We start from the raw sequence: 230,686 nt of genomic DNA, 5'->3' as shown, positions 1-230,686 counted from the left end.
AGTAGATGTCGGTGTCCGCGCAGGACGGGTCGCCCTCGTAGTGGAGGGGCCGGGAGGTGTCCCGTCCCCGGATCCAGTGGGCCATGGCGGTCAGGCCCCGGCCGGTGCCGCACTCGTTGCCCAGCGACCACAGGACGATCGAGGGGTGGTTCTTGTCGCGCTCGACCATCCGCTCGGCCCGGTCCAGCAGGGCCGGGGTCCAGCGGTCGTCGTCCACCGGATTGCCGCGCCACCCCAGGTCGACGAAGCCGTGGGTCTCCAGGTCGCACTCGTCGATCACCCAGAGGCCCAGCTCGTCGCAGAGGTCGAGGAAGGCCGGGTGCGGGGGATAGTGGGAGGTCCGTACGGCGTTGATGTTGTGCTGCTTCATCAGCAGCAGGTCCTGGCGCATCGTCGCGAGATCGACCGTTCGGCCGGATTCCGGGTGGAACTCGTGCCGGTTGACGCCCCGGAAGAGGATCCGCCTGCCGTTGACCTTGAGGACTCCGTCCTCGACGACGACCGTGCGGAAGCCGATCCGCAGCGGGATCCGCTCGCCCTCCGTGACCAGCTCGCCCTCGTACAGCCGCGGCAGCTCCGCCGACCACGGTTCGACGGGCAGCGTCATGGTCTCGCCCGTCGCGATGTCGATGCCCAGACCGGGCAGGGTGACGCGCCCGCCCGGCTCGCTGTCCACCCGCAGGGTGCCGGAGCCGTCGCGGTGGTCGTAGGAGGCGTGCACAAAGAAGTCACGCACTGCGCCCTCGGGCCGGTGCAACAGCGTCACGTCCCGGAAGATGCCGGGCAGCCACCACTGGTCCTGGTCCTCCAGATACGAGCCTGCGGACCACTGGTGCACCCGTACCGCCAGCACATTGCCCTCCGGCCGCAGCAGCCCGCCGACGGAGAACTCGTGCGGCAGCCGGCTGCCCTGGAAGACGCCCAGCTCCTGCCCGTTGAGCCAGACCCGGGCGCAGGACTCCACGCCCTCGAAGCGCAGCAGCGCGTCACCACCCGAGGCCGCCGCCGGCCAGTCCTCGGGCAGATCGAAGGCGATCCGGTGGTCGCCGGTCGGGTTCTCCGTCGACATCCGCGGCGGGTCGACCGGGAAGGGGTAAACCACGTTGGTGTACGCGGGTGCTCCGTGCCCGTGCATCACCCAGTGACCGGGGACCGGCAGCTCGTCCCAGCCGTAGTCGTCGAACTCCGGGAGGGCGAAGGACTCGTCCTCCGTCGTCGCGGTCGGGGACAGCCGGAAGCGCCAAGTCCCATTGAGGCTCAGCCGGTGCGCGTCCGAGGTGCTGGTCCATGCGCGGGGCGGCAGAGCCCCGCTGCCCGGTGAGACGTCCTCGTAGTAGGGGATTCCCGCGAAGTCGATCGTGCTCAATCCTGCTCCTCGGTCATCCCTTGATCGCTGTCTGCGCGCTTTCCGAACCGGACCAGCCGGCGCTGGAGGAAGACGAAGACCAGGACAAGGGGCAGTAGCGATACGGCGGCCAGGCGTGCTGTCACGATCAAGTGGTGTCAGGTGTTCGGGTCCACCGTCAGCCGGCGGTGAACACAGGGGCGTCACCCGCCGCCATCGAGATCGGTGCGCTGGCGGAGTACCCGGAGCTCGTGGCCGAGGAGCTGCATCTCGTACAGCTTTCCGCGTGCGTTGTTGAAGGGGCGGTGAAGCACCATCATCAGCGGGCCGTCGAAGGTGTGGAACAGCATGCCGTGACCGCTGTCGTTCCGGACCAGCGGTCGGCGCTGACTCCACGGCCCCTTGATGTCGCCGGACTTCGAGACGGCATAGGTCTGCACATAGCTGCCGCCGACGGTGCCGTCCGGGTTGGCCGAGTTCTTTTCGTACGTCGACCACAGCATGATCAGGGATTTGTCAGGGCTGCGGTACAGCTGCGGGCCGTCGGTGACATAGGGCGGGAGCTGGTGCGGAACGCCGCTGGGGATCTGCTCGGTGAGCCAGAACGCGTCCGATGCCTTGAACAGGTAGGTCGGATCGCCGACGGCCTTCGACAGGTCCGGAGCCAGCCGGATCGCTTCCATGGTTCCGTCAATGGTCTGCAGCCACTCGTGCGCGTACACCATGTGGGGCTTCCCGGACTCGTCGACGTAGAGGGTCCCGTCGAGGGCCATGAGGTTCTCGGGCGTGGTGGGGCGTGACGGGTCGATGACGGTGAAGGGCCCCATCAGCGAGTCGGAGACAGCGATGATCGTGCCGCGCATGTAGTTCCCGATCGGGAACGGCGTGCCCCATTGGTTGGGTGGTGGGACCGGAAGCGGCCTGTTCTGGTTGTGCAGGGTGGTGAACAGGTAGTACTTGCCGTCCCATGCGTGCACTTCCGGCGCCCATCCGCCGTCGGTCGTCCAGAGTCCCTCCTGGTCGGCGGCGAGGAAGACCACGACGGGGCGCATCCAGTCGCGCAGGTTGTGGCTGCGGTAGACCATCGTGCCGGTGCCGTCCACGCCCGATACCGATCGGTCGTTGGACGTGTAGAGGTAGTAGGTCCGGGTCTTGTCGTCGGCGACGATGAACGGGTCGTGCAGGGGCATGTCGGGGAGCCGCATGAGATCGGCGTCAGCCGCGGTCGAGGAGCTATGTCGGGATCCTGGCATGGCAGTTCAGCCTTTCGGTCAGCTGTGGGAGTGGGAGGCGGGCGCTCCCTGATCCGACGACAAATCCATGACGTACGGCATGGCTGGCATGGCCCTTTTGGGCGGACAGGCTGAGGACGTGACGATGCAGTGCGCCGTCTAGCTGGGGGAGGACCGTGGGGGTGCGGTCGAGCCCCGGACGACGAGCTCGACCGGTGGGTCGCTCGCCGGTGGCATTTGGGTGTCGGGCTTTTCGATGGCGTGGACGAGAAGCCTGAGGCCGTCTCTGGCCGCGGCGTCGAACGGCTGGCGCACGGTGGTCAGGGGTGGGGTGACGTGGGCGAAGACGGGGTTGCCGTCGAAGCCGACGACGCTGACGTCGTGGGGCACGCGCCGACCGGCTTCCGTCAGGGCGTGGATCAAGCCGATCGCCATGTCGTCGCCCGAGACGAAGACCGCGGTCACTTCGGGGTCGGCGGCCAGTTCGCGGCCCGCCAGGTAACCGGAGTCGGCCGACCAGTCGCCTTCGACGAGGGGCGGTTGGTGCCTGCCGCGTGCCGCCAGGGCTGCTCGCCATCCCTCGACACGGTCCCTCGCGGCGTACCAGCGCAGCGGCCCGGCGACGTGGTGGACCGTCTGGTGTCCCAGATCCAGCAGGTGGTCCGTGGCGGCCCGCGCCAGCAGATCGGCGCCGACCCCTGCGGTCACCGCCCGAGGGCCGCCGAAGGCCGGTGGCGCGCCGAGGAAGAGGACCGGCACGTCGACGCGGACGGACACCTCGCCTTCCACAATGGGTTCGGAGACGATGATGCCGTCCACGCCCTGCTCCAGGAGGGAGTCCACGGAACGGGCGATGTCGTCCGGTTCGCCGTCCAGCGTGTTGACCACTCGGAGCGCGTAACCGGAGTCCCGGACGGCCTTCTCGATGGCCACCTGCAGTGAGGCGGGTCCGTACCCGGCCGTCCCCAGAGCGACCACACCGATAGAACGTGTTCGTCCGGACGCCAGTGTTCGAGCCGCGTTGTTCAGCCGGTAGCCGAGTTCCTCGGCGGCTTCGATGACACGACGCCGTACGTCGTCGGAGACGTAGGGCTCGTTGTTGAGGACCCTCGACACGGTCTTGCGTGAGACGCCGGCCAGTTGGGCGACATCGGCACTGCGAGGCACAGAAGGGCTTCCGCCCCGTCCTGCCACTCGTGTCATGGTGTCTCCTCTGGCCGAGCGAGGGAATCCTTCGAGGTCCGCTGTATGACCGCGCGGTCATTGTCTACGCAGTCCGAGATCGCGCGTCAAGGGTGTGCGCATGGCTTCCTTCAACCTCGCGCCCTCGCGGAGAAGCAGGGAGTCAGGTGTCGGGCGACGCCCTGGCTGCGGCGCAAAACTGCTTCTGACCAGCGCATCCGCGCCGTCGAAGTGTCACTTGTCGCCGAGAAAAGTCCCGCAGGAGGGGAGTGGTGCTGTGCGTTCTATTGACGCGTTCCCCTCCGGCTGCGTAGATATGACCGCGCGGTCAGTGACCGCGCGGTCATACAGCCGATCTCGCCTGATGCAGGCATACGCCGTCGGGAGACTTCATGGCACGAGTAGTGAGACGGAGCGCGTGTCCTCAACAACGAGCCGCACGTCTCCGACGAGGTCCGCCGACGCGTCATCGAAGCCGCCGAGGAACTGGGTCATCGGCTGAACCACGCGGCGCGGGCGCCGGCCTCCGGGCGGAACCGCTTCATCGGCGTCGTCGCTCGGGGGGCACTGCTCGTGGCCATCGAGAAAACCCTCCGGGACTCCGGTTACGCACTCCGAGTGGTCATACGCTGGACGGCGAACCGGACGATATCGCCCGCGCCGTGGACTCCCTCCTGGAGCAGGGCGTGGACGGCATCATCGTCTCCGTACCCATCGTGGAAGGCGAGGTTCAGGCCAGAGCCGATGTGCCGGTCCTCGGTGGGTGCAGGCGCCTATGGATTGACGCGGGTGGCCACCGACCACCTGCTGTGTGCCTCCGAGGACCTGATCGAGGGGACTGGTTACCCCCCTCCGGATGCGCGGCAGGCCGCGTGTACGTCATTCCTGCCCTGACCACCCTGCGCCGGCCCTTCGGCGCCGCGGCACGGGAAGGAATCAGGCTGCTCGTGCACGCCATCGAGGAGCCGGAGACCTACCTGCCTCCGGCGAGTGAGCCGCCGGTCGAACTCGTCGTCCGTGCTTCGATCGCACCCCCGCCGACCAGGAAGGCACCGGAACGCGGTCGGCGCACAGCCTCCCGCTGAACGGCTCGGCACACGCACCCCGATCGGGGACGAACCGCACACCACCGACTGACCGCACTCGTCGGCCCTAGGGCTTGTGCCGGAAATGGAGCCTGTCGGGCGGCGCCTGGCACGCTCCCCGCTGCCTTCAAGGCGTGGGAGGTGTCCCCACTCGCCGCACCAACACACCTGCGCTCACCGCACCTCAACAACCTTCCACCACCGTGCACTTCCGCTGTACCGCACGTGACACGCGTGCCGGTCACAGCTCGCGCGACGCAGACACGCAGACCCGAACATGGCGACCCCGATGCCCTGGTAGCGACGTCCGCGCCTCACCCCTCCTCACCCCTCTCCCTACCCACCCCTGCGACGCGCCCTAGCAAGGCGCTCCGTTCCACTGCCCCTCGGCGGGAGTTCACCATGCCTCGATCCTTCGTTCCCACGTCCTCCATGAGCCGTCGGCGGTTCCTCGCCGCGACCGGCGCGGTGTCCCTCGGTGCCGCGCTCGCCGCGTGCAGCGGCGACAGCGACTCCGGTTCCTCCTCCGCCGAGCCGGTGAGCCAGGCCGATATCGACAAGGCGATGAAGACGCCCACCGAGCTGACGTTCTGGACCTGGGTCCCGGACATCCAGCAGGAGGTCGCGCTCTTCGAGAAGAAGTACCCCGCGATCAAGGTCAAGGTCGTCAACGCCGGCCAGGGCGTCGCCCACTACACCAAGCTGCGTACGGCGCTGAAGGCCGGAACCGGCGCACCGGACATGGTGCAGATCGAGTTCCACGCGATCCCCACCTTCACGATCACCAACAGTCTGCTGAACCTCGCCCCGTACGGTGCCACGGCACTGAAGGAACAGTTCGTCGACTGGACATGGGGACAGGTCAGCGGCCCCGGCGGCGAGGTCTGGGCGATCCCCCAGGACACCGGACCCATGGGGATGCTCTACCGCAAGGACATCTTCGACAAGCACGGCATCCAAGTGCCCGAGACCTGGGAGGAGTTCGCGACCGCCGCACGCAAGCTCCACAAGGCCGACCCGGACGTCTACCTGACCAACCTCGCGGCGAACGAACCCGCCGCCTGGCACGGCCTGTTGTGGCAGGCCGGCGCCAAGCCGTATGCGACCTCGGGCAAGAGCAATCTCTCCATCAGCGTCGACGACGCCGTCTCCCAGAAACTCGCCGAATACTGGGGCGGGCTCGCGAAGGAAGGCGTCATCAGCACCGACCCGGACTTCGCCGACCCCTGGTACGCCGGATTCAACAAGGGCAAGTACGCCACCTGGCTCACCGCGGCCTGGGGCCCGTCCTTCCTGTCCGGCTCGGCCAAGTCCACCTCGGGCAAATGGCGGGCGGCGCCGCTGCCGCAGTGGGATGCCGCCAAGCCGGTCTCAGGCAACTGGGGCGGTTCCACGACCGCGGTCACCGCGGCCACCAAGAACAAGATCGCGGCAGCGCAGTTCGCCCAGTTCCTCAACAGCGACCCGGCCAGCGCCAAGATGTTCGCCACCCAGCAGTTCTTCTTCCCGGCGACCAAGGCTCTGCTCGCCGACGCGAGTGTCACCGGCAGCGCGCCCGAGTTCTACGGCGGCCAGAAGGTCAACCAGATCTTCGCCGCCATCAGTGAGACGGTCTCGCCCGAGTTCCAGTGGCCGCCGTTCCTCGACCAGGCGGCGACCGACTGGACCGAGACCGTCGGCAAGTCCCTCGCCGACAAGTCCGACACCGTTGCCGCACTCGGCACGTGGCAGTCCCGGCTCACGGCGTACGCCAAGAAGCAGGGCTTCACGGTCGAGGGGACCTGAGATGGCTGCCACGACCGCGGCCGCCACCAGGAAGCCGCACCGAGACGGACCGGCCCCGCGTCGCCGGTCGATCTCGGCAGGTCCCCTGTTCGTAGCCCCCTTCCTGATCCTCTTCCTCCTCCTCTTCCTCGCCCCGCTCGGCTACGCCGCCTACCTCAGCCTCTTCCAGGAACAGCTCATCGGCGGCACGGTCTTCGTCGGCCTGGACAACTACGTCACCGCCCTCAAGGACCCGCAACTCCTGCACGGCGTCGGACGCGTGGCCCTGTTCTTCATGATCCAGGTGCCGCTGATGCTGCTGCTGGCCCTGCTCTTCGCGCTCGCGCTGGACAGCGGCCTGCTGCGCCTTGCCCGCGTGATCCGGCTCGGCATCTTCGTGCCGTACGCGGTCCCGAGCGTGGTCGCCGCGCTCATGTGGGGCTACCTGTACGGCCCCGACTTCGGTCCGTTCGCCCAGCTGAGCCGCAATCTCGACCTGCCGGCCCCGCAGTTCCTCAGCGAGAGCTGGATGCTGGGCAGCCTGGCGAACATCGTGACCTGGGAGTTCGTCGGCTACAACATGATCATTCTGTACGCGGCCCTGCGGACCGTCCCGCACGATCTTTACGAGGCTGCCGCGATGGACGGCGCAGGAGCCTGGCGCATCGCCTGGTCGATCAAGCTCCCCGCGTTGCGGCCCGCTCTTCTGCTCACCCTGCTGTTCTCGGTGATCGGCAGCTTCCAGCTGTTCAACGAACCGAGCCTGCTGATGAAGATCGCCCCCGATGTCATCAGCAGCTCCTACACCGCCAACCTCTACGCCTACTCCCTCGCCTTCACCGGCCAGCAGGTCAACTACGCGGCCACGGTGTCCTTCCTCCTGGGCCTGGTCATCGTCATCGCCTCCTACGCCGTGCTGCTCACCGCGAACCGAAGGAGGGAAAAGTGACGACCACCATGCCGAAGGCCACGACCGCACCGGCCGACGACCCGGCCCCCACCGCACCGAAGCGGCGCCGGTCCGCAGCCTCATCCCCCCGCCGCAGCACCCCGCTGACGATCGCCATGCTGGCGGCCCTGGCGTACTTCCTCCTCCCGCTGTTCTGGCTGCTGGTCGCCTCGACCAAGAACACCCAGGACCTGTTCAACAGCTTCGGCCTGTGGTTCTCCGGCGCCCCGCAGCTGCTGGACAACATCAGTCACACCTTCACCCAGGACGACGGCGTCTTCGTCGACTGGCTGCTCAACACCGCCGTGTACGCCGTCGTCAGCGCGGTCGGCGCGGCGATGATCGCGGCCGCCGCCGGCTACGGCTTCGCGAAGTTCCGCTTCCGCGGCGACCGGGCCGCCTTCAACCTCGTACTCGGCGCCATCATGGTCCCGGCCACCGCGCTGGCGATCCCGACCTATCTGCTGTTCGCCGAGGTCGGCCTGGTCAACACCCCCTGGGCGATCATCCTGCCCTCCCTCGTCAACCCCTTCGGCCTCTACCTCATGCGCGTCTACGCGGCCGACGCGGTCCCGGACAGCCTCCTCGAGGCGGCCCGTATCGACGGGGCGGGGGAGGGGCGGATCTTCTTCCGGATCGCTCTCAGGCTGCTGGCCCCCGGCCTGGTGACCGTCCTGCTCTTCACGCTCGTGGCGACCTGGAACAACTACTTCCTGCCGCTGATCATGCTCAGCGACCCGAACCTGTACCCCATCACGGTCGGCCTCTCCTCCTGGGCCGCTCAGGCGCAGAACGGCGGGGCCGGCGCCAGCAGCGACATGCTCCCGCTCGTCGTGACCGGCTCCATGATCTCCATCGTGCCGCTCGTCATCGCCTTCCTCATGCTCCAGCGCTACTGGCAGAGCGGTCTGGCCACCGGAAGCGTCAAGCAGTAACGCCCCCTGATCGACGACTTCGCCCGAACCATCACCCCTGGTCATCCCTCAAAGGAGAGGCAATGCAGACAAGAAGACTTGGCAAGGCACTGGGAACCTTCGTCGTGGGTGCAGCGATGCTGGGCCTGACCATGAGCAGCGCGCAGGCGTACAACCCGACGGGCGGGATCCTGTACCAGCTCGGCGACGAACCGTGCCTGAAGGGCCGGGGCAACTGCGCGATCTACGTCAAGTCGGCGCAGTTGGAGAGCGGACGTCTCGTCGCGGCGTTCGAGAAGGCCACGGTCGTCCCGGAGACGGGAAGCGCCGACCGGGAGACGATGCCGGTCTACAAGAGCGACGACCACGGAACCTCGTGGCAGCCACTGGCGGACGTCAAGGCTCCGGCGTACCTCTCCAAGGACCCCAAGTACGCGAAGTACAAGAGCAATTGGGCGAGCCCGTTCCTCTACACGCTTCCGCAGGACGTCGGCAAACTGAAGAAGGGCACGCTGCTCCTCGCGACCATCGTGACGGGCGACGACCACTACTACCTCGAGAACAAGGCAGCCGACCCGAACTGGACGCCGTCCAACGACGGAGACCGCAGTGACATGGCGCTCGCCCTGTACTCCAGCACCGACGAAGGCGAGAGCTGGAAAGTCCTCAACGTCATCGCGACGGGCGGCTGGCAGGGCGGCAGCGCGGGCGCGGTCGGCAAGAACGTCGCCAAGGCGAACACGTACAAGCAGGTCGATCCCCTCTGGGAGCCGTACCTGATGGTCCACAAGGGCCAACTCGTCTGCTACTACTCCGACGAGAACGACTACCTCGGCTTCGACCCGGTCACCGGTGTGCCGAAGCTGGATCCGGACAACGACACCGCCCGGGACTCGCACGGCCAGATCCTCGTCCACAAGACCTGGAACGGCCGCAGCGCGCAGTGGAGCGAGCCCGTCGTCGACGTCGCCGGCCTGACCCAGGACATGGGAGGCGGTAAGACGCAGATCGGAGGCGGCCGGCCGGGCATGACGACCGTCGTCCCGACGACGGACGGCAAGTGGCTGCTCCCGTACGAGTACTGGGGTGGCGGTACCAACACCCGGTACGTGATCGCCGACGACCCGCTGCAGTTCTACCGCGGCTCCACGGACGCCCCCGTCACCTCCCTGCCGGTCGACGCTGGTTCGCGCCCTCTCGCGACGGGCGGCAGCCCGGTCGTCATCAACCTCCCGGACGGGCGCCTGGTGTACAACGCCGCAGGCAGTGGCAACGTCTGGGTCAACGAGAGCGGACGCAGCGACGGCGTGTGGAAGGAGTACCAGACGAATGCGCCGGCCTCCTACAGCCGCAATCTGCAGTACGTCGAGGGCACCGGCCGCATCTCGATCCTCAACCATCAGGGCACCTCGACGATCCGGTACTCCGAGGTCGACCAAGGCCGCTCGGACGGCGCCTACTACCGGCTCGTGAACCGCAAGACCGGCCAGGTCATCGGCACCGGCGGCAAGACCAACGACGCCAACATCGGCAACGGGGACGTTCCCGACGTCCGCCTGGAGGACGCCGGTTCGGTGGCGAACAAGGACACGCAGTACTGGCATGTGGTTGCCGCGCCGAAGGGCGGCACGACGCTGCTGAACAAGTCCGGCGGCCGCATGGCAGGCATCTGGACCGGGAACGCGACCGTCGGCCAGAGGATCGGCCAGTGGGTCGACAACAGCCCTACGGGCGTCTGGAACCTCATCAAGACCGCCGACGGGCACTACAAGTTCCAGGCCGCCAAGAACACCAACGTGTACTTGACCGGCGCATCCGCCGGTGCGCCGCTGACCCTGCAGAACGCGGTCGCGGGCGGCTCGCAGGAGTGGCAGCTCGTCCAGCAGGCGCCGACCTCCGCGGACTTGACGAAGGACAGGCGGTCGAAGCGTCTGACCGCGAGCAGCGTCGGGAGGAACGCCACACTGTCGCTGAAGGCCGCGGCCTCGGACCCCGCGGGCACGGCCCTGCACGCGAACAGGACGGGTCACGTCTACGCGTTCGCAGCCAACGGGAAGGCCACCGACCTCGGTCCGGTCTCCTTCGACGAGGACCAGATGGGCAGCGTGACGCTTCCGGCGACGATCGCCGGCGGGAGGAAGATCAAGATCGCCGTGGTCTTCGACGACACACCGCTGTTGTGGGACGCGGTCACCGTGCGGGCTGCCGCCACCGAACGCTGATCGTGCCTTGGGGTGAGCCGGCTCGTCGGCTCACCCCAACCTCAGCGGCGCAGTGATCCGGGGCCGAGAACGCCGAACCACGACGGGCCGACGCGATGGCCCCGTCGTCGGCGCGGACCCAAGGAGTGGGAGCGCATGATCGCGGTCGCCGTGAACGGGCCCCTGCCACGCCTCCATCGGCGAACTGTGGATCATGCCCACTGACCAGCCCTGACCACCCCAACCGCCCCCAGAGGCCGCCGCACGACGCCCGAGTGAAACGGACGGACCCGTCCTCATCCTGGGAGAGAATTGACCCTCCTTTGCTGGGCGCTTGTTGAGGTTCACTGGCTGCGGCACACCCCAGGACCTCTCGAAGGAACGGCTCGGCATGCACTTCAACCCGGTCGCCGCCCCCGCGGCTCGTCAGAGCGCCCGTCTCGTCAGGTTGGCGGCCGCGTCCCTGGCCTCCGCGGCGATGCTCACCTTGTTCTCGGCGGGCGCCGCGCAGGCGCATCACGGGTTCGACGACTTCGACACCGATCGCCTCTACTACATAGCGGGTACCGTCTCGCAGGTCCGCTGGGGCGATCCGCACTCCTACTTCACCGTGACCGTCGACGGAGATCTCCCCGCTGACACCCCCGAGCGCGATCTGCCCGAGGGACTGCGGGACGCCCCCGACAGCGACCCGATCAACGCCGCACCGTCCTTCAGCGGGTCTCAAGACGAGCTGGAGGTCACCATCGCGCCGCCGAGCTTCACGGGGATGTGGGGCCTGGACCGCGAACTCGAAGACGGCGAGCGGATCGAAGCCGTCGGTTACGTCGGCAGGAGTCACACGGACGAGTTCCGTCCGGTCGTGTTCTGGTACGAAGAGGGCAAGCCTGTCAACCAGGTGCTCAACGAGGAACTCCCGGCGCGGCCGCTGCCGGTCCCGTATCCGGAGGGCGACGCGGCGTCCGCCGACGCCGACCAGGATTCCCCGTCGGCCGCAGCAGACTCTGAGGGCACGTCATCGACCGTGGTGTGGGCCACGCTCGGTGGCGTACTGGTCGCCGGCATCGCAGGTGGAGCCTTCTATCTGCGACGACGCTCGTCCCGGGCGTGACGGCACTCGTCATGGACAGTGTCTTCTCCTGGCTGGAGGACAGCTGGTTCGCCGAGGCCGTCCGTGGCACGGCCTACCTCTACCCGGTGCTCGAAAGCGTCCACATCATCGGCATCGCCCTCCTCATCGGCCCGGCCGCAGTATTCGATCTCCGGCTGCTCGGGCTCGGGTGGCGGACACTGCGGGTGACGACCGCGGCCCATCACCTGCTCCGCCTGTCACACCTCGGCTTCGTGATCGCGGCGGTCACCGGCGTGGCCATGTTCGTGCCCGGCGCCGGCCTCATCGCCGACCGCGGCAGCGCTCCGTGGAAGCTCGGCCTCATCCTGCTCGCAGGCCTGAACATCCTGATCTTCCATCGGCGGACCTACCGCAACGTGGCCGACTGGGACATCGAGCAGCCGACGCCTGTCGCAGCCCGGCTCGCCGCGGTCGTTTCCCTCACGTCGTGGTCGGGAGTCACGATCGCTGGCAGGCTCCTGGCCTACACCTGACACCGCCACAGCGGCACGCCGCACCGCGACCGCCCTCAGGTTCGCACGGCTCACGGGGGCGTTCGTCACACGCCAGGCCCATCGCGTCGCCGTAGCTCCCGGCCGGCGCAGGGGTCTGGAGACGGTGCCGCATTTCTGGCATGTCCGGCGCCGCAGATCGGCCCGGCGCCGCGCGTCCCGATCCCGGCACACTCCGCACATCCCCCGTCGTGGACGGGGGTGAACTTGCCTGCGGAGCGGGCCTGTTCCAGAGCGGTCGCGCCGGGGAAGGCGCCGAGGTCGTTCGGAAAAGCCGACGCAGCTGATGCGGCGTGGGTGTCCTGTCCCTGGCGCCGTGGCAGTGCTTTGTCTGCCGCGAGGACGTCCACTCACCACAGCGGACGCCCTCGCGGCGTAACTCGTGAGAAGAAGAGGCGCTGGAGAGCCGTAGTGCTGGGAGACGTCGCTGCGAAGCGCGCCGTGCGCGTTGCGGACGTTCAGTCCGCTGTGCCGCTCAGCAGGGCTTCGAGCTCGGTAGCGGCGTTGGTGCCGCCGTCTTCGAGGAGGACCCTGTTCAGCAGGGCGGGCAGTCGGCGGGCGGGCAGGTCCAGGAAGGGGCCCAGTCGCCGGGCCACTTCTGCCGAGTCGCTGCCCAGTCCGTGCCGGGACAGGACGCCGGCCGTCTGCCCCCAGAGCTGGGCGTCGTCCATCAGGTCCCGCACAGTGGTTATGTCGGACGATGCCGAGGCGGGGCAGGGATCCTCGGTGGTCCAGGTGTGTGTGCCGTGAGCCACGGTCACCGGCGGCTGCCCGGAACCGGGCAGGTGGACGGTGGCCCGTGCCCCCACGGGCACGACCACCTTCAGGTGGAAGCGGCCCTCCTCGCGCCGCCAGCCCACCGATGTCTCGCCGTACGGGGTGAGATGCACGGCCGTGGCGTGGGTGAGCGACCGGTGCGGCAGCGGGCGCACGGTGATTTCCCGGTAGCCGGGTGCCGCGGGGGCCAGTCCGGCCACGGTGCGGTGCATCCAGTCCGCGACGGCTCCGAGCGCGTAGTGGTTGAAGGAGGTCATCTGGCCGGGGTTGACCCTGCCGTCGGGCAGCATGCTGTCCCAGCGTTCCCAGACGGTGGTGGCGCCCATCGTCACGGGATACAGCCAGGAGGGGCAGCCCTTCTCCTGCAGCAGCCGGTGGGCGAGGTCCGGATGGCCGGCGGAGGTGAGCGCGTCCGTCATCAGGGGCGTACCGACGAATCCGGTGGCGATCCTGAAGCCGTTCGTGCGGACGAGGTCGGCGAGCCGGTGTCCGGCGGCCTCGCGCTGCAGCGGGGAGGTCGGCAGGTCCCATTGCAGAGCCATGGCGTAGGCGGTCGGCGAGTCGCCCAGGATCCGGCCCGCCGGTGTGACGAACGCGCGGGCGAATGCCTCCCGGGTCCGCTCGGCGAGCGCGCAGTACCGTGCGGCCTCCTCGGAGCGGCCCAGTGCTTCCGCCGTGCGGGCGACGATGTCCGCGCACCGCACGAGGCACGCGGTGGCGACGACGTCCGCGGGAGTGCGGGCTGCGAACGGGTCGTCGGGCGGTGCGGTGGGGTCGAGCCAGTCGCCGAACTGGAAGCCGCCCGCCCACACGCCGTCCGTGGTGAGCGAGGTGATCTTGTCGACCCAGGCGCGGGCGCTGGTGAACTGCCGCTCCAGGATGCCGCGATCGGCGTACCGCTCGTACAGCACCCAGGGCACAACCGGCGCCGCGTCGCCCCAGGCCGCCGCGGTCGGGGCCGCGTTGTCCAGCACGTCGGGGATCACCCAGGGCACCGCGCCGTCGGGATGCTGGTCGGCGGCGAGGTCGGCGAGCCAGGAGCACAGGAAGCCCGCGGCGTCGAAGAGGAAGGCGGCGGTGGGGGAGAAGACCTGGATGTCGCCGGTCCAGCCGAGCCGCTCGTCGCGCTGCGGGCAGTCTGTCGGTACGTCCAGGAAGTTGCCCCGCGTGCCGCGGACGACGTTCTCGTGGAACTGCTCCAGGTCCGGGTCCGAGCAGGAGAACCAGCCCGTGCGGCGCAGGTCGCTGGCCACGACCACAGCCTGCAGATCCTCCACCTCCAGGTCTGGTACGCCCGTGACCTCGGCGTACCGGAAGCCGTGGAACGTCAGCGAGGGTTCGAGGACGGTCTCCGCACCGTCGGCCAGGAGGTAGGTGTCGGTGGCGTCGGCCGTGCGCAGCGGCCTGGTGCACAGCTCCTCGTCCTCCAGGACCTCCGCGTGCCGGACGGTGACCTCCGTGTCGGCCGCGGTGTCGCGCAGGCGCAGGCGGACCCAGCCCACGACGTTCTGCCCGAAGTCGACGAGCGTACGGCCGGACGGCGACTGCCAGACCTTCAGGGCCGGCAGCACCTCGATGACCCGTACAGGCGGGCCCTCCGGGGCGACGAGCCGCGCCAGGTCCGCCTCCTCATCGGACAGCACGTCCACCGGGCCATCGGCTTCGCCCGGCGTGAATCGCAGGTCGGTGCGCTGACCCTGGTAGAGATCGTCGGCGACGATGCCGGTGCCCCGGGCCCGCCACTCGTCGTCGGTCCCGAAGACCTCCACTGAGCCGTCGGCATAGCGGACCTCCAGCTGGGCGAGCAGGGCCAGCTGGTCGCCGTACAGCGCGCGGTCACCCCACCAGCCGAGGTGGCCGCGGTACCAGCCGTTGCCGAGCACGACCGAGACGGTGTTCTCACCCTCCCTGAGCAGCGCGGTGACGTCGTGGGTCTGGTAGCGCAGCCGGTGGCGGTAGCTGGTCCAGCCCGGCGCGAGGACCTCGTCGCCGACCCGGGTGCCGTTCAGGGACGCGGCGTAGACACCGTGAGCTGTGGCGTACAGACGAGCGGAGACCATGTCCGCCCGCAGCACGACCGTCCGTACGAGTTCCGGAGCAGGCGCGTCCAAGGCGCCATGATGGCGGGGCGTGATGAACCGGGCGGTCCAGTCGCCGGGGCGCAGCAGTCCTGTCTCCACGGTGGCGGGCGCGCTCCAGTCGCTCCATCGCGTTCCGGAGGCCACCCGGATCCGGACGCTCGCCCGGCCGCGTGAGGGCAGGGGCGCGAACGGCCAGGGCACGAGCACCTGTTCGGCCGATTCGACCCGTACCGTCGTGTCGCCGTCCAGCTTCACCTCGTACGCCGTCTGCCGCCAGGCGGGGTCGTCGGTGCGGACCTGCCAGGACAGACGGGGTTCCGGCGTACCGACGCCGAGTGCGTCATCCCGGTGCTCGAACCGGATGGCGACCACCGTGGTGTCGGGTTCCGGACGCTCAAGGCTCATGCCAGCTCTCGTTCCCAGTTGTGTGCATCGTTCTACGTTTGAAACGACTCAACCCTGGGCGCAGATGTCCGGCGCGTCAAGGGGAGCGGCAGGAAATTCCCAAGGGGAGCGACGGGAAATTCCAGCGGGCGGACGCCTGGCCGCCTCGCCGTCGGTCCGGTGTCCGTCCGGCGTGGATCCGCCCGCCTCGTCGCGGGGGCGTGGCGGTTGATCAGGCGCCGGGCGGTGCCGTGCTGCCGCGCGTCAACAGGTGCGGGGTCGACGCCGTAACGACAGCGCGGTCACGCCGCTTCTCGATGCGCTCCAGCAGCAGCCGGGCAGCGGTCTCGCCCATCATGGCGCCCGCCTGGTCGACGCTGGTCAGGCTCACGGGGGCGAGGGCGGCGACAGAGGTGTTGTTGTATCCGGCGAGCGAGAGGTCGCCGGGGATGCGCAGGCCGAGTTCGGCGGCGGCCCGGAAGACTCCGGTCGCGGCGACGTCCGCACCGGCGAAGATCGCGGTGGGCGGGCGGGCGGAGGCGAGCAGTTCCATGGCGCCGCGGTAGCCGCCCTCGTCCGAGTACCCGGAGTGCACCACCCGGGCCAGGTCCGCCAGGCCGTGCCGGGTCATCGCCGCGTGATAGGCGGCCCTGACGTGGTGCTCGGGCCGTTGTTCCCATCCGCTGCCCCGCACCGTCGGATGCGAGATGTGGGCGATGTCCCGGTGTCCCAGGCCGACCAGATGGTCGATGACCAGGTCGACGCCGGCCCCGTCCTGATTGACGACGCAGTCGTACGCCTGCGAGGGGTCGTGGTGGCCGATCACCACCGTCGGCACCGCGGCGGCGATGCGCACCACCTCCGTGCGGGGAACGGCGGGCGCGATCAGGATCAGGCCGTCCATCTGCCGGTCCACCATGGCGTGGATCAGTTTGGTCTGATCCTCCATCTCGGAGGAGATGCTGGACCCGATGAACAGCGCGTACTCGGTGTTCCGCAGCTGCGCGTCCACGCCTTCCAGCAGGTCGGCGTAGAAGGCGTTGCGGATGCTCGCGAGCAGAACGCCGATCGTGTAGGTGCGGCCCCTCATGCCACGGGCGGCGGCGTGCGGGCGGTAGCCCAGCTCGGCCATGGCCGTCTGCACCCGCTCCCGCATCGTGGGGCTCACCCCGTAGGCGTTGCGCAGCACCTTCGACACGGCGGAGGTGGACACGCCCGCGGTGCGCGCGACGTCGGTGATGGTGACCCTTTTCGAGCCGCCTGCCGATTGCATGGGGTCCCCTCCGTGGTCATGCGCCGCTTGCCCTTTTGGTGTTTCCGGAACGTTACCTGCGGATGGCTTGACGGCTCCGGTCCGTTCGCTTCACCCTGTGGGACAGCTCTTCGTAGAACGTTACACGAAAGGTCCTCTGGCAGGCCCGCCGGGTGACTGCGGTACAGCCGGTCGCCCGGGGTGTCAGAAGTGGTCGATCGCGCCAGAGGGTCTGGAGGCCACTGTCCAATCGTGACCCAGTGTCCAAGCGTCACTGTCGCGAGGTGCCAAACCCCTGGATTGAAACGATTCATCACGCTCGAACGAAGGAACTTCCCATGAGGTCAACCACTCGCGCCAAGAGAAGGACGGCCGTTGCGGCTGCCGCCGCTCTGCCGCTCCTGCTCAGCGCGTGCAGCGCCGGCTCTCTCGGCTCGTCCAGCGGGGACGGCAGCGCGACGACGATCAAGCTGCTCGTCGACAACGCGCCCGACAACCTCGAGGCCGCCAAGCGGCTGGCGAAGGACTTCGAGGCCGAGAACCCGACGATCAGGGTCAGCGTGGAGACGCGTCCCGGTGGAGTCGACGGCGACAATCTCATCAAGACGCGGCTGCAGACGGGCAGCATGAGCGACCTCTTCTCGTACAACACCGGTTCCCTGTTCCAGCAGATCGACCCGGGGAAGAACCTCACGCCGATCACTCAGGACCCGTACGTCAAGACGCTCGACAAGTCCTTCCTCCCGCAGGTCACGGTCAACGACCAGACATACGGCGTCCCCTTCGGCTCGGCTCTGGGCGGCGGTGTCCTCTACAACAAGAAGGTCTACGCCAAGCTCGGCCTGAACGTGCCGACGACCTGGGCTCAGTTCATCGACAACAGCAAGAAGATCAAGGCCGCCGGCATCGCCCCGGTTATCCAGACCTACCAGGAAACCTGGACGTCGCAGCTCCTCGTACTGGGCGATTTCCATAACGTGTCCGCCGCGGAACCGGACTTCGCGGAGAAGTACACCGCCAACAAGGTGAAATTCGCGACCGACGCGAACGCGGTCAAGGGCTTCGAGCGTCTGGAGCAGATCCATGACCTGAAGCTCAAGAACTCCGACTTCGCGTCGGCCACGCTCGTCAAGGGCCTGCAGATGCTGGCCACCGGCAAGGGTGCCCAGTACCCGATGCTCTCCACCGTCATCGGCGCGATCAAGACGAGCAACCCGGACCAGCTGAACGACATCGGCTTCTTCGCCCTGCCCGGAGACGACGCCTCGGCCAACGGCCTGACGGCGTGGTTCCCTAACGCCTTCTTCGTCCCGAAGAGCACCACCGGGGACAAGCTCACCGCGGCTCGGAAGTTCCTCGCGTTCGCCGCGAGCCCGGCCGGCTGCACCTCCCAGGCGAAGGCGTCGACGCCGACCGGCCCCTACCTGGTCAAGGGCTGCACCCTGCCGGCGGATGTCCCCACCATCACCAAGGACGTCGCGGCGTACTTCACGAAGGGCGCCCAGAGCCCGGCCCTGGAGTTCCTCTCGCCGGTCAAGGGCCCGAGCCTGGAGCAGATCTCCGTCCAGGTCGGCTCCGGCATCACCAGCGCGAAGACGGGCGCGGCCCAGTACGACAAGGACGTCAAGAAGCAGGCTCAGCAGCTCGGGCTGTCGGGCTGGTAGGGAACGGAACCCAGTGCCTCCCCGGCTCCGGCAGGAGCGCGGGGAGGCACCCGAGAGAGGTCGATCGATGACCACAGTTGCACCGACCAGGCCACCGACGGCCAAACAGCCGACAGCGGCGACCAGGGCCCGCCGGTCAGCCAAGATGCGCAGCGCCTATCCCACCTGGTTCTACCTGCCCGCCGCGGTGATCTACGGGACGCTGTTCCTGATCCCTACCTTCGCGTCGTTCTACTTCAGCCTGACCAGGTGGACCATCTCCAAGTCGACCTTCATCGGGCTGGACAACTACACCGAGTTCTTCCAGGAGACCGCCCTCGTCAAGGGCCTCGTCAACACCTTCCTCTACGCGGTCGTCACCTCGGGCCTCAAAGTGGTCCTCGGCCTCCTCCTGGGAATCCTGCTGACCAGCCAGATCCGCGCCCGCGGCTATCTGCGGTCGGTGGTGTTCTTCCCGGTGCTGGTCAGCACCGTGGGCGTCGGCATCACCTTCACCGCGTTCATGGATCCCTCCACCGGCGCGATCAACAAGGCTCTTTCGGCGGTCGGTATCGACGGTCCGGGATGGCTGACGAACCCGTCGCTGGCACTGTTCTCGGTGGCCTTCGTCGACGTCTGGAAAGGCGTCGGCCTGGCCACCGTCATCTACATCGCAGGCATCGTGTCCATCCCGCAGGACTACTACGAGGCGGCGAAGATCGACGGGGCGGGTCCGTGGCAGCTGTTCCGCAACGTCATCCTGCCCTTGAGCTGGCCGGCGACCTCGACCGTCATCATCCTGTCGCTCATCGGCGGCCTGCGGTCCTTCGACCTCATCTGGGCCATGACGCGCGGCGGTCCGGGCTTCAGCTCCGACGTGGTCGCCTCCGTCATCTACAAGCAGTACCAGGCGGGCTTCTACGGCCTGTCGACCGCCGGAAACGTCATCCTCTTCCTGGTCGTGACGGCGATCATCGTCCCGTTGTCCCGCTTCCTGGCCCGCAAGGAGGTGGAGCGATGAAGAACCCCGCCCGTACCTGGCTCGCCGTCCTGTCGGTCGCCGTCAGCATCGTCGTCTTCGTCGTCCCGTTCGCGCTCATCGTGCTCACGGCCGTGAAGGATCCCCAGCAGGCCGCGCAGCTCGACTTCTCCTGGCCGCGCAACTTCCAACTGGTGGACAACCTCGTCCAGGTGGTGCAGGCCCGGGACTACATCCTCACCATCGCCTTCATCAACAGCGTGATCCTGACCGTCGCGAGTGTGGCGGTGATGGTCGTCCTCGGGGCGATGGTCGCCTTCGTGCTGCAGCGCCGGGTCACCCGGTGGACGGGCCTGATCAATTTCCTGGTCCTGTCCGGGCTGATCATCCCGCCGGCGGTCGTCCCGACGATCTGGGTCCTGCAGAAGGCCGGCCTGTTCGGCACCCTCCCCGGGCTGATCCTGGTGGAGATCGCGTTCGGCCTGTCCTTCTCCATCCTGCTGTTCCGCGCCTTCATCGCCACCATCCCGCGCGAACTCGACGAGGCCGCCATCATCGACGGGGCGTCGCCGCTGCGGCTGTTCTTCCGGGTCATCTTCCCGGTGCTGCGGTCGGTGATCGTGACGGTGATCGTCGTGCAGTCGGTGGCGGTCTTCAACGACTTCACCAACCCGCTGTACTTCCTGCCCGGCGAGCAGAACGCCACCGTTCAGCTGACGCTGTTCAACTTCCAGAGCCAGTACAGCACCAGCTACAACCTGCTTTTCATGGACATCCTGCTCATCACGGTTCCGCCGCTGATCATGTTCCTGTTCTTCAACCGGCAGATCGTGGCGGGCATGACCGCCGGAGCGGTCAAGGGCTAGGCGCTCCGCTGGAATGCCGGTGAGGAACCTGCGGGCCGGTGAGGGCTCGTCGCTCCGCCACTCTCGACTTCGCTCGAGCGGGGCCCCCATCGCGGCGGAGCCGCACATTGTCACAGCCCCGTGCCCCTTACGGGGCGCGGCACCGCACCGGACTTCACCAAAGCCGCTTGGCCGAACAGACAGGGACCCCGGCAGCGGCTCGAGCCATGCCGGGCGGGCCGGAGCCCGGCCCCACACCCGCCCCCGGGGAGACGCGATCCGGCGGAACCGCCGGTCCGGCCCGCATCCGCGCGCTGTGCCGATTTCCCAGACTCCCCGCTCGTTACAGCGCTGCCCGAAACAGCCAACGCCGACGGGGATGATCCCCGCCCCTCCACAGCGACACAAAGGAGTCTCGCATGCACGTCCACAACGACCCGGGGCCACGTCCGGGGTTCGGCGCAAGACGCGGCCGGCCCGCACTCGCAGCGGCCCTGGTCGCTTTCCTGACCGTTCTCGGCCTGGTCACCGCATCTCCCGCCCAGGCGCTCAGCGGTGACCTCCGCATGCACGACCCGAGCGTCATCAAGGTGGGCAGCTGCCACTACGGCTTCTCCACCGGGTTCGAGAACGACTCGCTCAACCCCAGCGGAGCCATCACCATCCGCAAGACGTGCAACGCCACCGCGGCGTCCGGATGGACAAAGGTGGGCAACGTCTGGGAGTCGACCCCGTCCTGGATCACCGACAAGCTCGGCTCGACCCCGCCGAACATCTGGGCCCCGGACATCAAGTACTTCAACGGCAAGTACCACCTGTACTACGCCGGTTCCCTCTGGGGTACCAACTACGCCGTGATGGGCCTTGCCACCGCCACCAACATCGAGGGTCCCTGGACCGACCAGGGCATGGTCACCGACGTCAACTACCCGATCGACGCCAACGTCGACTGGGGACCGGACGGGCGGCTGTACATCTCCTGGGGCTCCTGGACCGGCTCCGGCACCTACATGCACGTCCTGGACCAGTCCACCGGCAAGCTGTCCACCACCGACCACAACCTCTGGCGCATCGCCGTCAACATCGAGAACCCGACGATCATCCTCAACGGCGGTTACTACTACCTCTTCGGCTCCAAGGGCACCTGCTGCAGCGGGACCAACAGCACGTACTACACCGTGGTCGGCCGGTCCACCAGCATCACGGGACCGTACCTCGACCAGAACGGTACGGACATGGCCGCCAACGGCGGCACCACCGTCCTGACTGGCGCCTACCCCAAGGTGGCCGCCGGCGGAGCCGACGCCTTCGACGACGGCGCGTCCAAGTTCCTCGCCTACCACTACTACGACGGCAACAACTCCGGACAGGAGACCCTCGACATCCGAAAGGTGACCTTCGCGAACGGCTGGCCGGTCGTCGCCGGCCCGCTGGGGGCCCCGAACAACCACCTGCTGAACCGGAACAGCGCCAAGTGCGCGGACGTCTGGAGCCTGAGCACGGCGGACGGGGCGGCGGTCAACTCAGGGAACTGCAACGCCGGAGCCAACCAGCAGTGGGAGCCCAAGGCCGTCGGCTCCAACTACAGGCTGGTCAACGTCAACAGCGGCAAATGTCTGCAGATTTCCGGCGCGTCCAAGGCCGACGGAGCGGTGGCAGTCCAGTCGACGTGCACCGGGGGATCGCACCAGCTGTGGAAGAGGACAGCGGTCATCGGCGGCTACGTCACCTTCACCAACGTGCGCAGCGGCAAGTGCCTCCAGGTCGCCGGGGCGTCGACCGCCAACGGCGCGGCAGTGGACCAGTCGACCTGCACCGCCGGCGCGAACCAGCAGTGGATGGCGGTCTGACGCGCGGGACAACCGCCGACCGGCGGGGACTCCGGGCGGGCCGTGCACCTCGGCCTGCCCGGAGTCGACACCTGCGCGATCACCAGCGCCACGTCGCGCGGCGAGCCGACTCCGTCGCCACAGCCGCTGGTTGAAGAGCTCCGAGGTGGAAGCCGTCTACGCCGAAGGAGGAGCGGAGGTCCGGCGCGGCACCAGAGTGGGGGAGAGCTTGACCTGTGTCGGTGCCTTCTGGCGGTCGGCGATCCGCTCGAGGAGGAGGCGGGCGGCGTTCGCGCCGATCTCGGTGCCCGCCTGGTCGACGCTCGTGAGCGAGATCGGGCCGAAGGAGGCGAAGGTCGTGTTGTCGTAGCCGGCCACCGAGATGTCCCCGGGAACGGACAGCCCGGCTTCGGTGAACGCCTCCAGCACGCCCATGGCAACGATGTCCGCACCGGCGAAGACCGCCGTGGGCCTCAGCGGCCGCGCGAGGAGTTCCTTCGCACCCTCGTACCCGCCCTGCTGGGTGTAGCTGGTGGAGACGATGTCGATCTCGTCCGCGAGGCCGAGGGACCGCATGGCCTGCCGATAGCCGTCCGCGCGCTGGGCGTTGGGCATCTCCGCGATGCGCGTCGGGTCGGTTTCGTGGTGCTCGATATGGGCGATCCGGCGGTGCCCGAGGCCGGCGAGGTGACGGACGACGAGGAACGCGCCTGCCACGTCGTCGTCCGTGACGGCGTCGTACACCGGGGAGTGCCCGTGCCGGCCGACGACCACGGTCGGGACGGCGGAGGCGACGCGTTCGAGATGGGCGCGCGGTGAGATGGGCGCGATCAGGATGAGCCCGTCCATCCCGCGGTCGATCATGGCTTCCGTGACGCGTGCCTCCGCCTTCTCGTCATTGCAGCCGCCAGGCCCCAGGAACACCTGGTAGTCGGTGTCCGCGAGCCAACCGGTGATTCCGTCGAGGATCTCGGGGAAGAAGGGATTGCGGATGTCGGGCAGCATCACACCGATGGTGTACGTCTGCCCGCGCAGCCCCCGAGCGGCCGCGAACGGCCGGTAGCCCAGCTCGTCGATCGCCCGGCGCACCTTCGCGCGCATCTCGGGGCTGGCGCCGTAGGCGTTGCGCAGCACCTTGGACACAGCGGTCGTGGACACCTGGGCGTGACGCGCGACGTCGACGATCGTGACGCGGCGCCGCGCTGCTGGCGGCTCCATTCGGGCGCCCTCCGACGTAGTGGGGAACGTTGCCGCAGAGTGTACGGACGAAGGCACAGATCAGTAAGGCGATGCTCATGGTCGAGCTGCCCTTGTCGCCGTAACGGCAGCGCAGTTTGCGCGGCATCTTGACGTCATGCGGGACGCTCTCTAGGGTCTGGCAGCACCCTGTGGGGAACGTTACCCACGAGCCGGGATCGGATCACCCGTACTCGGTACCGGACCACATCCCAAAGACATGACAGCCGGCTGGTCGCCCTACGGCGTCGAGTCGACCGAAGCTCTGATTGCGCCACTCTTTGAAACGTTTCAAGGAAGAAGTCCGCCTGTGACCCTGGCCCCGCACGAGCAACTGACGGACCACGACCGCACTTCTCGCACGACGCCGGTGGCCAAGGCGCACCGTCCCCGCAACAACCCGCCCTGGTGGTTCGCGCTGCCCGCCCTGCTGCTGTTCGCCTTCGTCGTCCTGGTGCCGAGCGTGCGCGGTGTGTACTACGCCTTCACCGACTGGGACGGCCTCGACCCCGACTTCTCCTTCGTCGGGCTGGACAACTTCGCCGACATGTTCGGCGACGCCGACGCCAAGCAGGCCATCTGGCACACCCTGCTGATCGCCGTGTCGATCACGGTCATCCAGAACGCGCTGGGTCTGGCGCTGGCTCTCGGGGTCAACGCGGCCATCAAGTCCCGCAACGTGCTGCGGGTGTTCCTGTTCGCCCCGGCCGTGATCACGCCGATCGTCACCGCCTACCTGTGGCGGAACCTGCTCGGCCCGGACGGGGCGGTCAACAGCCTGCTGGGCGCGGTGGGACTGGGCGGCTGGCGACAGGACTGGCTGGGCAGTCCGAGCCTTGCGCTGTGGTCCGTGGTCGCGGTGATCGTGTGGCAGTTCGCGGGCTACTCCATGGTCATCTTCCTGGCAGGGCTGCAGTCGGTGCCGAAGGAGATCCATGAGGCCGCGGAGATTGACGGAGCCGGTCCCGTACGGCGCTTCTGGTCGGTGACCCGGCCGCTGCTGGCTCCCGCGTTCACCGTCAACCTGATGCTGTCGATCATCGGTGGGCTCAAACTGTTCGACCAGGTCTACGCGCTGACGGGCGGCGGGCCCGGGCACGCCACCGACACCATCTCGACGTTGATCTTCAAAGACGCCTTCACCCTGGGCGAGTTCGGCTACAGCATCGCCCTCGCCGTGGTGCTGACGATCATCGTCGCGGTCGTGTCCAGCGGTCAGTACCTGCTGCTGTCCCGCAACGAGAGGGCCGTGTCATGAACCGCTACCGTCCCCGCACGCTCGCCCTCGAACTGGCGATGATCGCCGCCGCGCTCTTCGTGGGCTTCCCCGTGTACGTCCTCGTCAACCTCGCGGTTCGACCGACGTCGGACACCTCCTCGCCCATCGAACCGACCTCCTCCCCGACCCTGGACAACTTCTCGCAGGCCTGGCAACAGGGCGCGCTCGGCGGCGCGTTGGCCAACAGCGTGCTGGTGACGGTGTGCAGCGTCGTCATCGTGCTGGCCGTCTCCTCGCTCGCCGCCTATCCGCTGGCCCGCGTCACGGCACGCTGGTCACGCGGCACCTACCTGCTGGTCCTCCTGGGCCTGGTCCTGCCCTTCCAACTCGCCTCGCTGCCGCTCTACCAGACCATGCGCGACATGGGGCTGCTCGGCACCCCTTGGGCACTGGTCCTCTTCTACTCCGGTCTACAAGTGCCCTTCACCGTCTTCCTCTACGTCGGTTTCCTGCGCGCCCTGCCCCGCGACTTCGAGGACGCCGCCCTGATCGACGGCTGCACACCCTTGCAGGGCTTTCGGCACGTCGTGCTGCCGATGCTCAAGCCGGTCACCGTGACGGCTCTGGTGCTCAACACCGTCGCGGTCTGGAACGACTTCTTCACCCCGCTGCTGTACCTCAGCGGCAGCGCCCAGCAGACCCTGCCGGTCGCGATCGCCGGCTTCGTCGGCCAGTACGTCACCGACTGGAACCTCATCTTCGCCGCCCTGGTGATCAGCATCCTGCCCGTACTGATCGTCTACTTCCTGCTGCAGCGCAGCATCATCAACGGCTTCGCGGGAGGGCTGCGGGGATGACACACGACACCCGCCCCACACCCACGGCCGTGGCCTCTTCCCCGAGGGAGACATCATGAAGACACGCACACCAGCGGTCCTGCTGGCCGCGGTGACAGCCACCGCGCTCCTCGCCGCATGCAGCGGCGGCACCAAAGCGGGCGACTCGGGCGGCGGTGGTGGTTCCAAGACCCTGACGCTGGCCTCGGTCGACCAGGGCTCTGTCGAGGACGTGGTCAAGGCGTTCGAGAAGGCCAACCCCGGTGTCAAGGTCCGCTACACCACCAGCGGAGCCGACCAGTACCAGCAGCAGATCCGGACCCAGCTCTCCTCCGGCACGGCACCCGACGTGATGTCGGTCTGGCCGGGCAACGGCAACCCCGGCGCCACCCACGTCCTGGCCAAGCCGGGTTACCTGCGCGACCTCTCGGACCAGGACTGGGCCGCCAAGATGCCCGACGCGATCAAGACCGTCGCCCAGTACGAGGGGAAGACCTACAACGCCGTCTTCGGGCAGAACGGGATCGGCGCGGTCTACAACGAGCAGGCCATGGAGAAGGCCGGACTCACCCCGCCGGACACCTGGACGAAGCTGCTGTCCTTCTGCCGGGACGCGAAAGCCAAGGGAACTCCCGCCTTCGCGCTGGGCAACCAGGACAACTGGGTGACCCAACTCGTCCTGTACGCCCTGGTCGCCACGACCGTGTACGGGGACGACCGGGAATTCGACGAGAAGATGCAGGCCGGGCGGGCGACCTTCGCGCAGTCGCCGTGGACCACTGCCCTGGACAAGTACCTGACGATGGAGCGGACGGGGTGCTTCCAGGAGAATCCGCTGGGCACCAACTACGAAGCCAGCCAGCGGCTCGCCGCCACCGGCAAGACGCTCGGCATCGTCCAGGGCAACTGGGTGATCGCGCTGCTGAAGGGGCTGAACCCGCAGGGCACGTACACCTTCAAGGCGCTGCCGGCCACTGACGCCCCGTCCGCGACGCTCATCCCGGCCGCCGCGGGTGCCGGTTACGGAGTGAACGCCAAGGCCAAGAACGAGGATCTCGCCCTGAAGTTCGTGAACTTCGTGATGTCGCCCGAGGGTATGAACCTGTTCGTCAAGAAGCAGGGGGGTCTGCCCTCGCTCCCCGACACGGGGTTCGCGGTCGACCCGTCCCTGACCGAACTCTCCACGTTCATCCAGGACGGTCGCACGGTCCCGTTCATGGACCAGTTGTGGCCCAACGCCAAGGTCCAGCAGACCATGCTCAGCGGGCTCCAGGAGATCTTCAGCGACCAGTCCACGCCCGACAAGCTCCTCGGCGAAATGGACGCCGACTACAAAGCCGGAAGCTGACCTGAAACGTTCACATCAACGGAGGTTCTGGCATGTCCGATATCCCCAGCGTCGAGGTGAGCCGTAGACAGGTGGTGGGCACCATGGCCGTCTCCGCGGTAGGACTGGCCGGGCTGCCCGTGCATGCGGCCCACGCCGACGAGGAGGGTGACAGACACGGAGCGCGGGTCACCGGGCTCGCTGTCGACGGCCGCGAGGACAGCCCTCTCGGTGTCGACGACCCTGCCCCGCGGCTGAGTTGGCGGGTGGTCGGCGCCGGTGCCGGGTGGACGCAGTCCGCGTACCAGATCCACGCGGCGCGCACGGAGAAGGATCTCGACCGGGGCCGGCTGCTGTGGGACAGCGGCAAGGTCCGCTCCTCGGCCCAGACCGATGTGGCCTGGCGAGGCCCCGCGCCGGCCTCGCGCGACCGGGTGGTGTGGCGGGTGCGGGTCTGGAGCGCCGACGGGGACACGACGCCGTGGAGCCGGTCCGTCTCGTGGGAGGCGGGGCTCCTCAAGCGCTCCGACTGGGGCGAGGCCCGCTGGATCGAGTACCCGGGCCGCAGCGTCGACCAGCCGCTTCCCGTGTTCGCCCGCTCCTTCCGAACGGGCGGAAGGGTCGTCAGCGCGAGGCTGTATCTCTCCGGCGTCGGACTGCATGTGGCCCGGCTCAACGACAAGCCCGTCACCGACGAGGTGCTTGCTCCGGGCAACTCCAACTACCAACTCTCCACCGAGTACCGGGTCTACGACGTCACGCGCCTCGTCCGCTCCGGCGACAACACCCTGGGCGTCGAGCTGGGCCACGGGACGGCACTGGTGACCCGTTCCGTCACGTATCCCAGCGCCGGTCGCACCGCCCCGTACAGCTGGTGGCAGAGCCAGTTCAAGGGGAGCGGCACCCTCGTCGCGCCTGTCGCCCAGGGCGCCACCACCATCAACGTGAGCAGCGTGCAGGGCTACCACGTCGGCGGCACCGTCAACATCGACACCGGCGACGGCGGCGAGCGCCTGGAGTCCCGCACCATCACCGCGATCGGCAGCGCCGATATCAGCTTCCACCCCGGCCTCACCTCGGGACACGACAGCGGGGCAGCCGTCACCGCCTCCGGCAACTCCCTCGCGAGCACCGACCCGAGCGCAGGTGCCGCCGTCACGCCACGCCTGATCGCCCGTCTGGAAATCACCAAGGCCGACGGGACGGTCCAGACCGTCGTCAGTGACGGCTCGTGGCGTACGGCCCTCGGTCCGACCACCACGGCCAACTGGTACTCCGGCTCCGACTACGACGCCCGCCGCGAGCAGCCCGCCTGGACCGCCCCCGGGGCGGACCTCGGCGCGGCGGCGCGGCGGCGCGACGGCACGCCCATGGGCTGGACCGACGCCGGAATCGCCCCCCCACCCAACCTGACCACCGAACTGGTCTGGCGCGTGGCCGAGCCGCTCAAGGTCGCCGACAAGCTCCACCCGGTCGGCGTCACACAGCCCCAACCCGGCGTGTGGGTCTTCGACTTCGGGCAGAACTTCGCCGGCTGGCCGCTGCTCAGGCTCGACGGCCCGCTCCCGGCCGGAGCCACCGTCAAGCTGTACCCCGCCGAGTCGCTCAACGCCGACGGCACGGTCAACCAGGCGTCCATCATGGGTGGCGGCTCCGCCCGCGGCACCGACGTCTTCGCCTCCTACACGACATACGGCGATCAGCGTGGCGAGAGCTGGCACCCGCAGTTCCACTACTTCGGCATGCAGTGGCTCCAGGTGACCGGCCTGCCCGAGGGCTACGTACCGACCCGGGACACGGTCACCGGCCTGCAGATCCATGCGGACGTGCCGGAGGCCGGCTCCGTGCGGACCTCCGACGACCGGATCAACCGCATTCACCGGATGTCCCGTTACTCGATCATGAGCAACACCATGTCCACCTTCACGGACTGTCCCGGACGCGAAAAGCTCGCCTACCCCGCCGACTACGTGCAGCCCTTCGGATCCCTCCACCGCACCTTCGGATACGCGGCCTACCTGCGTACCATGCAGCGGCACTTGGCGGAGGGCCAGTCCAGGGCCGGCGACAACATCGGCAACGTGGCGCTCAAGGCCCCGGTCTACGACTGGGGTTACACCGGCAGGTTCGGCGACGAGATCAACTGGGGCAACGGCATCATCCTCGTGCCCTGGCTGCTGTACGAGACGTACGGCGACACCCAGACGATGAGCCGCTACTACCCGCAGATGCAGGCCTTCCTGAACTACATCAGGACCAGGAAGGCAGGCACCGGCGCGGACGCCTACATCGTCAACGCCGCGCTGGCCGACTGGATCGCCAGCGAGAACACCTCGGGCCGCATCACCGGAACCTGGGGCTACCACCAGATCGCCGACCGCATGGCCCGGATGGCAGCGCTGATCGGGCGCGACGCCGACGCCTCCGAGTACCGCAACCTCGCCGCCAACATCAAAGACGCCTTCAACGACGCCTTCTACAACGTGAGCCTCGGCCGCTACACCGCCGATGGCGAACAGGGCATTGCCGGGGCGACCCAGGCCGCGCAGGCGCTCGCGCTGGACGAGGGACTGGTACCGGAGGGCGAGCGGGGGAAGGTCCTCGACGCGCTGGTCGAACTGGTCCGTGCCCACCAGCCTTTCGGGGGCGGACCGCACTTCAGCGGCGGCACCATAGGCCTCGCGCCGATCGTCCGGGCGCTGCACGACGGCGGCCGCGACGACGTCCTGTGGGAGGTCCTCCAGCAGGACACCCGTCCCGGCTACGGCTACCTCATGACGCCCACGACAGCCAATCCCGGTGGCCTGACGACCATTCCCGAGCAGTGGGACATGGGCAACTCCAAGAACCACATGATCCTGCTCCAGATCGAGGAGTGGTTCCACAGCGGCCTGGCGGGCATCCGCCAGCCGCGTGGCAAGGCCGGCTATCGCGAGCTGGTCATCGACCCTCGTCCGGTCGGCGGACTCACCCATGTCGAGGGCAGCTACCGCACTCCGCACGGGCTGGTGTCCGCGGAGTGGACCCGTAAGGACGGCAGGTTCCGGCTGGACGTCGAGATCCCGCCCAACACCACGGCGGAGGTCCGGGTGCCCACCGGCGGACGCCGTGCCCAAGTGGCCTCAGACGGCGCGGAGTTTCGTGGCGTGCGGGGCGACCGTGCCACCTACGCCGTGTCCTCGGGTCGGTACACGTTCACAGCCCGCGAAATCGAGAGGAAGACGGCAAGACGCGGGATAAGCACGGCCGCAACAAGCGCTTCCGCCGACTGATCTCCCGCTTCCCCACCGCCCGGCTCAAGGCCCGGCTGGTGGCGATGGCCGTCGAGCAGGACATCGTGCTCGCCGCGGTCGATCCGGCGACGGACGGCACCGCCCCTACACGACCGGAGTGGTCGTGCGGGGCATCGGACCGCCCAGGCCGGACCGGAGGCCCGGCGGCGTGAGGGAAACCCGCCCCCCGCGTTCCCGGACCACGCACAGACGCGTGCCGCCCGGACGCGGGGCGGAAGCGGGCGACCAGCGTGCTCGACACCGTTCGGAGCACGCGGCTGAGCATGCGTCCTGGCAACAGGACTCGCTCCCGCTCAGTCCATAGGAACGGTTTCAGCGAGCAGCCCCAGCGAGCCGACGTGCAGCGCCGCGCCCAGGGGCAGCCCGCCACCGCCGGGAAGGGCGGCGAGGTGCTCCGGGCGTAGGTCACGGTCGGCGGGCGGCAGCGTTCGCATGGAAGGAGTGGACGGCCGGTCCGAGGGGCGCGCAGCGGATCGCCGAAGTGGTCGTCGCAGACGCAGGCGAGCAGCGCCGTGGGGACTTCGAGGCGGCCAGGTCCGGCGGCGACGTCGGGTCTGTCTGCGGATTCCGGTCTGGCACTCATGCGGGACTCCTTGGAGACGGCGGAGGCGCCCCGCACCCCCTCGCGAGACAGCTTGACGATAGATTCGCAGAAGTTTTCTCGCAAGATGTGTTAACAACGGCGCAGTCTCCTGATAATAATTCGGCCATCGATATCGCGCCCCACACCCCAGGGTCGCGTCCACACCCTCCCCAGCCGAGCTCAGTCAAGGTCCCGACGAGCGGCGCCGCGGCGGGAGCCCCTACGCAGTTTCCAGACCCACCCGCACGAGAGGTCCCTCATGCGATCCACCAGATACGCCCTCATAGCCGGCGCCGCCGCCACCGCTCTCCTCGCCACCGCCTGTTCCGGAGCCGGGGCCGGCGGCAGCGACAGCGGGGGCAAGAGCATCAACGTCCTGATGGTCGGCAACCCGCAGATGGAGGACATCGCGAAGCTGACCAAGAGCACCTTCACCAAGGACACCGGGATCAAGGTCAACTTCACGATCCTTCCCGAGAACGAGCTGCGCGACAAAGTCACCCAGGACATCGCCACCCAGGCCGGCCAGTACGACGTGGCCACCATCGGTGCCTACGAGGTGCCGATCTGGGAGAAGAACGGCTGGCTGCACGACCTGGGCTCGTACGCCGACAAGGACACCAGCTTCGACAAGGCCGACCTGCTCAAGCCGATGGTCCAGTCGCTCACCGGCTCGGACGGCAAGCTCTACGCCCTGCCGTTCTACGGCGAGTCCTCGATGCTCATGTACAACAAGGACGTCATGAAGGCGAAGGGCATCACGGTGCCCGAACGGCCGACCTGGCAGCAGATCGCCGACATCGCGGCCGAGGTCGACGGCGCCGAGCCCGGCATGAAGGGCATCTGCCTGCGCGGTCTGGCCGGCTGGGGGGAGCTGGGTGCGCCGCTGACGTCCATGGTCAACACCTTCGGCGGCACCTGGTTCACCAAGGACTGGAAGGCGCAGGTCAACAGCGGCGGCTTCAAGGAAGCCACAAAGTTCTACGTCGACCTGGTCCGCAAGCACGGAGAGTCGGGCGCCCCGCAGGCCGGGTTCACCGAGTGCCTCAACGCGCTGAGTCAGAAGAAGGTCGCGATGTGGTACGACGCGACCAGCGCGGCCGGTTCACTCGAGGACCCCGCCTCCAGCAAGATCGCCGGGAATGTCGGCTACGCCTACGCGCCGACCGTCGAGACCAAGAGCAGCGGCTGGCTGTGGGCCTGGGCCTGGGCCATGCCCAAGACCACCAAGAACGCCGACGCGGCCTCGCAGTTCATGCTGTGGGCCTCCAGCAAGAAGTACGAGCAGCTGGTCGGCGAGAAGCTCGGCTGGTCGCGTGTCCCGGCCGGCAAGCGGGCCAGCACATACGAGATCCCGCAGTACCAGAAGGCCGCCGGATCGTTCGGTGAGATCACCCTGAAGTCCATCGAGCAGGCCAACCCGGCCAACCCCGGCGTCCAGCCCAGGCCGACCGTGGGCATCCAGTACGTGGCCATCCCCGAGTTCCAGGACCTGGGTACCAAGGTCACCCAGGAGATCTCCGCCGCGATCGCCGGCAAGACCAGCGTGGACAAGGCACTCGACGACGGTCAGAAGCTCGCCGAGGAAGTCGCCAAGAACTACCAGTGACCCATACAAACCGCCCGGCCGGCCCTCCCCCCGGCCGGGCACCGCTTCCCCCTACCCGGCCGTCACTGGCGGAGGAACCATCGATGACCACGCTCACCGCACCCCCCAAGACCGCACCACCCCCCGCCCGAACCCAGAAGTCCTCGGGCATCAGCAAATGGAAGCGTCGCATCCCCCTGCTTCCGGCGCTGATCTTCACCATCGTCGTCACGCAACTGCCGTTCGTGGCCACGCTCGTGATCTCCACCTTCCAGTGGAACATCCTCAAGCCGGGCGAGAGGCACTTTGTCGGCCTGTCCAACTTCGCGTTCGTCTTCACCGACGAACGGCTGCGTACGGCGGTGCTCAACACCGTCGTCCTCACCGCGTCGGTGGTGGTCATCAGCGTGATCCTCGGCCTCGGCCTGGCGATGCTGCTCGACCGCCGGTTCGTCGGCCGTGGGCTGGCGCGCACCCTGCTCATCGCCCCGTTCCTGGTCATGCCGGTCGCCGCGGCGCTGCTGTGGAAGCACGCCATCTACAACCCCGACTACGGCCTGCTCAACGGCACACTCAACGCCGTATACCGACTGTTCGGAGCGGACAACGGCCCCACGGTCGACTGGATCTCCTCCTATCCCATGCCCGCCGTCGTGGTCTCACTGGTCTGGCAGTGGACCCCGTTCATGATGCTGATCCTGCTGGCCGGTCTGCAGGCGCAGCCCGGTGACGTCTTGGAGGCGGCCCGCATGGACGGCGCCTCCGCGCTGGCGACCTTCCGCTTCATCACGTTGCCGCACCTGCGCCAGTACATCGAGCTGGGTGTCCTGCTCGGCACGATCTACGTCGTGCAGACCTTCGACGCGGTCTTCACCATCACCCAGGGCGGGCCCGGCAAGCAGACGACCAACCTGCCCTACGAGATCTACCTGACCATGTTCCGCAAGTACGAGTACGGCGAGGCAGCCGCCGCCGGTGTTGTCGTCGTGCTCGGCGCGATCGTGATCGCGACGTTCGCGCTGCGCACCATCGCGTCGCTGTTCCGCGAGGAGGTGTCCCGATGACTCACGCAGCAGTCGCCGCGCCCGGGGCGAGGTTCAAGAAGTTCCTGCGCCGCAATCACGACCAGGGCGGTGCGCCGCGCCTTTCGCCGCTGTGGACGTTCGTCGCCTGGCTCGCCACGCTGGCGTTCTTCGCGCCGGTGGCGTGGATGGTGCTCACCTCCTTCCACCAGGAGGCCGACGCGGCGACGAACCCGCCGACCCCCTTCGCCGCCGTCACCTTCGACCAGTACAAGCTGCTGTTCAGCCGGGACATCACCCCGTTTCTCCTCAACTCGGCCATGGCCAGCGTCATTTCGACGGTGCTGGTGCTCGCCCTTGCGGTGCCGGCGGCCTACGCGCTGTCCATCAAGCCGGTCGAGAAGTGGACCGACGTGATGTTCTTCTTCCTGTCCACGAAGTTCCTCCCGGCCATCGCGGCCCTCCTGCCGGTGTACCTGATCGTCAAGGACGCCGGGATGCTGGACAACGTGTGGACGCTGATCGTGCTCTACACCGCCATGAACCTGCCGATCGCGGTGTGGATGATGCGTTCGTTCCTCGCCGAGGTCCCCAAGGAGATCCTGGAGGCGGCCGAGGTCGACGGGGCGGGACTGCTCACCGTGCTGTGGCGGGTCGTCGCGCCGGTTGCCATGCCCGGCCTCGCCGCCACCTCGCTGATCTGCTTCATCTTCAGCTGGAACGAGTTCATGTTCGCCGTGAACCTCACCGCGACGCAGGCTTCCACCGCGCCGGTCTTCCTGGTCGGGTTCATCACCAACGAGGGCCTGTTCCTGGCCCGGCTGTGCGCGGCGGCCACCCTCGTCTCGCTCCCGGTCCTGATCGCCGGCTTCGCCGCGCAGGACAAACTGGTCCGCGGCCTGTCCCTGGGAGCGGTGAAGTGACAGCCGTCGTCATCGCCCGGCCCATCGTCCCCGGCCACGAGTTCGCCGTCGGTGCGCGGGTCGCGGTCGGCCCGGGTATCGCCCACCCCGCGCCGCCGCCGAGTTCGTGGCCGCCCCGGTCGCCGACCGCGCGGTCCTGCCCGACGGCGTGCGCGGGCAAGATCCAGATTCAGCCCGGCCCGGCCTCCTCGTGAACGCCCCCCACCGAACGGAACCCGTCACCATGACCGAGCAGATCCGCCGCGTCCTCGTCCGCTCCCTCGATGACATCACCCTCGAGGAGGTGTCCGCCCCCGTCCCCGGGGACGACGAACTCCTCGTACGCACCACGGTCGTCGGGGTCTGCGGCTCCGACACCCATGCGGCGGCCGGCCACCATCCCTTCATCGACCTGCCCTACCGCCCCGGCCACGAGGCGGTCGGCGTCGTCGCCGCGGCAGGGAAGGGCGCCGAGGACTTCGCACCCGGCGACCGCGTGCTCATCGAGCCCAACCTGTACTGCGGACGGTGCCCACAGTGCCGCTCCGGCCGCTACAACATCTGCCAGGAGCTGAAGGTCTTCGGCTGCCAGACGCCCGGCGCCATGACCGACCTGTTCGCCATTGCGGCCGACCGCGTCCACCGCGTCCCCGACGGAATGACCGACATCGAGGCCGCCCTCGTCGAACCCCTGGCCACCCCCGTGCACGCCGTGGCGAAGGCCGGTGACCTCACCGGACGCACGGTCGTCGTGCTCGGCGCCGGGCCCATCGGTCTGCTCGTCCTCGCCGCCGCCCGGCACGCGGGCGCCGCGAAGATCGCCGTCACCGACCTGCTGCCGGGCAAGCGGGACCGCGCCCTGCGTCTCGGAGCCGACGCGGCCCTGCCCGCCGACGCCACCGACCTTGCCGACCAGGCCCGAGAAGCGCTCGGTGGACCGGTCGACGTCGTCTTCGACTGCGTGGCCAGGGAGCAGTCCATGGCCCAGGCCATCGACCTGGTCACCAAGGGCGGCACGATCATCGTCGTCGGCGTCGGAGCCGCGGGCACCACACCGATCCGCCTCGACCTGGTCCAGGACCGGGAGATCCGCGTCGAGGGCACCCTGATGTACACCGGCGACGACTACCGCACCGCGATGTCGCTGATCGCCGCGGGCGCCGTGGACACCGCCGAGATCGTCACCGCCACCTACCCGCTGGAGGAGGCCGCCAAGGCCTTCGCCGCATCCGTCGACCCCGAGCAGGTCAAGGTGCTGGTCACGGTGGACGGACCGTAGCCCGAGGCCCGACCCGCACCGGCCCGTGTGGGAAACTGCCAGACCGGAGCTACCGGGAAGGAGGGGCGCCGTGACCGCCCGTACGCGACTGTCACAGGTGGCCGTCGAGGAGCGGCGCCAAGCCGTGCTGCGGTATGTCGCCGACCATGGCGAGACGCGCATCGACGACCTCGCCCGGCACTTCGACGTCAGTCTGATGACGATGCACCGGGACCTGGACGACCTCACCGGGCGGCATCTGCTGCGCAAGGAGCGCGGGCGGGCCGTCGCGTTCCCCGCCCTCACCATGGAGACGGCCACCCGCTTCCGGGAGAACAGCGCCCTCGCGGCCAAGAACGCGCTGTGCGCGGCAGCCGCCGCCCGGATCAGGCCGGGTAATACGGTGCTCATGGAGGACTCGACCACCCTGTTCCCCCTGGTCCCGGCGCTGGCGGAGGTGGATCAGCTGCATGTCGTCACCAACTCCGTCGGCCTCGCACAGCGCCTCGGGTCCGCCGCCCCCGGGGTGCACGTCACCCTGCTGGGCGGCCACTACCGCGCCGACTTCAGCTCCTGCACCGGCCCCACCGTCACCCGCGCCCTGTCCCGGATCCGGGCCGACCTCGCCCTGATGTCCGCCACGGCCGTCCTGGAAGGACGCCTCTTCCACCCTCTGAACGACTACGTCGAGGTGAAGCTGGCCATGCTCGCCTCCGCCGAACAGGCGCTGCTCCTGGTGGACCACTCGAAGTTCGGCAAGACCGCCACGTACGCATACGGGTCCGTGGCCGACTACCACACCGTCATCACCGACACCGGCACCCCAGACGCGGAACTCGCGGCCATACGCGACCTCGGAGTCCCCGTCGAGACGGTCGAACCCGAAGAGCCCTCACTGTGATCCACACCCTGTTCGAAACGCCCAGCGCCTACCGCCCCAGCGACGTCGAGATGGCCGAGCCCGTACCCGCGGTCCAGGCCGTCCTGTTCGACTTCAGCAACACCATCTTCCAGATGATCGACCTGGAGACGTGGCTGCGCCGGGTCGGCTCCGCCACCGGCCGCCTCGCCTTGCTGGACGAGCCCTGCGCGGTGGCCGGAATCTCCGAGCAGTTGCGCGCCGCCTTCCGGCTGCCCTCCGTCGTCGCCCTCCAGGAAGGCCGGGATCTCTCTTCCGAACTGCACCGCCGCGCCATGTGGGGATGGTGGGGGCAGGTGGACTTCCTGCGCGGCGTGGAGGAGGCGGCCTACCGGGAACTCACCGCTCCGGACGCCTGGGTTCCGTATCCCGACACCGAACCGGTCCTGCGTGCCCTGCACCAGCGCGGACTGCGCATCGCCGTCGTCAGCGACTTCGCCTGGGACCTGCGCACCCACCTCGCCCACCACGGGCTCGACGCCTTGATCGACACCTGCGTGATCTCCTACGAGCAGGGCCGGGAAAAGCCCGACCCGCAGCTGTTCCTCAAAGCCTGCGCCGACCTCGGCGCGGACCCCCGCGCCACCCTCATGGTCGGCGACAACCCGGTCCGCGACGGCGGCGCGGCCGCCTGCGGTCTGCGCACCTACATCCTGCCGGCGGAACACCGCACGGGAGAGCGCGGCCTGATGGATGTGCAGCGGCTCGTGATCTGACCGAGCCGCCTTCATGGCGGCGGCCCGTCGCGGTCAGCCGGCGGGGGAGGAGGCCGGCAGGTTCTGGTCGGCGGCCCAGGAGGCGAGGATGCGGAGCCGTTCGTGGGTGGGGGAGCCGGGCCCCGCGGTCCAGACGGTGAGGTGCTGGTCGGGGTCGGTGTTGGCGGTGAGGGTGTCCCAGTCGAGGACGAGTTCGCCGACGACGGGATGGTTGAGGGTCTTGGTGCCCACGGTGCGGGCGGCGACCTTGTGTTCGCCCCACCACTTGGCGAACTGATGGTCACGCGTGGACAGTTCACCGACGAGCTCGATCAGGCGGGGGTCCTCGGGATATTTCGCGGCCTCCATGCGCAGTTGGGCGACGGCGATGTGCGCGGAGGTCTTCCAGTCGGCGTACAGGGTGCGCATGGCGGGGTCCGTGAAGATGAGCCGCGGGTAGTTGCGGTGTCTTTCCGGGATGCGGGAGAAGTCGGTGACCAGGGCGGCGGCCAGCGCGTTCCAGGCCAGAATGTCTCCGCGCCGGCCCTGCACGATGGCGGGGGTGGCGGTGAGGTCGTCCAGGACCCGCTGAAGCTGCGGCTGGACCTTCTGCCGGCCGCGGCGCCGGGTGCGCGTGGTGGTCTTGCCCGCGAGCTGGAAGAGGTAGCCGCGCTCGTCGTCATCCAGATGGAGTACGCGGGCGAGGACGTCCAGCACGGGCGCTGACGCCTGCATGCGGCCCTGTTCGAGCCGCGTGTAGTAGTCGGTGCTGATGCTGGCGAGCTGGGCGACCTCCTCGCGGCGCAACCCCTCCACCCGGCGGGGCCTGTCGCTCTCGGGCAGTCCGACCGTGCGCGGACTCAGCTCGGAGCGGCGCTTCTTGAGGAATTCTCCCAGCTCATTGAGGGGGACGTTGGCGGTCATGCTCCCCAGCATGACACCGATCCCACCCCTGAAAGGGGGGAGAATTTACTCCCAGGATGTTCCCCTCCCGGGATGAATTGCTCCGCTTTTCGCGCCTGCCCTCGCGTGTGAGGCTCGACGGTGAGCAGCCTTCCGACCTCGGCTGCGGCTCACCTACCCTCGCGCCGAAGGAGCACCCCATGCGCGGAGCAGTCATCTACGCCCCCGGCGACGTGCGCTTCGAGAACCTCGACGACCCGAAGATCGTCCAGCCGACCGACGCGGTGATCCGCACGGTGGCCACCTGTGTGTGCGGCTCGGACCTGTGGCCGTACCGCGGCGCGGAACCCATCGGCGACCCGCACCCGATGGGGCACGAGTACGTCGGCATCGTCGAGGAGGTGGGCAGCGCGGTCGCCAACGTCAGGCCGGGCCAGTTCGTCGTCGGCTCCTTCGCCACCTCGGACAACACCTGCGCCAACTGCCTGGCCGGCTGGCAGTCCAACTGCCTGCACCGCGAGTTCATGAGCACCTGCCAGGCCGATTACGTCCGCATCCCCAACGCCCACGGCACCCTGGTCGCCACCGACGAGCACCCGGGCGCCGAGATGGTGCCGAGCCTGCTCGCCGTGTCCGACGTGATGGGCACCGGCTGGTACGCCGCCCTCGCCGCAGAAGTGAAGCCCGGCTCCACGGCTGTCGTGGTCGGTGACGGCGCGGTCGGCCTGTGCGGTGTCATCGCCGCCAAGGAACTCGGCGCGGAGCGGATCATCGCCATGAGCCGTCATGAATCCCGGCAGGCGCTGGCTCTGGAGTTCGGCGCCACCGACATCGTGACCGAGCGCGGCGAGGACGGCGTCGCCCGCGTCAAGGACCTCACCGGAGGGATCGGGGCGGACGCGGTGCTGGAGTGCGTCGGCACCGCCGAGTCGATGCGGCAGGCGCTGCGCTCGGCCCGGCCCGGCGGCAACGTCGGTTTCGTCGGCGTCCCGCACGAGGTGCAGATCGACGGCCAGGAGCTGTTCTTCTCCCACGTCGGCCTGCGCGGCGGCCCCGCACCCGTCCGCCGCTACCTGCCCGACCTGATCGACCGCGTCCTGACCGGGCTGATCAACCCCGGCAAGGTCTTCGATCTCAGCCTGCCCCTGGACCAGGTCGCCGAGGGCTACCGGGCGATGGACGAGCGCCGCGCCATCAAGGCCCTGCTCAAGCCCTGAGCGCAGACGCGTCCACACCGGGGGCGCTCAGGGACGGTGCGGCCCTCGGACCGGAACCACCGGCACCACCCTCACTCACCCAAGGACTGACCATGACGACCTTCGCCCTTGTCGGCGCGGGCCCCGGCCTCGGGCTCGCCACGGCCCGCCGCTTCGGAGCCGCCGGCCACACCGTTGCCCTCATCGCCCGCAACGCGGAAAAGCTGGACGGCCTGACCGCCGACCTCGCCCGTGACGACATCCAGGCGCGCGGGTTCACCGCCGACGTCCTCGACCTCGAGTCGCTGACCGCGGCCCTGTACGCGGCTGCGGCCGCCCTGGGGCCCATCGAGATCCTCCAGTACAGCCCGGTGCCGCACGCCGACTTCATGAAGCCGGTCCTCGACACGAGCGCCGACGACCTCGACGCCCCGCTCGCCTTCTCCGTCAAGGGTGCCGTCGCCGGCGTGAACGCCGTACTGCCCGGCATGCGGGAACTCGGCCGCGGCACACTGCTGTTCGTCAACGGCTCCAGCGCCCTACGCCCCAATCCGAAGGTCGCCGGCACCTCGATCGCCTTCGCCGCCGAGAGCGCCTACGCCCGCATGCTCCACGACACGCTCGCCCCGGCGAACATCCACGCCGCCCAGCTGATCATCCCCGGAGCCATCCGGCCCGACACCGAGCACAGCAGCCCCGACGCCTTGGCTCAGCGCCTGTACGACATCCACACCAAGCGGGACGGCTTCCGCCACTACTCCGAGCCCCTGCCCGACTAGCTACAGGACGACCCCGTGAACCCCACCCCCCTCCGCGCTCTCGCCCGCGTGGTCCCGGCCGCGGCCCTGCTGCTGGTCATGACCGCCTGCGCCGACGATTCCCCACCCCCCTCCGCCTCCGCCGCCTCCTCATCCGAGCCTGCGTCGCCGCAGGCTTCGACGGCCCCGGCAGCCACCACACCGACCGGCAGGACAACCGCGATGAACATCCGGCTCACCCTCGACGGCCACCACATCGCCGCCACCCTGAACGACAGCCCCACGGCCCGCGACTTCGCCGCCCAGCTCCCCCTGACCCTCTCCCTGCGCGACCTCAACCAGGCTGAGAAGATCGCCGATCTGCCCCGGAAGCTGTCCACCTCCGGCGCCCCGGAAGGCGCCGACCCCCAGGTCGGTGACCTGGCGTACTACGCCCCCTGGAACCAGCTCGCCACCTACTACCGCGACGCCCCGTACGCGACCGGCCTGGTCATCCTCGGGCACATGGCCGACGGCGGCGCCGAGCAGCTCGCCACCGCCGACGAGATCACCATCGAAGCCGCGCCCTGACCCGCCCCACCGCTCGCCCGTGCATGAAGGGGGGAGGAGATCTTCCCCTTTTCGTCCGGTTCGCCGCATGGAACCGTCGAAGCCGTGGCCGCGCCGTCCGCTGTCTGCCGCGACGGCTTCACTCGCCACCATGATCCGCCGATTTCCACGCAAGGAGAGACCACACGTATGCCTTCCGCGTCCGGGACCACCCCCGGCAAGCTCCCCTTCGTCGTCTGGGTGCTCGCCGCCGGCACGTTCCTGATGGGGACCACCGAGTTCGTCGTCGCGGGACTGCTGCCGGAGTTGGCCGTTGACCTCGGAGTCAGCGTCTCCCACGCCGGCCTGCTGATCACCGCCTTCGCGATCGGCATGATCGTCGGCGCACCGACCATGGCCATGGCGACCCTGCGCCTTCCTCAGCGCCGGACGCTGATCCTGGCCCTGTCCGTGTTCTGCCTCGGACATCTGGTCGCCGCCCTCAGCACGTCCTTCACGGTCGTCCTCATCGCCCGCGCCGTCACGGCCCTGGCCACCGGAGCGTTCTGGTCCGTCGGCTTCGTCGTCGCCACCACCGCCGCGGGCCCGCGCAACGCCACCCGCGCGACGGGCGTCATGATCGGCGGCCTGACCCTGGCCAACGTCGTCGGCGTGCCGATCGGCTCCTTCGCCGGCCAGTTCACCGGCTGGCGCGGACCCTTCTGGGCCCTGGCCGCCCTCTCCGGGCTGGCAGCCGTGTTCATCGGCCGCTTCATCCCGGCCCAGGAGCAGCGCGTCGAGGTGTCCATCCGGGCCGAGGTCCGGGCTCTGAGGCAAGGCCGGCTGTGGCTGGCGCTCGGTGCCGCGATGCTGATCATGGGTGGCGTTCTGGCGACGTACACCTATGTCACGCCGCTGCTGACCGACCGCGCGGGCATCCCGGCGGGCGCCGTACCGCTCGTCCTCATCGCGTTCGGCGTCGGCGCCCTGGGCGGCACCACCATCGGAGGCGGCCTGGGCGACCGACGTCCGATGGTCACCACCATCGCGGCCGCCGCGGCCACCGCCCTGGTCCTGCTCCTGCTGATCCCGCTGTCCGCCAACGCGGTGACAGCCACTCTCCTCGTCTTTCTCATGGGCCTGACCGGCTTCACGGTCAACCCGGTCGTCACCGCCCTCGCCATGCGCTTCGCCGGCGACGCCCCCACCCTCACCTCGGCGCTGACCACCTCCGCCTTCAACACCGGCATCGCCGCCGGATCGGCGATCGCCGGTACGGCCCTGGACTCCTCCCTCGGCCTGACCGGCCCGCCCCTGGTAGGCACCGTCATCGCCGCCCTCACCCTGCTCCCGCTGATCGCCCTCGCCGTCCACGGCTCTTCTGACAAGGGCCGGATCGTGGCCCGGAGCGGCGCTCCGACGGACGTGCGACGCGACGAACCCGCGCAGGTGCCGTGACGGGAGCCGACTCCGGCAGCGTCATCCGCGTCAGCCTGACCGGGAGGCCTACGGCGTCATCGGCCTGACCCGCTCCACCGGGAACGCGGTCACCGTGCCGTGGCTCTGCCCGGACGCCGCGAGCCCGCCAGGGCGGCCCCGACACCCCTCGCGCCGCCACACCTCCGTTCTCGAAGGGACAACACGACGTGAATCCCACGTATGACTTCACCGGCCAGGTCGCGCTCGTCACCGGAGCCGGCGCCGGTATGGGCCTGGCGACGGCGCGCGCGTTCGCCGCGTCCGGAGCCGCCGTCGCCCTGACCGACATCGACGAAGCCGCCCTGAAGACAGCCGCGAAGGAACTCACCGACGCCGGCCACCAAGCCCTCGCCCTCACCTGCGACGTCAGCGACGAGGACCAGGTCGCCGCCGCGGTCGACCGCACCGTGGAGACCTTCGGCCGCCTGGACATGGCCTACAACAACGCCGGCATCCAGATCCCGCCCAGCGACGCCGCCGACGAACCCGCCGAACGGTTCGACCGCGTCAACGCCATCAACCTCCGGGGCGTATGGGCGTGCATGAAGCACGAGCTGCGGCACATGCGCGCCCAGGGCAGCGGCGCCATCGTCAACTGCTCCTCCCTCGGCGGCCTGGTCGGCCTGCCCGGCCGCGCCTCGTACCACGCCTCCAAACACGGAGTCATCGGCCTGACCACCAGCGCCGCGCTCGAATACGCCCCACGCGGCATCCGCATCAACGCCGTCTGCCCCGGCACCATCGACACCCCCATGGTCAGCGACATGATCGCCAAGGGGGAGCTCGACCGCGCCGAGGCCGAGGCCAACCAGCCCATCAACCGGCTCGGCACCGCCGAGGAAATCGCCCAGGCGGTGCTGTGGCTGTGCAGCCCCGGGGCGGGCTTCGTCGTCGGTGTCGCCCTCCCCGTCGACGGCGGCTACGTCGCCCGCTAGGGGCAGCCCCCGCGTACGAACGAGAGCTCAGAGAGACACCATGGAATTCATCGAGCAGCAGCCCAGCAGCAAGGCCCCGGCGGACTGGTTCACCGGTGACGTGTGGTGGGACGTCATCGTGGCCGGCCAGGAGCCCTCCCGGATGCGCGCCAACCTGGTCCGCTTCTCACCGGGCGCTCGCACCCACTGGCACTCCCACGCCCTCGGCCAGACCCTGCACATCGTTTCCGGCGTCGCCCTCATCGGCACCCGGGACGGCACCGTCTTCGAAGCCCACCCCGGCGAGACCGTCGCCTGCCCGCCGAACGAGGAGCACTGGCACGGAGCCGCCCCGGACCGGTTCATGGAGCACATCGCCCTGTGGGAGGGCACGGGCGACGGCACCCCCGAGACCGCCTGGGCCGAGCCGGTCACCGACCAGCAGTACAACGGCCCCCGCACCACCCGCAACCAGTAACCCCGGCTCACCAAGGGGGGAGAAAAGTCTCCCTGCCGCCAGCGTTGCCGGTGGTGCAAGACTCCCCATGCGACCAGTCGCCGCTGCAGAAGCGCGCGGTTGCCCGGTTCCCGCGGTGACGACGATCCAGTCTCCCGTCCCCCTGCTGTGTACGGCCGATCCGTCCGCGATACGAAGGCGTACGTATGTCTACCGAACTCCCTGAATCTGCCGCTCCACCCCCCACCGGAGCCGGCGAGTCCTCCCTGGCGCCCTCTCGGCGCACGTTCATCGCCACCAGTGCCGCGGTCGGCGGAGCCGTCGTGGCCGGAGGGGCCTTCATCGCCCTCCCGGAGGAGGCGACCGCCGCGGGGGCGCCGCCCTCCAGCCGCGTCTCTCTGACGGTCAACGGCACCCGTCGGACCGTGACGGTCGACAACCGCACCTCGCTGCTGGACCTGCTCCGCGAGCACCTCGGCCTCACGGGCTCGAAGAAGGGCTGCAACGCCGGGGCCTGTGGGGCGTGCACCGTCCTGGTCGACGACCGGCGCGTCAACTCCTGCCTGACGCTGGCGGCGCGTTTGGAAGGTGCTGAGGTCACCACGATCGAGGGCCTGGCCGACGGCGACGAACTGCACCCGTTGCAGCAGGCGTTCATCGACGAGGACGCCTTCCAGTGCGGCTACTGCACGCCCGGCCAGATCGTCTCCGGCGTCGGCTGCATCAAGGAGGGCCACACCGGATCGGCCGAGGAGATCCGGGAGTTCATGAGCGGCAACATCTGCCGCTGCGGCTGTTACGTGAAAATCGTGCGCGCGGTCGAACAGACCGCGGGCCGGAAGTGAGGATCGGCCGCCATGTATCCCTTCTCCTACACCAAGGTCTCCGACACCCGTGAGGCCGTCAATGCAGGCCGGAACGGCGGACGTTACATAGCCGGCGGCACCACGCTGGTCGACCTGATGCGCGAGACCGTCGAACGCCCCGAGACCCTGGTCGACATCGCCGGTCTGCCGCTGCGCGAAGTCAGGGTCACCGAACGCGGAGGCCTGCGCATCGGCGCGCTGGTGAGCATGGCCGAGACGGCCGCCCACCCCAAGGTGCGCACTCTGTATCCCGTCATCTCCGAGTCGCTGGAGCTGAGCGCGTCGGCCCAGTTGCGGAACATGGCCACCATCGGCGGCAACATCATGCAGCGCACCCGCTGCACGTACTTCCGTGATGTGACCGCCGACTGCAACAAGCGCGAACCCGGCTCGGGATGTGCCGCGCTGGAGGGCTTCAACCGTACGCACGCGATCCTCGGCACCTCCGACGCCTGCGTGGCCACCCACCCCTCCGATGTCGCCGTGGCGTTCGCGGCGCTGGAGGCGCAGGTGCATCTGCTGGGCCCGGACGGGGAGCGCCGCGTCCCCTTCGCCGACTTCCTGCTGCGACCGGGCAGCACCCCGAACCGTGAACAGGCCCTGCGCCGAGGCGAGTTGATCACCGCTGTCGAGATTCCGGCCCTTCCGCGTCCGCTGAAGTCCGGCTATCTGAAGGTGCGCGACCGGCAGTCCTACGAGTTCGCGCTGACCTCCGCGGCCGTCGCACTGCACGTACGCGGCGGAGTGATCCGGGACGCATACGTCGCCGCCGGAGGCGTGGGCACCGTCCCCTGGAAGCTGCCCGCCGTCGAAGAAGCCCTCGTCGGTGAACGCCCCTCGGACCGGCTCTGGGCCGAGGCCGCGAAGAAGGCTTCCGAAGGGGCCAGCCCGCTCCAACACAACCGTTTCAAGGTCGAGTTGCTCCAGCGCACCGTCGAACGCCAGCTGCGTACCGTAGGAGACAGCAAATGAGCCCCCAGCCGCAGGCAGCCGTCGGCGCCCCGCTCTCCCGGGTGGACGGTCGGCTGAAGGTCACCGGCAAGGCGCAATACGCCGCCGAACACGACATCGACGGGGCCGTGCACGCCGTGATCGTCGACGCGAGCATCGGGCTGGGCCGTATCACCTCCATCGATGCCGGTGACGCCGAGAAGCACCCGGGTGTGCTGCGGGTGATCCACCACCGCAACGCCCCGAAGCTGCCGTACCGCGACAACCCCGGGTCCAACAATCCTCCGGGGGGCCGGCGGCTGCGGGTCTTCCAGGACGACAAGGTCCTCTTCCACGGCCAGCCCGTCGCCGTCGTCGTGGCCACCACCCTGGAGGCCGCCCAGCACGGCGCGAGTCTGGTCAACGTCGAGTACGACGCTGAGCAGTCCTCGACGGACCTCGCCGAGGCCGAGCCGGGCGAGCCGACGAACTACGCGCGCGGCGACGCGGAGGCAGGCCTGCGCGACGCTCCCGTACGGCTGGATGCCACCTACGAGCTGGCGCGCAACCATCACAACCCGATGGAGCCGCACGCCACCCTCGCCCGTTGGGACGGCAACAAGCTCACCGTCTGGGACAAGACGCAATGGGTGATGGGCACCCACGACGAACTCGCCGCCGTGTTCGGCCTGCCCGCGGACGCGGTGCGCGTCATCAACCCGTTCGTCGGCGGCGGTTTCGGCAGCGGGCTGCGCTGCTGGCCGCACACCACCGTCGCCGCTCTGGCCGCGCGAGAGACGAAGCGCCCGGTCAAGCTGGTGCTCAGCCGACGGCAGATGTACTTCGGCACCGGCTACCGGCCGGCGTACGCGTACCGGCTGCGTCTCGGCAGTGACCGGCGCGGTCGGCTGACCGCGGCCATTCACGGTATCGACGCCGAGACCTCGTCGTACGAGACGTTCACTGAGGCCATCATGGGCGCGGGGCAGATGACCTACAGCATGCCCAACGTCAGCCAGGCGTACCGGCAGGTGCCGCTGGATGTGAACACCCCGATCTGGATGCGTGGCCCCGGCTTCGCCACGGCGTCGTTCGCGATCGAGTCGGCCATGGACGAGCTCGCGGACAAGCTCGGCATCGACCCGATCGAGCTGCGGCGGCGCAACGAGCCGGAAGAGGACGAGTCGAACAACCTGCCGTTCTCCACCCGCCGGCTGCGCGAGTGCTACACGGTCGGTGCCCGGGAGTTCGGCTGGCACCGGCGTTCGTCCCGGCCGCGTTCGCGGCGCGAGGGCGACTGGCTGATCGGCATGGGCATGGCCACCAGCGTGTACGACCCCGGGCGTTTTCCAGCGGAGGCCCGGGCCCGCCTGGATGCCGACGGCACCGCTGTGGTCGAGACGGCCACCAGTGACATGGGGCCGGGCACCTACACCTCGCAGACCCAGGTGGCCGCGGACGCGCTCGGACTGACCATGCGCACGGTGACCTTCCGGCTCGGCGACTCGCTGTATCCGCAGACCGGCCCGCACGGCGGCTCGGCGACCATGGCCAGCGTCGGCACCGCCGTTCTCGACGCCTGCGACAAGGTGCGGCAGCAGGCGATCGAGCTGGCCGTCGAGGACCGCGATTCGCCGCTGTACGGCGTGGACGCCGGCGATGTGGTGGTGCGCGGCGGCCGGCTGCATGTGAAGGGCAACCCGGCGCGCGGTGAGACGTACGGGCGGCTGCTGGCCCGCAACGACCGCTCCCACCTGGAAGCACGCGGCTCCTACGCCGGGCCGCCGACTCCCGCGCGGCGCTCCTACCACGCCTACGGCGCGGCCTTCGCCGAGATCGCCGTGGATGCGACCCTCGGTCTGGTGCGGGTGCGGCGCATGCTCGGCGTGTACGACGCCGGGCGGATCATCAGCCCCAAGCTGGCGGACAGTCAGGCGATCGGCGGCATCGTGGGCGGTATCGGCGGGGCCCTCCTTGAGCACACGGTCACCGACCACCGCGACGGCCGGATCGTCAACGCCAACCTCGCCGACTACCTCGTCCCCGTCAACGCCGACGTCCCCGAGGTCAGGGCGATCTACCTGGACGGCGAGGACAACGACGGCAACGAGCTCGGCGTCAAGGGGCTCGGCGAGGTCGTCCAGGTGGGTGTGGCGGCCGCGATCGCCAACGCGGTCTTCAACGCCACCGGCCGTCGGGTCCGCGAACTGCCCATCACGGCCGAGGCGTTGCTCTGACCCCAGCGCCCCACAGGCCGGTCCGGCAGTCGGTCCCCCGTCCGGCTGCCGGACCTACCAGGGCCGCCGCCGCCCATACGCTCCCCGTCGGCGCGGCGGCGGCCCGCCCCACCCTCACCGCGAACCACGAGAACAACGGAGAACAACGGCCGTGCTGAACATCGCGGAGACACTGCACCGTTGGTGCCGCGAAGGCCGTCCCTTCGCCCTGGCCACCGTCGTCGACGTCACCGGCAGCGCCCCTCTGCCCACCGGCACATCGGTCGCGGTGGACGCCGACGGCAACGCGGTCGGCAGCATCTCCGGCGGCTGCGTCGAAGGAGCCGTCTACGAACTGTGCCGGCAGGTGCTGCACGATCGTGGCGCACCTCAGCGCGCCTGGTTCGGGTACTCCGACGACGACGCCTTCGCCGTCGGCCTGACCTGCGGCGGCGAACTCGACGTGCTCGTCCGGCACGTCGATCCCGCCACCGACCCCCATTTCGGCGCCGCCCTGGACGACATCGTCCGAGGCAGGCCGACTGCCGTGGCGCAGGTCGTCGACGGCCCCCACGACCTGGTGGGCCGCACGCTGTGCGTCCTTGCCGACGGCACCGCCTCGTACGGAACCCTGGACGGAGGCCCGACGGACCGCGCGGTGACCGCACAGGCGGGCGCCCTCCTCCGGTCGGGACGTACCGCCCGGATCGAGCTCGGCGGAGACGCCGCCACCTGCCCGGACCGGCTCTCCGTCCTCGTCCACGTGGCCGCGTCCCGCCCCCGCATGCTGATCTTCGGCGCCGTCGACTTCGCCGCCGCGCTCAGCCGAGCCGGGGCCTTCCTGGGCTACCACGTCACCGTGTGCGACGCCCGCCCCGTCTTCGCCACCGAGGCACGCTTTCCGCATGCCGACGAGGTCGTGGTCGACTGGCCCCACCGCTACCTGAAGAACACGGCCGTGGACGCCCGTACCGCCGTCTGCGTCCTCACCCACGACGCCAAGTTCGACATTCCCCTGCTGCGCCTCGCCCTCGATCTGCCCGTCGGCTACGTCGGGGCCATGGGATCGCGGCGCACCCACGAACAGCGCCTTCGCCTCCTGCGCGAGGCGGGCATGTCCGACGAACACTTCGCCCGCTTGCACTCCCCGATCGGCCTGGACCTCGGAGCGCACACCCCTGAGGAGACGGCGGTCTCCATCGTGGCGGAGATCATCGCCTCCGCCAACCTCGCGAGCGGCACGCCCCTCTCCCGGGGAACGGGCCCGATCCACCGCCCGGTGCCCGTCCTGCCCGCCCCAGGGCTCGACGAGGCAGCGGTTCGTGTCTGCCCATTGCGCGAAGAAGAGCGAGGGTCCATCATCAGGAATCCTGTTAGTTAAACCTTGCATCGATTGGTGACCCAGCCATGCCATTGAGCCCGAAGATCCAGGCCAGAGGGGTCCAACTGCTGCTCGGTCGCATGATGGCGCGCGTCCACAAGGACCTGCGCTTCGCGGACATCCCGAAGCGCACCGAAGCACTCGTGGTGGAGACCGGCGCCGGCCCGGTGCCCTGCACGGTCTACCGCCCGTCGGCCGACACCACTACTCCTGCTCCCGTGTACGTCAACTTCCACGGCGGCGGTTTCGTGATCGGCCGCCCGGAGCAGGACGACCACATCTGCCGTTACATAGCCGCCACGGCCGGCTGTGTCGTGATCAACGTGGACTACGCCGTCGCCCCGCAGCGACCCTTCCCCGTGCCCGTCACCCAGGCGTACGACGTCACCGCGTGGGTCGCCGAGAACGGCCCCGCCCACGACTGGGACGGCTCGCGCCTCGCCGTGGGCGGACATAGCGCCGGGGCCAACCTGACGGCCGTGGTCTGCCGCATGGCCCGGGACCGCGGCACCTTCTCGCCCCGGCTCCAGATCATCGACTCCGCAGTGCTCGACCAGGTCGCCGACCCGGCCACCAAGCAGTCCCTCATCGCCAAGCCGCTGCTCAGCCCCCAGATCATGCGGATCTTCACGGCCGCCTACGTCCCCGACCCCGCCGACCGTGCCGACCCCCTCGCCTCGCCCGCCCTGGCCGACGACCTCGCCGGGCTCCCTCCCGCCCTGGTCATCACCGCGGAGAACGACCGTCTGCGCGACGAGGGCGACGCCTACGCCAAGGCTCTGGAGGCCGCCGGCGTTCCGGTCACCCACCGTGTCTTCGAGGGAGTCGATCACTACTTCACCCACACCGGTCCGGTACCGGAGGGGAAAGCGGCCATCGACATGATGGCCACCACCTTGCGCACCGCCCTCAGCGCCTGAGGCGGGTCAGCCGAGGCAGGCGTCCGAGGGGCCGCCCACCTGCCGGGCACGTCGGCATCTCCTCAACTGCCCAGCATTTTCAGTGTCTGACGGTGCCAGACGATCGGATTGTGGTCTTCGTCGGTCATCATGGCGAGCACGCGCAGCACGATGAGGTCGTGATCGCCGGCCGGATAGGTGTGCTCGACCGTGCACTCGAGCCAGACGGGCGCGCCGTCCAGGAAGATCGCGCCGGACGCTGTTTCCGTCGTGCCGAGGCCGGCGAAGCGGCCCTCCTTGGTGCGGGAGGCGAGTTGCCGGGCCTTGTCGCTGTGCTCCTCGCCCAGGACGGAGATTCCGATCGTCTGTGCGCGGGCCAGCACCGGCCAGGTCGTCGAGCTGTGCTGTGCGGCGAAGGAGACCATGGGCGGGTCGTGGGAGATCCCGACGGCGAACGACGACACGATCATGACGGTCGGATCGCCGTGGACGCGGGCCGCGAGGGCGGCGACTCCTGAAGGGAACGCGGAGAACGCCCTCTTCATATCGCCGGGGTCCGAGGTGAACCCTGTCGTTGTCGTCATCGCGCGGTCCTCGTCTTCGCGGCGTCGAGCACGATCCGACTCCATCGCCCGGCCCAGCGGGGGAGTGAGTCGTCCGTCGTGTAGGTGGAGTCGAGCTGGTAGAGGCCCTGCGCGGGGCAGGTCGCACCGAGTTCGACCAGTACTGGTTTGAGGGTGAGTTCGGGAGCGAGAGCGTGCGCGGGCCCCGCACCGAGCATGAGGGGCAGCGCCACTTGGCCGGCGAGGCCGGTCGCGGTGGGGAACTGGTCCAGGAAGAGCTTGAGCAGGCCGGTGTAGGTGCCCTTGTAGGTGGGGGATGCGGCGATCACGAGGTCGGCGGACCGGACCTGCTCGACGGCCGCGGTGACGCCCGGGTCCCCCCAGGTGAGCAGGCCGGGCCCGAGCGCGGTGACTTCGATGACCTCGCAGTCCAGTCCGAGGGCCGCGGCGAGACGTTCGGCGGCGTCGCGGGTGCGTGAGCCGGCTTTGGGGTTTCCGACGACGGCGACAGCCTTCATCAGGCGACTCCTGTGGGTAGCTGGGGTTCGACGGCCGACGCCGTGGGAGTGCCGGCCGCCCGATGGTCATGGCGCAGGCGGGCGGATGCGAGGAGGCAGAGCAGTCCTACGGCGGCGAGCGCGCCGAGGGTGGCGGCGTAGCCGAATCCGGCCAGGAGAACGGCACAGGCCGCGCTGCCCAGCACCGCGCCGAGTTGTTTCATGGCGTTGAAGGTTCCCGACGCCGCCCCGACCTCGTCCGGAGCGACTGAGGTCACCGCCGCGATCGACAGGGGTGACCAGACGAACGAGTTGGCCACTCCGTACACCGCGAAGGCAGCGGTCAGGGCGAGGATCGGTGCGTCGGTCGCGACGAGTACCGCCGACGCTCCGATGGACAGGACGAGCGCCGACGAGCCGATGACGGCGACCGCACGCGAGCCGATCCCGTTGTTGAGCCGGGCCGACACCGGAGCGCCGAGCAGGCACAGCACTCCCATGGGTACGAGGGTGAGCGCTGCCGCGCCGGGGGTGAGCCCGCGCTCCTGCTGGAGGTAGAGCATCAGGGGGATCATGGCCGAGCCCGCGCAGAAGGCCGCGGCGGCGCCGCCCCAGGCCGCGGTGACGAACCCGCGGCTGTGCAGCAACGCGATCGGCACGAGCGCCCGCCGCCCGTCGCGACGCTGCAGCCAGACGACGGCCGCGACGACCACCGCGCCGCCGGCGGCGAGCAGCCAGCGCGGTACGCCCCACGCGTCGGCGCTTGCGGCGTCCGTGCCCTGGATGCCGAGGGCGAGCGCGCCGACGCCGGTCGCGTTCGCGCAGATCGCCCACACCGGGATGGCCTCCTTCTGGCGGGGCAGGTCGGGTACGAACGCGGCCACCGCGGCCATCGCCGCAACGCCGATCGGGACGTTGACCCAGAACACCGCGGGCCAGCCGCCGACGGCGACGAGCAGCCCGCCGAGCAGCGGTCCGGCGGCCACCGCGGCTCCGCCGACCGCGCCCCAGGTGCCGAGCGCGACGGCGAGGCGAGGCGGCTGGAACAGCGCCTTGATGAGGGTGAGGCACTGCGGTGTCATCAGCGCGGCCCCGATGCCCTGGGCCACCCGCCATCCGATGAGAGCCGTGATGGTGGGGGCCAGCGCGCACAGGAGTGATCCGAGCGTGAAGGCCGCGAGCCCGACCAGGTGGATGCGGCGGTGGCCGTAGCGGTCGCCCAGCCGTCCCGCGATGATCAGCGGCACCGCGTAGGCGATGAGATAGCTGCTGTTGACCCAGATGGCGAGGGTCTCGGTGGTGTGCAGGCCGGTGATCAGTGCGGGCAGCGCGACCGAGGTGATCGTGCTGTCCAGCAGGAGCATGAAGAACCCCGCGCACAGGCTGCCGAGGGCCAGCCAGTGGCGTCGCTCGCTCGCTCCGGTCATCTCAGACCGCCAGGTTCTCGCGCAGCGTGCCGCCCGGGTAGGCAGGCGCGAGCGCGCCGCGGCGGCGCAGTTCGGGCAGAAGCAGCTCGCTGATCCCGGCGAAGCCCGAGGGCATGGCCAGCGGGCTGGAGAACATGTAGCCGCCGCGCGATCCGGTCGCGGCGAAGTTCTCCTCCAGCGCGTCGGCGACGGTGGCGGGGTCGCCGACGATGCTGTGGTCGAGGCCCGTCGCGCGCTCGCGGCCGTGCGCGAAGAACTCGTCGCGGCTCATGGTGTGGTCCGCGCCGAACTCCGCGATGAGCGAGCCGATGAGACCTGCGGGACTCGCGTTGGCCGCCACGATCGCGTCGCGCACCTCGGCCAGGCGGAAGGACCGCGGCAGTTTCGAGAGGTCGTAGCCGATGTTGTGCGACAGGTAGGTGGCGACGGCCTCCTCGTTCCAGAACTCGTGCACCGAGTCGCGCCGGGCCCGCGCCTCGGCCGTCGTGCGGCCGAGGATGACCTGTGTGGCCCAGAGGATGCCCACGTGCGCAGGGTCCCGCCCTTCGGCGAGGAGTGCCTCGTCGAGCAGTTTGCGGTGACGCTGCTGGCCCCCGAGGCTGCCGCCGAAGCCGAAGACGAGATCGGCGAACCGGGCCGACGCGGCGATGCCGCGGGGCGAGTTGCCCGCCTGCACGATGAGCGGGTGATGCTGTGGACTGGGTACCGACGCCAGCGGACCCTTGACGTTGAAGAAGCGCCCCTCGTGGTCGATCGGATGCACCTTCGCGGGGTCGGCGAACCGGCCCGTGTCCCGGTCGCGCACGATGGCGTCCGGGGCCACCGAGTCCCACAGCGCGCGGCAGACCGCGATGAACTCCTCCATCCGCTCGTAGCGCAGGTCGTGGTCCATCAGTTCGCCGAAGCCGTAGTTCGCCGCGTCCGCGCCGCGCGTCGAGGCGACCACGTTGAAGGCGATGCGCCCGCCGGTCACGTGGTCGAGCGAGTTCAGCAGCCGGGCGACGTAGAAGGGGTGCAGGAACGTCGAGGAGTACGTCAGCCCGAAGCCGACCTTCTCGGTCACCGTGGACATCGCCGCGATGACCGGCGACATGTCGTGCCGCGGCCACTGGATGCCCCACTCCACGGCCGGTTCGATGCTGCCCTGCCAGGTGCTGGGGATGCCGCTGCCGTCGCCGAAGAACAGCATGCCGACGCCGGCCCGCTCGGCGGTCCGCGCCAGTTCCATGTACATGCGTACGTCGGGGAAGTCCTGGCCGACCCAGGAGCCCTGGCGGGCCCACGCGCCCTCGGTATGGGTGAAGGAGAGGTCGTAGCCGATGTGCATGCCGTTCACCGCGCGCTCCTCTTCCACAGCTCGACGACTTCGCCGACGTCGCTGAGCAGGGCCACGTTGAGTCCCAACTGATGCAGGGCCGCGGCGTTGACATCCAGGTCGTAGGCGGCGGTCGCGTCCCGGGGGACGACCACGGGCCAGTCGAGTTGCACGGCGTCCTGGGCGGTCGCGTCGACACAGCACTCGCTCGTCAGGCCCACGATCGTGAGCCAGTCACAGCCCGCCGCGCGCAGCCGTGCGTCGAGATCGGTGCCGAGGAAGCCGCTGTATCCGCGCTTGACCACGCGTGGTTCGCCCTCGGCCGGCCGCATGCGGTACCACTCGGCCCCCGGCGTCCCGAGCACGCACGGCTCGGCCGGGCTCATGGGCGCGTCGTAGTCACCTCCGCGCAGCCAGTTGCTCGCCCGCCATGGCCGGGCGGGATCACTGCCCAACTCGACCCAGACGACCGGCACTTGAGCCCTCCGTGCGGCGTCCACCAGGTCGGCGATACGGGTGATGGCCTGGTCGAGCGCCGACAACTCGGCCTCCTTCAGGCCGTACTCCGCGAGGCGGTCGGGATCGGCGAAGTCCCGTTGTACGTCGACGACGACGAGCGCGGGCCTGCTGCCGGGCCGGGTGAGGTGGGCGAGTTGTCTGTCACGAAGGTCGGACATCAGGCCGGCACCTCGTCCCGGGCGCGCAGCACCGGCAGCACGGTCTCGCCGAACAGCAGCATGTCCTCGTCGTACTCCGGGAAGATCAGCATGAGCCCGTCGAGGTCGGCCTCGCGCACGATGTACTCGATGTGCTCGGTGACCGTCCGCGCCGATCCCGCGACATACGGGGTCTGGAACGCGGCCTCGCCGTCCGCGCCGTCGGCCCACGCGCGGGCCTGGTCCTCGGGGATGCCCCAGGTGTGGCGCATATGGGCGAGCGCCTCGCGGTCGAGGCCCGCGCCCCACTCCTTCACCTTCTTGGCGGCCAGTCCGTCGGTCTCGTCCTGGACGACGGTGAGCATCGAATACGTCTTGCAGACACGGCCGCCCGCCTTCGCCCGGCCATGGACGTCGGCCGACAGCATCCGCATCTCGTCGAGGCTCTCGGCGGCGAGGAAGGCACCGTCGGCGTACTTGGCCTGGAAGCGCCGGGCCTCCTCCGATCGGCCCGCGTTGATCAGGGTCGGGCGGACAGCAGGATGCGGGCGGGACTCGCAGTCGACGAGGTCGAAGTACGGCGTGCGCATGGTGACGGAGTCCTCGGTCCACAGCTGGGTGACCGCCTCGGTCCACAGTTCCGTCATCCGGTAGCGGTCCGCGTGGCTGAGCTGCGGGTCCCACTGCCCGAACTGCTCGAACTCGCCCGCGTAGGAGCCGTTGACGATGTTCATGCCGGCTCGGCCGCCGGAGATGTCCTGGAGGGTGGTGAACATCTTCGCGGCGAGGGCGGGGTTGTGGACGTTGGCGTGCAGGGTCGCCCAGATCTTGACCCGGCTGGTCGCCTCGGCGAGCGCCGCCATCATCGTCATCGACTCGAGCGAGCGGCCCCAGTGGTCGGTGCTGCCGCCGAAGCCGCGCCACTTCGCCATCGACATGACGAAGTCGAGGCCGATGGTCTCCGCGTGCAGGGCGGCTCGCTTGTTCCACTCGTAACTCGCCTCGGGATGCGGGGCGGTCGTGGAGAGCATCCATCCGCCGTTCCCGATGGGGAGGAAGATTCCGTATTCCTTCGCGGGCATGTGCGTGCGCCTTTCCGTGAGATTCCTGCGGGCTACGGGGCGGGCCAGACGAGCTTGTCGGCGGTGTGGACGTTCTTGACGAAGGACGTGTCGAACCACCCCTTGGCCTGGTCGGCGGTGACGCTGTCGGGCACCACCTGGAACTGGTGCAGCATGTCGACGAGCCCGGTGACGTTGTCGAGATCGATACCGCCGAGCGGTTGCCCGGGTGTCGGATTGTCCTTGGCGACCTGCGTCTCGGTCTTCCAGATGGTCGCGTTCAGTTTCTTGTCGTACGTCGGTCCGGCCAGCTCGGCGGCGTATCCCACGCACTCGGTGATGTGCTGCTCGCCGGCGGAGCAGTAGTCGTAGGCGTGCAGTGCGGCGCGCAGGATGTCCTCCACGGCGTGCGGGTGGGCCTTGGCGAAGGCGGGGTTCACGGCCATCGCGCCGAGCGAGCTCGGGACGCCGTAGTCGACGGGCTTCCACACGGTGACGTCGTCGCCGGCTGCCTTGAGCTGGTTGGGCTCGTTGGAGACGAACCCGGTGAGTGCTTCGAGGCCGCCCTGCCTGCGGGGCAGTACGGAGGGGTCGTAGCCCTGCTTGACCAGCTTGAGCGAGTCCCACTCGACTCCGGCCTTGACCATCATCGCCCTGACGGTGGCGGGTACGTAGCCCTTGTGGCCGACGACCTTGCCGTCGAGCTGGGTCAGCTTGGTGATGTCCTTGTTGGTCATCAGGATCTCCACTCCGGCGTCCGAGTACGAGGAGACGCCCGTGATGTCGACGCCGTTGGCGCGGGCCTGGATGACGTCCTGCTCGGAGACCGGGCTCACGGTCGCCTGGCCGCTGGCCAGCAGTTTGGTGTTCTGCGCCGTGTCGCCGGTGCCGGGTTTGAGGGTGACGGCGAGGCAGAGGTCCTTGAAGTAGCCGAGCTTGCTCGCGGCGATGTACTCCAGGATCGACACCGACGACTGGTACTGGTAGCCCGACAGGTAGGTGATCTTGCCGGCGGCCTTGTTCTCGGCGCAGCGGCCGGCGGAGATCGCGGAACCTTCCGAGCCGGCCGAGGCGCTGTCGGCGGAGTCCGAACCGCAGCCCGCGACGCAGGCCGTCAGGACGAGGGCGGCGAGGGTGGATGTGAAGAGACGTTGCTGCATGGGTGACTCCAAACTGGCGAGGGCCGCCGGGGAACGGTGCGGAAGAGGGCGTGGGTCGCCGGGCGCCCGGCCATGGCTGCCACGGGCGCGGTGAGGGGAAGCCGAGTCAGTTGTGCGCGCTGTCGTGCCAGTGCAGGACGCGGCGTTCGACCAGCGTCACGGCGAGGAGCAGCAGCACGCCCATGACCGCGAGGACGAGGATCGAGGCGTATACGACCGGCAGTTGGTTCATGGACGAGGCCACGCTGATCGCGGTGCCGAGGCCGCCGGTCGATCCCGACGCCGACATCTCGGCCACCACGGCGCCGACGATCGACAGCGGGAAGACGATGCGCAGCGCGGCGAACACGTACGGCAGCGCGTGGGGGATGCGCACGTGCCACAGCAGCTCGATACGGCCGGCGTCCATCGTCCGGTACACCTGCAGCACTTGTTGGGGCACGGACCGCAGTCCGGCCGCGGTGTTGATGAGGATCGGGAAGAAGCAGATCAGGCCGGCGATGAGGAGTTTGGGCAGCGGGCCGAAGCCGAAGGCCACGACCAGGGCCGGTGCGATCGCCACCAGCGGGGTGACGTTGAGGACGACGGCGATCGGCATGACGGCCCGGCGCACCAGCGGGAGTTCGCTGGTGAGCACCGCCAGGACGAACGCCGCGACGAACCCGATCGCGAGGCCGGCCGTCGCCTCGCCCAGGGTGATGAGGGCGTTGTCGACGTAGTAGCCGAACTGGGTGGTCAGTGAGCTGCCGATCTTCGGCAGCGGCGGCAGCAGGTATGGCAGCTCGTCGGCGCCCCACTGCCACAGCACGGCGAGGAACGCCAGCATCACGGTCAGGGGCAACCATGCGGAGGGGCGGATCCATGCGATCCGGGACCTCGGGTGCCTGAGGCTGAAGCGCGACGGTTCGACGGGTGTCTTCGTCTCGTTCGCCAGGGTGGTGCTGGTGCGTTCGTCGGTCACGGTCATCGCTCGCACCCCACTCACGCGGCCTCGCCGTGCCAGGCACGGCGCAGCCGGTCGCGGATCAGGTCCTCGTACTCGTGGAAGTGACGTTCCCCGAAGAGGCGATTGCCGCGCGGCCGGGGCAGGTCGACGTCGATGGTCTCCACGATGCGGCCTGGGTGCGGTGCCATGACGACCACGGTGTCCGAGAGCCGTACGGCCTCGGAGACGGAGTGGGTGACGAACAGGACCGTCGTCTTCAACTCGTCCCACAGGTCGAGCAGTTGGTCCTGCAGGCTCTCGCGGGTGAACTCGTCGAGGGCCGAGAAGGGCTCGTCCATGACGAGCATGTCGGGCCGCAGGCCGAAGGCCCGCACGATCGCGGCACGCTGCCGCATACCGCCGGACAGCTGTGCCGGGAGCTTGTGCATGGCCTCGCCGAGACCTGCCTTGAGGAGGAGATCCCGCATGTCCGGGGCGGCTTGCCGCTCTTCGAAGTCGGCGATGCGCTCGCGGCGCCTGGAGGCACCCTTGTTGATCTTCTGCGGCAGCGTGACGTTGCGCAGCACGGACAGCCACGGCAGCAACGCCGGGCTCTGCGGCACGAGGCCGATCATCTTGGCGGCGCACGCCTTGGCCGGGGGGACGCCGTGCACCTGGACCTCGCCGCGGTCGGGCTGTTCGAGGCCGGCCGCGAGGCGCAGCAGTGTCGACTTGCCGCAGCCGCTGGGCCCGATGAGGCTGACGAAGCGGCCGGGCGGCACCGTCAGAGAGACGTCGTCCAGGGCATTCGTCGCGGACGGCCCGAATCCGTAGACCCGGTGCACCGACCGTAGTTCAAGCGCTGGCGTACCAGTCACCTTCACGCTCCCATCCATGTAGCGAGCACGAAGGCCCGGTCCTGGAAGTCGGAGAGCGTGCGTAGCGAGTGCGGGTGACTGCGACGCGGAAATCCGCTTAGGTGTCGTCGACCGTAGGAGCCTTGTGTTACGGCCCTGCGGCGCTGTTTGTTTCGCGCGCTTTACGTTCAGCGCTCGAGTGTGACGACCGTGCTGCCGTCGAAGACGTAGATCTCGATCCCGAGGTCCGCCGCAGCGCGTGCCACCCAGCCGCCGAGCGCCTGCACGATCAGCTCGGTGACCAGAAGCACCGCACGCTCGGCGGTCGGCACGGAGTCGCGCAGCCAGAGCAACTTGAACATGTCCGCCATGACCTTGTTGCGGTAGGCGGGCTTGTAAGCGCCCTGATTGCTGACGAGTTGGACCAGCACCCTGCCCTCGGCGTCGATCCCCTCGACCTCGACACGGCTGCCGTCCGGAAGCATGAGCGGCTTCGGACGAAGCCCGGTGCCGAGCCGGTCGCCGAGGGCGAGCAGCATCCGGCGTTCGATGGAGCCCTCGGCGAACCGGCTCCACTCGGTGGGGGCGTCAAGGACGGTCAGGTGGCGCATGCGGCGGAGTGTAGGAAGCGCCCGTTTCCTGCGTGTTTCGGAGCCCATCCAGTCGGTGGGCCGGCATCGGCTCCTGGGCCCCGCACCACCAACCGGGTATGCGCCGGCCGGTGTTGTGCCGGAGGCCGACGGTCGGTCAGCCGGGCCAGGTGCCGGTCAGGCGGCGGGTGGCGGTGGCGCCGCCGCGGTCGACGACGGCTTTCACACCGGCGAAGATCGCTCCCTGCAGGACGGCTGCCGACACCACCTCGCGCCAGGTGCGGTGCTCGTCGGTGGCATCGGGGGCATCCTCCTCGTGCCCGAGCCGCTTCCAGACCTCCTTGAACATCGCGCCGGCCAGCGCACCGCTGAGGGCGCCCATGGCCATGCCGACCGGCTTGTAAGCGACTTTCGACGCTTTCATCGATGCCTCCGGGCGCGGCGGATGAGCAGCAGCGCGATGAGCGCACCGGCTGCGGTGAGCAGCGGAGTGCGGTTGGCGCGCGCCACCTGCATGCCCTGGCCGGCCTTCTCGCGTACCGGTTCCGGGGCCTTGTCCCGGGCCAGCTCCGCGACGTGTACGGCCTTGTCGTGGACCTGCTCCGTGGCCGCGGCGGCCTTCGCGCGCACCGGCTCGGGGGTCCTGTCCTGAACCACGTGGGCCGCGTGCGTGGCCTTGTCCTTCAGCTGCGTCCTGACCTGTGTGGTCTTCTCGGCGACCTGGTGCCTGACAGCCGCTGTCTTCTCCTGGGCGCGGGCTTTGACGTCGGTCTTCGCCGCGAGCGCCTCGACGGTCTCGCCGAGTTCCTCGCGGGTCGCCTCGACCTGCTCCCGCAGTTGCTCCGGGGAAGGTGCTGTCTCATCGCCCTTGTTCGGCTTGTCCTGGGTCATCGGTGTGCCTTCTCCTTGATCTCGGCCATATCGGCCTTGACGCTCTCCATGGTCTGCTCGGGCCTCGGCGGGGATGCCTGGCTGATCTGTCGCTTCCCGAGCGCCGCCATCAGCGCGGTGACGGCGGCCAGGACGCCGGTGACGATCAGAGCCGCCACCCACACATCCAGGGCGAGCGACAGAACGGCGATCACGGTGGCCACCAGCGCCTGCAGGGTGAGCACGCCCATCAGCCCGGCGCCGCCGAACAGGCCGCCGCCCCTGCCGAACCGCTTGCCCTTCTCGGTCATCTCCGCCTGCGCCAGGCGCATCTCGTCGCGGACCAGCTGAGACAGCTGCCGCGAGGCACGCTGGACCAGGTCACTCACCGGTTCCTGCGCTCCGCTGCCCGGGCGGGGGGAACCATCTGCTGTCATGAGTGCTCACCTTCCTTGGGGCTGTCCTTGGGGTGGGCTGCCCGGGGTGACCGAGCGGCCGGTTCTACTTCCACCGTCTGATCGGCTCTCCGGGTACCCCGGGTCAGCACGCATCACCTCCCGTCAGAGCAGCCGCCGCCACGGCAGATGAGGCACGGCCCGTACCAGGGCGGCCGCGGCCAGCCCGATCACGCCTCCGGCGGCCACGTCGGAGGGGTAGCGGGCACCGCTGTGCACCCGCTCGGCGGACACCACCACCGCCGACAGCCCACAGGCGGCACCGGCGGCCGGCCAGACCGGCGCGACGGCGCCCGCGAAGGCGACGGCCGCGGCGGTGTGCCCCGAGGGGAACGACGAGCTGTCCGGGCGCTCCCGGAGTTCCTCCGGCGGGACCCATTCCCGGGGCGGGCGGCGCCGTCGGTACAACTTCTTGGCGACCGCGTTCGACAGCACCTCGGACATCGTCATGGCAGTCACGCCCGCCGCCGCGGCCGTACTGCCGCGCCACCCGCCGAGCGCGGCCATGGCTCCGGCCGTCGCCCACCACAGCTTGGTGTGCTCGGCGGCCTCCTGCACCGCCGACGCGAGCCGGCGCACCCAGGGTGGCCCCGACCCGATCGTCCGTCTGGCCAGCCGGCGGTCCCCATCGTGAAGATCCGCCATCGTTCCCATGACCAGCCGACTTCCCGGTCAGGGCCAGGTCACACCGGTGTCGTGAGCGATTCGGCCCGGCACCCCTAAGAACCTGGAGCGGTCCTGAACGAGGCCCGCGGCGGTGCGGTCCCCGCCACGTCAGGATCCAAGACGGCGGCGATCCTCCTCGTCCCACTTGCGGGTGTCGCGCGGCTGTACGTACGGCTCTTCGTCGGCCGGCTGACCGCCTGCCACCGCGCGCTGGCGGGCCAGCTCCGCGTCGCACTCCAGGCCCAGCAGGATCGCCAGATTCGTGATCCACAGCCACACCAGGAAGATGATCACGCCCGCGAAGGTGCCGTAGGTCTTGTTGTACGAGGCGAAGTTCGCCACATACAAAGCGAACCCGGCCGAGGCGATCATCCAGATCACCAGTGCCAGGAAGCTGCCCGGCGTGATCCACCGGAACCCGCGCACCCGCGCGTTCGGCGTCGCCCAGTACAAGATCGCGATCATGGTGGTGACCAGGAGCGCCAGTACCGGCCACTTCGCGATCGACCACACCGTCAGCGCCGTGTCGCCGACACCCAGAGTGGAGCCGAGCTGCTGGGCCAGGCTGCCGGTGAACACGACGATCACCGCGCTGACCACGGCCAGGACCATCAGGACCACCGTCACGCCGACGCGGACGGGCAGTACCTTCCACACCGGCCGGCCCTCCGGGACGTCGTAGACCGCGTTGGCGGACCTGATGAACGCGGCGACATAGCCGGAGGCCGACCACACCGCGAGCAGCAGACCCACGATCGCCATGACCGAACCGATCCCGGCACTGCCCTGCATCTGCTGCACCGCACTGCTCAGGACATCCCGCGCCGCGCCCGGGGCCAGGTTCTGGATGTTGTCCAGCACCTGCTGCGACGCCGACTGCCCGACGACCCCGAGCAGTGAGATGAGTGCCAGCAGTGCCGGGAACAGCGCCAGAATGCTGTAGTAGGTCAGTGCCGCGGCCCGGTCGGTCAGCTCGTCCTTCTTGAACTCCTTCAGGGTGCCTTTCAGTACCGCTCCCCAGGAGCGCTTGGGCAGATCCGTCGGTTTGTCCGGCGCCTGCCGCTCCACCTGCTCATCCGGCCCGGCTTCAGGTGCCCGCACGGTCTCGGCCTTCTGGTCGGTCGCGCTGTGCCCGCCGTGCCTTCCATGCCGTTTCAACGTCCGTACCATTCCGACCGAGTATCCGGGCCGAGTGCCGCGTATACATGCACTCACGGCATACACGTCAAGTGTGTGTTGCCGTTGTCAGCCGACGAGGGCCTGGTTGATCTGCCTGGTGGTCTGCTCGGCGACCCGGGGGTCGACGGCGGCGTAGGAGGTGTAGGCGTTCAGGCCAGTGGCCAGGGCCCAGCCGCGGCCCCGCATCCAGGTGGCGTCGTCCACATCGAGCGCGTCGCGGAAGACGGCTCGGCTGTCGGCCGACATCAAGGTGAAAGCGATCATCAGGTCACGGGCCGGGTCACCGGTGCCGAGCTCGCCGAAGTCGATGACGGCGCTGAGGCGGCCGTCGACGGTGAGCAGGTTGCCGGTGTGGAAGTCGCCGTGAAACCACACCGGAGAACGGTCCCACCCGGGGGCGCTCAGTGCCGCGTCCCACAGTTCGGTCATCGCTGTTGCGTCGAACACGCCGTCGACCTGGGCGATGGCGGCCCGCGTCGCACGGTCCCGGTCGGACAACGGCCGGCCGGTGAGCTCTACCAGGGTGCTCTCGGCGTGGATGTCCTCGGGTGCGAATTGCTGCAAGGCAGTCAAGAACTGAGCCAGTTCAACGGCGGCCGTGGAGGAACCGGCCAGTGCCTCGACGGTCGCCACCTCACCGTCCAGCCAGCGGGACACCGCCCACGGCCACGGATAACCGAAGTCGGGCTCGCCCACCCTCACCGGTACCGGGACAGCCAGGGGAAGGTGCGGGGCGAGCCGGGGCAGCCACTGGAATTCCTTCCTGGCCTGCCCGATGGCTCCGGCATGGCGGGGCAGCCGGACGGACAGCTCCTCACCCAGCCGGTAGATCACATGGTCGGAGCCGGCGGGGTCGAGCAGCTTCAGGGGCAGCCCCGCCCACTGCGGGAACTGAGTGTCGATCAGGCGCCTGACCAGTGCATCATCGATCTGGGGGCGGGTGTCCACCGTTCTCACGGTTGCCAAGAGCAGCTCCTGTGGCCGGCCCGCTCCGTACGACGGGCACTCGGACCCATCACAGTGGTTCGCGGCTCCGCCTGTCGACCGAGTTTTGACCCGTTACTGACCGCCCCGATCGAATTCCTTCAACAGGCGCTTGGGAGCGGTCGCCCGCCACGCGGCCCGTACCCGTTCGTCCAGCTCCCCGACATCGATCCGGTCCAGGCGGAGCTGGACGACGTTGTAGCGGGAGTCGTGATCGGTATAGAAGAAGGTCTCCGGTGCGGACGCGACGAGCTCGTCGCGTTCTTCCTTGCCGTCGACCTTCACTCCGGCACAGAGCTCGTCTTCGGTGATCCAGGCGAAGATCTTTCCGCTCACCCGGAACGTCGGCTGGTTCCAGGTGACGCGCTCCTCTGTATCGGGCAGGGCGAGTGCGAGCGTCCGTACGTCTTCGGCTTCGGCCATGGAGGCACCTCGGTCCTTTGCCCGGGGAGTGGGGGAGTGGATTCCCGTGGTCCGCCAGCCCTGCGGCCGCCGGTCACGTCGAAGAACCGCGGCAGCAGCTTCGCCAGGGTGCTCTTGCCCGAGCCCGAGGGGCCCACCAGCGCGGTGACCGTGCCGGGCTCGAGAGCCAGATCCACGTCGTGCAGGACGCACGCCCCGCTGCGCAGGCTGGGTCGCCCCGACGACATCGTGGGCGTCACGACCTTCCTCGCCTCGCGCGGCGCCTCCTATCTCACCGGCCTCGTGCTGCCGGTCGACGGCGGCCTGACCACGACCGGATGACCAGGAGCTTGTGAGGCCATGCAGGGAAGCACGCAAGGCGGCACGCACGAACCGCGGGATGGGATCGCGCCGGAGTCGGCACTGGTGACGGAGGCCTCTCGCCATCGCTGGCGGACTCTCGCGGCCCTGTCGTTCGTACAGTTCATGATCGCGATCGACCTCACCATCGTGAACGTCGCGCTCCCCACGATCCGCAGGGAACTCGGCTTCACTCCCGAGGGCCTCACCTGGGTGGTGAACGCCTACATGCTGGCCGCCGGCGGGCTGATGCTCCTCGGCGGCCGGCTCGGCGACCTACTGGGGCGCCGCCGTATGTTCATGATCGGAACAGCTCTGTTCGGTGTCGCGTCGCTGACCGCCGGCCTGGCGGTCTCGCCCGGGATGCTCATCGCCTCCCGGTTCGCCCAGGGCATGGGGGAGGCCCTCGCCGTCCCGGCCGGCCTCGCGATCGTCGCGCTGATCTTCCCCGACGAGAAGGAACGGGCCCAGGCGCTGGGGATCTGGGGAGCCCTGTCCGGCCTGGGAGCGGTGGTCGGCGTGGTCCTCTCCGGGGTCCTGACCGGTCTGGTCGACTGGCGCTGGGTCTTCTTCATCAACCTCCCTCTCGCCGCGGTGCCGCTCCTCGTGATCCGTCGCCTGGTGCCCGAGAACAGGGCCCCGGGCCGCCGCCGCATCGATTGGACGGGCGCCGGTCTGCTCACCGTCGGCCTCATCGCGCTGGTGAACGGACTGCTCTCCTCCGGCTCGGGCGTACCGCTGTGGCAGTCCGGCGGTTCGATCGCGGTGGGTGCCACGCTCCTGGTGGTGTTCGTCGTGGCCCAGGCCAGAAGTACTCAGCCAACTCGCCCCCCTCGGCTTCTTCGCCGAACGCATCCGAGCCCTGGGCAACGGCCTGACGATCCTGCTGATCGGTGTCTCTGAGGCGGTCTTCTTCCTGGTGGTCCTCTACAACCAGGACGTCCTGGACTTCTCTCCGTTGGAGAGCGGCCTTGCCTGGCTCCCCTTCTGTCTGGCCTTCCTGCCCGGTGTCCTCGTGGCCGGTCAGCTCCTGCCCAGGGTGGGCATGCGGACCCTTCTCGTGGTCAGCATGCTCGTGATGGCCTGCGGCGTGCTGATGTTCAGCATGGTCGAGGAGGACTCCTCGTACGGCTCGCACATCATGCCCGCCATGATCGTCACCGGCCTCGGCTTCGCCGCCTCCCTGCCGGCCGTGCAGAACGCCGCCCTGCACGGCATCTCGGACCATGACGCGGGCCTCGGCTCGGGCGTGACCACCACGGTGCAGCAGGTGGGCGGCGCGCTCGGCCTCGCCACGTTCGCGGCGATCGCGCTCGGCGGGACGCACGGCTCCCACACCGTGGAATCGGCCGGCGCCTCGCCGTCGACGGCGTACGCCTCGCCTTCCGCGTGGCCGCCGTGACCTTGGTGGCGGGCGCGGCCCTCAATCTCTGGCTCATGCCCGGACGCCGCCGGGAGAAGGCAGGCAACTAAGGGCAACCAACGGTTGCGCATCCCGAAGGGAGGGTCTACAGTGATGTGCAACCAAAGGTTGCGAGATGGTGGGAGAGTGCGGTGGAGTACGGCAGCATCGAACGGGAGATCCACATCGAAGCCACGCCCGAGGTGGTCTACGAGGTCGTCAGCAGGCCCGAACATCTGCGGGAGTGGTGGCCGGACGAGGCAGAGCTGGAGCCGGTGCCCGGCGCCACCGGGGTCATCTCGTTCGGCGACAGTTCCACGCCGGAGGCGAAGGCCGTACCGATCACCGTGGTGGAGGCCGACCCACCCCGGCGGTTCTCCTTCCGGTGGGTGTACGACGAGAGTGAGGCCACGGCGCCGGACGACTCGCTCCTGGTGACCTTCGAGCTGGTCCCGTCGGGCGCGGGGACGCTGCTGCGCTTCACCGAGGAGGGGTTCAGGGAGAAGGGCTGGGAGGTCGCCGTCCTCGAGGAGCAGTACCGCGAACACGTCACCGGCTGGGACCACTTCCTGCCCCGCCTCGTCTCGTACGTCGCCCGGCTGGTGTCGACGCCATGAGCGTCACCATCGACGACGAGCTCTGGTCGGCGGTGGGAGACCCGACCCGGCGGCGGATGCTCGACCTGCTGCTGACCGACGGCGGCGGCACCGCGACCACGCTGAGCGAGCAACTGCCGGTCACGCGCCAGGCGGTCGCCAAACACCTCGGCGTACTCGACCGGGTCGGACTGGTGCACGTCACGCCGTCCGGACGTGAGCGCGTCTACCAGGTCGACGAGGCCCAACTCGCCCGCGCGGTCGCGCAGTTGTCGTCGGTCGGCGCCGCCTGGGATGCCCGGCTGCAGCGCATCAAGCGGATCGCCGAAGCAATTCAGCGCGGCCAGAAAGGCTGACCCGCACGAACGAGCGCGCCGCCTTATCCGGGGTGGCGCTGATGAACCGCGCCCGCATGCGGGCGCCTACCCGAAGAACGAGGTATCGAGATGGTGGACATCCTGCACAGGATCGGAGTCGAGTCGTCTCCCGGCGACGTCTACGAGGCCCTGACCACGGTCGACGGTCTGGCGGGCTGGTGGACGGAGGACACGGACGGCGACACCGACATCGGAGGAGTGATCCGGTTCCGCTTCGAGCCCGGCGGGTTCGACATGAAGGTACTGGAGGCCCGGCCCGCCGAGCGCGTGCTCTGGGAGGTCGTCGACGGTCCCGAGGAGTGGATCGGCACGCACATCCGCTTCGAGCTCAAGCAGGAGGACGGCTTCACGATCGTGCTGTTCCGACACGAGGGCTGGAAGGAGCCGGTGGAGTTCATGCACCACTGCAGCACCAAGTGGGCGACCTTCCTGATGAGCCTCAAGAGGCTGGTCGAAACCGGCAAGGGCGAGCCCGCGCCGCACGACGTCAAGATCAGCAACTGGCACTAGACGGATTCCGCGGGCATCCCGGCGGACACCGTCTGCCGTGTCCTTGCCGCTGGACGCGTTGTACTCCGATCGAAGGCCCGTACGGCCGTCATCCGCGTGTCCTCGGCAGGGGCGGCCCAGGGAACTGGCATGGTCCTTGACGCTCTCTGCCGCGAGTGCCTGAGGTCGCCACACTCAGGCCCTCGCGGCAGAGGCCGGCGTGACGCCGGCAGGGGAGGGGAGGCCGGCAAAGGGCGGAGTGGTGGCACGCCTACCGCGGGTGCACGGCGTAAGTCAGGTGCGTCACCCGCGACGACGGCTCCGAACGGACCGGCTCCAGCGCGACCCTGGACGCGTCCACGCCGTCGAACAGGCGGGTGCCGGCGCCGAGAAGCACCGGTGACAGCGTGATCGAGAACTCGTCGACCAGGCCGGCGTTCAGGTGCTCCAGGATCGTCGCGCCGCCGCCGGCGATGCGGACGTCGCGGTCCCCGGCGGCGATGCGGGCCTGGTCGAGGGCGTGCTCGATGCCGTCGTTGACGAAGTGGAACGTGGTGCCGCCGGGCCGCTCCCACGGGTCACGCTTGGTGTGCGTCACGACGAAGACCGGGGTGTGGAACGGCGCCTCCTCCGGCCAGGACAGCTCGCCGAGGTCGAACATGCGCTTGCCCATGACGCTCGCGCCGGTGCGCTCGAACGTCTCCCGCGCGATGTCGTTGTCGCGGCCCTCCTCGCCGCCCTCGCCCAGCTTCAGGTTCTCCCGGAAGAACCGCAGCGGGAAGGCCCACTGCTGCAGCTCCATCCACTGCGCCATCCAGCGCTGAACATCCGGGTCGTCCTGCTTGTCAGGCGCGAAGAGGAAGTCCTCATCGGGCACGGACTCGGGCGCGATGAAGCCGTCCAGCGACATCGACACACTGAAGAACACGTTCCCGGCCATCAGCCCGCCACCCCTTTCTGAAGGATCTCGGTGACGTAGGCCGCCAGGCTGCTCAGGGTCTGCCGGCCGCCCTCGATGGCGTGGTACTTCTCGACCGCCTCGTCGCGCAGTTCCTTGGTGGGGAACACTGTGCGCATCTCGATCCGGGTCGCCTCGCCGTCCGGCGCGAAGGTCAGGACCGATTCGAAGGCGTTCGGGTCGTCGCGGGACTCACCGTGCAGCAGCACGATCCGCTCCGGCGGGACGATCCGCAGCCAGCGGATCCACTCGGAGTAGTCGGTCCCGTCCGGCCCGTGGAGCACGAAGTCCCACTCCCCACCCTCACGGAACTCGAAGGACCGTGTGGTGGTGGTGAAGCCCTCCGGACCCCACCACCGCGACAGGTGCCGGACCTCGGTGAACGCCTCGAACACCAGCTCACGCGGGGCGTCGATGGCCCGGGAGATCACGATCTCCCGGTCGGCCGTAGCCGGCTCCGCCCGTGTTTCTCGCCCTGCCCCTGCCATCGGTCATTCCTCCTGTCGTGTCTGCTTGAGGTCCTGCACGTAGGTGTCCAGCCGGTCGAAACTCTCGTTCCAGAACCGCTCGAATCCGCCGACCCACTCGTGGACCGGCCGCAACCCACGGGCGTCCAAGCCGTAGAGGCGCTGCTTGCCCGCCTCGCGGACCCGCACCAGTCCCACCTCCCGGAGCACCCGCAGGTGCTTGGACGCCCGCGGCTGGCTCATCCCCAGCTCCTGGGCCAGGTCGGTCACCGGCCGCTCACCCGCCCGCAGCAGCGCCAGGATGTCCCGGCGCTGCGGCTCGGCGATCGCGTTGAACGCGTCCGACGTCGTCGCTGCTCGTGCCATGACAGCGATCATATTCCCATATCGGCATGCGTCAAGCCGGGGTCGAGCGGACGATCGACAGGCTCCAGACGCGTCCGGGTGCGAAGCCGACGTTCATCGGCGATGTGCTCGCGGTCGGGCCTTGTGGTCGTCAACTGCCCTCACCTGGACGGTGACCCGGTCGCGGGTGCTCGACGGTCGTACTGATGAAGCCGGGCCGCTGTGCCCGGCCGTAGGAAGATCCGCCGGACACGCCTACCGGTGTGTGAGGCCGTCGATGATCAGGGTGAGGGTGAAGTCGAAGCGGTCGTGGCTTTCGCCGGCGGTGAGTTCGGCAGCGTGGCAGGTGGTGTGGGGGAAGGTCTCGGCGGGCAGGGCGGTGAGCCGGCGCAGCAGTTCGTTCCGGTCGTGGACCCAGATGGCGTCGTCGTGTGCTGCCCGCTGGCGGGCGATGGATGCTTCGAGGCAGTGGGCGGCCACGTACAGCAGAAGGGTGTCGGTGGCCCAGGCGGCGGCCTGCGGGGGGATTCCGCCGGCGAGCAGGATCGCCAGCATGCCTTCACTGACCCGCAGGGTGTCGAGGCTGGTGGGCGCCATGGCGAGCGCGGCGCGGGAGATGCCGGGGTAGGCCAGGTACTGGTCGCGCAGCTGCGTGCAGACGCCGCGGATCTGCTCCCGCCAGGCCGCGGGATCGGGCTCGGGCAGGGCGAGTTGGGCGCACAGCCGGCCGATGAGCAGTTCGTCGAGGTCGGCCTTGTTGACCACGTGGGCGTAGAGCGAGGCGGGACCGGTGTCGAGGGCGCCGGCCAGGCGGCGCATGGTCAGTGCCTCGTAGCCCTCGGTGGCGATGACGGCCAGTGCGGTGTCGATGACCTGTTCCACGGTGATCGGGGCCTTGCGGCGCCGCGGCCTGGGGCCGGCTTCGGCCTCGGGGGTGGGCGGCTGGTGGCGTGCCGCGCGTCGCTCTCTGGGGTTCACCAGGCCACTATAACTTGACACGAACACCGTTCGTTTATAGAACACTGTTCGTGACAGAGGATATGGATCAGGATGTGGACGTGACCGTGTCCGGAGCCGGGCCGGTGGGCCTCGTACTCGCCGCGGAACTGGCGCTCTCAGGGGCGTCGGTGCAGATACTCGAGCGGCGGGCCGAGCCGGACGAGGCCATGAAGGCACAGTCGATCAACCTGCCGACGGCCGAGGCCCTCGACCGCCGCGGCCTGCTGCCGGCCGCCGAGGCGGTGCAGCGCGAACTGCTCGAACGTGTGGGGTCGTTCGCCCGCACGACCTACGATCCACCACCCGGTGGCGGTCGCGCGCCCGAGACACGGTTCACCGGGCACTTCGCGGGGATGGTCCTCGACGCCGACCTCGTCGACTGGTCGGATCCCGACCTAGCCGCGCACACCGTGGCCGAGGGCGCGAGGATGGTGCCGCAGCGCGAGCTGGAGGCGCTGCTCGCCGCGCACGTCGCGCGACTCGGCGTACCGGTGCGTCGCGGGGTGGAGGTCACCGCGCTGGACGACACCGGCGACGGGGTGCTCGTCGGCACGAGTGCCGGTACGGTGCGCACCGGGTGGCTGGTCGGGTGCGACGGCGGGCACAGCACCGTGCGTCGCCTCGTGGGCATCGGCTTTTCCGGCACCGATCCTGAACTCACCGGGTACCAGGCGGTCGTCGACATCGCCGACCCTTCGATGCTCGGACACGGCTGGACGTGGACGCCCCAGGGGGCCTACCGCTACGGGCCCCAGCCAGGCCGGGTGGCCACCGTCGAGTTCGACGGCGCTCCCCAAGCTCGGTTGCGCTCGCGCGGGACCCCCATGGAGCCGGTCACGCTCGAGGAGGTGCAGGGCAGCCTGCGTCGGGTCTCGGGCACCGACGTCACACTGACCGCACTGCGCGCCACCCCGACCCGCTGGACCGACAACGCCCGCCAGGCCGATACCTACCGGTCGGGACGGGTGCTGCTGGCCGGCGACGCCGCACACGTGCACCCGCCGTTCGGCGGTCAGGGGCTCAACCTCGGGGTCGGCGACGCGATGAACCTCGGCTGGAAACTCGGTGCCGTGACCGCCGGTCGGGCACCCGAAGAACTCCTCGACACCTACGACGCCGAGCGCCGTCCGCTCGGCGCCTGGGTGCTGGACTGGACGCGGGCCCAGACCGGGGTGATGCGCCCGGACGCCAAGTCGGCCGCGCTGCGCCAGGTCCTCGCCGATCTGCTGAGCACCCGGGCGGGCACGACGTACGCGGTCAAGAAGATCGCCGGCGTCACGCAATGCATCGACCTGCCCGGCGACCATCCGCTCATCGGCCGGTTCGTCCCCGACCTGTGGCTGAGCGACGGCTCCCGCCTGGCCGACCACAGCCACGGCGGCGGTTTTGTGCTCCTCGACCGCACCGCGGACGGCAGGTTCGCCCGCCTCGCCGCGGCCTGGGCCGGGCGCGTCAGCTGCGTGACCGATGACCACGCGACTCCGACCGCGGTGCTCGTACGCCCGGACGGGGTCGTCGCCTGGGCCTGCGACACCACCGGCATCGCAGCCGCCACCGGCCTCGAAACCGCCCTGCACCGGTGGGCCGGCACGCCGGAAACTGGTGCCGGGCGGCGGTGACCCGGGGATCCGTCCCAGGCAGGAGTTCACCCCACCTCGGGGGGCCACATTGACGAGGAGCGCAGCGACCCCCTGCAGCGCGGGGGGTGGCGACCGGATCCCATGCCCACCGGTGTCGAAACCGCGGGCGACGACAGCACGGCCGGCCCCGACCCCGAGTAGACGCCCGGGTTGTGCTCAAGGGTTGGGCGTGTCACGCAGGCAGCGGGTTGGTGCGGAGGCTGGCCGCTGAGCGGACGAGTGATGCGACCGCCTGGGAACGGGTGCTCGGTGGCCAGGCGATCACCGTGGTGACGTTCGGTGCGTCGACGACGGGAACGGCGACGTGTTCGGGCCACTGCCAGGCTCGGCTTGAGGCGGGGATGACGAGCAGCGTCTTGCCGAGGGCCACGAGCTGAGCGAGCTTCGACTGGGTGCGTACCTCCGGTCCGGGCCCGTCCGGGTAGGACCCGTCGAGCCGGGGCCACCGGGCGATCGGCAGGTCAGGCACGTCGCGGACTTCCGCGAGCGTGAGCTGATCGCGTGACGCGAGCGGATGCCCCGCGGGAAGGATCGCAACCTGGCCTTCGACGCAGAGGTCTTCGGTGTCGAACCCGACGAGGTCGTCGTACGGGCGATGCATGAGTGCCACGTCGGCTTGCCCGTCGCGCAGCAGCCGTGCCTGCTCGCCGACCTCGCACAGGAGGACTTCGACCGGTGTCGCACCGGGTTCGTCCGCGTGTGTGTCGAGGAGCCGTCGCAGCAGTTCGTGGGACGCCCCCGCCTTCGTCGCGAGCACCAGCTGCCGCTTCGGATCCCCTGCGCGCCGCGTCCGACGCGCGGCGGCCGCGACCGTGTCGAGGGCCGCTCTGGCCTCGCGGAGCAGCACGCTGCCGGCATCGGTGAGTGCCACACCACGACGGTCCCGGTCAAGGAGCTGGACGCCGAGCCGCCGCTCCAACTGGCGGATCGCGCGCGAGAGCGGCGGTTGTGCGATTCCGAGCCGACCGGCGGCACGTCCGAAGTGCAATTCCTCGGCGACGGCTACGAAGTACCGGAGCTCGCGGGTCTCGAGATCGTCCACTCAAGCAGCTTATCGACTGATACCTGGGGAGTATCACAGCTGACTGATCCCGTATTGGACGACAAGTGCGCGGCTCGCCGAGCATGGACCGAGTGAACGACACGAAGACCGCGCTGGTAACCGGCGCGAACAAGGGAATCGGTTTCGCCATCGCACAGGGCCTCGGGGCGATCGGCTTCAGAGTCGCGGTGGGGGCTCGCGACGATGCCAGGCGCAAGGAGGCCGTCGAGCATCTGCGTGCCGCGGGCGTCGACGCGTTCGGGGTCGCCCTCGACGTCACCTCACATGACAGCGTCACCGCGGCGGCAGCGGCGATCGAGCAGATGGCAGGGCGGCTCGATGTGCTCGTCAACAACGCCGGCATCGCGGGCCGGACCGACGGTGGCGCGCAGGATCCGACGACGCTCGACCTCGACGTCGTCCGTACCGTCCTCGACACCAACGTGTTCGGGGTCGTTCGGGTGACGAACGCGATGCTCCCGCTGCTCCGCCGCGCGAACTCGCCGCGCATCGTCAACATGTCGAGCAACATGGGCTCGCTGACGCTGCAGACCGGCCCGATCATGGCCGCGTACGCACCGTCGAAGTCGATGCTCAACAGCGTCACGGCCCAGTACGCCCGCCAACTCTCCGACACGAACGTCATCGTGAACGCCTGCTGCCCCGGCTACGTCGCGACCGACTTCACCGGCTTCAACGCGCCGCGGACACCCGAGCAAGGTGCCGCGATCGCCATCCGGCTCGCCACCCTGCCGGATGACGGCCCGCGCGGCGGCTTCTTCGACGACGAGGGCGTCGTCCCCTGGTGATCCAGATGCCTGAGCCACTCGAACTTGACCATGCGAAAGGTGGGCTCGACGTCGAAGCGTCGGAGGAACCACTGCCGGCAGCGGTCGACATCTGCGGAGGTGGACCTGTGCTCGACCCCACCTACACAGCAGCACAGCTCGCGGCCTGCTCCGTGCTGGGCCTGTGGTCAGTTGATCGTGGTGGGGGAGGGGAGCCCAGCTCCCCGGGACGCCGCGACCGTCATCTGCCGCCGTACCGCCGCTGCGAATGGTGTTCCTGCGTTCGGCATACGGCAGCAAGGACCGCCAGGCGCACGTGCGCATCTCTCGGACGACCTCCTCGAACTGGCCGCGCCTACGCCGACTTCACCGCCGCCCTGGGTCTTCTCGGTGCCCCCGAAGCGGCTGCGATCTCCCACCAACGCGCCCACCACGATCACCAACATCCTGCGCTGGTGCATCACCCGAAACCGCCGTATCAGCTCCCGGAATCGGGTTTTCGGGCCAGGAAGCTGGCGACCGTCCTCTTCGCACCGTCGCCGGGTGCCTGTACGAGCCGCGCGGTGACGACGAGCCCGGCCTGCTCGAGCAGTTCGGCAAGCTGGTCTGCGGGCTGGAGATACGACGTGAACGACACCGGATGACCGCCGTATGCCGTCTCCGGCCGCAGCCGCTCACCGTCTCCCGCGTATCCGGCCATGAAGAGCCGGCCCCCGGGCGCGAGGGTGCGGTGGAACTCTGCGAACACGGTCGGCAGCAGCTCCGGCGGCGTGTGATGGGTGGAGTAGTAGGCGAGGATCCCCCCAAGCTCACCGTCCTCGATCTCGAGCGCGGTCATCGACCCCACCAGAAAACGGAGCCCCGGATACGCCTCACGGGCCACTTCGACCATCCTCGGCGACACATCGACACCGAACGCCGATACGCCCAGACCGGCCAGATACGCCGTCACCTTCCCGGGCCCGCACCCCAGATCCGCGACCGGCCCCCGCCCGCCGCCCTGCATCAACTCGGCGAAGACCCCCAGCATCGCCCGCGACAAAGGATCCAACTCACGCGGGTCCGGGACGCGTTCCGTATAGGCGGCGGCGACGGTGTCGTACGACTCCCGGACAGCAGCGAGGTAGGACGGCTCAGTCATGCGGCGAATCTAGGGCACTGCACTGACATCGGCCCGCCGCCCTCTGCCGGCCAGGTGGAACCAACGGCACGCCGTCCTCTTGTACGACGATCGCGAGGGGGGCGGGCGGTGACTCTGCGGGCTCCGAGATGGCGGCGGCCTCCGTGTCATCGCCTGCGGTGCACGCCTTGCGCATATAAAAGTATGGTCATAATATAAAACCGGCGTGCTGACGGAAGGACTCGACTGAACCGCAGTCGCTGTCCAGACACCCCAGGTAGAAGGGCACGGTCATGAACGACGCTCAAGGAGTACGAGGCGACGCGGTCACGTCGTACAAGAACGCACCCACCCACACCCTCACCGCGGGGGGAGTGACCTTCGCCTACCGCGACCTGGGCCCGAAGGCCGGCGTCCCGGTGGTCTTCCTCACTCACCTTGCCGCGGTCCTCGACAACTGGGACCCCCGGGTCGTCGACGGCATCGCCGCCAGACATCGCGTCATCACCTTCGACAACCGGGGTGTCGGAGCCTCCAGCGGTTCGACCCCGAAGACCATCGAGGAGATGGCGAAGGATGCCGTCACCTTCATCCGGGCGCTCGGGCTCGAGCAGGTCGACATGCACGGCTTCTCGATGGGCGGCATGATCGCCCAGGTGATCGCCCAGGACGAACCGCAGCTCGTCCGTAAGCTGATCCTCACGGGCACCGGCCCCGCGGGTGGGGAGGGCATCAAGAACGTGACCCGGCTGTCCCATCTCGACACCGTCCGGGGCCTGTTCACGCTCCAGGACCCGAAGCAGTTCCTCTTCTTCACCCGCACCGCGGGCGGGCGCCGAGCCGGGAAGCAGTTCCTGGCCCGTCTCAAGGAGCGCACCCACGACCGGGACAAGGCGATCTCCCTCACGTCGTACTTCGCCCAGCTCAAGGCGATCCACCGCTGGGGGCTCGCGCAGCCCCAGGACCTCTCCGTGATCCATCAGCCCGTGCTCGTCGCCAACGGCGAGAGTGACAGGATGGTGCCGACGAAGAACTCGTTCGACCTGGCCCGGCGACTGCCGGACGCCGACGTGGCCGTCTACCCTGACGCCGGCCACGGAGGCATTTTCCAGTTCCACGAGCAGTTCGTGGCGGAAGCCCTCGACTTCCTTGAGCGGTAGTGGGTGCCAGGGACGGGCGGTCGTGAGTCGAGGTCGCCCGGCAGAGGTCGACCACCACACTGCTGCGGCTCGGTCGTTCCTCTCGGTGCATGAACGCGTGGGCGTTCTCGATTCCCTGCTCGAGGACCTCGTCGGCGAACTTGTGGTCGGTGAGGGCGCGGGACAGTTGCAGCGTCCCCACCATCATGGTGAAGAGCCCGATGGCCTTGCCGCGAGCGGACTGCGGATCCGTAGGCGCCAGCCGGGCGGCGATCTCTGCCATGATGGCCTTCGCGCCTTCGGTGTACGCCTGCTTGGTGACGTCCGCGCAGCGGCCGATCTCGTCGAGCAGTGCGGCGGACGGGCATCCGGCGCCCGGCTGGTCACGATGCTCGGGCGACAGATAGTCGCGAACGAAGTCCTCGAATCCCTGTCGGCCGGGCCGCAGCGCGTCGTAGCTCTCCGCCTGCGTGCGCAGTTCCTCGGCGACGACGTTTGGCGACGAGGACGTCCTTGGAGGCGAAGTGGGCGTAGAAACGCTCCGTTGGTGAGCCCGGCGTCCGCCATCAGTGTCGAGATGCCCGAGCCGTCTATCCCGTCCTGCTTGAATCGGTGGCCGGCCTTCTCGCTGATCCGTTGCCGCGTCACCTGCTAGCTCATGATCTGACGCATATAATATTACCGATGGCTGAGTATCTGTAAGTAAACTCAAACGCGATTAGAATCGCTCCCATGGATGCGTGGACCGAAGTTCTCCAAGACACCGGCATGGACACCCGACTCGACCGGGACACGTCCAACTGCTCGATCGCGCGGACTCTTGAGATCGTGGGCGAGAAGTGGACGATCCTGATCCTGCGTGAAGTGTGGTACGGCTCGTCCCGGTTCGGTGACTTCGAACGTGTGCTGGGCTGTCCTCGTAACCTTCTGGCGACGCGGCTTCGGATGCTGGTGGGGGAAGGGATCCTGGCGACCGAGACGTACAAGGAGCCCGGTTCGCGGAGTCGGCCGAAGTATGTGATCACCCCGAAAGGCATGGATCTGGTGCCGGCCGTGATGGGGCTGCTGCAGTGGGGCGACCGCTATCGCGCAGACCCGGAGGGGCCGGCGGTAGTGGCGCGACACCGCGAGTGCGGCGCGCACGTCGGTGTCCAGATCGGCTGCGAACAAGGCCACCCGGTGCAAGTGAAGGACATCGAGAGCGTCCCCGGCCCCGCCTTTCGCATGAGACCGTCCGGATGACCTGAGGACTCTTCCGTCAGCTGCCGTGATCCCGCCGCTCTGTCGTGCACGCGTCTGGCGGAGGCGGACCGTGGTGCGGTTTCCGCAGCGGGACATGGCACACCAGCGGCGGTTGCGTGCCGGGGAGCGGTCCAGGAAGCGCAGTGCGCAGCGGTCCGCTCCGTGGCGACGGGGACGTACGTCTGGATGCAGTTCACCGCGTTCAGCAGTCGTTCGATCGGCGGCTGAGCGGCGGCGTCGTGGATGTGCCGTGGCGCGCGGAGACCGCCGGATGCGCTCGCCCACCGTCGGGCAGGGCTCCTACCAGCGGTTCAGAGGGTGTGACCGGCACGGCGAAGAACCGGGCGTAGGGCATCGATGACGCCGTGGTCGTCCACCGTGGAGGGGATGGGCTCGTCGCGGCCGTCGGCGATGCCGCGCATGGTCTTGCGGAGGATCTTTCCCGAGCGGGTCTTGGGGAGGGCGGCCACGACCGTGACGTCCTTGAGGGAGGCGACGGCGCCGATGCGTTCGCGGACGAGCTGGACGAGTTCGGCCTCGACCTGGCTCTGTTCGCGGTCGGTGCCGGCCTTCAGGACGACGAAGCCGCGCGGGATCTGGCCCTTGAGTTCGTCGGCGACGCCGATGACGGCGCATTCAGCGACGTCGGGGTGGGCGGCCAGGGCCTCTTCCATGCTGCCGGTGGACAGCCGGTGTCCGGCGACGTTGATGACGTCGTCGGTGCGGCCCATGACGAAGACATAGCCGTCCTCGTCGATGTGGCCGCTGTCGCCGGTGAGGTAGTAGCCGTCGTAGGCGGAGAGGTAGGAGGCGACGTAGCGGTCGTCGTCGTTCCAGAGGGTGGGCAGTGCGCCGGGCGGCAGGGGCAGCCTGACGACGATCGCGCCGTCGACGCCCCCGGGCGTCGGCTGGCCCGAAGGGTCGAGGACTCGGACGTCCCAGCCCGGCAGCGGGCGGGTGGGGGAGCCGGGCTTGACGGGCGCGGCTTCGATGCCGACGGGGTTGGCGACGATGGGCCAGCCGGTCTCGGTCTGCCACCAGTGGTCGATCACAGGGACGTCCAGGAGAGCGCTCGCCCAGTGGTACGTCTCGGGGTCGAGGCGCTCGCCGGCGAGGAAGAGGTAGCGCAGGTGGGAGAGGTCGTAGCCGGCGGTGAGCGCCCCCTTCGGGTCCTCCTTGCGGATGGCCCGGAAGGCGGTGGGTGCCGTGAACATGGTCTTGACCCGGTACTCGGCGGCGACGCGCCAGAACTGGCCCGCGTCCGGGGTGCCGACCGGCTTGCCCTCGTACAGAACCGTCGTCGCGCCGGCCAGCAGGGGCCCGTAGACGATGTACGAGTGCCCGACGACCCAGCCGACGTCGGAGCCGGTGAACATCGTCTCGCCCGGGCCCACGTCGTACACGGCGCCCATCGACCAGTGCAGGGCGACCGCGTAGCCGCCGCAGTCGCGCACGACACCCTTGGGTTTTCCGGTCGTTCCGGATGTGTAGAGGATGTACAGGGGATCGGTGGCGGCGACGGGAACACAGGCGGCCGGTGGTGCGGCGGCGACCAAATCGGCCCAGTCGAGATCGTCGGGCCCCAACTCGGCCGGTTCCTGCGGGCGTTGCAGGATCACGTTCTTCTCAGGCTTGTGGACCGCGAGTTCGATGGCCCGGTCGAGCAGGGGCTTGTACGCGATGACCCGCTTGCCCTCGATGCCGCAGGAGGCGGAGACGACCACCTTGGGGGCCGCGTCGTCGATGCGGAGGGCGAGTTCGCGCGGGGCGAAGCCACCGAAGACGACCGAGTGGACGGCGCCGATGCGTGCGCAGGCGAGCATGGCGACGGCGGCCTCGGGGACCATCGGCATGTAGATCACCACGCGGTCGCCGTGCCCCACGCCGAGCTGCGCGAGTGCTCCGGCGAAGGCCGCCACCTCTTTCCTCAGCTGCGTGTAGGTGTAGGTGCGCCGGGTGTCGGTCACGGGGGAGTCGTAGACGAGCGCGGGTTGTTCGCCTCGGCCGGCTTCGACGTGTCGGTCGAGCGCGTTGAAGCAGACGTTGAGCCGGCTGTCGGGAAACCAGCGGTAGAAGGGTGCGCCCGAGGAATCCAAGGCGCGTTGCGGAGCGACATCCCAGTCGATGCCCTCTGCCGCCTTCAGCCAGAAGCTCTCCGGGTCCTCGGTACTGGCGCGGAAGACATCCTCGTACGTTTCCATCGCGCACTCCTTTGTGGCATCGAGGGACGGTGGTAGGGCTGTGTACGGAGCAGTGTCGGACACAAGTACCGCATGCCGGCCGGCAGACCAAGCCGTCAGGTGCGGCTGCCGCTCACGCGCCGAGGTGCTGACGGAGCCAGTGCCCCATCTGCTGGATCGTCTGGTCCACCTCCGGTGAAGTCAGAACTCCTTACGGTCGTATCGGTCCGTCACGCCGAAGCCGAACACCGCGGCCGCCGTGAGGTCGGCGGCCATCGGCACCCAGCGGGGTCAGGGTCTGTGGGCGGCGCTGTCTCACTCGTTGTCGGGTGCCATCGAGACCACGACCTTGCCGGCCTTGGTGCGGCCCTGCTCGACGTGTGCCATCGCCTCGAGCGTGCGGTCGAACGGGAAGGTGGTGTCGATGACCGGGCGGAGCTTCCCGCTGTCGTAGAGGACGCCGAGTTTGCGCAGCTGGGAGCCGTTGGCCTGCATGAAGAAGAACTCGTAGCGCACGCCCAGCGCTTTCGCCTGTTTGCGGATCTTGCGGCTGAGTACGTTCATGACCAGGCCCAGGATGGAGGGGGCGCCGAGTTGCTTGGCAAAGGCGGGGTCCGGCGGGCCGACGACACTGACGGCCAGGCCGCCGGGCTTCAGTACGGTCAGGGATTTCTCGAGATTCTCTCCGCCCAGGGAGTCCAGCACCAGGTCGTAGCCGGACAGCACCTTCGCGAAGTCTTCCTTGGTGTAGTCGACGACGATGTCGGCGCCGAGGCTCCTGACCAGCTTCTCGGAATCGGTGCGCGCGGTCGTCGCCACCGTGGCGCCGAGGTGCTTGGCGAGCTGGATGACCGTCGAGCCGAGGCCACCGGCACCGGCGTGGATGAGCACCTTCTGGCCCGGCTTCACGTGGGCACGGTCGACGAGAACCTGCCAGGCGGCCAGGGCCACCAGCGGCACCGCGGCTGCCTCTTGGTGGGTCAGGGAGGCCGGCTTGGGCGCGACATCGTCCATGTCGATCGCGATGTACTCCGCGAAGCCTCCGATCCGCAGGTCGCGTGGCCGGGCGTAGACCTCGTCGCCGACTTCGAAGCCGTGTACGGCGTCGCCGACCCGGGTTACGACGCCGGCGAGGTCGTGGCCGAGCACGAACGGACGCTTGTGCTTGATGAGCTGTTTGAACTCCCCGTCGCGGATCATCTTGTCCAGCGGGTTGATGCTGGCGGCCCTCACTCTGACCAGGACGTCGCGGTCTCCGACGGTCGGCTCAGGTACCTCGGCGGCGCGCACTCCGTCCTTGCCGTACTTCTCGACGACGAATGCCTTCACGTCGGCCGCCTTTCTGCGTGGGTGTTCCGGTGGTCGATGTGATTCTTCGCGCAGGTCGCCCTGCGCGCCCGTTTCCTCGCGTGCGGCCGGGTTGATGTGCTGACCACGACGCTACTTTCTGAGTATAGAAAAGTAAACTCAGAGGTTGGAGTCCAGGGATCCTGGCCACCGAGACCTATAAGGAACCAGGATCGCGGCGCCGGCCGAAGTACGTGATCACGTCCAAGGGCATGGATCTGGTCCGGCCGTACTGGCGCGACACAGTGGATGGGGCGCGCGGGCTCGGCCTGCCGGGACGTGCTCACTCCGTCTGGCCCAGAGTGCGGACGTCGGCATGCTCGAACGCCGTCCCTACGGCGAAAGGCCCCGCCGCTACGAGTACCACCTCACCGACAAGGGCGAAGCCTTCGCCCCGGGGGGAGGGTGCCGTCCATCAGATCCACCCAGCACGCGGTCGCGAGCGCCACAACAGGAGCGCAGTCGCCAGGGGGGATACCGAGGGCCGTCCCGCCTGACGCCATACGGCTGCATCGAGGCGACCGGCCGATCGACCTACGCCTACGCCACCGCGACCGCCGACGAGATCGCCGCCACGTTCAGAGTTCGGTTCGGCGGCGCGCTGAAGTGGATCGTGCGCCGGCTCATGGCCGGAGGCGGGCGCCTGTTCCCAGCCGGGCGGTGACTTCACGGGGAGTGAGGGTGGAGTGCTCCGCGGAGCATTGGACGACGACGCGGACCGGCGCGTCGCAGTCGGCGTGGCGAACGTCCAGCGGGGGACCCTCGGGGCCGAGGGCGTACGCCTCGCCCCACTGGGTCAGTGCCATCAGGACGGGCCACAGGTCCCAGCCCTTGCGGGTCAGGCGGTATTCGTTGCGGGAGCGGCTGCCGGGCTCCTGGTAGGGGACGGTCTTGAGGATGCCGGCCGAGGTCAGCTTGCGGAGGCGGTCGCTGAGGACGGCCTCCGACAGGCCGATGTGACGGTGGAAGTCGTCGAAGCGGCGAACCCCGTTGACGGCGTCCCGCAGGATCAGCAGCGTCCATTTCTCCCCGATCACGTCGAGCGTGCGCTGGACGGGGCAGTTCTCCGTGCTCGCCTCAAGCCATTCCATCCCGCCATCGTAAGGGCCTGCCTTCGCCATTGACAGTCAGGTGAACGAAAGTCTAGCTTCACTGGAAAAAGTCAGCTGACAGTCAGAGGGAAGGGCGCTGGACCGTGGGGCGAACGCGTACGTATCAATGGGACGATCCCGCGATCTCGGCGGAGGCCGCCGGGCGCATGGCCGGCATCGACTTCCTGCGCGAGCTGCAGGCGGGGCGGCTGCCGGCGCCGCCGATCAACTACACCGTCGACTTCGCCCTGGACGAGGTGGAGCCCGGCAGGGCGGTCTTCTCGCTGACACCGGGCGAGGAGCACTACAACCCGATCGGCAGCGTGCACGGCGGCATCTTCGCCACCCTGCTCGACTCGGCGGCGGGCTGCGCAGTCCAGTCCACCCTCCCGCAGGGCATGGCGTACACCTCGCTCGACCTGACGGTGAAGTTCCTGCGGCGGATCACCGTGGACACGGGTACGGTGCGCGCCATCGGCACGGTCGTCAGCAAGGGCCGCCAAACCGCCCTCGCCCAGGCCCAGTTGGTCGACGCGAAGGACCGACTGCTCGCCCACGCCACCAGCAGCTGCATGCTCTTCCCGGTACCCCCACCTCGGGTGTGACTCCGCAGGCAGGCACCTCGGTCCGTTGGGGGCAGCCGGGACAACAGGGGGTGGCTCGTTCCGGGAACTCATCCGGGTTGTCGCTGGTGTAGGCGACGTGGCCGTTGTTGGAGGCGAGCAGGATGCGGCCGCCCTCGTGTCGCAGCCACCAGGTTGTGTGGGCGGCCATGGCCAGTCGCGGTAGCGCATGCGCTCAGGGAACTGCTCGTCGGGGAAGGCGTAGGCGGTGAAGCTCTGGGCGATGGCGGTGGCGTTCTGACGCACGCGAGTAGCCAGCTTGCGACCGAGGATGTCGGGAGGCACCCAGACCACACGGTGTTCGATGTTCACAGGACAGGGCAGCACCGCAATGTGGCCGCGCGTCACGGTCCCGGACCCTCTCGGCCGGTGGTCCGGGTCCCGGGCTACTCTTGCCAGCCCGCTGTCGCGGTGGCACGCATCTGCCACTGCTTCACACCCGGACCGTTCGGCTCCCACCGGTCGCAGAACTGCCGCAGCGTCTCGCATCTGGTCAGCATGGCGGCCCTGCGGACCGGCCAGGGCGGCACCTGCCCGTCGTAGGCCCGGAAGAAGTGGCCGAGTGCATCGCGGTATTCGGGGTGGTGCATCCGTACGACCCACTCACACCAGGCCAGGTCCTCGACCGGATCCCCGAGGTGCGCGAATTCCCAGTCGACCACTGCGGTGATCTCGAAAGTGCCGGGATCCAGCAGTACGTTGTTGGGGCCGAAGTCGCCGTGCACGAGCACCTTGCCCGCCCTGGGCGCGCCCACCCTCAGCGCGCTCGGTGCAGTTGCGTGGATACGGCACAGCAGTTTCCCGCAGCTCGCCAGGACCTCCACAGGGTGCCCGGCGTCCAGGAGTTCCTGGCCGGGCACACCAGCTACGAAGCCGAGCGTGAGGGTGGTCGCGGTCGCTGCGCGCACCGGCGGCACGGGCAACCGGTCCTGAAGCCGGGTCAGCAGCGTGTGTTCGCGACGGAGCCTGAGTTCGACGTCGGGACCCTCATAGGTCTTCTCCACGATGGCACCGTCGCCGACGGTGCGGTTGGTGTAGCCGTGCTTCAGCGGACGCATCCGCCGATCATCCGACACAGGCAGCACCCTGGGCGCCCCCACATCCGGACACGTCTGCCCTCGGCAACGGCCCTCGGCTGCGGTGCGAGAGGGCGCGGGCAGTGGCGTGTGCTCCGATATGCGCGTGGCGTGTGCGGGGTAGCTGACGGTGTGTGATGCAGAACACGGTCCGGATGCGGAGGGGTGTTCGCTGCCTACCTCGGGCGGGTTACGCCTGGCCAGAGGGCTACAGAGGGTGACTAGCGGTGCTTGTTGAAGGTTGCACAGCGCTCCATCCCGGGGACGCTGCGTGCCTTTCTCAAGGGGACGTGAGTGTTCCGCCCCGCACATCGCTTAGGTAGGGGACAGGCCCAACGGCCTGTCGGCGTCCGGTAGTTGGCGCCGGGTCCCTGATGACCTCGATGGAGAGGATCTTTGCTCATGTCCCCTGCCGACAGGAGCCTCGCGTGAGTTACGACGACGCCCGGGAGGGCGCCTCGCCGTCGGAGAACGGCGTGGGGCTGTCGCAGTCCATGTTCGTGCCGCTGGAGCTGCCGCTGGACTTCGAGGCCTTCTACCTCGGCCACCAGGAGCCCTTCCACGCGTACGCGGAGGTCCACTTCGGTACCCGGGCGGCCGCGGAAGAGGTCATACACGAGGTCTTCCTGGAGATCCATGCCGGATGGTCGCAGCTGCTGAGCGCCGGCAACCTCGAGCAGGGCGCGTGGGCGATCGTACGGCGGGCCGTGCACGACCGCCTTGAGCTGGAGGGGCGGGCGCCGGCGTTCGTCATCAACGGCCCCATCGCCCAGGCCCTGGACAAGGCGCTGGCCACCGCCCGGGACAAGCTGCAGAAGATGGAGTCGGCCAGCGGCCTGTACGAGGCGATCGCCGAACTGCCGGACCGTCAGTTCGAAGTGATCGTGCTCCGCTACGTTCTGGGCTACCCCACCGCCAAAGTCGCCTGGTACATCGGCATCGACGAACGCACCGTCGGCCACCACCTGCGCCGCGCCAAGGAGCGCCTGCGTATCAAGCTGGGCCTGCCCGCCCAGCGAAGGAAGCCCAAGCCCACGGGAGAAGGAGCATGACCGCCACCATCGAAACCCTCCTGACCGAGGCCCGGCTCCCGGTCTCCGCACCGCGGACGTTCGACGTCGCCGCCGGCCTGCGCCGGCTGGCCGCCGACGCCTCCCGCCGCACCCCCACCACCGAGGTCACCCGCGCCGCCCAGGCCGGCCAGCGCCTCGGGGTGGTGTGCCGGTGGGTGCTCAACGAGCCCGACGCCCCCTCGCACGTCGCAAAGATCGCCGAAGGGCCGGACCAGGGGCCGCTGTCGGAGGAGGAACTCGACGTCGACGGCGCGCTCGTCTTCGGCTGCCTGCTCTACCTGACCACGCATCCGGAGTCCGCGCAGTTCTGGTGGCAACTCGCCGCCGGTGCCGGCAGCCGCGCCGCCGCCTACTGCCTGCACTTGCACCACCTGTCCCTGGGCGAATCACGGCGGGCCTGGCACTGGCTGCACCAGCTCACCCACTCCATGGCCGACACCACCCCGCCCGACGCCGCTTTCCTGGAGGGCCTGGAGATCTTCGCACGGTACGTACGCGACAACGGCTCCCGCGCCCTCGCCCCCACGCGCCGCCTGGAGGGCGAGGTCGACCGGCTCGCCGCGCGCACACCCGGCTCCGGTGTCATCGTCGCCCGCCCCGACCGCCAACTGGTCGCCCGCCTGGAGGAGTTCACCGCAGGCCGCTGAAGAGGGCTTGAACCGAGGCGGAGGCCGACCTCGTCCACTGGACCGGCCGCGGTCGGCCCCGCCGCGCTGTGCGGCGGAGGACAGTACCGCGAGATCGCGAAAACTGGCTGTCAGGCTGGGAATCCTGTCCCGATCCCAGTCGTGATTTCCCCCGCCTGCAGCCCGGCCGGTCGCCGGGCTGCAAGGAGGCCACCGTCAGCCGCTCATTCACTGGCTTCCGACCGTGAACACGACGATGGGGAGCCCTCACCGGCCACGGTTCCGAAGCCACCGGCCGGGCGGACTCCCCGTCACGACGCCGTCCAGAAAGGGACGTCTCCCATGGACCCTAGCCCTCGTATGCCCCGGACGGGCCCCGAACGGTTGTCTGCCGCACGGAAGTGGATCGCACGCCGCCGGCGGATCGCCCTCTCCCACCTGCTGCGCGGCGCCTGCTACGGCGCCGGCACGGGGCTGATCGGCCTCGCCTTCGTATGGGTGGAACGCCTGCTGTGAGCGACAGATGGCCCACGTCCGGCGTCGCCGCGACAGCCGAAGCCGCCGGACGTGGCTCTGCGGCGGGACCGGACCAAGTGCACCGAGTCGTCCGGAGGGGCGATCGCGTCCCATGAAGTGGTGTAGTCGGGCGTCGTCCCGGAACGCGCGGGTGTCTGCCCGGGGCGTGCATCCGCTGAGCGTGCATGCTCCCTGAGCAAGGGCAGGCCATCGCGCAAGTCTCCCTGGTGAACGGGCAGTTCAACCGGAGGAGCACGCGATGGCCTTGTCTCAGTCTGAGCTGATGCGGCTGCTTGAGTCACTACGTCGGGCCGATGGAGTTGAGGCAATCAGGGTGGTGTGCGAGCGCATCCTGCAGGAGCTGATCGAGGCCGAGGCCACCGAGGTGATCGGTGCCGCGCCGGGCGAGCACTCCGACAAGCGCACGACCTGGCGCAACGGACACCGGGAGAGGCTGCTGACCACGCAGGCCGGCGACCTGGACCTGAAGATCCCGAAGGTGCGGAGCGGGTCATTCTTCCCGTCGCTTCTGGAACGTCGGCGGCGGATCGACCGGGCGCTGTTCGCCGTGGTGATGGAGGCATACGTGCACGGCGTCTCGACCCGCTCGGTCGATGACCTGGTCAAAGCACTCGGCGCGGACAGCGGGATCTCCAAGTCCGAGGTCTCCCGCATCTGCGGTGAGCTGGACGAGGAACTGACCGCGTTCAAGGAACGGCCGCTGGACCACACCGTCTTCCCCTACGTCTTCCTGGACGCCACCTACTGCAAGGCGAGGGTGAACCACCGGATCGTGTCCCAAGCCGTGGTCATCGCCACCGGGATCTCCGCCACCGGGCACCGCGAGATCCTCGGCCTGATGGTCGGCGACAGCGAGTCGAAGCCGTTCTGGACCAAGTTCCTGGGATCCTTACGGGCCCGCGGCCTGGAGAATGTCCAGTTGGTGATCTCCGACAGCCACAGCGGTCTGGTGGCCGCGATCCGCACCGTTTTCCTCGGCGCGGCCTGGCAAAGGTGCCGGGTTCACTTCGTCCGGGACGTGTTTTCGGTGATCGAGAGGGGCTCCGGGGAGATGGTCGCCGCCACCATCCGCACCATCTTCGCGCAGACCACCGGCGAGCAGGTGCGCACCCAACTGGACGTGGTCGCCGACATGCTCGGACGGCAGTTCCCGCAGGTCAAGAAGATGCTGCTGGATGCCGCAACGGACATCACGGCGTTCGCTGACTTCCCGTCGGCGCACTGGAAGAAGATCTGGTCGACCAACCCGCTGGAGCGGCTGAACCGGGAGATCAAACGTCGGGACGACGTCGTCCAGGTCTTTCCCAACCCCGCCGCCCTGGACCGGCTCGCCGCCGCGGTCCTGGCCGAACTCCACGACGAGTGGCAGGTCTTCGACCGCCGCTACCTCTCCGAAGCCTCCATGGCCGACCTCTTCACCACCAAGCCAGCCGAACCCGAACCGCAGATCACCCCACAACCGGAACCGAAACAGCTGCCCTGACTACACCACCCCACGGGACATGACCGGAGGGGCGGCCGCGATGCCGGGCTCGACATCACCAGGGACCCACTGCAGCGCCCCAACTCTTCGTTGTAGCTACGTTGGTGTTCCACCTGCGTCCGCTGGCACGGCCTGCGCACGGATCACCCGGTCACCGATCCGCCGTTCGTGGATGAGTCGCACATCCCGATCGAGAAGGCCCCCAGGCCATTGAGGCGGTCGGCCGCAACGCCGCTGAGGGCATGTGGGGCTGCTGGGCCGTGCGCTCGCCGTGGCCGGTCCGCGTCCAGCCTCAGGCGAGCTTGCAGCCAGGTCTATCCCCGAGCGGGATGATCAACTCTTCCAGGCTGCATGAATCGGTCCTGATCACGACTGCCGTAGAGCTGCCCAGTCCACCAGATCAGCATCCTTCACCCGCTGGTGGGCGAAGCATCGCGACTGCCGGTGAATCGACGCGAACTGACCGGCCGAGCACCCCACTCCGGCCGATTCTCCCCAGTGGCCGGCCCCCGACTACTGACCTGCGTCACCCGGCGACCCGGACTCAGGAGCCGGGCGCAAAGGCTGACGCGGTGTCGCTGGAGGTCGACTTCCGCAACCCGCACCGTGATCTGGTCGCCCTCGCTCACGAGTTGGTCTGGGCTTTCGACGGGTGAGTCGGTCATCTCGGAGATGTGCAGAAGTCCCTCGATGCCAGGGGGCAGTCGCACAAACACGCTGAATGGGACGATCTTCGTGACAGTTCCGTTGACGATCTGACCAGTTTGATCAGCGAACCGTACGAGGGGCGCTGCGCTCCCGGCGGGACGAGTGGATCGCCGCAGGAGTCTTCGAAGCCCTGCATCAGGCCCCGCTGAATGCCTATGACCAGGCCATCGGCCTGGATCTGGAGAATCTCGCCTTAGATGGGTGCATCGTGAAAGACCCCGGAGGCGGGGAGAACACGGGCCCCTCGCCTGTGGACCGCGGGAAGTCGGGGACCAAACGGTCGCTGCTGGTCGAAGGCGGCGGGCTCCCGATCGGATGCGCGCTGGCCGGTGCCAACCGGCACGACTCTCCGCTGTTACGCCCACCCTGGAGCCCCTTGGTCGCTTCGGCTTCCGTCTGCCCGACCGGATCACGGTGCACCTGGACTCGGGCTACGACTCGCGCGTGAGGCGCACGCTGCTTACCGAGCTGGGGTGCGGATGGCGGATCACCCCAAAGGGCGTGTTCCTGCCGATCATCCACACCCGCCGGTGGGTTGTCGAAAGGACGAACTCCCGGCACACACGGGGCTTTAAGTCACTGGCGATCGTCACGGACCGGCGTGCAGTGGTGCAGGCCGCGTGGGTAGCACTCGCCAGCGCGGTCATCGTGATCCGGCGCCTGATCCGCAAGGTATGGACGGCCTACCGATGGGACACGCGGACCGCCCGACGTCCATGACCTATCCGCGCGAACTCTTAGTCCCAATGCCGTTGTTCCAGTCTGTGGGCGTACGCTGCTGCGTAGTGCTTCCCGGGGGTGGTGCGGGTGTCTGCGGATGTCGGCGAGTTATCGGGGTTAGGGCTGCTGACCTAGGTGTATCGGCCCGGGTTGGTGGATCGTGTGGTGGCTGCCTGTGGTCGTGCGGAGCATCGCAGACGTTTGCTGCCGGCCCGGCTGGTGGTGCTTCCAACCCGACACCCGTACTGCGCGGGCCACTGACGGCGCAACTCCGTTCTGCCCTGCCCCTGCCGGTGCACCGGCAGGGGCAGAACAGGCGAATGCGGTCGTGGAACGGGTATCAGAAGGTCAGCTTCCAGCTGTCGATGTAGCCGATGTCGAGTGAGTACACGTCCTGGACGCGGAGCTTCCACGTGCCGTCGTCGGCCGGTTCGGCGGACGCGTCCACGGTGTATGTCGTGTGGATGTCGTTGCCCGAGTCACTGCTGAATTCCTTCAGCCGGTACGCCGTGCCGTCGGGGGCCACCAGGTCGATGACCAGGTCACCCCGGTAGGTGTGGATGATGTCCACCGTGACCTCAAGGTCGCTCGGCGCGTCGCCGTTGCGGCCGGTCACGATGAGCGGGGACTCCACCGGGTCGCCCGCGTCCGGGATGTCGACGTCGCCGGGGTTGACGAAGAAGTCGCCGCCGGACGGAATGACGGTCCAGGAGAACGATTTGGAGCTCTTGTCCGTCTGGCCGTCGACGCCGACCGTCACCGTGGGGGTGAAGTCGCCCTCTGCGGTCGGTGTGCCGGAGACGACCCCGGTGGCGGCGTCGATGGACAGCCCGTCGGGCAGCCCGGTGGCCGAGTAGGTCAGGTCTCCGGACCGGCTGGTGGTGGCGGAGATCCGGAGTGAGGCCGGCTGTCCGACGGCGGCCTCCTGGTCGCGCGGGGGCGTGAGCGCGATGTGGTTGACGAAGCGCGAGCCCACGTTCACGGCCGCCCAGGTGTTGCCCACGGCCTCGTACGCCTCGCTGGACCGGCCGAACAGGTCGGCGGCGGCCAGGAGGGTCGCCTCACGGGCATCCGCGTAGTCCGTGCTGGACGTCATGTACGTGGTCAGCGCCCGATACCAGACGTTGGTGGCGTTGTGCAGCCCGATGCCGGGGACGGGGAGACTGTCGTACGTCGGGCTGTCGTAAGCCACGCCGTTGACGGTCCTGCTGCCACTGCCCTCAGCGAGCAGATAGAAGAAGTGGTTCGCCACGCCGGAGGAGAAATGGACGTCGACGGTGTTGGTGGCGGGCGACCAGTAGTCCTGGGACAGCCCGTCCTTGGACGGCTCGTCCATGTAGCGCAGCGGTGTGCCGTCCCCGTTGATGTCGATCAGCTCGCCGACTTCGTAATCGGGAGTGTCCCCGGGGCTGTTGGCGAAGAACTCCGTCGCCGCCGCCATTATGTCGCTGGTGGCCTCGTTCAGCCCGCCGGACTCGCCCGCGTAGATGAGGCCTGCGGTGGTCTCGGTGACACCGTGGGACATCTCGTGGGCGGCGACGTCAAGGGAGGTCAGCGGGTTCGCGTTGCCCGCCCCGTCACCGTAGGTCATGCAGAAGCAACCCTGGTGGCCCCACAGCGCGTTGACGAAGTTGTCGCCGAAGTGGACTCGGGAGTACGCCTGTCGGCCGTCGTTGGCTATGCCGTTGCGGCCGAACCGGTCGTGGTAGAAGTTCCAGGTCTGCTGGGCTCCGTACGCGGCGTCCACGGCCGCGGTCTGGACGTTGCCCGGCGTTCCGTCGCCCCACGCGTCGTCGGCGTCGGTGAGGAGCGTGCCGGTGCCCACCATGCCGCCCGCCAGGTCGTACGTCTTGTGGTTGCGCTGCGTGTCGGACAGCTCGAATCCGTCGGCACCGCGGGTGGTGGCGACGTCGACCTTGCCGTTGAACTGGCCGTGGCCGGTTCCGGCCTGGACGCCCTCGAACTCGCGCAGGGTCTTGCCGCTCCTGGCGTCGGTGACGACGTGCAACTCGCTGGGCGTGCCGTCCTTCTGGACGCCGGTGACGACGGACTCCCAGGCGAGGGCGGGCGCTGCGTCGGCCGCCCACACGATCAGCCGAGGTGCTCCGTCCGCCTCGGTCTTGCGTGTGCCCTCGGCGTCGGCGGCCTTCAGGGCGGACTTCTCGGCCGCCGACGCCGACACGGCGGCCTTGGTGGTGGGCACGGTGATCGGGGCGTCGGTCGCCTTGGTGACGGTCCGGCCGCCGGGGCGCTGATGGACCACCAAGTCGCCGCCGATGACCGGGAGTCCGGCGAAGGTGCGCTCGTAGCGGGTGTGCACGCTGCCGTCGGCGTCCTTGATGACGTCCTTGGGCACCAACTCCTCCTTGGCGCCCAGGCCCAGGGCTTCGGAGGTGTCGTCACTGGCCTTCGTCGCGGACTTCAGCAGTTTGCCGCGCTGGGCGGGGGTGAGCGGGACGGGCGTCGCGCCCGGCCTCGGTTCGGCGGCGATCTTCGCGGGGCTCGCCGAGCCGGGATCCGGCTGGGCGCTCGCACCGGAGGCGGGAAGCCCCGCGACGAACAGCGCGGCGGTCACGACGAGGGCGCCCGCTGCTGCGCGATGGCGTAAAGAGGGGAGCGTGGTGGTTCTGTGAGGACGTCTGTCGCTCGTCACTCAATCTCCTTTGACCGCGATGTGGTGGTCCTGTGAAAGGTGCCGTGCGGTGTGAAGATGTTGGCATTGAAACGAATTAATTGTCAGCAGTGGATCAGACCATTGTCCGGAAACCGGGCCTTGCGCTTCTCGCACTCCGAGCACACGCGCGTGATCACATGCGCCTTTACACGGCTGGAACAATCGCGGCACACCTGCAACTTCAGCCACTTGGTGTTGGCCGTACCGCCGGGCTCGCCAACGAGGGCCCTGAGACGGCTGTCAGGATGCGCGGATGACCTCATCTCGCAACCTGCCGTGGTTCCCATGGCAAGCGTCTGCGCGCCCGGTTGTGGGATGCGGCTGTGCGCGAGTGCCGGGAAGAGCTGGGCATCTCGACGACTGCCTCGGTGGTCGCCGGGGAACGGCCCTTCTTCTGTGGCGTTCTGGGCGGTGACCGCTGAATGGCCTCCTCGGTCCATTCGATTTCCAAACAGCGGATCTGGCCACGGAGTTCGCTGATGCGGGTGCGTTGGGCGAGGATCTCGGGTGGGCGGCCTTGAGGGGCGTGCTCGGTTTCGGGACCCGCTCGGGCCAGGTCGCCCCACGTTCCTTGTTCTGGTCGGCGAGCAACTGTCCACGGCGTGCGCCTGAATCGGTCAGGGCGGCGGTGACTGCGGCTCTGGCCTCGGTATTGATGTCGTCGCGGCAATCGGACACTTGCGTTGTGTGAGGGGGTGCGGGTGCCCGCTGGCGGCCTAGCCTCGCGCTTTCACGGGGCGAGCTGTCCGCCTGGTGATGCTTCACCGACGCCGACGGCATGCGCCTGACCTGCTTCGCCACCAACACCCCAGGCGAAGCCATCGCCGGGCTCGAAGTGCGCCACCGCCGGCGCGCCCGCTGCGAGGACCGCATCCGAGACGCCCGCTCCACCGGCCTGAGCAATCTTCCCTTCCACGGCCTCGCCCAGAACCAGATCTGGCTGGAGATCGTCCAGCTCGCCCTGGCCCTGCTGGCCTGGATGCCGATGCTCGCCCTGACCGGCAAGACTCGCCACTGGGAACCCAAGAGGCTTCGCCTCCGCCTGTTCTCGGCCGCCGCACAACTCATCACCACCGGCCGCCGCCGCTGCCTCCGCCTCGCGGCGCACTGGCCCTGGACCGACGTGATCATCGCAGCGGCCAACCGGCTCCACGCCCTGCCGAACCCCGGCTGACCAGTACCTTCGAGTCCCTGCGGACAGCATCGCCCCACCGGAGCCGTGGAACCCGGCGCCCACCCGATGCGACAGCCGGGCCACCAGCATTCTCACGACCAACCCGCAACAGCAAAACGGCCCGACGGAAGAACCAACGGACCGCCATGCAAGATCGAGGCTAGTTCTGCGGTGCCAGGGCGCGCAGGACGCAGAACTCGTTTCCCTCGGGGTCTGCCATGACCACCCAGTTTCGGTCTGAGCCCTGGCCCACGTCCGTCTTGGTGGCGCCGAGGCCGAGCAGTCTGGTCACCTCGTCCTCGGTGCTGCCGTCGATCGGGCTGACGTCGAGGTGAAGCCGGTTCTTGACGGTCTTGCCCTCGGGTACCTGGATGAACTGCAGGGTGGGCGGCATCTGGCGGGCCCGGACATCCTCGACGGTCGGCACTCAGGAGCCGATCTCGACCTTGCCCTCGCTCCTGTCGATCACCTTGAAGTCGAGGACCTCGCACCAGAAGGCCGCGAGTCTCTCCGGATCGTGACAATCAACGGCCAACTCGGTGAACCTACTTGTCATGACTCTCCAGATAGGGCGGACGGGACTCAGAGTATTGACGGTGCCACCCGTCCGACGGATCCGAGATCTTCTTGGCCAGAGACATCAGACAGGCTTGACCCGGCATCAGGTCCACGAGAAGCCCCTGGTGGGAATGGGTCTACGAGGAACAGGCTCCGGGTACCGAGAGGTTTCGCGCGTGGACCAGTGTCACCTGCACCGGCGTGCTCCATGTCAGCCGGGCCACTGCTCAGGCCCTCGCGAAGCTGCTGCCCGAACACCGCGAGCGTCTCGGGACCGGTAAGGGCACCGTGCCCTGGGGACGTCAAACCGAGCGTGTTGATCCGCGCCGGTGCGTGGCGGGAGAGCTTGACCGCGGACACGACCAGGATCACGGCCCGAGGCGGGATGAGCACAAGGTCTGAGAAGACGCCGAGTAGCGGTCCGCCGCGCACCGCGCCGACGGTGGAGTCCGCGGCCATGACGACGGTGAAGCGGAGTTGGCGCCCGGTGATTGCTGTGCGGGGCAGGTGTGATGGGCATGCCTCGGAAGCCTCGCGAAGGCGAGGCGGCTGAACCCGCTGGGCGGCGGGACCGGCCAGCGACCGGCGTTGCGGTCGGTTGACCACCACGCCGGTGTTTGTACCTGCACCGGTATTTCTGCCCTGCGGAGGGTGCGTGCGCCTCCCACATGGCGGGATCGCCGCCGTGAGCGGTGCTGCCGGCAGGTCAGCGGTTTTCATGAACGTCGCGAGAGCCCCCGGAGCGCGATCGCTCGCGCCGAGACCGGCGGTCCTCACTGTCAGCACCGCGCGGGGGAGCGCCGGTGGAGCGGGCGGATTCCCGTGGCCGGCCGGTCCGGGCGCAGACGGCCCAGAACCCCTGTCGGCAGGCTGCCCGAGAGTCGGGCCGGGCACGGGGCGCCTTTTAGTAGCTGTCGTAGCTGGGCTTACCGTGTGGCCGGTAGACGCCGACGATGGTGCCGCCCTTCGTCGTCGAAACGCTGACCGGCTCCAGCGCGGTGGGGATAGCTCCGTCGGCGAACAGCCGCTTGCCGGTACCGATGATCACCGGGTGGATGGTCAGCCGGTACTCGTCGACGAGGCCGTGCTGCATGAGGGTCTGGGCGAGGTCGCCGCTGCCGACGACGTTGATGTTGCCGCCGTCGGACGCCTTCAACTTGCGTAGGGCATCGACGGTGTCGCCCTCCAGCAGCGTGGAGTTCTGCCACTCGACGGACGTCAGGGTCCGAGACGCCACGTACTTGTGCATGCTGTTCATCCGATGGGTGAACGGGTTGTCGGGATCGGCGGTCGGCCAGTACGAAGCGAAGATCTCGTACGTCTTGCGGCCGAGCAGCATCGCGTCGGAGTGCTCGTACCAGCCGGCGATGGCCATGCCGACCTCGTCGTCGGACACCGGTTTCTGCCAGCCGCCGTGCTCGAAGCCGCTCTCAGCGTCCTCGTCCGGACCGCCCGGCGCCTGCATGACGCCGTCCAGCGTCAGAAACGTGCACACGATGATCTTGCGCATGGTGCGCTCCCTTCGTTGACGGGTAGACGGCGCCACCGCCGGAAACTCATCGGCGGAACTTCCGCGGCGCGGCACCAGTCCCTAGCTGATGCTCACCCGGAAGATCTTGTCCGAGCCGTCCGCCTCGCCTCCGTTGTTGTCGCTGTTCGTCGTCGAGAGCCAGAGCTGGTCGGCGCCCGGCACCTTGGTGACCGTACGAAGGCGCCCGTACGTGCCCACGTAGTACGCCGTCGCCGTACCGACGTTCTCCGTGTCGCCGGTGATCGGGATCCGCCACAGCCGCTCCCCGCGCAGGGACGCCATGTAAATGACGTTGCGGACGATGGCGATACCGCTCGGAGAGGCCTCGGAGACGTTCCACGTCTTCTTCGGGTTGGTCATGCCGGACACATCACAGGTGCCCTCGCAGGTCGGCCAGCCGTAGTTGGCGCCCGGCTTGATGAGGTTCAGCTCGTCCTTGGAACTGTTGCCGAACTCCGCTTCCCACAGGCGCCCGTTGCGGTCGAAGGCGAGGCCCTGCGGATTGCGGTGGCCGTAGCTGTAGACGTAGTTGTTGAACGGGTTGCCGGGGGCGGCCTTTCCGTCCGTGGTCATGCGCAGGATCTTGCCGTTGAGCGAGTTCTTGTCCTGTGCGAGGTCGGGCGTCTGGGCGTCGCCGGTCGAGATGTACAGATAACCGTCGGGGCCGAAGGCGAGCCGGCCGCCGTTGTGGTAGCGGTTCTTCTTGATGCCCTGGAGGAGGACCGTATAGCCGGTCAGCGAGCCGCCGTTGTATGTCATGCGGACGACCCGGTTGCCCTCGGACGCCGTGTGCATGAAGTACACGTAGCGGTTGGTCTCCCACTTGGGGTCGACCGCCACGCCCAGCAGTCCGCCTTCGCCGTTGGTCGTGACGGCGTTCGGCACGGTACCGACCTGCGTCTTCGTTCCGTCCTTCGTCACCTTCCACACCCGGAAGTCGTCCCGCTCGGTGACCAACGCGGTCTGTCCGTCGGGCATCCAGTACGTGCCCCAGGGGATGGTCCAGCCGCTGGAGACGGTGGCGATCGACGAGGGAACACCGCCGTCCGTCACACACGCCTTCGTCGTGAAGCTGACGGTGTTGCTCTGCTCGGACACATTGCCCGCCGCGTCGCGCGCCACCACGTTCAGCGCGTACGGGCTGTTGCAGGCGAGCCCGGTCAGCGAGGTCGACGTACCCGTGACGGTCTTGTAGACGGTGGTGCCGCTGCGTACGTCATAGCCGACGACCGCTTTGTCGTCCGTCGAGGCGCCCCAGCTCAACTCGGCGCTGCCGGCGGTCACATTGGCGGCCAACAGTGTGCCGGGCCTGCTCGGCGCGGTGGTGTCGGTGCTCTTCGCTGTCGTGCAGTCCACGACCGGGCTGGCGGCCGAGGCGTTGCCGGCCGCGTCCCTGGCGATGACCGTCAGGTTGTAGGTGGTGTTCGGGCTCAGCCCGGTCAGCGCCTTGGAGGTCGCACTGCCCGCGGCCTCGCTGATCTTGTTGCCATGCTCGTAGATGTCGTACGCGGCCACGCCCACGTTGTCGGTCGAGGCACCCCAGGACAGGGTGAGCCCGTCCTCGGTGATCGCCGAGCAACTGGGCTGTCCCGGGCGGCTCGGCACCTGCGTGTCGGTGGAGGAGAGTTCGAAGTCGAGATAGTCGGTGTTGGCCAGGCCGCCCGAGCCGGTCGCGGTGAGCCGGATCTTGTTGCTGCCCGCGACGACCGGGACGGAGACCGTTGTCGTGGTCCAGGCGGACCAGGTGCTGGTGGACGGGAACGAGTAGCCGGACTTGACCACGGTGCCGTCGACCGCGATGTCGGCCGGGCGGTCCGCCGTCGTGCCGTTGGCGTACCGCAGGGCGAGCTTCGCGTTGCCCGCGCCCGCGGCGTTGACGGTGAACTCGACGTAACTGCCCGCCGAGTTCGGGGTGTTCACGAAGCCGGTTCCGGAGTAGCCGGCGAAGTCGTCGTCCACGGTGGAGCCCGAGACGTATGACGCGTTCTCCGCCTCGTAGCGGGTGGGGGCCGCCGCGGCGGCCCCCGGTACGGCCTGGAGGAGTCCGGCACCGAGCAGCACGGCCGTGCTCGCGGCGATCCGACGGAAGATCTTCATGGTTGACCCTCCCTTCAGCCCGTGTACTGGGCGAAGACCTTGAGGTAGTCGTACGGCTGCTGCGAGACGCCGCTGCACGCGTCACCGGCGGAGCCGGAGCCGCAGGCCCGGTCGCGGTTGACGGACCAGTACGTGAGGCGTGCGATGCGGTGCTGCTGGGCGTAGGCGAGCATGGTCTTGAAGTCCGCGACACGGACGAGTTCGCCCGAGACGTCGGTCTTGCCGTTCATGGACGACAGTCCGATGTGTGCGTACGTCACCGAGTCGCTGTAGCCATACGCGGACTTGACTCGCGCCTTGAGGCCCTCCATGGCCTGGGTGGTGATAGTGCCCATGTTGCTGGAGCCGCCCCCGAAGTCGAACGGCATGATGCACCAAATGTCGTTTGCCAGACCGGAATTGGCTCCGCGCCGGATCATGTCCACGCCGGTGGAGTCCGGGCCGCTGGTCGTAGTGCCGAAGGTGATGATGGTCTTCAGACCGGAGTTGTTCGCCTTCACGATCTTCAGCGCGTCGATCACCCGCTGCCGGACCGTCGCGTTGGACCACTCGGTGTTCTCGATGTCGATGTCGATGACCTTGAGGCCGTACGCGTTGATGACCTTCTGGTACGCACCGGCCAGCGCCGATGCGCTGGAGCACTTCTCGCCGAGTTTCGCCCCGCTCCAGCCGCCGACGGAGACGATGACGTCACCGCCGGCCGCCCGGATCGCGTTGATCGTCGACTGGTCTTTGCCGCCGGTCAGCGGGCGCGAGCCGTCCCACTTCGGGTTGCAGGAACCGTCGGAGAGGATGAAGGCGAGCGTGAACCATTTGACGCCGGTCGCGGACATCACCGAGGTCGGGTTCTGTGGGCTGCCCCAGCCGAGGTACTCGTACGGGGCGACGGCCATGCCGGGGGAGGCAAGGGGTCTCGCTGTGGCCGCGTGCGACGCCGGCGGCGTGGCGAACAGCAAGGACAGCAACAGCCCTAGCAGGGCAGCGAGGGCCACGCCGGGACTGTGCGGGCGTGTGGCGGTATGCACGTGGATCGTCCTCCTGGAGTGGGGGGCAAGCACTGGGGTTTCAGCGCTGTTGGGCGTTAGGAAAGCTTCCTGACGATCAGGGGGCACAGGCCTCCCGAAGCCGGAATACCTTGCCGCTCCTGCTGTTCAGCCCTGGGGTGTCACCGGATCAGTCGGGTCTCGCCGGGCCGGAGGGTTGCGCTGTACGAGCTGGTGATCGTGCCCTTGTCGGAGCCCGACCACAGGTCCGTGACGTCGCCGGAACCTGCGAACCCGACCTGCGACCAGTTCACACTGACCGTGGAGTTGCCCGGGGTGCCGGTGTGGAAGAGCGCCACGACGTAGTCGCCGCTGTTCACAGTGCATTTGGCCGCGACACCGTCCTGATCGACGGCGATGAGCCGGTCGTTCATCATCGCCTTGTCGACGGGGAGGGTTGGGTCAGGCCGAGCGCGATGGCGAACGCGAAGAACACGGTCGCCGCCCATCGCCTGCGCTGCTGTATGGGTCGGTTGCTTACACGAGTTGGTAGCCGCGCAGATTGCTGAGCAGGAGGTAGCAGTCCTGCAGAGACCCGGAGGTGTCGCCGAGGGAGCGGTAGATGCCCCACTTCGGGCGGACGCGGTCGGCGAGGAAGGTGTCGACGCCGGTCTTCGATTTGTCGATGACGGTGGTCGAGCCGTTCTTGAGGATCCAGCGGACCGAGCCCGTCGAGCCGTTTCCGACTTTGAGCTGGAAGTCGACGTCGATCCATTTGTTGTGCAGTGGCTCCAGATCCGTGCGGCCGACGAGGATGTCGTCCTCGAACAGCTTCAGCTCGATGGTCTGCACGCCGTTCACCCGGCGGAGCGACTGCACGACGATCGGGGCGCTTCCGGCGCCGGGCTGCTTCATCTGCATGATGTGGGTGAAGGTGGTGGTCGCCTTGAGCGAACTCGGTATGTACATCGAGTACGTGACCCGCCAGGTCTGGCCCTCGGTCCACTTGAGGTAGTTGCTGCCGCTGCCGTTGCGCAGGCCGGTGACCTCGTGGCGCTGGCGGTCCGTGGAGGTGTCCCGGTCGACGGTGTGCATGTTGAAGCGCCAGTTGTTGCCGGTGGCGTAGATGTGCGGGGCGGCGCTTGGGTGCGAGTCGGCTCGGTCGTCCTCGATGGTCTCGAACGCGCCGAGCTTGTCGCTGCTGGCCGAGGGTGCCCACTTCTGCTGCCAGGAGGCGGCGTGTGCGGTGGTGGCGGGCAGGCCGCCGACTGCGGCCCCTGCGCCGGCGCCGAGCGCCGCGCCCAGCAGAGTCCTTCTGGATGTGCTCATGGCTGACTCACCTCGTCCTGAGTGGGTGGGTTCCGGGCTTGTGTATTGAGCTGGTCGTTCGTGATCAGAAGGGCGTCGAGGTCGTGGTAGTCGTTGGTCTCCCGGGGCCGGGCGAGGTAGAGGGTGTAGTCGCTGACGTTGGTGCCGCTGGCGATGCCGGTGAGGTTGGTGCTCCAGGAGTCCTCCGACGGGCTGGGGTGTCGCTGTCGCGCGCAGAGGCTGTCGGCATGCTCGTTACCGGTCGCCGAGTGACCTCCAGGGCGGTCTCGACGACCAGATACCCGGGCGTCTCCCCACGCCATGTCCTCCGATGTCTCCTGAATGATCCGTTCCGTGTACCGGGTGCCGTACGCCACTTCGTTCATGTGTGCGCACTCGCTTTCCCGAGAGATGAGGTGTGGGGTCGGAAGAGAGATCCAGGCAGGAGCGAATGTTCACATGTGTGTACTGGGTTCAGCAATGTGCAATAGGGTTCCGGTGTGGACGGACGCGGTCAATGGTCCGGACCGATAAGGTCGGATCCATTTCTGGCCAATCTTCGGTACGCACGCCTACCCGATCGAGGCGCACTTCGGACCGCTGCGGCCGCGCTGGCGCAACGCCAACGCCCGCCAGCCCGACGTACTCGCCGCCCAGCGCAGGGAACGCGCCCCTATCCGAGGCGAGGATGCATCTGCTGGGGCGGACGCCCCCTCGCCGCCACAGCCTGACGGCCAGTGACTCAGAAGCCCCGGAAAACAGCGTCGTCGTCGACGGCACTGGCGAACTCCTCGAAGTCCATGTTCGCGCCCGAGAGGTTGTTCTCGATGCTCCACAGCTCGCCTGCCACCACGCGGACACCACACCCACGATCACACCGCAGGTCCACCACAAGGAGCGGCAGTTCGGCCGAGGTGACAGTCGTGGAGTCCGCCAGCACAAGAAGGGGATGCCGGTACGCGGGATGGATCAGGTCGATGACCCGGTCAGGCGTCAAGCCCTCGTACTTCCGGTCATCGACGAGCGCGACGTCGGCCAAGAAGCCGTCCTTGCTGGGCGAATACAACACCGCCCGAAGAGCGTCCCAGGCACCCTCAGCCGAGAAGTCAGTGCGCACAACAAGGGCTTCCAAAGTGCACGGGAGCTGCTTCATGCGCGGACAGTACCGCCAAGCCGGTGGACCATGCCGGGCACAGCGCTAGTGTCCTGCGCCAGTAGTTGATCGTTAGTTGGTGTGTGACTTCTACTGCTGGTGCGTCAGTTCCTCGTCGGGGCCCGAAGCTGCAGCCGTTGCTGCTGTCTGATGACGAGCGGGCGGTGTTGGAGCGGTGGACGCGTCGGGCAACATCGGCCCAGGCCCTGGCCCTGCGAGCGCGGATCGTGCTGGCGTGCGCGGGGCCGGAAGTACCGCCGATTGTCGCGGTCGCCCGCGAGTTGCGGGTGGCCGCGGACACGGTCCGCAAGTGGCGGCGGCGCTTCCTCACCCAGCGGCTGGACGGACTGGTCGACGAGCCCCGACCGGGCCGGCCGCCCACCATCAGCGTCGATCAGGTGGAAGCCGTCGTGGTCACCACGCTGGAACAACTGCCCAAGAACGCCACCCACTGGTCGCGGAAATCGATGGCGCAACACAGCGGCCTGTCGAAGTCCACGGTCGGCCGGATCTGGCGGCAGTTCCAGCTCAAGCCGCATCTGGCGGACACCTTCAAGTTGTCGACCGACCCGTTGTTCGTGGAGAAGGTCTACGACGTCGTGGGCCTGTACTTCAACCCGCCCGAGGGGGCGGTGGTGCTCTCGGTGGACGAGAAGTCGCAGATCCAGGCCCTGGACCGGTCCCAGCCGGTGCTGCCGATAATGCCGGGCATGCCCGAGCGGCGCACCCACGACTACGTGCGCAACGGGCTGACCACCCTCTTCGCTGCCTTCGACGTCGCCACCGGTGAAGTCATCACCGCCCTGCACCGTCGGCACCGGGCTGCGGAGTTCAAGAAGTTCCTGATCCGGATCGACAAGGAGGTGCCCGCACAGCTGCAGGTCCACCTGATCGTGGACAACTACGGCACCCACAAGACTCCAGCGATCAAGGCCTGGCTGGCGAGACACCCGCGCTTCGAGCTGCACTTCACCCCGACCGGCTCCTCCTGGATCAACCAGGTCGAGCGGTGGTTCGGCTACCTCGCGCACCAGATGATCCGCCGCGGCGCACACAAGAACATCCAAGCCCTCGAGGCCGACATCCGCGCCTGGGTCAAGGACTGGAACGAAGACCCCAAACCGTTCATCTGGACCAAGACCGCCGAAGAGATCCTCGACTCCCTCGCCCGCCTCTGCCGACGGATCTCTGGCGCAGGACACTAGGCGAGCGTTGGCGGTAGCTGGCGGCCGTGGTGGGGAACTTCTGGTGGGCCAGGAGCGCACCCAGCACGGTGATCCCGCCCCCGACGCCTGAATATGAGCCGGATACGCCGCCAACCGGCCAGTCCGCAGGCGCGCTTACCCACCGCCACTCCGTACACGCCACCCTCGCACATCGGATCTATCTTCGGCTCACTGTGAATGTTGACGGCCTGTGCGGCCAGTCCTACGCTGCACCGGACGATAGATCCGATGAATATGCAACGTCCTTGTGGTTTACCCGCTTGCCCCCCGACACGTATGTCGCCAACGGGAAGGATTGACATGCGCCCTACAAGACGTTCGGTTCTGGCTGCCGGTGGCTTACTCACCGGAGGTGCCGCCTGGGTGATGACCCCCTCGACCTCCTCCGCCGCAGCTGCCTCACCCACGGACGGCTGGAACAAGACCGCCTTCACCTACGGCATGCAGAAGCCGTGGAACCTGGATCTGAGCGACCGTTACAGCAACAGCGGCGGCGTCCACCGGATGTGGGTGTACAGCACCGACGAGCCCATGTCACAGGGCAGTTCCACCGACCCGCGCACCGAGATGCGATGGAGGCAGCAATACACCTCCGGACAGCACATGTGGGACGCCGACGTGTACATCCCGTCCGGCACGAACGGCGCGACCTTCGTGCAGATCCTCCGTGTGATCCACCCTGAGGGCACACCCGCCACGGACTTCATGCTCAACGCCTACAGCGCGAGCGGTGGCACGGTGCGGGCCTATGACCGCACGGTCCTGAAGACCAACGCATACGACACCTGGTTCAACGTCAAGCTCGCGCACAACGCCTCCAGCGGCAGCGTCAAGGTCTACTTCGACGACGAGCCGGTCCTGACGACCGAAGACCGGGGGCCCGCCACCCGCCACTTCAAGAACGGCGTCTACCACCACGGCAGCGGCCGCGCCGAGGCGCGCTTCCGCAACGTCACGTACTGGACGCGGTGAGCCATGCGCAGACGAAGGGTGATCACCGCGCTCGGCGGACTCGGCCTCGCCGGTGCCGGCGCCGGATTCCTGCCGGGTCGGGCGGAGGCCGCCGACGAGGTCTACTTCCAAAACCGTGGCAGCGTCGGGGGCTGGGACCGTGCCTACGCGCAGAAGGACGGCGTGATCGAGACCGTCGACTCACCCACGTACAAAGGCGCGCACGCCCTCGCGGCGACCCAGACGTACATCGGGGAGACCGGCGGCTACCACTCCGAGGTGATCCGACGCGGCGCGCAGAGCGTCGGCGAGGACCGCTACTACGGCCAGGCGATCCGCTTCGCGTCCGACTGGACGTTCCATAACCAGAACGTCACCTTCCAGCAGTGGTCGCCCGAAGACCCCGAAGGACCCTGGCTGTTGATGTTCGTCATCGGATCCACGATCCAGTTCGGCGGCTCCGGCGGCATCAAGGGCACGGCCGGGTCGATCAGCGGCCTGCGGGGCACCTGGATCAGGATCGTCACCCGGCTGAAGCTCGCCGGCGACGGCCAGGGCGCCTTCGAGGTGTGGCTGAACGGCACGAAGACAGTGAGCCGCACCGGCATCACCGTCTTGCCGTCCACCTCGCGGACGATCCGCTGGTCCAACGGGATCTACTGCACCGCCTGGCGCGACGGGACGCCGAGCGGCCCGCGGACGCTGACGATCCTGCATGACAACCACAGGATCGCCTCGTCCTACGCCCTTGCCGAACCGGCCAACTGGGCTTGACGCACATGTCGTTTGAGCTTTACCGCATCATCAGGCGTCTATTTCTCTCGTAGGCGACGGGGGATGTTCATGGTCTTGGCGAGGTTTTCGTGAGGCTGGGGGGTCACGTCCGCGGGAGTGGTGTATTGACGGCCGCTCGGCGATCTCGGTTTTGAGGCTATGCGGTGAGTTCGGTGGGCAGGGCGGTCTCGTCGGTTTGTGACTCGATCGGGTGGAGGCGGGCCTTGGCCAGCAGGTCGAGTCCCATGTAGCGGCGAGCTTCGGTCCATTCGTCGTTCTGCTCGGCCAGGACCGCGCCGACCAGGCGGATCAGGGCGGTGCGGTCGGGGAAGATGCCGACGACGTCGGTGCGACGCCTGATCTCCTTGTTCAGCCGCTCCTGGGGGTTGTTCGACCAGATCTGCCGCCAGCTCTCGCGTGGGAACGCGGTGAACGCGAGAAGGTCGTGCTGGGGGTGTCCAAGTGGGCTGCGGCCTTGGGGAACTTGGCCTCCAGGGCATCCAGGACGTGCCGCAGTTGGGCCTTCACGGCGTCGGTGTCGGGCTGTTCGAAGACGGTCCGCAGCAGCGTGGCCACCCACGGCTGGGCCGACTTCGGAACCTGGCTCAGCAACGCGCGGGCGTAGTGGGTGCGACAGCGCTGCCAGGAAGCGCCGGGCAGGGTGGCCCCGATCGCGTTGACCAGGCCGGCGTGGGTGTCGGAGACGACCAGCTGGACGCCGGACAGGCCGCGGGCGGTCAGGGAGCGCAGGAAGGCGAGCCAGCCTGCGCCGTCCTCGGCGGTGGCGACGTCGATGCCGAGGATCTCGCGATGGCCGTCGGCGTTGACTCCGACCGCGATCAGCGCGTGGACATTGATGATGCGGCCGCCCTCACGGACCTTCTGGGTCAGCGCGTCGACCCAGACGAACGCGTAAGGCCCTTGGTCCAGGGGGCGGTTGCGAAAGGCGGCGACTTGCGAGTCCAGGTGCTTGGCCATCGCGCTGACCTGGGACTTCGAAAGCTGGGTGACGCCGAGGGACTCGGCGAGTTTCTCGACTCTGCGGGTGGAGACGCCGAGCAGGTAGGCGGTGGCGACCACCGAGATGAGGGCCTGTTCGGCCCGGCGGCGGCGTTCGAGGAGCCAGTGCGGGAAGTAACTGCCCTGGCGCAGCTTGGGGATGGCCAGTTCGACGGTGCCGGCCCTGGTGTCCCACTCGCGCGGGCGATAGCCGTTGCGATGGTTGACGCGTTCGTCGCTGACCTGCCCGTATTCGGCGTTGCAGAGGGCGTCGGCCTCCGCGGACATGAGTGCGTCGGCGAATGTCTTGACCATTGCGCGCAGCAGATCGGGACTCGCCGCGCCGAGGTTTTCTTCGGCGAGGGCGTGCAGGGGCACACTGTCAGGTGCGGTCATCGTGCTGATCTCCTTCGAGGCTTCGACACTTCGAAGATCAGCCGGTGGCCGTTCATCTATGCGGGCACCATCCCGATGCCGGAGCAAACCCCCGGATCAGGTCGAACCCGTACACCACTTCCCTGGACGCAACCACCCGCGCTGGCCGATAGTCGCGGCTCCGGAAAGCCGCCGGGGCCAGTGGCAGGGATGGCCGGACAGACCAGATCGCCCCAGCAGGAACCACCCGACGAACCCGCGGGCACCAAGCCCCTCCCCGAGGTGGCGAAACAGGGTTTCAAGAACCAGAAGCAGGCCGACCGCAAGTCCCAGAAGGTCGAGGAGAAGGCGTCGAGGATCACGCGCGGTAGCAGCTGCGACGAGCTGAGGCGTGATCCGGCGAAACGCAAGGGCGGCGCGGTCTGTGTCGAGGAGAAGGAAGCCCCCGCCGCTGCCGCCGCCTCGGCCGCCGCCCTTCCCGTCTGGTGCGACGGCGGCACGGCCCTCATCCAGGTGACCCGCTTCAGCCTCTGCTCCGTCCGGTACTGGGGCGTCATCGTCTACAACACCGACGGCAGCGAGTTCGGCACCGCCGACATCACCACCGCGCAGGAGATCAATACCGCGCCCAGGGCGTCGGACTTCATGGAGGAGTTCTACATGCGGGTCGACCGCATGGACCCCGCCCTGGCCACCGTGACCGTCTCCGCCAACACGGAGTGCAACTACCTCTCCGGCTGCTCCGACGGCGGGCAGGACCCGTGGATCGGCGAGCTGCCGATGCCGGCGCCCGGCACCTGGTGGGAGGGGACCGTGCACCGCAGCTGGACCGGGGCGAACGGCCACGACGAGATCCTGATGCTGTGGACTCTGACCTTTACCAAGCCCCAAAGCGGCAAGAGCTCCACCGTCCAGTGGGGCGGACTCGACTATGAGCTCCGATGCGACGACGAGATCGGCGGCGCCGCGGGCTGTGTGGTCCCCAGTTACACCCCGACGATGGTCGTCGACGGCGCCACTTACCCCGGCGCCCGGAACTACATTGGCCGCGTCCAGGCGTCCATGAGCTCCCACCCCGGCTGGCTTGGTATGGGTGAGGCGCTGCATCGCGAGGCCGACTCGGCCGTACAGGAGGAGAATCGTCGGAAGGTCTGCTACGACGGCACATGGGTCAAGGAGGACCGGTTCGGCGGAAAGGCCTCGCCCGACCCCGACAGCATCGAGTGCGACGAGTTTCCCTTCGCCGCCACCAAGGAGAGCGGCGGCCAGTCGGGCATCTCTTCGGGCGCGGAATGCCAGCAGTGGACCGTCTGGCCGGGGGGTTCGGGATCCGGGTGGCCGACCACGGACTACGCCGTGCAGGCGTGGACCAAGTCCGGCACCGCCCAGTGTGCCCGCGCCAGCATGCCCAGGAGGCAGAACGGTGGCGTGGGCACCGGGCTCAGCAACTTCTACCAAAACCAACGCATCCTCGACAACGAGGACTTCTGGCTCGACTCCGGTGCGGCCGGAGTTTACAACCACCCGGGCCCGGTCAAAGCCCGCGAGGCGAAGAGCTGCTCCCTGAAGTCGCCGGTGTTCTCCGAGGTGACGCCCGGCGCAGCCCCGCAGAGCGCCTTCCTGAACTACGCGAGGACCACGCCGAATGGCTGGACCGGCGGCGACTCCACCTACTCGGTACGGCTACCTGACGGCCGTAACCTCTGGCTCTTCTCAGACACCTTCCTCGGCCCTCTCAACGCCAATGGCACCAGACCCACCAACGCCCCGCTGGTCAACAGCTCCTTCGTCATCCAGAACGGCTCCAACCTGACGACGATCACGGGCGGCACAGCGGCCAATCCGTCCGCCATCATGCCCAACAACGATGCCGGCCACTGGTACTGGCTCGGCGACGGAATGATCGCGGAACGCGGAGGGACCAAGTACCTCCAGGTGATCTTCCAGGAGTACTACCGCTTCGGCGACGGTCTGTGGGACTGGGGCTGGCACCACAGCGTGCTGGCCACCTTCTCCCTCTCCGACCTCAACTCCCCCTTGAGCGTCGTCCCGTTGCCCTCGGCCGGCGGTGTCACCTGGGGATCGGGCATCATGCCATCCAGCGAAAGCGGCGACGGATACACATACATCTACGGCGTGGACGACGCGCCCACGAAGAAATCGATGCGTGTCGCCCGCGTCCTGGGCAACGACCTCAACACCCGCTGGGAGTTCCTCGACCCCGCGAACAACCGATGGGCGCTCGACGAGCGGCGCACCTCCAACACGCTCACCGGCGTGGCCAACGAGTACAGCGTCACCCCCTGGAACGGCCAGTTCATGCTGCTCACCCAGGACAGCAACCTGGCCTTCAACGCCCAGGTGTACGCCTATTCCTCCTGCGATCCGGCAGGCGGCTGGTACAACCAGGCCGAGGTGTACAAGATGCCGGAGACCGGACTGTGGGGCACGTACGGCGACGAGAACGTCTTCGCCTACAACGCGCACATACACCCACAACTGCACTCCGACGGAACCCACTTCACCTTCAGTTACAACGTCAACACATTCGACAACCGGGTCTCCGCGGAAGGTTCGCACTACAAGGACCCCAGCATCTACAAACCCCGCTGGGTATCCTTCGCCGTTCACCCCAATCCCTGCCCACCCAGATGCTGACAGGATGACGCAATGACCGACGGACTCCGCTGGGTGTTCGAGGCGTACCCCTTCGGCTACAGCCTCATCTTTTGCGAGCGCCTCACACCAGAGGAGGTACTCGTACGACTCGGCGCCCGGCGCGAGTCCGTCTACCCGCTGACCCGGGAACAGGCCCAGGAGATCGAGCTGCGCAACGCGGCGGACGAGCCCTACGACCTGGACCACCTGGACGACCTCGATGTAGAGGCCGTGGAGGAGTTGGGCTTCCTCCAGCCCGAGGCGGACGCCGTGGTGCGGGCCGGTTCGATCGAGGGCTGGACGTTCGCGATCGAGGCTTCCACCTCCTACGTCTCCGCGCGCGCGTACCTCCCTGCGCTGTCCCGGGGCACCCGCGTCATCGCCATCAGCCGTGACGTGAACGCCACACAGCGGATGGAGTACGCCGTCGACGGGCGCATCCTGTCCTCCTTCGACCCCGGGATCCCCGCCTACAACGACGGCGCCGAGCCGTCGGCGCTCGCCTGGCCGTCATCCGCATCGGGGGGCATGACCTCACCGCAGGTGCTGGAACAACTGGAATCCGGATTCGGCCTGTGGATACCGAAGGCATCCGAGGGCCAGCCACTGCCCGCGGCAGCCCTGTCGACCATGCGATGAGTCTCCGGCACCGCTGGGCGGGCTGGGGAGAGCCGCCCCGCTGTCCGGTGGTTACGACGATCGACATGGGCTGCCCCTGCTCGACAGCCAAGTGCACTGGTTGCCGCATTCCAGCAGACACCGGGCCGTGGGGCCACCCGGTACGAGAAGGTGGCGGTCCGCTACGAGTCCACGTTCCGCGTCGCCGCCATCAATGAGTGGCTGTGACGTACCGGTCCGAAGACAATGCGAGGATCCGTACTCGTCGGCCGCAGCTGGGATCGACGGTCTCACGGAGCGGGTGCATTCCCAGTTTGGCCATGTTCCGTTCGGAAGCGCCGTTGCCCACCTGAGCAATGCTGACGATCCGGTCCAGCACGCAGTCTTGGAACCCGAACCGGACCGCAGCCGCAGCAGCCTCGGTGGCCAGGCTTTGTCCCCAGTGAGAACGTCCCAACCGCCAGCCGGTCTCGACGGCTGGCAGCACTTCCGGCAGATAGTGGGGAGTCGAAAGGCCGGTGAACCCGGCCGGCTCACCGGTGGAACGGACCTCCTCGGCGAACAGACCGAAGCCCTGGGCCTCCCACGCCCGCTCCATCGCTTCGACCCCGCTGCGGATCTGCTGTTTGTCACGGACGCTGCCGTCACCGACCCATCGCATGACCTCGGGGTCGGCACTGATGGCGGCCAGGGACCCAACATACTTCTCGCGTCAGCGGCGAAGGAGCAGGCGGGGAGTCTCAAGCATGACCATCCGAGCATTCTGGACCAGCCCCGGGCACTCCACCATGCGCACCAGTCGCATTCGATACACGACCTGGGGCCGCCGACCTCACGATCGACTGCCCCTCATGGACGCTCGCCCTCCCCCTTCTTGGGTACATCGTTCAAAACGGGATCAGGTCAGGGCGGAGGGAGTCCATCTGTGGCCGAGTCCAAGCATTACTGATCAGTGTGTTGCGGTCTCTCCCATCTGTGAGTTGACCGCTTCGGGGTTTCCGACTGCAGATGTCCTGGACAGGGGCTGGTTGGAGTCATGCCCTGCGCGTTCGCGGGCGTCGCGTATGGACGGTTTGTTGGCGGCGGCAGCGAGTAGAGCACGGATCTTGCGGGCGAACCCCGTCCCGGGCAGCGGTAGCTCCACTTCAGGCTGGCGTAGGTAGCCGGCCGCGACTGCAAGGGGAACGTAAGCCATGAGTTCAGCGACCACCGCCGGGCGAGGCCGGGCGGTGTGCTTGGCTGTGTGGAGCAGGACCCGCAGGATCGAGGTGGCGGAGGCGCCGGCGTCTTGCGCGAGCCATGAGCAGACGGGCTGCGCAGTCGATGAGTGCGCGCGGACGGGTGCCTCGGGTGGGAGTTGGACGTCGTCGGTCTGGCGGTGCCACCAAGCGGCGGCGGCTCTCTCGCCCAGGGCCAGGTGGTGCAGGTAGAGGCGGTACGCGGAGGCAGGTTGTCCGGCGCCGGCGGCGTACTGCCACCAGTAGCCGAGGACGCGATCATGCTGCTGACCGGCGCGAGGAAGCTGTCCGCAAGTACAGACCCGCGTGGCTGGCCACCCGGCACCGCGACCCGCGACCTCGGCGGTCACCGCGTGCCACGGGCGCCTACATCGTCTGGAGCCCCGAACTCCGCGCGCCCAGGCCATGGTGACCCACGAGCCCGACACGATGACCACGGCCTGCAGCAGCCAGCCCGAAATACCGGCTGCACCCGTGTCATGGACCCCCGCGGTTCCCAGAACCCGGAGCCGGAGGATCTGCTCCGCCACGTCGACGATCAGCCGCGGCCCACGAGCGCGGCACGCCTGTCCCCAGCCAGAGGCGTGCCATCTTCGATCAGGCGGTTGTGTACGCGGCGCAGCAGCCAGCACCTTGAGGTGCCTTGCAGCCGGCCACCACCGCGTTGGTGGTGGTGGCGGCCGGGAGCCGGACATGCCGGGCGGGTGGGGCGGGCCGGGCGGGTGTCTGTGCTGCCGTCAGCGGCGGTTCTTCTTGTGGGTGTCGGGGCGGGTGCGGTCGGTGTCGGGGGTGGCTGCGGCGCCGCGGGGGTTGTCGGGGGCTGGGGTGGGGCGGGTGTCGGTTGGTTTGTGGTGGGCGTGTGGGTGGGTGGGAATGGTGGCGGTGGTGTCGTGGTCGGGTGGGCGCGGGGGGTGGTGCGAGGGTTGGGTGCCGGTTCGTTTCGTTGTGGACTTGCTGCGCGTGGAGAGGTCATGGCGGTTGGTGGTGTGCGTGGGTGTTCCCCGCCCGCCCGGCGGGCGGGGAGCGACCACCAGTCAGCTCAAGGCACCGCTCGGCCTCCTCCCTCAGACTCACAGCGACACGGCACTACGGCAGACCCGCAGCAGCAGCTACCCCCACCGGGACGCCCACCCCGGCACCACCACCGCACCCGGGAGCCACCCCCCAACCAGACACCCAGCACCAAGCCGGCAGAGCGTTTGTTGTGGGGGTGCTGGGGTGGTGGGTGGCGGTGGTTTTCGTGGCCGGTGTCTGCGCCTGTGCTGCCGTGTACTGCTGTGCTCCGCGTCCGCTGGGACGCGTGTGCTGGTGTGGGGGATGGTCTGTGCCCGGTGGGGTGTTGTCCGTCGCCGGGGTCAGGTTCCGGAACCCGGCCGTGCGGGTGCCTGTGGGCAGCCGGCTTCATGAGGGTGCTGGTTCGGCGGTGTTCCGTCGTGCGGTTTGGGTTGTGATGCCGTTATCGGGTGGTGGCCATTTCGGTGTCTTCTGTCTTGTCGGGGGTGTTGGGGGTGTGGGGGGTGTTGGTGGGGGTGGTGTTGTGGGGGCCGCGTAGGAGGATGTAGGCGAGGAGTACGGCCATGATGGCGACGCCTGCCCACATGGACTGCTGCCATCCGTCGACGTAGGACTGCTGTGCGGCGTGGATGAGGTCTGGTGCGTGGGGGCCGGCGCTGGTGGATGCCTCGATGGCGTTGGCGATGCCGTCTTGGGCGGTGTCGGCGGTTTTTTCGGGGATGTTGTCGAGGCGGTCGTCGATGGCGTTGCGGTAGCCGGCTGTGAGGATGGCGCCGAGCAGGGCGACGCCGAGTGCGGTGCCGAATTCGCGGGTGACGTCGTTGAGGGCGGAGGCGACGCCTTGTTTTTCCTGGGGCAGTGAGCGGGTGAGGGCTTCGGTGGAGGGCACCATCGACAGGCCCATGCCGATGCCCATGAGGATGATGCCGGGCAGGATTTTCAGGTAGCCGTCGTCGACGGAGACGAACAGGGCCATGAGGGCGAGGCTGGCGCCGGTGAGTGCGATTCCGGTGGCCATGGTGGAGCGGGGGCCGATGCGTGCGGCCATTTTGGGGGCCACGTTGGCGGATGTCATGATCCCGATGGCCAGGGGCATCAGTGCCGCCGCGGACAGCAGTCCCGACCAGTCGAGCACGGCCTGGAGGTAGGGGAAGAGGACGACTTGGACGCCGCCCTGGACAGCGAAGACGACGACCAGGGTGATCGAGCCGCCGGACAGGCCGCGCTCGCGGAAGAGGCGTACGTCCAGCAGTGCGGCGCCTTGGCGGCGCAGTTCCCAGAACACGAATCCGGCCGCGGCGGTGAGGCCGACGGCGAGGCCGGCCAGGGTCAGAGGCTGGCTCCAGCCGCTCTCGGGTCCTTCCTGCAGGACGAAGATGAGGCCGACGACGGCGACGGTGGAGGTCACTGCGCCGACGGTGTCGAAGGCGTGGGGGGAGCGCTCGTGGGAGTTGGGCACCGATTTCAGGGTCAGGGCCAGGGCCACGGCCACCAGGGCGACGGGCAGGGCGAACAGCCAGCGCCAGTCGGCGACGTCGGTGAGGAAGGCGGAGAGGAACATGCCCAGGACGCCGCCGCCTCCGGCGACGCCGGTCCACACGCCGATCGCCTTGCCGCGCTGCTCCTCGGGGAACGTGGAGGTGATCACGGCCAGGGTGATGGGCATGATCATTGCTGCGCCGATGCCGGCGGCCAGACGCGCGGCGAGCATCAGCTCGGCGGTGGGGGCCAGGGCCCCGGCGATGCTGGCGAGGCCGAAGAGGGCCAGTCCGGCGATCAGCATGGGTTTGCGGCCCAGGCGGTCACCGATCGCGCCGAGCGGCAGCAGCAGCGCGGCCAGGGCCAGGGTGTAGATGTTGATGATCCACAGGACGGTGTCCTGCGAGGCGTCGAACTCGACGGCCATTTGCGTCTGGGCGACGATCAGTCCGGCCACGGACGCGATGACGGCCATCAGCGCTATCGAGACGGCGGTCAGGATCGCGCGCAGCTGACGTGCATCCGGCACGCCCCCGCCGCTCCCGTCAGGGGGTGCCGCCTGTGCAGGGTTCGTACTCATGGATTCCTCTCGAAAAGGGGCGTGCAGGATCGGTGCAGTCGGGTCGGGGTGGCGCCCTGTGGTGCGGCGCGAGCCGTGCCGGCGCCGGCGGTGCCGGCGCAGGGCGGCCGGGGTGCCGGCCTGGGGCGGTCGCGTCGGGGGTGTTTCCCCCGCCCCGGCGCCCCGCCTGTCGGTGGTGGCGGCCCTGCCGGGGCCGAAGCGGCGCCTGATGGTGTCGGGCAGCTCCTTTACCGGCAGGTTCGGGCCGTCCAGGCCCTGGGTGTGGGCCTGTACCGGGGCTGGGCACTCGCGCGGATGCGGGGGGCCGCGACTGCGCGGTCGGTGCGGGGTGCTCATGCGGTGCGGCCGCCCTGGCTGGTCACCGGCTTCGGGTGCCGAAGCCGGTGACGGGGATGCCGACCGCCCCATCCGTCCCACCTGTCAGACCCGTCAGGCCCGTCGGGCCCGTCGGCCCTGTCAGGCCCGTCAGTGCCGGCCGGCGATTTTTGACAGCCATAAGTAAATGGTAGTCAGTCTCGCTTGAGAGTCGGTGGAGATTGGGTGGAACTCGCCATTCCGCGGCCGGTGGGGGCCGGTGTGGCGCTGAAGGGAGCAGCAGGTCGGCGCCGTCCCGGCGCGCTGTTGGGTGAGGCGGAACCGCGGGATCCTCAACGCCCGCCGCGCCCGCCGCGCCCGCTGTGTGCGGAGTCCGGGCGGAGTCCGGATCGGGGCGGGCCGGCGGGTCGTGGGCTGTGGGGAGTTGATGTCCGCGGACCGGGCGTGGCCCGGGCGTCTTTCGCGGGACGGGGAGGGTCCGCTCGGCCGCCGGCGGGGCGGCCGTGGGCGGGGGGTCTTGTGCCGGCGCCGGCGCAAGGGGGGTCAGTTTTTGGTGTTGCCGTTGACGTGGCGCTGGATGAATTCGTGGGCGAGGTCGCCGAACTGTTCACCGAAGGCCAGGGACCTCTCGGTGGTCTCCCGGAAGTGGACGCCGCCGTCCACCCGGCTCCTGGCGCATGCCTTGTTGAATTGGGTGAAGGTGGCGAAGTGGACCGTGACGTTCTTGGCGGGGGTGATGGTCGGCTCGACCCGTGAGGTGCCGGCGGGGAAGTCGATCGTCCAGTCCAGGTCGTCGGAGCCGAAGTAGCGCCGTGCGGTTTGTGCCGCGGCGGCGCACAGCGAGGTGCTGCCCGAGGGGTATTCCGGGTGGTCGCTGGTGGGCAGGTAGCCGGCCCATTCGTGTGCCGGGAGGTCGTTGACGGTGCCCTTGCCCGGGCCGCCCCAGGCGGTCAGTTTGCTGCGGCCGTACACGTGCCTGACCGCGCTGATGGGCCGCACGGCGTCGAAGGCGGCCTTGTGGTGCCAGGCGGCGATCAGTGTGTCGAAGGTCGCCAGGATGTGCTGGAGCGACCACTGGACCCAGCCGTGCACGCCCATCTCGTTGTTCTGGTCGTGCTTGCGGGCCAGGACGAGGGAGTGGTGCCCGATGCCCCAGAGTTTGTTGTCCATGATCTCGGCGAGGGCTTTGCGTTCGTCGGTGAGGGAGGCGGATGCTTCCACGATCTCGTCCACCGCGCGTTTGTAGGCGCGGGCGTTGGTGTGGTCGCTGTAGCGGGGCGCGGCGAGCTTGAACTGGGCGGGGTGGCGGAAGATGTGGGGCTTGGTCAGCGCGATCTGCGGGGTCACGAAGTGCTGGGCGACGAAGATGCCCATGTCGCCTGGGCCGCCGCCGACGCGGCGGCCGTTGTGGGGGCCCAGCTGCGGCTGCCAGCGCGAGGGGTTGACCAGCTTGTAGGGCGAGTTGACGGGCACGTAGCCGGTGTAGTCCGCCCACGGCGCGGGGTGGTATTTGCGGCCGCCCTCGTGGCCGAGGACGTTCATGCCGTCGTTCTTCAGCGCCTCCCAGGTGGCCCTGGCCGCCGTATTGCCGATACCGACCGGGGTGGTGAGGTTCTCCGACGCGTCGTCGGGGTTCAGGCCGAGCCCGGTCATCAGCTCCCGCAGGCCGCCCGTGAACTGCGGCAGCAGGCGCTTCCAGATGCCGAGCTGGACGTAGAGGGTGGCGATGTTCAGGTTGCGGTTGGTGGCGGACTCGCTGGAGGGGCGGCGGGGGATCTGGGAGTAGATGCCGACCGCGGTCTCGTGGTAGGGCGCCAGCGCGTCGAAGGCCGCCAGCATCGCCACGCGGCTCGTCCACAGGAAGACGGTCACGTCCATCGGGCCGATGAGCGCCAGCCTGCCCTCCTGGCCGACCGGCGCTTCGGTGGGCTGGGACCACTTGACGTAGTTGTCCTTGTCGAGGTCGAAGTCGATGGCGGCCGTCTTCTCGCCGGTGGCGGCACCGGCGGTACGGGAGAAGGCCAGCATGGACAGCGCAGCCGCCGAAGCACCGCCGACCAGCAGCGGCCGGCGGCCCAGCGGGGAACGTAAGCCGGGAGTGTGTCCGGACGTCGTCATGATGATGCTCCTTGTCGGTCTCTCAAAAGGGGAAGGAAGAGGCATGGAGGTGGCATGGAGGGCGGTGCCGTGGGCCCTGTGGGCTTTCTGGGGGCCACAGGAGCGGGAGGAAGGTGAGCGCGGCGGCGGGCTGCGCTGCCGGTGCCCGCCGCCAGACACGCAGGCGGTGCCCCGCAGCGTGCGGCCGAAGAGCACCGACGAGCACCGTGTGCGCGTCGGTGAGTGAGGCCGGCGCCTGCCCGGTCTCGTCCACCGGGCGTCTGCCGGGCGCGGACGCGGGTGTGGCCGGTGGGAGCGGGCGGGCGCCGGGGGAACGGGGCGCGGGCCGGTGAGGGTGTATGGGCTGTCCGGCCGTGTCCGCGGGGCGGCGGACCGCCGGCCTGCCAGGATGCCCGGGTCCCTTGGTCCTGCGCCGGCGCGGCGGCCTGCGTGCGGGCCCCTCGCCGGCTGCCGGTGCGAGGCTGGGCAGCGAGGGTTCCGCAAGCACTACGGCCGCAAGCACTACGGCCGGCCGGCCTTTCGGGGGCATGCATGCCGTGCCTTGGCCGGGCCGTGACGGCGGCCGTGCCGGCGGCGCTGCCGGTGCCGGCCGGGCTGGCCGCACTCTCCGGCGCGTCCTTGGGGTCCAGGCCGGGCGCGGCCAACAGGTTCCGCACGCCCGGCACCTGCTGGTGCGCTCTTGCCCTGGTCACCTGGAGGGGGCAGGCGGACAGGCGGTGTTCATGGTCCGGTTGGTGGGCCCGCCGCAGGGGCGGCGGGGGATTGGGGCGGGCACGCCGGCGGCGGCCGGGTGGCAGGGCGCCACCGCGTCGCGCCACGGAACAAGGACGGCGTGGGCCCTGCAGAGGATGACGGTCCTGTCCAGGGGGCCGGCGATCTGCGCCAGGGCCCGTCCCCTGGGTGTCCTGGTCCTCTGCGCCGGGCCGGGTCCCTGCGGTGTGGCTGCCGGCGCCGGGACCGAAGCCGGTCTGGGGCGGCTTGTCGCCCTGTTGGGCGGCGGCCGTTTCGCCGGTCCCCAGGCTCAGCGCCGCGGCGCCGCCGGCGTCCCCGGGCAGAGGCGACCTGTGCGGTGGTGAAAAGGCTGATACGGGAGCGGGTCTTCGTCCGGATGCCGCCATGGTGCGCCTCCTTTCTTTGAGGAGCTGGATTTCCACCACGTGATGAGGAAACGCGTGCTGACCGGATGGCGGGGTCGCTGTGGCCGGTGTCCTGGCAGGGGCGCCCGTGAAGGATGCGGTCGCAGGCTCCTTTTGGCCTCAGCGGGCTTGAGCTTGTCAGGTACGGGCTTGAGGATGTCTTGGATAACGCTCACATTCCGTTGTCCCCGGTCAGGCGTGCCCGCGATGCTCGTTCAGGGGCGAATTGCCGCCTGCACTTTTCGAACTCGCGCCACGGGCCGGCCCGTCGGCCGGCTGACGCCGGAAACGCGCACCGCCGGCGATCCCGCAGCCAATTCAGTGCTTCCGTGCCAGGGTGTGTCACGATTTCCTGGCCGTGCTGTCCTGGAGACGGAAGATGACACCACGTGTGCCGACAATCCACCCTCGCAGGTGGACACCAATCGGTCAGGCCTTAGGGCGCGAAAACGTCGCACCGGCCGGTCGGGCTGTTTCCTCGATGGCCGTATGCATCTCTTTTCTCAATGCCTTCGGGCATCAAGCACTCCCAGCAGTCGATATCGATCATTCGTTCTAAGGAACCTCGTGTCCGTGACCCTATCAGCCGCCGCTCGAAAGTCACTCGGCATGCATTAGGGAAGGAATCTTCTCGGCATGCCGGCTGCCCGGCGCCTGAATTGCCGGGGTGGCGAAATTCGGGGGTGCCGTGCCCGTGCGGCTGGTCGCAGGTAAAAATAAATGTCAGACCGGCGTCGGTGATTCGCGTACCGGTAGTCCGGGGTTCGGGGTTCAGGTGGGGCGCCGGTTCGGGGTGGATTCGTGGGTGCGCTGCCGGATGGTGAGGCCGGTCATTGCGATGTGGAGGACGGCTTCACAGCGGTGGGGGCGGGTGGCGCGGGCGGGGCGGCGGTGGTGCAGGAGCCGGCCGGCAGTTGCGCTCGCCCTCCGGCGCCGGGGGATCACCGTGAACCCTGTGGCGCCGATCGCGTGGAACGCACCTGGACACCGGTGCCCAGACGGGCGCCGTGGCCGGTGGCTTCGGTGCGATGGCCGGTGCCGGCCCGCGCCTTGGTCACGCGCCTGTGGTGGCGGTCTGTGGGAGCGGGCGGATGCCGCCGGTGGTGTCGCGGACGCCGGCGGCGCTCACCCGGACGGCCGGCAGCAGGCCAGGGTGTCGGCGCCGAGGCGGCGCCCTCGGCCTCCTGTCTTCTGGCCGGCGTCGGTGCCCGGGCCGGCTGCGGGGACGCTGGCGGAGGTCTTGATGCTCCGCGCGTCCACCACGCAGGCGCTCGGCCCGGGGGGGTGCGGCCCCCGGCCTCGCGCACCGACCGGCGCAGGAGGCCGTCGGGTCGGTCGAAGATGCCTTCCTTGTGCCAGGCGGCGACGTGGCCGCAGAGGCGTTTCCCGCCGTGCGAAGCCGGGCGCCGGCACCCGCACGCCGCTCACGTGCGGGGTCCGTTTCCGCGGACGCGCCTGCGCGGGCTCGTACAGGACAGGACAGGACAGGACAGGGCAGGCCGGGCCGGGAGCCGGGTCCGGGTCCGTTTCGTGCTCCCGCCGCGGCCGTCGGATCGAGGACTGCCGCGCGGCGCCGGCCGCTGTGTGGGGCCTGCGGCCCGGCGTGCCTCTTTTGCCGGCGGGGCGGGACTGTGGTGCCGTCTGCCGGGGGGAGGGGAGGGGAGGGGAGGGGAGGGGAGGGGAGGGGAGGGGAGGGGAGGGGAGGGCGGGCCGGCGGGTGGCGGGGTGCTGGGTCCGTCTGCCTGGGGGCGGGGCGGGGTTGGGTGCCGTCCCCGGCGCAGGCGGTGGCGCGGGTGGTGTCATGGGTGGTGTTGCGCGTCCGCGTCCGGGTCCGGGTCCGGGTCCGGTGGTGGCGGGCCGGGCCGGCGGGGTGAGTGTTCCGGGCGTGTGGCCGGTGGGGGGCCGGCGGGTGGGGGTGGGGGTGTCAATGCCTTGCAAAGAACCGTCCAACCGGTATATTTCTTTTCGTTCGTGTGCATGGGTGAGCTGGGCAGCTCAACTCCCTGTGGGGGGTGCGGAGTTGTTCTGGACGGGGGCGGCCGCTTAAGTCTTCGTGCGCCGCGGCTGCTGTTTCCTTGGCTTGTGTGCTGGTCCGTGACTGGGGGAGGTCGTAGATGGTGCGGGGGATGCGGGCGCAGGTGGTGATCGTCGGCGGGGGGCCGGTGGGCATGGTCCTTGCGTGTGAGCTGGCGGGGTACGGGGTGCGGACGGTGGTGGTGGAGTCGCAGCGCGGGGTGTCGCGGTGGCCGAAGGCGACGACGTTGCATGCCCGTACGGTGCAGTGTCTGGTGCGGCGGGGTTATCTCGCCGGGCTGGTGAGCGCGGACCAGGGCGGCGGCGCGGACCAGGGCGGCGGTTCGGCGCGGGTGAGCAGTGCGTTTCATTTCGCGGGGATTGCGGGGCTGGCCATTTCGGCGCCGGCCGCGGAGCCGGAGCCGATCTTGAAGTGTGCGCAGGAGGAGCTGGAGCGCCATTTCGAGCAGCGGGCGCGGGCCGCCGGTGCGCGGATCCTGCGCGGGTACCGGGTGACGGGGGTGCGGCAGGGGCCGGGTGGGGTGCGGGTCACGGCCGCGGGGCCGCGCGGGCGGGTGATCTGCACGGGCGGGTATCTGGTGGGGGCGGACGGGGCGCGCAGTCTGGTGCGGGAGCAGGCGGGTTTCGCCTCCCGGACGTACCCGGCCACCGTGTCGGCGATGGCGGGCGATGTCCGTGTTCAGGGGGCGGGGGTTCTGGGGGCGGGGTGGCATCGCACGCCGCGCGGCTGGATCGTCGCCAAGGACGTGGCGTCGGGTGTGGTGCGTCTGCGGACGCTGAACTGTGAGGGCGCGGACCTTGAGCGGCGTGTGCCGCTCACTGTGGAGGAGCTGCGCCGGGAGGTGGGCTGGATCGCGGGCCGGGACATCGCGATGGGGGAGGCGAGGTGGCTGAGCCGGTTCAGTGACTTCTCCCGGCTGGCGGCGTCGTATCGCAGGGGGCGGGTCCTGCTGGCGGGGGATGCGGCGCATGTGCACTTCCCGATCGGCGGGCAGGGGCTGAGCACCGGTCTGCTGGACGCGGTCAATCTCGGCTGGAAGCTCGCGCTCACGGTGCGCGGCAGTGCGGGCGCAGGGCTGCTGGACACCTATGACGCCGAGCGCCGGCCCGCTGCCCGGCGGGTCATCGACTCCGCGCGGGCCCAGCTCGCCCTGATGCGGCCGGGGCCCGAACTGGATCCGCTGCGGGAGCTGTTCGGGGAGCTGCTGGCCGGCCAGGGGGAGAGCGGTGTGCTGGCGTCGATGGTCAGTGCGCAGGACACGGTGCTGCCGGGGCGCGGCGCGCAGGGCCCGCCGTGGGAGGGAAGGTTTCTGCACAATGTGGGGCTGGTGACCCGTCAGGGTCCGGCCGATGTCATCGGTCTGCTGGGCGGGGGGCGGCCGCTGCTGCTGCTCTTCGGTGAGCGGGGCGCCGGCCGGTATGCGGAGCAGGCCCGGGGGTGGGCCTCCCTGCTGCGGGTGGTGCATTGCGAGCCGGTGCCCCAGCTGTCGTGTGATGCGCTGCTGGTGCGGCCCGACGGCTATATCGCCTGGGCGTCGGGGGCGGGCGGGCCGGCCGCCGCCCTGACGGCGTACTTCGGTGCGGGGGCGGGGGCCGGGGGTGTGCTCGCCGGGGCGGTCAGCTGACCGGTGCCGGCTGCGGCCGGGGGCGCAGGGCCTCCAGTTCGGCCTGTACCGCAGCCCCCCTGCTCTCGGTGAGGTCGACGGCGGCGAGCACGGAGGGGACCACCACGCTGGGCAGCAGGTGCCGCAGCAGGGCGGCGACCCTGCGTGGCAGGTCCTGGTAGTTGTGCAGGGCCTGGGACATGGCCTGGACGCCGGCGAAGGCGCCCACCGCGACGTCGGCGGTCTCGGCCGGGATGACGTGGGGCATCAGTTCGCCCTGGGCCTGGGCCTTTTCCAGCAGTTCGATCCCGATGTCGCTCCAGCGCCTGAAGGGCCCGCTGCGGTCCAGGCCCTGGGCCTGCTGGTCGAGGGCGAGGCGTACGCCGGCCCGGACCATGGGGTCGGTCTGCAGGAGGTAGGCGTGCAGGACCATGGTGTCCACGAACTGCTGTACCTTGCAGGCGCGGTCGGGGATCGGCAGCCGCTGGTCCTGCTCGTGCAGGACGCCCTCGGCGAGGTGTTCCTTCGAGGGGAAGTGGAAGTACAGGGCTCCCTTGGTCACGCCGGCGGTGGCGAGGATCTCGCTGATGGTCGCGGCCTGGTAGCCGTGTTCCTCGAAGGCCTTGGCCGCCGCCGAGAGGATCACCTGCCGGGTCCGGATCGCCCGGTCCTGTTTCACCACGTTCGGCCTCCTTTGTTCGGTGAGCCCCGGAGGCCCAGAAAAAACCGCACAGTTTGTATCTTACAGCCGGTTGGGGGTTCTCGTACCCCCTCCAGCCGTACGGCATTCAATGAGGTGCTCAAAACCGTCGCGGCAGGAAGGCCAAGAGCGTTGAGTGGATCATGGTGTGCCGGGGGGCTGTCCCCCGGCCGGACGGGGGAGGGGCCGCGGTGATCCTGGTGACGGGCGGCACGGGGACGGTGGGGCGTCAAGTGGTGGGGCGGCTTCCGGCCGACCTGCCGGTGCGCATCATGGCCAGGGATCCCGCCAGGGTCACGGGGGCGGCGGCGACGGCGGAGACGGTCGCCGGGGACTACGGGGATCCGCGCTCGCTCGCCCGGGCTCTTGCGGGTGTACGGGCGGCGTTTCTTGTCACCACCCGCGTGGGCGGCGATGACGACGCCCGTTTCCTGCGCGCTGCCGAAATGGCCGGAGTGCAGCGGGTGGTGAAGCTCTCCGCGGCGGCCGTCCTGGACGGGCAGGCGGGTGATCTCATCACCCGGTGGCAGCGTGCCGGCGAGGAACGGCTGTGCGCCTCCGGCCTGGAGTGGACCCTGCTGCGTCCGCGCGCGTTCATGTCCAACTGCCTGTCCTGGGCGGCGTCCGTCCGCGCGGAGGGCACCGTCCGGGCGCTGTACGGGCAGTCGGCCCACGCCTGTGTGGATCCCGCGGACGTCGCGGAGGTGGCGGTGCGGGCGCTGGTGGAGGAGGGGCACGCCCAGCGCGCCTACACCCTGACCGGGCCGCAGGCGCTCACCGCGGCCGAGCAGGCGCGGCAGCTGGGCGAGCTGCTCGGTGTCGCGCTGAGGTTCGAGGAGCTCAGCCCCGGCCAGGCACGCGCCGCGCTGGCCGGGCGCTATCCGGCGCCGGTGGTCGAGGCGCTGCTTCAGAGCGCCGGGCGGCTCAGGGCGGGGGCCAAGGCCGGGGTGCAGGACACGGTCCGGCGGGTGACGGGCCGTGAGGCGGGCACCTTCCGTGCCTGGGCCCAGGCACATCTCGCGGCGTTCGGGCCGCTGCCCGCCTGAGCAGGCACGCGGGCACCGCGCCGCAGGCCCGCGGCCCGCAGCCGCGGGCCCGCGGCGCGCAGAACCCGCCCTCCGGCGGCGCGCAGAACCCGCGGGCCTGCGGCGCGCAGAACCCGCCCTCCGGCCGCGCGCAGAACCCGCCCTCCGGCGCGCAGAACCGTGCCGTCCGGCGGCGCGTAGAACCCGCCCTACGGCGCGCAGCCAGCCGTCCGGCGTGCCCGGGCCCGGCGGCGTGCCGGGCCCGGGCACGGGCGGCGGGTGTCTTAGGCGGGCAGCGGCGCCATGGTCACCGTGGACCGGAAGACGGCCGCCTCGTCCTGGTGGGCGGTCACGAGCACGGACTCCTCGCGGCCCGGGCCGGCCGCGGGCAGGCGGCGCGCTTCGATCACGCACGGTGTGTCCAGTTCGACGTACCGGTGGAATTCACTGGTGACGGCGAGTGGCAGGGAGGCATGTCCCAGGGTGGCGGCCGCGGCCTGGCGGGCGGCTTCGAAGAGCATCATGCCGGGCACGTGGTCGACCATGTGGTCGAAGAGCACCGGGTGGCGGGTGTCCACCCGCAGCTGCCAGCGGTTCGGCGTGCCGGTGGGGGACAGGACCACGTCGGTCGGCGACATGCGCCCGACGGTCTGCGGGGGCACCGGGGCCGTCAGCGCCATCACCGGGGGCCGGGTGCCGTCGGGGACGCGGGCGGCGCGCAGCCGCTGGTAGACCCGGGGGGTGATGCAGGTGTGCGCGCCGCCGCCGGTGGCGGCGAGGTGGCCGTCGCGGTAGATGTCCACCTCGATCCTGAATCCCTGCACCGTGCCGCCGCGCTGTTTGATGTCGCGGCACCTGACGTCGAGTTCGAGCGAGGCGGGTGCCGCGGCGACGCGCAGGTGCCGGGGGCGGACGGCCACGCTGAGATCGCTCACCAGGAAGTGGTGGCCGAGGGGGACCCCGTACTCGGTGTGCGCCAGGAGAATGCCGGCCTGGCGGATCGTTTCGGCAGCGATCAGCGGGTCGTGGCAGCCGTCCACGTTGACGAAGAAGCTGTGTCCGCGGGGCCACTGGGCCGCGAGGCGGAAGCGGTCCTCGCCTGCGCGCGCCCAGTCCGTCAGCATGACCTCGGCGACGCTCGCGCGGTGGACGAATTCCTTGGGGACCGTGGTGGTCAGGGACCGGTAGGGGAGGGCGCCGGCCCCGGTGGCAGTGGTGTCGTTCTCGGTGTGTGCCGCGCCGCGTATCGCGCGGTTCCTGTGGAACGTGCTCGCAGACATGATTCCCCCTGAGCCGCTTTGGCTTGAATGTCAGTGGCGGAGCCTCTCAGGACAGCGAAGATACATACCACCCGGTTTAATTTCTAGAAGGAACGCGGCACTCCGCCCGGTGCGATATGGAACGGTCCATTCCCACATGTGGAGCCGATCATCGGCGGCCTCGGGACCCGCCCGCAACGCGCAGGTCGTCCGCGCACGCCGGGCCGTGTGACGGCTGTGGTGTGCCGGTGCGGTGAGAGGGGCGGCCCGCCCGGTACCTCAAGTGAGCTCAAAGCCATTCTTGAGCGGTCTGTCCGACCGTGTCCTTGAGGCCCGAGGCGAAGGGGGAGCGGTCGGATGGACGGGAGGGAAGTCCTGATCAGGGTGGAGCGGGGCCGGCCCGACGAGGCGGAACTGGCCGCCGTGGTCGCGGTGCTGCTCGCGCTGCGGGCGGGTGCCGGGCAGGAGCCCGGGCAGCCGCCGGCGGCCGCCATGCGGTGGTGGCGCACGCCGGACGCCTATGCGGCGCCGGACGGCTGGCGCTGACGGCCGGTGGTGATCTCCTCCACGTGTTCACCGGATCCAAAATAGAAACCGCGCATGCGGTTTGTTATTATGCTGTCACGATCCGGGACGGGGCCTGACGGTCTTGTCCCAGGAAGGCACCTGACATGGCGATGACGACTGCCCCGGCCCCCGTCGGACCGGGGCCCACCGATCTGCGCGGGCGCGTGGCGGAACTGCACAGCATCCGTGAGCAGGCGCTGGCCGGGCCGAGCGAGAAGGCGAGCGCGGCGCAGCACGCCCGGGGCAAGCTGACCGCGAGGGAGCGCATCGAGCTGCTGCTGGACGAGGGTTCGTTCCGGGAGGTCGAGCAGCTGCGCCGGCACCGGGCGACCGGCTTCGGGCTGGAGCTGAAAAAGCCGTACACGGACGGTGTGGTCACCGGCTGGGGGACGGTGGAGGGCCGCACGGTCTTCGTCTACGCCCACGACTTCCGCATCTTCGGCGGCGCGCTGGGCGAGGCGCATGCCGAGAAGATCCACAAGATCATGGACATGGCCCTGGCCACCGGGGCGCCGCTGGTGTCGCTGAACGACGGCGCCGGCGCCCGCATCCAGGAGGGCGTCAGCGCGCTTGCCGGCTACGGCGGCATCTTCCAGCGCAACACCCGGGCCTCGGGGGTGATCCCGCAGATCTCGGTGATGCTGGGCCCGTGCGCGGGCGGCGCGGCCTACAGCCCGGCGCTGACCGACTTCGTGTTCATGGTCCGCGAGACCAGCCAGATGTTCATCACCGGCCCGGACGTGGTCAAGGCGGTCACCGGCGAGGAGATCACCCACAACGGCCTGGGCGGCGCGGACGTGCACGCCGAGACTTCCGGCGTGGCCCACTTCGCCTACGACGACGAGGAGACCTGTCTGGCGGAGGTGCGCTACCTGCTGTCGATGCTCCCGCAGAACAACCGTCAGGCCCCGCCGAAGGCGCCCGGCGGCGACCGGGCCGAGCGGCGCTCGGACGTGCTGCTGGACCTGGTGCCCGCCGACGGCAACCGGCCCTACGACATGGCCAAGGTGATCGAGGAGATCGTCGACGACGGTGAGTACCTCGAGGTCCACGAGCGCTGGGCCCGCAACATCATCTGCGCGCTGGCCCGGCTGGACGGCCAGGTCGTCGGCATCGTCGCCAACCAGCCGCAGAGCCTGGCCGGGGTGCTGGACATCGAGGCGTCGGAGAAGGCCGCACGCTTCGTCCAGATGTGCGACGCCTTCAACATCCCGCTCCTCACCCTGCTGGACGTCCCCGGATTTTTGCCCGGCGTCGGCCAGGAGCACGGCGGGATCATCCGGCACGGCGCGAAGCTGCTGTACGCCTACTGCAACGCGACCGTGCCGCGGATCTCGCTGATCCTGCGCAAGGCCTACGGCGGCGCGTACATCGTCATGGACTCGGCGTCCACCGGCGCCGACCTGACCTATGCCTGGCCGACGAACGAGATCGCCGTGATGGGCGCCGAGGGCGCCGCGAACGTCATCTTCCGCCGCCAGATCGCCGAGGCGGAGGACCCCGAGGCCATGCGGCACAAGATGGTCAAGGAGTACAAGGCCGAGCTGATGCACCCCTACTACGCGGCCGAGCGCGGGCTGGTCGACGACGTCATCGACCCGGCCGCCACCCGCGAGGTCCTGATCCGCTCCCTGGCCATGCTCCGCAGCAAGCACGCCGACCTGCCCTCCCGCAAGCACGGCAATCCCCCGCAGTAGCACTACGCCCACGGGACGTGGGACGCCGGTGCGGTGCCGGCTTTCGGCCTCCCGCCTTCTGTAGGAGACAGCACATGGTCAAACAGGAGCGAGCGGCCCGCACCCGGCACGCGCTGATCCAGGCCGCGGCCGCGGTGTTCGCCGAGGAGGGCTTTGTCGCCGCGTCGCTGAGCGCCATCAGCAGCCGGGCCGGTGTCAGCAACGGAGCGCTGCACTTCCACTTCGCCAGCAAGAACCGGCTCGCCGAAGCGGTCCGGGCCGAGGCCGCCGAGGCCGTCGGGCGGATCACCGAGGCGGCGCGGGCCCGCCACGGCGACTCCCTGCAGACGGTGGTGGACGCCACGCACGCTCTGATGGACAGCCTCGCCCGCGACATCGTGGTCCGCGCCGGCTTCGAACTCGCCGGCGACGTCGCGCGCCGGGGCGGGCCCTCCCTGCGCAGGCAGTGGCAGCGCTGGGTCGAGGACAGCCTTGGGCGGGCCGAGCGCAGCGGCGCTCTGGCGCCCGCCGTGTCCGCCGCGGACGGGGCCCGCGTCATCGTCGCCGCGACCGCGGGCTTCGAGATCCTCGGCGGCGAGGACGCCTCCTGGCTCTCCCGCCGCAGCGTCACCCGCTTGTGGGAGGTTCTCCTGCCGCTGCTCGCCGGCCGGCAGGCCAGGGACCAGCTGGTGTGCGCGGGCTCGAACCTGCTGAACGCCGTCCCCGCGCAGGAGCAGTCCGCGCAGGTGAACCCCCAAAATTTGCATACCAAGAGGTTTGTTTAATGCCCGGATCCCGGTCACGCCCTCCCTGCTTTCCCTTGAGAAGCCCTCGAGGATGCCCCGCGAACACCTTGAGTCCCGCCGGAGATCAAGCGTTTGCCCTGCTCAATGAGTGCATGACCTCGACTCGGGACCAAAGAGATACAGGACGCGCGGTTTGGTATTGACATACCGCGCGTGCTGTTTTTACCCTGGGTGAGGAGCCGGAGTGGCCTCCGCTGGCGGCCACGGAATGACCGGAGCTCGTGCATAAGACAGGGGAGATCGCGTGGACATCAAGGTACTCGGGGCACTGGCCGTCACGGAGAACGGCGTCTCCATAACGCCGACGGCTCCCAAGCCGCGCCAGGTTCTGGCCCTGCTGGCGCTGCACGCCGACCGGGTGGTGCCCGTGGCCGCCCTGATCGAGGAGCTCTGGGGCGTCACCCCGCCGCGCAGCGCCCGCACCACCTTGCAGACGTACGTCCTGCAGCTGCGCGAACTCATCGCCGTGGCCCTGGACCAGGACGAGCGCGGCGGTGCGCACGGACCCGGCGCACCGCGCACCGCCAAGGAGGTGCTGGTGACGATGCCCGGCGGCTATCTGCTGGCCAGCGGCGGCGGCCCCAGCGATGTCCGCCTGTTCGAGCGGCTCGCGGGCACGGGATACCGGGCCATGGACGCGGGTGACTTCCCCGGCGCCGCGCGCCAGCTGCGCGAAGCGCTCGCGCTGTGGTCCGGCACCGCCTTCGCGGACGTCCAGGTCGGGGAGCAGCTGGAGACGGAGATCAAGCGCCTCGAGGAGAGCCGGCTGTGCGCTCTCGACCAGCGCATCGAGGCCGACCTGCGGCTGGGGCGCCACCGTGAACTGCTGGCCGAGCTGACGGTCTTGGTGAACCGTTACCGCACCCACGAGAGCCTGCACGGCCAGTTCATGCTCGCGCTGTACCGCTCGGGGCGGCGCGGAGAGGCCCTGGAGGCCTATCAGCGGCTGCGGGTCACGCTCGTCCGCGACCTCGGCCTGGAGCCGTCCGCGGCGCTGCAGCGCCTGCAGCGGTCCGTCCTCACCGCCAGCCCCGAGCCGGCGGCAGCCGGCGCGGCCAAGGAGCGGCTCGTCGCGACGAGTTGAGTGAGGGCCCGTTCCCGGACGCCTGCGTGCTGCGGGGGAGCCCCGGTCCGCCGGCGCCCCGGACAGCGGCAGGCACCCGCCCTTAAGACCGCTGAGCTCTCCCTGCTCTCCCTGCCGCCCGGCCCGCGGGGGTCCGCCGCCGCCCCTGGCGCAACGGCCTGAACACGCCGGCCGCCGCACAGGATCCGGCAGTGGCCCGGAAGCTGCGGCCCGCACGGACCGTACGCCGGCTCTCACCCCGTGGCCGCCACCGTCTTCGCCGTCATGGTCCTGACCGCCCACAAGGACACCGCAGCCCGGCCCGCCCGACCCGCCGGGGGCCGCCTCGCCGCCGGCAAACGTCCCGGAGCGCCGAAGCCAGGACGCGCGCCGCGCCCGGCGTGCGCCGCCCTGCCCGTGCCGTGGCCGGGCGCCCCGCACCCGGGCCGCTGAGCACACCTGCGGGCCGTCACCGGCGGCGCCGAAACCGCGCGCTCTTCCCCTGACGCGTGCGCACCGGTGACACCCCTCCCCACGGGACATGCCCGCCAGACGGAATTTCGAGTTCCGCACATTCGGTTTCTCTGCAGTAAAAACTCCATGGGAAGGGCGGCCGGGAAGAGCATCCCGTGATACGCCGGACGCAATTGTGCGGATCCAGGTGTTCCGCTGAAACCTCCTCGAGCTCTGGTCGAAGAAAGGAGGGTGTGGCGCGATGTTGGCTAGTGTGCTGACGGTGACGGAATTCAGCCATGAGAGGAACTCGGCGAGCTACGGAGGAAAGCAGTGAAGATTCAGGTTCTGGGTCCGTTGAGTGCCGAGGTCAATGGGGGATCGATTGTCCCGACGGCCGGAAAGCCGCGGCAGATTCTTTCCCTGCTGGCCCTCTACCCCGGACGGGTGATGCCCGTTCCCATGCTCATGGAGGAAATCTGGGGAACCGAGCCGCCGCAGAGCGCGCTCACCACGCTGCAGACCTACATCCTCCAGCTGCGCCGGCGCCTGGGCACCGCGATGGGGCCCGACGCCCCCGGCACGGCCAAGGAAGTGCTCGCCACCCGCCACGGCGGCTATCTGCTGCAGATACCGCCCGAGAGCGTCGACGTGCACGAGTACGAACGCATGGTCACCGAAGGCAGGTCAGCCTTCGAGACCGGGGACGACGCGACCTCGGCTGCCCGTTTCCGTAAGGCGCTGGAGCTGTGGCGCGGGCCCGCGCTGGTCGACGTACGGGTCGGACCGATCCTCGCCATCGAGGTCATGCGCCTGGAGGAGAGCCGGCTCGGCACCGTCGAGCGGCGCATCGACGCCGACCTGCGGCTCGGCCGGCACGCCGAACTCATCGCGGAACTCGCCGAGCTGACGGCGCGCTACCCGCAGCACGAAGGGCTGCACTCGCAGGCCATGGTGGCCATGTACCGGTCGGGGCGGCAGGCCTCGGCCCTCGCCGTCTACCGGCAACTGCGCAACCGGCTGATCGACGAGCTGGGTGTCGAGCCCTCGCCGCAGGTGCAGCGCCTGCACCAGGCCATGCTGGCCGTCGACCCGCGACTGGATGTCGTCGCCGGAGAGCGGCGCAGCTCGACCTTCGACCTGTATGCCGCCTGAGGCCGGCCGGAGCGGGGGCCTGCGCCGTACTCAGCGCCTAGGAGTGATCCCGGAGTCAGAGGCCTGGCGGCCCGAGCACGGTGGGATCTGCGAGGAGGCCGGGCGTGCCTGCCCGGGCAGCGGCGAACGGCCGCAGCCCGGGCACCCGGTCTGACGCCCCGTACCGCCCGGCCGTGGTGGTGGGCGCACCGTCCATGTCCCGAGCCGGCGCGGCCCTTTGCCGCCGGGACGGTGGGCCACCCGCAGGGCGGCAGACGCGTGCGCGAGGCGGTGCACCGCAGGTTTCGGACGGGGCGCGGGCGCACTCGGACGGCTGCACCGGGTGACGGCCCTCGCGTGCCGGGACACCTGGGGGGATCCGTGCGCACCGCCGTCCCGATGACCTGCCGAGGTTTTCCGGGCTCATTCACTTGGTGGCCGGGTGGGCCAGTCGAAGCCGGCGAGCCGTAACAAGACGCTGCTGCGCGGAAGGTGCCGGCCGATCCCGGTGTCCAGGGACATGCGCGATCTGTGGTCACGAGGCGTTCGTTCCAGATGCTCGTTGGGCGTTCCACCGACACCGAGTCCCGTCTCCACCGTGGAAGGGCCGGTGAGCTACGCGTTCATGCGTGATCCTGGCGTGCTTCCCCCTGCTGAAGCGGACTACCCGACGGGTACGGGCTCCGGCGGCCGCACAAAACCAGGCTCCCGTCGGAATCGAGGGTCTCTCACGTCGCCTGGCACCGGAGGTCTTCGCGCCCGCTCGCCTTCGCGCGGGCCTCAGCCCGCTCTCCAGGGATGCTTGAGGCCCTCCGGCGATTCTCGAACCGCACCCCTGCGCCCCAGGGGGGAGGCCAAGGAGGATGCCATGTCGGACGAACAGCCCGTGCGACTGCACTGTTTCGCACACTCCGCAGGGGGTGTCTCCGTCTTCGACGGCTGGGCCGAGAGCACCGGACCCGGGGTGGAGGTGAGGGCGGTCTCCCTGCCGGGGGAGCAACGGCGGCGATCCGAACCCCGGGTGACCACGCATGAGGCGCTGCTCGCCGATCTGCTGCCCCCGTTCACCGGCCCGCGCTGCGGCCCGTACGTGCTGTACGGGCACGGTCTGGGCGCCCTGGTTGCCCTCACCGTGACGCGCGCCCTGCACGAGGCGGGGGTGCCCGGCCCCGCGCTCCTTGCCGTCAGTGCCTGCCCGCCGCCCCACACGCCCTCCGCGCTGCCGGATGTCCGCGGGGCGACGGACGCCGACGTGCTGCACCTGTTGGGCGGCCAGGGCGCCGTGCCGCCCGGCAGCGACGAAGGGATCGTGCTGCGGGCCATGCTGCCGGTGCTCCGCGCCGACCTGGAGCTCGCCAAGGCCCTGGAAGAGGCGGCCCGCACACCCTCTTCCACGGGCCCGCTCACCACACCGGTCCTCGTCGTCTCCTCGCAGGCGAACCCGCTCGCGCCGCCCACGATCACCGACGGCTGGTGGCAGTGGACCCAGGGGCCCGTCCGCTCGCGCACCGTCCCCGGGCGTCACTTCTTCGTACGCGGCGGCCGTGAACTGCCGCGGCTGCTGGGCCGGGCCTGCCGCGTCGCCGGCCGCCTCGCCCGCCAGCGCGTGCCCGTCGGCTGAACCCGCGCCGCGGTCACCCGGTGCGGGCCAGGGGCGCCTGCGACCCCCCTGCATCACCGTGCGAGGCACGTCAGCCGGCGGATACGGGGGCAGCGCTTCACCCCCTCGTGCATCAGCGGTGTCGTCCGGCCGTCTGAAAATTCTGTTTGCGTCCCCGTCGGCGTAAGGCAAGGAGAGGTGTTCAGATGTCTGCTGAGCTCGCGGACAAGACCGCGCACACGGTGCACGTGTCCGCACCCGCCGGTGTGGTCTACGCGCTGATTACCGACGCGGCGAAGTGGCCGCTGTATTTCTCCCCGGTCATCCATGTGGAGCAGCTGGAGTTCGACGGCGAACGGGGGTGGCTGAGGATGTGGTCCCTCATGAACGGCCAGCTGAAATCCTGGACCTCGTGGCGGCACCTGGACCCGGTGGAGCGCCGCGTGGAATTCCGGCAGGAACTGCCCGCGTCGCCGTTCAACTCGCTGGGCGGCACCTTGAACGTGCGTTCCCAAGGCCCGCACCGCAGCGAGCTGGAGCTGCGGTACGACTTCAGCGTCACCGGGGACCGGCCCGACGACGTGGCGTGGGCGCAGCGCGCCACCGGCGCGAACAGCCGCGCCCAGCTCGCCGACGTGAAGGCCTTCGCCGAGCGGTGGACGCGCCTGGACGAACTGGTCCTGTCCTTCGAGGACTCGGTGCGCATCCACGGCCCGGCCGAACTGGTCTACGACTTTCTCTACCGGGCCGAGGCCTGGCCCCAGCTGGTCCCGCACGTCACCCGGGTCGACCTGACCGAGGACGCGCCCGGAGTGCAGCGCATGCAAGTGAAGACGCTGACCGAGTCCGGTGCGCACAGCGCCGACTCGGTGCGGATCTGCTTCCCGCACGCGGGCCGCATCATCTACAAGGAGACCGCGGCCTCCCCCCTGCTGAAGGCACACACCGGCGAATGGTCCGTCGTCCCGGACGAGACGGGGGTGACCGTCCTCGCGCAGCACAGCGTCGTGCTGCGCGAGGAGAACATCGCCGCCGTGCTGGGCGAGGACGCGGGCCTGGCACACGCCCGCTGGCATGTGCGCCAGGCGCTCGGCCAGAACTGCCTGGCCCTGCTGACCCTGGCCAAGCAGCATGCGGAAAGCGCCGTCCGCATGCTGTGACGGCGACGAGGGGCGGGCGGCCGCGCCCCAAAGCAGCCCTGCGAACGGCGACGACCGCGATGTGCTGCGGGAATACTTGGAATGCAGTCGAGCCGCGGCGGAAAGAAAGCAGTGCCTCCTCGGCTACCCCGTACCGTGGCTTTTTGCCCGGACACGGCGAGGAGCTGCAATGTTCAATGACATAGGCGCGCTTGAGCTGGTGATGCTCGCGATTCTTGCCGTGCTCATCTTCGGCCCGGACAAGCTGCCGAAGGTAATCCAGGACGCGGCCAGGATCATCCGGAAGGTCCGTGCCTTCTCGGACCAGGCCCAGCAGGACATCCGCGAGGAACTCGGCCCCGAGTTCAAGGACGTCACCTTCGAGGACCTGAATCCCAAAACGTTCATCCGCAAGCAGCTGGGCAGCGACGAACTGGGGCTAAAGGAGATCCGCAACAGCTTCGACCTGCGCAAAGAAGCGGCAGACGTCGCCGACGCGGTGAACGGCCCCGAGAGCGAGCCGGCCCGCAGGCCCAGGCCCCCCTCACCGTAGCCGCCCCCTGAACGTCCACGTCCCCTGCCCCGGCCCTCGTGAGGCAACGCCCGACGGGCCGGGGCAGGCGTCGGCCCGCCCCCGCCCCGGCGGGTGGGTGCACCGGCCCTGCCGGCTGGGGCACCGCTCGGCCCCCGCTGCACACCCGCTTGGGAAAACGGACGCCGGGGCGGTGCGGCAACTAGCGTGCTGAACCCGACCGTTGTGGACGTCAGGCAGGCCAGGAGGCCGTCATGAGGCAGAGGCAGTACGGCCCGGCCCACGTATACGCCGCCTGGCGCCGCCCGCGCCGCATCCACCCCTGCCACCCCGCCTCGGGCCTGCGCGTGACCTTCCACAGTGCCGCCGCCCCGGGCACGGCGGGCACGGCGGCCGGGCCGTTCTAGGAGCCTGCCTGCCCGTTCAGCGCCCGCAGAAAGGAGAGAAGGGTACCCGGCCCCGCGACGGACCGCACACCCCGGCCACCATGACTGTTCACCGTTGCCCCCACGCGCCGATCTCCGTGCTCGTCGACCCCGGCCCCGCCCCGCAGGCGAGCCGGTGGGACCTCGAGCTGCGCGGGCCGCTCGACCGTGCCGCCCTGGACCACATCCTGGGCGAACTCATCGCCGACGGCCGGGAGCGGCCCGTGCCGCGGCACCAGCTGCTGCGGCACGGCCCCGACCACCACACGCTGCGGTTGTGGGCGGCGGAGGCAGGGCCCGCCGCCCTCGTCTCGGGCCGCATCGCCGACCGGCTCACCGAGCCGCCGCCCGCCGCCGACCACCCGCTGACCACCGCCCAGCGCGCCCTCCTCGCATCCGGCGGGGCGCACCGTTATGAGACGGTGCTGCTCGAAACGGACGCCGCACCGGACGCGGGCGCGCTGCGCGAGGCCCTGGGCGCCGTCCTGGCCGCCCACCCTCAGCTGCGCTCCCGCCTCGCCGCGGACGGCTGGCTCACCACCCGGGCCGGCAACGGGCCGGCCGGCCGGCCGGATCCGCTGGTGGAGAGGGAGTTCACCGACGAGGCCGGCTTCGGTGCGGCGGTGGACTTCACCGGCCGCACCCTCGACGTGCGCGCCGGCCTCCAGCTGCGGGCGCTGCTCGCCCGGGACCGCCGTCCGGCCGGACCGCGCGCCGACCGGCTTGCCCTGGTCGTGCATGAGCTCGCCGTGGACGCCGCGTCCTGGCCCGTCCTGCTCGACGACCTGAGCGCCGCCCTCGACGCGGCCGGCGCCGGACGTCCGGCGCGGCCCCGGCGCCGGCCCGGCCACCTGGCCGACTGGGTCGGCGAACTGCGGGAGCTGGCCCATGACCCCGCCGAGGCGCGGCACTGGAGCCTGGTCGCCGGGCGCAGGCTGCGGACGGGCGACTCCCACCGGCCCGCCCCGCCCGCCCCGCCCGCCCAGTCCGCCCCGCTCGGCCGGGCCGGGCGCCGGGCCCGGCCAGGTCCGCCACACCGGGTTCGTCCTGGACCAGGACCGCACCGAGCGGATCGTCCAGGTCCTGGCCCGGCGGCTCGCGCTGACCCCCGCACAGGTGCTGACCGGCGTGTTCGCGCTCGCCCTGGCCCGCTGGCAGGGATCCGACGAGGTCAGCTTCGACCTGCGCGGCGACCCCCGCAGCGGCCGGCCCGGCCTGCGCGAGCACGTGGGCCGGCTCGCCGACCCCTACCCGGTCCATCTCACACCGGACCCCGGCCTCGACGCCCTTGGCCAGCTCACCGCGCTGGCCGGCCCCCTGGCCGACTGCGCGGGCGGCGCCCCCGGCGGCGCCGGCTTCGGAGCCTGCCGCGAGTGGGGCCCCGATCCGCTGCTGCGGCGCCGGCTGCGTGAACTGCCGCCCGCCCCCACGTGTCTGAGCGTGCCCGGCCCCGGCGAACTGCTGCCCGGCTTCGCCCGGCCCGCGCACGGCAGCACACCGGGCCGGCCCGCACACCCCATCGAGGTCCGCGCCCAGGTCGCCCACGGCCGGCTGCACATCACTCTCGACTGGGCCACCGCCCCGGCGCACGGCGTCACCGACACGACGGTGGCCGCCCTCAAGGACCTGCTGCGAGAACTGCTGGGAGAGCTCGCCGACGCGCCCGCCGCCCCGGCTCCGCTCGTCCTGCGGGCCACCCCCCAGCAGTCGGCGCTGTACACCGGCGGCGCGGGACGGCCCGGCACCGGACGCCATGTCGAACAGCTCGTATGGCTCTGGCACGGCCCGCTCGACGCCGCCCGCTTCGCCGCGGCCTGGCAGTCGGTGTTCGACTGCGAGACGGTGCTGCGCACCGCGTTCACCGGCGGCGGCGAACCGCTGCTCGTGGTGCACGACCGGGTCGTGCCCGAGATCACCCGCCGGGCCGTCAGCGACGACGACTGGCACCCCTTCCTCGAGCGGGACCGGCTGCGCGGTTTCGACCTGCACTGCCCCGCACTGCTGCGCCTGACCCTGCTGGACGCGCAGCACACCCCGCCCGACACCACCCCCGCCCCCACCCGGATCCTGGTCAGCTACCACCGGGCCCTGCTCGACACCTGGAGCGCGCACCTGTTGCTGCGCGAGTTCTACCGCGCCTACCTCGCCGGCGGCACCCTGCCCGGCGGTGAGCGCCGCCCCGACCTGCGCGACTACACGGCCTGGGTCGCGGCCCAGAACCCGGAGCCCGCCCGCGGGTTCTGGGCGCGCAGCGCACCCCCCGACGGCGCGGCCTCACGGCCCGGCCGGCCCGCCGCCACCGGCCTGACCGGCGCCGGCCGTGCCCGGCTGCGCCTGGACCCCGCCGACACCGCCCGCCTCGCCCGCTGGGCCGGCACCTGGGGCACCGCCGAGAGCAGCGTGCTGCAGGCCGTCTGGGCCATGCTGATCTACTGGGCCTCCGGCGCCACCCAAGCGGCCCCCGTCTGTTTCGCGGTGACCGTGTCGGGGCGCGGCATACCGCTGGACGGCGCGGCCCGGATACCGGGGCCGCTGCGCAACCCGCTGCCCATGACCGTCGAGGTGGACCCGGCGGGCCCGGTGCCGCACCTGCTGCAACAACTGCGCGACCGCGCCCTGGAGATGTCCGCATACGAATGGGTACCCGCCGACTGGATCCGCGCCTGGAGCCACAGCAGCGCCCACGCCGACACCGTCATCGCCTTCGAGGACCCGCCCCATCCGGTGCAGGGCCTGGAGACCGAACTCGCCGCCCACGGCCTGGGGGCCGAGTTCCCGGGCATCCTGCCCGCCCACTCCGTACTCCCCGTCGGGCTGCTGGCCCACCACGACAGCGCGGGCGGCCTGGTCCTCACGGAGGTCCACGACCGGGCCCAGCTCGGGGAGGAGGCGGCCGGCGAACTGCTGGCGCACAGCGTCCTGCTGCTGCGGGAACTTCCCCTGTGGGCAGACGAGTCCACCACCGTCGACGAAGCCCTGCAGCTCCTCGAGTCCAGCACCGCCCCCCTCATGGCCGACGCCCTCCACGACGGCCAGGACACCCCCTGGATCACCCTGCGCGCGGCGCGCCAGGACCAGGCGGGAACGATCTGCCTGATACCGCCGCCGGGCGCCCCCCTCACCTGCTACGACCTGCTGGCCCACGCCTATGAGGGCCCCCAGGAACTGCTGGTGCTCCCCGCCGACGCCGGCCCGGGCGGCGCACCGGGCGCCCTCACCGCGCTCGGCCAGGGCCCCTTTCTGCTGCTCGGCGGATTCTCCGGAGCCGGTGCCCGCGCCTGTGACATCGCCCGGCGCATCGCGGCGGACGGCCACCGCCCGCCGCGGGTGGTACTCGCCGGTGCGACGGCAGACGAGTGGGAGCGGGCCCGCGAACTGGCCGCAGCCCTGAACGCCGCCACCGGCTGGCCCTTGGACGCCGACGGCGCGTAGCGCACCCCGCAGGAGGGCCGGGCCCGAGCACCGCGTGCCCTGCCGCCGCGGCATGCGGGGCAGCCGCACCCGCGGTGCGCCCGGTGGCCGGCGAGGCGGTGCCCGCCCGCCGTTTCCCCACCGTTCCTCGAGCGTTTCTCGTGCGACGTTGTGCAGGGTGGCTGATGCATGGGCGGCCCCGTCGGGAGTCTTAGGCACTGCCCCGCAGGTACGGCCCACCGCTGCCCCACAGGTGCGGCCCTCGGGGCCCACGCGGCCGCGGCGTACGCCCGGTGTGCGCCCCGCCGCCGGGCCCCAGGAGCAGGCCTGCTGCGCCGGCGTCACGGCCGAGGGCCCTACAGGCCCGGCCGCTGCCCCACGTGAGCCGGCCGGACAGGAGGATCAGATGTACGACACCGAAGAGGAGGGCAGCAGGATGCCCAACGAGCGCAGGGATCTTTCCCTGCCGCACGTGCCGCCGCTCCTGCTGGCCGGAATCGACGAGGACGACACCTGGGAGCCCCACGTCGTGCGCGGCATCGACTGACGTGCCGGGACGGCTCGCGCGGCGCGGCCCGCTGCTGCGGCCCGGGCATCCTCGACCGATGTGCGAGTGGACCTTGACAGCCTGCAAAGACAGCCGCGAGCGAAGGTACAGGGAGCGGTCATGAAACGGTTGTTGCGTCGCGGCCGGCAGGCGGTGGTGGACCATTGCCTGCGCCCGCTGTGGCGATCCCTGGTGACCTTCGGGGCCATGTACGCCAGCATCGAGGCCTATCACGCGGCGGGCGAATACTCTTTTGCCGCGTACACGCAGGATCCCTTCGCGCACGCCCGGCACGGGCCGCCGCCCGCCCACCCCGAGCGCGTGCGCGCGGACCTGCCGCTCTCTGCGACGGAGCGGCAGCTCGCCCGTGAGCTGTGGCCGGCGTACCCCGCCGAAGGGCGTGTCCCCGACGGCAGTTGACCGCCGCCGGGGCCGGCCGGTCAGACGGTGGTGATGACCTCGCCGATGTCCAGCCGCGGGGAGCGCGGCAACCAGGCGTCCGGGCCCGGCTTGCCGATGTTGACGATCATCAGCGGGCTGTGGTCGTCGTCCAGGAAGTCCTTTTGGACGCCGGCGAAGTCGAAACCGGTCATCGGGCCGGCGGCCAGGCCGGCGGCGCGGACGCCCATGATGAAGTACGCGGCCTGCAGGGCGCCGTTGACCAGGGCGGACCGCTCGCGGACCGGGCGCTCGGCGTAGAGCAGGTCCTTGACCTGCGGCAGGCGGGGGAGCAGCTTGGGCAGTTCCTCGTGGAACTCGTTGTCCACGGCCAGGACCGCGACCAGCGGGGCGGTGGCGGTCTTCGCGCGGTTGGCCTTGGCCATGTGCTCCACCAGGCGGCCGCGGGCCTCGGCGGAGCGGACCAGGGTGATGCGCAGCGGGGTCTGGTTGTAGGCGGTCGGACCGTACTTGACCAGGTCGTAGATCGCCTGGATCTGCTGCTCGGTCACCGGCTCGTCGGTGAACGTGTTCGCGGTCCGGGCCTCGCGGAACAGGAGGTTCTGGGCGGTGGTGTCAAGGACAAGCGACATGGCTGCAACCTTCGTGTCAGGGGCGGTGGACCGGCTTGCGCGCACGGCGCACAGCACGCTTCGACTCTCCAGGCGGCCAAAGCGGCCTTCACGCGCTTCGTGCCCGTGAGGTCTGCGTGCTCGGGCGGGCCGCCGTCTTCGCCCGGCCGCGAAGACCGCGGGACGCAGCACGGCGAACCCGGCGGTACAGGTCGTGACAGGTCGTGGCAGGGCGGCCGGGGCGGACGGCGTGACCCCCGGGGCCGCCCGGGCCCCGGGGCCGCCTGGCTCGTCTGCGCGCTGGGAGCTGCTCGGCACCGCTGCGGCCCGTCAGGTGACGTCGCCGTGAGCGGTCAGCCGCCGCCCCTGGTCCGGGCCGGCCTGCGCGGTGACGTGCGGTGCGGCACCGACCGGCTCGGCCGCGCCCACGTCCTGCGGGCCCGGGCCGAGGGGGGACGCTTCGTCGTCGCCGAGGCCGGCGTCGGGGTCGCTGCGGGCGCGGCGTCTGTCGTTGAGCAGGCAGATGACCAGCGCGATGACGCACAGGAGCGCGATCGGGGCGGCCAGCGACAGCATGGTCAGCGGGTCACCGGTCGGCGTGGCGAACGCGGAGAACAGGGCGATGCCCATGAGCATGCCGCGCCACCAGCCGGCCAGCCGCTTCCCGGTCAGCGCTCCGGTGATGTTGAGCAGCACGAGCAGCAGCGGCAGCTCGAAGGCGAGCCCGAAGACGATCACCATGCGGGTGATCAGGTCGAGGTAGTCGTCGACCGGGAGGAGATTCTTGGTGTCCTGGGGGGTGAAGCCCAAAAGGACGGTCGCGGTCTGCGGAAGAATCACGTAGGCGAGCACGGCACCGCCGAGGAACAACGGCACACCGGCGCCGACGAAGGTCAGCGCGTACGTCCTCTCGCGGGTGTGCAGGCCGGGAGCCAGGAAGGCCCACAGCTGGTACAGCCAGATCGGCGATGCCAGGACCACGCCGGACATGAGCGAGACCTTGAGCGCGATCGAGAAGGGCGCGATGAGGCCGTTGATCGTCATGTCGGCGCACGGCTCGCCGTTCGCCTGCCGCAGCGAGCCGTCCACACAGCCCACGGAGTCAAGGATCGGCCTCAGCAGGAAGTCGATCAGTTCCTGGTAGAAGACAGCGGCGACGACCGTGACGACCAGGACCGCCAGGAGGGACGTCAGCAGCCGGTTGCGCAGCTCACGCAGGTGCTCCGCGAGAGGCATCCGCCCCCCGGCGTTCTTCTGCTTGCGGGCAGTGGTGAGCACCCCGCGTTCCTCACTCTCGTGCGGCGGCCGTCGGTCGGCGTCAGCTGTGGACGGTGCGGTGCGGCTCGGTCACCGCAACCGAGCCCGTCACGTCCCTGGGCGCGGCCTTCAGGGTGCGAGGCGCGGCCTGTGCCGGATGGTGCGGGTCCGCCGTCGCCTCGTCGTCCTTCTTCATCGCCTTGGCCTCACTCCTGAGAATGCGAGCGGACTTGCCGAGCGACCGGGCCATTTCCGGGAGCTTCTTCGCGCCGAAAAGCAGCGCGATGAGAGCAATGATCAGAACGATCTCCAGGGGCTTCAGATTGCCTATCATGTGCCACTTCCTTTATGCCGAAGCAGGGATCCGTTGCGCATGTGGAGGTGCCGGCACCGAAGGGAGCACGACGAGAGGAGAATAGGACGCAACAAAGGCCGCCGGGCGCCCGTGCAACTGTCTCTTGAGCCGTTTTCCAGGGCCCTTTCACCATTCGACCAGCGCGAAACTCGCCGCCATGCCACCGCCGAAGCCGGCCAGGAGGATCAGCTCGCCCGGGCGGAAGGCGCCGGCGCGGGCGGCCGCGTCCAGGGTGATCGGGATGGAGGCGGCTCCCGTGTTGCCGTAGTGCGTCAGCGTGCGGTGCAGGGTGGCGCGGGGCATGGCCAGGTCCTCGACGACTTCGTCGAGCATGACGCCGTTGGCCTGGTGCGGGATGAAGTGGCTGATGTCGGCGGGCTCGACACCGGCCTCGTGGAGGAAGCCCTTGACCAGCTGCGGCAGTTGCTCCACGACGAAGCGGCGCACTTCCCGCCCGTCCATCGCGAAGTACTGCGCTCCCGCGTCGAGTCCGGCCTGGTCCAGGGGCAGCCGGCTGCCGCCCGCGGGCACCTGGATCAGGCTGGAGAGGTCACCGAACGTGTGCAGCGCGACATGCCGGACGAGCGGGCCCGTCTCTGTCGTGCCGAGGACCATCGCGCCGGCGCCGTCCCCGAACAGCACGACCGTCCTGCGGTCGGCCGGGTTCAGGATGCGCGAGTACACGTCCGCGCCGATGACCAGCGCATAGCCGCCCCGCCGCAGGATCACGCTGCCGACCGCGGAGAGCGCGAACACGGTGCCGGAACACACCGCGTTGACGTCGAACGCCGCGGTGCCGGACGCGCCGAGGTTTTGCTGGACATAGGCCGCCGTGGGCGGCTGGGGCCGGTCCGGCGTGGACGTGGCGACCGCGATCACGGACAACTGCTCGGCGGTGATGCCGGCCGACTCCATCGCGGCATGCGCCGCGGCCGTCGCCAGATCCGACGTGGCCTGCCCGCCGGCGGCCCAACGCCGCTCGCGGATCGCGGTCTTACGGGTGATCCAGGCGTCGTCCACCCCGGCCGGCGCACCGACTTCGTCGTTGGAGACGATCCTTTCCGGCACGTAGGCGCCCGTACCGAGAATCCTGACATCGATGGCGCCGACGATCCGGTCCGGCCCGTCGGCACCCGAACCGAGGTTCTTGACATCCCTCATGCGCGTGCCCTCCCTTCCATGGGTCTGTGAACACAAGGTGTGAAAGGCCGGCGGGTAGGCGGCCATGACTGACCCGTCACGGGGGCAGCCGACGCAGGCTGCCCACGCAACGCACGGGTGCGGAAGACGCCGCTAGCGCGTCTCGTAGAGGCGCTTGTGGCCGCTGAGCCCGGCCAGCCGGAAGGGTCCGGTGGTCTGCGCCTCGGTGGCGTGGTGGCCGCCGTCGGTCGGGAAGGACCGCTCGTGCAGCGCGCGGTAGCCGGTGTAGTCGACGGGCCTGCGCCGGGCGATCGTCTCGCGGTTGTGCTCGGTGCGCAGGTGCGTGCGGTAGCCGGCGACCACGGTGGCGGCGAAGAACTCGGCGACGCTGCCGGAGCCGTAGCTGAACATGCCGACGGACTTGCCGGTCAGGTCGCCGGCCTGGTCGAGCAGCGCGGCCAGCGCGAGGTACACCGACGCGGTGTAGCTGTTGCCGATCACGGTGTTGTAGGCCGTGGTCTGTGCGATGGCGCGCGCGATGTCGTTCTTGTCGGTGTCGTAGCCGCAGTAGTTCAGCAGGTGGCGGTGGGCCTTGTAGGCCATCTTGGTGAACGGCTGGTGGTAGCAGAACGCGGCGAACTCCTCCAGCGTGCGGCCGCCCTGCTCCGTGTAGTCCTTCCAGGTGCCCTCCACCGCCTGGAGATAGGCGTTGATGGACTCGTGGCCGTCGACCAGTGCCTCGTTGCGGTAGTTGGGCCGCCAGAAGTCCATGACGTCGGCGGTGAACAGGCCCGAGGGGTCCTCGATGCGCAGCAGGGCGGGATCCAGGCTGACCAGCATGGCCACCGCCGCCGCGCCCTGGGTGGCCTCACCGGGGCTGTCCAGCTCGTACTTGGAGACGTCGCTGGCGATCACGAGGACCTGCTGGGCGGGGTCGCGCTGTACCAGGCCGATGGCGAACTGGAGGGCCGCCGTCGCCCCGTAGCAGGCCTGCTTCAGCTCGACGACGCGGGTGGCCGACGGCAGCTGGAGCAGGGAATGGACGTACACACCGGCCGACTTCGCCTGGTCGATGGAGGACTCGGTGGCGAACACGACCGTGCGGATCCGGTCGCTGCCGTGCCGGGCGATGATGGGCGCGGCGGCCGCCGCCCCCATGGTCACGATGTCCTCGTCGGCGGCCGGGATGCTCATCGACTCCTGGCCGATGCCCACATGGTATTTGCCGATCTCGGTGCCGTTGTAGGCGGCCAGTGCCGTGTGCGGCAGGACGAACTCGGCTGTCGCGAACGACAGGTCGTGTATTCCGATGGAGAGGGACATGCCTATGCACCTACCTTTACGGTCGTGTTGTCGCGTTCCAGCGCCACGTGTGCGCGCATGAGTTCACCGGGGTTCGTCTGGGCCGCGAGCAGCGAGAGTTCACCGCACAGCACGGTGGCCGCGGCGAGGACGGCGAGCCGGCGGGCGTTCTCGCCGGGCGCGGCGTCGGCCCGGCAGCCGAGCCGGGTCAGGTTCGTCTCCACGAAGGCCAGGCCCTTGCCGTTGCCGACCGTGCCGACGATCAGGTTGGGCAGGGTGCAGGCGAAGTAGAGGTCGCCGTCGCGGTCCTCGGCCATGACGACGCCCTGGGAGCCTTCGATGATGTTGGCCGCGTCCTGGCCGGTGGCCAGGTAGAACGCGAGCAGCATGTTCGCGTAGTGGGCGTTGGCCGAGCGGATACCGCCGGCCAGCAGGGTCCCCAGCAGGTTCTTGCGGATGTTCAGCTCGACGATCTTCGCGGCACTCGTGTGCAGGACGCCGGCCACCACCTGGCGCGGTACGAGCAGTTCGGTGACCACGTTCTTGCCGCGGCCGAGGATGCCGTTGATCGCGGTGGCTTTCTTGTCCGTGCAGTAGTTGCCGGAGATCGATCCGTAGGAGATGCCCGGGACGGTCTGCAGCAGGTGCGCCAGCAGCGCGTCGGAGGCGAGGGTGGCCATGTTGTGCCCGGAGGCGTCGCCGGTGGAGAACTCGAACCGGATGAACAGCAGGTGGGCGTTGATCTCGTGCCGGATGCCGATCAGCTGGGCGAACCGGCTGCACCCGCGCACCACGTCGCGCAGCTCGTCGATGCGGGCCTCGATCATCCGCGCGGCCGTCAGCGCGGTCTGCGCGTCACGCGCCTCGACCAGCACCGAACGCGTCATCCGCTCATCGACGAGGGTGGCGACGATGCCCTTCTCGGCCAGCCGGGACACCTTCGCCCCCCGGCCCACCGACGGCCACAGCGGCGACTCGTAGGTGGCCAGCGGAACCTGGATCTCGGTGTCGGCGACGTTGCCCGAGACGCGAAGGGGCCCCACCCACCGCATCGGGACCCCGGCGATCGCGTGTGCTTCAGTCATGGTGTGCTTCCCGTCATCTCGGTAAGGGCGTCGATGGAGCTGGACCGCTGGGCGAGCCGCCGGGTGTCGATGCCCCGGTCGAGGCAGAAGTTCCTCAGCTCGCCGCGGACCAGCAGATCGCAGCGGGACAGGTCGGCCGGCGTGCGCGCGCCGAGCATGGTCTGCAGGGCGGCGAGCTGGTCGAGCCAGGTCGAGATCTGCGTGACGAGCGCGGCGACGTCGCCGTCGATCAGGGTGCGCAGGAATCCGCCGGAGGAGCCGACGGCGCGGGCGCCCAGGGCCAGGGCGCGGGCCACGTCGAGCGGGTTGCGGACCCCGCCGGAGGCCAGCACGGGGAGACCGGCGTCCTGCGCGTCCAGCAGACAGGCGACGGTGGACTGCCCCCAGTCGTGCAGGTAGGCGTAGTCGGCGAGTTCGCGCCGGCCGTTCTCGATGCGGGCGAAGTCCGTGCCGCCGCGGCCGCTGACATCCGCGACCCGCACGCCCAGGCCCGGCAGCGCGAGGACCGTCTCGCGGCTCAGGCCGTTGCCGACCTCCTTGACGATCACGGGGACGTCGACGTGTCCGGCGATCTTCTCGATCTGCGCCGCCCAGGACCCGAACGACCGGTCGCCTTCCGGCATCGGTGTCTCCTGGGCGGTGTTGAGGTGGATCTGCAGGGCGTTCGCCTCGATCAGGTCGATGGCGCGCCGCGCGTTGTCGACCGAGCAGGTGGCGTTGACGTTGGCGATGACGAACCCGTGCGGGTTCTCCTTGCGCAGGACCCGGAAGGTGTCCGCGCAGGAGGGGTCCTTGAAGTAGGCGTGCATGGAACCGGACGCGATGGCCACGCCGGTCTCGCGGGCGGCGGTGGCCAGGTCCCGGTTGATGGCGCCGGTCTGGGCGCTGCCGCCGGTCATCGCGTTGATGTAGAGCGGCGCCTGCCAGGTGATGCCGGCGAAGGTCGTCGCCAACGACACGTCCGGCCGGTCGATGCCGGCCAGGGCGTGGTGGACGAACGACACCTCGTCGAACTGGTTGCGTCCGCTGTGCGCGTGCTGCTGCTCCATGGCGAGCCGGACGTGGTCGTCCTTGCGTGAAGCGCTCATTCCTCGTTCCCTTCCAGGGCGGGACGCACCGGCAGGGGCAGCACCCCGGCCGCGGCCCACCGCCTGTGTACGTGCGCGATGTCGTTGGGGGCGCCGGCGTCCAGCAGGGCGATGCCGCAGTCGCCGCCGCCTGCCCCTGAGGGCTTGGCCGCACCGCCGACGCCCTCGGCGGCGTCGCACAGTGCCGTCAGTTCGGTGGTGAAGATGCCGAGGCCGACCTCGTCGTCGAGGCGGGCCAGCTCGTGGCGGGCCCGCCGGATCTGGTGCAGCAGGCCCGCACCGTCGCCGGCCTCGAGCGCGCCGATCGCGGCGCGCACCAGGTCGGTGGTGGTCTGGATGAACGTGCGGTGCAAGGCGCTGCCCCGCCAGGTGAGCTGGTGCAGGCCGGACACCAGGGACGCGGTGGAGGCCGGTTTTCCGCTCCAGCCGACCTCCAGGCACAGGCCGCTGGGGGGCGGCAGCCGGCGGACGGCGAAATGCGGCCAGGGGGCGGCGAGCGCTTCCTCGATGCCCCGGCGGCGGGCCAGGTCGAGCACCGCGTCCCGGTCGGGTGCCTGATACGCGATCCAGCCGCCCCAGGTGCCGGCGGCGAGATCACCGCCGGAGCCCTTCGGGTCGAGCCGGGCCGTGGCGAGCAGGGCCAGCTTGAACCGGGCCTCGCGCGAGAGGGCAAGACCGCAGTACGACGCCACGGCCGCCACACTCGCCACGGTCACCGCGCCGCTCGAGCCCAGGCCGTACTTCCGTCCCGCCTCGTGCAGGTCGCTGTGGACCGAGACGCTCAACGCGGGCATGGGCAGGCCGCGTTCGGCCAGCAGCGCGCCCACGGTCTCGATCGCGGACACCACATGGGCCAGCGCGCCACGCCCACGCCGGGCGTCGTCTTCTTTTTCTTCGCCGTGCACGTCGAGCCGGCCGGCGCGCCATTGCCAGCGCACCGCGCGCGGGCCGAGGTCGGAGGAGATCACGACGCCGGAGTGGGCCCGGCCGGACACGGTGACGGTCAGGTAGCGGTCGACCGCCACCAGGATCGCCGGGTTGCCGGGCTCCACCACCGCGTACTCGCCCGCGACGAACAGCTTGCCCGGCGCGCGCCGCACGACCGGTCGCCGGCCCGTCATCATCCGCCCTCGTTCAGCAGGCGGGCACCGGGCCCCGGCCCGGCGATGTGCACCGAACCTTGCGGGGCGGCGCCGCGCACCACCGCGGCCACCTTCTCCGCATCCGCGCGCCGGCACAGCACCTTGACGTTCGGCCCGGCGTCCATCGTCGCGTAGGCCGCGACACCGTCCCGCCGGAGCTGCCCCACGCTGTCCAGCACGGTGAGCGTGGCAGGCGACAGGTAGCGCACCGCCGGGCGCGCCGCCAGCATGGTCGCGTGCATCCCGAGCGCGTTGCGCTCCGCGATCTCCCCGACCGCCTCCAGGTCGCCGCGGCTCAGCGCCGCCCGCATGTCGGCCAGGTCGCCGGTGCTGGAGCGGGCCCACGGCTCGTACAGCGGGGAGGTGTCGACGGTCTGGCGCATCGCCGCACGGCTGGAGATGGCCTTGGGGCCGGCGTTGACCACCGCGATGACCAGCGCCGGGTCGAGGCCGGCGGCAGGCACCGGTTCGGCGTACGAGCTCAGGTCCGCCTCGGTGGCCGTGCCGGTGGCCGTCCCGGCGTGCCAGACGGCGAAGTCGCCGAAGATGGACCGCGAGGCCGACCCGGACCCGCGCCGGGCCAGGCGCGAGAGCGCGGTGGCGTCGAGGGTGAGCCCGTACGCGGCGGCGGCGGCGACGGCCAGAGCGGCGAACCCGCTGGCCGAGGAGGCGAGCCCGGCCCCGGTGGGGACGGTGTTCTCGGTGTCGACGACGGCCCGCCGGCTCAGCCCGGCGCGCTCGCGCACCAGGTCCAGGAACGCGACGATGCGCCGCTCGGCCTCACCCGTCGCGGGCCGGCCGCCGAGGGTGACCGCGTCCTGCTCCGCCTCGGGGGCGAGCCGGACGCGGGTGGTCGTGGGGAAGATGTCCAACGTCATCGACAGGCTGTCGGTTTGGGGCAGGAACAGCTGCTCGTCGCGCTTGCCCCAGTACTTGATCAGCGCGATGTTCGGGTGCGCGACGGCCGTGGCCGCCGGTGCGGCACCCTGTTCCTGCGGCGGCTTCAGCGTGGCCGGCTGTTCAGTGCGCATGGTCGGCGAGCCTCCTCAGCGGCACGACCCACGTCTGGACGGCGCCGGCGTCGTGCAGCTGCCGGGCGACCTGCCTGGCCTGCTCCGGCTGGGTCAGGGCCAGGACGCAGCCGCCCAGCCCGCCCCCGGTGATCTTGGCGCCGAGGCTGCCCGCGGTGAGCGCGGCCTTGACCATCGCGTCGATCCGGCCGGTGCTGAGGCCGGCCGCCCGCAGCAGCTCGTGGTAGCCGGTGAGCCGCAGGCCCAGTTCGGCCGCCTCGCCCGCGGCGAGAGCCTGCTCGGCCTCCTCGACGAGCTGCGCGGCGCGGCGCAGGAACCGCTCCCGCGCTCCTGCCCGGCGCTCGAATCCCGCCCGCAGCAGTTCGACCGCTTCCTTGGTGCTGCCCGCGGTGCCGCTGTCGGCGATGATGAACAGGCCGTCGCAGCCGATGCTCAACTCCCGTGCCCGGCCCGCCTGGAACCGCAGCGGGGCGGCGGCGCCGACGGTCATGGCATCGACGCCGCTGGCCCGGCCGTGCGTCACGTTCTCGGCCGTCTGCACCAGGTCGAACGCCGCGCTCTCGCTCACGCCCCGGCCGAAGAGATCGGCCAGGGCCAGGACGATCGCCCGCGAGTTCGCGGCGCTGGAGCCGAGCCCGCGGCCGGGCGGGATGGCGCCGTCGAGGATCACGTCGAGGTGGGGCCGGCCCGCCACGCCCATGCGGGCGGTGAAGGCGGCGGCCAGCCGCCGCAGCCCGTCGGAGGCCTGCGTCACCACCGCCCTTGACGCGGAGCCGGTCATCGTGAACGACAACTCGCCCCGCGCGCCAGAGGCGTGGGAGGACCAGCCGGCGCTCGCCGTGGCCGTGAGCTGCGGAACCGGCAGAGCGAGCGCCGCGGTCCCGTACACGACCGCGTGCTCACCCAAAAGGACGGCCTTGGCGTGGGCGCGGCCGGTGCCGACGGAGCGAGCCCGATGGTTTTCCGATACCCCCTCCACTGAGGTCGGTAGAGTCAACGCACTCAGCTCCCCTTGTTGTTTCTGCATTGAGATCGCATCGTCCAGATTTCTCGGAAGGAATGCAGCGGGACGTCATTCCTTGCATCAGGAGTTGCAGGGATCAGCACGCTCACCGGGCCGCACGCGGAGGCAGCCGCGGCGCGCAGCACGGAACGTGGTGAGGTGAAACGTGGTGAGGTGAGGAGGCATCGACGGCTTTTTCGGAAGAAAGCCGGTGCCGTACGCTCAGGGGCCCGGTCCCGCTGGTGCTCACGCGCGGACACGTCACCCAATCCACCGCCCCGTAACAGTTTTCGGGCAGGGGGGACGTGCGTTGATAGTGACACGGTGCCGCCCGCCCGCCAAGACCGCCAGAAAGTGACGTGGGTCACTTCGGGTGGGGTGGGCTCGCATGCGGGGGTTTCGCGGGGGATCACCGAAAAGAAGTCACTGCCCCGGCGGTGCTTTCGCCGGTGCCGGCTCCGGTCCATGCCCGGCCCTCTTTCGTTCGGATCGAGACCGCGGAAAGCGGGTGTGCTTTTGGCAGTTGCTGAATTCCGGCGGCCGGAAATACGCGGCTGCCCGGCCCGGTGGCGTCCGGGCCGGGGGTGTTTTCAGTGCCGAGCCGTCACCGGGCGGCGCGCGCCCGCTGCGGCGGGCTCGGGGTGACGTCGCTGGGCGATCTGGGTGAGCTCCTCGATGTCGAACTCCGAGGGGCAGTGCGGTGCGCCGTAGCGAGTGATCTTCCCGCGGCTCACCCACTTCCGGATGGTCGCCTCGGACACCCCCACGGCGAGCGCTGCCACATTCGTGGGAACGAGCCGGTGACGCGGCGGTTTCCTCATGCGTCGGCACCCTTTCGCTGCTGCTCCATGAGCTTCCTCAGGTTCAGCCATTCATGCATTTCCCATGAATGCCCGGCGGAGCACTCGATGTTCCTGCTCCGCGCATTCCTGCTGCTCTTCGAAAGGGCGCTGATCGTCCCGCCGCAGTTCTCCATCACGCACGTGCGGATCAGTGTGTGGAGGCTGGTGGGGTCGGGGTCCACCGTGCTGCGTAATTCAGCGACGAGGCCCTCGATCTCGTCGGCGAAGTCGGCCGCGGGAGGCTGGGATGCGAGCCACTGAAGGTGCCGTGCCAGAAACCGGGCCAACTGGGGTGCGGAACGCTCCGGGGCGGCGGTCGAGAGTTTTTCGGCGACCATTTCCGACCAGGACTCGAGCGTGGCGAGGATGTTGTACCGGGCGTCGAGCACCGAGAAGTTCAGATGATCCCGCCTGCGGCTGCCCGACACTTTCGTGGGGTTGCCCCGCCGGGATGTCGTCGATACCTGGTGCAGGCACTCCTGGTGGAGCCCGGGGATGGTGCGCAGGTTGCGTTCCGTCTGGCTGATACACGGGGCGCAGAGAAAGTACCCGGTGGCGGCGCTGCTTTCATGGGTGTGTTTTCTGAGGCACGGGTGAACCATTGAATCTCCTTCAGGGGGCGGCTCGCCCTCCGTTTTCCGCCCTGCCGGAACGGCTTTCAGTGATTCCGGCGTGTGTAGTCCCGCATGCGCAGCCGATCGCGGCCGCAAGGGAACTCAAGGTCCCTTCCCACGTCCCGATCACGTCGGCGTGACGGTGGCCCGAGGAAGGTCCGGTGATGCTTTTCGACGAACGTACAAACCGGTGCTGGAGTCCCGATACAGCCCCGTTCGCGGCCCGGCGGAGGTGGAATCGGGACCGCCCCCAGGACGCCGGCCCCGCTCCTCAAGCCGGTCTCCATCCGGGTCCAAGCCCTGGTTGAGCGCCTGCCTCCACCGTGGCGGAGGAAGGAGGCACTGTGGACGGTACGCATGGAGGCGAACGCGCAGTCAGCGTCGGACGCACCTCAGGGCCGCCCGTGACGGCGGCCGGTCAGTATGCCCTGGACGATCCGGTATCGGCGCACTTGGAGGTCTGCCTCGTCGGCGCAGGACCGCGGGGCCTTTCCGTACTGGAACGGCTCTGCGCGCAGGAACGCAAGTCGCCCCGCTGGGACACCGTCACCGTGCACGTCGTCGACCCGGATCCACCGGGTTCGGGACGGGTGTGGCGCCCTACGCAGTCCCGGCACCTGCTGATGAACACCGTGTCCTGCCAGGTCACGGTCTACACCGACGCCAGCGTCCGCATCGACGGCCCGCTGGACGAGGGGCCGAGCCTGTACGAGTGGGCCAAGGCCCTGGTCTCGCACACCCTGGAGGCCACCCCGCAGGCCGGCTACGACGACGGCGTCCTTGCCGAGGCACGCCGGCTGAGCCCCGACACCTACCCCACCCGTGCCCTGTACGGCTGCTATCTGACCTGGGCGTTCCAGCAGGTCGTCGCGAACGCCGCCGCGCACGTGAGGGTGCGCACGCACCCGGTGCGCGCCGTCGCCCTCGAGGACGACGCCGCCCGCGGCGGGCGGGCGGGATGGCAGAGCGTCGTCCTCGAGGACGGCACCCGGCTGACCGGCCTGTCCGCGGTCGTCCTGGCCCAGGGCCACGTACCGGTGCAGCCCTCGGACACCGAGCGGGAGCTGACCGAATACGCCGAAGCGAGCGGGCTGACCTACCTGGCCCCGTCCAACCCGGCCGACGCGGACCTGTCGGGCATCCGGCCCGGCGAGCCGGTGCTGCTGCGCGGACTCGGGCTCAACTTCTTCGACTACCTGGCCCTGTTCACCCACGGCCGGGGCGGCGTCTTCACCCGCACGGGCGGCCGGCTGGTCTACCGGCCCTCGGGCCGCGAGCCGCGCCTGTACGCGGGTTCGCGGCGCGGTGTGCCCTACCAGGCGCGCGGCGAGAACGAGAAGGGCGCCCACGGCCGCTACTACCCGCGGCTGCTGACCGCCGACTACATCAAGGCGCTGCGCGCCCGGACCCCCGACAGCGCGGCCATCGACTTCGCCGCCGACCTGTGGCCGCTCATCTCCAAGGAGGTGTGCGGTGTCTACTACGCGGCCCTGCTCGCGGCCCGCGGCGAACTGCCCGACCTCATCGACGACTTCACCGAGGACTACCTGGAGGCCGAACCGGGCCGGGAGGAGGACGCGCTCCTGGACGCGGCCGGGATCAAGGCCGCCGACCGCTGGGACTGGCAGCGCATCGCACGCCCCTACGGCAGCCGCGTCTTTAGTGACCAGGCCGCCTTCCGCGGCTGGCTGCGCGGCCATCTCGACGACGATGTCCGCCTGGCCCGCCAGGGCAACGTCAGCGGACCGGTCAAGGCCGCCCTCGACGTCCTGCGGGACCTGCGCAACGAGCTGCGGCTCGCCATCGACCACGCCGGCCTGACCGCCGCCTCCCACCGCGACGACCTCGACGGCTGGTACACACCGCTCAACGCCTATCTGTCCATCGGCCCCCCGGCCTTGCGCATCGAGGAGATGGCCGCGCTCATGGACGCCGGCATCCTCGACGTGACCGGACCCGGCCTGCGCGTCACCGCCGACCCGCACGACCCGCTCGGCCCCTGCTTCACCGGGACGTCGAGCGAGATACCGGACGTGGCCGTGCGGGCCACCGTCCTCATCGAGGCCCGCCTGCCCGAGATCGACCTGCGGCGCACCGCGGACCCGCTGATGAGCGAGCTGCTGCGCACCGGGCAGTGCCGCCCGTACCGCATCCCCGGCGCCGGCGCCGCGGGCGGCACGGACTACGAGACCGGTGGCCTGGCCGTGTCCGAGCGGCCCTACCACCTGATCGACGCCCGGGGCGTCCCGCATCCGCGGCGCTTCGCCTACGGGGTGCCCACCGAGTCCGTGCACTGGGTGACCGCCGCGGGCATCAGGCCCGGCGTCGGCTCGGTCACCCTCGAGGACTCCGACGCCATCGCCGCGGCCGTCCTCGCCCTGCCCGGGCTTCCTGTCGTCTCCGAACAGCCACAACAGTCACAGCAGCCAGAGCAGCCACAACAGCCAGAGCAGCCAGAACAGGCAGAGCAGTCAGAACAGTCGGAGCAGCCAGAGCAGTTGGGCATCTCTCCTGCAGACCGTGCGGCCCTGGCCGCCATCGCGGCCCCGAGCGTGAAGGCAGGCGCATGAGCGTGGTGCACGCATCCGCGCGGACCGGAACGCTGTCCGCCCATCTGGACGCCGGGCTGCTCTCACCGGTGCGGGCGGGCACCCCCGTCGAGGCGGCCGTGGGCGACAGCGCCTGGCTGCAGGCGATGCTCGACGCGGAGGCGGCCCTGGCCCGCGCCCAGGCCCGCTGCGGCACGGTGCCCGCCCACGCGGCCCGCGTCATCACGGCCGCCGCCCGCGCCGAGCTGCTGGACGTCCGCGAACTGGCGCTGGCCGCGCGGGAGACCGCGAACCCGGTGGTGGGCCTGGTCAAGGCGCTGACCGCGGTGGTCGCCGAGCGGTCCGAGCAGGCCGCCGAGTATGTGCACCGCGGCTCGACCAGCCAGGACGTCTTCGACACCGGGGCGATGCTGGTGGCCGCGCGGGCGCTGCGTCTGATCGTCGCGGACCTGCGGGCCGTGGCCGCCGCGCTGGCCGGCCTCGCGGCCGCGCACCGGGACACCGTGATGGCGGGCCGCACCCTGGCCCTGCACGCCGTGCCCACCACCTTCGGCCTCAAGGCGGCCGGCTGGCACCGGCTGGTCCTGGACGCCGCCGAGCGCCTCGAACGCATCGCCCACGGCGGGCTACCGGTGGCGCTCGGCGGCGCGGCCGGAACCCTGGCCGGCTATCTGCAGTACGCGGGAGCGGACGCGGACCCCGCGGCCGTCCTCGACGACCTGGGCGCCGCCTTCGCCGACGAGACGGGCCTGGCCGCCCCCGTCCTGCCCTGGCACGCCCTGCGCACCCCCGTCGCCGACCTGGGGGCCGCACTCGCCCACACGGCCGGGGCTCTTGGCAAGATCGCCGCGGATGTGCTGGTGCTCACCCGTACCGAGGTCGGTGAGGTGGCCGAGCCCCAGGTCGCCGGACGGGGCGCCTCGTCGGCGATGCCGCACAAGCGCAACCCCGTGCTCGCGACCCTGATCCGCTCGGCCGGCCTGCAAGTGCCCGCCCTGGCCACCGTACTGATGCAGTGTCTGCCCACCGAGGACGAGCGCTCGGCCGGGATGTGGCACGCCGAGTGGCAGCCGCTGCGCGAGGCCCTGCGGCTGACCGGCGGCGCCGCGCACACGGCCGTCGAACTCGCCCGGGGGCTCACCGTCCACCCGCAGCGGATGCGCGCCAACCTCGCGGCGACCGGCGGGCAGCTCGTCTCCGAGCGCGTCTCGGCCGTCCTGGCGCCGCGCCTGGGCAAGACGGCCGCCAGGGAACTGCTCACCCAGGCCTCGATGCTCGCCTCCCGCACCGGCCTGCCGCTGGCCGACGTGCTGGCCGGCCTGCCGCAGCTGGCCGGAGTGCTCAGCCGCGAGGAGGCGGCCGCCCTGCTCGACCCGGCCGGCTACACGGGCGCCGCCGGCCCGCTGGTGGACCGGGCACTGGGCGCACCGGGCACGGCCCGGCCCCCGGCGCCCTGACCGGCGGCCGGCCCGCAGGCGTCCGGCGTGCACCGGGCCGCCGGCCGGTGCACGCCGAACGCCTGGGGGCGGGCGGGCTGTGAGGGCCCGCGGGCCGGCTGTGCCGAGGGCACCGGCCGCTGCCCACGGCGGCCGGCGTCGTACGCACCGGCCCGGCCGGTGCCTGCCCGACGTGGAGCACGGGCGGGCGCGGGCCCGTCCGCCCTGGTCGCCCGCCCCAAAGGCGCCCGCCCGTGCGGCACCGTGCCCGGCGCCCCCGCTCGAGTCCTCCTCGCGGCCGCCTCGAAGGCCGCTCGAGGCGCCGCCGAACCCGGCCGCGCGGACCGCCCCGCGCCGCATGATGCAACCACAACACACAGGGGAGGCGGCCGAGTTGAAACGGGACGCACGTGTGGTCGGCGGGGGCGGCGGCCACGGCCACGCCGTGGTGATCGGCTCGAGCCTGGCGGGGCTCACCGCGGCGCGGGCCCTGGCCAACTTCATGGACCACGTCACCGTGATCGAGCGCGACTGGCTGCCCACCGGAGCGGGCCGCCGCCGCGGCGTACCCCAGGCACGGCACACCCACAGCCTCATGACCGCCGCCCACCAGGGCCTGGAGGAACTGTTCCCCGGCATCCGCGGTGACCTCACCCGCGCCGGAGCCGTCCACGTCCGCATCCCGAAGGACATGCTGCTGCTCGGCCCGGCCGGCTGGCTGCCCCGCTTCGACGCGGGCCTGTCGATGTACAGCGCCGGCCGCGACCTCATCGACGCGGCCATACGCGCCCGGCTGCGCGCCGACCCCAGGGTGACCTTCCTGCCGCAGCACGAGGTCGTCGCCCTGCAGGGCGGCCGCCAGGACACCGTCACCGGCGTCTGGGCACGCGGCCGGGACCGCACGGCCCCGGGCGGCTGGACGCCCCGGCGCCTGCTGCCGGCCGAGTTCGTGGTGGACGCCTCCGGACAAGGCTCCCGCGCCCCGCAATGGCTCGCCGAGCTCGGCTACGACCCGCCCGCCGAATCCGTGGCCGGCGCCGGGACCGCGTACGCCACCACCCTGTTCGCGGCGCCGGTCGGCCACGTCGCCGACTTCACCAGCCTGGTGCTCATGGCCGCGCCCGGCGACCCGCGCCAGGGCATGCTGCACCCCGTCGAAGGCGGCCGCTGGTCGGTGTCGCTGAGCACCGGCGACGGCACACCGCCGCCCACCAGCCACGCGGCACTGGTGCGCGCCGCAGGCAACCTGCGCCACCCGCTGCTGCGCGACCTCATCGAGGCGGCCACCCCACTCGGCCCCGTCTACGGCTGCAGCCGCACCGGGCAGCGCTGGCGCCACTACGAGAAGCTGCGCCGCTGGCCCGACCAGTTCCTCGTGGTCGGCGACGCCCTCGCCACCCTGGACCCGGCCCACGGCCACGGCATGACCCTCGCCGTGCAGGGCGCTCTCGTCCTGGACCACCTGCTCGCCGCGCACGGCACCGCGGTCGGCATCAGCCACCGCCTGCGCCGGGCCCTGGCCCACCGCCTCGCCCCCGCCTGGCAGGCGAGCGCCCGCACCCTGGGCCCGGCGGACACCGGCCAGGACCCGCCGGCCACCCTGCGCGCCCGGCTCGGCCGGCGCTACGCGTCCCGGCTCGCGGCCGCCGCGACCACCGACCCGCACGCGGCGGCCCTGCTGCTCCACCTGCAGCAGAGCCTCGCCCCGCCCGCCGCCCTGCGCCCGCGCGCGCTGCGGGCGGCGCTGCGCCCCCGCCGTGACACGCCGCCCGCGACGCCGTCCAGCGTCACCCACGGCCCCCAGGCACGCCCGCGCCGTCCCGCCACCCCGGCCACGCCCGCCCCCGCCGCCGGCCGGCCGGCAGCGGCCGTGAGCACGCCGCGCGTACGCCGCTTTTGAGCCTGTGGCGCGTCGGCGCCGTCGCGGGCCGATAAAGCACGGTCATACGCTCGCCGCATGGCAGAGGTGAGGCAACTGTCCGACGCAGCAGCTCACTTGAGCGGCCACGAGCGATCGCCCACCACCCAACGGGCTGAAAAACCGGGCCTGTTGCCTACCGGGAAGGCCGACTCGTCCTCGCACGTCCCACAACTCGCTCAAGAATCACTTGAGTTGCCACTTGAGTATGACTTGAGCGCGGTTGTTCGGCCCGGTCGCCCGTGGATAGCGTTTCACCCGCTCCAGGGCACGGGCCCGCTGACGCCGCGCAGGCCGCCCCCGCCCCCGGCCGTTCACCGGCCGGACGGGGTGTGCCTGTGACGGCCGAGCGGCGGGGGGAGGGCGCGCGGGTATGAGCACGACCGAAAGGGCGCCGCACACGGGGCGCACCACACCGCCGGCGGGCGAGCGCATCGCCGACTGGACGGACTCGCGGCTCGGGATCTACAACTTCCGGTTCCTGATCCGCAAGGTCTTTCCCGACCACTGGTCGTTCATGTTCGGCGAGATAGCGCTCTACAGCTTCATCGTCCTGCTTCTCACCGGTACCTGGCTCACCATGTTCTTCGACCCGAGCATGACCGAGACCGTCTACCACGGGTCACACGAAGCGCTGCACGGCATCCCGATGTCCCAGGCCTACGCCTCCACCCTGCGCATCAGCTTCGACGTGCGCGGCGGCCTGTTCATCCGCCAGCTGCACCACTGGTCGGCGCTGGTCATGATCGGTGCGCTGTGCATCCACACGCTGCGGCACTTCCTGACCGGATCGTTCCGCAGGCCGCGCGAGGCCAACTGGCTGATCGGCTTCACGCTGCTCGTGCTGGTCACCCTGGAGGGCTTCGTCGGGTACTCGCTCCCCGACGACCTGCTCTCGGGCACCGGTCTGCGCATCGCCGAAGGCGTCACGCTCGCCATCCCGGTGGTCGGGACCTATCTGACGCTGTTCCTGTTCGGCGGCGAATACCCGGGACACGACATCATTCCCCGGTTCTACAGCTTCCACATCCTGCTGATCCCGGGCATCATCGTCGCCCTGGTCACCGTCCACCTGATCTACGTCTTCTACCACAAGCACACCCAGTTCCGGGGACCGGGCCGCACCGAGAAGAACGTCGTCGGCCAGCCCCTGATGCCGGTGTACGCGGGCAAGGCCGGCGGGTTCTTCTTCCTCGTGTTCGGCGTGCTCGCGCTGATGGCCGGCATCGCCCAGATCAACCCCGTGTGGACCTACGGCCCCTACCGCGCCGACCAGATCTCCCAGGGCTCCCAGCCCGACTGGTACATGGGCTTCCTCGAGGGCGCCCTGCGGGCCATGCCCGCCTGGGAGTTCGTCGTCCCGGGCGGCTACACCGTCAACATGGGCGTCCTGCTGCCGGCCGTCATCCTGCCCACCGTCATGATGGCGGTGATCGCCCTGTGGCCGTTCCTGGAAGCCTGGGTCACCGGCGACAGACGCGAACACCACCTCCTGGACCGCCCCCGCGACCACCCCACCCGCACCGCGTTCGGCTGCGCCTTCGTCGCCCTCTACCTGGTGCTGTTCTTCGGCGGCGCCAACGACGTCCTGGCCGAACGCTTCCATCTGTCCCTGAACCAGATCACCTGGGCGGTGCGGATCGGATTCTTCGTCGTCCCGGCACTGACCTACGTCCTCACCCGGCGGATCTGCCTCGGCCTGCAACGCCGCGACCGCGACAAGCTCCTGCACGGCCGCGAGACCGGAAAGATCAGAAGGCTGCCGCACGGCGAGTTCGTCGAGGTCCACGCGCCCCTCGACCGCCCCCAGGCCTACACCCTGCTGTCCAAGGAGGTGCGCGAGACAGTGCCGGCCCCCGCACCGGAGAACGGCGGCGTGCCCAACCCGCAGGCCCGCAAGGAGATGCTGCGCCACCGGCTCAGCCGCTGGCTGTACGGCAACCAGATCCCGCAGCCGACACCGCAGGACATGCGGCACGCCCTGGAACACTCCGGCCACTCGCCGGGCGGACATGGCCCGTCCAACGGACACGGCTCGTCCAACGGACACGGCCCGTCGGCAGGCGGGCCCCTGGACACCGGCAGGCAGGCCGCCGGCGAGGAGCGGGAGCCGGACCAGGAACCGCACTGACCCGGTCTGCGACGCACAGGACCGGGCCGGATACGGCGGCGCGGGTGATCAGGGGACGGTCACCCGCGCCGCCGTCGTTTCACCGCCGGCCCCGCCGGTTGCCCTCGTCCCGGCGGCCCATGCCCCAGCATCCACGGAGGCCCGATGAGCCCCACCCCATGGCGCCGGGACGGACCCCGCGCCGCATCCATCACCCGGGCACGCACCGGCCTGACGCAGGATCTGCGCGTGCGCCAGCGCCGCTACATCGTGGCGATGCTGGTGCGCACCGCCTGTGTGGTCCTGATGGCCCTCACCTGGAACCGCTGGCCCGCCGTCGGCGTCTGCGCCCTCGTCGGCGGGGTCGTCATCCCCTACGTCGCCGTGGTGGCCGCCCAGGCCGGGTGGCGCCAGCAGCGCGGCGTGAGGCCCGCGCTGACGCCGGCCGGCGACGAGCCCGCCACCCGCGTCGTCCTGGAACCCACCCTGATCCTGCCACCGGAACGCAACACGGCGGGCTGACCGGGCACACGCGTGGGCGCGCGCCGGGGCGCCGGAAGGGGCCGGGGGCTGGGGCGTCGGGGGTGGTGCCTAGGGCTTGCGGCGGCGGATCCGGTGCCGTGCGACCCTCCACCGCACCCGGCTGCCACCGCGGCGCCCCGTGCGGGGCCGGCCGCACCGTCCCGCCCAAGCTGCGGGCATGCGTGCCGCCTGGGGCGGCACGGGTGGGCGCAGGCGGCACCCCGTCAGCGCCGGGCTGCGCGACCCACCCCCGGGGCAGCCACCCCACGCACAGCTGCACCCCGCCCAGCGCAGCCAACGCCCGCCGGCCTCGGCGACGCCGTCGTCCAGGCGCACCCGCCGTCCCGCACTGCCGCCCTGCGTCGCCGGGGCCGCGGCCGGCGGACACGACAGGGCGCCGGGCCGTGCGGCATCCGCGGTCACCGTGCCCGGTCCCGTCACAAGGCCGCCTGCCGGAGCACCCGTGCTCCGGCAGGCGGTCAAGGTCACGCCCGCGCAGCGGCGGTCAGTGCGGTGCCTTCACCGCGGCCCGGTTCTGCCAGGGGCGGCACACCGCCAGGAAGCAGACCAACGCGGCCAGTGCGCTGCCCAGTTGGACCAAGGCCATCGGCACCGCCGTCTGCTTGCCCGCGATCCCCACGAGTGAGGAGGCGATCGCTCCCATGAGGAAGCACGACGTGCCGACCAGCGCGGAGGCGGACCCCGCGGCGTGCGGGGTGCGCATCAGCGCGAGCGCGTTGGTGTTGGGCAGGATCAGGCCCAGCGAGGAGATCATGACGAAGAGGCAGGCGGCGATCGGCACCGCCCCCGCGGTGCCGAAGGCGCCCTGCGTCACCAGCAGCAGCGCCGCCCCGGCGAGGGTGAGCAGCGCCAGTCCGCACCCGAGCGTCTTGTCCAGGCGGACCCGGCCGACGAGGATCTTGCCGTTGATCTGGCCGACGATCATCAGGCCGAGCGAGTTGAGGCCGAAGAGCAGCGAGAAGGTCTGCGGGGACGCCCCGTAGATGTCCTGGATCACGAACGGTGAGGCGGCGATGTAGGAGAACAGCGCTCCGTAGGCGAAGCCGTTGGTCAGCAGGTACCCGGTGAAGATCCGGTCGGCGCACAGCCCGTGCATGATCCACAGGGCCGCGCGTACCCCGCCGCTCTGCCGCCGCTCCGCGGGCAGGGTCTCCGGCAGCCGGCGCCAGACGAGCAGGGTGAGCGCGATGCCGATCACGGCGAGGACGAGGAAGATGCCGCGCCAGTTGGTGACGTGCAGGACCTGTCCGCCGATGACGGGCGCGACGATCGGGGCGATGCTGGATATCAGCAGCAGCGTGGAGAAGAACCGGGCCATGGCCAGGCCGTCGTAGAGGTCGCGTACGACGGCCCGGGCGATGACGATCCCGGCCGCCCCCGCCAGGCCCTGCAGCAGCCTGAAGGCGATGAGCACCTCGGCGGTGGGCGCGAAGGCGCACATCGTGGCGGCGACGATATAGACGAGCAGTCCGGCCAGCAAAGGCCTGCGCCGTCCCCACCTGTCGCTCATCGGGCCGACCACCAGCTGCCCGAGCGCCATGCCGGCCAGGCACGCGGTGAGGGTCAGCTGGACGGTCGTGGCGGTCGAGCCCAGGGTGCGGGTGACCTCCGGGAGGGCCGGGAGGTACATGTCCATCGACATCGGCGGCACCGCGGCGAGGGCGCCGAGGATGAACGTGACGAGGAGACCGGTCCGGCGCAGCGCCGGGCCCCCGCCGGCCGTATCGCGTCCCGTCGCCGGGGACGGCGCCCCGGGGGATCGCTTACGTCCGGCGGCGGCTTCCTCGGCTTGCTGAGACATGCGCCCTCCGCGTCCAGTCGTTGCATGGCTAACGGCGATGCTCTCAACCGGGCGCTACAGAACCGGCAGGGCACCGGTGGCGCAGGAGAAATCGACTTGTGCGCCACTTGAGCCCAACTCGGCGTGACCCACGTCACTTTGGGGCGGTCTTGGCGCGGAGAGTGCGCCCGTGTCACTATTCCAGCACGCCCTCCCTGCCCAAAAACTGTTCTGGGGCAGTGGATTGAGCATCGTAGTCACCGTTTCGTACGGGTGAGACCGACGTCCGTGCCAGGTGGCGGCACAGGTTCCCTCTCGCATCACATCCTCAACGCGCCGTGGCGCTTTGCGCCCTGCGGCTTTGCCTCAGTGCGCAAGCGCCGCCGGCGCTGATCCGGCATGCCCTGTGCCGCGCCTGTTGCCCAAGTGATCGCGGTGGTCGGCACGTTCTGTGCGGTGCGGCCTGCCCGCGGCCGCCCCGCACCCGCCTCCGCCGTAACGACCTGACGAGAACCGCTTCGGAAGCTGTGCGCGGATTCTGCACGCACAGAAGGCAGACTCTCGAGAAATGAGACCCCAGATATGCCAAGGCTATGCAAGCCCGCGGTGAGCGCGCCGGAACACGTCATCACGATGGAAGAGACGCTGGAGTTCGCCCAACAAGCTCATGCAGGAAAGCCGCAGCTTCCTCTGGCGCTCCGGCTGATCCGGAACACGGGGGTGCTGAAGCGGCATATCGTGCAGCCCATCGAGCAGACACTGCGCCACCCGGGGCTGACCGAACGCAACCGCATCTACGAGGCCGAATCCAAGAAGTGGTGCCCCCCGGTCATCGAACAGGCCCTTGAGAACGCCGATGTGGCGGCCCGTGACATCGACGCCATCATCTACGTGTCGTGCACCGGGTTCCTGATGCCGTCGCTGACCGCATGGCTGATCAACAGGATGGGACTGCGCTACGACACCCGGCAGATACCCATCGCCCAGCTGGGGTGCGCGGCAGGCGGCGCGGCGGTCAACCGCGCCCACGACTTCTGCGCGGCCCACCCGGGAAGCAACGTCCTGATCGTCAGTTGCGAGCTGTGCTCGCTGTGCTACCAGCCCGACGCCGACGACATCGGCTCGCTGCTGTCCGACGGGCTGTTCGGCGACGCGGTCGCGGCCGCCGTGGTGCGCGGCAGCGGCGGCGTCGGCATCGAACTGGAGCGCAACGCCTCCTACCTCATTCCCAACACCGAGGACTGGATCTCCTACGCGGTGCGCGACACCGGCTTCCACTTCCAGCTGGACCGGCGGGTGCCCGGCACGATGGAGCCGCTGGCCCCGGTGCTGCGGGAGTTCGCCAAGGACCACAGCTGGGACGCCGGCAACCTCGACTTCTACATCGTCCACGCCGGCGGCCCGCGGATCCTGGACGACCTCGCCAAGTTCCTCGAGGTCGACCGCACGGTGTTCCGTCACAGCTGGTCGACCCTGACCGAATACGGCAACATCGCCAGCGCGGTCGTGTTCGACGCGGCACGCAGGCTGTTCGAAGAGGACCCCCCGGCCCCCGACGCCACCGGTCTGATCGCGGGTTTCGGTCCCGGCATCACCGCCGAGATGGCGCTGGGCCGCTGGAGCGTCGACGCACCGGGCGAATTGGACTGAGCCCTGTATGACTGGTCTCATTCTCCCGCCCGGTCAGGGGCGAAAGCTGATCACCAAGGCGCAGGAAGTGACCTTCAAGGCCACCGAGGCGCACGGCTCCTCCATATCGATCTTCGAGGTGGTGGTGCCGCCCGGGTTCGATGTCGGGGCCCATGTCCACAGCGATGCGCAGGAGTTCTTCTACGTCCTTGAGGGGGAGCTGCAACTGCTGGCCTTCGAGCCCATCACGCGCACGCAGGAGAGCTGGCACGAGTGGGAGTCGCCCGAGGGGGACCGGGTCGTCCGGGCCACCGAGGGGGCCAGCATGTTCGTTCCCCCGGGAACGCCGCACGCGTTCAGGAACGCCTCGGACCAGCCGGCGCGCATGCTGTTCCAGTGCTTCCCCTCACCCATTCACGAGCTCTACTTCGACGAGATCGCCGAGATCTGGTCGGCCGGCGGGCCGCCGGACGCAGAGGCCATCGAGGAGATGCGCCGGCGCTATGACGTCAGTCAGATCACGCCGCTGCGCTTCGACCCGCCCCCTCTTCTCGATTCCCCGTCGGCAACGGAGCGCGGAGCGCAACGGAGATGAGCGACATGGACAAGATTTCCCTGGTGCACGCAAGCCTGGGGGAGCAGGAACTGGCCGCCGTCGCCGAGGTGTTCGCCTCCGGCTGGCCGGCCGGCCAGGGCCCCAAGGGCAAGGCTCTCGAGGCCCGGCTGAAGGAACGTTACGGTGCCGGTGACGCGGTCGCGGTCAGCAACTGCGGCGCCGCACTGCACCTGGCGATGCTCGCGTTCGGCGTCAAGCCGGGCGACGAAGTGATCGTCGCCGACTACACGTTCCCGGCACCCGCCCATGCGGTGCGGTACGTGGGCGCCACGCCGGTCTTCGCCGACGTACGCGCCGACACCGGCACCGTGGACCCCGAGGCGGTCGCGGATCTGGTCTCGGCGCGCACGGTGGGCATCATCGCCGTCGACACGGTGGGACTGCCCGCGGACTACACGCAGCTGCAGGCGATCGCCGACCGCCACGGGCTGTTCCTCGTCGAGGACGCCGCCTGCGCGGTGGGCGCCACCTACCAGGGGCGTGAGGCGGGCGCGCTGGCCGAGGTGGCCTGCCTGTCCTTCCACGGACGCAAGGGAGCCACCAGCGGGGAGGGCGGCGCCCTGATCGCCACCGACCCGGCCATCGGGGCGCACACGCGGCAGCTCTCCTCCTTCGGCATCGGCAGCATCTACGACCAGGCGCAGGTCATCGGCCTGCCGATCCCTCAGTTCACCGAGATCGGCTACAACTTCAAGCTGTCCGACATCGCCGCGGCGATCCTTGAGGTGCAGCTCGGCCGGATCGAGGAACTGCTGGAGCGCCGGCGCGCCGTCGCCGCGCGCTACGCCGAACTCTTCGCCGGCGAGGAACTCCTGACGGTGCCGCACGTACCGGCGGACCGTACCCACGCCTGGCAGTCCTACCTGGTGACGCTGGATCCGGGCGTGGACCGCGCGGCGGTCGCCACCGACCTGCGGGCCCAGGGAATCGGCTGCCTGCACGGCACCTGGGCCAGCCACCTGCAGCCCGCGTTCGGGGCCCAGCAGGTGTGCCCGGTCTCGGCGGATCTCTTCCGGCGCAATCTCGGCATACCCATGCACGCCGAGCTGACCATGGACCAGGTCGAACGGGTCGTGGAGGTGCTGCGTACCGCGGTGCGCACCCACGCACGGCCCGTCGGCCGCGCCGCCTAGGCCCCTGCGGCACAGGGGCGGGCCGTTGTTCCAGGCAGTTTTGACGAGCCGTCCGTACGCCCCCCGGGGGGGCCGGGCCTGTGGCCACCACAGGCCCGGCCCCCTTGCCCCGCATCGAGCACCGTGCGCCGTTGACCTCGCGACGTGCCCCCGAAGGAGACAGTCCCCATGAAGGGCTCCACAGCCTACAAATCGATACAGAAGCGCGGTCTGCACATCGGCCTGCTGCCGGAGATGGCCGCGGCCGTGAACCCCTCGACACCGATCAGCCTGGACCACGACCTGGACGTCCTGCCCGAGGCGGGGCGGCGCCTGACGGTGGCTCAGTACGCCGAGCACGTGGACGACCTGGCGGGCCGCCTGTGGGCGGCCGGTGTCCGGCCCGACGAGCGCGTCGTGCTCTACAAGAGGGCCAATGCCGACCACTGGATGCTCGCCGCCGCGGTGTCCCGCATCGGCGCGGTCGTGGTGAACCTGTCGCCGGCCCTGGACGCCGCGACCGTCGCCGTCCTGCTCGAGCGGGTCGGCCGGCCGACCCTGCTCACCGACGCGGCCAAGCTCGACGTCCTCGCCGAGGTGCCGCTGGAGGAGATCACCCAGCGGGTGATCTCCTCCAGCGGCCACCGGCCGGGGGCCCTGCCGCTCGCCGAGCTCGCCGGGGCGCCGCGGGTCAGGCCGGTGGTCCGGCCGATCGACGAGGCCGCCGTGATCACCCACACCTCCGGCACCACCGGGATTCCCAAGCTCGTGGTGCACACGCCCCGCACCCAGGGCATCCGCCTGGTACCGCAGTGGCGGCTGCTGTCCCTGATGCGGAAGAAGGAGACCGTCGCGATCCACGTGCCCTTCGTGCACTCGCGGATGGTCGCGGCGATGTCCCTGGCCCTGCTCAAGCAGTACCCGGTCCTGCTCATGCGGGAGTCGGACCCCGCCGACGTCGCCGAGCAGCTCATCGAGCACCGGCCGGCCTTCATCGAGGCGCTGCCCAACTCGCTGATGGAGTGGGAGGGGCTGGCCGAGGACCCGCGAGCGCCGTTCGGGTCGGTGAAGGTCTTCAGCAGCACCTTCGACGCGATCCACCCCGGGACGATGAGCCGGCTGCTGAAGGCCTCCGACCGGCGCGGGGCGCTGTTCTTCCAGATCTACGGGCAGAGCGAGGTCGGTCCGGCCGTCGGCCGCGCCTACTTCCGCCACTCCGCCCACAAGGCCAACGGGCGCTGCGTCGGCTGGGCCATGCCGCACGGCGCCGCGAGGATCCGCGTGGTGAGCCGGGACGGCAGGGCGCCGTCCGAGCAGAGCCCCGGCTTCATCGAGGTCGCCTGGGACGGCATCGCCAAGACCTACTTCGCCGAGCAGGACCGCTACGACGCCAACCGCAACGGCCAGTGGTGGCGCACCGGCGACGTCGGCTACCGCACCCGGTTCGGCTGTCTGCACATGCTCGACCGGGAGGTCGACATGATCCCCGGGGTGCGCAGCTCCCTGGAGATCGAGGACGTGGTGCTGGGCGAGCTGAGCGAACTGAGCGAGCTGGTCGTGGTGCAGGGCCCGGGCGGCGAGGCGGTCCCGGTGATCTGCACCGTCGACGACCAGCCGCTGGACCGGGGCCGCTGGCGCGCGGCCGTCGCCGGTTTCCCCCAGCTGGCCGACCCCGTCCAGATCCCGCAGGCCGAACTGCCGCGGACCGCCACCTTGAAGGTGCAGCGGCTCGCCCTGGCCCGCCGGCTCGAACAGGAGCGGGAGCGGCGGGCGTGACCCGCCACGCAGCCACCTGCCGGTCCGAGGCGGCGTAGGCGGACACCCAAGGACGCCGCCGGATTCTGCTGCCGGGCCGGCCTCGGGACCGCCGGCGTGCTGCTGAGCGGTGTTCCCAGGCCGGCCATCCGGCCCGGCTGCCGCTGCCATGGGGGAGGGAGGGCCCGGTGCAACGACGGTGTGCAAAGGGCACGGAACCGGACCCGCGCGGGTGCGCACCCGCGCGACCCGTGCGCCGACCCGGCCGGCCGCGGCGGCGTCGCGGACACGGCGCAGCCGGCCGGCCGGTGCGCCACTGCCGGCTCGCTGCCGATCGTTGCTCACCCCGCTGAAGCCGGCGTGAGCCGGGCCGCGGTGCAGAGCCCGGGGCCTGCCCGGCCGGCACGTCCTGCCCGGCCGGGCTCACTCATGCGCCGCACTCCGCACTCCGCCTCACGTGCTCATTCCTCCTGCCCAAGGAGATATTCAGTGACCGAGGTGACCTCCTGGCCCGGCACCGGTCAGGAGCCGGCTGCCTGCGTGCGCAGCATCACCGATGACCTGCTGCAGCGGGTGGAGCAGCGGCTGAGCTCGTTTCTCTCCGCCGAGCGCGCCCGCTACGCCGAGGTGGATGAACGGGCGGTGGTCGCGGTCGACGCGCTGTCCGATCTGGTCGCCGCGGGCGGCAAGCGGATCAGGCCCGCCTTCTGCATCACCGGCCATCTCGCCGCCGGCGGTGATCCGGGCGATCCCGGGATCGTGGCGGCGGCCGCGGGCCTGGAGATGCTGCACGTCTCCGCCCTCGTCCACGACGACGTCCTGGACGACTCCGGCCGGCGGCGCGGAAAGCCGACCGTGCACACGGTCTTCTCCCAGCGGCACCAGAGCCGGGGCTGGCAGGGCGAGTCACGCCGGTTCGGCGAGGGCGTGGCCATCCTCGTCGGCGACCTCGCGCTCGTCTACTCGGACGAGCTGGTGTCCCAGGCGCCGCCGGCACTGCTCGCGCAGTGGCACCGGCTGCGCTCCGACGTGACCATCGGCCAGTACCTGGACATCGCCGCGGCCGCCGAGTTCTCGGTCGATCCCCGGCTCTCCCGGCTGATCGCCCTGATCAAGACCGGCCGTTACACCATTCACCGGCCGCTGGTCATGGGGGCGAGCGCGGCGGGCCGGCCCGACCTCGCTGCCGCCTTCGCCGCGTACGGCGAGGCGGTGGGCGAAGCATTCCAGCTCCGTGACGACCTGCTGGACGCCTTCGGGGACGCCGCGCAGACCGGCAAGCCCGCCGGCCTCGACTTCCGCCGGCACAAGATGACGCTGCTGCTGGGGTGGGCCATGCAGCGCGACGAGCGCATCCGCTGTCTGATCACGCAAGGGGGACACAGCCCCGACGAGGTGCGCCGCCGCCTGCTGGACACCGGTGTTCCCGAGCACGTCGAGAAGCACATCGCCGGCCTCGTCGAGCGGGGCTGCGCGGCCCTCGCCGACGCGCCCGTCGCCCCGGTGTGGCGCCACGAACTGACAGACATGGCCGTGCGCGGCGCCTACCGGAACACCTGAGCCTGCACCAGACGCCGAGATCGACGCTTGGAGGAAGAATGTCGGGAACCGCGCAACTGGCAGATCTCTATGCGGACGTCGAAGAATCGGCCGGGCTCCTCGGCGTGACGTGCTCGCGTGACAAGATCTGGCCCGTCCTGACCGCGTACGAGGATGTACTCCCGCAGGCTCTGATTGCTTTCCGGGTGGCGACCGACAAGCGCCATGAAGGAGAGTTCGACTGCCGTTTCACGGTGCCCACGCACGTCGATCCGTATGTCCGCGCCCGGTCGTGCGGCCTGATCACCGAGACCGGGCATCCCGTGGAGCTGCTGGTCTCGGACATCGAGCAGCGATGCCCTGTCGACCTCTACGGCGTCGACTTCGGGGTCGTGGGCGGATTCAGGAAAATCTGGGTGTACTTCCCGGAGAGCGAGTATCAGAGCCTTCCGAAGCTCTGCGGCATTCCGTCGATGCCCCGCAGCCTGGCCGACAATGCCGGCTTCTTCGCCGACCGCGGCCTGGACGACAGGGTCGACGTGATAGGGATCGACTACCACAGCAGGACAGTCAATCTGTACTTCACCGAGTTCCCGGGCGAACTCCGCGAACCGCAGGCCCTCCTGTCGATGCACCGGGACATAGGAATCCCGGATCCGAGCGAACAGATGCTCACGTTCTGCGAGAAGGCATTCGGGTTCTATGCCACGCTGAACTGGGACACTTCAAAGATCGAGCGGATCGCCTTCAGCGTGAAGACCCAGGATCCGCTGTCGCTGCCCGCCCGGCTCGGCCCGAAGATCGAACGATTCGTGAAGAGCGTCCCGTACGGCGTGGACCACCCCAAGATGGTCTACGCGGCCATGACGAAGTCCGGCGAGGAGTACTACAAACTCCAGTCGTACTACCGGTTCCAGCCGCGCAGCCGACTGGATCTGATGCCGTCGGCCGACCCTGCCGCAGACGCCGCGTAGCCCGGGCCGTCACATGGAATCGGCAGTCTTTCACTTCAGCCGGCTGGAGCATCTCCTGCGGGGCCACTCGATCCGCACGGTGACGGTGGACGGCGCCCGCGCGGAGTTCGTCACGGACCCGGCCCTGGTCCACCGCATCCTGGTCAAGGACAGCAAGAACTACGGAAAGGGCGAACTCTTCCAGAAGGCCAGGAACCTCAGCAGGGCGGGGCTCCTCGCGCAGGACGAGTCCGTCCACCGGCACTACCGGCGACTGGCCCATCCGCACCTGCGGACCGCGGCGGTCGCCGACTACGCCCCGGTCATGCGGGAGATCGCCCGTGCCGCGGTGACCTCGTGGCGTCCCGGGCAGGCCGTGAACATCCAGGCCGAGATGTGCCGGGTTTCCGCCGGAATCGCCCTGAGCACTCTTCTCCACGGCCTGCCGCCGGACAGGTCGGCGGTTCTCGGTGAGCGTCTTGCCGCGCTGTCCTGGGAAATGATCAGGAGGCCGCTCCATGGAAAGGCGGCCGCGCGGGCACAGCGGCAGAGGTCGTCCGAGCGGCTTGGGCGGGCACGGGAGGACGTCCGCGCACTGCTCGCCTCCTGCATAGCCGGCCCGCTGCGCTCGCCGGGCTCCGGGACGGACTATCTGTCGGCACTTGTGTCGGACTCCGCAAAGGACGGCACCCCCCCGCTGACCGCGGAGCAGGTCTGCGCCGAGGCGGTCATGCTGCTGACGGCGGCCACGGTCACCACGGCATCGGTGATGTCCTGGGCGCTGTATGTGATGTCCGAGGAACCCCTGATCGAGGAGAAGGTCCTCAAGGACATGGCGCAGGCGGGAGGCGGAGGCGTCGCACCGGCTCATGGGCGGGGGCCGGCCAGTTACACCCTCCGGTTCCTGATGGAGGTGCTGCGGCTCTACCCGCCGGTGTGGATCACCTGCCGGCGGGCCCTTACGGCGGTCAGGCTGGGTGAGCGTTCATTCCCCGAGGGCACCCACGTGCTGTTCAGTTCGTATCTGCTGCACAGAGATCCCGTCCGTTACCCGGACCCGCACCGGTTCGATCCCGACCGGTGGCTCTCGACGCGGCCGGCCGCGGACGAAGCCTCGTACATCCCTTTCGGGACGGGTGCGAAAGGGTGCATCGGGGAATCGTTCGCCTGGAAAGAACTTGAAATCCTCCTGGGTGCGGTGGTGCAGGAATGGCAGCTGACCGTCGAGGCCGGCAGCCGGATCCGTAAAGCGGCGGAGACCACGCTTCATCCCCGCCGGCTTCTCATGGTCCCTCAGCCGCGGTAGTTCTCCAGGACACCGAAAAGGGACCGCCCACGGCTTTCGCCTCGGCCGCAGCGCGGGGTATGCCGCCCGGCAGGAGCCGGGCGGATTGCCGCTGGAGGCGGGCTCGACGTTCCCTCGCGCGTGAAGGGGCCGCACCTCCGGTGCCCTTGGCGCGAGATGGCCACCGTGTCACTGTTTCCGCACGCCTGGCCCGACCCGAGACCGCCGTGCGGCAGCCCAATGAGCGCCCCCGGACCAGCGCTGGGGCATCGCCGGCGGACACCGCGTCCGGCGGCGTCTGCGGTGGGCCGCCGGCCGGCCCCGACGCATCAGCCGGCGCGGACCGTTCACCCACCCGTCGTCGATGACCGGCGACGCGGCCTCACCCCTGCCGGGCCCCGCCGGAACCCGCGGTCACACGGCACGTGCGAAGGCCCTGTGCCGGCTGAGTTCAGCAGCAGAGCGTTGGATCGACACTTGGAGGACGAATGTCTGCAGTCACCGTGGTCGACGAGGTGTACTCGGCCATCGAGGAATCAGCCCGGCTGGTGGGGGCCGCCTGCTCACGGGAGAAGGTCGTGCCGATCCTGACCGCGTACTTTCCTGACGGGGAGGCACTGGCGCAGGCCGGGGTGGCGCTCACCGTGCAGACCGGCGAGCGCCACGCAGGGGAGCTCGACTACACCATCAACGTGCCTGCAGAGGTCGGCGATCCGTACGCCCTCGCTCTGGCGAAGGGCTTTGTCGCGGAGACCGGCCATCCCGTGGGGGCCCTGCTCTCGGAAGTCCAGCAGCGGTGCCCTGTCAACGAGTTCATGATCGACTGTGGAGTCGCCGGCGGCTTCAAGAAGATCTATGCGCACTTTCCTCATGACCTGCAGGCGGTGTCAAAACTTGCCGACATCCCGTCCATGCCGCCCGCCGTGGCCGGCAATCTCGGTTTCTTCGCCCGTCATGGACTGAATGACGTGGCGATGATCGCGTTCGACTACCGGCGCAACACCATCAATCTGTACTTCACCCGGCTCTCGGATGAATGCCGCGGACCGCAGAACATCCTGTCGATGCTTCGTGAAACCGGCCTGCCGGATCCGGACGAACGGATGCTGGAGTTCGCTCGGGGTGCGTTCAGGGTCAATGTGACCCTCGGCTGGGATTCTTCGAGGATCGTGCGGTTCTGCTTCGCCCCGCCGCCGGCCCGCGGCGTGGACCCGTCGACACTTCCCGTGCACGTCGAGCCGGGAATCCAGAAGTTCGCAAAGAACGCCCCGTATACCTACCCGGGCGGTCGGGTGAACCTCCTGGGTGTCAAATGGACGCCCGATGGAGAATGCCTTGATGTCGCGTCGTACTACCAGCTCTCGCCACTGCACCGGAAGGTTCTGTCGGCGATCCACAAGCAGGAGTTCTAGAGGGCTCGCCGGCCGATGAGTGTCTGAGTCCGGGGCGGCACCCCGGACCTTCTCGGGGTCCCGGACCGTTGGGGCGGACCGGGATCCGGCGGCGCGGCCGCCCCCGGACCTGCCGGCACGGCCCGGGGCGGATGGCGGGCGGGCCCGAATTAAAACCGACCGAGGCCCTGTTTATTGACCCCTGCGCGACGGCATTACTGCCTCTCGCCCGGTCCCGGGATCTGTGGAGGACGGCTCCGGGAACGCTCGAATATTGCTGGGAGCGCGGGGTGTGGGGGGCCGGTGGCCTGGTGTTGTGCCTGGTTTCCACGGCGGAGAAATACGGGGCGCGCGGTTTTGTATTGACAGACCGCTTGCGCTGTTTTTAGTGTTGTCGCCGCCGGACTGGCATCCGCTGATGTGCCGCGGAATGACCGGGCCAACTCGGATACAGGGCAGGGGAGTTCGCGTGGACGTCGGGGCACTGGGCACCTTGGACGGCAGGGGGAGCGTCGTCTCCGTGGCGTCTGTTGTGCCGTGTGCAGGTCGTTCGCCGCGTGCGTCGCGTTGTCCTGCGGGGGGTGCGGGAGTGAGCGGCCCGGCCGGGGGTTTCCAATTCCCGGCCGGTACGGGACGCGGGCATGACGCCGTGGATCAGTACGCCGCGGGGAGCTAGCCGGTCCGGGGCCCGTGTGCAGCGGGCCTGATCAACGTGTGTGGCGCACGAGCGGCCACAGCGCCGACCACCGCTTCGAGGCCGCGTGTCTCGACGCGGTGACCGGTGCCCGGGGCAGCAAGGACCCGGCTCGATCTCCAAGGCATGTCCTGCCTCAGCGGCGTCGCCTTGGACGTGCAGACCGCCCCTTCTTGAAGACAAGGACACAACGCATGACGACGTCCGGACGTTCTTCCGTCTCAGGCTTCTCGCCGCAGCGCAGGTCGCTGCTGATCGGTGGTGCCTCGGTCGCGGCGCTGGCCACCGTGGGTTCCACCGCAACGGCAGCCGCCGGCGCGTCCGCCGCCTCGGCAGCGGCGCCCATCGACTTCGACCTCGAGTCCGGCAACTTCATCCGGGACCTGATCGCCAGGTCCGACCGGAACACCTTCGAGGAACTCGTCGCCCCCATGGACGTGACCCTGCTGATGCGGTTCACCCATGCGACGTCGGTCGGGTGGTTCGACGCGGTGGCGCCGTACCACCCGACCGCGGTGGGTTTCTACTCCCGGCTCGGCCGCCGTCCTGCCGGCGAGGCCGCCACCAACAGGAACAAGAACATCGCCGGCCTGCACGCCACCTACCAGGTGGTCAAGGGCCTGATCCCGGACCGGCTTCCGGAGTTCCAGACCCTGTTCGAGGCGGTCGGCCTGAACCCCGGCGACGAGTCGCAGGACAAGACCAGCCCGGTCGGCATCGGCAACCTCGCCGGCAAGGCCGTCGTCGCGCACTTCCAGCGCGACGGCATGAACATGCTCGGCGACGAGGGCCGCGAGTACCACGGCCGGCCCTACGAGGACTACACCGGCTACGCGCCCGTGAACTCTGCCTACAAGCTGGTCCACCCCTCCCGCTGGCAGCCGCAGAGCGGGCCCCACCGCCGCCGCAACCTGCGCGAGGGCGCGGGCGACAAGGGCGTGTTCATCGTCCAGCAGTTCGTCACCCCGCAGATGAGACTGGTCAAGCCCCACTCCTACCAGGACCCGGGCAAGTACCGGCTCGCCCCGCCCAACCACATCGACCACACCAACATGCGCGCCTACAAGCGCTCGGTGGACGAGGTCGTGGAGGCGCAGGCCAATCTCACCGACGAGCAGAAGGTGAAGGCGGAGTTCTTCGACAACAAGCTGCTGGGCATCGGCCAGTCGGGGAAGGCGGCGGCCAGCGCGCACGAGCTGGACCTGGACGGCTGGGTCCACCTGTTCGCGACGAACTCGACGGCGATCTACGACGCGCTGATCGCCGCGTGGTACCAGAAGAACAAGTACGACGTCGTGCGGCCGTCCAGCGCGGTCCGGCACGTGTACGGCCGCAGCAAGCTGACCGCCTGGGGCGGACCCGGTGTGGGAACGGTCCGCAACATGCCCGGCAGCGAGTGGATGCCCTACCTGAACGTGGGGGACCACCCCGAGTACCCGTCCGGCTCCACGACGCTCTGCTCCGCCGAGGCGCAGGCGACACGGCGCTTCTTCGACGACGACGTCCTGGACTGGAGGCATGTCGCTCCCGCCGGCTCGACGGAGGTGGAGCGGGGGATCTCCCCGGCCAAGGACGTGGAGCTGTACTGGTCCACCTGGACCGATTTCGTCAAGGACTGTGCCATCAGCCGGGTGTGGGGCGGCGTGCACTTCAAGAAGACGATCGAGAGGTCCGTCGTCTTCGGCGAGCAGTTCGGCGATCTGGCCTACGAGTTCGTGCAGAAGCAGATCAAGGGCGACGTCAAGCACTGAGGCTCCTTGTCGGGGCGGCGGGTGCCGGTATACGGCCCGCCGCCCCGTCGCGTGCTTGGGGACCGGCGTGCGGCCGGCGACGCTCCGCGAGGCACGCCCTTCGAGCACCGCACCCCGTACCGGCTGCCGCCAGCCGCGTTGCACACAGCGTGCCGGAGCCCTCGGACCTTGGCCGCGAAGAGGTGACGAAGGGTGGCGCCCGGGTGCCGCAGCCGCTATTGTGACAGTCACTACCGAAAGAGTGCCGCCTATCTAAAAGTAGGCGACTCCCTAAAGATAGACACTCTCTCTGGAGGGGTGATGGTGGATTCGCAGAAGGCGAAGCGGTGGGCCCTCGTCGGCATCGTCGTCAGCGTGCTCGTCCTGGGGTTCGATCTGACGATCATGAACGTCGCGCTGCCGACGATGGCGGCGGACCTCGGGGCGAGCACGGGTGAACTGCAGTGGATCGTGGATTCGTACGCGGTGGTCTTTGCCGCCTGCATGCTTCCCGCGGGCCTGTTAGGCGACCGTTTCGGCCGGCGCAAGCTGCTGGTCACCGGACTGGTGATCTTCATGATCGGCAGTTGCATGGGCGTGTTCGCCGACAGCTCGGCCATGGTCATCGCTGCCCGTACGGTGATGGGCGCCGGCGGTGCGCTGATCATGCCGCTGTCGCTCGCCGTCATTCCCTCGCTCTTTGAGGGCGCGGAGCGGACGAAGGCGATCGGCGCGGTCACGGCGGGGGCGTCGATCGGCATGCCGCTCGGTCCGCTGCTGGGCGGCTGGCTGCTCGACAACTTCTGGTGGGGCTCGATCTTCGTGCTCAACATCCCGCTGGTCGCCATCGGTATCGCGGTCTGCATGCTGATCCCCGACACCCGGGATCCGTCGGCCCCGCGCGTCGACGTGTTCAGCACGGCGCTGGGTGTCCTCGGCCTCGGCGCGCTGGTGTTCGGCGTCATCGAGGCACCCTCCCGGGGCTGGGGTGACGCGCTGGTCGTGGCGACGCTGGTCGGCTCCGTGGTGCTCCTCGTCGGGCTGGTGCTGCGCGAGCGCCGGGCCGAGCGCCCGATGCTCGACCTTCGTCTGCTGGGCGACCGCGCCTTCGGCTGGAACACGCTCGTGGCCGTCCTGGCCACCCTCGTGGTCACCGGCCTGCTGTTCGTGACGCCGCAGTACCTGCAGGCGGTGATGGGCAACGACCCGTTCGGCACCGGGCTGCGGATCGCCCCGCTGATGATCGGGCTGATCGTGGTCGGGAAGCAGGCGCCGAAGCTGATGGAGCGGTTCGGCTCCCGGCCCTTGATCACCCTGGGCATGGTGCTGTTCGCCGTCGCCATGCTGCTCGGCAGCCGCACCGACGTCTCCGACGGCTACGGCTACACCGCCCTGTGGCTCACCATCACCGGCTTCGGCTTCGGCTTCGCGATGGTGCCGGCCATGGACGGCGCGATCGGCGCGCTGCCCCAGGACCGTGCGGGCAGCGGCACCGGGCTGCTCTCCACCCTGCGCCAGGTCGGCGGTGCCATCGGTGTCGCGGTCCTCGGCAGCGTGCTGAGCACCAGGTTCATCGACGGGATCGACACCGACGGGCTGCCCGCGGCGGCCGCCGACCGGGCCGAAGAGTCGGTGGTCGCCGCGCACGGTGTCGCCGACCAGCTGAGCCTGCCCCAGCTGACGGAGTCGGCGAACGAGGCCTACGTCTCCGGGATGAACACGGTGCTGCTCATCTGCGGCATCGCAGCGCTGCTGATCGCCGTGCTCGTCGCGGCCCGGCTCCCGGAACACAAGCAGCCGCAGCAGAAGAAGGAGGACGAGATGCCGGACGCCGCGGAGTTGGCCCCCGCGGACAGCAGTGGATGACAATGGCGCCCATGTCCTCCCCAGCAACTCGCCGCGCCGCCCGGTCCCCGAAGAATCCCGCCCCCGGCCAGGGGCGGGGAGCCGCAGCCGACGAGGCCGGCCTCGGCCTGCGCGAACGCAAGAAGGTGCGCACGCGCCAGGCCATCCGCGAGTCGGCCTACCGGCTCATCGCGGAGCAGGGCTACGACAGCACCACCGTCGAGCAGATCGCGGAGGGCGCGGAGGTCTCCCCGAGTACCGTCTTCCGGTACTTCGCCACCAAGGAGGACATCGTCCTCATGGCCGACGCCCTGGTGCTGGACCAGACCCTTCGTGAGCGCCCGGCGGCGGAGCCGCCCCTGGTCTCCCTGCGGGAGGCGATCGTCGGCTCGATGCGCATGCTGTCCCAGGAACTCACCGATGAGCTGCTGCTGCGGCGGCTGCAGCTCATCGGCCAGGTTCCGGCGCTGCGGGCGCAGATGCACGAGGGCATGGACCACAACGTCGAGCGTCTTTGCCGGGCGCTGGCGGAGCGGACCGGGCGGTCGGAGGACGACCTGGAGCTCAGGGTCGTGGTCGGCGCGATGGTCGGCGCACTCGCCCAAGTGATGCTGGACTGGGTCAACCGGGGCCAGGAGGGAGACCTGCTGGAGACCGTCGAACGGGCACTGGCAGTGCTGGAGCGCGGCATGACGCTGTGACGTGCCGAACCGCCGTGGTCCGGCGGAGTCGCTCTCAGGCGCCTCCCTGCTTGAGCTTGACGAGTGACCCAGGTCACTTTGAGGGCTCTTGGCATGGAGGCGTCACCCATGTCACTATTTCAGCAAGTTCTCCCTGCCCAAATTCTGTGCGGCATGGATTGAGCCCGTAGCCGCCGGCTTGTACCGGCGAGACCGAAGCCGTGCCGCGTATGGCACAGATTCTCTTCCTTGTTCAACATCCTCGTGCGGTGGCGTTTTCGCCCAGACCGCCCGGGAGCCGCGGCATGTGGCACTGTCCCGCCCGGCCGTGCCATGAGCAGGAACTGGTGAAAAACCCTTCCCGTAACCCGGTGCGCCGTACCCGGCCCAAATCGGGTCCAGCCGCAGCGGACCAGGACACCGGCGAAGGCCCCGGATACCGGCTGCGCCCGCGCAGGCCTCAATCCGCGCCCCCCGGCCTCAGGCCGGGGGGCGCCGTCGGCACGGCTCGGGTGCCCGCAGGAATCGGCCCCGGCCCGAGAGAACACCATTCAAAAACAGGCGTCGGATCGATAGTGGAGGACGAATGTCGGAATCCGCCGAGTTGGCAGACCTTTACTCGGTCATCGAGGAATCAGCTCGATTGGCGAACGTAACCTGCTCGAGCGACAAGGTCTGGCCCATCATGACCGCGTACGGGGATATGCTCGCGCAGTCCGTGATTGCTTTCAGGGTAGCGACCGGCGCACGCAATGCAGGAGATTTCGAGTGCCGCTTCACGATGCTCCCCAAGGAGCTCGACCCGTATGCGGTCGCCCTGTCGAACGGTCTCATCGCGGAGACGGGCCACCCCGTAGGATCTCTCCTGGGAGAAATCCACCGGAACTTCCCCATCGGCAGCTGCGGTATTGACTTCGGTGTCGTCGGCGGATTCAAGAAGACGTGGTCCTTCTTCCCTACGGGTGGCGTTCAGTCGCTGTCCGAGCTTGCCGGCCTCCCGTCGATGCCGCGCAGCCTGTCCGAGAACCTCGACTTCTTCACGAGGCACGGCCTGGCCGACATCGTCACCTTGATCGGGATCGACTACTCGCACCGATCGGTGAATCTGTACTTCGGCAGGATACCCGCTGAATGCTTCGAGCCGGACGGGATGCGGTCGATTCTCCGCGAGATCGGAATGCCGGATCCGAGCGAGCGGATGCTGCAGCTCGGCGGGCAGGGGTTCGGAATCTACACCACTCTGAGCTGGGATTCCCCGAAGATCGAACGGATCACGTACGCCGCCATGACGACGGATCCGATGACACTCCCCGTTCAGATCGAACCAGAAATCAAGCAGTTCGTGGAAAAGGCCCCGTACAGCACCGCCGACCGTCAGTTCGTCTACGCCATCACGGCGTCGCCGAACGGCGAGTACCACAAACTGCAGTCGTACTACCAGTGGCAGCCCGGCGTACAGCATTTCCTGCTCGCATCCGACCCCGGAGCGGACGCCGGGGCACCCGCCGGCACCACCGGATAGGGCGCACGGCAGGACGCGCCACGCCCCAGCGGGCGCGTGGCGCGTCCTGCCGTGCCACAGCGCAGACGTTGCGCAGATTCTCCCCAGAAGAAATCCAGCATCTTCGACCGAACAGTTCAGATCACGCCCAGGGGGCGTCAATCAGAATACATGCGAAAGGAGGCCTGGTGTTATGCGCATCTATGGAATTATTGTATGCTCTCTCGAGAGGTTTGGCGCCTCGTTCGGGATCGCTGCATTGCGGATCTCCATAGGGGTTATCTTCCTTTGGTTCGGAGCTCCTAAGCTTTTCCCGGGAATGAGTCCAGCGGAATCACTGGTCGAGGAGACCGTAGAGCGGCTGACGTTCGGAATCATCGAAGGAGGAGCCGCTTCCCTTCTGACCGGCGGGCTGGAATCGATTATCGGGATACTGCTCATAAGCGGGAAGGCGCTCAGGCCGACGATCGTGGTGCTGCTCGGGCATATGGCGGGAACATTCACTCCGCTGTTCATCTTCCCGGAACATACCTGGAAGGGGTATGCCATCGGCACGGTTGAGGGGCAGTACATTCTGAAGAACCTGGTGCTCATCGCGGCTGCGCTTGTGGTTATCGGCCACTCGAAGTCACGGATCGGCAAGGCGTCTGGGCCGGAAAGTCCGCTCCTGGGGGTGGCCGCCCCCCGCGCCACCGGCATGTTGCCGGCCGGCCGGCAGCTTCAGCCGGTGCCCGTCCACCGGGCCGAGTCACGCCGCCCGCTGGATGTGGGGCAGGTGGAGAAATAGCCGTACCTGATCGCCGTGAACCCGGCCAGACCGTCACGGCGGACGGCCACCACCCCTTCGCCGTTGTCCCGGCGCGCCGGCGCCCGGTCCCCGACGAGCAGGCCCGCAGACGCAGGGCCTTGCGTCAGACACCGGCGCTGATCCCTTCCGTCCGCAGCCGGTCCCCTTCGTCAGCGCCGATTAACCGCTTCCCCGGTGTGAGGCGGCACTGCCGCACACGGCACCGCCTGCACCACTGCCGCACCAGGAAATCACCGGAGCCGACCGGGCGATGAAGCCGAGGAGTCCCGCCGTGCCGAACCCGAAGCTGCCCGTGTGCAACGCCGAGATGGCCTCCGCGGCCTGGGCCGAGGCCCTTGCCATGACCTGCGCCGATCCAGGCCACTGCCACAGCCCGGCCGGCGAGTTGGCCGCTGCCGCGCTGCGCACGCACGGCGCGCTGTCGACGGGGTGGGGGCGCAGTGTCCCGGTCACCGGGTGGGGGCCGGGCGGTGGCGGGGTGCGGGGGCTGGCCGTCTTCCTCGCGGTGTACGCCGCCCAGCAGGAACAGCAGGACGTGCAAAGCCCCGGTGCGGCGGTGTGAGCTGGACCGCGACTGCCCGGCGGCCACAAGTCCCCTGGCCCGTACGGGACATGTGGCTCACCCCTGCCGGGGATGGAGCCTTCGGGTGTCCTCTCCGCGTCCGCATCCGCACCCGCCCGCCCTCATCCCCCGGGGTGCGTCGACGTGTGCGGGCCGTCGGGGTGGTTGCCGTGGTCCGGCTGTGTGCGCCGGGCAGCGGCCGATGCGGGTGCCCCCGTGACCTGGCGGGACTGGAGGAGTCCGGCGGGGAACTGCGTGGCTTCGTTGCGGCACCGGGATGCACCGGGATGCACCGGGATGTCAAGGGAGGAGAGCCGGTGTGAGCCGGGCCGGGGAGTCCGGGGAACTGCGTCCGCCGCTGATCGCGAGCGTCCACCGGATACCGGGCAGCGAGAGCGAGGCGCAGGAAGCGGTCCGGGAGGCCTGGCTGTGCTGGGCGGCTTCCCCGGCGTATCCCTCCCTCGCCCAGGGCTTGCCCGGCCGCCGTGGTCACCCTCCACGCAGCCGGACGCGCCGGGGGGACGGTGGGAGGAGCAGCTGGCCTGGTGGGCCAAGGCGTCGAGGGCCGTGGCTGGGGCCTGGGCGTGCCGGATGCCCGGTCCAGGGGGCGGCAGGGCCGGCCGATGTGATCGCTGGACGTGTGCTCGAGGACGCCGGGGGCGGCGTCATCGTGGCGGCGGGGCCCGTGAGGGCGAGGCCGTGAAGCCGGGCGAGGCGAGCGGGCACGGGTGGACAGTGCCGCCCCGGACCCGGCAAGCCGGTACCTGCCCGGCAGCCCCGGTGCCCCCCGGTCTCGTTCCGTGCAGGACGTCTTCCGACTGACTTGAACTCTGCTGGAAGGCAAGGGGTGTTGGTGCCCGGTGGCCGGTGATGCTCCCGGCCTCTGGGGCGATAAATACGGGGCGTGCGGTTTGGTATTGACAGACCGGCTGTCCTGTTTTTAGTGTTGTGGCCGCCGGACTGGCATCCGTTGACGCCTGCGGAGTGACCGGACCGCTCGGGCACGAGACAGGGGGAGTTCGCGTGAACGTCGAGGTGCTGGCCATCTCGGACGGCAGGGGGAGCGTCGTCTGTGTGGCGCCCGCGGTGCCGTGTGCTGGTCGTTCATCGCGTGGTTCGTATGGTCTTGCGAGTGGTGCGGGAGCACGTGGCCGGCTGGTGGGTTTCGGTTCACCGGCCGGTTCAGGAAGAGCGCAGAACGCCGTGGATCAGTACGTCGCAGGGAGCTAGTCGGTCCGGGGTCCGCGTGCAGCGGGCCTGATCAACGCTGTGTGGTGCAAGACGCAGTGCTCTCAGCCGCTTCGGGGCCGCCTTGTCTCGATGTGGTGAGGGGTGCCCGGGACAGCAAGGGGCCCGGCTTGATCTCCAGGGCATGGTCCGTTCTCAGCGGCCTCGCCTTGGACGTGTAGACCTCTCCTTCTTGAAGAAAAGGACACAACGCATGACGACGTCCGGACGTTCTTCCGTCCCCGGCTTCTCGCCGCAGCGCAGGTCGCTGCTGATCGGTGGTGCCTCGGTCGCGGCGCTGGCCACCGTGGGTTCCACCGCATCGGCAGCCGCCGGCTCGTCCACCGCGGCGGCGGCGCCCGTCGACTTCGACTTCGATACCGGCAACTACATCGAATTCTTCCAGCCCAGCGACGAGAACGCCGGCCAGTCGCCCGCAGCGGCCGTGTTCGCCCCGATGGACGTGACCATGTTCCTCTGGGTCAACCACCTGACGACGATCGCCTGGTTCGACGCGGTGGCGCCGTACCACCCGACCGCCGTCGGCGTGTACACCCGGGTCGGCCGCCGTCCCTCCAGCGAGTCCGCCACCAACCGGAACATGAACATCGCCCTCATCCACGCCACGTACCAAGTGGCCAAAGCCGTGGTGGCGGAGCGGGTGCCGGCCATCCGGCAGCTGATGACCACGCTCGGCCTGAACCCCGACGACGAGTCGGAGAACCCGACCAGTCCGGTCGGCATCGGCAACCTCGCCGGCAAGGGCGTCATCGCGGCCCGTAAGCGGGACGGCATGAACATGCTGGGCACCGAGGGCGGCCGCCGGTACAACCCCAGGCCCTACGCGGACTACACCGGCTACCGGCCCGTGAACACCGCCTTCGAACTGGTCAACCCCTCACGCTGGCAGCCGCAGGTGACCACTCATCGCCGCCGCCTCGGTGCGGGCTTGGGTGACATGGGCATCTTCACCGTCCAGAACTTCATCACCCCGCAGATACGCAAGGTCAAGCCCTACTCCTTCAAGGACCCGAGCCGGTTCGAGCTCGCCCCGCCGCTGCACATCGACCACACCCGGCCCCGCGCCTACAAGCAGTCGGTGGACGAGATCCTGGAGGCCTCCGCCAATCTCACCGACGAGCAGAAGGTGATGGCGGAGATCATGGACAACAAGGTGTGGGGCATCGGCCACTCGACGATCTTCATAGCGCGGCGCCACAACCGCGAGCTGGGCGTGCACGGCTGGGCTCACTTCTTCCTCACCCACCTGCTGTCGACGTTCGAACCGCTGATCGTCGCCTGGCACCAGAAGATCAAGTACGACGCCGTGCGGCCGATCAGCGCGGTCCGGCACGTGTACGGCAACCGCCGGGTGACGGCCTGGGGCGGCCCCGGCCAGGGGACGGTCAACGACATTCCCGCCAACGAGTGGATGCCCTACCTGAACGTGGGGGACCACGCCGAGTACCCGTCCGGCTCCACGACCATCTGCTCCGCCGAGGCGCAGGCGGCGCGGCGCTTCTTCGGCGATGACGAGCTGGACTGGCGATTCACCGTCAAGGCCGGCTCGACGCTGGTGGAGCCGGGGCTCTCTCCCGCCCGCGACCTCGAAATCTACTGGCCCACCTGGACCGAGTTCGTCAAGGACTGCGCCGCGAGCCGGGTGTGGGGCGGAGTGCACTTCCGCAAGACGGTCGAGCGGTCCGTCGAATTCGGTGAGCAGTTCGGCGACCTGGCCTACGAATTCGTGCAGCGGCACGTCAAGGGCGAGGTCAAGAACTGACCGTACTGCGGCGGGCGGGCGCCGGCACACGGCCCGCCCGCCGCAGCGGCGGACACCCCCGGTCACCGTCCGCGCCCTGCTCCCGGCCGGCGCCGGGCCGGGAGCGAAGGGGCAGGCACCGCCTGTTGGTGAGCGGGGCAGCGCTCGCCATACGGCCGGCCGCCTAGCCGGCCGCAACAGCACCCCGGGGCGCCGCGAAACCGGGCCCGGGGTGTGCGCTGCCGCAGGTGCGGGCCGGAGCCTGGCGGGCCCGGGCTCTCCCGGTCCGGTCGCCGGCCGGCGGTTGCCGGGTCCGAAACGACGGTCGCGGACGGCCGTTCCCGGTGGCCGGACCGTGGCCGGATCCGCGCCGGATCATCGGTGTGTGTGCAGGTCGAAGACCTGGTTCGGATGTCCGCTTCACCGTGCGGGTGATGCCGCTGCCTGTTTCCGGACGGCTCAGGCGCGCCCGCGGGGGACCGTTCCTAAAGACTGAGTGGGAGTGAGTCCTGGTGCCAGGACTCATGCTCAGCCGGGTGCCCCGAACGGTGCTGGGCACCCTGGTTCCCCGCTTTCGCTCCACCGCCGGGCGGCGCGCATCCGGTGGGTGGTCCGGGCAGGTGGGGGCGGGGTTCCTCACGCCTTCGGGTCTCCGGTCGGGCCTGGACGGTCCGATGCCCACCGCGATCACTCCGGTCGGGGTGGGGCGGTGCCGTCCGTCGCCGGATCGGATGCCCGAGGGCGCGTCGCCCGACCGCGATGCTTGCCGCATCGTGCCGGGAAATCTGTCGCGTTGGAGTGGTCAGGGGTTTCTGCCAGTGCTGGGCACCCCACCGACTGGTGTACGCCGGATCCACCGCGACGACGGCGATGTCCTGTTCGGCGGCCATCGAGATCAGCCGGGCCTTGAGTCTGGCGGTGGGGAGGCGGGAGAGCAGGCGGCGGAAGCGCTTGTTGCGGCCGTGCTTCTCCCGGCCCTTCTCCGTCGCGAAGTCGAGGTCCTCGATGGCGATCGCGGTGGCCCCGCAGCGTTGGGTGTGGTGCAGCAGCCGGGTCAGCGCATGCCGGATCTGGGCGTCCCGGTGGTCCGCGCTGCCCGAGAGGTCGTAGAAGAAGCGCTGTGGCTCCCCGACCGGGTTGCCGTGCCCATCGAGGTGCCAGGCGGCCAGGTGGTCGTCGTTCATGTCCACTCCCACCACCCCGCGGGCCAGCGCCGCCTGCAGCGGCAGGACCGGGGTGGCGGCGCGCTGCCAGGAGGCGGTCACATACCAGCGGCCACGGAGAACGTCGTGGTGGAGGCGGTAGGCCACCGCCCGGTTCGCGGTGATCCGGTCGCGCCACTCCTGCCCGCGATGCTGGAACCGTACGGTCGCGTCGAGCACGTACCGGCCGTGCGGGGCGTTGGCCCGGTGGGCCAGCTCGACTGGGAGCTTGAGGGAGAGCTGTCCGGTGTCGGTGACGCGGATTGTTTCGTTGCCGAACCGCTTGCCGGACTCCCCGTCCGCGGCCAGGAACATCCGCGCCGCCTGCCAGCGTGCCCGCCAGTCCTGTTCGCTCAGCCCCGCCGCCTGCAGGTGGTGACGGGTGTTCGCGAGTTGCTTGCCGCCGCGCACCACGCGCACCCGGCTCGCCGCCCAGTCCCCTTCCGCTACCGCCAGCCGGTCCTGCAAAGCGTGCAGGCGGCGGGACTTGGCATGCCACTCGGCACGGGAGGCATACCCGCGGGCCAGCCCTTCCCGCTTGTCCGCCTTGGCGCCCAGCGGGCGGGCCAGCCGGGCCTCGATGGCGGCGATCTGCCCGCGCAGCCAGGTCAGGTGGGCGGCCTGGCCGCGCCTCGCCAGCGCCCACTGGTCGTGGCTGGCCCTGGTGATGCTGCCCGCCCAGCGCGCCGATGACTTCCCCGTCAGCTCCCGCTTGCGCACCGCCCACCCGGCCGCATCGTGCGCCAGCCCCTGCCGGGACCGCTCCGCGAGATCACCCGCAGCCAGCGAACCAAGGAAGACACCGACCTCGGCCAGCACCGCCGCATCCGACTCGCTCACCCGCAGCCGGTCCCGGATGGCCACCCCGGCCGGACCGGGCGCCACGAACGACGCCGCCAGCTCCCGCAGCCCGCCCACCCGTTCACCCCTGCCCGGTCGAAGATCCGTCACGGCAGTCAACGAGCACCACCCGCAAAGGTCACCCATTCGACCCAGGAACTCCAGTTCCCCTCCCGACGAACGGAGACCGAGAACGCACCCCGAGGCAAGGAAGACCGTCCCCGCGCAGGCGCCGGGCGGCAGCCAGCCACATCCGGCCCCGGCACTCACTCACATTCACCAAAAGTCACTCCCGCTCAGTACACCGGCAGCAGTTCCCAACCCCACCCGCACCGGCCCGTGTGACCCACCTCATACCCGGCTCCTGTCAGGAATCGCTGCGCTGTCCCGCTCAAGGGGGCAAGCGATTCAGACAGGAGCCTCACCATGAAGCACCGCATCCTCGTCCTCGGCGCCGGCTACGCCGGGGCTTTCGCCGCCGGGAGCCTGGCCCGCCGCCTCTCGCCGGCCGACACGGAGATCACCGTCGTCAACGCTGCGCCGGTCTTCGTCGAGCGGATGCGCCTGCACCAGCTCGCGGCGGGCCGGGACCATGCGACCGTGCCGCTCGCCGACGTGTTCGCGGGCACCGGGGTACGGCTGCGCGTGGCGCGCGTCAGGGCGGTGGACCCGCAGCGCAGGACCGTCGCCGTGACCGGCGAGGACGGTGACGGCGAGCTCGGCTACGACACGCTGCTGTACACGCTCGGCAGCCGGGTCGCCGACCACGGTGTCCCCGGGGTGGCCGAGCACGCCTTCGACGTCGCGGGACGGGCCTCCGCGCTGCGGCTGCGGGCCCGCCTGGACAGTCTGGGCCCCGGCGGCACCGTGCTGGTCGTCGGCGAGGGCCTGACCGGCATCGAGACCGCCACCGAGATCGCCGAGTCGCGTCCCGGTCTGTGCGTGGCGCTCGCCGCCCGTGGCGAGCCGGGAGCCTGGCTCTGCCCGGGGGCCCGGCGCCACCTGCACGAAGCCTTCGACCGCCTCGGCATCACCGTCCACGAGCACACCACCATCGAAGCCGTCCAGGCGCGGTACGCGGTCGGCGGCGACGGCACCTCCTTCCCGGCCGACGCGACCGTGTGGACGGCCGGGTTCGCCGTCGACCCCCTCGCGGCCGCCGCCGGTCTTGAGGTCACCGAGGACGGCCGGATCATCGTCGACGACACCATGCGCTCGCTGTCGCACCCGGACGTCTACGCCGCGGGCGACAGCGCGTACGCGATCGGCGCGAACGGCCGGCCGCTGCCGATGTCCTGCGCCTCGGCGGGACATACCAACATGCAGGCGACGGACGCGATCGTGGCACGGCTGACCGGACGCCGGGTTCCGAGCGTCAAGAAGACCTACATCGGCAACCAGATCAGCCTCGGCCGGCACGACGCGATTTTCCAGATGGTCGACGGCGACGTACGGGCGAAGTCCTGGTTCATGGGCGGCCGCAAGGCCGCGCGGTTCAAGACGGGCGTCCTCAAGGCCAGCCTGTGGGGCGTTGCGCACCCGACCTTCGGCATGCCCAAGCGCAAGCGCCGCCTGACCGCCGCCACGACGGCCGCCGCCACCCCGGCCGCTGCCGCCGCGCCCGGGAATGCCGCCGCATAAGGCCGTCCGCAGGGACAGCGCCGTCGCTGACCGCTTCGAGGCCGGCCGCGGCCGGCCTCGCTCGCGTCCCGTCTGCCCGGCTCGGCGGCCGACGCCGTCGAGCCGGGCAGACGGGACGCGTCCCTGCACCGGCACGCCGCCGACCGGGAACGGATCAAGGTGCCGCAGGCGTGGCTGCCCCAAGCCGTCACCACCCTGTGCCTGGACCGGCTCCGCTCGGCGCCGGTGCGCCGGGAACGCGCGGCCGGCGCCTGGATGCCGAGCCGCTTGTCGACGGCGATCCGATGCCCGGCCCGGCCGACACCTTCGAGTAGCGCGCATCGGTGACGCTCGCGGCCTCGACCCTGGTGGAGCGGCTCTCCCCGGTGGAACGGGCAATCCTCGACATCTCGCAGTGGGCGAGCCGGCCGTACGTCCCCCGGGCCCGGCGCCGGATCGCCGCCGCGCGCCGCGGCGGCGGTGAGGTGGACCCGGCGTCCGCGCGCACGGTCCTCGAGGAGTTCCTTGCCGCCGCGTCCTCGGGGCGTACCGAACCTCTGGTGGCGCTCCTCACCGACGACGGGACCGCGGTCTTTGACGGCGCGGGCCTGTCCAGGACGCTGTGGCGCTACGAGAGCTCCGAGCGGGCCGCCACCATGATGCGGTCCGCTTTTAGGCCTACGCCCGCGAAGCGGCGCCTGGCCGGCGGCTCGCCCGCGATCCGCCTCGGGCAGGTCAACGGCCGGCCCGCCGTGCTCGTCGTGCCCGGGGGCCGGATCGTGGGCGCCACGGCGTTCGAGATCAGCGACGGCAAGGGTGGCGGCGCTGCACGGCTTCGCCGTCGCGCAGCGGCTTGCCCGCCTCACCGGGATGTGGCGGCAGCACGAGACAGGCGCGCCGGCCATCGGCCAGTGGTGAGCGGCTTTTTGCCGCGTCATGCGCGGTCTTTGCGGATGCGGAGACCGATCTGTACGCAGCCCTTTCTCCCCTCGCAAGCCGCCCGCCGTCTTTCACCGGCTCCCACACGGTCGGGCCACGCCGCGTTGACGGGGCCGTTGAGGATGCGGACGAACAAACCGTCGGCGGCGTGAACTCGAGTTCCGCTCCGAGGGAACTCGAGGTTCCGTAGGAGCTGCGGGAGGGGGTGTGGTGCCGCCCCTAGGGTGGTTCTGCACGATGCTGCGCTCGCTCGCCCCACACCCCCTCCGGGAGACGGGCGGGCGTCATTGCCTGCCCATGCCTAAGTTCCCGTCCTGTCGGGCTTCGCTCCCGTACGCCGCGCGCCGGCCGCGCGAAGCCGTGGCCGGCTGGTGCATGCGTGGGCGGGGGAGTGGTGGCCGAGGCGGATACCCCGCGGCGGGCCGGACAGGCCCTGGTGCGGCCGGCCGCGGGCGGCGGCGTGCACGGCGGACCGGAGCGCTTGCCGGGAGGTGCGGTGTCCGTCGCGGCGGCCTGGATTCAAGGAGGGGCGTGGGTGAGCCGGAATGAGGAGTTCAAGGAGCTGCGGCCCCTGCTGTTCTCGATCGCCCACCGGATCCTGGGCAGCCAGGCCGCGGCCGACGACGCGGTGCACGAGGCCTGGCTGCGCTACGAGGCTGCCCTCACGCTGCCCGTGCCGGGCAAGGCGTTCCTGTCGGGCGAGGTCACCCGGATCTCGGCCGGCTTGCTGGGCTCGGCCCGCGTCCAGCGGGACACGTCCGCCGGGCCGCGGCCGTTCGAGCCGCTGATGAGCGGCGCCGGCCAGGACCCGGATCAGCCGGTGGAGCCGGCCCAGTCGCTGTCGGCGGTGGCCGTGCTGCTGCTGGAACGTCTGCCCCCGCTCGAGCGGGCGGTCTTCGTCCTGCGGGAAGTCTTCGGGTGCGACCTGTCGCAGATCGCATCAGCCCTGGGGTGCTCGGAGGCGGCCTGCGACCAGCTCGCCGCCACCGTGTCGCGGGCGGGCGACGGCGGCGGCAGGGCTCTGCGCTGGCCGGGGCTCATCGTCGGCGCGGAGTATGTGGCCCGGGTGCTGGCCGCGATGACCCCCGCGCTGGTCCGTATCGGCGTCACCATGGAGCCGCAGCAGGTGCACCACGGCCCCGGCGCAGTCTTCCGCGACCGCCACGGCACGGTCCTCAGCGCCCTGGCGTTCGACTTCCTCGACGGCCAGATCCAGACGATCCGCTGGGTGAGCCGCCCCCGCGCTCCCCGCGGTCCGGCGGCACACGCCCCCGGCGCCATCTGACCCCCGGCACCACTGCGCACCACTGCCCGTCCGGGCGGCCCGCCGCATGTGCGTCGGACAGGGCCACCGCACTGGGGGCCCAGGAGCCGGCCACATCAACGACGGAAGGTGAAGCAGCATGACGACCAGTGCCCCCGCGGCGCACAGCGCTGCCCCTGGACGCCAGGTCCGGACGGCCGCCCAGGCCGGGACGACGATCAGTCGACTCCGCCGCGAACACGGCCGGCTGAACGTCAGGGCGATCGCCGAACGGGCGGTGTTCACCGCGTTCCCCTGCCAGGACAGCGACACCCGCGCACGGGTGACGGACGCGGTCGCAGGCAGCCACGGCCATCACGACGCCGAAGAGCAGCGGCACGACCTGCTCGAAGCGACCGGGCGCGAGCAAAAAGCCGGGCAGGAACTCAGACGCACCCGGCATGACCTCGAGCAGCGGCCGGGGACAGCCCGCTGCGGCCTTCGGTGTGCGGGCGAGCGCATCACCGGCCTCGAGGCCGAACTGCTCCGGGCCCGACTGCCTCTGGACTGCGCGGCATGATCCGCATCCTGCTCGCCGACGATCAGCCGCTCCTGCGCAGCGGATTGGGCGCGCTCCTGGACGCCGAGGACGACATCGAGGTGGTGGCCGAGGCCACCCACGGGCAGCAGACCCTGGAACTCGCACGCAGGCACCTGCCCGACATCGTCCTCACCGACATCCAGATGCCCGTCCTCGACGGCATCGAGGCGGCCCGCCGCATCGCCGCCGACCCGGCCCTGGCCCGGGTCCGTGTCGTCATCCTGACCAGCTACGGCCTCGACGACGACGTCTTCGACGCGCTGAGCGCCGGCGCCGCCGGATTCCTCGTCAAGGACATCGCGCCCGACGACCTCGTGCACGCCGTACGCGTCATCGCGCGCGGCGACGCCCTGCTCGCCCCCTGCGTCACCCGCACAGTGATCAACCGGCTCTTCGCCCAGCCGCACCGCATCCCCGCCGCAACCGGCCTGGCCGAGTTGACCGGGCGGGAACGCGAGGCCGTCACCCTGGTCGCGCAGGGGCTTTCCACCCGCCAGATCGCCGACCACATGGTGATCAGCCCGCTGACCGCGAAGTCCCATATCGAACGGGCCAAGTCCAAACTCCGCGCCCGCGGCCGCACCCAACTCGTGGCCCACGCCTACGAATCCGGCCTGGTCGCCCCACGCAGCCACTGACCCCGCACGCAGTCGGCCCAGCCTGCCCGCACACCCTGCTCACCCAGGTACGCGGCCGCCCGGTCTGGAACCGTGCCGCAACTGAGCTCGAAGTTCCGCAGCACGTACGGGACTTGCCGGCCTGCCGCTCCTAGGGTGGAGCCCGCAAGTCCCCCCTGGGCGTGCCCGTCGCTCTCATCCCCCGACGGCGGGCACGCCCGCCTTGAGCACCGGGGCGACGGCCGTCCACGACCCGTTTCCCCACTGCCTGCGCACCGCGTGGGACAGCCGTCCGGACCGCCTCCCCCCGGGGGCGGGCGCGATGCCCGGGCGACGGCGCAGCCCCTTCCGCGCGGCCGGCACAGACCGGATGACTGCGGCCGCCAGCGGCGGCCGGGAGCGAGCGGGAGCCCGCAGGAATGTCAAGGAGGAGCCGGTGTGAGACGGACCGAGGAGTTCGAGGAGCTGCGGCCGCTGCTGTTCGCGATCGCCCACCGGATCCTGGGCAGTGCGCGCGAGGCGGACGACGCCGTCCAGGCGACCTGGCTGCGCTGGGCCGCCACCCCGACGCGGCCCGCGTCGACCGAGGGCCATCTCGCGGCCGAGGTCACCCGGATCTGTACCGATGCCCTGCGCTCGGCCCGCCTGCGCCGGGAGGGGCACGGCGGGCCATGGCCCGCCGAGCCGCTGCCGGGTGGCTTTCGCCAGGACCCCGAGCGGCCGGTGGAGCTGGCCGACTCGTTGCTGACGGCGGCCCTGCTGGTGCTCGAGCGGCTCTCCCCGCTCGAGCGCGCGGTCTTCGTGCTGCGGGAGGCGTTCGGGTGCAGCATCCGCGAGATCGCATCGGCCCTAGGGTGCTCGCAGGCCGCCTGCCGCCAGCTCGTCGCCGCGATCGCCCTGGCCAGCGACGGTGGCCGCGAGCCACTGCCCTGGCCCACCTGCACCGCCGGCGCCCACAACGTGGCCCGGCTGCTCGCGGCGATCGTTCCTGCGCTGCTGCACGTCGGCGTCACGCTGGAAGAGCGCCTGGTCAACGGCCGGCCCGGTGCGGTCTTCCGCGACCGCAACGGCAAGATCCTCAACGCCCTGGCACTCGACGTCTTCGAAGGACGGGTCAAAGAGATCCACTTCGTCGTCAATCCCGACGAGCCCGGGCGCCCGGATCCCGTGGCCGAGGCCTACGCGATCATCCGCGAGGCGAACCAGGCCCGCTGAGCCGCCGCACGTCCCCCCGCGTCCGCTGAGGACACCGCAATCCAGCCGACGGCTCCTGACGCCCGCTTCGAACGCGGACCGCTCGCCGAGCGAAGCGAGGGGCGCCGACGGATGCGGCGTCAGGCTGCGGGCCGCCTGCTGGTGGGGAAGCTAGTGCCTGCGGCTCGTGGCGGAGGCGAAGCCCAGCCAGGTGTGGCGGTTGCCCCACCAGCACCAGCCGACCTTCGGGGCGTTACGCCGCTTCGATCCGTCCCGCCCTGTGCCGTTGCTGATCCAGATCGCCGGGGTGCGGGCGTCCAGGGTGCCGTTCGCCTTGCGCAGCCGGGAGCCGATGGTCATGAAGCAGCGGTTGCGTTCGAGGACGGCCGGCTGCTGGAGCACCCAGTGGATGCCTTCGGTGAGCAGCAGCGGGGTGCGGTCCTCCTTGGACAGGGCGGGCAGGGCCTCGTCGGGGCTCCAGTTGGCCAGGTGGTCGCCGCGGTCGAGGCCGGTGACGAGGTAGAGGGGAGCGTCGGGCAGCTCGACGGCGTGGGGGGCGAAGCGGTCGACGTCGGGCATGTCGGTGACGACGAAGCCGGGCTTGCCGTCGTGGCGGAGCAGCGGTGCGAGGACGGAGGCGGGGGCGCGGTCCGGGTGGACGGCGAGCAGGGCATCGCTGCCGGCACTGCCGGCGTCCTTGGTGAACGTACGCAGTGCGTCGGCGGGTATCCCCGCGAGCTCGTGCACCCCGAGCTCGATCAGGTGCTCTGCCTGGGCGGTGAGCGGCGGGAGAGGGGACACGGCGGCGGTGGATGACGTGTCGGGCAAGGCACTCCTCGGTTCGCGGTCTTCAGCAGCGGGACCTGAGATCAACGACTCTGACCTGCCGGCATGTTCCCAGCGCGGTGTGACGTCGCGCCAGACGCAGCTTTCAGCCGTCGGCGATGCCTGTACGGCCGGTGAGCCGGGGCCGGTGGCCCAGTTCCCGAGGGCAGCCCATGGCCCGCACCGGCGCGCGGCTGCGGCCGCTCTCCCGGACTGCGGACCCGCCTCTCACGGACCGGTGAGCCGGGTGAACTCACGCTGTGCGGCCCGTGGTTGCCTCCCGCGCAGATCCCGCTCGGCTCCGGGCGGACGGCGAGCCCGCCGGCGCGCGCTGGATCATGGCCAGGGCCGCCAGTGTTCTCAACTCGCTGCAGTGGGCGGTTCGATCGGCCTGGCGGCTTGTGTCACCGTCTTGTCGCACACCGGGGGGACGGCCTATGCCGCGAGGACGGGCGCGGCCACCGGCCCCTGCCGCGTCAGGGGCCGCCGCGTGGTCCGGCCGCGGCGGGCGGCGAAGACGTACAGGCGCAGGACGGCGAAGCGGGCCGTGCCGGCCAGGCCCGAGGCGCCGAGGTAGACGATCTGCTCGGTCAGCAGGCCGGGGGAGGGCTGCACCAGATGCAGGACGTACACGGCCATGCTGGTCGCCAGGTAGGCGGCGGCGGCCGAGCCCGCCGACTGCCCGTGCTCCCGCCAGCCGGCGCCGCGCCCTTGGGCGAAGGTGTAGCGGGCGTGGAGTTCGGTGCACAGCAGGGTGGAGGCGGCGGTGATGACCGCGTTCGAGACCGCCCAGGGCATAGCCAGGGCCAGCAGCGGTACCGCGAAGCTGCAGAGGACTCCGACGCCGCCCCCGAAGAGCGTGAACCGCAGGAACGAGGCGAGGGGTCCGGGACCGGCCGGCGTCGCCGGCCCGGGCCGGCGCGCGCGTGGCGACGTCATGGGCGTGCTCCTTTCCGGCGGGGCGTCAGGGGCCTTACAGGCTGCGGGCCGTGATGTCGCCGTGCTGGGTGGTGGCGTGGAGGGTGAAGCCGGCGCCGACGGTGATGCCGCCGGCTTGGAGGGTGAGGCGAGCGCCCTCGAAGGCGACGTCGCCGAGGCGTCCGGCGCCGCGGAACTCGGCGCCGGACGCCTTCGCCTCGCCGTGGGAGCCGGCGGGCAGCGGATGGTCACCTCGAGGGAGCCGGACGGTCCGAGGAGGCGGTTCTTCGCCGCCGCGGCCTTGACCCGCAGGACGCCGTCGCCGTAGCCGACCTCGGTCCGCTCCGCCGCGACGAGGCGGATGTGCCCGGCGGGGATGTCGAGGACAACGGAGACGGGGCCGGAGGTGGCGTACTGCTTCATGGAGTGATCCTTCGGCTCGCAGTTTCTGACGAAGGAAACGCTACGTTGCATTCAATAATCAGGCAACATAATAGTTGCGCACATTCGCAATCAGTGCAGGTAAAAGCCTAGAAATCGTTGCAACAACTCTGAACCTAATGCAACAGCGCCTGCTTCATTCATTGCAATGAATGGAAGTGAACGCTATGCCGGACCCCCGGGGCCGACCCCGGCAGCGCCCGCGTCCCGTCAGGACGCGGGCGAGGGGGCGGACGCGCTGCTCGCCCTCGGCGCGACCGCGGGCGCCCTGACACAGTTCGAGCATGCGCTGCTCACGGCGCACCCCGGTTCCGCACCGCCATCGACCTGGAATGCGTCGGCACCCCCATGCCATGCCTTGTGCGGCCCCCTCCTGGAGCGCCCCACCGAACGGGCCCACGCCATGGCGCGCCGCCTCAAGGGCTCCACGAGAAAGGTGTGATTGGCGGCCAGTGAGGTTGCCAAACCGAGTGAGAACAACCACCGACCACCACCTGGTCGGGAGCCGGTTCCACCTGATCCACCTGCTCTGCTGTACAACTTGCTGTACGCTCAGCGTATGTCGAAGTCAGTGACAATCCGGGTCCCTGAAGAGCTCCACGCCCAGCTGCAAGAACAGGCCGAAGCCGAGGGAACCACCGTAACCGCCCTCATCACCGAGGCCGCGCGAAACGCAGTCCGCGACCCCCGCCTGGACCGCGCCGCAGCGGTGTTCCGCACCTTCGTCGCCGCCAACGCGGACGCATTCGACGCCGCCTTCCCCGACGACACCCCAGCCCGGCTGGACGCCTCCGGACACCAGGAGCGGGCCGCCTGACGTGGAACTCCACATCGACATCCGCTGGCTCCTGGAACGCCAGGCGGAAGTGCTGCCCAAGCACCCCGAGGTCCACGATTTCTCCAACCTCGTGGCCGCCAGCGCCCGCCACCGCGTCAACACCCCACAAGTCGGCGTCACCGTGGACAACGCCTGGCGCGCAGCCGCCCTCATGCACGCCATCATCCGGCTGCGCCCGCTCCCCGCCCGCAACGCCCTGTACGGCGCCGCGATCGTCGTGGCGTATATGGACGCCGCTGCCGAAGCCATCGATGCGCCCTACGGCGCCCTGATCGACCTCGCCCGCGACATCGACGCCGGCCGCGCCGACGGGTACGATGCCGCCGACCGCATCCGCTCCTGGCGGATCTGACCGGCACGACGCAGCAGCGGCAACGTCGCCAGATCGGGGGACACACCCTGCGCAAGGCATAGGGGGATTCGGCTGCCGCCCGAACCCCGTTGCCGGTGCCAGCCTCGGCGTCGGTGACGTACGCGCGCATCCGCGTGACGCAGACCTGCCGCCCGCGAACTGTCCGGCATTGCGCCGGACCGGACGGTGGCCGGGCCTTTGATCAGCGTCTGCGACGGCACCTCCTGGGGCCGGAGGCCCGGTGACGTGATGTCGGGGTGCTCGTTGGTCACGGCGGCGCTCTCCCCGCCCACCGCCCAACGCAAAGAAGGCGCATGCCTGCCGGCCAGGCCGCTGCGCAGGAGGAAACCCCGTTATGCCAACGCCCCGTACTCATGACGAACGCCTCGCTGCCGCCCGCCTGCGGCTTCAGCAGGAGTCCCAGATGTGGCTGTCAACATGTGGGCGCCGCAGACCGCATCTGATCCCGGTGGCGTTCGTCGGCGACAACGACGCCATTGTCACGGCAACCGGCGCGAGCAGCAAAACCGTCCGAAACCTCCGGGAGACCGGGTGGGCACGCATGGCAGTGGGCACCACGTCCGATGTGGTGATGGTCGATACCGTTCTCGATGGTCTCGTGCCGGTTCCAGAGGTCGACACGGACGTCGCCGACCGCTACGCCGCTGTCTCTCATGACCCACGGAAGATGCCGGGCTACCTCTACATCCGGCTGCTCCCTCGCCGCATTCAGGTATGGAACGGATTTCACGAGTTTCCTGGCCGCACGGTGATGCGCAAAGGTGAGTGGCTGCCGGACCCGGTCGACTGAACTCGGCTGCGCATGCCGGCAACGCCCGGCAGACGGCTACAAGGGACCGCGGCGGCGCGTGCCTTCTGCAGGCCGTGCCGAAGAACGTCATCGGTACGGTGTAGGCGCGGTCCCTGGCACGCAGACTGCCCGCCGCAGCGCTGCGCGGGTTGGAGAACACCAGGCCGCCGTGCGCGGTACGAACCTCATTGGCGTGCTCGAACTGGGCGGTGGTCATCAAGACTTCGCCGCGCACCTCTACCGTGACCGAATCCGCCAGCTCCTGCGGCAGGCCGACGATCGTGCCGATGGCGTGTGAGACGTCCTCCCCGGCCATCCCGTCGCCGGCCGTGGGTGTAGCGGGCGGCGATCGCGAGCCCGTCCAGCTTCGGCTCGACACTGAACTGCGCCACGTCATGGCCGATCCGGCGGGCCAGCGAGGCGGTCCAGGCGGTGAACTCCTCCCGGGAGAACACGTTGTCCAGGCTCAGCATAGCCACCGTGTGCGGGACATCGCCCTCCACGGCGCCGCCAGCGACCTTCCCGATCGGCGAGCCGGGCAGCACCTGGTCGGCATGGTCGGCCTCCCAGGCGGCGATGCCGCGTACCAGCCGGTCGTAGGCGTCGTCGTCCAGCACCGAGGTACCGCCCAGGTAGTAGGCGGCCGACGCTTTCACCGCGTCCTCGACCGCCTGCGCGTAAGCGGCGGCATCCACGATCACTGCAGCTGGTGTCGTCATGCCGGTCATCCTGCCTGCCACCACTGACAACACCCCCCGCAAACCGTCCGGCACCTGCGACTCCGCAGCCCCTGTCCAGGCGGCGATGCAGCACCCGGTGGGTCCGAGGATGTCTCTGGTCGCCCCGGACCCTCGACTGAGGGCCATGCGCTACCTGGGTTCGGTCTTCTCAAGTACAACGTGCGTCTTGATCCCGCCAAGACCCATGGCGGAAACTCCCGCTCGCAACGGTGCCTTGGCAGGCCAAGCCTCGGCTCCGTGCAGCGCCCTCAAATTGGCCCGCTTGCCGGTGAGCAGCTCGCCCGGATTCGTAAAACCCATGGCCGGTGGAAGTATTTGTGCGTCCAGTGCCATGGCCGCCTTGATCAGACCAGCGATCCCGGCCGCAGCCTTGGTGTGGCCGATCGTTCCCTTGATGGAGCTGATGGCGGCGGACGGCGTGTGTGCTCCCGCGGCGGCCCGCGACTGCGACAGCGCCGTCAACTCGGTGCTGTCGCCGACACTGGTCCCGGTGCCGTCGACCTCGAAGAGAGGCACGGTTTCGATGCCGAACCCCGCCTGCTCATAGGCATGTTGCAATGTGCGGTGGTGACCGCTGACCTCGGGTCGGGTGATGTCGCCTTGGTCGTCGTAAGAAATCCCCCAGCCCGCGATGCTCGCGTAGATTCGGTTGCCGGCGGCGATCGCGTCCTCCTCACGCATGAGGACTACCATGCCGCAGCCTTCGCCCCGCCACAGCCCGTTTGAGTAGCGGTCGTACAGGCGCATCTCGTTCTTGACGAGCGCCCCAGCCCTGGCGAACTCGATGATCTCCAAAGGGTCGATGGACAGATTGATACCGCCCGCAACGACCACGTCGGCGACCCCGCTCAGCAGGACGGACCCAGCTGTGGTGACGGGAATCAGGGACGGGGAGCAGGCCTCACCGACGCTGTAGTCGCCGCCGTTGAAGTTGTAGTAGCTACAGATGCGTCCGGCGACGGCGTTGGACAGGCCGCTGGCCACGGTGTCCTGGCCGGTGGGCGGGAAGCGCCTGTGGTAGTGCGCCTCCAGGCGCGCTGTGAATTCCGCGATGCGAACGTTGTCCCAGCCCATCTCCTCGAGGGCGCCGACCACTAGCCGTCGCGCGTAGGGCCAAGGATGCCGCACTTCGTTGGCGCGGGAAGGTTCGCCGTTGTGCGTGCTGCCGATCACCACGCTGATGGTCTTGCGCGCGAGCGCCTCGCCCGCTGGGAGGTCCGCATCGAGAAACGCGCGGCCCAGGGCGTCGCGGGCGAGCCAGAAGGCGGAGTCGGGTGACCGGTACGCGGTGGTTGCCGGCGTGTGGGGGGTGCGGTTGGACGCGAAACCTTCGAGAGCGGCCGCATCGTGGGCGTAGAAGGGGTCTGGCAGTGCCGGATCGGAGCTGATGCAGTCCCAATGGCCCATACGCACATCGGGGAGCCAGCGGGAGGCACGAGGTCCGTCGACGGCAATCTCCCACAGCTCCTGGGGAGATGCCGCATCCGGATAGCGGCAGGCCATGCCAACGATGGCAATTCTGTTCATGCCAGCACCCTCTCCTTCTGCTAGCCGGGCAATTGCCCCTCTGGAGCAAGGCTTCCAGCGAAGAGACAAGAGGATCGGCGGGCATCTGCGGTCTAGCCGGGGCATGTTGTCGCCGCGCAGGGTGTACGTCTCGACCCGTGGGTACTGCCTGATCCTGCGCTCTCCTCATAAGCACGGTGATTCGGCTCCGGATCCCGCCCTGCGCATGGCGCACGTTCTTATGACCGGCCACGATGCTGCTCACGTCCCCAGCGTTGCCTATGTGGACGGTGCTAGGGGGCGTGAGCGGCACTTCGGCCGGAATGCGGTGGCAAAGCAATCTGGTGCATCCGGGGGCCTCGCTGCACGCTAGAGAACGCCTCTTAGGCTCAGGGACGGCGGCAGGAACCAAGGCCCTTGCTCCACTGCTCCCGCACTGGCCTCGATCGGTTGAGTCGGTGGAGTGAAGGGACCCCATGTGAAGGCAGGCAGCCAGGATTCGGGCGCCGAGCTCCAGGAAAGACCGCGGATCTGCGGGATGGTGCGCCTCCCGGTAAGGGAACGGAACACCTCCAGGCTCTCTCCGCGCACAGTCGCGGCAGGGTCGCCCGCGCCGACGAGCCATCTCTGGTCGGGCGTCTCGATGCGCAGCGCCGGGAGGCGATGCGCATTCACCGACATCGTGAAGCCCATCGTGGCCAGTTCCAGTGCGTCAGCCAAAGCGGGATGGTCGTCAGGCACGGGTATGCCCAGGGCGCCGCGGATGTCGAGCTCATGAGAGAACGCATCCAGCAGCAGCATGCCGCGGCGTAGCCAGGGGGTGCGCTCCAGTACCTGGGCCAGTACCCCGTCCAACTCCTCCCAGGCGGTGAGCAGGTGCACGAGAGGAGTGTTCGGCTGCGGAGCCACAGGTGGACTGATGTCACCGGGCACTTCTGCGACGACCCTCCGGCAGTTCTGGAGCAGGTGTGCGACCACGTCCCGCACGCTCCAGTCGGGGCAGGCGGGCACCGGCCATTCCGATTTCTCGGGATGTGCTCGTGCCAGCCGGGCTATGTTCTCGCGGCAGGAGCGGTAGGCGAGGCTGAAGAAGGGGTCGGGATGCTGATTCGCCGTCATGCCTAGGGCTCCTCAAGGATTTTGCTCGCCAGGCCGGCCTGTCGGGCCGACACATGCCCCGACTCGTACAGCCAGCGAACGCTGTCGGCTACGGTGTCGGCGATCGGCCGTGGGGCGATGCCGTACGTGGATGCATTCGCGTCAACGGGCGTGGCGTGTGCACAGGTATAGAGGGCGCCGTACTCAGCAGGGATGTGCCAGGGCCAGATTCGCTGCAGCAGGTCGGTGAGCATCCCGAACGGCAGCATCGGGCGAGCCGGCAGGAACTTCGCCGGGAGTGCACGGCCCGTTGCCTGCCGGAGAGCCTGAACATATTGACGGGTGGTCACATAGCGGTTTGGGCCGAAGTGCCGCTCCCGCACCCCGGCCGGCTTGGCAAGCAGGGCAGCAAGAACTTCGGCGGTGTCCCGGACATCGCCCACGGGAAAGCCGCCGCCTGGCCAGATGGGCAGCAAGCCGCGCAGGGCGTTTTGCAGCCGGGTGTTCTGGTCGCCCAGGCGCGGATCGTGTGGGCCGAGCAGCGCTGGCGGGTAGGTGATCACCACTGGTGCTCCCTCTTCCTGGTGCAGGCGGGCGATTGCCTCGGCAACCGACTTGCTTGCGAGGTATGCCTCGCGTGGCATGCCGAGCGGGGAGTCTGCCCGGATCACGCTGTCGGCGGTGGGGAACATTGCGCCGACGGTGGACACATAGACGATCGGGTCCACCCCGGCGCGCTGGGCGGAGCCCAGCACTAGCTGCGTGCCACGCACATTGGTCCTGCGTATCTCGGCACGCCGCCTGCTGTCGAAGGAGTACACCGCTGCCGCATGCAGCACCGCGTCAACTCCGTCCACTGCCTTGGCGACAGCGATCCGGTCGGTGACGTCACCGACCACCACCTCCAGGCTGGCTGGGGTCACGCCCAGCGGGCGCAGCGCCTGGTCCACTGTGGACGGGTTGCGGACCAGCAGCCGCATCCGTGCGCCGGTGCGGGCAATGGCCGCGACGGAGTGGGCGCCGACGAAGCCGGTGCCACCAGTTACGCAGATCAGCATCGATCACCCCTTCGTGGAACCGAGCGTGGGTCGTGTTGGCGTCGCAGCCGAGGACCGGCTGGCCCTCAAGTCGTGGCTGATGTCCTCGAGGCGACGCGCCTTGGTCTCCGAGCCGGCACACAGGAGTGCTACTGCCGCCAACGGCAGCGGGGCTGCGGCGATGGCCGCGGAGACGGCAGTCGACGGGACAGCCGTCGACCCGGCGGTGATCTCTTTGCTCCCGCGCGGGCACAAGGCAGTACAGCAGCACGAGCAGACCTGCGCCGATCAGTACCGTGCCGAGGGTCATCGGCAGGTCCGGCTCCATGCCGTCGAGGTAGTACCTCATTGCCGCGCCGGCCGGGTGCATCGGCAGATGTACCGGCACGCCGAAGGTGCACGTGAACGCACTGCCCGAGAAGGCCAGCGGGTGCTCGAATCCCAGTGGGCACCGGTGCTGGCCCGGTCTTCTGCAACGGCCATGATTTCCCCTGCTTCACACAAGTGGGCTCGCCGACCGCGGCTCACATTGGCTCCCACAGTGGTGGGCGGTGCCCTATTCGCACTTCTCGCGTGTTGCCCCATAGGATTCCTGGAAAGTCTTCTTCCGAACCAGGACTCCCTGCGGCCGCTGGCCGTCATCTATCTGCTTCGGGAGGTATCCTGGGAGCCGCCTATTCCGCTAGAACTATAGATTCCATTACTGACACGGTCTGTCTCTGCATTATGACAACCATGCGACCCGATGCCTTCTCCTGCCTTGCCAGGCTTAAGGCGCCGCCTCTGGCCGCCCACGGGGATGGGCAAGGAAAGAGAAGACGGTGCGCTGGTGGCTAACGCGCGCTCGAAAGGCGTTCAGCGCGTGCGTTATCGAGCCGCTGGTCTTCGGCACCAGGCTGGGTAACACTAGGTGAGTGCCCTCAGGAGGCCAGCGCGGGACCTCACCTCGATGCACGCCAGGTTCTAGGTAATCGCGGTGCACGGCAATATCGAAGAAGCCGTATCTCGATGAAGCGCCTAGGCTTCCGTTAGCGAAGAGACCGGCCTGAGGGGGCGCAACCTGCGCGGTGGGCCAGGACCTTCGGCACATCCGGCCGGGCGTGACCACGCCCAGCCGGCGCGCCCACCGCGTCGCGGTATTCGGCGCGGTAGCTGGCGTCTGGAGGAGCAATGGCGACACCGCCCGGAACAGCGCGAACGCATGCCCTACGCCGAGCCATCGAATGTGTCGCCGGCGCGGAGCGCTCATGAAACCGCCTCTCGATCGAGACCACGAAAAATTGCCAGCTCGACTAAGCGAGTTTCCAGGCGGGCGGCAGGCCATGTCGGATGATGCCTCATGGCTTGAGTGCTTAAGTCGAGAGGGGGAGGGGTCGAATGGGCAAGTATTTGGATTCGCATTCAAGGATCAGATTGATGAGCCGATTGGGCGAGCACTTGTTGTGATTCGGCAGCGTTATGGAGAGAAACTCTCACTCGCATATCTCGCAGAAATCGCCGGGTTGAGCAGTTATCATTTCTGTCGCGTATTCCAGCGTCAAGTAGGGATGTCTCCCATAAAATTTCTGTCCCTTGTGCGTATGCAGCGGGCCAAATATCTGCTTGAGTCCTCAACGCTGAGTGTCACAGAAATAACTCACCAGGTGGGGTATGGTAGCGTAACTACGTTTACGACCCGATTCTCGGCAATGTTCGGCGTCGCACCTAACCGGCTCCGGCGACAGCATGCACGCAAGTTGCAACGGATGACCGGATCCGCAGTAGGGGAGTCGCAGGGTGAAATTACCGGCGGCGAGATGCTGGATGTAGCAGGAGGTTGGATTCGGAAATGTTCCGACCCGCCTCAAGACATGGCCAACGATCATCACGCGCCGCGGTTAGCCGCCCTGTCCCACCGCGCGGATGAATTCATGGAGCAGGCGCAGGAAGCGGGCGCGAGCGGCGGCAGTCAGAGCGAAGCCACATGGTCAGGATGAGTGCAGAGGAGAGGCGCGAAAGTGTCATCCGCGAAGGCAATCTTTCTGGCGGCCGCCAAGCGGTGCATGGAGGACACCATCCGCACGCTCGAGGAGGCCGCCGGAGGGCTGGAGGGAGAAGAGGCCCTGCACGCCATGGCAAACGCGTACACCACGGTCATCGCGGAGCAGCCCGAGCGGCTGCTGGTGCAGATGCAGACGTACGTCACCGTGGCCGCTGCTGAGCAGGCCGGAGATCGCGAGCTCGGCGAGGCGGTGCGCAGCGGATGGATGCGGCTGTGGCACACGGTGCATCTGCCGCTCGGCGCCGACATCGACGAGACGACGACGTTCATGGCGCACGGGATGCTCATCAACTGCCTGGTGGCCATGGGGTTTACCTCCGAACACCAGGTCTGGGAGGGCATCTATCCGTCGGCGCAGCTTAAGGGCCGGCTGGATGCGTAGAAGGAGAGATGGGTGTCACAGGCGTCAAATCGTGCCCAGTGCTGATGCCCCCCGGCGGTCACGGTAGACACCTGCAGGGTGGCCAGGTGGGGCGCGCCGTCCTCATCACGTACCTAGGCGGCGGCGAGCGCAGGCTGCCCGTTGACGGCGCCGTGGACAGGGGCGCCGGGGTCGTCGCTGAGGGCGACAGGCCGGATGGGAACGGCGTGGGGCCGCGTGTGCCGAGCGCGTTGAGGCAGATGCTCGTCGCGATCCGGTAGAGCCGAGTCTGCAAGTCGGCCGCCTGCTCCTCGTACCGGTCGTCAAGGCCCGCCACGCCCGCAGCAGCGTCTCCTGCAACAGGTCCTTGCATCGTGGACCGAGCCGAGCATGCGGTGATGGTCTTGCACCGTCGGTGGGCGGGCCAATGAGAATGGAGTGGGTGCCATGAGGCTGGCCGAGCTCAGTCGGCGAAGCACGGTATCCATCGCGACCATCAAGTACTACCTGCGCAGCGGACTCCTCCTTCCCGGCGAACGGATCACAGCCACCTGGGCCGACTACGGCGAACACCATCTGCACCGGCTCCGGTTGATCCGTGCGCTCATTGGCGTTGGTCGCCTATCTGTCAGTGCCACCAAGGAGATCCTTGACGCCATTACCGTGGAGCAGAATGACCCCGATCACGTCATCGCGAAGGTGCTGAACGCAGGTTCCGCTGTCCAGGAGCACAAACAGGCGGAGGGGGCCGCGACGCCCGCGAAGCGGGACACAAACGGTCTCACAGACGCCCGAAGCCTCATCGCGGAGATGGGGTGGTGCGTGCCGCGCGCTGCACCGGCCGCCAAGGATCTCGGCGACATCCTGGACGCCCTGGCTGAGCTGGGCGTGGATATCGAGTGGCAGACCCTGCTGTCCTACGCACGACTCGCGGACGAGATCTCTAAGCTAGACAGCCATCAGATACACGGTGGGGCTGGCGCTTCGCTGCAGGCCCAGCGGGCGGCTCTGTCTTGTAGAGGCCGATCTGGGATTCCATGAGCGCGTTGTCCAGAGCATCGCCGACGGTGCCGATCGAGGCGTCGATGCCGGCCTCCAGGAGATGCGCGGTGAACGCGAAAGACGTGTACTGGCTGCCCGCGTCCGAATGATGAACCAGCCCCGGTCCAGCGGGGGTTCAGGCCCGGTCGCCGCGCCACAGCGCCATGTCGAGGGCGTCGAGGACGAGCTTGGCCCGCTTGCTAGTGCTGTGACCGCGTTGGTTCGCCGGGTTGGTGGTCGTGGCGGTTGGATGTGCGGGGATGTCGGATCCGACTGCTGGAGGCGCGGTGGCCGAGTCTGTCTGTGTGCGCAGACTGACCGACCAGGAGGGGCAGAAGCTGCAGTAGACAGTGCGCCGGGGCAGTACCAACTCGGTGCGCTACCGACGGGCGATGATGCTGCTGGCTTCGGCCGGCGGGAACCGGGGGCCGGTGATCGCCCAGCTGGTGCAGGCCGATGAAGACACCGTCCGCGATGTGATCCACCGGTTCAACGAGATCGGCCTGACCTGTCTGGACCCTAGTGGGCGGGCGGCCGTCCCCGCCTGCTCAAGCCTGACGACGAGGACTTTGTCATCCGACGGCCACCACCCGCCCAGCCAATGTCAACCAGCCACAGCAGCGGGCTCAGGAGGCGTGGCCAGGAGTGCGGCGTTCTCGGCCCGCAGCCGCTTGATCTCCGCGGCCTCCTCGGACGTGACGCCAGGCCGCTGCCCGGCGTCGACTTCGGCCTTGCGGACCCATGTCCGCACCGTCTCAGCCGCACCGATCCCCAGCTTGGTTGCGACTGCTTTCATCGCGGCCCACTCGGTGGGGTAGCTCGGGCGGATCTCCGCGACCATGCGCACTGCGCGCTCACGAAGCTCGGGCGGGTAGGGGGACGGACGTGCCATCGATCCTCTCAGGGAATCGAGCCTCCAACAGACCCGGAGCGGTTCAGTGCCAGCGAGCCCGCCATGGGCGGGTGAGCCTCACGGACGATTACTCAACGCAGCCATGGCAATGAGCCTTAACCATCGCTCCGGGAAGCGACGCAGTTGGCACGTGCTGCCAGCCACGACCGATGTATGCACATCAACAAAAGTTACAGAGAGTGACTGTCAGTGATTGGCGATAGTGTTCTTTGCACGGGGCGAAGGGCGGCAGTCCTGCTGCTCTCGCTGTGTGATCGCAAGACATCTGCCACACTGGGTAGTGGTAGATGGGCCATGTCTGAGCCTTGCGCAGGGAGTTGCCAGCACATGAGAAGGGGCGGTGATGAAAGTGGGTGAGACGCTCGAACAGCGCTTCGCCGCGACTTTTCAGTCCCTAATTTCCGAAGCGAAGGCACCTCTTGCGCAACTGATCGAGCTTCTCGGATCGAAGGCTGATTTGGACGACCTCGTAACAGGTTCGCGGTTGCCTTCCCTGTACGAGGCAACCGCTCTTGGTGCGTTCTTCAAAGTGCCGCCCAGCACGTTGCTGCAAGCAAAGTCTCCTTCCATGGGAGTTAGCTTCAGATTGGGTCAACTAGAGGGAATTCGCGATGTCAGCAGCGATGTTGCACATGCCGCGAAGCTCCTTTCCGTCGATCGTCTGACACGTGATTGGGGCCACGAAGAACCTGTTATACCTCTACCTAAGTTCGCTCCGTCGAAATCTTGGAGCTATCGAGAAGCTGGTGAAAAAACCGCATCTCGCCTGCGGGCTTTCCTCGATATAGACGACCTGGAGCCGGTCGAGGACCTTACGGCCCTCGTTGAGAGCTTGGGTTATCCCGTGGAGTATCGTCCTCTCCCGACAGACGTGCATGGCATCTCAGTTCCTGAGGATTGGGATGGTTTCTCGGCATGGGTTGTCCTCATCAACTGCGAGGATAATTGGGCGCGGCAGCGATTCACTCTCGCTCACGAGCTGAGCCACATTCTGCAAAGGGACTCGGGGCACATCGTCATTGACCGTGCCGTTCTAGATGACGATAGGCGCGCTGAGCGCATTGCTGATTCCTTCGCGCGAAACTTCCTGCTCCCTGAAGAAGCGGTGCAGTGCGCTTACAGCAGAAGTGGAAAAGTCTCCCAATTTGAGCAGATGGCTTCACTCGTAACCAATCTTATGCTTACATACGGCGTCAGTCGCGATGCCTCGATGTATGCATTGCAGGAGACCATTAAGGACATTTCAATCAGTCCTGCTTTTGTGGCCTGCAGGGAAGCTAGAGTCTCCGATCTAATGCGCATCTCTGGTAACGAGAAAAACTGGTTCGAGGTCAAAGGTAACCAGGGAAATCCTTTCCCGTCTGACCGTCTTACACAGCAAGCCCTGAATGCTTATGCTGCGGGGTTGATCCCCCTGAGGGCAGTAGCCGATGTGATTGCTGATGGGGACCAGGCAGCGGCGATGGATCAGCTGCGATCAGCCGGATGGGACTTGGTCGGCACCTAAGGCTGGACGTCGCAGCGAGGGCACCTGTCGCCATCTCGGTGACAGGTGAAGAACTCGGCGTTGCTCGGTCGCACCTCTGCGGGAACAGTCGCGAAGCTTGACGTCATGTAGTTGAAGTCCGCAAGCAGTTCTCCGGGTGTCAAGAGCGGGTCTTGACACCCGAGTTCCGCAAGTAGCTGGCCCGTGTGCTTCCAAGCAACGTTATTTTGCTCCGCCACGCGCATCGCGCCGTTGTCGTTCGTGAGAAGGACGGTGCTTGCGCCGTGGCCGACCGTGAGCATGGCACTCACGATGCTGTGCGCCTCGCCAGTATGTTTCTGAGAAGAACGCACCGCGTCGTCGGTTCGGCCGAAGATGGAGTTCTGTCGCTCCTCGAATGCGTCCAGCTGGCCGAGCACGCGGTCGATCATCCGGACGGTCTCCTCGGTGAGGAGGAGGGGGTGCTCCGGGATGTCTCCGGCGTCCAGCATCGCGGCGATCGAGTCGGCGCTCTCGCACCGCTCACGGTTCTCATGGGTTCGCCGGGCACCACGAATATTCGCCATGGCCCGAATCTCCCGGGCCACGGCGTAGGTGACGACCAGCGTGGAACCGTAGAGCCCTCGCACCTTGTTGAGCGTGTCTGGCTGCCGGCCAAGAGACAGCAGGGTGCCGGTGTCGCACCAGGCCAGGGTCACGGGAGCGTAGCGCTTCGGACGGTTTTCTATCGCCTCGCGGCGCGACGGCTGAACCTTCGACCGCGGCTGGAGGTTCGGTCGACGATGGGCCATCGCCTTGGGGGAGGGGCGCTCCAGATCGTCCAACTCCCCCTCCTCGCTGTCCCGTTGCGTCCCGCACATGCACGGGAGTATCCGGACAAGCGTAGCCTCGCCAGGCAGCCTTCGCACCCGTCTCCGTGGAGGTGCCCAACACGGAGTGCCTCACTTTATGGTACTCACTCCAATGTATCGGCTTCCTCCACGTTTTCGCTGTCGGCTTCTGGGCACCAGCGCTTAACTGGGCACCAGGCGCAGTGCTTTCCCGGAGTGGCTTCCCAAGTGGTGTCTCTGTGCCAATCCTTGGCCCGTTGGCGAACCTCCTTCTTGGCCATGCGGAGAACACCTGAATCGTTCAGGTCCCACGTGAAGACTTTGCCATCATCTGCTGAGATCACCTCTAGTTCGAGGCGGGCCGAGGTGCTCTGGTAAGGCCCTCTATATCCACTGGCGAAAAGGTTAAGAAGCCAAGCAGATGCGAAAAATCGATCAAATGCTTCGGCGTCGTCCTCGGGAATATCTCGGTTAGTCGTCTTACTTTCCCGAATTACCAGAGAGCCGTCAGCGTCGACGAACACCATGTCAGGTGTGCTGGCGATCACTACATCGGCTGAAGCGTCATACCCGTATAGCGGTGCCTCGATCGAGATGATTTGACTCCCCGTTTCGACGGGACAGTTCTGTACATGTTGCGCGAGGAAGGGCTGAATTTCCCCGTACTCCTCCTCTGACATGCTGCCAGTGAAAGTGTTGGAGTCGCGGAACTCTCCAGCTTCTTCGGGGGTGCACTTTTTTGCTCTAGAGTGCGCGCTCGCGATCCATTCATGAACAAGTCGTCCGCGATTTGATGCGGGGCCGGAAGTGGGCTCCCGTGGCAAGAATTGCGAATGTGTAAGGAACCATTGGGTGGGGCAAGTTTCGTAGACCTCAATATCCCTAGCACTTACGGATCGAGTCGCTGCTCCGGGGGTCGCTTGCCCCAAAAAGCCGTCCCACTTATCTAGCGCTCCGCAGCAGCCAGCAATTTTGCAGTCCTTGCAGAAGGTGCCGGGGTGTGTGGTGTTAGCGCTGATGATCTTCAGTAGGTGAGGCAGTGCGAGTTCTGTGAAGCGGGACCGAACTACCTCAGGAGTGGCTTCGAAAAGAACTTGGTGTGAGGCGTCACTCAGCCCAATCTCTACGACTCGGATGCGCGACACTGCCCCTTGGGGAGGGAGGAGCCCAGCTACGTGCGCAGCTACGAGAGTCCAACGGTCCGGGCTCCGTGGCTTCTCCCTGATACTACCTAGGCGGAGCTTCCGAACTTCTCTTACGCCGTTTGGGGATTCGTACAGGGGGGCCCAAGCGGTGAGTGTTCCGTTGGGCTCGGGAAAGACTTTTGGGTCGAAACAACGAAACTCCAGGTTGGGAGTTTCGGACGCCAAGACATCGTGCGCTTCGAGGTAATTCGCGATGGCGTGTTCGACGTACGGGCGCGTCGCGGGATGCAAGGCCACAGCCGCCAGCTTTTCATGGATGGCGGTTTGTGTTCCCTCCCAAGTATCGACTCGTGGATCGCCGTGCAAGGCGCACGCGATCTCGCGAACTACCCGCCCAAGGAAAGGACGGCTGTAGTCTCCTCGACGTTGCCACTCTGGGCTGACAACGTCCGGACGTACTTTCAGGGCCCCGCCCATCCCGCAGGTAGTGGAGCGCTCCTGTATGTCGGTAGCGCTTACCTTTAGGACGTATGTGCGCCCAACCAAGTTTGGCCCCACAGCTTGAGTACCCACGACTGACTGGCCCCCGATCAAGCGACGATGCGTCAGTTTACGACTTTGGGGAGGGCGTGAGGCAGGGAATGCGTGGGGCGCTGATCAGAGGCACCGTGAGCCCGGCCGCCCGGAGCCAGACGGCCTATGTCACGGCGAAGTGCAGCTCGCGGTGCTGATCTGGTCGCCGCATGTCGCTCTCAACCAAACCGCTGGCGCTACCCCTCGCCTCGTCGACGACGTCGATGCTTCGACCCGGCTGCGGCCTGGGACATGGTGCTGGTTCCTATCACCTCGCAGGCATCGGTACCTGGGGCTTCGCCATGCACGACTTCACCTTGTTTGGCTTGGCCTCAGAGCTCGTCGCCCCTCGGGCCCAGGCAGCCAAGGCCTTGACCATCTTCAGCACCATCTTCTGCTGGGACACCGAGAGGAACACCCAGATTTGACGAACTACCGGTAGCCGCTCTTACAGGGGTGAAACTGAAGCATGAAGCCGCTGATCTGGCGATGGCAATGCCCGCCGGACACTGCGAATTCAACCTGAGTAAACCAACGCAATATTCTCTCCTCGGTGGTAAGCATCGGCTGCCGAAGAAGCTCCATCCCAGCCCATCAGTGCTGCCGAGCGCCACGTGGAATGCGGAAATCTCGACGAAGTCTTATCTCGATGGAGCGCCTAGGCTCCTATGTAGTGCAAAAAACCAGCACCCAGACGCGCACGCTGTGCGGTGAGCGAGGGCCGTCGGTGGATCCTGCCGACGTGCATGACCGGACTGCGTCGACACATCTGACGCATCGCAGGCGGAGTGCGTGAGCCGAAGCGGCAGTTGGGGATGAATAGGAGCGCTGATATGCGGAGTGGTGTGCTTGTCACCACGCACGGGCTGACGCTTGACGGCGTGGTCGGACAGGTCAGGGCGGCGGTGAAGGCGGGCGTGAGCACGGCGTGGCTGCCCCAGGTCTTCGGGGGCGACGCGCTGACCACGCTTGCCGTCACCGGTCGTGAGGTGCCGGGCATCAAGCTGGGCACCGCCGTCGTGCCGACCTACCCTCGGCACCCGCTGGCGCTGGCAGGGCAGGCACTCACAGTGCAGGGCGCGACGGGCGGGCGGCTGACGCTAGGCATCGGTCCGAGCCACCGTGCGACCATCGAGGGGATCTACGGATACTCCTACGCCCAGCCGGTGCGGCACGTGCGCGAGTACGTCACGGCCCTGGCGCCGCTGCTCCGCGGTGAGCCCGTCGAGTACCGCGGCGAGACACTGACGGCCGTCGGTGCGCTCGACGTGCCCGTTGCGACGCCGCCGTCGCTGATGGTAGCTGCGCTCGGTCCGGCGATGTTGCGGCTGGCGGGCGAGCTGGCGGACGGCACCGTCACGCAATTCACTGGGCCGCGCACCATCGCCGACCATGTGGTGCCGACGATCACCCGTGCTGCTGGCGAGGCCGGACGTCCGGCGCCGCGCGTCGTGGTCGGCCTGGCGGTCTGCGTGTCCGACGACCCGTCAGCGCGGCGCGAGTTGCTGGGCACCATCTACGCGGCCGTGGGCACCGGTGGCGAGCCGAGTTACCGGGCGATGCTCGACCGCGAGGGTGTCGCCACGGCGGTCGACGTCGCGATCGCCGGCGACGAGGCGACCGTGGAACGCGAGCTGCGGCGGTACGCCGACGCGGGCGCCACCGAGTTCATGGCGACGCTCTTCGGAACCGACGAGGAGAACGCGCGGACGCTGGAGCTCATCGCGTCGTTCGGCTGAGCGCGAACCCACGACGTCGCCGAGGACCACAATGTCCGGCAGCCGAATGCCAGCGGCCGCGACGTCCTCGGCGACACACGCTGGCCTGCTGAAGACGCGCCGCTCGTCCGGGGATGGGGGTTGCCCCCGACTGGGCGGCCCTCGCCGTCAGGGAGCAATTGCCAGTCCTGAAGGGGGTGCCGGTCATTGCTTCGCGGCGCCGGGCCGCACGGAACGGTGCGGCGTGCGGCAGGCAGGGGCAATCAAAACCGCGACCGCGCCGTGCCGCGGGGGAGTATGACGGCCCCGAAGGAGACCTGTTCCCAGCTCCGGTGCGGGTTCGGTGTTGTTGCAGCACCTGAACGAGTGGCAGAGACGTCTGCCTCTGGCGACGGAGGTCCGGCTGCTCGAGCACGGCGACCTGCGTACGTACGCAGTTGCCGCGGTCAGCGAGACCACCGGGCGCCGGGGTGTGGCAGAACTCGAGGCGGGCGCCGGGCCGTTGCTCTGCGGTCGTGTTCGGGCACCGGTGTCCGTATCGACGGTGGGCTGGCTGCTCGGGCAGGAAGGCTTCAGTCCGCAGGCGAACGTCAAGACCGTCGAGGGCAGCCAGCATCCCGACGGAGATGCCCAGTTCCGTTACATCAACGAGCAGGTCAAGCAGCACCGCCATGCCGACGGTGAGCCGGCGATCAGCGTGGATGCGAAGAAGCGAGAGCAGATCGGGCGGCCGCCTGTGGCCGGGCGGGTGGAGGTCATCCGCAACACCGGTTCGGGCAACGTAGGTGTCGACCACGACTCCGGTGCCGGCAGAACGACAGCAGCGGCGTCCCGCCTGACGGGGTGATCGGGATGCAACTGTCGCAGCATCCCGTTGGTGAAACGTTGGGCGGGCAGCTGGTGAGCGACGGCCGGCCGCTTGTTTGCGTCTGCCTGCCACACAAGTCGCCCCGGTGCCAGGCAAGTTGACGATCTTTCCTCGTGGCCAGCGACGGTCGCCGAAGTCGACTGCGCACCCACGAAGAAGCCCCTGCCTGCGTGGTGCTGCTGTGATGGCTTCGTCCCAGACTCAGAACTGGAGGATCACGCATGACGGCCAGCGCGCATGCCCACCAGGCACGCACTTTCGGTGCCCTCAACAGCAGACTTCACCGCACCGGATTGCGTGTGTTCCTGATCATCGTTCTCGTCCACTGGGCGGAGCACGTCGCCCAGGCGGTCCAGATCTACATCTGGGGCTGGTCGGCACCGCAAGCCCGCGGTGTGCTGGGCATTCCCTTTCCGTGGCTGGTCACTTCGGAGTGGATGCACTATGGCTACGCACTGATCATGCTGGCTGGCTTCGTGCTGCTACGGCCTGGATTTACCGGCACCGCCCGCACATGGTGGAACATCACGCTCGGAGTGCAGTTCTGGCATCACATCGAGCATCTGTTGCTGCTGATCCAGGCACTCACAGGCGCGTATCTGGCGGGGCGGGCGGTCCCGACGAGCATCATCCAACTGGTGGCACCCCGAGTGGAGCTTCACCTGTTCTATAACGCGGTGGTGACGATGCCGATGCTGGTTGCCATGATCCTGCACAGTAGGCCGGCGAAGGAGGCAGCCTCTGCTCCGCGCTGCACCTGCGCTGCGGAACCGGCATAGCGAGCCGTGGCCGCCACTGCAACCCGCCGAAGGCCTTCGCGGGTCACCTCCCTCGCGATCCTGGCGGCCGGCTGCCTGCTGCTGTACGTTTCGCTACCGAATCTTGGCAAGGCCCTCTTCGCCGCTACGGCCGACGGCAAACCAGGAACCTTCACCGCGGTCCGACTCGAATGCGTCAGCCACCCCGGGCATGAGAGCTGCGGCTGGTCGGGAACGTTCCGGTCGCGCGACGGCGCCGTCTGGCACACGAGGGTAACCCTCTCCAGCAGCGGACGCGGATCGCTCTACAACGGCCAGCAGGTCAAGGCCGTAGACATGGGAACTCCCGGCCGGGTTTTCCGCCCAGGGGGGTCCCAGGAATGGATTCTCACTGTTGTGCTGCTACTTGCGGGCTACGGCCTGCTGGCCCTGTTCGCCAAGCGGCACCTCATGCCTCCGTCCCGGCCTCGCCGTCACACCTCGAACCGCGTCGACCTCCTGCACCGCCCGGCCGGTTCCACTGGCTCGGGCCCCTCTGCCCGACAGGATCACGCGGAGATCTGAACTGCTTGCCGCCGTTAACCTGCGGCTGTCCGCTCCGACGACGGCGTCCGCTTTGACCGGCCGCGAGTCGATTCCCCCGGCGGTCGGCTCCGCGGCCCGGCCCCTTCGGCGTCGGTCAGTTCCGACGGATACCGGCCCGCCGTCTGTCGGGCCGGTCGGCCAGCGCTGCCGTACACGTGCGCAAGGCAATCACACAACAGAACGGCCGAGTTGGACCCCCGGACACCAGCACAGAAGACGGAGACAACAGGGCTGCCTGACACTCCATGGATTCGACACCCACGAGCTACGCAGCAGACCCTGCCCTCATGCCGCCGCCACGGCAAGATCACCCAACCGGGAACCCTCGCTCGACAGACACCGCTCAAGTCCGGCACGACAACAGCTACTCAAGTACGGCCTACGGGAGGCGGACCTTGCGGAGGAATGGGGCGAGGAGCCAGGGGCGCCGCCCCCAGACACGCAGTGAGCCGGTCATCGCTGCTTTGGCGCGGGGGATGCGGTGGAAGAGCATGAGGCTCAGGGCGGCGGGCTTGAAGTAGACGCGCACGTCGTTGTCGCGGCTCGGCTCTTCGATCCAGACTGCACCGGTATCCAGAACCATCGTGACGGGAGTTGTGTAGTCAGAGCGGAATTCCACTGCAATGCGACCCTGGTGCACCGGTCTGTCGTCGTCCAGGATGTGGCCGGCGCCGTTGCGGGCGATCTCGATGAGAAAGAGCTCAAAGAACTGCGCCGCGTACTCATGCGGAATACGCCAAGGCAGGTCGACGGCGCGGGCGATGTCGCGACCGTGCAGGAGCAGCTCGTTGGTCAGGTGGGCCACCAAGCCGGCGAGGGGGACTTTCGAACCGCCGAGCCAGCTTATGGTCCTGGTGGGGTCCGCGGTGGCGGTCAGACGCAGGATCTCGTCGATCGAGGAACGGAGCCTGCCCACGACCTCGCCGGGATCGCGTTCCGGGTAAGCGCGGAAGAGCGCCGAGTTCAGGCCGGCGTGGATGTTGTCGACCGTGGTCGCGGCGATCTGCTTTCGCATTCCCGGCATCGGGAATGGCGTGTCATCAGACACCACTGCGGAGGTGTTGAGCCAGGAGATGGCGGCGACGTGGGCCGCGGTATCCATCACGGTCCAGTCGGCCGTCGCCATGGCCTGCGGATCCGCGTACTCGACCAAGGCGCTGAAGCGGTCGGCGACGTCCTCGACCGCGGCGCGCGCCGCGCGCCACTTTTCGGGCGTGATCCTCGTCGCCCCGATGGCCCGGTGTGTCTGATACCGCGTTCCCATCACCCTCCCGCCCTCCCGTCGCGTGAAGCCCGCCAGTTCGTGAGGTCCAGTGTGGCGCGGCGGCAGGCGGCGCAGTTCTTCGAATGTGCCGCCGACGTCGTGCGCTACGGCCGTGCCGCGAAACCGGCGGACGGGCCGACGAGCGTGCTGGGCAGGGCACGCTCGGAGTAGTCGCTCACCTCCTCGCACGCCGACGATTTCCTACGTCAGCGATCGTGATGGGCCGCGCTTGTCCGTGCGGCTTACGTTGCCCATCGCGTGGGCGGGAGGGACAGACATGGCGAGATCGGCTGGATTTCTCGCGGAACTACCTGGCACGGCGCTTCGCGTTGTCCGGGTCGGTGGCACCGTGTTCGGCTATGCCGTGGTCTTCGGGCCCGCTGCACTCGGCGCGCGCCTGCGGCGGCGCCAGTGGGCGCGAGCGGGCGAGCGTCTCTCGTCGTTGTTGACCTCGCTCGGGCCGTCGTACATCAAGATCGGCCAGTTGCTCAGCACGCGACGAGATCTTCTGCCGGAGCACGTGTGCGCGGAATTGGGTCGGCTGGCGGACGCGACGCCTCCGCCTCGGTGGGCCCGCCTGCAGGGCGTTCTGCGCCGTGCGTACCAGGGTCGGGAATGGCCGTTCGCCGAATTCAGCTCGACGCCGGTGGCCACCGGGAGCATCGCGACGGTCCACCGCGCCGTCACCCTCGACGGCCGGCAGGTGGCGGTGAAGGTGCGCAGGCCGGGTATCAGCCGCGTGATGTGGCGGGACTTCCGGCTGACCGCGCTGGCCATGGGCGCCATGCAACAGCTGCCAGAGTTGCGGTCAATGCCCTTCAAGGTCATGCACGCGCAGGTGGGCGGTGCGATCCTGCGCCAGTTGGACTTCACGGCGGAGCGCGTGGCACTCGGCGACCTGCGCGCGAACCTGAGCGAGTTCGAGTGGATTCGGATCCCGGCACCGCTGCCTGAGCTGTGTTCCGAGGACGTGCTGGTGATGGAGTACGTGGAAGGGCTGGCCCGTACGGCGCCGGAGTCGCTCTCCGCGGACGCACGCAAGGTCGCCGCGCGCCGGGTCATGTCGGTGGTCTACGAGATGCTTTTCGTGGACGGACTGGTGCACTGCGACCTGATCCCAGGAAACCTCTACATCAACAACGACGGCTCCCTGGTCATCGTCGACGCTGGTTTTGTGATCAAGCTGTCGGGCCCGGTACGCGCCTCGTTCGCGGACTTCTTCATCAACATGGCCATGGGCAACGGCCCGCTCTGCGCCGAGATCATCATCGAGAGCGCGGCGAGTATCGCCGAGGGCTGCGATCTCGACGGATTCCGTGCGGGCCTCACCGAACTCGTCACAGAGTCGTCCGGGGCCCGGTCCGGTGAATTCAATCTGGCGAAGTTCGCCGGACGGCTCTTCGATCTCCAGCGGCGTTTCGGACTGTATCCGGTGCCCGAGTTCGCGTTCCCGCTGCTCTCGCTTCTGGTGGTCGAGGGAATCGTGCAGGGCCTCGATCCGGAACTCGACTTCCAGGCGGAGGCGATGCCCGTGCTCCGCCGAAGGAACATGCCACGCACTTCGGTTGGCTCATAAGAAGGAAGGTGTGCAGATGGATGGGAATTCGGGAGTCCGCGTTCCGCTGATCGACGAGGCGGACGCGACCGGACGTCTGGCAGAGCTCTACGAGCGTGCCAAGGAAGTCACCTCGCTGGACTTCGTGCCCGACATGTTCCGGCTGGTCTCGTCCAAGCCGGAACTGCTCGAGACCATGCTCGCCGGCTACGACGGCGTCTTCAACCACGGCAAGCTGCCCCGGCAGACCAGGGAATTGATCTCCGCCTGGACGTCGAAAGTGAACCAGTGCCCGTACTGTGTCGGCACGCACAACTTCTTCCTGCAGGTCTTCGGTGGTAGCGAGGAACTGGCCCATGCGATCGAGGCCGCGGACTCGCCCGACGACCTTCCGGTGGACGAGCGCACCCGGGTGCTGCTGCACCTGCTGACCAAGCTCAGCCACAGCGCTTACCGGATCACCGACAAGGACTGGCAGGTGGCGTTGGACGCCGGCTGGACCACCGACGAACTGCTCGAGGCGTTCTTCTGCGCGGCGCTGTTCAACTTCATCACCCGCCTGGTGGACGGTCTCGGGCTCGGCACCACGGTGACCAGAAGCCGCATATCCCAGCAGGAACTGCCGCACGACTCCGAATCGGCCGCGGCCGCCGCGGCCGACTGAGGCGGGGCCGACCATGAATCCGTCCCGCGCGGTTCTGATCACCGGCGTCTCCTCGCTGAGCGGGCTCTCGTCGGGTACCGGCAGGGCCCTCGCGCTCCGGCTGCACCGTGCAGGATGGCCGGTCTACGCAAGCGGCCGGAGCCTGGAGGGTCTCAAGGACCTGGCGCAGGAGGGCATCACCACCCTGCGGGTCGACGTGACCGACGAGGAGTCGATGATCGCGGCCGTCGACCGGATCACCGCCGAGCACGGCGCGGTCGGCGTGCTGATCAACAACGCCGCGTACAGCCTCAACGGCACGATCGAGCAGACCCCGATGGAGGAGGTCCGCCGCCAGTTCGAGACGAACGTTTTCGGGCTCTCCCGGATGACGCAACTGGTTCTGCCGGGCATGCGGGAGCAGGGATCGGGCCGCATCGTCATCATGTCCTCGATCTTCGGGCTTTTCGCGACCCCAGGGCGCGGCTACTACGAGGCCACCAAGCACGCCCTCGAGGCGATCGGCGACTCGCTCCGGTTGGAGGTGCGCCGCTTCGGCATCAAGGTCGTGGTCATCGAGCCCTCGCCCATCCTTGGCGCGTTCGTCCCGACCACCGTGGGTGACCTCGGGCTCGCTCCCGGTTCCACGGACAATGATCCGTACGGCGATTTCTGGGAGCGCTTCGTCGTCTGGCACGGCGCCTACCGGGAGGTCGAGCATCCGAAGGGCCGCGGCCGCCTGTCGCTGCGCTCAGGCGACGTCGCCGCCCTCGTCGAGAAGGCGATCACTGTGCGCCGTCCGCGGATCCGCTACCGCCTCGGCATACCGGTGCGGCTGCTGCGGCCACAGCGCGTGATCTTCGGGGAGCGGGCCTGGGAGAAGTTCGTCCGCACGTTCTTTCCGACGCCCTAGCCGACACGCGTCGGAATAACCGAATTCCCGTCGCGGCCCTTGTGGGCAAAACGAGAGAAGGCGGCTGCGCCCGGCATGAGGACACTTGAGACGAACACGAACCGCCAATAGGAACCCTTGCGTCACCGCGAGAAGAGAGAGGGTGGCTCGGTATGCGCAAAGTCCTGATCGTCGGCGCCGGGCAGTCTGGGCTGCAACTCGCCCTCGGACTGCAGCGGCACGACTACGACGTGACCGTGATGTCGGCGCGCACGGCTGACGAGATCGAGCACGGCAACATTATGTCGTCGCAGTTTCAGTTCGACAGCACGCTCAAGTTCGAGCGCGATCTCGGAATTTACTTCTGGGACGGACAGGCGCCCCGAACCCCCTTCACCCGCTTTATGGTGGGCGCCGAGGGACCCACGCCGGTCGTCGACTGGACCAGCCCGCTGAAGAAGCCCGGCGCCGACATCGACCAGCGGCTCAAGATGTCGCGCTGGCTGCGGCTGTTCGTGGAGAACGGCGGCAACCTGATCATCAAAACCGCCACTGCCGCGGACCTCGACACGTGGGCGGGCGTGTACGACCTCGTCATCGTCGCCGCCGGCAAGGACGGACTGGCCGAACAGTTCGAGCGCGACGCGTCCCGATCGCCGTATGCGGCGCCGCAGCGGATGCTCTCGGTCGTCTACGTCAACGGCTACCAGCCCGATCCGGCCGATCCCGGTGACCACACAGTGGAGTTCCACATGCTGCCGGGCAAGGGCGAGATGATCGTGATGCCGGCGCTGACCGTCTCAGGTCCCTGCCACATCCTGTTCTTCGAGGCCATACCCGGCGGGCCGCTGGACGTGTTCGGCGACGTCCAGTCGCCCCAGCAGCACCTGGAGCGCTTCGTCGAGCTGCTCGAGCTGCACGTGCCGTGGACGCGCGAGCAGTACAGCAAACTGGAACTCACCGACGCGGGCGCCACGCTGCGCGGCGGGTTCGCCCCCGTTGTCCGTCATCCGGTCGCGACGCTGCCCTCCGGCCGCCGCGTGCTGGGCATCGGAGACGTCGTCGTGGCCAACGACCCCATCACGGGGCAGGGGTCGAACATGGCCGCCAAGTTCGCTGCCGTCTACCTCGACGCCATCCTGGAGCACGGAGACCGGCCCTTCGACGGCGCGTTCATGGAGCGCGCCTTCGAGACGTTCTGGACGCAGCACGGGCGCGCGACCACCGAGTGGACGAACATCATGCTCCAGCCGCCGCCCCCGCACATGCTCGAGCTCCTAGGGGCCGCAAGCCAGTTCCCCGCGATCGCGAACCGCTACACCGAGGCCTTCGACGACCCCAACGACTTCCTCGAGTGGTTCACGGACCCCGACAAGGCCGCCGCTTACCTCGCCGAGGTCGTCGGCGCCGCGGCCGGATCAGCCCACTGAGACATGGGCATCACTGGTGCACGAGCAGCGGGATCTGTGACGAGGGGAGACTCCCGCCGCCGGTCCGATCGCCCCAAGGCCCGAAAACGTAACGGAGTTATGGTATAAGCATGAACAAGAAGCGCAGTTACGGCGAAGGGTGCCCGGTTTCCCACGCGCTGGACCTCGTGGGGGAGCGGTGGGCCCTTCTGGTGGTGCGTGAGCTGCTGCTCGGGCCGAAGCGCTTCAGCGACCTCAGGACCGCCCTCTGCGGCGCCAGTTCGAACATCCTCACGATCCGACTTCGCGACCTTGAGGAAATCGGTGTGCTGCGCAAGTACCGCGCGGGTGCCCCGGTGAGCGGCCCCGTGTATGAGCTGACCGACTGGGGCCGGTCCCTGGAGCCCGTTCTGTTCGCGCTGGGCAACTGGGCGGTGGAGTCGCCCTTCTGGGATCGGCATGCCCCTTCGACCCTGGATTCGCTCCTGCTGTCCCTGCGCTCCCAGGCCAAGTTCATCTTTGCTGCCGGGGCGCCGGTGACCGGCACCTGCGACATGCGCGTCGGGGACGATCGGTTCATCCTGCGCTTCAGCGACGCCGGGTTGGACGTCGCCCGCGCCGCCGCCTACGAGCCCGACGCGGTCGTCCAGACCGACGTCCGCACCCTCAAGATGCTGATCACCGGTGACGAAACGCTCGACGACGCCGTCGACGCGGGGCGTGTGACGCTCGGCGGCGACGAGCGCTTGATCAGATCCCTGATCAAGTAGCAAAGCCTGCAGATTTCGGTGCTGAACAGCAGGTGAAGCTCCACCTCTCCATGCTGCAGTCGGGTGGAACAGGTTGTGCGCGCTCCGGGGCACCCCTAGGCTGGCGGTTCAAAAATTGAATCAGCTGATCCAAATAAGTAGTGTGGTTGATAGCTGTCGCCGCAGGCCGCAGAGCCTCCAAAAGGAGTGAGCACACCCATGCAATCCGCCGAATCCGGGGCAGCAGCACCCCACAAAGGCTGGACGCTGGCCCTCAGCTCGGTGGGCGTCTTCATGGCCGCCCTGGACGCCCTCGTCGTGACCACCGCCCTGCCGGCGTTACGCACCAGCCTCAACGCGAACCTCGGCGACCTCACATGGACCATCAACGCCTACGTCCTCACCTTCGCCTGCCTCCTACTGCCCGCGGCCGCGCTGGCGGACCGCTTCGGGCGCGTTCGGGTGTTCGCAGTCGGCCTCGTCGTCTTTGCGCTGACGTCGGCGATGGCAGCGCTCGCCCCGAACGTCGGCGTGCTGATCGCGGCCCGCGCCGGCGAAGGGCTGGGCGCCGCCATCATCATGCCCATCTCGCTCACGCTGATCAGCGACGCCTTCCCGGTCGAGAAACGGGGCGCGGCTATCGGCATGTGGGGCGCGGTCTCGGGCTTCGCGGTCGCCATCGGGCCGGTCTTCGGCGGTGCGGTCGTCAACGGGCTCAGCTGGCACTGGATCTTCTGGTTCAACGTCCCCATCGGTGTGGCGGCAGGCCTGCTCTCGCTGTCGCGGCTGAAAGAGAGTTACGGTCCGCGCCAGCCCCTCGACCTCTACGGGCTGGCCCTGGCCTGCGTCGGCTTCTTCCTCCTGGCCTGGGGGCTGGTGCGGGTCAGCAGCGTCGGCTGGGGCAGCGCGCAGGTCATCCTTTCGCTGATCGCCGGAGCGGCCGTCGTGGCAGTGTTCCTGGTGGTCGAGAGCCGCAGGCGCATGCCGATGGTGCGCCTCGACCTGTTCCGCAACCGTGCCTTCAACGCGGCGAGCTGGGTCACCTTCTTCATGTACGCGGCACTGTTCGGCGCGCTGTTCCTGATGGCGCAGTTCCTCCAGGTCGGGCTCGGCGACACCCCGCTCGAGGCGGGCCTGCACTTGCTCGCCTGGACGGGTGTGTCGATGTTCATCGCCCCGGTCGTCGGCCCCATGGCCGACAAGTACGGCAACCGCCCGTTCATGGCCGTGGGCATGGCCCTGCAGGCGATCGGGTTCGGATGGGTGGCGATGGTCGCCGAGCCCGGCGTGAGCTTCGGCGAGGTCATCGGAGGGCTGCTCGTCGCCGGCGTGGGCATCGGCATCGTCTTCCCGACCGTTGCGAACGGAGTAATGACCTCGGTGGGTCCGAACGAGACCGGCATCGCCTCGGGTACCAGCGCGACGCTGCGCGAGCTGGGCGGCGTCTTCGGGGTCGCGTTCACCGCAACTGTCTTCGCCCACACGGGCAACTACACCTCCCAACAGACCTTCATCACCAACTTCAGCCATGCGCTCGGGCTGTGTGCGGCGTTCTCGGCGGTCGGCATCTTCGCGTCGCTGGCGTACCCGAGCCACCGCGCTCTCACCCCAGCCCCCGCCCCGGCCGTCCAGCCTGTGGAATCGGCCGTTCCGGCGGTCAACGACTGATTCACGCAGAAAGGAGACGAGGCCTGCGCCTTCCTCTACCGGCGACGCGAATCCTCTCCCACAGAGCGCCGGTGCACACGATCCCGTTCCACGTGGCCGGCCGCGATCGGTTCTCTGAGCCGTCGACCGCGGTGATCCGTAAGCACACACGAACGAAGCGAGGCAAGGATCTTGACTACGCAAGAGCAGAAGCTGGAAGAGGCCGCCATCCTCGACGTCGTCAAGGGCGTCTACGAGGCCTGGAACAACGCCGACCCGGACGCCTTCGTCGCCGAGTACTTCGAGGACGCCACTGCGGTCCTGCCCGGCTCGTACCTGAAGTCGCGCCAAGGCATCCGCGACGCCATGGCGTTCTCCTTCAACGGGCCGCTGAAGGGCACGCGGTCGTCCGACAAGGTGCTGGACGTCCGGCTCCTGAACGACGACGCGGCCGTGGTCATCAGCGAAACAGGCATTCTGATCCCCGGCGAGAGCGAGGCCCCGCCCGAGCGGACGGTGTACGCGACCTGGGTGCTTGCCAAGAAGGACGGCAAGTGGCTGCTCGCGGCCTACAGCAACAGCCCGTCGGTCGGGCCCGGCCAGTCGTAATCACGGGCTGATATGACTGTGCCCCGTCCCGGCCGACCGGGACGGGGCACAGCGTTTTCCGGCGGATCAGGCCGCCGCGGGTCAGGTCAGTTCGCCCGAGACCAGCCGGCAGCCGGGGTTCGGCCACGGGCCTGCCGTACCCGGTCTGTGGGTCGCGGCCGGCGTACACCCGCGTCTGCCAGCCGGATCCGGCCAGCCACAGACCGAGGTCGTCCCGCACTGACAGCCACTGCGCGCCCGAAGCCACCACAGCCTCGAGGAGTTCCCGGGCCTTCTACGGCAGGTGGTCCAGGAACATCCGGCTGCCGGGTGCGGACCGGCGGTGACCGTGGCCAGCAGCTCGTCCCCGGCCTGCTCGGTGAGGAAGCAGAGCAGCCCTTCGATGAGCCACGCCGTCGACGCCGACGAGTCAAAGCCGGCCTTGCGGAGCGCCGCGTCCCAGTCCTCGGTCAGAGACGCCTCCACGCCGTGCCGCTTGGCAGGTCGGAGTCAGCCGGGAACGCGCGAAGAGTTCGTTCCTGTAGGCCGTCACGTCCGGCAGAACGACCTTGTGCCTGTCGGTGCCCAGCGGGCGCGGCGTCCCTCCACTCCGTAGTCAAGGCAGCCGGTGGCTGTGGGCCGCAGGCGCGTCGAGGGTCACGGCACCATCCAGGACAGGAGGGTTGTGGATTGCAGACCGACGAGTAGGCACATTCCGATAAGCAGCAGAGCGCTCCAGCCCAGCATCTTGCGAAACAGGTCGCCTTCGCGTCCGGTCAGCCCTGCGGCGCCGGCAGCGATGGTCAGGTTCTGCAGTGAGATCATCTTGCCGATCACTCCTCCGGAGGCGTTGGCGGCCGTGACCAGGACTGGCGAGAGCCCGGTGTTCTGTGCAGCGGTGGCCTGAAGTGCGCCGAAGAGTGAGTTGGATGAGGTGTCGGAGCCGGTGAGGGCAACGCCGAGCCACCCCAGGACCGGTGCGAGTACCGCGAAGAACGGGCCGGCACCGGACATCCACGTGCCCAGTGTGGCGGCTTGCCCGCTGGCGTTCATGACGAAGGAGAGCCCAAGTAGCCCGGTTACGCAGAGGACTGCCTCGCGCAACTGGCCCAAGGTACGGACATAGGCGGAGCAAGCCGCCCGCGGGTGGATGCGGAGCACCATCATGGTCAGCAGGCCGGACACCAGGAGCAGGCTCCCCGGAGCGGAGAGCCAGTTGAGCTTGAATACCGACAGGGTGGAAGGGGCGCCCGAGGCGGTGCGCAGGTGCAGGCCCGGCCAGTCGATCGCGACGGTGGCGAACTCCAGCGCCCGTTTTACTGGCGGGAGTTGTGACAGCGTGAATGTCATCACGATGATCAGATACGGTGCGAAGGCGCGCAGAGCGGCCGTGCGATCGTGGGGCGGCCGCTGCCTCTCCGTGAACGCTGGGGGTGGAAGGTCGACCGCTCCTCCGGCGATGACCGGCACCGATGCGGGGGAGGTCACTTTGATCCGGGCGGTCACGATCACAGCGCCAGCGCCGGCCAGTGCGGCGGCGATGTCGGCCAGGGGCATCGAGACGTAATTCGAGGCGACGAACTGCGCGAGCGCGAAGGCTAGTCCGCAGGCCAGTGCGGGCCACCAGCGTTCGCCCAGTCCCCGGCGCCCGTCGACGATGCCCACTAACAGCAGCGGAACGAAGAGTGCGATGACGGGGACCTGCCGTCCAGCCATCGAGCCCAGGTCGTCCACAGGCAGTCCGGTGACTTTTGCAAGGGTGGTGATGGGCAGGCCCAGCGGCCCGAAGGCCGCCGGAACCGTGTTGGCCACCAGTGCGGTACTCGCCGCCCGGAATGGGCTGAATCCGACAGCCAGCAGCATCACCGTAGTGATCGCAACGGGTGTGCCCTGTCCCGCGAGTGCTTCCAGCAGCGACCCGAAACAGAACGCGATAAGCAAGGCCTGGATCCTACGGTCATCAGTGATCCGGACGAGGGCACGCCACTGCACCTGGAAGTGTCCGCTGTCAACGGTCATCTGGTAAATCCAGATCGCCGTGGTGAAGGTCCAAGCCAGCGGGAACAGCGCGAAGGCGACGCCCTGGCTCGCCGCCAAGGCGGTCTGTCCGACTGGCATGGTGTACACGAACAATGCGATGGCCAGGCTCACTGAGAGCCCACTGAACGTGGCTACCCACGCTCTGGTGCGGAAGACGCCGAGCAAGAGAAGGAGCGTGATGATCGGCATTGCGGCGATGAGAGCGCTCCAGCCGAGAGAGCCCGCGAAGGGAAGCAGATGTTGCTGGTACACCGCGATCTCCTCAGCTCGGGCTGCCGGGCACAGCGCAGGACATGCAAGTCCCGGGTCTCATGGAGGCTCTCCTTGCGGCCAGAGCCTCCTGGCGGGCTGGTGCTCATACTTGAGTGGTGAGCCGTTCGTAACCGGTTGATGACGGTCTGCCGCTGTACGGCGGCCTCGGCTACCGCAGCCTGCGTGCTCGGTGCTGGACAACGGGCGCAGAAATCCAACGAGCCCGCACTGCCCCTGCTGTGCTTGTATCGAGGATTCCGCTGTCTCCTCGGAGCCTGGTATCCGCATGACCGTGCAGCCGTCCGGCTACCGGGCGGCTGCACCGGGCTCGCTTCTTTCCCGCACGCGACTGACCGCACCGTCATCGGCATCCTGCCGGGCACTCCAGGCCGGTGACCGTCGCGGGCCGGCTACGCAAAGACCGGGGCGGGTTCCGGACGCGGCGCAGCATCCCTGGTCGCCTCGCCGATCGCGTCGACCGGCGTTATGGAAGCCTGAGTTCGGGGTGGTAGACGTCCAGCCACACGTCGAGGTCGAGGGCCCGCTCCAGGCCCAGCCGCGTCAGCCGGTCCATCGCGGCCGGGTCGCGCTCCGTCGCAGCCTTGAGCCAGCCCCGGTCCACCAACTCGAACACTTCGTGATCGCGGCGCGTCAGCAATTCCTTGCCCTGTAGCTGGAGCTCCCGGCTGTAATAGGGATCCTGAGTCGACGGATACGGGCTCTTCGGCCGCCAAGCGACCGACTCCGGAAGCATCTCTTTAATCGCTCCACGCAGCAGGCTCTTCTCCCTGCCGTCGTAGGTCTTCAACGACCAGGGCGCGTTGTAGACGTATTCGACGAGCCGATAGTCGCAGAACGGCACCCGGACCTCCAGTCCGACTGCCATGCTCATTCGGTCCTTGCGGTCGAGCATGTACCGCATAAAGCGGGTCAGGTGCAGATAGATCATGACCCGCATGCGGTACTCGAAGTCGTCCTCGGAGTCGAGCCGCCCGACTTCCCCGACGGCGCTTTCGTACCTGTCCAGCCGATACTCTTCGAGTTTCAGTTGCGACACCAGTTGCGGGTTCAGCCCGGTGGCGTCCTTGTCGAACGGGCCCACGCTGACGGCTATCCACGGAAACGCGCGTGCGCTCTGGATGGCGGGGATATGCATGTGCTTGTACCCGCCGAATATCTCGTCCGCCGCCTCGCCGGACAGGGCGACGGTCGATTTCTCACGAATCGACTTGAAGAGCAGGTACAGCGAGAAGTCCATGTCGCCGACCCCCATCGGCGTGTCCCGCGCGATGAGCGCGGCCTTGCGGACGTCGGGGTCGGCCAGCGCCTTCGGGTCGAGCACGATGTCGGTGTGCTCCGAGCCGACATGTTCGGCGACGTCGCGGATGAACGGTGTGTCCGGGGTGTCGCGCAGGTCGTCCGGCTTGAAGTTCTCTGCCTGACCCATGAAGTCGACCGCGAATGTCGACACCCGCTCGCCGCCGAGATGGGCCGCGGCCAGCGCGGTGAGCGTGCCGGAGTCGAGCCCGCCGGACAGCAGCACGCAGCGTGGCACGTCGGCGACGAGCTGCCGCCGCACAATGTCGTCCAGGAGTTCGCGAACCCGACCGACGGAGGTGTCCACGTCGTCGGTGTGCGGCCGGGTCTCCATCCGCCAATAGGTGCGCTCGTGCACGCCGGCGTCGTCGACGGTGACCATGGTGCCGGGCTCCACTTGCCGTATGTCCGTCCAGATCGCGTGTCCCGGCGTAAAGGCGTATGACAGTGTCTCGCGCAGCCCATCTGCGTCCACCACGCGTTTGGCGAGCGGGTTGGCCAGGATGGCCTTCTGCTCCGAACCGAAGATGACGCCGTCGGGCGTTCGGTAGTAGTAGAACGGTTTGATCCCCATGCGGTCGCGGATCATCACGAGCTTCTGGTCCCGCGCGTCCCAGATGGCGAACGCATACATACCGTTGATCCGATCGGCCAGCGCCGCTCCCCAGCGCAGGTAGCCGCGCAGGACCACTTCTGTGTCGCTGGAAGTGGTGAAGCGCTCTCCCTGCCGGGTCAGCTCCTCGCGCAGTTCGACGAAGTTGTAGACCTCGCCGCTGTAGACGAGCGTCACATCGCCCTGTTCGGTGTGTGCGGTCATCGGCTGCACCCCGCCGGCCAGATCGATCACGGCCAGCCTCCGGTGGCCGAGAGCGGCGTGCCGGTCGACCCACGTGCCGCAGGCGTCAGGACCCCGGCACTCCATGGTCTCGGTCATCGCATCCAGGACCTTGCGCTCGCGCGTGAGGTCGCGGTCGAACGCCACCCAGCCGGTAATTCCGCACATCTGCCCGCCTCCTGTGGCAATCAAAAGGTTCGGTCCTGCTTCGAATCACGCGGAGCCGCGCAACAGTGCGGCCGCCCGTTCACCGATCATGACGACGCTCAGGTGCGTGTTGGCGCAAACCATGCTGGGCATGATCGACGCGTCCACAACATGGAGGTTCTCGACCCCGTACACCGCACAGCGCTGATCGACAACCGCCCCCGGGTCGTCAGCCGGCCCCATGCGCACGGTGCCCACCGGGTTGTAGGCGCTGTCCACAGCCCTCTCGATGTAGTCGCGCAGGGCCTCGTCGTCGTCCATGACGCGCTCGTCCAGCCCGACCAGCTGCTCACCCTTGTTGAAGATCTTCGGTGAGCGCGCCAACTCCCAGCAGCCCCTGACGCCCTCCGCGAGCAGACGGTAGTCGCGCTCGTCGGAGAGATACCCCAGGTCGACGCGGGGAGCAGCGTACGGGCTCGACGACGCGAGGGTGACCCGGCCGCGCGAGTGCTGCCGACGGAGCACGACCATCACGCCGAACACCGCCCTGGCCCCGGCGACCCGCCGCAATTCGGGAAAGTGGAGCGTGAGATCGAAGCGGTTGACCATCGCGTAGTACTGGTCGTTGAACCGGTCGTCGGTCGTGCGGGTCACGATCTGCCCGGTCGACTTGCCCTCGTTCTCGTAGCCCGGCTTGGGCGTCATGAACACGCCGATGCGCGGCTGGTCAGTCAGCCCCGCACCCACGCCGGCCAGGTCCGCCCGCACGGGCACGCCCAGCGCGCGCAGGTCCTCCGCGGGCCCGATCCCCGAGCGGAGCAGGATCGCCGGCGATGCGACCGCCCCGGCCGCCAGGATCACCCTCCGCGCACGGATCGTCTGATACGGGCCGCCGTCTGCGAACAGGACCACGCCCGCCGCGCGCTCTCCCTCGAACAGGACCCGGTCGACGAGGGCGTGGGGCAGGATCGTGAGATTCTCCCGCGTGCTCGCCGGCCAGAGGTACGACATCGCCGTCGACACGCGGATCCGCGGATCGCGCCGATTCGACGGGATCGGTCCGACGCCGGTCGACTCGGGGTGGTTGTGGTCCTCGGCCCACGGGTGGCCGGCAGCGAGACAGACCTCGAGGAACGCCTGCTGAACGTCCGTCAGTTCCTCGGGGCGCCACCTCCTGACGGGCACCGGCCCGCCGCGGCCGTGGACGTCACGGTCGCCGAAGTCCAGATCGTCCTCGAGCGCGCGGAAAACCGGGAGTACGTGCTCCCAGCCCCACAGCGGGTTGCCGTGCTGCGCCCACTCGTCGTAGTCCTGCGGCGTTCCCCTGATCACGACCGTATTGCCCACGGCCGAGGAGCCGCCGGTGACCTTCCCGAGCGGAAACATGACGCGGCGGTTGCGCGTGAGCTGAGTAGTGAACCCCCAGCTGTGCTTCACGAGCGACATCGCGTTGGCGTCCAGGATGTCGTCCGGGGTCCTCGCCTGCGTGGCGTAGTGCCGCCCGGCCTCGACCAGCAGCACCCGCCGGCCGGGGTCCTCGCTGAGGCGGGCGGCCAGCACGGCGCCGGCACTGCCTGCCCCCACGATGATGTCGTCATAGATCTCCGGTGCCGACATGCCCGCCCCTCACCGCTTGCGGGCGAGGCCGCACCACATGGGCAGCGGCTTGGGCCCCGAGGCGCCCTGCGGCGGCCGCCAGAGCTCCGTCTCCACCACTCCGGGCGGCACGACATCCATGCCGTCGAAGAACCGCGAGACATCGGATCGGGTCCGGCGCACCACGGAATCGCCCGTCTGCTTGTCCATTTCAGTCAGCATCGCGTTCAACGCCGTGTCCTCGTCGTCCTTGGCGAAGTGGGAGAGCGCCAGATAGCTGCCGGAGGGAACGGCGGCGAGCAGCTCGGCCAGGATCCGCTCGGGCCCGTCGGCGTCGTCGATGAAATGGAGCACGCCGAACAGAATGAGCCCGACGGGCTGGGAGAAGTCGAGCGTCGCGGCGGCCCTGCGCAGGATGTCCTGTGGATCGCGGAAGTCCGCGTCGAGGAAGACGGTGTCCGGGTCGGAGGCAAGCAGGTGTTGCCCGTGGGACGCCACAGAGGGCTCGTTGTCGACGTAGACGACGCGGCAGCCGGGCGCGACCGCGCGCGCGGCCTCGTGCGTGTTGCCCATGGTCGGCAGCCCGGTGGCCAAGTCAAGGAACTGCCGTATCCCGCACTCGCCCGCGAGGTATCCGACGATGCGCCCGAGGGCGTTGCGCGCCGCGTGGAGGTCGATGCGCACTCCTTCGACACCGCCGGGCTCACCCGGCCAGTTGACGAACGCGTTGTCGCCGACGGCGCGGTCAGACGCGAAGTTCGCGGTCCCGCCGAGCAGGTAGTCCATGATCCGCGCCGTATTGGGGATCATGGCGTTCACCCCGACCGGCGCCTCCTCAAGACGTGTTGCCGTCGATGGGTTCTCTGACATGCTGCAGCCTCCTTCGAGCCACGGCACCGGAGCTCGCGGCGTTGTCGAGACCAGAGTGACGCCGCGGGCACGCCGGCGCTTCTCGCTCCGTGCCCCGCGGGCGAACAGTGCCGGGCAACTCCGGAGTAGTCCGCCGAGGCCGCCGACGCGACGCTTGACGAGAGGGATTCAGAACCTGCGTCCCTGGCGACGTGTGCCCGTGTCGCGTCGCGCTTCCCGCAGCCCATGTCAGCGAGGATCATGAATGACGCCTCAATACGATGACATCGTCGTCGGCGCCGGGTCGGCTGGCGCCGTGCTCGCCGCGCGACTGAGTGAGGACGCGTCGCGCCGTGTGCTTCTCATCGAGGCCGGCCCCGACTATCTGACGTCGCAGGAGACACCTGACGACATCCGCACCGGCAACGCGATGTCCTTTCAGGACCACGACTGGGAGTTCAAGGCGGACATCCACGAAGGGCGCAGGATCCGCTTTCCGCGCGGGAAGGTGACCGGCGGCTCCTCGGCCGTCGGCGCCACAGTCGCGCTGCGCGGTGTTCCCGCGGACTACGACGAGTGGGCGCGGGCCGGAAACCCGGCGTGGTCCTGGCGCGAGGTGCTCCCGTACTTCCGACGCCTGGAGGACGACCTCGACTTCGGCGGCGAGTACCACGGCCAGGGCGGCCCCTACCCGATCCGCCGCTGGCGCGCGGACGAGCTGGTGCCGGGGCAGGTCGCCTTCGTCGAGGCCTGCCTCGAAGCGGGCTTCCCCGAGGCCAAGGACCACAACCATCCCGAGGCGACCGGCGTCGGCCCGATCCCATCGAACCGACGTGACCGGGTGGACAGGGTCACCACCGCGATGGCCTACCTGACGCCAGCACGGGGCCGCCCCAACCTGGACATCAGGGCCCATACGGTCGTCGACCGGATCGTGTTCGAGGGGGCGCGCGCGGTCGGCGTCACGGCCTCGGTGGCCGGCAGCGCGTACGAGACGATCAGCGCGCGGCGTGTGATCCTTGCGGCCGGCGCCGTGGCCTCGCCGATGATCCTCATGCGATCCGGCATCGGTCCCGCCGCGGAGCTGCGACGGCTTGGCATCGACAGCCGCGCCGACCTGCCGGGCGTCGGCGCGAACCTCGTCGACCACCAGCGGACCGGCGCGTTCCTCGCGCCGCGCCCCGGAGTCTGCGACCCGTCGGGCCCGTTCCTACAGGAGATCCTGCGCACCACCGCGACGGGCTCCGACGAGACGAACGACCTGCAGTACTACATGGTGAACCACTTCGACCTGGCGCACTTCCCTGAGCTCCAGATGCTCTCGGGAACGACGATGATCCTCGGCGTCATGGTCGTGTCGCAGCGGCCGCGTTCCCGCGGAACACTCGCGCTGACCTCCACGGACCCGCTGGCACCGCCGCGGATCGAGCTGAACTTCCTTGCAGACGGCGGCCGGGAGCTCGACCTGCTCGTAGAGGGCGTGCGCACCTCGTGGCGCCTGGCCAACCATCCGGGCATCCGCGGGCTGGCGCAAGGCTTCGTCGTCCTGCGCGAGGCGGTGATCGACAACGACGACATGATCCGGCAGTACGTCAAGACGAGCATCGACAGCGCCTACCACCCGGTGGGGACGGTGCGCATGGGGCCGGCGGAGGATCCCTCGACCGTCGTCGACGAGCGGTGCGCGGTGCATGGGCTCCAGTCCCTGTATGTCTGCGACGCCTCGGTGATGCCCAACACCGTCCGCGCGAACACAAACCTCACCTCGATCATGATCGGCGAGCGTACGGCGGACTGGCTGCGCGCGTAGCCGCACGGCACGAACCGGCCGCAGCGGATGATCCGCTCCGGCCGGTTCCGTGTCTGCGAAGCCCCGTCAGGTCACCGCGCGCACCGTCATCGGCAAGCCGCCGCGGATGCGCAGGGTCAGCATCGCCTCACCGGCCACCCGGTATCCGGGTACCTTCGTCAGACGCAGATCGCGTGCAACCGTGGCGAGTACGACGGTGGCCTCCATCATGCCGAGGCTGTTGCCGACGCAGAACCTCGGTCCCGCGCCGAACGGGATGTAGGAGTAGCGGTTCCTGCCCGCCGACGCGGCGGGGGTGAACCGCTCCGGATCGAAGCGCGTGGGTTGCGTCCAGAACGACGGGTGCCGGTGGAGCAGGTACGGGCAGAGCAGCACGTCGGAGCCGGCGCCGACGGGGAATCCGCCGATCTCGTCATCCGCGCGGGCGATGCGCGGCAGCAGCCAGACCGGGGGATAGAGGCGGATGACCTCGTCGAGAACCTGCGTCGTATACGTGAGCCCGTGCATGCTCTCGATGGTCAACGGCCCGTGTCCGAACACCGCGACGGCCTCGTTGTGCAGGCGCTCCCACACCTCCGGGTGCTCGTCGAGCAAATGGAACGCCCAGCTCAGTGTGCTGGCCGTGGTCTCGTGGCCGGCGAGCAGCAGGGTGACCAGCTCGTCGCGCATACGTACCCGTCCGACGCGTCGGTCGGGTTCATGGCGGACCGACTCGATCAGCCGAGAGACGACATCGTCGCCTGCGGGCCGTGCGGCGCGATCGGCGGCCAGCCGGTCGACAACGCGCTGCAAATCCCGTCTCGCCCGCCGGAAGCGCATCTGCAGGGGCAGCGGAAGCCACAGCGGCACCGTGCCCAGCGTGATGGCGTCGAACATCGCCTGGTTTTGGACGGCCTCGAACGAGTCGCCGAGCGACTCGAATTCGCCGAGGTCAGCGTCGATCAGTGTGCGCCCCAGCACGCCGAGGGTGAACGCGGTCATCTCGGCGCGCATGTCCACCGGGCCCTGGCCGACCTGCGTGCTGAGCCGCGCGGCCAGCCGCTCTGCCTCGTCGCTGATGGCGCCGAGCTGGCCGGCAATCCGTTTCGGTTGGAAGACCGGCTGGATCGTCTTGCGTTGCCCGCGCCAGACCTCGCCGTCGCTGGTGAGTAGGCCGTCCCCGAGGGCGCGCCGGGCGTGGATCATGCCGAGACCCTTGGTGTAGTTCTCGGCGTTGTCGGCCAGGACGTGCTTGGCGTGGTCGGGGTGGTTGAAGAAGTAGAGCGTCTTGGGGCCCAGAGGCAGACGAACAGCATCGCCGTACTCGGCGGCGGCCCACGCCATGACATCGAGACGGCTCCGCACCATCCTGGCGAGGATGGGGAGTGTGGAGGCACGCGGCGGCCCCGGGATCCGACGGCCGGCCCGCCTGACCGCAGGCCTCATGGTCGTCACGAAACGGCCCGCCGGAGCTCGGCGAGCCCCAAGGTGATGCGCTGCCGCCAGAGTTCGTAGGTGGGGACGTCGGAGTCGCCGAAAGGCTCGGTGCGGCTGGTGTCGGCCAGGTCGGCCGCTTGAGCCGGCGTGACGCCGCAGAGCAGGTCGGTCGCCAGCCTGGTGTTCGCCGTCACAAGGCCGGCCTGGAGCCGGGCGGTTGCGGCGAACACAGCACCCTGCGCGACCTGCGGCATGTGGTTTCCGGCGCGCCGCATGAAGGCCTGCAGTTCCTCCTTGTCCACCCCACCCGCGTACGTCGCGGCGAGGCCGGCGCCACTGTAGAGGTCGGCCCGCCGGGTTTCGTCGAACGCGTCGATCAGGTCGGCGGCCATCTCAGGGTCGGCTCCGCCGACAAACCAGATCGCCCGCCCTATGCCCTGGTCGATCACCCGGCTCGCGTACGAGGACGGGCCGCCCGCCGGCCAGGGGAAGTTCGGCTCCTGATACTGCCGGCGCACGTACCGGTCGGTGTGGAAGTAGGCCTGGTGGAATCCATACCCGTCGAGGACGAGCCAGCGCAGCAGCGGATCAGCGGCGGCTGCGGACACCTTCGCCCATCGGAACCGCGGCAGTCGGGCCATGGCCCAGCCCACCCCGACGTAGACCATGTACACATGGTCCCTGGCCCTGCCCTCAAGGAACCGGCTCACGTTGCGGCCTCCGAACGGGAGGCCGTCGCGTATCGCGAAGCCCATGCCTGCGCCCTCGTAGGCGAAACCGCGGAACTGCCACGGCAACTCCTCGAGACGCTCCTCGGCCTCCGCCGGCACGCGCGCCTCGGCGGCATACGCGTACCCGGTGAGGAAGGTCTCGCCGACCGTCTCCAGCATCTGCCGCGCGGGCGGGCTCTTTACGTGGAAGCCACGGACCGAAAGACTCGCCTCCGACGTGCTCGGCGTCAGAACCCGCCTTCTGAGCGCTCGCCAACCACTGGCCATCGTTCTCTCCTCTGGGCGGATCGATACCTGGAGATCTGAGTGGGATCGTGTCAACCCGCCGGTTGGCGCGCCTACTCTCTGGTTGCCGTCATGACGCCGCGTCAACGCGCTGCGGTCTCCGGGGCCCGCTGAGGCGCCGGGTTCGGCTCGGGAAGGAGCCGGTTGTCGAGCTCTGGTAACGCCAGCAGGATCGGCAGGTCGGTCTTGTCCACGGCGCGCATCGGGATGCGGAGATTGACGTTCTGGTCGGCCCGCACGGCGATCGGCTTGCCCGCGCCCACTAAGAGGGGATAGCGGGCCCACGGGCGCGGGTCGACGTCGACCCAGCGCACCGCCACCGCGGCCGCGCGCACGTACCACTGACCGACGGGCACTCCGCTCAGTTGGTACTTCAGCACTCGGCAGCCGTAGGCGGGGCTCTCGAGGATGTCGCAGGAGACTGGCATCCCCTCGACGATGGGGCTGCCGAATGCGCCGACATAGACGCGCAGCGGCGTGCTGCTCGGTGGCAGCACCACCGTGCCCTGCACCGCGCCGGATCGGCGGCCCGCGTCCGTCTCGAAGCGCGGAAGTGGCGGCAGGCCGCTGTGTGACAGCGACCGGAAGCGGGTCGGCGAGACACCGACGCTCCGAGTGAACCGGGTGGTGAACGTTCCTAGGCTGTTGTAGCCCACCTGATAGGAGATGTCAGTTACGCTCTGCGACGTCTCCAGCAGCAAGTTCTTCGCGCTGTAGAGGCGGATCGCGGTCAGGAAGCGCCCCGGCGACGTGCCCGTGAGAGAGCGGAAAACCCGCGAAAAGTAGAACTTGCTTAATACGGCGGTGTCGGCAATCTCGTCTAAGGACAGTGGTTCACTGTAGTGATCCCACATCGTCGTTATCGCGCGTTCGACCGCCAGTCTCGATACCTCCATATGGAGCCCCCGTTGTCTCGATGCGGCTACCCCGTGATCGGCCGCTGATCCCATCCAGGGCAGCCTCTGAGATGCGGTTCGATGATGCGCATGTCACGCGCGACAACACTTCTTTGAAGTTGCCTGTATCGGATTTGCACCGTCGGGGTATTCAGGTGGTTCTTGTGAAGCGATTTACCGGAGTGTCCTATGTGACATTTGGTCAGATTGTTTTGCGAGCACCGCGAGTTGCTGCCGGGCTCGTGGCGCGCTTGGATCAGGACGCGCGGTTCGCCGAGCTGGCTCCGGAGCCACTTCATGAGAGACGAAGGTGGTCTCCGGGAAGCGGGAGACCTGTCGGGGTGCCCCGGGCCGCCGGTGTGCGGTGCCGTTGTGCGAGCTGCGCCCCGTGCGGCGCGCAGCGTCCCCGGATGCGCGTAGCGGCGTGCAAGCGCCGCTGCGCTTGGAGAGGCCGACCGAGGCCTCGATGCCGGAGGCGGGCGGTGGTGGCGAGCCCTCTTCCTTTGCGCCCGCGACCGGTTGTCCACCCCGGCGGGCAGTCGTATCGGGCCGCTGTCCAATTCGATCACCGCAAATGGCAAGTGGCTAATGGCGTGGCCGGGCAATCCGAATATGTGATTCCGGTGAGGAAATCAGGGCTGCCTTCACAAGCCACGGTGCCGACGCCTTCGGTGAGGAAAGGGAGAGGGAGTGATTCCGTTTGGTGAACCCATTACTCGGGCTCGTTCAGTCGTGGCAGGGAGGCAGAGTGAACGCCACCGACGGCGAGCCGGAACGGCCGTCCGGCCGAGATCCGTATACACCTGGCGCGAAATACGCGGCCGCGTGCGCTGTGGGGACGGCGAGGTTACCGACCGTCATCTCCAGTGCTTCCAGCGTCAGCGTCACCGCTTCGTCCAGCTGTACGTCCCTCCCCGCCGTGTAATCCTGCGGGCGCTGCACGACCTCTACGTCCGGAGCCGCCCCGTGTTTTTCGCACCGCCGGAATGCCTGGTTTCGAACGGTACGTCCTCGCCTGCGCCCGGATCGTGCTCGACCGGCTCGGCGGAGGCATCGGGCAGATCCTGGCCGGCAAGGCGCGGCTCGGTGCCGATGAAGCCTTCCACGAGACGGGCGAGTGGCTCGATGCCTCCGCCAACTCCCTCTACTGCTCGGTCAAGAACGACCGCGACGGGCCTTCGCTCGCGGCCCGTCTCCGCGCCGCCGGCAGCATCCGGCTTTCTGCTGGATCTGCTCTTTGCTCTCGACCGTCGTCCCCGCCCCTCCAGTTACTAGCTGGAATGGGAGCTTGCCCGATTCCCACTGCCCGGCTGGAAGACACCGGCAACTGCTCGGCGCCGCGGATCGCATCTCAGGAATGGGCGAGGTGTCCACACAGCGTCGTCTTCCGCCCAGGTCGAGGTAGTGGCCCGCAGGCCGGCACGGCGCGGTGCTGGACGCATGTTGTGAGGACCTGGACTTCATGCTGCCGCAGGTAGGGGCACACTGCGGGACTCCCGAACCGTTAACAGGCCTGCCCTAGGCGGCGGTGCGCGGGCTGGTTGGCGACGTCATCGACCCGGTCGGGACCCGGGGGCCTCGGCCCGCACACTTCGGTTTCTGCGCGGCACGTGCGTCGGCCTAGTCGAGTGCAAGCACGGCAACCGACCGGGCTGAGCGCACCGCTCAACCACGGCGCGCGCCAGCGGCTTTCATCGACGCCGCCGCTTTGTCGCCGTCGTCGCCGGCGCCCACGAGCATGCTGCATACCACTGTCTGGAAGCAGGCGTCGGCGTCGTAGGGCTCGATGAGGTATCCGCCGAGTTCCAGCGTGACGAGCCCGTGGACCCCGATCCACATATGGTGCGCCACGCGAGTCGGGTCGTCGGCGCAGAACCGGCCCGCCGCCATGCATCTGTCCACGGCACCCACCAGCGTCTGCAGCGTGTAGCGGCCGTGCTGTCGTTCGTCGTCCGAGAGTGCGAAGCCGCCGAGGCTCGCTCCGCCGAACATGATCGAGTACAGGTACTGATGCTCGATCGCGTTGGCGCGGTACGCGTATCCGAGCGCCGCGACGTCGGCGACGGGGTCGTCGGTCTGCGCGACCTCGGTCATCCGGTCGTTCAGACGCCGGAAGCCTTCGTGCACCATGGCCCTGACCAGATCGTCCATGCCGCCGAAGTGGGTGTACACCGCGGTGGTGGAGGTGCCCACGGCAGCGGCGAGCCGCCGGGTGGACAGTGCGCTCGGTCCCTCCTCGCTCAGCAGGCGAGCCGCGGCCAGGATCAGGTTCGCGCTCACTTCAGGGTCGGCTTGTCGAGGGCTCACTCTTGACATGGTCGCACAGAAGGGTGAGTGTAACAATGTTACGTAACGCCGATGTGTAACGGAGGCGGGATGGGCGGCGCACCGTATACCCAGGTAGGCGGCTACCGGCCGGTCTCCCGTGAGGCCACCGTGTTCCAGCCGGAGGTGATGGGCACACTGCCGCCCGAGCTGAACGGCACGTTCGCCCGCATCGGACCGAATCCTCTGGGTGTGCCCGACGCGCGTCGCCACGCGTTCGAGGGGGCGCCCATGGTGCACGCGATCCGTATCCGGGACGGACGCGCGGAGTGGTACCGAAACAGATGGCTCCGGACCGACCGGGTCTGCGCCCATCTGGGAGAGCTGCCCGCGCCGGGACCGCGCCACGGCCTGTCTGACGACGCCGGGGGCAACCTCGTCCGGCACGCGGGCCGAATCCTCGCGCTGGGCGACGGGGGTGTGCTGCCGATCCAGATCGACCCCGATCTGGCCACCGCGGCCCGCGTCGACTTCGACGGGACGCTCTCGGCCGGGTTCTCCGCCCACCCGGAGATCGATCCGCTCACTGGGGAGATGTTCGCGGTC

At 69.3% G+C, this 230,686-nt stretch carries 194 protein-coding genes and 19 pseudogenes (2 of these 213 running past the window's edge); 121 read left to right on the top strand and 92 right to left on the bottom strand.

The window, feature by feature from the left end; translation table 11 throughout:
• The 4 genes from OG828_RS01920 to OG828_RS01905 form a co-directional block, all read right to left on the bottom strand.
• Nucleotides 1-1,366, bottom strand: partial view of a glycoside hydrolase family 2 TIM barrel-domain containing protein gene (locus OG828_RS01920; protein WP_328499867.1) — the start only. It extends 1,556 nt beyond the left edge of the window; only the first 1,366 of its 2,922 coding nucleotides appear in the window; the start codon lies at nt 1,364-1,366; its stop codon lies off the left edge, out of view.
• Nucleotides 1,363-1,491, bottom strand: coding sequence for a hypothetical protein (locus tag OG828_RS01915; RefSeq protein WP_328499866.1), 129 nt, complete (start codon nt 1,489-1,491; stop codon nt 1,363-1,365). Before OG828_RS01915 ends, OG828_RS01920 begins: the two co-directional genes overlap by 4 nt.
• A gap of 57 nt (nt 1,492-1,548) precedes the next feature.
• Nucleotides 1,549-2,550 (bottom strand): glycoside hydrolase family 43 protein, encoded by a 1,002-nt coding sequence (locus OG828_RS01910; RefSeq protein ID WP_328499865.1) that lies wholly within the window; start codon nt 2,548-2,550, stop codon nt 1,549-1,551.
• A 186-nt stretch (nt 2,551-2,736) separates the two neighbouring features.
• Nucleotides 2,737-3,780, bottom strand: coding sequence for a LacI family DNA-binding transcriptional regulator (locus OG828_RS01905; protein WP_328349498.1), 1,044 nt, complete (start codon nt 3,778-3,780; stop codon nt 2,737-2,739).
• An 851-nt stretch (nt 3,781-4,631) separates the two neighbouring features.
• Between OG828_RS01905 and OG828_RS01900 the strand changes: the two genes are divergently transcribed.
• The 7 genes and pseudogenes from OG828_RS01900 to OG828_RS01870 all read left to right on the top strand — a co-directional run bounded on the left by OG828_RS01900 (nt 4,632) and on the right by OG828_RS01870 (nt 12,277).
• Nucleotides 4,632-4,844: a hypothetical protein gene (locus OG828_RS01900; protein ID WP_328499864.1), complete on the top strand. Its 213-nt coding sequence runs from the start codon at nt 4,632-4,634 to the stop codon at nt 4,842-4,844.
• A 402-nt stretch (nt 4,845-5,246) separates the two neighbouring features.
• Nucleotides 5,247-6,629 (top strand): ABC transporter substrate-binding protein, encoded by a 1,383-nt coding sequence (locus tag OG828_RS01895; RefSeq protein ID WP_328499863.1) that lies wholly within the window; start codon nt 5,247-5,249, stop codon nt 6,627-6,629.
• A gap of 1 nt (nt 6,630) precedes the next feature.
• Complete coding sequence (locus tag OG828_RS01890) at nt 6,631-7,557, top strand: carbohydrate ABC transporter permease (protein WP_328349495.1); 927 nt, start codon at nt 6,631-6,633, stop codon at nt 7,555-7,557.
• Nucleotides 7,554-8,492, top strand: coding sequence for a carbohydrate ABC transporter permease (locus tag OG828_RS01885; RefSeq protein ID WP_328349494.1), 939 nt, complete (start codon nt 7,554-7,556; stop codon nt 8,490-8,492). Before OG828_RS01890 ends, OG828_RS01885 begins: the two co-directional genes overlap by 4 nt.
• A gap of 62 nt (nt 8,493-8,554) precedes the next feature.
• A pseudogene (locus OG828_RS01880) lies at nt 8,555-10,354 on the top strand (RICIN domain-containing protein); the annotation flags it as partial.
• A gap of 652 nt (nt 10,355-11,006) precedes the next feature.
• Nucleotides 11,007-11,783, top strand: coding sequence for a DUF6152 family protein (locus OG828_RS01875; RefSeq protein WP_328499862.1), 777 nt, complete (start codon nt 11,007-11,009; stop codon nt 11,781-11,783).
• Nucleotides 11,780-12,277: a DUF6644 family protein gene (locus tag OG828_RS01870; RefSeq protein ID WP_328499861.1), complete on the top strand. Its 498-nt coding sequence runs from the start codon at nt 11,780-11,782 to the stop codon at nt 12,275-12,277. The genes OG828_RS01875 and OG828_RS01870 overlap by 4 nt, the downstream gene beginning before the upstream one ends.
• 476 nt (nt 12,278-12,753) lie before the next feature.
• On the opposite strand, the gene OG828_RS01865 is transcribed toward OG828_RS01870, so the two are convergent.
• Both OG828_RS01865 and OG828_RS01860 read right to left on the bottom strand, forming a co-directional pair.
• Entirely contained in the window at nt 12,754-15,558 is a 2,805-nt protein-coding gene (locus tag OG828_RS01865) for a family 78 glycoside hydrolase catalytic domain (protein ID WP_328499860.1), read from the bottom strand.
• Nucleotides 15,559-15,769: 211 nt separating this feature from the next.
• Nucleotides 15,770-16,810 carry a LacI family DNA-binding transcriptional regulator gene (locus OG828_RS01860; RefSeq protein ID WP_328499859.1) on the bottom strand — a complete coding sequence of 347 codons (1,041 nt, stop codon included), beginning with the start codon at nt 16,808-16,810 and terminating at the stop codon, nt 15,770-15,772.
• A gap of 317 nt (nt 16,811-17,127) precedes the next feature.
• On the opposite strand from OG828_RS01860, the gene OG828_RS01855 reads away from it, so the two are divergent.
• The 4 genes from OG828_RS01855 (at nt 17,128) to OG828_RS01840 (ending at nt 22,106) form a co-directional block, all read left to right on the top strand.
• Nucleotides 17,128-18,453, top strand: coding sequence for an ABC transporter substrate-binding protein (locus OG828_RS01855; protein WP_328499858.1), 1,326 nt, complete (start codon nt 17,128-17,130; stop codon nt 18,451-18,453).
• A gap of 67 nt (nt 18,454-18,520) precedes the next feature.
• Nucleotides 18,521-19,453 (top strand): carbohydrate ABC transporter permease, encoded by a 933-nt coding sequence (locus tag OG828_RS01850; RefSeq protein WP_328499857.1) that lies wholly within the window; start codon nt 18,521-18,523, stop codon nt 19,451-19,453.
• Nucleotides 19,450-20,277 (top strand): carbohydrate ABC transporter permease, encoded by an 828-nt coding sequence (locus OG828_RS01845; protein ID WP_328499856.1) that lies wholly within the window; start codon nt 19,450-19,452, stop codon nt 20,275-20,277. The genes OG828_RS01850 and OG828_RS01845 overlap by 4 nt, the downstream gene beginning before the upstream one ends.
• A gap of 398 nt (nt 20,278-20,675) precedes the next feature.
• Nucleotides 20,676-22,106, top strand: coding sequence for a family 43 glycosylhydrolase (locus OG828_RS01840; protein WP_328499855.1), 1,431 nt, complete (start codon nt 20,676-20,678; stop codon nt 22,104-22,106).
• Between the two features lie 156 nt (nt 22,107-22,262).
• Here the strand turns inward: OG828_RS01840 and OG828_RS01835 are convergent, their stop codons facing one another.
• A complete protein-coding gene (locus OG828_RS01835) occupies nt 22,263-23,303 on the bottom strand; it encodes a LacI family DNA-binding transcriptional regulator (protein WP_328499854.1) in 1,041 nt (346 codons plus the stop codon).
• A 328-nt stretch (nt 23,304-23,631) separates the two neighbouring features.
• Here OG828_RS01835 and OG828_RS01830 point away from each other — a divergent pair, with 328 nt between their 5' ends.
• From OG828_RS01830 to OG828_RS01815, 4 genes are read left to right on the top strand one after another with little or no spacing between them, the layout of a single operon-like run.
• On the top strand, nt 23,632-24,579 hold the full coding sequence (locus OG828_RS01830) for a carbohydrate ABC transporter permease (RefSeq protein ID WP_328349484.1): 948 nt from the start codon (nt 23,632-23,634) through the stop codon (nt 24,577-24,579).
• Nucleotides 24,576-25,397: a carbohydrate ABC transporter permease gene (locus tag OG828_RS01825; RefSeq protein WP_328349483.1), complete on the top strand. Its 822-nt coding sequence runs from the start codon at nt 24,576-24,578 to the stop codon at nt 25,395-25,397. Before OG828_RS01830 ends, OG828_RS01825 begins: the two co-directional genes overlap by 4 nt.
• 55 nt (nt 25,398-25,452) lie before the next feature.
• Nucleotides 25,453-26,724, top strand: coding sequence for an ABC transporter substrate-binding protein (locus OG828_RS01820; protein WP_328499853.1), 1,272 nt, complete (start codon nt 25,453-25,455; stop codon nt 26,722-26,724).
• Between the two features lie 32 nt (nt 26,725-26,756).
• Nucleotides 26,757-29,975 (top strand): family 78 glycoside hydrolase catalytic domain, encoded by a 3,219-nt coding sequence (locus OG828_RS01815; protein ID WP_328499852.1) that lies wholly within the window; start codon nt 26,757-26,759, stop codon nt 29,973-29,975.
• 314 nt (nt 29,976-30,289) lie between these two features.
• On the opposite strand, the gene OG828_RS01805 is transcribed toward OG828_RS01815, so the two are convergent.
• Nucleotides 30,290-30,430 (bottom strand): hypothetical protein, encoded by a 141-nt coding sequence (locus OG828_RS01805; RefSeq protein ID WP_328499851.1) that lies wholly within the window; start codon nt 30,428-30,430, stop codon nt 30,290-30,292.
• 408 nt (nt 30,431-30,838) lie between these two features.
• On the opposite strand from OG828_RS01805, the gene OG828_RS01800 reads away from it, so the two are divergent.
• From OG828_RS01800 to OG828_RS01770, 7 genes are all read left to right on the top strand, one after another.
• Nucleotides 30,839-32,188, top strand: a complete 1,350-nt coding sequence (locus tag OG828_RS01800) for an ABC transporter substrate-binding protein (RefSeq protein WP_328499850.1) — start codon at nt 30,839-30,841, stop codon at nt 32,186-32,188.
• A gap of 83 nt (nt 32,189-32,271) precedes the next feature.
• Nucleotides 32,272-33,231, top strand: a complete 960-nt coding sequence (locus tag OG828_RS01795; RefSeq protein ID WP_328499849.1) for a carbohydrate ABC transporter permease — start codon at nt 32,272-32,274, stop codon at nt 33,229-33,231.
• Nucleotides 33,228-34,112 (top strand): carbohydrate ABC transporter permease, encoded by an 885-nt coding sequence (locus tag OG828_RS01790; RefSeq protein ID WP_328499848.1) that lies wholly within the window; start codon nt 33,228-33,230, stop codon nt 34,110-34,112. Before OG828_RS01795 ends, OG828_RS01790 begins: the two co-directional genes overlap by 4 nt.
• Nucleotides 34,109-34,306 (top strand): hypothetical protein, encoded by a 198-nt coding sequence (locus OG828_RS01785; protein WP_328499847.1) that lies wholly within the window; start codon nt 34,109-34,111, stop codon nt 34,304-34,306. Before OG828_RS01790 ends, OG828_RS01785 begins: the two co-directional genes overlap by 4 nt.
• Before the next feature lie 29 nt (nt 34,307-34,335).
• Nucleotides 34,336-35,370: a zinc-dependent alcohol dehydrogenase gene (locus OG828_RS01780; protein WP_328499846.1), complete on the top strand. Its 1,035-nt coding sequence runs from the start codon at nt 34,336-34,338 to the stop codon at nt 35,368-35,370.
• A gap of 70 nt (nt 35,371-35,440) precedes the next feature.
• Complete coding sequence (locus OG828_RS01775; protein WP_328499845.1) at nt 35,441-36,250, top strand: DeoR/GlpR family DNA-binding transcription regulator; 810 nt, start codon at nt 35,441-35,443, stop codon at nt 36,248-36,250.
• A complete protein-coding gene (locus OG828_RS01770; RefSeq protein ID WP_328499844.1) occupies nt 36,247-36,984 on the top strand; it encodes an HAD family hydrolase in 738 nt (245 codons plus the stop codon). Before OG828_RS01775 ends, OG828_RS01770 begins: the two co-directional genes overlap by 4 nt.
• A gap of 33 nt (nt 36,985-37,017) precedes the next feature.
• Here OG828_RS01770 and OG828_RS01765 read toward each other — a convergent pair whose 3' ends face one another.
• Nucleotides 37,018-37,899, bottom strand: a complete 882-nt coding sequence (locus OG828_RS01765) for a helix-turn-helix domain-containing protein (RefSeq protein WP_328349473.1) — start codon at nt 37,897-37,899, stop codon at nt 37,018-37,020.
• Between the two features lie 167 nt (nt 37,900-38,066).
• Between OG828_RS01765 and OG828_RS01760 the strand changes: the two genes are divergently transcribed.
• The 11 genes from OG828_RS01760 (at nt 38,067) to OG828_RS01710 (ending at nt 49,511) form a co-directional block, all read left to right on the top strand.
• A complete protein-coding gene (locus OG828_RS01760) occupies nt 38,067-39,083 on the top strand; it encodes a zinc-dependent alcohol dehydrogenase family protein (protein WP_328499843.1) in 1,017 nt (338 codons plus the stop codon).
• 92 nt (nt 39,084-39,175) lie between these two features.
• Nucleotides 39,176-39,841: an SDR family NAD(P)-dependent oxidoreductase gene (locus OG828_RS01755; protein WP_328499842.1), complete on the top strand. Its 666-nt coding sequence runs from the start codon at nt 39,176-39,178 to the stop codon at nt 39,839-39,841.
• 15 nt (nt 39,842-39,856) lie between these two features.
• Entirely contained in the window at nt 39,857-40,390 is a 534-nt protein-coding gene (locus tag OG828_RS01750) for a cyclophilin-like fold protein (RefSeq protein WP_328499841.1), read from the top strand.
• Between the two features lie 168 nt (nt 40,391-40,558).
• Nucleotides 40,559-41,806, top strand: a complete 1,248-nt coding sequence (locus tag OG828_RS01745; protein ID WP_328499840.1) for an MFS transporter — start codon at nt 40,559-40,561, stop codon at nt 41,804-41,806.
• Between the two features lie 188 nt (nt 41,807-41,994).
• On the top strand, nt 41,995-42,762 hold the full coding sequence (locus OG828_RS01740) for a glucose 1-dehydrogenase (RefSeq protein WP_328349468.1): 768 nt from the start codon (nt 41,995-41,997) through the stop codon (nt 42,760-42,762).
• Between the two features lie 40 nt (nt 42,763-42,802).
• Nucleotides 42,803-43,219, top strand: a complete 417-nt coding sequence (locus OG828_RS01735; RefSeq protein ID WP_328499839.1) for a (R)-mandelonitrile lyase — start codon at nt 42,803-42,805, stop codon at nt 43,217-43,219.
• Between the two features lie 185 nt (nt 43,220-43,404).
• On the top strand, nt 43,405-44,043 hold the full coding sequence (locus tag OG828_RS01730) for a (2Fe-2S)-binding protein (RefSeq protein ID WP_328499838.1): 639 nt from the start codon (nt 43,405-43,407) through the stop codon (nt 44,041-44,043).
• A 12-nt stretch (nt 44,044-44,055) separates the two neighbouring features.
• Nucleotides 44,056-45,036: an FAD binding domain-containing protein gene (locus OG828_RS01725; protein ID WP_328499837.1), complete on the top strand. Its 981-nt coding sequence runs from the start codon at nt 44,056-44,058 to the stop codon at nt 45,034-45,036.
• Nucleotides 45,033-47,231, top strand: coding sequence for a xanthine dehydrogenase family protein molybdopterin-binding subunit (locus OG828_RS01720; protein ID WP_328499836.1), 2,199 nt, complete (start codon nt 45,033-45,035; stop codon nt 47,229-47,231). The genes OG828_RS01725 and OG828_RS01720 overlap by 4 nt, the downstream gene beginning before the upstream one ends.
• A 151-nt stretch (nt 47,232-47,382) precedes the next feature.
• Entirely contained in the window at nt 47,383-48,591 is a 1,209-nt protein-coding gene (locus OG828_RS01715; protein ID WP_328349463.1) for an XdhC/CoxI family protein, read from the top strand.
• A 26-nt stretch (nt 48,592-48,617) separates the two neighbouring features.
• Complete coding sequence (locus OG828_RS01710; RefSeq protein WP_328349462.1) at nt 48,618-49,511, top strand: alpha/beta hydrolase; 894 nt, start codon at nt 48,618-48,620, stop codon at nt 49,509-49,511.
• 62 nt (nt 49,512-49,573) lie between these two features.
• On the opposite strand, the gene OG828_RS01705 is transcribed toward OG828_RS01710, so the two are convergent.
• The 18 genes and pseudogenes from OG828_RS01705 to OG828_RS49425 all read right to left on the bottom strand — a co-directional run.
• Nucleotides 49,574-50,074 carry a flavin reductase family protein gene (locus OG828_RS01705; RefSeq protein WP_328349461.1) on the bottom strand — a complete coding sequence of 167 codons (501 nt, stop codon included), beginning with the start codon at nt 50,072-50,074 and terminating at the stop codon, nt 49,574-49,576.
• Nucleotides 50,071-50,571: an NADPH-dependent FMN reductase gene (locus OG828_RS01700; protein ID WP_328499835.1), complete on the bottom strand. Its 501-nt coding sequence runs from the start codon at nt 50,569-50,571 to the stop codon at nt 50,071-50,073. The genes OG828_RS01705 and OG828_RS01700 overlap by 4 nt, the downstream gene beginning before the upstream one ends.
• Entirely contained in the window at nt 50,571-51,977 is a 1,407-nt protein-coding gene (locus tag OG828_RS01695; RefSeq protein WP_328499834.1) for an MFS transporter, read from the bottom strand. Before OG828_RS01695 ends, OG828_RS01700 begins: the two co-directional genes overlap by 1 nt.
• A gap of 1 nt (nt 51,978) precedes the next feature.
• Entirely contained in the window at nt 51,979-53,304 is a 1,326-nt protein-coding gene (locus tag OG828_RS01690; RefSeq protein ID WP_328504778.1) for an NtaA/DmoA family FMN-dependent monooxygenase, read from the bottom strand.
• A gap of 5 nt (nt 53,305-53,309) precedes the next feature.
• Nucleotides 53,310-53,969 carry a cysteine hydrolase family protein gene (locus OG828_RS01685; protein WP_328499833.1) on the bottom strand — a complete coding sequence of 220 codons (660 nt, stop codon included), beginning with the start codon at nt 53,967-53,969 and terminating at the stop codon, nt 53,310-53,312.
• Nucleotides 53,969-55,030, bottom strand: a complete 1,062-nt coding sequence (locus tag OG828_RS01680) for an LLM class flavin-dependent oxidoreductase (RefSeq protein ID WP_328499832.1) — start codon at nt 55,028-55,030, stop codon at nt 53,969-53,971. The genes OG828_RS01685 and OG828_RS01680 overlap by 1 nt, the downstream gene beginning before the upstream one ends.
• 32 nt (nt 55,031-55,062) lie before the next feature.
• Nucleotides 55,063-56,169 (bottom strand): ABC transporter substrate-binding protein, encoded by a 1,107-nt coding sequence (locus OG828_RS01675; protein ID WP_328499831.1) that lies wholly within the window; start codon nt 56,167-56,169, stop codon nt 55,063-55,065.
• Between the two features lie 106 nt (nt 56,170-56,275).
• Nucleotides 56,276-57,136, bottom strand: coding sequence for an ABC transporter permease (locus OG828_RS01670; protein ID WP_328349455.1), 861 nt, complete (start codon nt 57,134-57,136; stop codon nt 56,276-56,278).
• Nucleotides 57,137-57,150: 14 nt separating this feature from the next.
• Nucleotides 57,151-57,972, bottom strand: coding sequence for an ABC transporter ATP-binding protein (locus tag OG828_RS01665; RefSeq protein WP_328499830.1), 822 nt, complete (start codon nt 57,970-57,972; stop codon nt 57,151-57,153).
• Nucleotides 57,973-58,139: 167 nt separating this feature from the next.
• Nucleotides 58,140-58,562, bottom strand: a complete 423-nt coding sequence (locus OG828_RS01660; RefSeq protein WP_328499829.1) for a hypothetical protein — start codon at nt 58,560-58,562, stop codon at nt 58,140-58,142.
• Between the two features lie 136 nt (nt 58,563-58,698).
• A complete protein-coding gene (locus tag OG828_RS01655; RefSeq protein WP_328349452.1) occupies nt 58,699-58,965 on the bottom strand; it encodes a DUF4235 domain-containing protein in 267 nt (88 codons plus the stop codon).
• Nucleotides 58,962-59,432, bottom strand: coding sequence for a DUF3618 domain-containing protein (locus OG828_RS01650; RefSeq protein ID WP_328499828.1), 471 nt, complete (start codon nt 59,430-59,432; stop codon nt 58,962-58,964). The genes OG828_RS01655 and OG828_RS01650 overlap by 4 nt, the downstream gene beginning before the upstream one ends.
• Complete coding sequence (locus OG828_RS01645) at nt 59,429-59,848, bottom strand: phage holin family protein (protein WP_328499827.1); 420 nt, start codon at nt 59,846-59,848, stop codon at nt 59,429-59,431. Before OG828_RS01645 ends, OG828_RS01650 begins: the two co-directional genes overlap by 4 nt.
• A 123-nt stretch (nt 59,849-59,971) precedes the next feature.
• On the bottom strand, nt 59,972-60,511 hold the full coding sequence (locus OG828_RS01640; protein ID WP_328499826.1) for a phosphatase PAP2 family protein: 540 nt from the start codon (nt 60,509-60,511) through the stop codon (nt 59,972-59,974).
• A 129-nt stretch (nt 60,512-60,640) separates the two neighbouring features.
• A complete protein-coding gene (locus OG828_RS01635) occupies nt 60,641-61,702 on the bottom strand; it encodes a YihY/virulence factor BrkB family protein (RefSeq protein ID WP_328499825.1) in 1,062 nt (353 codons plus the stop codon).
• A 75-nt stretch (nt 61,703-61,777) separates the two neighbouring features.
• Nucleotides 61,778-62,677 carry an aminoglycoside phosphotransferase family protein gene (locus OG828_RS01630; protein ID WP_328499824.1) on the bottom strand — a complete coding sequence of 300 codons (900 nt, stop codon included), beginning with the start codon at nt 62,675-62,677 and terminating at the stop codon, nt 61,778-61,780.
• A 93-nt stretch (nt 62,678-62,770) separates the two neighbouring features.
• Nucleotides 62,771-63,118: an MmcQ/YjbR family DNA-binding protein gene (locus OG828_RS01625; protein ID WP_328499823.1), complete on the bottom strand. Its 348-nt coding sequence runs from the start codon at nt 63,116-63,118 to the stop codon at nt 62,771-62,773.
• Between the two features lie 65 nt (nt 63,119-63,183).
• Nucleotides 63,184-63,306 (bottom strand): annotated as a pseudogene (locus OG828_RS49425) (ATP-binding cassette domain-containing protein); the annotation flags it as partial.
• On the opposite strand from OG828_RS49425, the gene OG828_RS01615 reads away from it, so the two are divergent.
• The 6 genes from OG828_RS01615 to OG828_RS01590 all read left to right on the top strand — a co-directional run bounded on the left by OG828_RS01615 (nt 63,263) and on the right by OG828_RS01590 (nt 66,342).
• Entirely contained in the window at nt 63,263-63,439 is a 177-nt protein-coding gene (locus OG828_RS01615; RefSeq protein WP_443062361.1) for an SDR family oxidoreductase, read from the top strand. The pseudogene OG828_RS49425 and the gene OG828_RS01615 overlap by 44 nt on opposite strands.
• A gap of 18 nt (nt 63,440-63,457) precedes the next feature.
• The gene (locus tag OG828_RS01610; protein ID WP_328499821.1) at nt 63,458-64,360 is read left to right on the top strand and encodes an MFS transporter; all 903 of its coding nucleotides are present in this window, start codon (nt 63,458-63,460) and stop codon (nt 64,358-64,360) included.
• Nucleotides 64,361-64,376: 16 nt separating this feature from the next.
• The gene (locus OG828_RS01605) at nt 64,377-64,859 is read left to right on the top strand and encodes an MFS transporter (protein ID WP_328499820.1); all 483 of its coding nucleotides are present in this window, start codon (nt 64,377-64,379) and stop codon (nt 64,857-64,859) included.
• Nucleotides 64,860-65,011: 152 nt separating this feature from the next.
• A complete protein-coding gene (locus OG828_RS01600) occupies nt 65,012-65,476 on the top strand; it encodes an SRPBCC domain-containing protein (protein ID WP_328499819.1) in 465 nt (154 codons plus the stop codon).
• Nucleotides 65,473-65,811 (top strand): ArsR/SmtB family transcription factor, encoded by a 339-nt coding sequence (locus OG828_RS01595; protein ID WP_210570713.1) that lies wholly within the window; start codon nt 65,473-65,475, stop codon nt 65,809-65,811. Before OG828_RS01600 ends, OG828_RS01595 begins: the two co-directional genes overlap by 4 nt.
• Before the next feature lie 90 nt (nt 65,812-65,901).
• The gene (locus OG828_RS01590) at nt 65,902-66,342 is read left to right on the top strand and encodes an SRPBCC family protein (RefSeq protein WP_328349443.1); all 441 of its coding nucleotides are present in this window, start codon (nt 65,902-65,904) and stop codon (nt 66,340-66,342) included.
• A 250-nt stretch (nt 66,343-66,592) separates the two neighbouring features.
• On the opposite strand, the gene OG828_RS01585 is transcribed toward OG828_RS01590, so the two are convergent.
• The 4 genes from OG828_RS01585 to OG828_RS01570 all read right to left on the bottom strand — a co-directional run bounded on the left by OG828_RS01585 (nt 66,593) and on the right by OG828_RS01570 (nt 69,069).
• Nucleotides 66,593-67,261 (bottom strand): dihydrofolate reductase family protein, encoded by a 669-nt coding sequence (locus OG828_RS01585; RefSeq protein WP_328499818.1) that lies wholly within the window; start codon nt 67,259-67,261, stop codon nt 66,593-66,595.
• On the bottom strand, nt 67,261-67,767 hold the full coding sequence (locus OG828_RS01580) for an SRPBCC family protein (protein ID WP_328499817.1): 507 nt from the start codon (nt 67,765-67,767) through the stop codon (nt 67,261-67,263). Before OG828_RS01580 ends, OG828_RS01585 begins: the two co-directional genes overlap by 1 nt.
• A 3-nt stretch (nt 67,768-67,770) precedes the next feature.
• Nucleotides 67,771-68,112: an ArsR/SmtB family transcription factor gene (locus tag OG828_RS01575; RefSeq protein WP_053752428.1), complete on the bottom strand. Its 342-nt coding sequence runs from the start codon at nt 68,110-68,112 to the stop codon at nt 67,771-67,773.
• 234 nt (nt 68,113-68,346) lie between these two features.
• Nucleotides 68,347-69,069, bottom strand: coding sequence for a TetR/AcrR family transcriptional regulator (locus OG828_RS01570; RefSeq protein WP_328499816.1), 723 nt, complete (start codon nt 69,067-69,069; stop codon nt 68,347-68,349).
• A gap of 62 nt (nt 69,070-69,131) precedes the next feature.
• Here OG828_RS01570 and OG828_RS01565 point away from each other — a divergent pair, with 62 nt between their 5' ends.
• Complete coding sequence (locus tag OG828_RS01565; protein WP_328499815.1) at nt 69,132-70,709, top strand: FAD-dependent monooxygenase; 1,578 nt, start codon at nt 69,132-69,134, stop codon at nt 70,707-70,709.
• A 193-nt stretch (nt 70,710-70,902) separates the two neighbouring features.
• Here the strand turns inward: OG828_RS01565 and OG828_RS01560 are convergent, their stop codons facing one another.
• The gene (locus OG828_RS01560) at nt 70,903-71,772 is read right to left on the bottom strand and encodes a LysR family transcriptional regulator (RefSeq protein WP_328499814.1); all 870 of its coding nucleotides are present in this window, start codon (nt 71,770-71,772) and stop codon (nt 70,903-70,905) included.
• An 83-nt stretch (nt 71,773-71,855) separates the two neighbouring features.
• Here OG828_RS01560 and OG828_RS01555 point away from each other — a divergent pair, with 83 nt between their 5' ends.
• A complete protein-coding gene (locus OG828_RS01555; RefSeq protein ID WP_328499813.1) occupies nt 71,856-72,581 on the top strand; it encodes an SDR family oxidoreductase in 726 nt (241 codons plus the stop codon).
• A gap of 457 nt (nt 72,582-73,038) precedes the next feature.
• Here OG828_RS01555 and OG828_RS01550 read toward each other — a convergent pair whose 3' ends face one another.
• Nucleotides 73,039-73,701: a class I SAM-dependent methyltransferase gene (locus OG828_RS01550; RefSeq protein ID WP_328499812.1), complete on the bottom strand. Its 663-nt coding sequence runs from the start codon at nt 73,699-73,701 to the stop codon at nt 73,039-73,041.
• A 272-nt stretch (nt 73,702-73,973) separates the two neighbouring features.
• Here OG828_RS01550 and OG828_RS01545 point away from each other — a divergent pair, with 272 nt between their 5' ends.
• Nucleotides 73,974-74,840: an alpha/beta fold hydrolase gene (locus tag OG828_RS01545; protein ID WP_328349435.1), complete on the top strand. Its 867-nt coding sequence runs from the start codon at nt 73,974-73,976 to the stop codon at nt 74,838-74,840.
• Between the two features lie 88 nt (nt 74,841-74,928).
• On the opposite strand, the pseudogene OG828_RS01540 reads toward OG828_RS01545, so the two are convergent.
• Nucleotides 74,929-75,467 (bottom strand): annotated as a pseudogene (locus OG828_RS01540) (TetR/AcrR family transcriptional regulator); the annotation flags it as partial.
• A gap of 84 nt (nt 75,468-75,551) precedes the next feature.
• Between OG828_RS01540 and OG828_RS01535 the strand changes: the two are divergent.
• On the top strand, nt 75,552-76,061 hold the full coding sequence (locus OG828_RS01535; protein ID WP_328499811.1) for a winged helix-turn-helix transcriptional regulator: 510 nt from the start codon (nt 75,552-75,554) through the stop codon (nt 76,059-76,061).
• Nucleotides 76,062-76,121: 60 nt separating this feature from the next.
• Here OG828_RS01535 and OG828_RS01530 read toward each other — a convergent pair.
• The 4 genes and pseudogenes from OG828_RS01530 to OG828_RS01515 all read right to left on the bottom strand — a co-directional run.
• Nucleotides 76,122-76,346: pseudogene (locus OG828_RS01530) on the bottom strand (CGNR zinc finger domain-containing protein); the annotation flags it as partial.
• Nucleotides 76,347-76,372: 26 nt separating this feature from the next.
• The gene (locus OG828_RS01525) at nt 76,373-78,262 is read right to left on the bottom strand and encodes an AMP-binding protein (protein ID WP_328499810.1); all 1,890 of its coding nucleotides are present in this window, start codon (nt 78,260-78,262) and stop codon (nt 76,373-76,375) included.
• Between the two features lie 294 nt (nt 78,263-78,556).
• Nucleotides 78,557-79,570 (bottom strand): NADP-dependent oxidoreductase, encoded by a 1,014-nt coding sequence (locus OG828_RS01520; protein WP_328499809.1) that lies wholly within the window; start codon nt 79,568-79,570, stop codon nt 78,557-78,559.
• Nucleotides 79,571-80,211: 641 nt separating this feature from the next.
• Entirely contained in the window at nt 80,212-80,679 is a 468-nt protein-coding gene (locus OG828_RS01515; protein ID WP_328499808.1) for a winged helix-turn-helix transcriptional regulator, read from the bottom strand.
• A 104-nt stretch (nt 80,680-80,783) separates the two neighbouring features.
• Between OG828_RS01515 and OG828_RS01510 the strand changes: the two genes are divergently transcribed.
• Entirely contained in the window at nt 80,784-81,284 is a 501-nt protein-coding gene (locus tag OG828_RS01510; protein ID WP_328499807.1) for a PaaI family thioesterase, read from the top strand.
• Nucleotides 81,285-81,688: 404 nt separating this feature from the next.
• On the opposite strand, the gene OG828_RS01505 is transcribed toward OG828_RS01510, so the two are convergent.
• Nucleotides 81,689-82,360, bottom strand: coding sequence for a phosphotransferase family protein (locus tag OG828_RS01505; protein ID WP_328499806.1), 672 nt, complete (start codon nt 82,358-82,360; stop codon nt 81,689-81,691).
• A 446-nt stretch (nt 82,361-82,806) separates the two neighbouring features.
• Here OG828_RS01505 and OG828_RS01500 point away from each other — a divergent pair, with 446 nt between their 5' ends.
• From OG828_RS01500 to OG828_RS01485, 4 genes are all read left to right on the top strand, one after another.
• Nucleotides 82,807-83,430, top strand: coding sequence for an RNA polymerase sigma factor (locus OG828_RS01500; RefSeq protein WP_328499805.1), 624 nt, complete (start codon nt 82,807-82,809; stop codon nt 83,428-83,430).
• A complete protein-coding gene (locus tag OG828_RS01495; protein WP_328349427.1) occupies nt 83,427-84,098 on the top strand; it encodes a hypothetical protein in 672 nt (223 codons plus the stop codon). Before OG828_RS01500 ends, OG828_RS01495 begins: the two co-directional genes overlap by 4 nt.
• A gap of 321 nt (nt 84,099-84,419) precedes the next feature.
• On the top strand, nt 84,420-84,593 hold the full coding sequence (locus tag OG828_RS01490) for a hypothetical protein (RefSeq protein ID WP_328349426.1): 174 nt from the start codon (nt 84,420-84,422) through the stop codon (nt 84,591-84,593).
• Between the two features lie 259 nt (nt 84,594-84,852).
• Nucleotides 84,853-86,097, top strand: coding sequence for an IS256 family transposase (locus tag OG828_RS01485; protein WP_328499804.1), 1,245 nt, complete (start codon nt 84,853-84,855; stop codon nt 86,095-86,097).
• 410 nt (nt 86,098-86,507) lie between these two features.
• On the opposite strand, the gene OG828_RS01480 is transcribed toward OG828_RS01485, so the two are convergent.
• Entirely contained in the window at nt 86,508-86,921 is a 414-nt protein-coding gene (locus OG828_RS01480; protein WP_328371500.1) for a S1 RNA-binding domain-containing protein, read from the bottom strand.
• Here OG828_RS01480 and OG828_RS01475 point away from each other — a divergent pair.
• Both OG828_RS01475 and OG828_RS49420 read left to right on the top strand, forming a co-directional pair.
• Nucleotides 86,888-87,525 (top strand): annotated as a pseudogene (locus OG828_RS01475) (IS5 family transposase); the annotation flags it as partial. The gene OG828_RS01480 and the pseudogene OG828_RS01475 sit on opposite strands and share 34 nt — an antisense overlap.
• Nucleotides 87,526-87,660: 135 nt before the next feature.
• Nucleotides 87,661-87,786, top strand: a complete 126-nt coding sequence (locus OG828_RS49420) for a transposase domain-containing protein (RefSeq protein ID WP_443062360.1) — start codon at nt 87,661-87,663, stop codon at nt 87,784-87,786.
• 79 nt (nt 87,787-87,865) lie between these two features.
• On the opposite strand, the gene OG828_RS01470 is transcribed toward OG828_RS49420, so the two are convergent.
• A complete protein-coding gene (locus tag OG828_RS01470) occupies nt 87,866-90,178 on the bottom strand; it encodes a M4 family metallopeptidase (RefSeq protein WP_328349424.1) in 2,313 nt (770 codons plus the stop codon).
• A gap of 784 nt (nt 90,179-90,962) precedes the next feature.
• On the opposite strand from OG828_RS01470, the pseudogene OG828_RS01465 reads away from it, so the two are divergent.
• Nucleotides 90,963-91,373, top strand: a pseudogene (locus OG828_RS01465) (transposase); the annotation flags it as partial.
• 160 nt (nt 91,374-91,533) lie between these two features.
• Here the strand turns inward: OG828_RS01465 and OG828_RS01460 are convergent.
• The 7 genes and pseudogenes from OG828_RS01460 to OG828_RS01430 form a co-directional block, all read right to left on the bottom strand.
• Nucleotides 91,534-91,929: pseudogene (locus tag OG828_RS01460) on the bottom strand (VOC family protein).
• 906 nt (nt 91,930-92,835) lie between these two features.
• Complete coding sequence (locus OG828_RS01455) at nt 92,836-93,441, bottom strand: dihydrofolate reductase family protein (RefSeq protein WP_328349423.1); 606 nt, start codon at nt 93,439-93,441, stop codon at nt 92,836-92,838.
• Between the two features lie 81 nt (nt 93,442-93,522).
• Nucleotides 93,523-95,559, bottom strand: a complete 2,037-nt coding sequence (locus tag OG828_RS01450; protein ID WP_328499803.1) for a PQQ-dependent sugar dehydrogenase — start codon at nt 95,557-95,559, stop codon at nt 93,523-93,525.
• Nucleotides 95,560-95,573: 14 nt separating this feature from the next.
• Nucleotides 95,574-96,584, bottom strand: a complete 1,011-nt coding sequence (locus OG828_RS01445; RefSeq protein WP_328499802.1) for a chitinase — start codon at nt 96,582-96,584, stop codon at nt 95,574-95,576.
• Nucleotides 96,585-96,724: 140 nt separating this feature from the next.
• The gene (locus OG828_RS01440; protein WP_328499801.1) at nt 96,725-96,979 is read right to left on the bottom strand and encodes a hypothetical protein; all 255 of its coding nucleotides are present in this window, start codon (nt 96,977-96,979) and stop codon (nt 96,725-96,727) included.
• 100 nt (nt 96,980-97,079) lie between these two features.
• Nucleotides 97,080-97,871, bottom strand: coding sequence for a Tat pathway signal sequence domain protein (locus tag OG828_RS01435; protein WP_328499800.1), 792 nt, complete (start codon nt 97,869-97,871; stop codon nt 97,080-97,082).
• The gene (locus tag OG828_RS01430; RefSeq protein ID WP_328499799.1) at nt 97,868-98,236 is read right to left on the bottom strand and encodes a hypothetical protein; all 369 of its coding nucleotides are present in this window, start codon (nt 98,234-98,236) and stop codon (nt 97,868-97,870) included. Before OG828_RS01430 ends, OG828_RS01435 begins: the two co-directional genes overlap by 4 nt.
• A 160-nt stretch (nt 98,237-98,396) precedes the next feature.
• Between OG828_RS01430 and OG828_RS01425 the strand changes: the two are divergent.
• Nucleotides 98,397-98,581, top strand: a pseudogene (locus OG828_RS01425) (IS630 family transposase); the annotation flags it as partial.
• An 11-nt stretch (nt 98,582-98,592) separates the two neighbouring features.
• On the opposite strand, the gene OG828_RS01420 reads toward OG828_RS01425, so the two are convergent.
• Nucleotides 98,593-99,003, bottom strand: coding sequence for a DUF6924 domain-containing protein (locus OG828_RS01420; protein ID WP_328499798.1), 411 nt, complete (start codon nt 99,001-99,003; stop codon nt 98,593-98,595).
• Nucleotides 99,004-99,086: 83 nt separating this feature from the next.
• Between OG828_RS01420 and OG828_RS01415 the strand changes: the two genes are divergently transcribed.
• The 3 genes from OG828_RS01415 to OG828_RS01405 all read left to right on the top strand — a co-directional run bounded on the left by OG828_RS01415 (nt 99,087) and on the right by OG828_RS01405 (nt 101,954).
• The gene (locus OG828_RS01415) at nt 99,087-100,208 is read left to right on the top strand and encodes an IS630 family transposase (protein ID WP_328499797.1); all 1,122 of its coding nucleotides are present in this window, start codon (nt 99,087-99,089) and stop codon (nt 100,206-100,208) included.
• 387 nt (nt 100,209-100,595) lie between these two features.
• Nucleotides 100,596-101,201 (top strand): polysaccharide lyase family 7 protein, encoded by a 606-nt coding sequence (locus OG828_RS01410; protein ID WP_328499796.1) that lies wholly within the window; start codon nt 100,596-100,598, stop codon nt 101,199-101,201.
• A gap of 3 nt (nt 101,202-101,204) precedes the next feature.
• A complete protein-coding gene (locus tag OG828_RS01405) occupies nt 101,205-101,954 on the top strand; it encodes a polysaccharide lyase (protein ID WP_328499795.1) in 750 nt (249 codons plus the stop codon).
• Between the two features lie 157 nt (nt 101,955-102,111).
• Here the strand turns inward: OG828_RS01405 and OG828_RS01400 are convergent.
• A pseudogene (locus tag OG828_RS01400) lies at nt 102,112-103,349 on the bottom strand (IS256 family transposase).
• Between the two features lie 189 nt (nt 103,350-103,538).
• On the opposite strand from OG828_RS01400, the gene OG828_RS01395 reads away from it, so the two are divergent.
• Together OG828_RS01395 and OG828_RS01390 are read left to right on the top strand one after the other, a co-directional pair.
• On the top strand, nt 103,539-105,986 hold the full coding sequence (locus OG828_RS01395; RefSeq protein ID WP_328499794.1) for a hypothetical protein: 2,448 nt from the start codon (nt 103,539-103,541) through the stop codon (nt 105,984-105,986).
• Between the two features lie 12 nt (nt 105,987-105,998).
• Complete coding sequence (locus tag OG828_RS01390) at nt 105,999-106,625, top strand: DUF6461 domain-containing protein (protein ID WP_328499793.1); 627 nt, start codon at nt 105,999-106,001, stop codon at nt 106,623-106,625.
• Nucleotides 106,626-106,815: 190 nt separating this feature from the next.
• On the opposite strand, the gene OG828_RS01385 is transcribed toward OG828_RS01390, so the two are convergent.
• The 4 genes from OG828_RS01385 to OG828_RS01370 form a co-directional block, all read right to left on the bottom strand.
• Nucleotides 106,816-107,295, bottom strand: a complete 480-nt coding sequence (locus tag OG828_RS01385) for a GNAT family N-acetyltransferase (RefSeq protein WP_328504777.1) — start codon at nt 107,293-107,295, stop codon at nt 106,816-106,818.
• Nucleotides 107,296-108,579: 1,284 nt separating this feature from the next.
• Nucleotides 108,580-108,873, bottom strand: a complete 294-nt coding sequence (locus OG828_RS01380) for a hypothetical protein (RefSeq protein ID WP_328499792.1) — start codon at nt 108,871-108,873, stop codon at nt 108,580-108,582.
• 425 nt (nt 108,874-109,298) lie between these two features.
• Nucleotides 109,299-110,915 carry an MFS transporter gene (locus OG828_RS01375; protein WP_328499791.1) on the bottom strand — a complete coding sequence of 539 codons (1,617 nt, stop codon included), beginning with the start codon at nt 110,913-110,915 and terminating at the stop codon, nt 109,299-109,301.
• 858 nt (nt 110,916-111,773) lie between these two features.
• On the bottom strand, nt 111,774-113,348 hold the full coding sequence (locus OG828_RS01370; protein WP_328349296.1) for a DUF6851 domain-containing protein: 1,575 nt from the start codon (nt 113,346-113,348) through the stop codon (nt 111,774-111,776).
• A 3,250-nt stretch (nt 113,349-116,598) separates the two neighbouring features.
• On the opposite strand from OG828_RS01370, the gene OG828_RS01365 reads away from it, so the two are divergent.
• Entirely contained in the window at nt 116,599-118,143 is a 1,545-nt protein-coding gene (locus OG828_RS01365; protein ID WP_328499790.1) for an FAD-dependent monooxygenase, read from the top strand.
• On the opposite strand, the gene OG828_RS01360 is transcribed toward OG828_RS01365, so the two are convergent.
• On the bottom strand, nt 118,136-118,804 hold the full coding sequence (locus tag OG828_RS01360; RefSeq protein WP_328349293.1) for a ScbR family autoregulator-binding transcription factor: 669 nt from the start codon (nt 118,802-118,804) through the stop codon (nt 118,136-118,138). The two genes, OG828_RS01365 and OG828_RS01360, sit on opposite strands and share 8 nt — an antisense overlap.
• A 209-nt stretch (nt 118,805-119,013) precedes the next feature.
• Between OG828_RS01360 and OG828_RS01355 the strand changes: the two genes are divergently transcribed.
• Complete coding sequence (locus OG828_RS01355; protein ID WP_328499789.1) at nt 119,014-119,868, top strand: NAD(P)H-binding protein; 855 nt, start codon at nt 119,014-119,016, stop codon at nt 119,866-119,868.
• 263 nt (nt 119,869-120,131) lie between these two features.
• On the opposite strand, the gene OG828_RS01350 is transcribed toward OG828_RS01355, so the two are convergent.
• On the bottom strand, nt 120,132-121,127 hold the full coding sequence (locus tag OG828_RS01350) for a ScbA/BarX family gamma-butyrolactone biosynthesis protein (RefSeq protein ID WP_328499788.1): 996 nt from the start codon (nt 121,125-121,127) through the stop codon (nt 120,132-120,134).
• Nucleotides 121,128-121,463: 336 nt separating this feature from the next.
• Here OG828_RS01350 and OG828_RS01345 point away from each other — a divergent pair, with 336 nt between their 5' ends.
• The 10 genes and pseudogenes from OG828_RS01345 (at nt 121,464) to OG828_RS01300 (ending at nt 130,483) form a co-directional block, all read left to right on the top strand.
• Complete coding sequence (locus OG828_RS01345; RefSeq protein WP_328349290.1) at nt 121,464-121,652, top strand: acyl-CoA carboxylase epsilon subunit; 189 nt, start codon at nt 121,464-121,466, stop codon at nt 121,650-121,652.
• A gap of 125 nt (nt 121,653-121,777) precedes the next feature.
• Nucleotides 121,778-123,370, top strand: a complete 1,593-nt coding sequence (locus OG828_RS01340) for an acyl-CoA carboxylase subunit beta (protein ID WP_328499787.1) — start codon at nt 121,778-121,780, stop codon at nt 123,368-123,370.
• A 74-nt stretch (nt 123,371-123,444) separates the two neighbouring features.
• Entirely contained in the window at nt 123,445-124,134 is a 690-nt protein-coding gene (locus OG828_RS01335; RefSeq protein ID WP_328349288.1) for a ScbR family autoregulator-binding transcription factor, read from the top strand.
• Between the two features lie 265 nt (nt 124,135-124,399).
• Nucleotides 124,400-125,239 (top strand): AfsR/SARP family transcriptional regulator, encoded by an 840-nt coding sequence (locus tag OG828_RS01330; protein ID WP_328436321.1) that lies wholly within the window; start codon nt 124,400-124,402, stop codon nt 125,237-125,239.
• A 240-nt stretch (nt 125,240-125,479) separates the two neighbouring features.
• Nucleotides 125,480-125,671 carry a hypothetical protein gene (locus tag OG828_RS01325; RefSeq protein WP_328499786.1) on the top strand — a complete coding sequence of 64 codons (192 nt, stop codon included), beginning with the start codon at nt 125,480-125,482 and terminating at the stop codon, nt 125,669-125,671.
• Nucleotides 125,672-126,004: 333 nt separating this feature from the next.
• Complete coding sequence (locus OG828_RS01320; RefSeq protein ID WP_328349286.1) at nt 126,005-126,826, top strand: AfsR/SARP family transcriptional regulator; 822 nt, start codon at nt 126,005-126,007, stop codon at nt 126,824-126,826.
• Nucleotides 126,827-127,673: 847 nt separating this feature from the next.
• Nucleotides 127,674-128,426, top strand: coding sequence for a thioesterase II family protein (locus OG828_RS01315; RefSeq protein ID WP_328499785.1), 753 nt, complete (start codon nt 127,674-127,676; stop codon nt 128,424-128,426).
• Between the two features lie 185 nt (nt 128,427-128,611).
• Entirely contained in the window at nt 128,612-129,565 is a 954-nt protein-coding gene (locus tag OG828_RS01310; protein WP_328436319.1) for an aromatase/cyclase, read from the top strand.
• A 169-nt stretch (nt 129,566-129,734) separates the two neighbouring features.
• A pseudogene (locus OG828_RS01305) lies at nt 129,735-130,064 on the top strand (sec-independent translocase); the annotation flags it as partial.
• A 266-nt stretch (nt 130,065-130,330) separates the two neighbouring features.
• Complete coding sequence (locus tag OG828_RS01300) at nt 130,331-130,483, top strand: hypothetical protein (RefSeq protein WP_328499784.1); 153 nt, start codon at nt 130,331-130,333, stop codon at nt 130,481-130,483.
• Here the strand turns inward: OG828_RS01300 and OG828_RS01295 are convergent.
• Complete coding sequence (locus tag OG828_RS01295) at nt 130,480-131,391, bottom strand: hypothetical protein (protein ID WP_328499783.1); 912 nt, start codon at nt 131,389-131,391, stop codon at nt 130,480-130,482. The two genes, OG828_RS01300 and OG828_RS01295, sit on opposite strands and share 4 nt — an antisense overlap.
• Here OG828_RS01295 and OG828_RS01290 point away from each other — a divergent pair.
• From OG828_RS01290 to OG828_RS01280, 3 genes are all read left to right on the top strand, one after another.
• The gene (locus OG828_RS01290) at nt 131,390-133,933 is read left to right on the top strand and encodes a condensation domain-containing protein (RefSeq protein WP_328499782.1); all 2,544 of its coding nucleotides are present in this window, start codon (nt 131,390-131,392) and stop codon (nt 133,931-133,933) included. The genes OG828_RS01295 and OG828_RS01290 overlap by 2 nt on opposite strands.
• 385 nt (nt 133,934-134,318) lie before the next feature.
• Complete coding sequence (locus tag OG828_RS01285) at nt 134,319-134,459, top strand: hypothetical protein (RefSeq protein WP_328349281.1); 141 nt, start codon at nt 134,319-134,321, stop codon at nt 134,457-134,459.
• Between the two features lie 120 nt (nt 134,460-134,579).
• Nucleotides 134,580-134,879 carry a DUF6059 family protein gene (locus OG828_RS01280; RefSeq protein WP_328349280.1) on the top strand — a complete coding sequence of 100 codons (300 nt, stop codon included), beginning with the start codon at nt 134,580-134,582 and terminating at the stop codon, nt 134,877-134,879.
• Nucleotides 134,880-134,899: 20 nt separating this feature from the next.
• On the opposite strand, the gene OG828_RS01275 is transcribed toward OG828_RS01280, so the two are convergent.
• The 12 genes from OG828_RS01275 to OG828_RS01220 all read right to left on the bottom strand — a co-directional run bounded on the left by OG828_RS01275 (nt 134,900) and on the right by OG828_RS01220 (nt 146,316).
• Nucleotides 134,900-135,490 carry a malonic semialdehyde reductase gene (locus OG828_RS01275; protein ID WP_328349279.1) on the bottom strand — a complete coding sequence of 197 codons (591 nt, stop codon included), beginning with the start codon at nt 135,488-135,490 and terminating at the stop codon, nt 134,900-134,902.
• Nucleotides 135,491-135,799: 309 nt separating this feature from the next.
• Entirely contained in the window at nt 135,800-136,747 is a 948-nt protein-coding gene (tatC, locus tag OG828_RS01270; RefSeq protein ID WP_328499781.1) for a twin-arginine translocase subunit TatC, read from the bottom strand.
• A gap of 40 nt (nt 136,748-136,787) precedes the next feature.
• Nucleotides 136,788-137,060 carry a Sec-independent protein translocase subunit TatA gene (tatA, locus tag OG828_RS01265; protein ID WP_328499780.1) on the bottom strand — a complete coding sequence of 91 codons (273 nt, stop codon included), beginning with the start codon at nt 137,058-137,060 and terminating at the stop codon, nt 136,788-136,790.
• A gap of 147 nt (nt 137,061-137,207) precedes the next feature.
• A complete protein-coding gene (locus OG828_RS01260) occupies nt 137,208-138,242 on the bottom strand; it encodes a 3-oxoacyl-ACP synthase III family protein (protein ID WP_328349276.1) in 1,035 nt (344 codons plus the stop codon).
• A 132-nt stretch (nt 138,243-138,374) separates the two neighbouring features.
• Nucleotides 138,375-139,544, bottom strand: coding sequence for a hydroxymethylglutaryl-CoA synthase (locus tag OG828_RS01255; protein ID WP_328349275.1), 1,170 nt, complete (start codon nt 139,542-139,544; stop codon nt 138,375-138,377).
• 2 nt (nt 139,545-139,546) lie between these two features.
• Nucleotides 139,547-140,608 carry a hydroxymethylglutaryl-CoA reductase gene (locus OG828_RS01250; protein WP_328436312.1) on the bottom strand — a complete coding sequence of 354 codons (1,062 nt, stop codon included), beginning with the start codon at nt 140,606-140,608 and terminating at the stop codon, nt 139,547-139,549.
• Nucleotides 140,605-141,696, bottom strand: a complete 1,092-nt coding sequence (gene fni / locus OG828_RS01245) for a type 2 isopentenyl-diphosphate Delta-isomerase (RefSeq protein ID WP_328499779.1) — start codon at nt 141,694-141,696, stop codon at nt 140,605-140,607. The genes OG828_RS01250 and fni overlap by 4 nt, the downstream gene beginning before the upstream one ends.
• A complete protein-coding gene (locus OG828_RS01240; protein WP_328499778.1) occupies nt 141,693-142,820 on the bottom strand; it encodes a phosphomevalonate kinase in 1,128 nt (375 codons plus the stop codon). The genes fni and OG828_RS01240 overlap by 4 nt, the downstream gene beginning before the upstream one ends.
• Nucleotides 142,817-143,869 carry a diphosphomevalonate decarboxylase gene (mvaD, locus tag OG828_RS01235; protein WP_328499777.1) on the bottom strand — a complete coding sequence of 351 codons (1,053 nt, stop codon included), beginning with the start codon at nt 143,867-143,869 and terminating at the stop codon, nt 142,817-142,819. Before mvaD ends, OG828_RS01240 begins: the two co-directional genes overlap by 4 nt.
• Nucleotides 143,859-144,896 (bottom strand): mevalonate kinase, encoded by a 1,038-nt coding sequence (gene mvk, locus OG828_RS01230; protein WP_328349270.1) that lies wholly within the window; start codon nt 144,894-144,896, stop codon nt 143,859-143,861. The genes mvaD and mvk overlap by 11 nt, the downstream gene beginning before the upstream one ends.
• A gap of 566 nt (nt 144,897-145,462) precedes the next feature.
• Nucleotides 145,463-145,693, bottom strand: coding sequence for a hypothetical protein (locus tag OG828_RS01225; protein WP_328349269.1), 231 nt, complete (start codon nt 145,691-145,693; stop codon nt 145,463-145,465).
• Nucleotides 145,690-146,316, bottom strand: a complete 627-nt coding sequence (locus OG828_RS01220; RefSeq protein WP_328499776.1) for a hypothetical protein — start codon at nt 146,314-146,316, stop codon at nt 145,690-145,692. Before OG828_RS01220 ends, OG828_RS01225 begins: the two co-directional genes overlap by 4 nt.
• Before the next feature lie 416 nt (nt 146,317-146,732).
• On the opposite strand from OG828_RS01220, the gene OG828_RS01215 reads away from it, so the two are divergent.
• The 5 genes from OG828_RS01215 to OG828_RS01195 all read left to right on the top strand — a co-directional run bounded on the left by OG828_RS01215 (nt 146,733) and on the right by OG828_RS01195 (nt 154,863).
• On the top strand, nt 146,733-148,898 hold the full coding sequence (locus OG828_RS01215; RefSeq protein ID WP_328504776.1) for an FAD/NAD(P)-binding protein: 2,166 nt from the start codon (nt 146,733-146,735) through the stop codon (nt 148,896-148,898).
• Nucleotides 148,895-150,334: a 3-carboxy-cis,cis-muconate cycloisomerase gene (pcaB, locus tag OG828_RS01210; protein WP_328349267.1), complete on the top strand. Its 1,440-nt coding sequence runs from the start codon at nt 148,895-148,897 to the stop codon at nt 150,332-150,334. The genes OG828_RS01215 and pcaB overlap by 4 nt, the downstream gene beginning before the upstream one ends.
• Nucleotides 150,335-150,707: 373 nt before the next feature.
• The gene (locus OG828_RS01205) at nt 150,708-152,213 is read left to right on the top strand and encodes an FAD-dependent oxidoreductase (protein ID WP_328499775.1); all 1,506 of its coding nucleotides are present in this window, start codon (nt 150,708-150,710) and stop codon (nt 152,211-152,213) included.
• A 391-nt stretch (nt 152,214-152,604) separates the two neighbouring features.
• On the top strand, nt 152,605-154,362 hold the full coding sequence (qcrB, locus tag OG828_RS01200; RefSeq protein ID WP_328499774.1) for a cytochrome bc1 complex cytochrome b subunit: 1,758 nt from the start codon (nt 152,605-152,607) through the stop codon (nt 154,360-154,362).
• A 144-nt stretch (nt 154,363-154,506) separates the two neighbouring features.
• Nucleotides 154,507-154,863, top strand: a complete 357-nt coding sequence (locus OG828_RS01195; protein ID WP_328349264.1) for a DUF3099 domain-containing protein — start codon at nt 154,507-154,509, stop codon at nt 154,861-154,863.
• A 505-nt stretch (nt 154,864-155,368) separates the two neighbouring features.
• Here OG828_RS01195 and OG828_RS01190 read toward each other — a convergent pair.
• Nucleotides 155,369-156,685, bottom strand: a complete 1,317-nt coding sequence (locus tag OG828_RS01190; protein ID WP_328436301.1) for a multidrug effflux MFS transporter — start codon at nt 156,683-156,685, stop codon at nt 155,369-155,371.
• A 561-nt stretch (nt 156,686-157,246) separates the two neighbouring features.
• On the opposite strand from OG828_RS01190, the gene OG828_RS01185 reads away from it, so the two are divergent.
• The 15 genes from OG828_RS01185 (at nt 157,247) to OG828_RS01115 (ending at nt 177,774) form a co-directional block, all read left to right on the top strand.
• Nucleotides 157,247-158,314 carry a type III polyketide synthase gene (locus OG828_RS01185; RefSeq protein WP_328349262.1) on the top strand — a complete coding sequence of 356 codons (1,068 nt, stop codon included), beginning with the start codon at nt 157,247-157,249 and terminating at the stop codon, nt 158,312-158,314.
• A gap of 7 nt (nt 158,315-158,321) precedes the next feature.
• Entirely contained in the window at nt 158,322-158,888 is a 567-nt protein-coding gene (locus OG828_RS01180; RefSeq protein WP_328349261.1) for a cupin domain-containing protein, read from the top strand.
• Between the two features lie 5 nt (nt 158,889-158,893).
• The gene (locus tag OG828_RS01175) at nt 158,894-160,042 is read left to right on the top strand and encodes a DegT/DnrJ/EryC1/StrS family aminotransferase (RefSeq protein ID WP_328349260.1); all 1,149 of its coding nucleotides are present in this window, start codon (nt 158,894-158,896) and stop codon (nt 160,040-160,042) included.
• Between the two features lie 168 nt (nt 160,043-160,210).
• On the top strand, nt 160,211-161,797 hold the full coding sequence (locus tag OG828_RS01170; RefSeq protein WP_328436299.1) for a class I adenylate-forming enzyme family protein: 1,587 nt from the start codon (nt 160,211-160,213) through the stop codon (nt 161,795-161,797).
• A gap of 468 nt (nt 161,798-162,265) precedes the next feature.
• Nucleotides 162,266-163,336 (top strand): polyprenyl synthetase family protein, encoded by a 1,071-nt coding sequence (locus OG828_RS01165; RefSeq protein ID WP_328499773.1) that lies wholly within the window; start codon nt 162,266-162,268, stop codon nt 163,334-163,336.
• A 38-nt stretch (nt 163,337-163,374) separates the two neighbouring features.
• The gene (locus OG828_RS01160) at nt 163,375-164,289 is read left to right on the top strand and encodes an aromatic prenyltransferase (protein WP_328499772.1); all 915 of its coding nucleotides are present in this window, start codon (nt 163,375-163,377) and stop codon (nt 164,287-164,289) included.
• 13 nt (nt 164,290-164,302) lie between these two features.
• Nucleotides 164,303-165,574 carry a cytochrome P450 gene (locus OG828_RS01155; RefSeq protein WP_328499771.1) on the top strand — a complete coding sequence of 424 codons (1,272 nt, stop codon included), beginning with the start codon at nt 164,303-164,305 and terminating at the stop codon, nt 165,572-165,574.
• 467 nt (nt 165,575-166,041) lie between these two features.
• Nucleotides 166,042-166,965, top strand: coding sequence for an aromatic prenyltransferase (locus tag OG828_RS01150; RefSeq protein ID WP_328436296.1), 924 nt, complete (start codon nt 166,042-166,044; stop codon nt 166,963-166,965).
• Nucleotides 166,966-167,832: 867 nt separating this feature from the next.
• Nucleotides 167,833-169,389, top strand: coding sequence for a vanadium-dependent haloperoxidase (locus OG828_RS01145; protein WP_328499770.1), 1,557 nt, complete (start codon nt 167,833-167,835; stop codon nt 169,387-169,389).
• A 300-nt stretch (nt 169,390-169,689) separates the two neighbouring features.
• Entirely contained in the window at nt 169,690-171,234 is a 1,545-nt protein-coding gene (locus tag OG828_RS01140) for an MFS transporter (protein WP_328436294.1), read from the top strand.
• An 11-nt stretch (nt 171,235-171,245) separates the two neighbouring features.
• Nucleotides 171,246-171,914 (top strand): TetR/AcrR family transcriptional regulator, encoded by a 669-nt coding sequence (locus tag OG828_RS01135; protein WP_328349252.1) that lies wholly within the window; start codon nt 171,246-171,248, stop codon nt 171,912-171,914.
• 565 nt (nt 171,915-172,479) lie between these two features.
• Complete coding sequence (locus tag OG828_RS01130; protein WP_328499769.1) at nt 172,480-173,415, top strand: aromatic prenyltransferase; 936 nt, start codon at nt 172,480-172,482, stop codon at nt 173,413-173,415.
• 172 nt (nt 173,416-173,587) lie between these two features.
• On the top strand, nt 173,588-174,181 hold the full coding sequence (locus OG828_RS01125) for a DoxX family protein (RefSeq protein WP_328499768.1): 594 nt from the start codon (nt 173,588-173,590) through the stop codon (nt 174,179-174,181).
• Between the two features lie 292 nt (nt 174,182-174,473).
• On the top strand, nt 174,474-174,764 hold the full coding sequence (locus OG828_RS01120; RefSeq protein ID WP_328499767.1) for a hypothetical protein: 291 nt from the start codon (nt 174,474-174,476) through the stop codon (nt 174,762-174,764).
• Nucleotides 174,765-176,205: 1,441 nt separating this feature from the next.
• Nucleotides 176,206-177,774 (top strand): DUF6851 domain-containing protein, encoded by a 1,569-nt coding sequence (locus OG828_RS01115; protein ID WP_328349247.1) that lies wholly within the window; start codon nt 176,206-176,208, stop codon nt 177,772-177,774.
• 464 nt (nt 177,775-178,238) lie between these two features.
• Here the strand turns inward: OG828_RS01115 and OG828_RS01110 are convergent, their stop codons facing one another.
• Nucleotides 178,239-179,906 (bottom strand): transposase, encoded by a 1,668-nt coding sequence (locus OG828_RS01110; protein ID WP_328499766.1) that lies wholly within the window; start codon nt 179,904-179,906, stop codon nt 178,239-178,241.
• A 315-nt stretch (nt 179,907-180,221) separates the two neighbouring features.
• Between OG828_RS01110 and OG828_RS01105 the strand changes: the two genes are divergently transcribed.
• The 6 genes from OG828_RS01105 (at nt 180,222) to OG828_RS01080 (ending at nt 186,030) form a co-directional block, all read left to right on the top strand.
• Nucleotides 180,222-181,436 (top strand): NAD(P)/FAD-dependent oxidoreductase, encoded by a 1,215-nt coding sequence (locus tag OG828_RS01105; RefSeq protein ID WP_328499765.1) that lies wholly within the window; start codon nt 180,222-180,224, stop codon nt 181,434-181,436.
• Between the two features lie 323 nt (nt 181,437-181,759).
• Nucleotides 181,760-182,506, top strand: a complete 747-nt coding sequence (locus OG828_RS49415) for a hypothetical protein (RefSeq protein ID WP_443062359.1) — start codon at nt 181,760-181,762, stop codon at nt 182,504-182,506.
• A gap of 383 nt (nt 182,507-182,889) precedes the next feature.
• Nucleotides 182,890-183,639: a sigma factor-like helix-turn-helix DNA-binding protein gene (locus OG828_RS01095; RefSeq protein ID WP_328499764.1), complete on the top strand. Its 750-nt coding sequence runs from the start codon at nt 182,890-182,892 to the stop codon at nt 183,637-183,639.
• Nucleotides 183,640-183,757: 118 nt separating this feature from the next.
• On the top strand, nt 183,758-184,177 hold the full coding sequence (locus tag OG828_RS01090; RefSeq protein ID WP_328499763.1) for a hypothetical protein: 420 nt from the start codon (nt 183,758-183,760) through the stop codon (nt 184,175-184,177).
• Nucleotides 184,174-184,836: a response regulator transcription factor gene (locus OG828_RS01085; RefSeq protein WP_328499762.1), complete on the top strand. Its 663-nt coding sequence runs from the start codon at nt 184,174-184,176 to the stop codon at nt 184,834-184,836. Before OG828_RS01090 ends, OG828_RS01085 begins: the two co-directional genes overlap by 4 nt.
• A gap of 417 nt (nt 184,837-185,253) precedes the next feature.
• Nucleotides 185,254-186,030: a sigma factor-like helix-turn-helix DNA-binding protein gene (locus tag OG828_RS01080; protein WP_328499761.1), complete on the top strand. Its 777-nt coding sequence runs from the start codon at nt 185,254-185,256 to the stop codon at nt 186,028-186,030.
• Nucleotides 186,031-186,180: 150 nt separating this feature from the next.
• On the opposite strand, the gene OG828_RS01075 is transcribed toward OG828_RS01080, so the two are convergent.
• The 3 genes and pseudogenes from OG828_RS01075 to OG828_RS49410 all read right to left on the bottom strand — a co-directional run.
• Nucleotides 186,181-186,837, bottom strand: a complete 657-nt coding sequence (locus OG828_RS01075; protein ID WP_328349241.1) for a DUF5701 family protein — start codon at nt 186,835-186,837, stop codon at nt 186,181-186,183.
• A gap of 432 nt (nt 186,838-187,269) precedes the next feature.
• Nucleotides 187,270-187,773 (bottom strand): GtrA family protein, encoded by a 504-nt coding sequence (locus OG828_RS01070; RefSeq protein ID WP_328349240.1) that lies wholly within the window; start codon nt 187,771-187,773, stop codon nt 187,270-187,272.
• A 49-nt stretch (nt 187,774-187,822) separates the two neighbouring features.
• Nucleotides 187,823-188,175 (bottom strand): annotated as a pseudogene (locus OG828_RS49410) (hypothetical protein); the annotation flags it as partial.
• A gap of 166 nt (nt 188,176-188,341) precedes the next feature.
• Between OG828_RS49410 and OG828_RS01060 the strand changes: the two are divergent.
• The 4 genes from OG828_RS01060 to OG828_RS01045 all read left to right on the top strand — a co-directional run bounded on the left by OG828_RS01060 (nt 188,342) and on the right by OG828_RS01045 (nt 190,194).
• Nucleotides 188,342-188,635: a hypothetical protein gene (locus OG828_RS01060; RefSeq protein WP_328499759.1), complete on the top strand. Its 294-nt coding sequence runs from the start codon at nt 188,342-188,344 to the stop codon at nt 188,633-188,635.
• 117 nt (nt 188,636-188,752) lie between these two features.
• Nucleotides 188,753-189,010 carry a YlcI/YnfO family protein gene (locus tag OG828_RS01055; RefSeq protein WP_328499758.1) on the top strand — a complete coding sequence of 86 codons (258 nt, stop codon included), beginning with the start codon at nt 188,753-188,755 and terminating at the stop codon, nt 189,008-189,010.
• Nucleotide 189,011: 1 nt separating this feature from the next.
• On the top strand, nt 189,012-189,383 hold the full coding sequence (locus tag OG828_RS01050; protein WP_328499757.1) for a toxin Doc: 372 nt from the start codon (nt 189,012-189,014) through the stop codon (nt 189,381-189,383).
• A 355-nt stretch (nt 189,384-189,738) separates the two neighbouring features.
• Nucleotides 189,739-190,194 carry a pyridoxamine 5'-phosphate oxidase family protein gene (locus tag OG828_RS01045; RefSeq protein WP_328504775.1) on the top strand — a complete coding sequence of 152 codons (456 nt, stop codon included), beginning with the start codon at nt 189,739-189,741 and terminating at the stop codon, nt 190,192-190,194.
• Nucleotides 190,195-190,270: 76 nt separating this feature from the next.
• Here the strand turns inward: OG828_RS01045 and OG828_RS01040 are convergent.
• The 4 genes and pseudogenes from OG828_RS01040 to OG828_RS01025 form a co-directional block, all read right to left on the bottom strand.
• A pseudogene (locus tag OG828_RS01040) lies at nt 190,271-190,922 on the bottom strand (NAD-dependent DNA ligase LigA); the annotation flags it as partial.
• 141 nt (nt 190,923-191,063) lie between these two features.
• Nucleotides 191,064-192,461 carry a beta-ketoacyl [acyl carrier protein] synthase domain-containing protein gene (locus OG828_RS01035; protein ID WP_328499756.1) on the bottom strand — a complete coding sequence of 466 codons (1,398 nt, stop codon included), beginning with the start codon at nt 192,459-192,461 and terminating at the stop codon, nt 191,064-191,066.
• Between the two features lie 348 nt (nt 192,462-192,809).
• Nucleotides 192,810-193,559 (bottom strand): maleylpyruvate isomerase family mycothiol-dependent enzyme, encoded by a 750-nt coding sequence (locus tag OG828_RS01030; protein ID WP_328499755.1) that lies wholly within the window; start codon nt 193,557-193,559, stop codon nt 192,810-192,812.
• Between the two features lie 2 nt (nt 193,560-193,561).
• Nucleotides 193,562-194,596 (bottom strand): NAD-dependent epimerase/dehydratase family protein, encoded by a 1,035-nt coding sequence (locus OG828_RS01025; protein ID WP_328499754.1) that lies wholly within the window; start codon nt 194,594-194,596, stop codon nt 193,562-193,564.
• Between the two features lie 1,226 nt (nt 194,597-195,822).
• On the opposite strand from OG828_RS01025, the gene OG828_RS01020 reads away from it, so the two are divergent.
• The 3 genes and pseudogenes from OG828_RS01020 (at nt 195,823) to OG828_RS01010 (ending at nt 198,018) form a co-directional block, all read left to right on the top strand.
• On the top strand, nt 195,823-196,551 hold the full coding sequence (locus OG828_RS01020) for an AraC family transcriptional regulator (protein ID WP_328499753.1): 729 nt from the start codon (nt 195,823-195,825) through the stop codon (nt 196,549-196,551).
• A gap of 33 nt (nt 196,552-196,584) precedes the next feature.
• Nucleotides 196,585-196,998, top strand: a pseudogene (locus OG828_RS01015) (TetR family transcriptional regulator); the annotation flags it as partial.
• A gap of 426 nt (nt 196,999-197,424) precedes the next feature.
• Nucleotides 197,425-198,018: a MerR family transcriptional regulator gene (locus tag OG828_RS01010; protein ID WP_328499752.1), complete on the top strand. Its 594-nt coding sequence runs from the start codon at nt 197,425-197,427 to the stop codon at nt 198,016-198,018.
• Here OG828_RS01010 and OG828_RS01005 read toward each other — a convergent pair.
• Nucleotides 197,984-198,139 (bottom strand): annotated as a pseudogene (locus OG828_RS01005) (IS3 family transposase); the annotation flags it as partial. The gene OG828_RS01010 and the pseudogene OG828_RS01005 sit on opposite strands and share 35 nt — an antisense overlap.
• Before the next feature lie 166 nt (nt 198,140-198,305).
• Between OG828_RS01005 and OG828_RS01000 the strand changes: the two are divergent.
• A pseudogene (locus OG828_RS01000) lies at nt 198,306-198,642 on the top strand (helix-turn-helix domain-containing protein); the annotation flags it as partial.
• Nucleotides 198,643-198,661: 19 nt separating this feature from the next.
• Here OG828_RS01000 and OG828_RS00995 read toward each other — a convergent pair.
• Nucleotides 198,662-198,910 (bottom strand): annotated as a pseudogene (locus OG828_RS00995) (transposase); the annotation flags it as partial.
• A gap of 364 nt (nt 198,911-199,274) precedes the next feature.
• Here OG828_RS00995 and OG828_RS00990 point away from each other — a divergent pair.
• Nucleotides 199,275-200,438, top strand: a complete 1,164-nt coding sequence (locus OG828_RS00990; protein ID WP_328499751.1) for an ImmA/IrrE family metallo-endopeptidase — start codon at nt 199,275-199,277, stop codon at nt 200,436-200,438.
• Here OG828_RS00990 and OG828_RS00985 read toward each other — a convergent pair.
• Nucleotides 200,435-201,241, bottom strand: a complete 807-nt coding sequence (locus tag OG828_RS00985) for a hypothetical protein (RefSeq protein WP_328499750.1) — start codon at nt 201,239-201,241, stop codon at nt 200,435-200,437. The two genes, OG828_RS00990 and OG828_RS00985, sit on opposite strands and share 4 nt — an antisense overlap.
• A gap of 131 nt (nt 201,242-201,372) precedes the next feature.
• Nucleotides 201,373-202,869: a PD-(D/E)XK nuclease family protein gene (locus OG828_RS00980; RefSeq protein ID WP_328499749.1), complete on the bottom strand. Its 1,497-nt coding sequence runs from the start codon at nt 202,867-202,869 to the stop codon at nt 201,373-201,375.
• 266 nt (nt 202,870-203,135) lie between these two features.
• Here OG828_RS00980 and OG828_RS00975 point away from each other — a divergent pair, with 266 nt between their 5' ends.
• The 4 genes and pseudogenes from OG828_RS00975 (at nt 203,136) to OG828_RS00960 (ending at nt 206,330) form a co-directional block, all read left to right on the top strand.
• Complete coding sequence (locus OG828_RS00975) at nt 203,136-203,393, top strand: hypothetical protein (RefSeq protein ID WP_328499748.1); 258 nt, start codon at nt 203,136-203,138, stop codon at nt 203,391-203,393.
• Between the two features lie 405 nt (nt 203,394-203,798).
• Complete coding sequence (locus OG828_RS00970; protein WP_328499747.1) at nt 203,799-204,704, top strand: LLM class F420-dependent oxidoreductase; 906 nt, start codon at nt 203,799-203,801, stop codon at nt 204,702-204,704.
• A 276-nt stretch (nt 204,705-204,980) separates the two neighbouring features.
• A pseudogene (locus OG828_RS00965) lies at nt 204,981-205,491 on the top strand (ISAzo13-like element transposase-related protein); the annotation flags it as partial.
• Between the two features lie 281 nt (nt 205,492-205,772).
• A complete protein-coding gene (locus tag OG828_RS00960) occupies nt 205,773-206,330 on the top strand; it encodes a hypothetical protein (RefSeq protein ID WP_328499746.1) in 558 nt (185 codons plus the stop codon).
• A 943-nt stretch (nt 206,331-207,273) separates the two neighbouring features.
• Here the strand turns inward: OG828_RS00960 and OG828_RS00955 are convergent.
• A complete protein-coding gene (locus OG828_RS00955; RefSeq protein WP_328499745.1) occupies nt 207,274-208,158 on the bottom strand; it encodes a maleylpyruvate isomerase N-terminal domain-containing protein in 885 nt (294 codons plus the stop codon).
• Nucleotides 208,159-208,393: 235 nt separating this feature from the next.
• Here OG828_RS00955 and OG828_RS00950 point away from each other — a divergent pair, with 235 nt between their 5' ends.
• The 7 genes from OG828_RS00950 (at nt 208,394) to OG828_RS00920 (ending at nt 215,662) form a co-directional block, all read left to right on the top strand.
• A complete protein-coding gene (locus OG828_RS00950) occupies nt 208,394-209,734 on the top strand; it encodes an ABC1 kinase family protein (RefSeq protein WP_328504774.1) in 1,341 nt (446 codons plus the stop codon).
• 16 nt (nt 209,735-209,750) lie between these two features.
• Complete coding sequence (locus tag OG828_RS00945) at nt 209,751-210,377, top strand: carboxymuconolactone decarboxylase family protein (RefSeq protein WP_328499744.1); 627 nt, start codon at nt 209,751-209,753, stop codon at nt 210,375-210,377.
• Between the two features lie 13 nt (nt 210,378-210,390).
• The gene (locus OG828_RS00940) at nt 210,391-211,269 is read left to right on the top strand and encodes an SDR family NAD(P)-dependent oxidoreductase (RefSeq protein WP_328499743.1); all 879 of its coding nucleotides are present in this window, start codon (nt 210,391-210,393) and stop codon (nt 211,267-211,269) included.
• A gap of 152 nt (nt 211,270-211,421) precedes the next feature.
• Entirely contained in the window at nt 211,422-212,678 is a 1,257-nt protein-coding gene (locus tag OG828_RS00935; RefSeq protein ID WP_328499742.1) for a styrene monooxygenase/indole monooxygenase family protein, read from the top strand.
• Nucleotides 212,679-212,788: 110 nt separating this feature from the next.
• The gene (locus OG828_RS00930; protein WP_328499741.1) at nt 212,789-213,427 is read left to right on the top strand and encodes a winged helix-turn-helix transcriptional regulator; all 639 of its coding nucleotides are present in this window, start codon (nt 212,789-212,791) and stop codon (nt 213,425-213,427) included.
• 198 nt (nt 213,428-213,625) lie between these two features.
• A complete protein-coding gene (locus OG828_RS00925) occupies nt 213,626-215,074 on the top strand; it encodes an MFS transporter (RefSeq protein ID WP_328499740.1) in 1,449 nt (482 codons plus the stop codon).
• Nucleotides 215,075-215,245: 171 nt separating this feature from the next.
• Complete coding sequence (locus tag OG828_RS00920) at nt 215,246-215,662, top strand: SgcJ/EcaC family oxidoreductase (protein WP_328499739.1); 417 nt, start codon at nt 215,246-215,248, stop codon at nt 215,660-215,662.
• An 81-nt stretch (nt 215,663-215,743) separates the two neighbouring features.
• Here OG828_RS00920 and OG828_RS49405 read toward each other — a convergent pair.
• From OG828_RS49405 to OG828_RS00900, 5 genes and pseudogenes are all read right to left on the bottom strand, one after another.
• Nucleotides 215,744-216,133: pseudogene (locus tag OG828_RS49405) on the bottom strand (class I SAM-dependent methyltransferase); the annotation flags it as partial.
• 165 nt (nt 216,134-216,298) lie between these two features.
• Nucleotides 216,299-217,933: an L-lactate permease gene (locus OG828_RS00915; RefSeq protein ID WP_328499738.1), complete on the bottom strand. Its 1,635-nt coding sequence runs from the start codon at nt 217,931-217,933 to the stop codon at nt 216,299-216,301.
• A 484-nt stretch (nt 217,934-218,417) separates the two neighbouring features.
• Complete coding sequence (gene asnB, locus OG828_RS00910; RefSeq protein ID WP_328499737.1) at nt 218,418-220,253, bottom strand: asparagine synthase (glutamine-hydrolyzing); 1,836 nt, start codon at nt 220,251-220,253, stop codon at nt 218,418-218,420.
• Between the two features lie 45 nt (nt 220,254-220,298).
• Nucleotides 220,299-221,849: a GMC family oxidoreductase gene (locus tag OG828_RS00905; protein ID WP_328499736.1), complete on the bottom strand. Its 1,551-nt coding sequence runs from the start codon at nt 221,847-221,849 to the stop codon at nt 220,299-220,301.
• 9 nt (nt 221,850-221,858) lie between these two features.
• Nucleotides 221,859-222,698, bottom strand: coding sequence for an SAM-dependent methyltransferase (locus OG828_RS00900; RefSeq protein ID WP_328499735.1), 840 nt, complete (start codon nt 222,696-222,698; stop codon nt 221,859-221,861).
• 244 nt (nt 222,699-222,942) lie between these two features.
• On the opposite strand from OG828_RS00900, the gene OG828_RS00895 reads away from it, so the two are divergent.
• A complete protein-coding gene (locus tag OG828_RS00895) occupies nt 222,943-224,487 on the top strand; it encodes a GMC family oxidoreductase (RefSeq protein ID WP_328499734.1) in 1,545 nt (514 codons plus the stop codon).
• 66 nt (nt 224,488-224,553) lie between these two features.
• On the opposite strand, the gene OG828_RS00890 is transcribed toward OG828_RS00895, so the two are convergent.
• From OG828_RS00890 to OG828_RS00880, 3 genes are all read right to left on the bottom strand, one after another.
• Nucleotides 224,554-225,834, bottom strand: a complete 1,281-nt coding sequence (locus OG828_RS00890; RefSeq protein WP_328499733.1) for a cytochrome P450 — start codon at nt 225,832-225,834, stop codon at nt 224,554-224,556.
• Between the two features lie 83 nt (nt 225,835-225,917).
• Nucleotides 225,918-226,901, bottom strand: a complete 984-nt coding sequence (locus OG828_RS00885; RefSeq protein WP_328499732.1) for a DUF1702 family protein — start codon at nt 226,899-226,901, stop codon at nt 225,918-225,920.
• A 101-nt stretch (nt 226,902-227,002) separates the two neighbouring features.
• Nucleotides 227,003-227,815: a helix-turn-helix transcriptional regulator gene (locus OG828_RS00880; RefSeq protein WP_328499731.1), complete on the bottom strand. Its 813-nt coding sequence runs from the start codon at nt 227,813-227,815 to the stop codon at nt 227,003-227,005.
• Between the two features lie 971 nt (nt 227,816-228,786).
• Between OG828_RS00880 and OG828_RS00875 the strand changes: the two are divergent.
• Nucleotides 228,787-229,337: pseudogene (locus OG828_RS00875) on the top strand (hypothetical protein); the annotation flags it as partial.
• Between the two features lie 143 nt (nt 229,338-229,480).
• On the opposite strand, the gene OG828_RS00870 reads toward OG828_RS00875, so the two are convergent.
• Complete coding sequence (locus OG828_RS00870) at nt 229,481-230,122, bottom strand: TetR/AcrR family transcriptional regulator (protein WP_328499730.1); 642 nt, start codon at nt 230,120-230,122, stop codon at nt 229,481-229,483.
• Nucleotides 230,123-230,191: 69 nt separating this feature from the next.
• Between OG828_RS00870 and OG828_RS00865 the strand changes: the two genes are divergently transcribed.
• Nucleotides 230,192-230,686, top strand: partial view of a carotenoid oxygenase family protein gene (locus tag OG828_RS00865; protein ID WP_328499729.1) — the 5' portion only. Its footprint extends 846 nt past the window's final position; 495 of the gene's 1,341 nt are visible here — the first part of the coding sequence; the start codon lies at nt 230,192-230,194; its stop codon lies beyond the right edge, outside the window.

Origin of the sequence: Streptomyces sp. NBC_00457, from assembly GCF_036014015.1 — a bacterium.
GTDB lineage: Bacteria > Actinomycetota > Actinomycetes > Streptomycetales > Streptomycetaceae > Streptomyces.
The sequence above is the reverse complement of the archived record's forward strand: the minus strand, read 5'-3'. Positions and strand labels throughout refer to the sequence as shown.

Bases quoted from the DNA above. Each gene is read 5' to 3' on its own strand.
- OG828_RS01910 (WP_328499865.1), bottom strand. From the start codon at position 2,550: ATGCGGCTCCCCGACATGCCCCTGCACGACCCGTTCATCGTCGCCGAC.
- OG828_RS01905 (WP_328349498.1), bottom strand. From the start codon at position 3,780: ATGACACGAGTGGCAGGACGGGGCGGAAGCCCTTCTGTGCCTCGCAGT.
- OG828_RS01895 (WP_328499863.1), top strand. From the start codon at position 5,247: ATGCCTCGATCCTTCGTTCCCACGTCCTCCATGAGCCGTCGGCGGTTC.
- OG828_RS01890 (WP_328349495.1), top strand. From the start codon at position 6,631: ATGGCTGCCACGACCGCGGCCGCCACCAGGAAGCCGCACCGAGACGGA.
- OG828_RS01865 (WP_328499860.1), bottom strand. From the start codon at position 15,558: ATGAGCCTTGAGCGTCCGGAACCCGACACCACGGTGGTCGCCATCCGG.
- OG828_RS01860 (WP_328499859.1), bottom strand. From the start codon at position 16,810: ATGCAATCGGCAGGCGGCTCGAAAAGGGTCACCATCACCGACGTCGCG.
- OG828_RS01855 (WP_328499858.1), top strand. From the start codon at position 17,128: ATGAGGTCAACCACTCGCGCCAAGAGAAGGACGGCCGTTGCGGCTGCC.
- OG828_RS01850 (WP_328499857.1), top strand. From the start codon at position 18,521: ATGACCACAGTTGCACCGACCAGGCCACCGACGGCCAAACAGCCGACA.
- OG828_RS01845 (WP_328499856.1), top strand. From the start codon at position 19,450: ATGAAGAACCCCGCCCGTACCTGGCTCGCCGTCCTGTCGGTCGCCGTC.
- OG828_RS01840 (WP_328499855.1), top strand. From the start codon at position 20,676: ATGCACGTCCACAACGACCCGGGGCCACGTCCGGGGTTCGGCGCAAGA.
- OG828_RS01835 (WP_328499854.1), bottom strand. From the start codon at position 23,303: ATGGAGCCGCCAGCAGCGCGGCGCCGCGTCACGATCGTCGACGTCGCG.
- OG828_RS01825 (WP_328349483.1), top strand. From the start codon at position 24,576: ATGAACCGCTACCGTCCCCGCACGCTCGCCCTCGAACTGGCGATGATC.
- OG828_RS01820 (WP_328499853.1), top strand. From the start codon at position 25,453: ATGAAGACACGCACACCAGCGGTCCTGCTGGCCGCGGTGACAGCCACC.
- OG828_RS01815 (WP_328499852.1), top strand. From the start codon at position 26,757: ATGTCCGATATCCCCAGCGTCGAGGTGAGCCGTAGACAGGTGGTGGGC.
- OG828_RS01805 (WP_328499851.1), bottom strand. From the start codon at position 30,430: ATGCGAACGCTGCCGCCCGCCGACCGTGACCTACGCCCGGAGCACCTC.
- OG828_RS01800 (WP_328499850.1), top strand. From the start codon at position 30,839: ATGCGATCCACCAGATACGCCCTCATAGCCGGCGCCGCCGCCACCGCT.
- OG828_RS01795 (WP_328499849.1), top strand. From the start codon at position 32,272: ATGACCACGCTCACCGCACCCCCCAAGACCGCACCACCCCCCGCCCGA.
- OG828_RS01790 (WP_328499848.1), top strand. From the start codon at position 33,228: ATGACTCACGCAGCAGTCGCCGCGCCCGGGGCGAGGTTCAAGAAGTTC.
- OG828_RS01780 (WP_328499846.1), top strand. From the start codon at position 34,336: ATGACCGAGCAGATCCGCCGCGTCCTCGTCCGCTCCCTCGATGACATC.
- OG828_RS01765 (WP_328349473.1), bottom strand. From the start codon at position 37,899: ATGCTGGGGAGCATGACCGCCAACGTCCCCCTCAATGAGCTGGGAGAA.
- OG828_RS01760 (WP_328499843.1), top strand. From the start codon at position 38,067: ATGCGCGGAGCAGTCATCTACGCCCCCGGCGACGTGCGCTTCGAGAAC.
- OG828_RS01755 (WP_328499842.1), top strand. From the start codon at position 39,176: ATGACGACCTTCGCCCTTGTCGGCGCGGGCCCCGGCCTCGGGCTCGCC.
- OG828_RS01745 (WP_328499840.1), top strand. From the start codon at position 40,559: ATGCCTTCCGCGTCCGGGACCACCCCCGGCAAGCTCCCCTTCGTCGTC.
- OG828_RS01735 (WP_328499839.1), top strand. From the start codon at position 42,803: ATGGAATTCATCGAGCAGCAGCCCAGCAGCAAGGCCCCGGCGGACTGG.
- OG828_RS01730 (WP_328499838.1), top strand. From the start codon at position 43,405: ATGTCTACCGAACTCCCTGAATCTGCCGCTCCACCCCCCACCGGAGCC.
- OG828_RS01725 (WP_328499837.1), top strand. From the start codon at position 44,056: ATGTATCCCTTCTCCTACACCAAGGTCTCCGACACCCGTGAGGCCGTC.
- OG828_RS01720 (WP_328499836.1), top strand. From the start codon at position 45,033: ATGAGCCCCCAGCCGCAGGCAGCCGTCGGCGCCCCGCTCTCCCGGGTG.
- OG828_RS01710 (WP_328349462.1), top strand. From the start codon at position 48,618: ATGCCATTGAGCCCGAAGATCCAGGCCAGAGGGGTCCAACTGCTGCTC.
- OG828_RS01705 (WP_328349461.1), bottom strand. From the start codon at position 50,074: ATGACGACAACGACAGGGTTCACCTCGGACCCCGGCGATATGAAGAGG.
- OG828_RS01700 (WP_328499835.1), bottom strand. From the start codon at position 50,571: ATGAAGGCTGTCGCCGTCGTCGGAAACCCCAAAGCCGGCTCACGCACC.
- OG828_RS01695 (WP_328499834.1), bottom strand. From the start codon at position 51,977: ATGACCGGAGCGAGCGAGCGACGCCACTGGCTGGCCCTCGGCAGCCTG.
- OG828_RS01690 (WP_328504778.1), bottom strand. From the start codon at position 53,304: ATGCACATCGGCTACGACCTCTCCTTCACCCATACCGAGGGCGCGTGG.
- OG828_RS01685 (WP_328499833.1), bottom strand. From the start codon at position 53,969: ATGTCCGACCTTCGTGACAGACAACTCGCCCACCTCACCCGGCCCGGC.
- OG828_RS01680 (WP_328499832.1), bottom strand. From the start codon at position 55,030: ATGCCCGCGAAGGAATACGGAATCTTCCTCCCCATCGGGAACGGCGGA.
- OG828_RS01675 (WP_328499831.1), bottom strand. From the start codon at position 56,169: ATGCAGCAACGTCTCTTCACATCCACCCTCGCCGCCCTCGTCCTGACG.
- OG828_RS01670 (WP_328349455.1), bottom strand. From the start codon at position 57,136: ATGACCGTGACCGACGAACGCACCAGCACCACCCTGGCGAACGAGACG.
- OG828_RS01660 (WP_328499829.1), bottom strand. From the start codon at position 58,562: ATGCGCCACCTGACCGTCCTTGACGCCCCCACCGAGTGGAGCCGGTTC.
- OG828_RS01655 (WP_328349452.1), bottom strand. From the start codon at position 58,965: ATGAAAGCGTCGAAAGTCGCTTACAAGCCGGTCGGCATGGCCATGGGC.
- OG828_RS01650 (WP_328499828.1), bottom strand. From the start codon at position 59,432: ATGACCCAGGACAAGCCGAACAAGGGCGATGAGACAGCACCTTCCCCG.
- OG828_RS01645 (WP_328499827.1), bottom strand. From the start codon at position 59,848: ATGACAGCAGATGGTTCCCCCCGCCCGGGCAGCGGAGCGCAGGAACCG.
- OG828_RS01640 (WP_328499826.1), bottom strand. From the start codon at position 60,511: ATGGCGGATCTTCACGATGGGGACCGCCGGCTGGCCAGACGGACGATC.
- OG828_RS01635 (WP_328499825.1), bottom strand. From the start codon at position 61,702: ATGGTACGGACGTTGAAACGGCATGGAAGGCACGGCGGGCACAGCGCG.
- OG828_RS01625 (WP_328499823.1), bottom strand. From the start codon at position 63,118: ATGGCCGAAGCCGAAGACGTACGGACGCTCGCACTCGCCCTGCCCGAT.
- OG828_RS01610 (WP_328499821.1), top strand. From the start codon at position 63,458: ATGCAGGGAAGCACGCAAGGCGGCACGCACGAACCGCGGGATGGGATC.
- OG828_RS01595 (WP_210570713.1), top strand. From the start codon at position 65,473: ATGAGCGTCACCATCGACGACGAGCTCTGGTCGGCGGTGGGAGACCCG.
- OG828_RS01590 (WP_328349443.1), top strand. From the start codon at position 65,902: ATGGTGGACATCCTGCACAGGATCGGAGTCGAGTCGTCTCCCGGCGAC.
- OG828_RS01585 (WP_328499818.1), bottom strand. From the start codon at position 67,261: ATGGCCGGGAACGTGTTCTTCAGTGTGTCGATGTCGCTGGACGGCTTC.
- OG828_RS01580 (WP_328499817.1), bottom strand. From the start codon at position 67,767: ATGGCAGGGGCAGGGCGAGAAACACGGGCGGAGCCGGCTACGGCCGAC.
- OG828_RS01575 (WP_053752428.1), bottom strand. From the start codon at position 68,112: ATGGCACGAGCAGCGACGACGTCGGACGCGTTCAACGCGATCGCCGAG.
- OG828_RS01565 (WP_328499815.1), top strand. From the start codon at position 69,132: ATGGATCAGGATGTGGACGTGACCGTGTCCGGAGCCGGGCCGGTGGGC.
- OG828_RS01555 (WP_328499813.1), top strand. From the start codon at position 71,856: ATGGACCGAGTGAACGACACGAAGACCGCGCTGGTAACCGGCGCGAAC.
- OG828_RS01550 (WP_328499812.1), bottom strand. From the start codon at position 73,701: ATGACTGAGCCGTCCTACCTCGCTGCTGTCCGGGAGTCGTACGACACC.
- OG828_RS01545 (WP_328349435.1), top strand. From the start codon at position 73,974: ATGAACGACGCTCAAGGAGTACGAGGCGACGCGGTCACGTCGTACAAG.
- OG828_RS01535 (WP_328499811.1), top strand. From the start codon at position 75,552: ATGGATGCGTGGACCGAAGTTCTCCAAGACACCGGCATGGACACCCGA.
- OG828_RS01525 (WP_328499810.1), bottom strand. From the start codon at position 78,262: ATGGAAACGTACGAGGATGTCTTCCGCGCCAGTACCGAGGACCCGGAG.
- OG828_RS01515 (WP_328499808.1), bottom strand. From the start codon at position 80,679: ATGGAATGGCTTGAGGCGAGCACGGAGAACTGCCCCGTCCAGCGCACG.
- OG828_RS01505 (WP_328499806.1), bottom strand. From the start codon at position 82,360: ATGCGTCCGCTGAAGCACGGCTACACCAACCGCACCGTCGGCGACGGT.
- OG828_RS01495 (WP_328349427.1), top strand. From the start codon at position 83,427: ATGACCGCCACCATCGAAACCCTCCTGACCGAGGCCCGGCTCCCGGTC.
- OG828_RS01490 (WP_328349426.1), top strand. From the start codon at position 84,420: ATGGACCCTAGCCCTCGTATGCCCCGGACGGGCCCCGAACGGTTGTCT.
- OG828_RS01485 (WP_328499804.1), top strand. From the start codon at position 84,853: ATGGCCTTGTCTCAGTCTGAGCTGATGCGGCTGCTTGAGTCACTACGT.
- OG828_RS01455 (WP_328349423.1), bottom strand. From the start codon at position 93,441: ATGCGCAAGATCATCGTGTGCACGTTTCTGACGCTGGACGGCGTCATG.
- OG828_RS01450 (WP_328499803.1), bottom strand. From the start codon at position 95,559: ATGAAGATCTTCCGTCGGATCGCCGCGAGCACGGCCGTGCTGCTCGGT.
- OG828_RS01440 (WP_328499801.1), bottom strand. From the start codon at position 96,979: ATGATGAACGACCGGCTCATCGCCGTCGATCAGGACGGTGTCGCGGCC.
- OG828_RS01435 (WP_328499800.1), bottom strand. From the start codon at position 97,871: ATGAGCACATCCAGAAGGACTCTGCTGGGCGCGGCGCTCGGCGCCGGC.
- OG828_RS01430 (WP_328499799.1), bottom strand. From the start codon at position 98,236: ATGAACGAAGTGGCGTACGGCACCCGGTACACGGAACGGATCATTCAG.
- OG828_RS01420 (WP_328499798.1), bottom strand. From the start codon at position 99,003: ATGAAGCAGCTCCCGTGCACTTTGGAAGCCCTTGTTGTGCGCACTGAC.
- OG828_RS01410 (WP_328499796.1), top strand. From the start codon at position 100,596: ATGACCCCCTCGACCTCCTCCGCCGCAGCTGCCTCACCCACGGACGGC.
- OG828_RS01405 (WP_328499795.1), top strand. From the start codon at position 101,205: ATGCGCAGACGAAGGGTGATCACCGCGCTCGGCGGACTCGGCCTCGCC.
- OG828_RS01395 (WP_328499794.1), top strand. From the start codon at position 103,539: ATGGCCGGACAGACCAGATCGCCCCAGCAGGAACCACCCGACGAACCC.
- OG828_RS01390 (WP_328499793.1), top strand. From the start codon at position 105,999: ATGACCGACGGACTCCGCTGGGTGTTCGAGGCGTACCCCTTCGGCTAC.
- OG828_RS01375 (WP_328499791.1), bottom strand. From the start codon at position 110,915: ATGAGTACGAACCCTGCACAGGCGGCACCCCCTGACGGGAGCGGCGGG.
- OG828_RS01370 (WP_328349296.1), bottom strand. From the start codon at position 113,348: ATGACGACGTCCGGACACACTCCCGGCTTACGTTCCCCGCTGGGCCGC.
- OG828_RS01365 (WP_328499790.1), top strand. From the start codon at position 116,599: ATGGTGCGGGGGATGCGGGCGCAGGTGGTGATCGTCGGCGGGGGGCCG.
- OG828_RS01350 (WP_328499788.1), bottom strand. From the start codon at position 121,127: ATGTCTGCGAGCACGTTCCACAGGAACCGCGCGATACGCGGCGCGGCA.
- OG828_RS01345 (WP_328349290.1), top strand. From the start codon at position 121,464: ATGGACGGGAGGGAAGTCCTGATCAGGGTGGAGCGGGGCCGGCCCGAC.
- OG828_RS01340 (WP_328499787.1), top strand. From the start codon at position 121,778: ATGGCGATGACGACTGCCCCGGCCCCCGTCGGACCGGGGCCCACCGAT.
- OG828_RS01335 (WP_328349288.1), top strand. From the start codon at position 123,445: ATGGTCAAACAGGAGCGAGCGGCCCGCACCCGGCACGCGCTGATCCAG.
- OG828_RS01315 (WP_328499785.1), top strand. From the start codon at position 127,674: ATGTCGGACGAACAGCCCGTGCGACTGCACTGTTTCGCACACTCCGCA.
- OG828_RS01310 (WP_328436319.1), top strand. From the start codon at position 128,612: ATGTCTGCTGAGCTCGCGGACAAGACCGCGCACACGGTGCACGTGTCC.
- OG828_RS01300 (WP_328499784.1), top strand. From the start codon at position 130,331: ATGAGGCAGAGGCAGTACGGCCCGGCCCACGTATACGCCGCCTGGCGC.
- OG828_RS01290 (WP_328499782.1), top strand. From the start codon at position 131,390: ATGACCCCGCCGAGGCGCGGCACTGGAGCCTGGTCGCCGGGCGCAGGC.
- OG828_RS01295 (WP_328499783.1), bottom strand. From the start codon at position 131,391: ATGGGCCAGCTCCCGCAGTTCGCCGACCCAGTCGGCCAGGTGGCCGGG.
- OG828_RS01285 (WP_328349281.1), top strand. From the start codon at position 134,319: ATGTACGACACCGAAGAGGAGGGCAGCAGGATGCCCAACGAGCGCAGG.
- OG828_RS01280 (WP_328349280.1), top strand. From the start codon at position 134,580: ATGAAACGGTTGTTGCGTCGCGGCCGGCAGGCGGTGGTGGACCATTGC.
- OG828_RS01275 (WP_328349279.1), bottom strand. From the start codon at position 135,490: ATGTCGCTTGTCCTTGACACCACCGCCCAGAACCTCCTGTTCCGCGAG.
- tatA (WP_328499780.1), bottom strand. From the start codon at position 137,060: ATGATAGGCAATCTGAAGCCCCTGGAGATCGTTCTGATCATTGCTCTC.
- OG828_RS01260 (WP_328349276.1), bottom strand. From the start codon at position 138,242: ATGAGGGATGTCAAGAACCTCGGTTCGGGTGCCGACGGGCCGGACCGG.
- OG828_RS01255 (WP_328349275.1), bottom strand. From the start codon at position 139,544: ATGTCCCTCTCCATCGGAATACACGACCTGTCGTTCGCGACAGCCGAG.
- OG828_RS01250 (WP_328436312.1), bottom strand. From the start codon at position 140,608: ATGACTGAAGCACACGCGATCGCCGGGGTCCCGATGCGGTGGGTGGGG.
- fni (WP_328499779.1), bottom strand. From the start codon at position 141,696: ATGAGCGCTTCACGCAAGGACGACCACGTCCGGCTCGCCATGGAGCAG.
- OG828_RS01240 (WP_328499778.1), bottom strand. From the start codon at position 142,820: ATGATGACGGGCCGGCGACCGGTCGTGCGGCGCGCGCCGGGCAAGCTG.
- mvaD (WP_328499777.1), bottom strand. From the start codon at position 143,869: ATGCGCACTGAACAGCCGGCCACGCTGAAGCCGCCGCAGGAACAGGGT.
- mvk (WP_328349270.1), bottom strand. From the start codon at position 144,896: ATGCAGAAACAACAAGGGGAGCTGAGTGCGTTGACTCTACCGACCTCA.
- OG828_RS01225 (WP_328349269.1), bottom strand. From the start codon at position 145,693: ATGAGGAAACCGCCGCGTCACCGGCTCGTTCCCACGAATGTGGCAGCG.
- OG828_RS01220 (WP_328499776.1), bottom strand. From the start codon at position 146,316: ATGGTTCACCCGTGCCTCAGAAAACACACCCATGAAAGCAGCGCCGCC.
- pcaB (WP_328349267.1), top strand. From the start codon at position 148,895: ATGAGCGTGGTGCACGCATCCGCGCGGACCGGAACGCTGTCCGCCCAT.
- qcrB (WP_328499774.1), top strand. From the start codon at position 152,605: ATGAGCACGACCGAAAGGGCGCCGCACACGGGGCGCACCACACCGCCG.
- OG828_RS01195 (WP_328349264.1), top strand. From the start codon at position 154,507: ATGAGCCCCACCCCATGGCGCCGGGACGGACCCCGCGCCGCATCCATC.
- OG828_RS01190 (WP_328436301.1), bottom strand. From the start codon at position 156,685: ATGTCTCAGCAAGCCGAGGAAGCCGCCGCCGGACGTAAGCGATCCCCC.
- OG828_RS01185 (WP_328349262.1), top strand. From the start codon at position 157,247: ATGCCAAGGCTATGCAAGCCCGCGGTGAGCGCGCCGGAACACGTCATC.
- OG828_RS01180 (WP_328349261.1), top strand. From the start codon at position 158,322: ATGACTGGTCTCATTCTCCCGCCCGGTCAGGGGCGAAAGCTGATCACC.
- OG828_RS01175 (WP_328349260.1), top strand. From the start codon at position 158,894: ATGGACAAGATTTCCCTGGTGCACGCAAGCCTGGGGGAGCAGGAACTG.
- OG828_RS01170 (WP_328436299.1), top strand. From the start codon at position 160,211: ATGAAGGGCTCCACAGCCTACAAATCGATACAGAAGCGCGGTCTGCAC.
- OG828_RS01160 (WP_328499772.1), top strand. From the start codon at position 163,375: ATGTCGGGAACCGCGCAACTGGCAGATCTCTATGCGGACGTCGAAGAA.
- OG828_RS01155 (WP_328499771.1), top strand. From the start codon at position 164,303: ATGGAATCGGCAGTCTTTCACTTCAGCCGGCTGGAGCATCTCCTGCGG.
- OG828_RS01150 (WP_328436296.1), top strand. From the start codon at position 166,042: ATGTCTGCAGTCACCGTGGTCGACGAGGTGTACTCGGCCATCGAGGAA.
- OG828_RS01145 (WP_328499770.1), top strand. From the start codon at position 167,833: ATGACGACGTCCGGACGTTCTTCCGTCTCAGGCTTCTCGCCGCAGCGC.
- OG828_RS01140 (WP_328436294.1), top strand. From the start codon at position 169,690: ATGGTGGATTCGCAGAAGGCGAAGCGGTGGGCCCTCGTCGGCATCGTC.
- OG828_RS01135 (WP_328349252.1), top strand. From the start codon at position 171,246: ATGTCCTCCCCAGCAACTCGCCGCGCCGCCCGGTCCCCGAAGAATCCC.
- OG828_RS01130 (WP_328499769.1), top strand. From the start codon at position 172,480: ATGTCGGAATCCGCCGAGTTGGCAGACCTTTACTCGGTCATCGAGGAA.
- OG828_RS01125 (WP_328499768.1), top strand. From the start codon at position 173,588: ATGCGCATCTATGGAATTATTGTATGCTCTCTCGAGAGGTTTGGCGCC.
- OG828_RS01115 (WP_328349247.1), top strand. From the start codon at position 176,206: ATGACGACGTCCGGACGTTCTTCCGTCCCCGGCTTCTCGCCGCAGCGC.
- OG828_RS01105 (WP_328499765.1), top strand. From the start codon at position 180,222: ATGAAGCACCGCATCCTCGTCCTCGGCGCCGGCTACGCCGGGGCTTTC.
- OG828_RS01090 (WP_328499763.1), top strand. From the start codon at position 183,758: ATGACGACCAGTGCCCCCGCGGCGCACAGCGCTGCCCCTGGACGCCAG.
- OG828_RS01085 (WP_328499762.1), top strand. From the start codon at position 184,174: ATGATCCGCATCCTGCTCGCCGACGATCAGCCGCTCCTGCGCAGCGGA.
- OG828_RS01070 (WP_328349240.1), bottom strand. From the start codon at position 187,773: ATGACGTCGCCACGCGCGCGCCGGCCCGGGCCGGCGACGCCGGCCGGT.
- OG828_RS01060 (WP_328499759.1), top strand. From the start codon at position 188,342: ATGAATGGAAGTGAACGCTATGCCGGACCCCCGGGGCCGACCCCGGCA.
- OG828_RS01055 (WP_328499758.1), top strand. From the start codon at position 188,753: ATGTCGAAGTCAGTGACAATCCGGGTCCCTGAAGAGCTCCACGCCCAG.
- OG828_RS01045 (WP_328504775.1), top strand. From the start codon at position 189,739: ATGCCAACGCCCCGTACTCATGACGAACGCCTCGCTGCCGCCCGCCTG.
- OG828_RS01035 (WP_328499756.1), bottom strand. From the start codon at position 192,461: ATGAACAGAATTGCCATCGTTGGCATGGCCTGCCGCTATCCGGATGCG.
- OG828_RS01030 (WP_328499755.1), bottom strand. From the start codon at position 193,559: ATGACGGCGAATCAGCATCCCGACCCCTTCTTCAGCCTCGCCTACCGC.
- OG828_RS01025 (WP_328499754.1), bottom strand. From the start codon at position 194,596: ATGCTGATCTGCGTAACTGGTGGCACCGGCTTCGTCGGCGCCCACTCC.
- OG828_RS01020 (WP_328499753.1), top strand. From the start codon at position 195,823: ATGAAACCGCCTCTCGATCGAGACCACGAAAAATTGCCAGCTCGACTA.
- OG828_RS01010 (WP_328499752.1), top strand. From the start codon at position 197,425: ATGAGGCTGGCCGAGCTCAGTCGGCGAAGCACGGTATCCATCGCGACC.
- OG828_RS00990 (WP_328499751.1), top strand. From the start codon at position 199,275: ATGAAAGTGGGTGAGACGCTCGAACAGCGCTTCGCCGCGACTTTTCAG.
- OG828_RS00980 (WP_328499749.1), bottom strand. From the start codon at position 202,869: ATGGGCGGGGCCCTGAAAGTACGTCCGGACGTTGTCAGCCCAGAGTGG.
- OG828_RS00975 (WP_328499748.1), top strand. From the start codon at position 203,136: ATGTCGCTCTCAACCAAACCGCTGGCGCTACCCCTCGCCTCGTCGACG.
- OG828_RS00970 (WP_328499747.1), top strand. From the start codon at position 203,799: ATGCGGAGTGGTGTGCTTGTCACCACGCACGGGCTGACGCTTGACGGC.
- OG828_RS00960 (WP_328499746.1), top strand. From the start codon at position 205,773: ATGACGGCCAGCGCGCATGCCCACCAGGCACGCACTTTCGGTGCCCTC.
- OG828_RS00955 (WP_328499745.1), bottom strand. From the start codon at position 208,158: ATGGGAACGCGGTATCAGACACACCGGGCCATCGGGGCGACGAGGATC.
- OG828_RS00945 (WP_328499744.1), top strand. From the start codon at position 209,751: ATGGATGGGAATTCGGGAGTCCGCGTTCCGCTGATCGACGAGGCGGAC.
- OG828_RS00940 (WP_328499743.1), top strand. From the start codon at position 210,391: ATGAATCCGTCCCGCGCGGTTCTGATCACCGGCGTCTCCTCGCTGAGC.
- OG828_RS00935 (WP_328499742.1), top strand. From the start codon at position 211,422: ATGCGCAAAGTCCTGATCGTCGGCGCCGGGCAGTCTGGGCTGCAACTC.
- OG828_RS00930 (WP_328499741.1), top strand. From the start codon at position 212,789: ATGAACAAGAAGCGCAGTTACGGCGAAGGGTGCCCGGTTTCCCACGCG.
- OG828_RS00925 (WP_328499740.1), top strand. From the start codon at position 213,626: ATGCAATCCGCCGAATCCGGGGCAGCAGCACCCCACAAAGGCTGGACG.
- asnB (WP_328499737.1), bottom strand. From the start codon at position 220,253: ATGTGCGGAATTACCGGCTGGGTGGCGTTCGACCGCGACCTCACGCGC.
- OG828_RS00905 (WP_328499736.1), bottom strand. From the start codon at position 221,849: ATGTCGGCACCGGAGATCTATGACGACATCATCGTGGGGGCAGGCAGT.
- OG828_RS00900 (WP_328499735.1), bottom strand. From the start codon at position 222,698: ATGTCAGAGAACCCATCGACGGCAACACGTCTTGAGGAGGCGCCGGTC.
- OG828_RS00895 (WP_328499734.1), top strand. From the start codon at position 222,943: ATGACGCCTCAATACGATGACATCGTCGTCGGCGCCGGGTCGGCTGGC.
- OG828_RS00890 (WP_328499733.1), bottom strand. From the start codon at position 225,834: ATGGTGCGGAGCCGTCTCGATGTCATGGCGTGGGCCGCCGCCGAGTAC.
- OG828_RS00885 (WP_328499732.1), bottom strand. From the start codon at position 226,901: ATGGCCAGTGGTTGGCGAGCGCTCAGAAGGCGGGTTCTGACGCCGAGC.
- OG828_RS00880 (WP_328499731.1), bottom strand. From the start codon at position 227,815: ATGGAGGTATCGAGACTGGCGGTCGAACGCGCGATAACGACGATGTGG.